The organism is Streptomyces sp. NPDC048644 (assembly GCF_043199105.1).
In the GTDB taxonomy this organism is placed as follows: domain Bacteria; phylum Actinomycetota; class Actinomycetes; order Streptomycetales; family Streptomycetaceae; genus Streptomyces.
This window is the reverse complement of the sequence record NZ_JBICVO010000008.1, coordinates 1-230,686: the sequence shown is the minus strand read 5'-3', so window position 1 is coordinate 230,686 and position 230,686 is coordinate 1. Positions and strand designations below refer to the sequence as shown.

General features: G+C 71.5%; 201 protein-coding genes, 2 tRNA genes and 3 pseudogenes (1 of these 206 cut by a window edge). 75 read left to right on the top strand and 131 right to left on the bottom strand.

Annotation, left to right across the window (positions count from 1 at the left end):
* From ACGFNI_RS20270 to ACGFNI_RS20100, 35 genes and pseudogenes are all read right to left on the bottom strand, one after another.
* Positions 1-847: the 5' portion of a hypothetical protein gene (locus ACGFNI_RS20270; RefSeq protein ID WP_393685573.1), read on the bottom strand. Its footprint begins 1,025 nt before the window's first position; 847 of the gene's 1,872 nt are visible here — the first part of the coding sequence; its start codon is at positions 845-847; its stop codon lies beyond the left edge, outside the window.
* 13 nt (positions 848-860) lie between these two features.
* Complete coding sequence (locus tag ACGFNI_RS20265; RefSeq protein WP_393685571.1) at positions 861-1,067, bottom strand: hypothetical protein; 207 nt, start codon at positions 1,065-1,067, stop codon at positions 861-863.
* A complete protein-coding gene (locus ACGFNI_RS20260) occupies positions 1,064-2,539 on the bottom strand; it encodes a hypothetical protein (protein WP_393685569.1) in 1,476 nt (491 codons plus the stop codon). The genes ACGFNI_RS20265 and ACGFNI_RS20260 overlap by 4 nt, the downstream gene beginning before the upstream one ends.
* Before the next feature lie 3 nt (positions 2,540-2,542).
* Positions 2,543-3,793: a hypothetical protein gene (locus ACGFNI_RS20255; RefSeq protein WP_393685567.1), complete on the bottom strand. Its 1,251-nt coding sequence runs from the start codon at positions 3,791-3,793 to the stop codon at positions 2,543-2,545.
* A 3-nt stretch (positions 3,794-3,796) separates the two neighbouring features.
* Complete coding sequence (locus tag ACGFNI_RS20250; protein WP_393685566.1) at positions 3,797-7,390, bottom strand: hypothetical protein; 3,594 nt, start codon at positions 7,388-7,390, stop codon at positions 3,797-3,799.
* Positions 7,391-7,493: 103 nt separating this feature from the next.
* Entirely contained in the window at positions 7,494-8,054 is a 561-nt protein-coding gene (locus tag ACGFNI_RS20245) for a hypothetical protein (RefSeq protein ID WP_393685564.1), read from the bottom strand.
* Positions 8,051-8,500: a hypothetical protein gene (locus ACGFNI_RS20240; protein ID WP_393685562.1), complete on the bottom strand. Its 450-nt coding sequence runs from the start codon at positions 8,498-8,500 to the stop codon at positions 8,051-8,053. The genes ACGFNI_RS20245 and ACGFNI_RS20240 overlap by 4 nt, the downstream gene beginning before the upstream one ends.
* A gap of 44 nt (positions 8,501-8,544) precedes the next feature.
* A complete protein-coding gene (locus ACGFNI_RS20235) occupies positions 8,545-8,958 on the bottom strand; it encodes an HK97 gp10 family phage protein (protein ID WP_393685560.1) in 414 nt (137 codons plus the stop codon).
* Positions 8,955-9,083: a hypothetical protein gene (locus tag ACGFNI_RS20230; RefSeq protein WP_393685559.1), complete on the bottom strand. Its 129-nt coding sequence runs from the start codon at positions 9,081-9,083 to the stop codon at positions 8,955-8,957. Before ACGFNI_RS20230 ends, ACGFNI_RS20235 begins: the two co-directional genes overlap by 4 nt.
* A 2-nt stretch (positions 9,084-9,085) precedes the next feature.
* The gene (locus tag ACGFNI_RS20225; protein ID WP_393685557.1) at positions 9,086-9,610 is read right to left on the bottom strand and encodes a hypothetical protein; all 525 of its coding nucleotides are present in this window, start codon (positions 9,608-9,610) and stop codon (positions 9,086-9,088) included.
* Positions 9,607-10,194: a hypothetical protein gene (locus tag ACGFNI_RS20220; RefSeq protein ID WP_393685555.1), complete on the bottom strand. Its 588-nt coding sequence runs from the start codon at positions 10,192-10,194 to the stop codon at positions 9,607-9,609. Before ACGFNI_RS20220 ends, ACGFNI_RS20225 begins: the two co-directional genes overlap by 4 nt.
* 302 nt (positions 10,195-10,496) lie before the next feature.
* The gene (locus ACGFNI_RS20215) at positions 10,497-11,768 is read right to left on the bottom strand and encodes a hypothetical protein (RefSeq protein WP_393685553.1); all 1,272 of its coding nucleotides are present in this window, start codon (positions 11,766-11,768) and stop codon (positions 10,497-10,499) included.
* A gap of 13 nt (positions 11,769-11,781) precedes the next feature.
* On the bottom strand, positions 11,782-13,191 hold the full coding sequence (locus ACGFNI_RS20210; protein ID WP_393685551.1) for a hypothetical protein: 1,410 nt from the start codon (positions 13,189-13,191) through the stop codon (positions 11,782-11,784).
* Positions 13,191-13,466, bottom strand: coding sequence for a hypothetical protein (locus tag ACGFNI_RS20205; RefSeq protein ID WP_393685549.1), 276 nt, complete (start codon positions 13,464-13,466; stop codon positions 13,191-13,193). Before ACGFNI_RS20205 ends, ACGFNI_RS20210 begins: the two co-directional genes overlap by 1 nt.
* A complete protein-coding gene (locus tag ACGFNI_RS20200) occupies positions 13,466-14,299 on the bottom strand; it encodes a hypothetical protein (RefSeq protein ID WP_393685547.1) in 834 nt (277 codons plus the stop codon). Before ACGFNI_RS20200 ends, ACGFNI_RS20205 begins: the two co-directional genes overlap by 1 nt.
* A 99-nt stretch (positions 14,300-14,398) precedes the next feature.
* Positions 14,399-16,186, bottom strand: a complete 1,788-nt coding sequence (locus ACGFNI_RS20195) for a major capsid protein (protein WP_393685545.1) — start codon at positions 16,184-16,186, stop codon at positions 14,399-14,401.
* Between the two features lie 91 nt (positions 16,187-16,277).
* Positions 16,278-16,415 carry a hypothetical protein gene (locus tag ACGFNI_RS20190; RefSeq protein WP_393685543.1) on the bottom strand — a complete coding sequence of 46 codons (138 nt, stop codon included), beginning with the start codon at positions 16,413-16,415 and terminating at the stop codon, positions 16,278-16,280.
* Between the two features lie 104 nt (positions 16,416-16,519).
* On the bottom strand, positions 16,520-18,220 hold the full coding sequence (locus ACGFNI_RS20185; protein WP_393685541.1) for a hypothetical protein: 1,701 nt from the start codon (positions 18,218-18,220) through the stop codon (positions 16,520-16,522).
* Positions 18,221-18,229: 9 nt separating this feature from the next.
* Entirely contained in the window at positions 18,230-18,667 is a 438-nt protein-coding gene (locus ACGFNI_RS20180) for a phage minor head protein (RefSeq protein ID WP_393685539.1), read from the bottom strand.
* A gap of 341 nt (positions 18,668-19,008) precedes the next feature.
* Positions 19,009-20,874, bottom strand: a complete 1,866-nt coding sequence (locus ACGFNI_RS20175; RefSeq protein WP_393685538.1) for a hypothetical protein — start codon at positions 20,872-20,874, stop codon at positions 19,009-19,011.
* A gap of 15 nt (positions 20,875-20,889) precedes the next feature.
* Positions 20,890-21,261, bottom strand: a complete 372-nt coding sequence (locus tag ACGFNI_RS20170) for a DUF1360 domain-containing protein (protein ID WP_393685536.1) — start codon at positions 21,259-21,261, stop codon at positions 20,890-20,892.
* A 126-nt stretch (positions 21,262-21,387) separates the two neighbouring features.
* Positions 21,388-22,977, bottom strand: a complete 1,590-nt coding sequence (locus ACGFNI_RS20165) for a hypothetical protein (protein ID WP_393685534.1) — start codon at positions 22,975-22,977, stop codon at positions 21,388-21,390.
* A complete protein-coding gene (locus tag ACGFNI_RS20160; protein WP_393685532.1) occupies positions 22,958-23,386 on the bottom strand; it encodes a hypothetical protein in 429 nt (142 codons plus the stop codon). Before ACGFNI_RS20160 ends, ACGFNI_RS20165 begins: the two co-directional genes overlap by 20 nt.
* A 44-nt stretch (positions 23,387-23,430) precedes the next feature.
* Positions 23,431-24,167: pseudogene (locus ACGFNI_RS20155) on the bottom strand (DNA-methyltransferase).
* A 273-nt stretch (positions 24,168-24,440) separates the two neighbouring features.
* Positions 24,441-24,671: a hypothetical protein gene (locus tag ACGFNI_RS20150; RefSeq protein ID WP_393685530.1), complete on the bottom strand. Its 231-nt coding sequence runs from the start codon at positions 24,669-24,671 to the stop codon at positions 24,441-24,443.
* Between the two features lie 128 nt (positions 24,672-24,799).
* Positions 24,800-25,927 carry a hypothetical protein gene (locus ACGFNI_RS20145; protein WP_393685528.1) on the bottom strand — a complete coding sequence of 376 codons (1,128 nt, stop codon included), beginning with the start codon at positions 25,925-25,927 and terminating at the stop codon, positions 24,800-24,802.
* Positions 25,927-26,352, bottom strand: a complete 426-nt coding sequence (locus ACGFNI_RS20140) for a hypothetical protein (protein WP_393685526.1) — start codon at positions 26,350-26,352, stop codon at positions 25,927-25,929. The genes ACGFNI_RS20145 and ACGFNI_RS20140 overlap by 1 nt, the downstream gene beginning before the upstream one ends.
* A gap of 5 nt (positions 26,353-26,357) precedes the next feature.
* Positions 26,358-27,377 carry a hypothetical protein gene (locus tag ACGFNI_RS20135; RefSeq protein ID WP_393685525.1) on the bottom strand — a complete coding sequence of 340 codons (1,020 nt, stop codon included), beginning with the start codon at positions 27,375-27,377 and terminating at the stop codon, positions 26,358-26,360.
* A 118-nt stretch (positions 27,378-27,495) separates the two neighbouring features.
* The gene (locus ACGFNI_RS20130; RefSeq protein ID WP_393685523.1) at positions 27,496-27,684 is read right to left on the bottom strand and encodes a hypothetical protein; all 189 of its coding nucleotides are present in this window, start codon (positions 27,682-27,684) and stop codon (positions 27,496-27,498) included.
* Positions 27,684-27,827 (bottom strand): hypothetical protein, encoded by a 144-nt coding sequence (locus ACGFNI_RS20125; protein WP_393685521.1) that lies wholly within the window; start codon positions 27,825-27,827, stop codon positions 27,684-27,686. Before ACGFNI_RS20125 ends, ACGFNI_RS20130 begins: the two co-directional genes overlap by 1 nt.
* On the bottom strand, positions 27,824-28,918 hold the full coding sequence (locus ACGFNI_RS20120) for a hypothetical protein (RefSeq protein WP_393685519.1): 1,095 nt from the start codon (positions 28,916-28,918) through the stop codon (positions 27,824-27,826). Before ACGFNI_RS20120 ends, ACGFNI_RS20125 begins: the two co-directional genes overlap by 4 nt.
* A gap of 56 nt (positions 28,919-28,974) precedes the next feature.
* On the bottom strand, positions 28,975-29,154 hold the full coding sequence (locus ACGFNI_RS20115; RefSeq protein WP_393685517.1) for a hypothetical protein: 180 nt from the start codon (positions 29,152-29,154) through the stop codon (positions 28,975-28,977).
* Between the two features lie 80 nt (positions 29,155-29,234).
* Positions 29,235-29,447: a hypothetical protein gene (locus ACGFNI_RS20110; RefSeq protein WP_393685515.1), complete on the bottom strand. Its 213-nt coding sequence runs from the start codon at positions 29,445-29,447 to the stop codon at positions 29,235-29,237.
* A 76-nt stretch (positions 29,448-29,523) separates the two neighbouring features.
* Complete coding sequence (locus ACGFNI_RS20105; protein ID WP_393685513.1) at positions 29,524-29,907, bottom strand: hypothetical protein; 384 nt, start codon at positions 29,905-29,907, stop codon at positions 29,524-29,526.
* Complete coding sequence (locus tag ACGFNI_RS20100; RefSeq protein ID WP_393685511.1) at positions 29,904-30,503, bottom strand: hypothetical protein; 600 nt, start codon at positions 30,501-30,503, stop codon at positions 29,904-29,906. The genes ACGFNI_RS20105 and ACGFNI_RS20100 overlap by 4 nt, the downstream gene beginning before the upstream one ends.
* Before the next feature lie 165 nt (positions 30,504-30,668).
* Here ACGFNI_RS20100 and ACGFNI_RS20095 point away from each other — a divergent pair, with 165 nt between their 5' ends.
* A complete protein-coding gene (locus ACGFNI_RS20095) occupies positions 30,669-31,439 on the top strand; it encodes a GntR family transcriptional regulator (RefSeq protein ID WP_393685509.1) in 771 nt (256 codons plus the stop codon).
* A 119-nt stretch (positions 31,440-31,558) separates the two neighbouring features.
* Positions 31,559-32,020: a hypothetical protein gene (locus ACGFNI_RS20090; RefSeq protein WP_393685507.1), complete on the top strand. Its 462-nt coding sequence runs from the start codon at positions 31,559-31,561 to the stop codon at positions 32,018-32,020.
* A gap of 39 nt (positions 32,021-32,059) precedes the next feature.
* On the opposite strand, the gene ACGFNI_RS20085 is transcribed toward ACGFNI_RS20090, so the two are convergent.
* Positions 32,060-32,404 carry a hypothetical protein gene (locus tag ACGFNI_RS20085; RefSeq protein ID WP_393685505.1) on the bottom strand — a complete coding sequence of 115 codons (345 nt, stop codon included), beginning with the start codon at positions 32,402-32,404 and terminating at the stop codon, positions 32,060-32,062.
* 102 nt (positions 32,405-32,506) lie between these two features.
* On the opposite strand from ACGFNI_RS20085, the gene ACGFNI_RS20080 reads away from it, so the two are divergent.
* The gene (locus ACGFNI_RS20080) at positions 32,507-32,716 is read left to right on the top strand and encodes a hypothetical protein (RefSeq protein ID WP_393685503.1); all 210 of its coding nucleotides are present in this window, start codon (positions 32,507-32,509) and stop codon (positions 32,714-32,716) included.
* A 236-nt stretch (positions 32,717-32,952) separates the two neighbouring features.
* Here the strand turns inward: ACGFNI_RS20080 and ACGFNI_RS20075 are convergent, their stop codons facing one another.
* From ACGFNI_RS20075 to ACGFNI_RS19980, 20 genes are all read right to left on the bottom strand, one after another.
* Positions 32,953-33,624, bottom strand: a complete 672-nt coding sequence (locus ACGFNI_RS20075) for a nuclease-related domain-containing protein (RefSeq protein WP_393685502.1) — start codon at positions 33,622-33,624, stop codon at positions 32,953-32,955.
* Positions 33,625-33,730: 106 nt separating this feature from the next.
* Positions 33,731-34,285 carry a WhiB family transcriptional regulator gene (locus tag ACGFNI_RS20070; RefSeq protein WP_393685500.1) on the bottom strand — a complete coding sequence of 185 codons (555 nt, stop codon included), beginning with the start codon at positions 34,283-34,285 and terminating at the stop codon, positions 33,731-33,733.
* 170 nt (positions 34,286-34,455) lie between these two features.
* Entirely contained in the window at positions 34,456-34,800 is a 345-nt protein-coding gene (locus ACGFNI_RS20065; protein WP_393685499.1) for a hypothetical protein, read from the bottom strand.
* Positions 34,801-34,829: 29 nt separating this feature from the next.
* Positions 34,830-34,988: a hypothetical protein gene (locus ACGFNI_RS20060; protein WP_393685497.1), complete on the bottom strand. Its 159-nt coding sequence runs from the start codon at positions 34,986-34,988 to the stop codon at positions 34,830-34,832.
* A gap of 104 nt (positions 34,989-35,092) precedes the next feature.
* Entirely contained in the window at positions 35,093-35,434 is a 342-nt protein-coding gene (locus ACGFNI_RS20055; RefSeq protein WP_393685495.1) for a hypothetical protein, read from the bottom strand.
* Complete coding sequence (locus ACGFNI_RS20050) at positions 35,431-36,138, bottom strand: hypothetical protein (protein WP_393685493.1); 708 nt, start codon at positions 36,136-36,138, stop codon at positions 35,431-35,433. The genes ACGFNI_RS20055 and ACGFNI_RS20050 overlap by 4 nt, the downstream gene beginning before the upstream one ends.
* Positions 36,135-37,172: a hypothetical protein gene (locus ACGFNI_RS20045; RefSeq protein WP_393685491.1), complete on the bottom strand. Its 1,038-nt coding sequence runs from the start codon at positions 37,170-37,172 to the stop codon at positions 36,135-36,137. Before ACGFNI_RS20045 ends, ACGFNI_RS20050 begins: the two co-directional genes overlap by 4 nt.
* Positions 37,173-37,245: 73 nt before the next feature.
* Positions 37,246-37,830 carry a hypothetical protein gene (locus ACGFNI_RS20040; protein WP_393685489.1) on the bottom strand — a complete coding sequence of 195 codons (585 nt, stop codon included), beginning with the start codon at positions 37,828-37,830 and terminating at the stop codon, positions 37,246-37,248.
* Positions 37,827-38,540, bottom strand: a complete 714-nt coding sequence (locus ACGFNI_RS20035) for a 3'-5' exonuclease (RefSeq protein WP_393685487.1) — start codon at positions 38,538-38,540, stop codon at positions 37,827-37,829. The genes ACGFNI_RS20040 and ACGFNI_RS20035 overlap by 4 nt, the downstream gene beginning before the upstream one ends.
* Positions 38,537-38,740, bottom strand: coding sequence for a hypothetical protein (locus ACGFNI_RS20030; RefSeq protein WP_393685486.1), 204 nt, complete (start codon positions 38,738-38,740; stop codon positions 38,537-38,539). The genes ACGFNI_RS20035 and ACGFNI_RS20030 overlap by 4 nt, the downstream gene beginning before the upstream one ends.
* A complete protein-coding gene (locus tag ACGFNI_RS20025) occupies positions 38,737-39,027 on the bottom strand; it encodes a hypothetical protein (RefSeq protein ID WP_393685484.1) in 291 nt (96 codons plus the stop codon). The genes ACGFNI_RS20030 and ACGFNI_RS20025 overlap by 4 nt, the downstream gene beginning before the upstream one ends.
* On the bottom strand, positions 39,024-39,812 hold the full coding sequence (locus ACGFNI_RS20020; RefSeq protein ID WP_393685482.1) for a hypothetical protein: 789 nt from the start codon (positions 39,810-39,812) through the stop codon (positions 39,024-39,026). The genes ACGFNI_RS20025 and ACGFNI_RS20020 overlap by 4 nt, the downstream gene beginning before the upstream one ends.
* Positions 39,809-40,885 (bottom strand): hypothetical protein, encoded by a 1,077-nt coding sequence (locus ACGFNI_RS20015; protein ID WP_393685480.1) that lies wholly within the window; start codon positions 40,883-40,885, stop codon positions 39,809-39,811. The genes ACGFNI_RS20020 and ACGFNI_RS20015 overlap by 4 nt, the downstream gene beginning before the upstream one ends.
* Complete coding sequence (locus tag ACGFNI_RS20010; RefSeq protein ID WP_393685479.1) at positions 40,885-41,799, bottom strand: hypothetical protein; 915 nt, start codon at positions 41,797-41,799, stop codon at positions 40,885-40,887. The genes ACGFNI_RS20015 and ACGFNI_RS20010 overlap by 1 nt, the downstream gene beginning before the upstream one ends.
* Positions 41,796-42,224, bottom strand: coding sequence for a hypothetical protein (locus tag ACGFNI_RS20005; RefSeq protein ID WP_393685477.1), 429 nt, complete (start codon positions 42,222-42,224; stop codon positions 41,796-41,798). Before ACGFNI_RS20005 ends, ACGFNI_RS20010 begins: the two co-directional genes overlap by 4 nt.
* Positions 42,221-42,418 carry a hypothetical protein gene (locus tag ACGFNI_RS20000; protein ID WP_393685475.1) on the bottom strand — a complete coding sequence of 66 codons (198 nt, stop codon included), beginning with the start codon at positions 42,416-42,418 and terminating at the stop codon, positions 42,221-42,223. The genes ACGFNI_RS20005 and ACGFNI_RS20000 overlap by 4 nt, the downstream gene beginning before the upstream one ends.
* Complete coding sequence (locus ACGFNI_RS19995; RefSeq protein ID WP_393685473.1) at positions 42,415-42,762, bottom strand: hypothetical protein; 348 nt, start codon at positions 42,760-42,762, stop codon at positions 42,415-42,417. Before ACGFNI_RS19995 ends, ACGFNI_RS20000 begins: the two co-directional genes overlap by 4 nt.
* Before the next feature lie 83 nt (positions 42,763-42,845).
* Positions 42,846-43,367 (bottom strand): hypothetical protein, encoded by a 522-nt coding sequence (locus ACGFNI_RS19990; protein WP_393685471.1) that lies wholly within the window; start codon positions 43,365-43,367, stop codon positions 42,846-42,848.
* A 77-nt stretch (positions 43,368-43,444) separates the two neighbouring features.
* Complete coding sequence (locus tag ACGFNI_RS19985; protein ID WP_393685470.1) at positions 43,445-43,723, bottom strand: helix-turn-helix domain-containing protein; 279 nt, start codon at positions 43,721-43,723, stop codon at positions 43,445-43,447.
* Positions 43,720-44,016 (bottom strand): XRE family transcriptional regulator, encoded by a 297-nt coding sequence (locus ACGFNI_RS19980; protein ID WP_393685469.1) that lies wholly within the window; start codon positions 44,014-44,016, stop codon positions 43,720-43,722. Before ACGFNI_RS19980 ends, ACGFNI_RS19985 begins: the two co-directional genes overlap by 4 nt.
* A gap of 230 nt (positions 44,017-44,246) precedes the next feature.
* Between ACGFNI_RS19980 and ACGFNI_RS19975 the strand changes: the two genes are divergently transcribed.
* Positions 44,247-44,672: an XRE family transcriptional regulator gene (locus ACGFNI_RS19975; protein ID WP_393685467.1), complete on the top strand. Its 426-nt coding sequence runs from the start codon at positions 44,247-44,249 to the stop codon at positions 44,670-44,672.
* Between the two features lie 141 nt (positions 44,673-44,813).
* Complete coding sequence (locus ACGFNI_RS19970) at positions 44,814-45,047, top strand: hypothetical protein (RefSeq protein WP_393685465.1); 234 nt, start codon at positions 44,814-44,816, stop codon at positions 45,045-45,047.
* On the opposite strand, the gene ACGFNI_RS19965 is transcribed toward ACGFNI_RS19970, so the two are convergent.
* The 4 genes from ACGFNI_RS19965 to ACGFNI_RS19950 all read right to left on the bottom strand — a co-directional run bounded on the left by ACGFNI_RS19965 (position 45,044) and on the right by ACGFNI_RS19950 (position 48,497).
* A complete protein-coding gene (locus ACGFNI_RS19965; RefSeq protein WP_393685463.1) occupies positions 45,044-46,309 on the bottom strand; it encodes a tyrosine-type recombinase/integrase in 1,266 nt (421 codons plus the stop codon). The two genes, ACGFNI_RS19970 and ACGFNI_RS19965, sit on opposite strands and share 4 nt — an antisense overlap.
* A gap of 108 nt (positions 46,310-46,417) precedes the next feature.
* A tRNA-His gene (locus tag ACGFNI_RS19960) sits at positions 46,418-46,493 on the bottom strand.
* Between the two features lie 109 nt (positions 46,494-46,602).
* Complete coding sequence (gene orn / locus ACGFNI_RS19955; protein ID WP_393685461.1) at positions 46,603-47,220, bottom strand: oligoribonuclease; 618 nt, start codon at positions 47,218-47,220, stop codon at positions 46,603-46,605.
* 5 nt (positions 47,221-47,225) lie between these two features.
* Positions 47,226-48,497 (bottom strand): helix-turn-helix domain-containing protein, encoded by a 1,272-nt coding sequence (locus ACGFNI_RS19950; RefSeq protein ID WP_393685459.1) that lies wholly within the window; start codon positions 48,495-48,497, stop codon positions 47,226-47,228.
* 911 nt (positions 48,498-49,408) lie between these two features.
* On the opposite strand from ACGFNI_RS19950, the gene ACGFNI_RS19945 reads away from it, so the two are divergent.
* Entirely contained in the window at positions 49,409-49,930 is a 522-nt protein-coding gene (locus ACGFNI_RS19945) for a universal stress protein (protein ID WP_393685457.1), read from the top strand.
* Positions 49,931-50,355: 425 nt separating this feature from the next.
* On the opposite strand, the gene glmS is transcribed toward ACGFNI_RS19945, so the two are convergent.
* Positions 50,356-52,185, bottom strand: coding sequence for a glutamine--fructose-6-phosphate transaminase (isomerizing) (glmS, locus tag ACGFNI_RS19940; protein ID WP_393685455.1), 1,830 nt, complete (start codon positions 52,183-52,185; stop codon positions 50,356-50,358).
* Between the two features lie 205 nt (positions 52,186-52,390).
* A complete protein-coding gene (locus tag ACGFNI_RS19935) occupies positions 52,391-52,690 on the bottom strand; it encodes a hypothetical protein (protein ID WP_393685453.1) in 300 nt (99 codons plus the stop codon).
* A gap of 191 nt (positions 52,691-52,881) precedes the next feature.
* Between ACGFNI_RS19935 and ACGFNI_RS19930 the strand changes: the two genes are divergently transcribed.
* Both ACGFNI_RS19930 and ACGFNI_RS19925 read left to right on the top strand, forming a co-directional pair.
* Complete coding sequence (locus tag ACGFNI_RS19930; protein ID WP_393685451.1) at positions 52,882-54,477, top strand: beta-N-acetylhexosaminidase; 1,596 nt, start codon at positions 52,882-52,884, stop codon at positions 54,475-54,477.
* A 245-nt stretch (positions 54,478-54,722) separates the two neighbouring features.
* A complete protein-coding gene (locus ACGFNI_RS19925) occupies positions 54,723-55,559 on the top strand; it encodes an alpha/beta fold hydrolase (protein WP_393685449.1) in 837 nt (278 codons plus the stop codon).
* 67 nt (positions 55,560-55,626) lie between these two features.
* Here ACGFNI_RS19925 and ACGFNI_RS19920 read toward each other — a convergent pair whose 3' ends face one another.
* The 4 genes from ACGFNI_RS19920 to ACGFNI_RS19905 are packed head-to-tail and all read right to left on the bottom strand — an operon-like array spanning position 55,627 to position 61,440.
* Positions 55,627-56,787 (bottom strand): acyl-CoA dehydrogenase family protein, encoded by a 1,161-nt coding sequence (locus ACGFNI_RS19920; protein ID WP_393685448.1) that lies wholly within the window; start codon positions 56,785-56,787, stop codon positions 55,627-55,629.
* Between the two features lie 5 nt (positions 56,788-56,792).
* Positions 56,793-57,734 (bottom strand): hydroxymethylglutaryl-CoA lyase, encoded by a 942-nt coding sequence (locus ACGFNI_RS19915; protein ID WP_393685446.1) that lies wholly within the window; start codon positions 57,732-57,734, stop codon positions 56,793-56,795.
* Positions 57,731-59,755, bottom strand: coding sequence for a biotin carboxylase N-terminal domain-containing protein (locus ACGFNI_RS19910; protein WP_393685444.1), 2,025 nt, complete (start codon positions 59,753-59,755; stop codon positions 57,731-57,733). The genes ACGFNI_RS19915 and ACGFNI_RS19910 overlap by 4 nt, the downstream gene beginning before the upstream one ends.
* Before the next feature lie 53 nt (positions 59,756-59,808).
* Positions 59,809-61,440 carry a carboxyl transferase domain-containing protein gene (locus ACGFNI_RS19905; RefSeq protein WP_393685443.1) on the bottom strand — a complete coding sequence of 544 codons (1,632 nt, stop codon included), beginning with the start codon at positions 61,438-61,440 and terminating at the stop codon, positions 59,809-59,811.
* A gap of 127 nt (positions 61,441-61,567) precedes the next feature.
* Here ACGFNI_RS19905 and ACGFNI_RS19900 point away from each other — a divergent pair, with 127 nt between their 5' ends.
* The 4 genes and pseudogenes from ACGFNI_RS19900 to ACGFNI_RS19885 all read left to right on the top strand — a co-directional run.
* Positions 61,568-62,182 (top strand): TetR/AcrR family transcriptional regulator, encoded by a 615-nt coding sequence (locus tag ACGFNI_RS19900; protein WP_393685441.1) that lies wholly within the window; start codon positions 61,568-61,570, stop codon positions 62,180-62,182.
* 104 nt (positions 62,183-62,286) lie between these two features.
* On the top strand, positions 62,287-63,444 hold the full coding sequence (locus tag ACGFNI_RS19895; RefSeq protein WP_393685439.1) for an acyl-CoA dehydrogenase family protein: 1,158 nt from the start codon (positions 62,287-62,289) through the stop codon (positions 63,442-63,444).
* Positions 63,445-63,478: 34 nt separating this feature from the next.
* Positions 63,479-64,390 carry an acyl-CoA thioesterase gene (locus ACGFNI_RS19890; RefSeq protein WP_393685438.1) on the top strand — a complete coding sequence of 304 codons (912 nt, stop codon included), beginning with the start codon at positions 63,479-63,481 and terminating at the stop codon, positions 64,388-64,390.
* A gap of 141 nt (positions 64,391-64,531) precedes the next feature.
* Positions 64,532-64,900 (top strand): annotated as a pseudogene (locus ACGFNI_RS19885) (cation diffusion facilitator family transporter); the annotation flags it as partial.
* Between the two features lie 59 nt (positions 64,901-64,959).
* Here the strand turns inward: ACGFNI_RS19885 and ACGFNI_RS19880 are convergent.
* Positions 64,960-65,754 carry a phosphatase gene (locus tag ACGFNI_RS19880; RefSeq protein WP_393685436.1) on the bottom strand — a complete coding sequence of 265 codons (795 nt, stop codon included), beginning with the start codon at positions 65,752-65,754 and terminating at the stop codon, positions 64,960-64,962.
* Positions 65,755-65,936: 182 nt separating this feature from the next.
* Here ACGFNI_RS19880 and speB point away from each other — a divergent pair, with 182 nt between their 5' ends.
* The gene (gene speB / locus ACGFNI_RS19875; protein ID WP_393685434.1) at positions 65,937-66,917 is read left to right on the top strand and encodes an agmatinase; all 981 of its coding nucleotides are present in this window, start codon (positions 65,937-65,939) and stop codon (positions 66,915-66,917) included.
* Between the two features lie 62 nt (positions 66,918-66,979).
* On the opposite strand, the gene ACGFNI_RS19870 is transcribed toward speB, so the two are convergent.
* From ACGFNI_RS19870 to ACGFNI_RS19855, 4 genes are all read right to left on the bottom strand, one after another.
* Positions 66,980-68,842, bottom strand: a complete 1,863-nt coding sequence (locus tag ACGFNI_RS19870; protein WP_393685433.1) for an SUKH-4 family immunity protein — start codon at positions 68,840-68,842, stop codon at positions 66,980-66,982.
* A 449-nt stretch (positions 68,843-69,291) separates the two neighbouring features.
* Positions 69,292-73,773: a toxin glutamine deamidase domain-containing protein gene (locus ACGFNI_RS19865; RefSeq protein ID WP_393685431.1), complete on the bottom strand. Its 4,482-nt coding sequence runs from the start codon at positions 73,771-73,773 to the stop codon at positions 69,292-69,294.
* 229 nt (positions 73,774-74,002) lie between these two features.
* Entirely contained in the window at positions 74,003-74,299 is a 297-nt protein-coding gene (locus ACGFNI_RS19860; protein WP_393685430.1) for a hypothetical protein, read from the bottom strand.
* A 181-nt stretch (positions 74,300-74,480) separates the two neighbouring features.
* Positions 74,481-76,304, bottom strand: coding sequence for a helix-turn-helix domain-containing protein (locus ACGFNI_RS19855; protein WP_393685899.1), 1,824 nt, complete (start codon positions 76,302-76,304; stop codon positions 74,481-74,483).
* 356 nt (positions 76,305-76,660) lie between these two features.
* On the opposite strand from ACGFNI_RS19855, the gene ACGFNI_RS19850 reads away from it, so the two are divergent.
* Together ACGFNI_RS19850 and ACGFNI_RS19845 are read left to right on the top strand one after the other, a co-directional pair.
* Positions 76,661-78,253, top strand: coding sequence for a sodium:solute symporter (locus ACGFNI_RS19850; protein WP_393685428.1), 1,593 nt, complete (start codon positions 76,661-76,663; stop codon positions 78,251-78,253).
* A gap of 59 nt (positions 78,254-78,312) precedes the next feature.
* Entirely contained in the window at positions 78,313-80,055 is a 1,743-nt protein-coding gene (locus ACGFNI_RS19845) for a thiamine pyrophosphate-binding protein (protein ID WP_393685426.1), read from the top strand.
* Here the strand turns inward: ACGFNI_RS19845 and ACGFNI_RS19840 are convergent.
* Genes ACGFNI_RS19840 through ACGFNI_RS19830 form a run of 3 tightly spaced genes read right to left on the bottom strand, consistent with a single transcriptional unit; the run spans position 80,003 to position 83,893 of the window.
* Positions 80,003-80,788, bottom strand: a complete 786-nt coding sequence (locus ACGFNI_RS19840; protein ID WP_393685897.1) for a TetR/AcrR family transcriptional regulator — start codon at positions 80,786-80,788, stop codon at positions 80,003-80,005. The two genes, ACGFNI_RS19845 and ACGFNI_RS19840, sit on opposite strands and share 53 nt — an antisense overlap.
* Positions 80,789-80,823: 35 nt before the next feature.
* On the bottom strand, positions 80,824-83,109 hold the full coding sequence (locus ACGFNI_RS19835; protein ID WP_393685425.1) for a YhgE/Pip family protein: 2,286 nt from the start codon (positions 83,107-83,109) through the stop codon (positions 80,824-80,826).
* Complete coding sequence (locus ACGFNI_RS19830) at positions 83,081-83,893, bottom strand: ATP-binding cassette domain-containing protein (RefSeq protein WP_393685423.1); 813 nt, start codon at positions 83,891-83,893, stop codon at positions 83,081-83,083. Before ACGFNI_RS19830 ends, ACGFNI_RS19835 begins: the two co-directional genes overlap by 29 nt.
* Before the next feature lie 210 nt (positions 83,894-84,103).
* On the opposite strand from ACGFNI_RS19830, the gene ACGFNI_RS19825 reads away from it, so the two are divergent.
* Positions 84,104-86,920 carry a discoidin domain-containing protein gene (locus ACGFNI_RS19825; RefSeq protein ID WP_393685422.1) on the top strand — a complete coding sequence of 939 codons (2,817 nt, stop codon included), beginning with the start codon at positions 84,104-84,106 and terminating at the stop codon, positions 86,918-86,920.
* Between the two features lie 555 nt (positions 86,921-87,475).
* Positions 87,476-91,444: an ABC transporter ATP-binding protein gene (locus ACGFNI_RS19820; RefSeq protein ID WP_393685421.1), complete on the top strand. Its 3,969-nt coding sequence runs from the start codon at positions 87,476-87,478 to the stop codon at positions 91,442-91,444.
* A gap of 10 nt (positions 91,445-91,454) precedes the next feature.
* Here ACGFNI_RS19820 and ACGFNI_RS19815 read toward each other — a convergent pair whose 3' ends face one another.
* Complete coding sequence (locus ACGFNI_RS19815; protein WP_393685420.1) at positions 91,455-91,670, bottom strand: hypothetical protein; 216 nt, start codon at positions 91,668-91,670, stop codon at positions 91,455-91,457.
* A complete protein-coding gene (locus ACGFNI_RS19810) occupies positions 91,667-91,882 on the bottom strand; it encodes a hypothetical protein (protein WP_393685418.1) in 216 nt (71 codons plus the stop codon). The genes ACGFNI_RS19815 and ACGFNI_RS19810 overlap by 4 nt, the downstream gene beginning before the upstream one ends.
* A 227-nt stretch (positions 91,883-92,109) precedes the next feature.
* Between ACGFNI_RS19810 and ACGFNI_RS19805 the strand changes: the two genes are divergently transcribed.
* Both ACGFNI_RS19805 and ACGFNI_RS19800 read left to right on the top strand, forming a co-directional pair.
* The gene (locus ACGFNI_RS19805; protein ID WP_393685416.1) at positions 92,110-92,937 is read left to right on the top strand and encodes a helix-turn-helix domain-containing protein; all 828 of its coding nucleotides are present in this window, start codon (positions 92,110-92,112) and stop codon (positions 92,935-92,937) included.
* Positions 92,938-93,070: 133 nt separating this feature from the next.
* Positions 93,071-94,522: a S28 family serine protease gene (locus tag ACGFNI_RS19800; protein WP_393685414.1), complete on the top strand. Its 1,452-nt coding sequence runs from the start codon at positions 93,071-93,073 to the stop codon at positions 94,520-94,522.
* Between the two features lie 59 nt (positions 94,523-94,581).
* On the opposite strand, the gene ACGFNI_RS19795 is transcribed toward ACGFNI_RS19800, so the two are convergent.
* Together ACGFNI_RS19795 and ACGFNI_RS19790 are read right to left on the bottom strand one after the other, a co-directional pair.
* The gene (locus ACGFNI_RS19795; RefSeq protein ID WP_393685413.1) at positions 94,582-96,423 is read right to left on the bottom strand and encodes a glycoside hydrolase family 3 protein; all 1,842 of its coding nucleotides are present in this window, start codon (positions 96,421-96,423) and stop codon (positions 94,582-94,584) included.
* 315 nt (positions 96,424-96,738) lie between these two features.
* On the bottom strand, positions 96,739-97,614 hold the full coding sequence (locus ACGFNI_RS19790) for a sugar phosphate isomerase/epimerase family protein (protein ID WP_393685411.1): 876 nt from the start codon (positions 97,612-97,614) through the stop codon (positions 96,739-96,741).
* A gap of 207 nt (positions 97,615-97,821) precedes the next feature.
* Here ACGFNI_RS19790 and ACGFNI_RS19785 point away from each other — a divergent pair, with 207 nt between their 5' ends.
* The 3 genes from ACGFNI_RS19785 (at position 97,822) to ACGFNI_RS19775 (ending at position 102,716) form a co-directional block, all read left to right on the top strand.
* Positions 97,822-98,973 (top strand): Gfo/Idh/MocA family protein, encoded by a 1,152-nt coding sequence (locus ACGFNI_RS19785; protein WP_393685409.1) that lies wholly within the window; start codon positions 97,822-97,824, stop codon positions 98,971-98,973.
* 54 nt (positions 98,974-99,027) lie between these two features.
* Positions 99,028-101,247, top strand: coding sequence for an ATP-dependent RecD-like DNA helicase (locus ACGFNI_RS19780; protein WP_393685407.1), 2,220 nt, complete (start codon positions 99,028-99,030; stop codon positions 101,245-101,247).
* A 179-nt stretch (positions 101,248-101,426) separates the two neighbouring features.
* Positions 101,427-102,716 (top strand): citrate synthase, encoded by a 1,290-nt coding sequence (locus tag ACGFNI_RS19775; protein WP_393685405.1) that lies wholly within the window; start codon positions 101,427-101,429, stop codon positions 102,714-102,716.
* 629 nt (positions 102,717-103,345) lie between these two features.
* On the opposite strand, the gene ACGFNI_RS19770 is transcribed toward ACGFNI_RS19775, so the two are convergent.
* Positions 103,346-103,639, bottom strand: coding sequence for a heavy-metal-associated domain-containing protein (locus tag ACGFNI_RS19770; protein WP_393685403.1), 294 nt, complete (start codon positions 103,637-103,639; stop codon positions 103,346-103,348).
* 219 nt (positions 103,640-103,858) lie between these two features.
* On the opposite strand from ACGFNI_RS19770, the gene ACGFNI_RS19765 reads away from it, so the two are divergent.
* The gene (locus ACGFNI_RS19765; protein ID WP_393685401.1) at positions 103,859-104,713 is read left to right on the top strand and encodes a DedA family protein; all 855 of its coding nucleotides are present in this window, start codon (positions 103,859-103,861) and stop codon (positions 104,711-104,713) included.
* Entirely contained in the window at positions 104,703-105,308 is a 606-nt protein-coding gene (locus ACGFNI_RS19760; protein WP_393685400.1) for a GNAT family N-acetyltransferase, read from the top strand. Before ACGFNI_RS19765 ends, ACGFNI_RS19760 begins: the two co-directional genes overlap by 11 nt.
* Before the next feature lie 105 nt (positions 105,309-105,413).
* Here ACGFNI_RS19760 and ACGFNI_RS19755 read toward each other — a convergent pair whose 3' ends face one another.
* Positions 105,414-106,430, bottom strand: coding sequence for a Gfo/Idh/MocA family oxidoreductase (locus ACGFNI_RS19755; protein WP_393685398.1), 1,017 nt, complete (start codon positions 106,428-106,430; stop codon positions 105,414-105,416).
* A gap of 144 nt (positions 106,431-106,574) precedes the next feature.
* Here ACGFNI_RS19755 and ACGFNI_RS19750 point away from each other — a divergent pair, with 144 nt between their 5' ends.
* Positions 106,575-107,612 (top strand): LacI family DNA-binding transcriptional regulator, encoded by a 1,038-nt coding sequence (locus ACGFNI_RS19750; protein WP_393685396.1) that lies wholly within the window; start codon positions 106,575-106,577, stop codon positions 107,610-107,612.
* Between the two features lie 67 nt (positions 107,613-107,679).
* On the opposite strand, the gene ACGFNI_RS19745 is transcribed toward ACGFNI_RS19750, so the two are convergent.
* The 6 genes from ACGFNI_RS19745 to ACGFNI_RS19720 form a co-directional block, all read right to left on the bottom strand.
* Entirely contained in the window at positions 107,680-108,603 is a 924-nt protein-coding gene (locus tag ACGFNI_RS19745) for a 2-dehydropantoate 2-reductase (RefSeq protein WP_393685394.1), read from the bottom strand.
* 117 nt (positions 108,604-108,720) lie between these two features.
* On the bottom strand, positions 108,721-108,915 hold the full coding sequence (locus ACGFNI_RS19740; protein ID WP_393685392.1) for a helix-turn-helix transcriptional regulator: 195 nt from the start codon (positions 108,913-108,915) through the stop codon (positions 108,721-108,723).
* Positions 108,916-109,226: 311 nt separating this feature from the next.
* On the bottom strand, positions 109,227-109,598 hold the full coding sequence (locus tag ACGFNI_RS19735; protein ID WP_393685390.1) for a peptidoglycan-binding protein: 372 nt from the start codon (positions 109,596-109,598) through the stop codon (positions 109,227-109,229).
* Positions 109,599-109,752: 154 nt separating this feature from the next.
* Positions 109,753-111,171 (bottom strand): sugar porter family MFS transporter, encoded by a 1,419-nt coding sequence (locus ACGFNI_RS19730; RefSeq protein ID WP_393685895.1) that lies wholly within the window; start codon positions 111,169-111,171, stop codon positions 109,753-109,755.
* A gap of 151 nt (positions 111,172-111,322) precedes the next feature.
* Complete coding sequence (locus ACGFNI_RS19725; RefSeq protein WP_393685388.1) at positions 111,323-112,342, bottom strand: Gfo/Idh/MocA family protein; 1,020 nt, start codon at positions 112,340-112,342, stop codon at positions 111,323-111,325.
* Positions 112,343-112,436: 94 nt separating this feature from the next.
* A complete protein-coding gene (locus tag ACGFNI_RS19720; protein WP_393685387.1) occupies positions 112,437-113,357 on the bottom strand; it encodes a sugar phosphate isomerase/epimerase family protein in 921 nt (306 codons plus the stop codon).
* 298 nt (positions 113,358-113,655) lie between these two features.
* Here ACGFNI_RS19720 and iolC point away from each other — a divergent pair, with 298 nt between their 5' ends.
* The 8 genes from iolC to ACGFNI_RS19680 all read left to right on the top strand — a co-directional run bounded on the left by iolC (position 113,656) and on the right by ACGFNI_RS19680 (position 125,241).
* Positions 113,656-114,648: a 5-dehydro-2-deoxygluconokinase gene (gene iolC / locus ACGFNI_RS19715; protein ID WP_393685386.1), complete on the top strand. Its 993-nt coding sequence runs from the start codon at positions 113,656-113,658 to the stop codon at positions 114,646-114,648.
* A 69-nt stretch (positions 114,649-114,717) separates the two neighbouring features.
* Entirely contained in the window at positions 114,718-115,605 is an 888-nt protein-coding gene (locus ACGFNI_RS19710) for a deoxyribose-phosphate aldolase (protein ID WP_393685384.1), read from the top strand.
* Positions 115,606-115,635: 30 nt separating this feature from the next.
* Positions 115,636-116,574 (top strand): 5-deoxy-glucuronate isomerase, encoded by a 939-nt coding sequence (gene iolB, locus ACGFNI_RS19705; protein ID WP_393685383.1) that lies wholly within the window; start codon positions 115,636-115,638, stop codon positions 116,572-116,574.
* Positions 116,571-118,445, top strand: coding sequence for a 3D-(3,5/4)-trihydroxycyclohexane-1,2-dione acylhydrolase (decyclizing) (gene iolD, locus ACGFNI_RS19700; RefSeq protein WP_393685381.1), 1,875 nt, complete (start codon positions 116,571-116,573; stop codon positions 118,443-118,445). Before iolB ends, iolD begins: the two co-directional genes overlap by 4 nt.
* Before the next feature lie 40 nt (positions 118,446-118,485).
* Entirely contained in the window at positions 118,486-119,979 is a 1,494-nt protein-coding gene (locus ACGFNI_RS19695; RefSeq protein WP_393685379.1) for a CoA-acylating methylmalonate-semialdehyde dehydrogenase, read from the top strand.
* A 175-nt stretch (positions 119,980-120,154) separates the two neighbouring features.
* Positions 120,155-121,333, top strand: coding sequence for a proline-rich domain-containing protein (locus tag ACGFNI_RS19690; protein ID WP_393685378.1), 1,179 nt, complete (start codon positions 120,155-120,157; stop codon positions 121,331-121,333).
* Between the two features lie 291 nt (positions 121,334-121,624).
* A complete protein-coding gene (locus ACGFNI_RS19685; RefSeq protein WP_393685376.1) occupies positions 121,625-124,330 on the top strand; it encodes an alpha/beta fold hydrolase in 2,706 nt (901 codons plus the stop codon).
* Complete coding sequence (locus ACGFNI_RS19680) at positions 124,327-125,241, top strand: ABC transporter permease (protein ID WP_393685374.1); 915 nt, start codon at positions 124,327-124,329, stop codon at positions 125,239-125,241. Before ACGFNI_RS19685 ends, ACGFNI_RS19680 begins: the two co-directional genes overlap by 4 nt.
* Before the next feature lie 38 nt (positions 125,242-125,279).
* Here ACGFNI_RS19680 and ACGFNI_RS19675 read toward each other — a convergent pair whose 3' ends face one another.
* Complete coding sequence (locus tag ACGFNI_RS19675) at positions 125,280-126,095, bottom strand: methyltransferase domain-containing protein (protein ID WP_393685372.1); 816 nt, start codon at positions 126,093-126,095, stop codon at positions 125,280-125,282.
* A 42-nt stretch (positions 126,096-126,137) separates the two neighbouring features.
* Complete coding sequence (locus tag ACGFNI_RS19670; protein WP_393685370.1) at positions 126,138-127,169, bottom strand: alpha/beta hydrolase; 1,032 nt, start codon at positions 127,167-127,169, stop codon at positions 126,138-126,140.
* 370 nt (positions 127,170-127,539) lie between these two features.
* On the opposite strand from ACGFNI_RS19670, the gene ACGFNI_RS19665 reads away from it, so the two are divergent.
* Together ACGFNI_RS19665 and ACGFNI_RS19660 are read left to right on the top strand one after the other, a co-directional pair.
* On the top strand, positions 127,540-129,654 hold the full coding sequence (locus tag ACGFNI_RS19665) for an FUSC family protein (protein ID WP_393685369.1): 2,115 nt from the start codon (positions 127,540-127,542) through the stop codon (positions 129,652-129,654).
* A 226-nt stretch (positions 129,655-129,880) separates the two neighbouring features.
* Positions 129,881-130,960: a rod shape-determining protein gene (locus tag ACGFNI_RS19660; RefSeq protein WP_393685367.1), complete on the top strand. Its 1,080-nt coding sequence runs from the start codon at positions 129,881-129,883 to the stop codon at positions 130,958-130,960.
* 22 nt (positions 130,961-130,982) lie between these two features.
* Here ACGFNI_RS19660 and ACGFNI_RS19655 read toward each other — a convergent pair whose 3' ends face one another.
* Positions 130,983-131,879: a TetR/AcrR family transcriptional regulator gene (locus ACGFNI_RS19655; protein WP_393685366.1), complete on the bottom strand. Its 897-nt coding sequence runs from the start codon at positions 131,877-131,879 to the stop codon at positions 130,983-130,985.
* Between the two features lie 169 nt (positions 131,880-132,048).
* On the opposite strand from ACGFNI_RS19655, the gene ACGFNI_RS19650 reads away from it, so the two are divergent.
* The 6 genes from ACGFNI_RS19650 (at position 132,049) to ACGFNI_RS19625 (ending at position 139,174) form a co-directional block, all read left to right on the top strand.
* The gene (locus ACGFNI_RS19650; RefSeq protein ID WP_393685893.1) at positions 132,049-133,377 is read left to right on the top strand and encodes an FAD-dependent monooxygenase; all 1,329 of its coding nucleotides are present in this window, start codon (positions 132,049-132,051) and stop codon (positions 133,375-133,377) included.
* A gap of 212 nt (positions 133,378-133,589) precedes the next feature.
* Positions 133,590-135,245 (top strand): sensor histidine kinase, encoded by a 1,656-nt coding sequence (locus ACGFNI_RS19645; RefSeq protein ID WP_393685364.1) that lies wholly within the window; start codon positions 133,590-133,592, stop codon positions 135,243-135,245.
* A 2-nt stretch (positions 135,246-135,247) separates the two neighbouring features.
* Entirely contained in the window at positions 135,248-135,655 is a 408-nt protein-coding gene (locus ACGFNI_RS19640) for a roadblock/LC7 domain-containing protein (protein ID WP_227046548.1), read from the top strand.
* A gap of 58 nt (positions 135,656-135,713) precedes the next feature.
* A complete protein-coding gene (locus tag ACGFNI_RS19635) occupies positions 135,714-136,076 on the top strand; it encodes a DUF742 domain-containing protein (protein WP_393685362.1) in 363 nt (120 codons plus the stop codon).
* Positions 136,057-136,680 carry an ATP/GTP-binding protein gene (locus ACGFNI_RS19630; RefSeq protein ID WP_393685360.1) on the top strand — a complete coding sequence of 208 codons (624 nt, stop codon included), beginning with the start codon at positions 136,057-136,059 and terminating at the stop codon, positions 136,678-136,680. Before ACGFNI_RS19635 ends, ACGFNI_RS19630 begins: the two co-directional genes overlap by 20 nt.
* 253 nt (positions 136,681-136,933) lie before the next feature.
* Positions 136,934-139,174: a tetratricopeptide repeat protein gene (locus ACGFNI_RS19625; protein ID WP_393685358.1), complete on the top strand. Its 2,241-nt coding sequence runs from the start codon at positions 136,934-136,936 to the stop codon at positions 139,172-139,174.
* A gap of 64 nt (positions 139,175-139,238) precedes the next feature.
* Here ACGFNI_RS19625 and ACGFNI_RS19620 read toward each other — a convergent pair whose 3' ends face one another.
* The 6 genes from ACGFNI_RS19620 to ACGFNI_RS19595 all read right to left on the bottom strand — a co-directional run bounded on the left by ACGFNI_RS19620 (position 139,239) and on the right by ACGFNI_RS19595 (position 148,345).
* On the bottom strand, positions 139,239-140,672 hold the full coding sequence (locus tag ACGFNI_RS19620) for a hypothetical protein (RefSeq protein WP_393685357.1): 1,434 nt from the start codon (positions 140,670-140,672) through the stop codon (positions 139,239-139,241).
* Between the two features lie 778 nt (positions 140,673-141,450).
* On the bottom strand, positions 141,451-142,755 hold the full coding sequence (locus ACGFNI_RS19615) for an SPFH domain-containing protein (RefSeq protein WP_393685355.1): 1,305 nt from the start codon (positions 142,753-142,755) through the stop codon (positions 141,451-141,453).
* The gene (locus ACGFNI_RS19610; RefSeq protein WP_393685353.1) at positions 142,752-144,437 is read right to left on the bottom strand and encodes an SPFH domain-containing protein; all 1,686 of its coding nucleotides are present in this window, start codon (positions 144,435-144,437) and stop codon (positions 142,752-142,754) included. Before ACGFNI_RS19610 ends, ACGFNI_RS19615 begins: the two co-directional genes overlap by 4 nt.
* A gap of 120 nt (positions 144,438-144,557) precedes the next feature.
* Positions 144,558-145,670, bottom strand: a complete 1,113-nt coding sequence (locus tag ACGFNI_RS19605) for a selina-4(15),7(11)-diene synthase (RefSeq protein ID WP_393685351.1) — start codon at positions 145,668-145,670, stop codon at positions 144,558-144,560.
* Positions 145,671-145,928: 258 nt separating this feature from the next.
* On the bottom strand, positions 145,929-147,320 hold the full coding sequence (locus tag ACGFNI_RS19600; RefSeq protein ID WP_393685349.1) for a class II 3-deoxy-7-phosphoheptulonate synthase: 1,392 nt from the start codon (positions 147,318-147,320) through the stop codon (positions 145,929-145,931).
* 20 nt (positions 147,321-147,340) lie between these two features.
* A complete protein-coding gene (locus ACGFNI_RS19595) occupies positions 147,341-148,345 on the bottom strand; it encodes a prephenate dehydratase (protein WP_393685348.1) in 1,005 nt (334 codons plus the stop codon).
* Positions 148,346-148,806: 461 nt separating this feature from the next.
* On the opposite strand from ACGFNI_RS19595, the gene ACGFNI_RS19590 reads away from it, so the two are divergent.
* The 4 genes from ACGFNI_RS19590 to ACGFNI_RS19575 all read left to right on the top strand — a co-directional run bounded on the left by ACGFNI_RS19590 (position 148,807) and on the right by ACGFNI_RS19575 (position 151,314).
* The gene (locus ACGFNI_RS19590) at positions 148,807-149,517 is read left to right on the top strand and encodes an AfsA-related hotdog domain-containing protein (protein WP_393685346.1); all 711 of its coding nucleotides are present in this window, start codon (positions 148,807-148,809) and stop codon (positions 149,515-149,517) included.
* Positions 149,510-149,812 carry a chorismate mutase gene (locus ACGFNI_RS19585; RefSeq protein ID WP_393685344.1) on the top strand — a complete coding sequence of 101 codons (303 nt, stop codon included), beginning with the start codon at positions 149,510-149,512 and terminating at the stop codon, positions 149,810-149,812. The genes ACGFNI_RS19590 and ACGFNI_RS19585 overlap by 8 nt, the downstream gene beginning before the upstream one ends.
* 30 nt (positions 149,813-149,842) lie before the next feature.
* A complete protein-coding gene (locus ACGFNI_RS19580; protein WP_393685342.1) occupies positions 149,843-150,514 on the top strand; it encodes a transferase hexapeptide repeat family protein in 672 nt (223 codons plus the stop codon).
* Positions 150,515-150,900: 386 nt separating this feature from the next.
* Entirely contained in the window at positions 150,901-151,314 is a 414-nt protein-coding gene (locus ACGFNI_RS19575) for a response regulator transcription factor (RefSeq protein WP_393685340.1), read from the top strand.
* Positions 151,315-151,561: 247 nt separating this feature from the next.
* Here ACGFNI_RS19575 and ACGFNI_RS19570 read toward each other — a convergent pair whose 3' ends face one another.
* Positions 151,562-151,933, bottom strand: coding sequence for a response regulator transcription factor (locus tag ACGFNI_RS19570; protein ID WP_393685339.1), 372 nt, complete (start codon positions 151,931-151,933; stop codon positions 151,562-151,564).
* 464 nt (positions 151,934-152,397) lie between these two features.
* Entirely contained in the window at positions 152,398-153,324 is a 927-nt protein-coding gene (locus tag ACGFNI_RS19565) for a LysR substrate-binding domain-containing protein (protein WP_393685338.1), read from the bottom strand.
* Between the two features lie 763 nt (positions 153,325-154,087).
* On the opposite strand from ACGFNI_RS19565, the gene ACGFNI_RS19560 reads away from it, so the two are divergent.
* Positions 154,088-154,525 carry a cupin domain-containing protein gene (locus ACGFNI_RS19560; RefSeq protein ID WP_393685336.1) on the top strand — a complete coding sequence of 146 codons (438 nt, stop codon included), beginning with the start codon at positions 154,088-154,090 and terminating at the stop codon, positions 154,523-154,525.
* 102 nt (positions 154,526-154,627) lie between these two features.
* The gene (locus ACGFNI_RS19555; protein ID WP_393685335.1) at positions 154,628-156,220 is read left to right on the top strand and encodes an MFS transporter; all 1,593 of its coding nucleotides are present in this window, start codon (positions 154,628-154,630) and stop codon (positions 156,218-156,220) included.
* Between the two features lie 84 nt (positions 156,221-156,304).
* Here ACGFNI_RS19555 and ACGFNI_RS19550 read toward each other — a convergent pair whose 3' ends face one another.
* Positions 156,305-156,526 (bottom strand): hypothetical protein, encoded by a 222-nt coding sequence (locus ACGFNI_RS19550; RefSeq protein WP_393685334.1) that lies wholly within the window; start codon positions 156,524-156,526, stop codon positions 156,305-156,307.
* A 566-nt stretch (positions 156,527-157,092) separates the two neighbouring features.
* On the opposite strand from ACGFNI_RS19550, the gene ACGFNI_RS19545 reads away from it, so the two are divergent.
* The 4 genes from ACGFNI_RS19545 (at position 157,093) to ACGFNI_RS19530 (ending at position 162,867) form a co-directional block, all read left to right on the top strand.
* On the top strand, positions 157,093-158,076 hold the full coding sequence (locus tag ACGFNI_RS19545; RefSeq protein WP_393685332.1) for an ABC transporter permease: 984 nt from the start codon (positions 157,093-157,095) through the stop codon (positions 158,074-158,076).
* A gap of 52 nt (positions 158,077-158,128) precedes the next feature.
* Complete coding sequence (locus ACGFNI_RS19540; protein WP_393685891.1) at positions 158,129-159,031, top strand: ABC transporter permease; 903 nt, start codon at positions 158,129-158,131, stop codon at positions 159,029-159,031.
* Positions 159,028-161,115 carry a dipeptide ABC transporter ATP-binding protein gene (locus tag ACGFNI_RS19535; RefSeq protein ID WP_393685331.1) on the top strand — a complete coding sequence of 696 codons (2,088 nt, stop codon included), beginning with the start codon at positions 159,028-159,030 and terminating at the stop codon, positions 161,113-161,115. The genes ACGFNI_RS19540 and ACGFNI_RS19535 overlap by 4 nt, the downstream gene beginning before the upstream one ends.
* Before the next feature lie 78 nt (positions 161,116-161,193).
* Entirely contained in the window at positions 161,194-162,867 is a 1,674-nt protein-coding gene (locus tag ACGFNI_RS19530) for an ABC transporter family substrate-binding protein (RefSeq protein WP_393685330.1), read from the top strand.
* 170 nt (positions 162,868-163,037) lie between these two features.
* On the opposite strand, the gene ACGFNI_RS19525 is transcribed toward ACGFNI_RS19530, so the two are convergent.
* Complete coding sequence (locus tag ACGFNI_RS19525) at positions 163,038-163,640, bottom strand: TetR/AcrR family transcriptional regulator (RefSeq protein WP_393685329.1); 603 nt, start codon at positions 163,638-163,640, stop codon at positions 163,038-163,040.
* Positions 163,641-163,718: 78 nt separating this feature from the next.
* On the opposite strand from ACGFNI_RS19525, the gene ACGFNI_RS19520 reads away from it, so the two are divergent.
* The 4 genes from ACGFNI_RS19520 to ACGFNI_RS19505 all read left to right on the top strand — a co-directional run bounded on the left by ACGFNI_RS19520 (position 163,719) and on the right by ACGFNI_RS19505 (position 167,555).
* Positions 163,719-163,976, top strand: a complete 258-nt coding sequence (locus ACGFNI_RS19520) for a hypothetical protein (protein WP_393685328.1) — start codon at positions 163,719-163,721, stop codon at positions 163,974-163,976.
* Positions 163,969-164,988 (top strand): alpha/beta hydrolase, encoded by a 1,020-nt coding sequence (locus tag ACGFNI_RS19515; RefSeq protein ID WP_393685327.1) that lies wholly within the window; start codon positions 163,969-163,971, stop codon positions 164,986-164,988. The genes ACGFNI_RS19520 and ACGFNI_RS19515 overlap by 8 nt, the downstream gene beginning before the upstream one ends.
* A 741-nt stretch (positions 164,989-165,729) precedes the next feature.
* Positions 165,730-166,389: a hypothetical protein gene (locus tag ACGFNI_RS19510; RefSeq protein WP_393685326.1), complete on the top strand. Its 660-nt coding sequence runs from the start codon at positions 165,730-165,732 to the stop codon at positions 166,387-166,389.
* A 71-nt stretch (positions 166,390-166,460) separates the two neighbouring features.
* Entirely contained in the window at positions 166,461-167,555 is a 1,095-nt protein-coding gene (locus tag ACGFNI_RS19505) for a helix-turn-helix domain-containing protein (protein WP_393685324.1), read from the top strand.
* Between the two features lie 675 nt (positions 167,556-168,230).
* Here ACGFNI_RS19505 and ACGFNI_RS19500 read toward each other — a convergent pair.
* The 3 genes from ACGFNI_RS19500 to ACGFNI_RS19490 all read right to left on the bottom strand — a co-directional run bounded on the left by ACGFNI_RS19500 (position 168,231) and on the right by ACGFNI_RS19490 (position 171,785).
* Positions 168,231-169,379 (bottom strand): HTTM domain-containing protein, encoded by a 1,149-nt coding sequence (locus ACGFNI_RS19500; protein WP_393685889.1) that lies wholly within the window; start codon positions 169,377-169,379, stop codon positions 168,231-168,233.
* A 52-nt stretch (positions 169,380-169,431) separates the two neighbouring features.
* Positions 169,432-170,151, bottom strand: coding sequence for a DUF5819 family protein (locus ACGFNI_RS19495; protein ID WP_393685322.1), 720 nt, complete (start codon positions 170,149-170,151; stop codon positions 169,432-169,434).
* 251 nt (positions 170,152-170,402) lie between these two features.
* On the bottom strand, positions 170,403-171,785 hold the full coding sequence (locus tag ACGFNI_RS19490) for an ice-binding family protein (protein ID WP_393685320.1): 1,383 nt from the start codon (positions 171,783-171,785) through the stop codon (positions 170,403-170,405).
* Positions 171,786-172,442: 657 nt separating this feature from the next.
* Here ACGFNI_RS19490 and ACGFNI_RS19485 point away from each other — a divergent pair.
* Positions 172,443-172,628, top strand: a complete 186-nt coding sequence (locus ACGFNI_RS19485; protein ID WP_393685319.1) for a GNAT family N-acetyltransferase — start codon at positions 172,443-172,445, stop codon at positions 172,626-172,628.
* A 374-nt stretch (positions 172,629-173,002) separates the two neighbouring features.
* On the opposite strand, the gene ACGFNI_RS19480 is transcribed toward ACGFNI_RS19485, so the two are convergent.
* From ACGFNI_RS19480 to ACGFNI_RS19465, 4 genes and pseudogenes are all read right to left on the bottom strand, one after another.
* Positions 173,003-173,275 carry a hypothetical protein gene (locus ACGFNI_RS19480; RefSeq protein ID WP_393685317.1) on the bottom strand — a complete coding sequence of 91 codons (273 nt, stop codon included), beginning with the start codon at positions 173,273-173,275 and terminating at the stop codon, positions 173,003-173,005.
* A gap of 94 nt (positions 173,276-173,369) precedes the next feature.
* Positions 173,370-173,644, bottom strand: a pseudogene (locus ACGFNI_RS19475) (hypothetical protein).
* 65 nt (positions 173,645-173,709) lie between these two features.
* Positions 173,710-173,856: a hypothetical protein gene (locus ACGFNI_RS19470; RefSeq protein ID WP_393685315.1), complete on the bottom strand. Its 147-nt coding sequence runs from the start codon at positions 173,854-173,856 to the stop codon at positions 173,710-173,712.
* A gap of 4 nt (positions 173,857-173,860) precedes the next feature.
* Positions 173,861-174,421, bottom strand: a complete 561-nt coding sequence (locus ACGFNI_RS19465; RefSeq protein WP_393685314.1) for a DUF5994 family protein — start codon at positions 174,419-174,421, stop codon at positions 173,861-173,863.
* Positions 174,422-174,700: 279 nt separating this feature from the next.
* Here ACGFNI_RS19465 and ACGFNI_RS19460 point away from each other — a divergent pair, with 279 nt between their 5' ends.
* Entirely contained in the window at positions 174,701-175,225 is a 525-nt protein-coding gene (locus tag ACGFNI_RS19460) for a DUF5994 family protein (RefSeq protein WP_393685313.1), read from the top strand.
* 266 nt (positions 175,226-175,491) lie between these two features.
* Here ACGFNI_RS19460 and ACGFNI_RS19455 read toward each other — a convergent pair whose 3' ends face one another.
* The 3 genes from ACGFNI_RS19455 to ACGFNI_RS19445 form a co-directional block, all read right to left on the bottom strand.
* Complete coding sequence (locus ACGFNI_RS19455) at positions 175,492-175,734, bottom strand: GNAT family N-acetyltransferase (protein ID WP_393685888.1); 243 nt, start codon at positions 175,732-175,734, stop codon at positions 175,492-175,494.
* Between the two features lie 47 nt (positions 175,735-175,781).
* Positions 175,782-175,976 (bottom strand): hypothetical protein, encoded by a 195-nt coding sequence (locus ACGFNI_RS19450; RefSeq protein ID WP_393685312.1) that lies wholly within the window; start codon positions 175,974-175,976, stop codon positions 175,782-175,784.
* Positions 175,977-176,512: 536 nt separating this feature from the next.
* Positions 176,513-176,585: transfer RNA gene (locus ACGFNI_RS19445), tRNA-Arg, on the bottom strand.
* Between the two features lie 302 nt (positions 176,586-176,887).
* Here ACGFNI_RS19445 and ACGFNI_RS19440 point away from each other — a divergent pair.
* The 7 genes from ACGFNI_RS19440 (at position 176,888) to ACGFNI_RS19410 (ending at position 187,395) form a co-directional block, all read left to right on the top strand.
* Complete coding sequence (locus ACGFNI_RS19440) at positions 176,888-178,675, top strand: ATP-binding protein (RefSeq protein WP_393685311.1); 1,788 nt, start codon at positions 176,888-176,890, stop codon at positions 178,673-178,675.
* Between the two features lie 923 nt (positions 178,676-179,598).
* The gene (locus tag ACGFNI_RS19435; RefSeq protein WP_393685886.1) at positions 179,599-181,557 is read left to right on the top strand and encodes a GTPase; all 1,959 of its coding nucleotides are present in this window, start codon (positions 179,599-179,601) and stop codon (positions 181,555-181,557) included.
* Positions 181,558-181,855: 298 nt separating this feature from the next.
* Positions 181,856-182,437, top strand: coding sequence for a single-stranded DNA-binding protein (locus ACGFNI_RS19430; protein ID WP_393685309.1), 582 nt, complete (start codon positions 181,856-181,858; stop codon positions 182,435-182,437).
* Between the two features lie 379 nt (positions 182,438-182,816).
* A complete protein-coding gene (locus ACGFNI_RS19425) occupies positions 182,817-184,211 on the top strand; it encodes an LAETG motif-containing sortase-dependent surface protein (RefSeq protein WP_393685307.1) in 1,395 nt (464 codons plus the stop codon).
* Positions 184,212-184,571: 360 nt separating this feature from the next.
* Complete coding sequence (gene ettA, locus ACGFNI_RS19420; protein WP_393685305.1) at positions 184,572-186,236, top strand: energy-dependent translational throttle protein EttA; 1,665 nt, start codon at positions 184,572-184,574, stop codon at positions 186,234-186,236.
* Positions 186,237-186,241: 5 nt separating this feature from the next.
* Entirely contained in the window at positions 186,242-186,676 is a 435-nt protein-coding gene (locus tag ACGFNI_RS19415; protein WP_393685303.1) for an acyl-CoA thioesterase, read from the top strand.
* Entirely contained in the window at positions 186,673-187,395 is a 723-nt protein-coding gene (locus ACGFNI_RS19410; RefSeq protein ID WP_393685301.1) for a hypothetical protein, read from the top strand. Before ACGFNI_RS19415 ends, ACGFNI_RS19410 begins: the two co-directional genes overlap by 4 nt.
* A 76-nt stretch (positions 187,396-187,471) precedes the next feature.
* Here the strand turns inward: ACGFNI_RS19410 and ACGFNI_RS19405 are convergent, their stop codons facing one another.
* The 4 genes from ACGFNI_RS19405 to ACGFNI_RS19390 all read right to left on the bottom strand — a co-directional run bounded on the left by ACGFNI_RS19405 (position 187,472) and on the right by ACGFNI_RS19390 (position 195,296).
* Complete coding sequence (locus ACGFNI_RS19405; RefSeq protein WP_393685300.1) at positions 187,472-188,551, bottom strand: ATP-binding cassette domain-containing protein; 1,080 nt, start codon at positions 188,549-188,551, stop codon at positions 187,472-187,474.
* A gap of 31 nt (positions 188,552-188,582) precedes the next feature.
* Positions 188,583-191,372 (bottom strand): FtsX-like permease family protein, encoded by a 2,790-nt coding sequence (locus ACGFNI_RS19400; protein ID WP_393685298.1) that lies wholly within the window; start codon positions 191,370-191,372, stop codon positions 188,583-188,585.
* Between the two features lies 1 nt (position 191,373).
* A complete protein-coding gene (locus ACGFNI_RS19395) occupies positions 191,374-194,736 on the bottom strand; it encodes an FtsX-like permease family protein (protein WP_393685296.1) in 3,363 nt (1,120 codons plus the stop codon).
* A 155-nt stretch (positions 194,737-194,891) separates the two neighbouring features.
* Positions 194,892-195,296 carry a globin gene (locus tag ACGFNI_RS19390; RefSeq protein ID WP_393685295.1) on the bottom strand — a complete coding sequence of 135 codons (405 nt, stop codon included), beginning with the start codon at positions 195,294-195,296 and terminating at the stop codon, positions 194,892-194,894.
* 98 nt (positions 195,297-195,394) lie between these two features.
* On the opposite strand from ACGFNI_RS19390, the gene ACGFNI_RS19385 reads away from it, so the two are divergent.
* Entirely contained in the window at positions 195,395-196,417 is a 1,023-nt protein-coding gene (locus ACGFNI_RS19385; RefSeq protein WP_393685293.1) for a methyltransferase domain-containing protein, read from the top strand.
* 39 nt (positions 196,418-196,456) lie between these two features.
* Here the strand turns inward: ACGFNI_RS19385 and ACGFNI_RS19380 are convergent, their stop codons facing one another.
* From ACGFNI_RS19380 to ACGFNI_RS19305, 16 genes are all read right to left on the bottom strand, one after another.
* Positions 196,457-198,121: an FHA domain-containing protein gene (locus ACGFNI_RS19380; RefSeq protein WP_393685291.1), complete on the bottom strand. Its 1,665-nt coding sequence runs from the start codon at positions 198,119-198,121 to the stop codon at positions 196,457-196,459.
* Positions 198,007-198,405 (bottom strand): hypothetical protein, encoded by a 399-nt coding sequence (locus tag ACGFNI_RS19375; protein ID WP_393685290.1) that lies wholly within the window; start codon positions 198,403-198,405, stop codon positions 198,007-198,009. Before ACGFNI_RS19375 ends, ACGFNI_RS19380 begins: the two co-directional genes overlap by 115 nt.
* Positions 198,406-198,448: 43 nt before the next feature.
* On the bottom strand, positions 198,449-199,798 hold the full coding sequence (locus ACGFNI_RS19370; protein WP_393685289.1) for a PP2C family protein-serine/threonine phosphatase: 1,350 nt from the start codon (positions 199,796-199,798) through the stop codon (positions 198,449-198,451).
* A 1-nt stretch (position 199,799) separates the two neighbouring features.
* Positions 199,800-202,295 carry a tetratricopeptide repeat protein gene (locus ACGFNI_RS19365; RefSeq protein WP_393685287.1) on the bottom strand — a complete coding sequence of 832 codons (2,496 nt, stop codon included), beginning with the start codon at positions 202,293-202,295 and terminating at the stop codon, positions 199,800-199,802.
* The gene (locus tag ACGFNI_RS19360; RefSeq protein ID WP_393685286.1) at positions 202,292-203,566 is read right to left on the bottom strand and encodes a hypothetical protein; all 1,275 of its coding nucleotides are present in this window, start codon (positions 203,564-203,566) and stop codon (positions 202,292-202,294) included. The genes ACGFNI_RS19365 and ACGFNI_RS19360 overlap by 4 nt, the downstream gene beginning before the upstream one ends.
* A 118-nt stretch (positions 203,567-203,684) precedes the next feature.
* Positions 203,685-204,689 carry a glutamate ABC transporter substrate-binding protein gene (locus tag ACGFNI_RS19355; RefSeq protein ID WP_393685284.1) on the bottom strand — a complete coding sequence of 335 codons (1,005 nt, stop codon included), beginning with the start codon at positions 204,687-204,689 and terminating at the stop codon, positions 203,685-203,687.
* 20 nt (positions 204,690-204,709) lie between these two features.
* Entirely contained in the window at positions 204,710-206,179 is a 1,470-nt protein-coding gene (locus tag ACGFNI_RS19350; RefSeq protein ID WP_393685282.1) for a hypothetical protein, read from the bottom strand.
* Positions 206,180-206,521: 342 nt separating this feature from the next.
* Positions 206,522-207,505 (bottom strand): N-acetylglucosamine kinase, encoded by a 984-nt coding sequence (locus tag ACGFNI_RS19345; RefSeq protein ID WP_393685280.1) that lies wholly within the window; start codon positions 207,503-207,505, stop codon positions 206,522-206,524.
* Positions 207,496-208,749: a 6-phospho-beta-glucosidase gene (locus tag ACGFNI_RS19340; protein WP_393685279.1), complete on the bottom strand. Its 1,254-nt coding sequence runs from the start codon at positions 208,747-208,749 to the stop codon at positions 207,496-207,498. Before ACGFNI_RS19340 ends, ACGFNI_RS19345 begins: the two co-directional genes overlap by 10 nt.
* 6 nt (positions 208,750-208,755) lie before the next feature.
* Entirely contained in the window at positions 208,756-209,661 is a 906-nt protein-coding gene (locus ACGFNI_RS19335) for a carbohydrate ABC transporter permease (RefSeq protein ID WP_393685278.1), read from the bottom strand.
* A 5-nt stretch (positions 209,662-209,666) separates the two neighbouring features.
* A complete protein-coding gene (locus ACGFNI_RS19330) occupies positions 209,667-210,617 on the bottom strand; it encodes a carbohydrate ABC transporter permease (RefSeq protein WP_393685276.1) in 951 nt (316 codons plus the stop codon).
* A 12-nt stretch (positions 210,618-210,629) separates the two neighbouring features.
* Positions 210,630-211,970, bottom strand: coding sequence for an ABC transporter substrate-binding protein (locus tag ACGFNI_RS19325; protein WP_393685274.1), 1,341 nt, complete (start codon positions 211,968-211,970; stop codon positions 210,630-210,632).
* Between the two features lie 107 nt (positions 211,971-212,077).
* On the bottom strand, positions 212,078-213,214 hold the full coding sequence (locus tag ACGFNI_RS19320) for an ROK family transcriptional regulator (RefSeq protein WP_393685884.1): 1,137 nt from the start codon (positions 213,212-213,214) through the stop codon (positions 212,078-212,080).
* A 266-nt stretch (positions 213,215-213,480) separates the two neighbouring features.
* Positions 213,481-213,690, bottom strand: a complete 210-nt coding sequence (locus tag ACGFNI_RS19315) for a DUF397 domain-containing protein (RefSeq protein ID WP_393685273.1) — start codon at positions 213,688-213,690, stop codon at positions 213,481-213,483.
* Positions 213,687-214,517, bottom strand: coding sequence for a helix-turn-helix domain-containing protein (locus ACGFNI_RS19310; RefSeq protein ID WP_393685272.1), 831 nt, complete (start codon positions 214,515-214,517; stop codon positions 213,687-213,689). Before ACGFNI_RS19310 ends, ACGFNI_RS19315 begins: the two co-directional genes overlap by 4 nt.
* 162 nt (positions 214,518-214,679) lie before the next feature.
* Positions 214,680-215,765, bottom strand: coding sequence for a mechanosensitive ion channel family protein (locus ACGFNI_RS19305; RefSeq protein WP_393685271.1), 1,086 nt, complete (start codon positions 215,763-215,765; stop codon positions 214,680-214,682).
* A gap of 298 nt (positions 215,766-216,063) precedes the next feature.
* On the opposite strand from ACGFNI_RS19305, the gene ACGFNI_RS19300 reads away from it, so the two are divergent.
* From ACGFNI_RS19300 to alc, 7 genes are all read left to right on the top strand, one after another.
* Positions 216,064-216,600 (top strand): HNH endonuclease, encoded by a 537-nt coding sequence (locus ACGFNI_RS19300; RefSeq protein WP_227044839.1) that lies wholly within the window; start codon positions 216,064-216,066, stop codon positions 216,598-216,600.
* A 379-nt stretch (positions 216,601-216,979) separates the two neighbouring features.
* A complete protein-coding gene (locus ACGFNI_RS19295; RefSeq protein WP_393685269.1) occupies positions 216,980-217,252 on the top strand; it encodes a hypothetical protein in 273 nt (90 codons plus the stop codon).
* 384 nt (positions 217,253-217,636) lie between these two features.
* Positions 217,637-219,328 (top strand): alpha-L-fucosidase, encoded by a 1,692-nt coding sequence (locus ACGFNI_RS19290; RefSeq protein WP_393685268.1) that lies wholly within the window; start codon positions 217,637-217,639, stop codon positions 219,326-219,328.
* A gap of 4 nt (positions 219,329-219,332) precedes the next feature.
* Positions 219,333-219,581 (top strand): hypothetical protein, encoded by a 249-nt coding sequence (locus ACGFNI_RS19285; RefSeq protein ID WP_393685266.1) that lies wholly within the window; start codon positions 219,333-219,335, stop codon positions 219,579-219,581.
* Between the two features lie 210 nt (positions 219,582-219,791).
* Positions 219,792-220,766, top strand: a complete 975-nt coding sequence (locus ACGFNI_RS19280) for an acyl-ACP desaturase (RefSeq protein ID WP_393685264.1) — start codon at positions 219,792-219,794, stop codon at positions 220,764-220,766.
* A gap of 153 nt (positions 220,767-220,919) precedes the next feature.
* Positions 220,920-221,864 carry a LysR family transcriptional regulator gene (locus ACGFNI_RS19275; RefSeq protein ID WP_393685262.1) on the top strand — a complete coding sequence of 315 codons (945 nt, stop codon included), beginning with the start codon at positions 220,920-220,922 and terminating at the stop codon, positions 221,862-221,864.
* 91 nt (positions 221,865-221,955) lie between these two features.
* Positions 221,956-223,095 carry an allantoicase gene (gene alc / locus ACGFNI_RS19270; protein WP_393685260.1) on the top strand — a complete coding sequence of 380 codons (1,140 nt, stop codon included), beginning with the start codon at positions 221,956-221,958 and terminating at the stop codon, positions 223,093-223,095.
* Positions 223,096-223,190: 95 nt separating this feature from the next.
* Here the strand turns inward: alc and pepN are convergent, their stop codons facing one another.
* Entirely contained in the window at positions 223,191-225,761 is a 2,571-nt protein-coding gene (gene pepN, locus ACGFNI_RS19265) for an aminopeptidase N (protein ID WP_393685259.1), read from the bottom strand.
* Between the two features lie 208 nt (positions 225,762-225,969).
* On the opposite strand from pepN, the gene ACGFNI_RS19260 reads away from it, so the two are divergent.
* Entirely contained in the window at positions 225,970-226,113 is a 144-nt protein-coding gene (locus ACGFNI_RS19260) for a hypothetical protein (protein ID WP_393685258.1), read from the top strand.
* A 161-nt stretch (positions 226,114-226,274) separates the two neighbouring features.
* Here the strand turns inward: ACGFNI_RS19260 and ACGFNI_RS19255 are convergent, their stop codons facing one another.
* Complete coding sequence (locus tag ACGFNI_RS19255) at positions 226,275-227,306, bottom strand: aspartate-semialdehyde dehydrogenase (protein WP_393685257.1); 1,032 nt, start codon at positions 227,304-227,306, stop codon at positions 226,275-226,277.
* A gap of 242 nt (positions 227,307-227,548) precedes the next feature.
* Between ACGFNI_RS19255 and ACGFNI_RS19250 the strand changes: the two genes are divergently transcribed.
* Together ACGFNI_RS19250 and ACGFNI_RS19245 are read left to right on the top strand one after the other, a co-directional pair.
* Positions 227,549-228,469, top strand: a complete 921-nt coding sequence (locus tag ACGFNI_RS19250) for a pyridoxamine 5'-phosphate oxidase family protein (protein WP_393685255.1) — start codon at positions 227,549-227,551, stop codon at positions 228,467-228,469.
* A gap of 231 nt (positions 228,470-228,700) precedes the next feature.
* Complete coding sequence (locus ACGFNI_RS19245; protein ID WP_393685254.1) at positions 228,701-230,443, top strand: TIGR03767 family metallophosphoesterase; 1,743 nt, start codon at positions 228,701-228,703, stop codon at positions 230,441-230,443.
* The last annotated feature ends 243 nt before the right edge of the window (positions 230,444-230,686 follow it).

The following is a 230,686-nucleotide window of genomic DNA, read 5'->3' as shown; positions in this document are numbered from 1 at the left end:
GCACCGCGATGATCGCCCACGGCTGCGCGCACTCCTGGAGGACGGCCCGGATCGCCCCGCGGATGTTCACGGCCTCCGACACCTCCGCCGTATCCGACGGATGGCACTGCAACATCGCGACCGACTTCCCGCCGATGCGCCGCAGCATGTCGGTCAGCAGCGGCTGGTGGTACCGCTGCGCCAGCCACCCGTACCACCCGCCCCGCCGGTCGCTGCGCGGCGCGCCCTGCGGACGCTGGTAGCTGATCGGATCGTTCACGTCGCCCGCGTAGTTGTACGTGCTGGCGACGGTGCCCGCGGACAACTGCCGGATGTCCTGCGTGACGTAGATCGACGACCTGCCGTCGGTGATCTTGCAGTCGTCGTAGTCCGCCACCACGCCCACGTCGTCGGCCGTCGTGGCGACCGACATGCCGATGATGTCGACCTGGTGGGCGACGCAGTAGTCGACCCCGTACGGCGACGAGTACGGGTTGTGCAGCCCCGCGAGCGCGTACGCCCCGATCACGTCCGGCGCGGCCGGCAGCGAGTCGATGGTCCGCCCGCACGACTCCGGGGACGGCGCGCCGCCCGCGGTGTCGAGGAGGCCGCCGTCGGAGCCGAACCGCAGCGTCTGACCCGCGTCCCGCGACAGCTTCGCCTGGATCTTCCCGGTGCCCTTGTCGTACGTCAGACCCGGCCCGAGGTTCTGCGCCACGCACGCGGTGATCGCCTCGCAGCCGGTTTGCCCGTCCTGCCCGAGGCTGATCAAGTACGGCTGCTGTACGGAGCCGTTGCCGGTCACCGTGATCGGGGCCGCGCCGCGCACGACGCACGAGCAGCTGCCCGAGCATCCGCATCTCGCCATGGTTCTCTCTCCTTCAGGTCCCGGGCGCCGGGATGGGCTCCCGGTGCTCCTGGCCGGACTCGTCTACGAACTGCCGGTACCACTGGCCTCGGACGTTGAAGATCAGCTCGCCGGACATCCCCGAGCCGTCGGCCGCGGCCCGGCCGAGGGCGCGTTGAGAGGCGACAGCCGCGCGCATCGCGCGCTGCCCCGCTCGCTGCCCCGGCGCCGTGATGCTCATTGCCCGACCTCCTCGTCGATGTCGGCGAGCGGCACGAGGGTGATCGCGATCTTCTCGCCGCCCTCGGACCACGAGCCCTCCACGTCCGTGAGGGCGAATCCCTGGGCGACAGGCGTGCAGTAGGTGTCCGTCACCACGTCGATGCGCTCGCCCGGTACCAGTTCCTCGATGCGGATCGGCGCGCGGGGGGAGAGCTGGCTGCCGTCCGGCACGCTGATCGCGATGGGTGCCGGGTACCGGCCGGCCAGAGCTTGCCGAGCGGCCTGCCGCAGGTCCGCCGCATCGGTGTCCTGGCCCTGGACCTTGACGAGGGTGTCGAGCCGTCCGTACGCCGTGCCGGTGCGGCCCGTGCCCACGGTGAGGCCGTCCTCGATGTCCTGGTCCTGCTGGCTGGTGGCGAACGCATAGGTGGCTGCCGCGGAGCCGTCCTTGATCAGCTCGACGTCACCGAGGACATCGTCCAGAGTGAGGCGCGCGACGGCGCGCGTGCTGCTGGTGGGCGACATGCGCAGCAGCAGGGACCGGCCCACCGCGGTCCAGGTGAGCCCGCGCTTCGCCAGCTCTCGCCAGATGTCGCCGACGTACGCCGTCCAGATCGCCTTGTTGTGCGTGCCGTCCTTCTCGAACTTCACCACCTGGGACGGATCGCGTCGTACGACGCAGTCCATCAGCCCGGCGTAGTCCGGCGGCGTGCTCAGGCTCGACTCCACCATGTTGAGCCGCAAGATGTTCCACGCGATGTACGTCACCGGCGCCCGCTTGCGCCCGGCGGCATCCGGCTGGGCGTCTACGTACCGGATGCGCCACGTATTCACGAGCCGATCGAGCCATGCGGCCACGTCCTGCGCGTCGATGGTGACGGCGCCTCGCCGCTCGGTGATCTTGCTGATCGGGCCCTGCCAGACGAGGTCGCCGTCCCGGTAGATCGTCAGCTCGTGGACCCACGGCTCCACCAGTCCGAGGGCATCGCAGCAGCCCTGCAAGTCCGCCTTGGACACGACGATTTGGGCGTCCGACGTATCGCGCAGGGTGCGACTCCACGTGCACGTCGTCAGCCGATCCAGCGCGGCGATACCCGGCACCGGCCGCGCGCCGCCGCGCCAGTGGATCGCCGCGGTGTACCGCTCCGGGCACCCCAGCTCCCGGGAGCCGCCCGCGACCGCGCCGGTGGTGGGCGGGTTGCAGCCCTCCGGCGGCATGTACTGCACCGGCCCGGCCGTCGTCTCCTCGGTGAGGCTGTCGGTCCGCGTGATGACGTACTCGTAGACCACATCGGTGCAGGACGGCAGCGCCGTGTCGGTGAAGACGTCCTCGCCGGTCAGCGAGCCCTGCACGCCCGAGAACAGCACTACGTCGACGCCGCCCGCGTGGCGGGTGATGGACCAGGAGATGACGCTGGGCGACGACGGCGTGAGGGCGGTGAGCGTGACGTAGCCAGGGCCGACCTCGGCGTCCAGGCGGATCTCAGGCATGCGTCACCCCATGTCCGATCGAGGCACCAGCAGCACCCGGGCACGAGCGTCCGACGCGGTGTGCTCCAGCCGGGACCACACCTCGATGCAGAGCCCCGTGGGGCATCCGAACGTCGGGTACTGGAAGACGGACCCCTGCGGCCCGTAGACCGTGGGCGTGGCCGTCGACGTGCCGATCGGCTCCTGGGGGCATTCCACGACGGACCGCTGAACTCGGCCGTCCACGGTCAGCGAGGAACCGCGCGGCAAGTAGCTGATGTTCACGTCGGTGCAGGCGTTGCAGGGGTCGTTGAAGTCCCCACACGGGTTGTTCTGCGGGTTGGCCCAGAACCGGACGACGAGCCGGCGCATCTCCGTGGAGCCGGTCTGCACTTCCAGGACCGGCACCGTCTCCAGCCAGCTCGGCTGCTCCAGCGGCGACACCTGAATCCGCGTCCGCCGGAAGTCGCTCAACCCCGTGGGGTAGCAGGGACTCACCGGGGCCGGCGGCCGAGGCGGGAGTGCCGGCGGCGGGCACAGCGGGTCGTCCAGGCACGGCCGCGGCGTGAGGCACTGCTCGTAGACCTGATCCGGATCGAAGTTCGGCACGATCTCGCCGCTGCCGAGCGACACCCAGCCATCCGACCGCGTGACCAGCGGCTCGCGGTAGATCCACGGCGTACCGGCGGCAAGGCTGAAGGTGACGGTCGCGAGCACCGAACCGCCCGCGAGGTACTGGGTTTCGGTGACCTGCGGGCCGTCCAGGAGGCCAACGTCGTAGAGGTGCCGCAACTCGCGGTCCCCGTCGACCGGGCAGCACGAGAAGAGGCACATTTCGTCCCCGCTGCACGCCCCCGTCCCGCAGGCGGCGCCCTGGAGGGCGGACGACAGCCACTCCAGGCCGTACGACAGCGCGCACTCCTCTGCGGCGATGAGCAGCACGGTGTAGGCGATCTCCCGGTGCTGGCGGCGCATCGGGCCGAGCGCCGCGCCGTCGCCGATGAGCTGAGTCGGCTCACGGCTGATCGGCGAAGAGTCGAACCCGGCGACGGACAGCCCGAGGACACCGAGGAGGCCGGTGGACTCCGGGACCGCGGCGTCGTACCACGGCGCCTCGTCCGTCACCGGGTCGAGGTACGGCATGTCGCCGACCGCCGCTGCGATGTCCGGGCACGGATCGCACCGCACCGGCACACCGCGCGCCCGCGCATACACCGCGGCGCGGGCGGAGTTGACGATCTCCGTCCCCGCGAGGTCCATGTAGTCCGCGAGCACCTGCTACACCCCCGCCGCTCGGGCGATCTGCCCCTGGAGGTGCTGCGCGAGCACCATCGGATCGGACATCCGGCTGTTGATGGTGAAGTTGTTCGTGATCTGCGTGCCGCCGCCGGCGCCCTGCCGCGCAAGGAGGTCCAGGAGGCCGGACTGCTGGGCGAGTTCGGCGGCGCGCCGGGGGCGGGTGAGGGGGATGACGACCTCGGGCCCGGCCTCGCCGATGAGCGCAGGGGTGGCCATGTGGACGATGCCGCCGTTCGCGAAGGGAAGGAGATCGCGGACCGCGCTCGGCAAACCGGACTTGATCTTGTTGACGATCGTGCTGCCGATGTTCCCGAGCGCGTTGGCGATCCGTCCCGGCAGCGACGTGAAGAGGGAGGCGATACCGGAGATGAGCCCGCCAACCGCCGAACGCACCGCGGCCCACGCCCGGCTGAAGACGCTCGCGATCCGTGACCCGACTGACGACAGAGCCGATCCGATTCGCCCCGGCAGCGCAGCGAAGAAACTGACCACCGAGGACCCCAGGGACCGCGCAGCGCCCAGGGCGGAGGAGCCGGCCGAACGGAACATCGCAGCGACACGACCGGGCAGCGCGGCCAGGACGGACCCGATCCGGCCAGGAAGCGCGGCGAAGAAGCTGATGGCGGAGGAGATGAACGACCTGATGGCGGACATCGCCGAAGAGAACGCGCTGCTGAAGAACGAGCCGATCGTGCTGCCCAGGCTTCCCAACGCTGAGACGATCTTCCCGGGTAGCTCCGTGAACGCATAGATGACGCCAGCCAGGGCGGTCAGGACGACGATCCCCAGACCAGCGACGGCTGACGTGAACGCGTCGTACAGCACCCCTGGCAATGCCTGGATCGCGGAGACGATCCGGCCCGGCAAGGCGCTGAAGAAGCCCACCACGGAGGACACCGCGGACGACACCCCGGAGGTAATCGACTGCCACAGGCCCGAGAAGAAGCTCCCGACCGTCGAGCCGAGGCTCCCCAGCGCGGAAATGATGCGGCCAGGTAGCGAAACCACGGTCTGCTCGAAAGTGGCGAGCGCCCCGATCACGCCGGCGATGACGCCCACGATCTTCGCCACGATCGGCACCACGATGTTGATCTGGGCCCACCCTGCAAACGCCGCAGCCACCCGCAGAACAGGCGCGACGAGTTGGATCAGCATGGAAAGCAGGGGAGCCACACTGACCAGCAGGTCCCCGATCGGCGGGATCACCGGCACGAGCGCGGCGACCATCTGCTGGAACCCGTCGATGATCGGCGGCAGTACCGGCATCAGTGCCTTCAACGCCTGATTCACCAGCGGGACCAGCGCATTCATCACCTGCACAACCACGCCAGCCAGCGCCTTGAACACCGGCACCAATCCGCTGACGATCCGCCCCAGTTGAGTGCCCAGCATGTTCGCGAACTGCGTCAGTACCGGGATCAGCGGGTTGATCGCGTTGAGGACGCTGGTGATGATCTGCCCGAGTGGGCGAAGCAGCGGCGTCACGATCTTGAGGGCAGCGCCGAGGACCGCCCCGAAGAGCCTGCCAACGTTCGCCAACACGGGGGCCAGCGCGGTCATCACGGGCACAAGCGCACGGATCGCGGTGCCCAGCGTCTGCCCAAGCTGCCGGGCAACCGGTCGGAGCGCGGCGCCGAGCTGCGTGAACGCTCGCGAGATGACCGGCAGGATCTGCTGAAGGCTGCCTGACAGCGCGGCGATCAGTGGCCGGAGAGCTGCCGTCAGAACCTGAATCGCAGTGCCCAACACGGTCTGGATGAGCTGGGCGATCTGCGTGATCACCGGTAGCAGCGGCTGGATCAGCGCCCGCAAGCTCTGAAGCGCCGGCCCGAGCGCCCCCAGTACGCCACCACCGCCGGCCGCCAGGGCTCCGAAGACATCGGAGACGATGCCGCCGAGCGGCGCGAGAACGGCACCGAGCTGACGGAATACCGTGATGGCGCCTGAGACCCAGGTCACCGCCTGCCCCGACTGCGCCGCCCGAGCCATGAAGTCGCCGAGGCGCGCCGTGAGGTTCGCCATCGCCGCCGCTGCCCGGCCGCCGAAAGCCTGCGCGACGGCTCCGCCCATCGCGATGAATCCCTGGAGGAGCCGCTGCACCGCCGGAGCCAGGGCGTTGAGCATGCTCCGCACGGCCGCGAACACGTTCCCCAGGGCAGCTACAGAGCCCTGCGCCCGTACAGCCGCCAACGATGCCGAGGCGATCCGCCCCCACCCCGCAGCTACCCCGGCCATGGCCGACCGCAGCGGACTCAGCGCCGCGGCCGTCTTGGTGATGTCCCCGGCGAGCTGCCCGAAGAAGGCGTCCTGCACCGACCTCTTCAGCTGCTCTACCGCGGGCTGTAGGGCGTGGAGTTCACGTGCGACGGCCTGAGCCCGCGGCGAGAGGTCTTCCAGCGCCTCGCTGAACGCCTGCGCGTCGTCGCCGAGAGCGGCACCGAACGCGTCGCCGACACCGCTCAACGCGACCCGCAACGAGGCGAATGCGGCGACGGCACCGAGGAGCGTCGTCGGCGTCGCCGCCAGGACCCCGACGGCCGGCAGGAGCTGACTGGTGAATGCCGCCACGCTCGGGGCGAGCGCTACGAGTACGCGTCCCAGGGAGAGCAGACCGCCCTCCGCCGACGCCGCGCTGGATCCCAGCTGGCTCAGCCCGTCCGAGCCGCCGCCCAGGCCCCGCAACCCACTGCCATCCGCCCGGACAGGAACCGTGAGCGGCGTCAACCGCAGCCGCGCCAGATCGGCCCGCAGCCGTGCAACGTCGGGCCGGACACGGATGATGACGACGACGCGCCGCACGGCGCGCTGGATGTCCCGCTGGAGCCGCTGTGTGTTCGGCTCTACCCGGACCTGTGCCGTAGCTCCACGGAGCGCGCGAGCGATCTGGGCCCGCATGCGCCTGGCGTCGGGAGTCACGCGCACCTGCGCCGTCATGCCCCGCATAGCCCGAGCCAGCTCGGCGCGGAACCGGGCCGTGTCCGGACTGACCCGCACCGTCGCCGCGAGGCGCCGAAGCTCTCGCCGGAGCGCCGCCTGGAACCGGCTTGCATCCGGGGTCACTCGTACCGTCACGGGCGGCAGGCCGCGTACCTCACCAGCCAGGGCCTGGCGGAATCCAGCGGCGTCCGGCACGACACGCACTTGCACCGGCGGCATCGACCGCGCGGCACGCTGCACCTCGGCGGCGAACCGGGCCATGTCCGGCTCGACGCGGACTGACACCGCCTCCAGGGCCCGTAGGTCCCGGCGCAGCTGCGCGGCGAACTGACCGGTGTCCGGCGTGACGGACACCGAGGCCCGTAGCCCACGCAGGCTGCGCCGGAGCTGAGCTTCGAACCGGGCCATGTCCGGCGTGATGCGGACCTCGGCGGTGACGCGGCGCAGAGCCCGCTGGAGGTCACGTGCGATCTGCCGCCCTGCTCGTACGCCAGTGGTGCGGAGTGATCGCTGGAGGGCATCGTCGAGGGCCTGCCCGCCGTCACGGCCGGCGCGCGCAAGGTCGGCGCGCAGCTCGGCGGCGTAGGCAGCGGTGTCGGCGGTGATCTGGACGGAGGTACGGCCGACCTGCGGCACGGCTGGCACCTCCGGGCATGCACAGCACCCCGGTATCTCGGGGTGCATGCCCGGCCCACCAGCCAGCGGCTACGCGACGAGGATAGAGGCGCGTACGAGGAGGTCAGCCGTCGTCGGAGGCGTAGGCCGCGAGCTGCCGCGCCTGCTCCGCCAGCTCAGCCTCGGAGAATCCACGCGGGACGACGGTGCGAGTACGGCGCAGCTCCGGCGGCGGATCGAAAATGTCGCGCTCGGCCCGCGCGAGGTCTGTCTCCTCTTGGAGGCCATCGACGATCCACGCCCACACCGACGACACGAGCCGGTGCCCTGATGCCGTGTCGGTGTCGAGGCCGCGGCGGACACACCACGCCGACCAGTCCCGCCACCGCTCCTGCGCCAGCCCGCAAAGCCGCTGCGCCGCCCACCACTCCACCCCGTACAGCTCCGGCGCCAGGCCGAGAACGACGCGCCAGCAGGCGAACAGCCCGAGCAGGTCAGTGGGATCGCGGAGGCGCGCCTCGACTTCGGCGCGGTCCTCGTCAGTGAGGAGGCCGGGGACAAGGCGCGGCCATTGGCCGGCGGCGGCGATACCGGCCAAGGTGTGGCCGGTGGGGACGGTAAGGGTGTAGGGCTGGCCATCGATGCTGATGGCGAGCGGCCCCGGCGTGGCAGGGCCGAACCTCACGCCCGCGGGCGGCGGGCGGGCACCGCCTTCGCCGCGGCCTTCTTCGCGACGGGCTTCGCCGCCGTGCGCCGCTGGTCCCTGTCCGAGGGCTCCACCAGCCCCATCTCCTCACGGCGGGCGCGCAGCTGAGGCTCGTAGTGCTCGGCGATCCGCTGCACGAGATCCGTGACGTACGCGATCCCGATGCGGCGGTTGCCCATGTCGAGCACCTTCTCCATCACCGTCGCGGCGTCCTCGTCATCGAGGACCATGCGCAGCATCTGTTCCACGATCCGCCGTTGCTCCGCCGGGTCCTCCGCGCCACCCGCGAGGTCGGCGAACAGCAGGCCCACACTGTCCTTGGGGCAGCGGGCCTCGTAGACCTCACCGTCGATACGGACGGGCACGGGCGGTAGCGCATCGGGGTCGTGTCCGGCGTCGCCGTCGATGACGAACTCGGTGGCCATGAGGGGTCCTTCCGTCGCGTGGGTGGTCACCGGCACGGTAGGGGTCAATACCGGACGGTCCGGTCGACCGGCCACGGGGACACCTCGGCAAGAGCGTCCGCGAGGAACGGCTGAGGCCGCTGCCCACGCACCTCGCGCGCGAACACCCGTCCCCCGCCCTGCGGTTGCCACGACAGCACCCGGGCCCGGACCGGACGGATCGGTCGGCCCGTCGGCCCGTAGATCCCTGTGCCCTCGTGCACGTACGCCGCGTACTCCAGGCTCGACCAGACCTCCCCGACGACCTCGGAGCCCCGCTGCCGGGTCTCCGACCGGATCGACGCCCGCAACTGGCCGTCGTCCACGGGGCAGCGGCGGCGAGCGGCGTTGGCCACCTCCGTGGTCACGTCATCCACGACCCCCGCGATCACCCGCGCCAGCGCCGCCTCGTCGAGGTCCGTCGTGACGCGGACGCTCACCGCTTCCGCCTATCCGCCTGCGCCTGGATCCGGGCCATCTCCACCCGGGCCCGCGCCACCACCGCCACCAGCGCGACCACCGCCACGCCGAGCAGCACGCAGACGATCGCTGTTGTCCCTGCCACCGCTACACCTCCACCGTGATCTGCACCGTCACACCCGCACAACCGCCCTGCGGCCCCATCGGAGCCACCGGCCCCGGCCACACCTGCACCCCCGACAGCGCGTCACAGCACGCCGCCGCCTCCAGCAACAGCCGCTGATCGAGCACGAGCCCCCAGACGTCCGCCTCACGCTGCTCGCATGTCGGCGCCGACTGCCCATCCGGCGCCACCACGGCGACGCACCGGGCCACGCCCAGCTCAATGACGGTCTGCATCCGCCACGTCTGGCAGCGCCGCCGCCGATCCTGGTTCGCCGTCACCGGCTCCTGCCGGACGACCCGAACCCACGCCTGGCCGTGACCGCCGTCGCAGTCGCACGCGCAGAAATCCTGCGCAGGCGGGGAGGCGCCCCACACCAGGCAACAGGCGCACGCAGGCCGGCCGCCGTCGGCCAGCACGGCGCACAGACAGGCCGTCAGCCCGGAGAGCACCGGCCCGAGGCGCGGATCCGCATCCGGCGGCAGCAGCACATCCGACGGCGTCGTCACGGCGCCACCCCCGGCCGGTAGCGGCTGGCGGGCGGAGCGGGCGGCAGGTCGAGGCTGAAGACCGCGCCGAACTGCCGCACGCGGGCCGGGTTGACGAGCTGTACCCACGCCCATGCCTGCGGGAGATGCGCCTCCAGCGTCTCCGGCCACGACCCCGGCGGCACGACCTCGTACGTCACGCCCTCGCGGGTCACGCTCTTCGTGCCCGTCGGCAGGGCACAGGATCCCGGAGCCCCGTGGCACAACCTGTCAATCTCGCACGCGAGCTGCCCGGCGGCACGGCGGCCGGCCGCGGGCACATCCAGGCCCCGCAGATAGCGGACGGACAGCGTGTCCGGCTCCGTGTCCGGACGGTCCAGCCGCTGACAGTCGGGCCAGCACTCCCCATCTATCCGGACGAGGCGTCCGCCGGACGGTGTCCGGTGCAGGACGTATCCGGACGCGTCCACGATCTGTCCGTCCTGCCGGACTTCCAGCACCTCGTGCACCGGGCCCGGCAGGTCGATCACGCACAGCGGCACGCACGAGCAGCCCGACGGGCCGCAGTCGCACGGCCGGTTGTACCAGCGCCCGCCGTCGAGCACCGGCCGAAGAGGAGACCCTGTACCCGCCGTCGGCGACGGCTCGTCGCACCCCCGGCGGCACGGCCGGACTACCTCCTCGCACAGCCCGTACCGCCCGGCCGTCAGCCGCCACAGCACGTCCGTCGCAATCTCCGCCGCGGCCCGCTGCCCCGGCGACCACTCGGCCGGGTCCTCCGGCCACCCGGGGCAGCACGACGTGTCGAGCGGCCACGGGCCGCACGGCCCGTCTAGTACCTCGTCCGGCACGACACCTCCAAGAAGGAGGGGGCCGCCCAGCCGCGGCGGCCCCCGGTCTGCGGGCTCTACTTCTTCTTGCGCGCCACCGTGCTCGGCGCTGCGGCGGTGCCCGGGGTGAACTTCGCGGTGGCGGTCTTCGCCGCGTCCCCGGCGGACGTTGCGGTGATGGTCTGCTCCGTGGTCACCTCGGCGGCGTAGGCGTGCTTGCCGGTGGTCGTCCCCGCCGCGATCTCCTCGGCGGCCGTACCGTCGCCCCAACCGACGCTCACCGCAGCGTCGGCCGGGAAGCCGGCCAACGTGATGGTGGCAGTGTGCCCGGTCGTGTCCGCCGCGTCAGGCTCGGCGGTGACCGACGGCGCGGCGGCGGCAGGCTGCGGCGTGAACGTCGCCGTGGCCTTCTTGGTCGTGTCCTTCGCCGACGTCGCCGTGATCGTCTGCTCGCCCTCCACCTCAGCCGCGTACGCGTGCGTGGCCGTGGTCGTCCCCGCGGGAACCTCCTCCGCCGCGGATCCGTCGCCCCAGTCGACGCTCACCGCGCCGTCAGCCGGGAAATCCGCGAGGGTGACGGCGACCGTGCGGCCGGTGGCGTCGCCCTCGTCCGCAGCGGCAGTCACAGACGGCTCGGGTACGGGCTCGGCGGCCTTCGGCGTGAACTCCGCGGTCGCCTTCTTCGTGGCGTCCGTCGCCGAGGTGGCGGTGATGGTCTGCTCGCCCTCAACTCCGGCCGCGTAGGCGTGCTTCGCGGTCGTCGTCCCGGCCGGGACGGTCTCCGCGGTGGTCCCGTCGCCCCAGTCCAGAGAGACGGCGTCATCGGCCGGGAAACCGGCCAGCGTGATCGCGGCCGTCCGCCCGGACTCGTCCCCGGCGTCCGCCTCGGCGGTGACGCTCGGCTCCGGGGCCGGAGCGGTCGGGGTGAACGTGGCCGTCGCCTTCTTCGTGGCGTCGGCCTCGCTGGTGACCGTGATGGTCTGCTCGTCGACGGCCTCGGCGGCATAGGCATGGGTGAGCGTTCCCGATGCGGGCTGGCCGGTCTGAGCTGGGATGCCGTCGCCCCAGGTTACCGACACATTCCCCTCCGGGAACGCGGACCATGTGAGCTTCGCGGTGCGGCCCGCCGGGTCGGAGGTGTCCGCCACCGCCGAGGCCGTCGGGGTGCCGCCGCCGTCGCCGATCGGGATGGTCACTTCGACCGTCGTGGTCTTGGTGGGGTCAGCCTTGTCGGAGACCTTGATGGTCTTCGGCCCGTCGGTCGCGTACTTGTGGGTGACGTCGCCCGTCTCCGGCCCGTCCTCCGGCGCGCTGCCGTCGCCCCAGTCGATCGTGGTGGGTCCTGCCATGGTCGTACCTCTCTCAGGCCGTGGTGGTGTTGTCGACGGTGACCTTCACCGTCTTGCCGGACGGGTCTGCCGGGTCGACGGCGGCATCCGCCTCGGGGCCCGGGGCGGGCACCGTGCCGCCGGTGTTGTCGATGTGGAGGAGCACGGTGCGGCCGGACGCATCGGCCGGGTCTGCCTCGGCGGTCACCTGCGGCACGTCGCCCCCGCCGCCCTGGCCCGGGACGAGGATCGCCTCGCGGGTGCGGTAGGTGTCGATGTCCCCGCGGCGCACCATGACGGTGTAGACAGACGGCACGGTGTAGACGTGCAGCACCGACACGGTTCCGTCGTCCCCGGCGGCGATCTCCTCGGGCTCGGTGCCATCGCCCCAGTCAATGAGCGCTGTGCCGTCGGACTGTGACGGCATTCCGACTGTGGCGGTCACCTCGTACGGGTTGGAGGGGTTCTTCGTCTCCAGGGAGAGGGTCGGCTCGTCGGCCGGCAGCGGGATCGTCACCGGGCGCTCGGCGCAGATGACCGGCGTCTCCTTGTCGCACGCCTTGATGGTGAACTGGCCGTCGCCGGTGTAGACGTGGGTGACCCACGCACCGTCGGCCACCTCCTGCGCGGGGGAGCCGTCGCCGAAGTCGACCATCAGCGGCCCGAATCCGTGGTTGTCCGCCCGGAAGCGGACGGTACGCGGTGCCTCGTTGGCGATGCCCGTGATGTACAGGTCCGCCGGGTCCGGCGTCGGCCGGTCCACAGGCTGGCAGCCGCACTCCGCCTCGGGCGGTCGAATCGTCGTCACGAAGAAGCGGCGGGGCACCTTCGGACCGATCGGCTTGAGCATCGGCGACGGGATGCCGCCCGGCCCGGCCTGGACGTTGTACGGGCCCTTCCGCCAGCCGGAGCCGACCTTCGTGCGCCCGTTGAAAGTGAAGCTCACGGCGTCGTTGCCGATCTCCAGGTCACCCGGGGCGCCGCCAACGACCCACGGCAGCAGGAGGTAACCCCACTGCCCCTGGCTCCCGGCGCCGGAGCAGGCGTCGGCCTGCCCCGCGTAGACATTGCTCCAGACCTCCAGGGCGTAGCCGGTGTCGCACTTCAGCTCGACGCTGTCGTCCCAGCCGATGGGGTTGCCGTCGAAGTCGCGGTAGATCTCGAAGCTGGGGTTCATGATCTGGACGAGGTCGGGGTCGACCTCGCAGAACTCGATTTCCGTGGTGTAGTGCGACAGCTGCTCGCAGCCGGATTCGGCGATGCACGTCTGCCCGTTGGCCTTGGTGACCGAGATGTCCTCGCCTTCTTCGGTCTCGGCGGACATCGACACGGTGATGAAACCATCGCTGACGACCTGGTTGCAGTCGCCGTAGACGGGGCGCCCGCAGGCGTCCAGGCGGGTTGCGCGCAGCACCACGCCGCGCAGCAGGGAGGGGCAGGCCATCAGTTCTCCTTCGGGGCGGTGCGACGCCGCGGCCGGCGACCGGCGGGCGGGATGTCAGCGGGCAAGGCGTCGGCGGGTTCCGGCGGTTCGCTGCTGGGCGGTGGAGCGGTGGGCGTCACGGTGACGGGGGTGGCGTACCCGGGGACCACCAGCCCGGCACGCTCACCTCCCGTCACCACCTGCACCCGAGCCCTCACCTCGGGAGTCAGACCGGGCAGGACGCGCCGCACGAGGGCGTGCAGCGTCTCGTCTGCCTCGGGGTAGTAGGCCGTCATCAGGCACCCCCGGCATCAGTGACGGACACCAGCGCGGCGGCCACGTAGCAGTCGTGGTCCAGGGCGTACGTCCGCTCTGCGATGGCGATCCGGGTGTTGGTCGGCGGGTCGAACGCCTCGTGGGCGAACGGCGCCGACCGGAAAGCCCGCACCGAGCCCGTGGCGTACAGCCAGAACTGCCCCGCCGCCGGGGCCGGGGCCGCAGGGGCTGTCGGCACGTCGTAGTACCCGCCGCCGAAGACCACCGGGGACTCCAACTCGGTTCGAAGCAGCGGTCCTTGCTGGGATACGAGCCGATCCCGCGTGAACCATGGCTGCACCCACCGGGGCAGGTGGAACGTCGGCTGCCCTGCGTAGAACAAGGCCGCGTCCTGTTCCAGCGCGCCGAGCGCCACCAGCAGTGGCACCGGCCCGGAGCCGACCGGCAACCGTGGATCGCTCGCGCCGAGCACCTGCGAGGAGAAGAACCGCTCGACCTCGCGTGCCTCGGCGATCCGCAGCCGCGCCAGCGCCGTCTCTGACGCCGCCGCGAAGCCGACCGCGTTGCACTCGGTGCGGGCGTACACCGTGAACGGGCCGGAGCCCTCGACCCACTCTGGCGCGCCGGTGATCGGCTTGTCGTGGCTGGTGGCGCCGTCCCCGGCGGGCACCGGGCAGGAGCCGAGGACGTAGCCGCCCTGCGCGCAGGCGTTCGTGGGGTACTCGACGCCGGCGGCCTGCCACCGGCCGTCGCCGGTGATGACCTGCGCGGTCGTCAGCAGGCCGTACGTATACGGCTCGATCGGGGGAGGATCTACCTCCGTGCGGGCCCCGGGCGGGGGTGGGGTAGTCATGGGTGCGCCTCCGCGCTGTCACGAGGTGGGCGGCCCGGCCTGGGGCGGGTCCGCGACGCTGGGGGGATGTCGCAGTGGCCGGGCCGCCCGGTCTATGGGTCAGCCAGCGGGCGGTGCGGGAGGCGCGGCGCAGCTCGTGGTCTGGAGGCCGCCGCTCAGGCCGTTCGGGCAGAGCGGGATGGTGACCACGTAGCTGACTCCGCAGCGCATGCACACCTGGATGCCCTCCTCGGTGAAGAGGCTCGTGTACATGTTCTGGGTGAGGCTGGCGTGGTCATAGACGCCGTCCAACGAGATCACGTCCGCCTGGAGTTGGAAGAAACTCCCGGCCCGGTACAGCAGCACCTTGACCTCGCCCGGCCAAACCGTCGGCACCGTCGATCCGCCGAACCCGGCCGCGTCTTGGTCGGCGTAGGCGTCCTGCCAGTCGTACACCCACTGCGGGTTGACGCCGACGGACCGGAGGTAGGCGTCGATGTCACCGTCCGGCACGTTCCAACGGCGCTCGATCGCCTGCTTCTTCCGCAGGTCCGACTTCAGGATCGGCTTCAGCCAGATCGGCGCCAGCATCTCCAGCGTCGCGGTCGGCGACAGCCGCTCCCGGTACCGCTGGTAGTAGACCTGCAACTCCAGCATGCTCAGCACGGATTCGACCATGCCGGGCCCGTGCGGGTCGACGACCGCGGCGCTCGGGTCCGGAGCGGCCGGGGCCGGCATGGAGACCGCGGTGCTCATCGCCTCCATCTTGGCGATCTTCCAGGCGTTCAGCTTGTGCGCGTGGATCGCCAGCACGCCCTCGGTGAACTGCGCGACGCGCTCCGGCCAGCCGCGCTCGGTGAGGATCGGGGTGCGCAGGCACACGCCGTCGACGTCGAGGCGGCATTCGATCATGTCGTCAGGGCAGGGGACCTCCAGGCAGGGCTTCTCCTTGCCCGCGATGGCGTCGGCCTCGGTCTGATGGAACCCGACGGAGTCCCAGGCGCCGAAGATCGCGGCCCAGTCGAAATCTGCGGGGTACCGCACGCCGCCGCGCCTGGCGGTGACGGTCGGGAGGTTGACCATGCCGTCCTGCGTGATCCGCAGGTCGCACAGGTCGTACAGGGTCTCCGACGGGGCACACCAGCCGCCGGCGGCGACGAGGCTGCCGCCGGAGAGCTGCGTCTCGTCCGTCACGCGGCGGATGACGTCGTCGGCCTCGCGGTCGTCGCGGATCTGGAACGCCTCGGGCACGTCGCGGCGGATGCGGGCCACGCCGACGCGCTGTCGTCCGCCGCCCCGGCCGCCGGAGGACAGCAGCGGCATCATGCGCTGCTCCCACGCTCGGCCGAAGTCGCCGAGCCCGTCGAGCTGTTGGCCGGTGGAGAAGCCCGGCACGTCGGCGGCGGCGACGAGCGTGTGGGTGGGGCGGTTGCCTGCCTCAGCGGCGGGCGCTGGCGGGGTGGTGCTGTGCAGGCCGAGCGGGACGCGCGGCCGGGCGGACGCGGCGACCGGCTCCGGCGCCTGGGCCGGGGGTTCGGCGGCGGCCGGAGCCTCGGTGGGCTCGGCCGCACCCTCCGGCTCTGGTGCGGAGGGCTCCTCAGCCGCTGGTGCCTGGAGGGATCGCAGGCGGTCGCTGGCAGCGGTGGCACGCTGGGCACGGTCGTCGACGGCGGCCTGGTGCACTGTCACAGCGTCGGCGATGGCGGCCAGGTGTTCCAGCGCGTCCACGGTCGCGTCATCTGCGGGGCCGCCTTCGGTCGCGTCCTCGAACCGAGTCAGGATCTCGGCGGTGACGGCGCCCGCGTCGTAGTCGGGGCCGGCGTCGTTGATGGTCCGGCGGACGAGGTCCGCGTGCTGGTCGGTCGGGGCCTCGCCGAGGGCGGCGAGGAGATCGTCAAGGAAGCTCACGGCTTCGTCCCCCTTCTCGGGGTTCGTCGTCAGCTCCCGGCCCACCAGCCAGCGGAGTTCGTGCCGATAGTAGAGGTGTGTACGGGCTGCCCTACGACGGCCGGACGGCGGCACCGGTGCGGGGGTCTACCTGCTCGACCTTCCCGCCGCGGGCCTTGAGGGCGATGTCCGCGCCAGTCTCGCTGGCGTAGTCGACCTTCCCGCCGTACGGGTCGGTGTGCCTCCACACACTGTGGACAGTTCCATTCGCGGTCCGGGTGGCGCGCGTGCCTGAGCGTCCGCCGCAGTTGCATCCCATGTCGGTTCCCTTCGTGGTGGTCGTGTTCGTGCTGGTCAGGCGTGTGATTTGGCCTTCTTCGCTTCCCACTGGGTGATGGCCGCGCACGCCTCCGCGCGGGAGCCCGCGTTGACGTTCTGCTTGCCGGGGAAGTTGAGGTCCCCGGTCGCGCACATCCGTTTCGCGGCGTTGACGGCCGTCGCGATGGCGCGGGACTCGTCCATGCCCTGCTCCTGGAGGTGCTTGGCGATCCGCTTGATGTACTTCGGCAACCCGCCCGCCTTCTCCACCCAGTTCGCCAGTTCGGTGCTCGGCGCTGCGGTGGCGAGCTGCGTCACCTGCGGGGAGCGCAGGCGCCGGGTAGCCATCGCCACGCGGGCCGTACGGACTCGGTCGGCAGCAGCAGTTACGCGGGCCCGGCGGTCCTGCTCGGCCAGCACGGCGTCCGTCAGCGCGGCGATGCCGAGGCCGTCGGCCTCCTCGGCAGGGGCCGGAAGGGCCCCCGCGGCGACGAGCGCGTAGTCGCCCTGCTCGGTCCGCCGTCGAACCGGCACCGGGAAGCCTTCTGTCGGCACGGCGAGTGCGGCCACCAGCTCCAGACCGCCGCCCTCCTGCCGCCAGTCCCCGGAGAATCGCGACAGGCTGAGGCGGAGCCGCTGCTCGTCCGAAAGGTCCGGCAGAACGGCACCCGCGAGCCAGATGCCGCGGGAGTCCTCCCCGGCCCGGACGACGGCGGCCATGGTGCCGGTGTGGTCGTAGTGCTCGGCGGCGGCCTGCCGGTTCAGGCCGAGGCTGGCGTGCCCGGTGCCCATCGTGATCAGTCCGACGTTGACCAGCCCCTCCGACGTCGCGATCGGCCTGCTGTTGAACAGCGCGTACCCAGAAGCCGACCGGGGCGGCGTGACTGCGCGGCCGGGGTACGAGCGGTGCTCTACGCCCCACGCCGCGAGGTAGCCGCGGACGCGCCCGTCGTCGTCCACGATGACGGGCTGGAGGTCGTCCAGCTCAGGGCCGCGGAACCAACTGGTGGGCGGTGCCCATCCGTCATGCCGGAATGCGGCGGCCGTGACCGACTCCGCGGGCCCGTCGCCGTCCGTGTTCGCGGGTACGGCGCCGTCCTCGGCGCAGTCGGCCGGCATCCACTCGCCGTCCGGCCCGGGGCGCACGCACGTCGGCCCGCCCTCGTCGTCCACCGGAGGCGGGGCGATGCCGGCGTCCTGCGCGGTGGCCATGCCGATCTGTGCCTCGGGGAACGCCGGGTGCGCGAGGAGCGCGGCGCCCATGATGCGCCACTGCGTGTACAACTCCCCGGACGGCGCCCCGCCGTCGGGTTCGCAGTCGCCCGCCGGGGCGCCGTCCTCGTCGATGCACACCACCCGGCCGTCGGCCCGGTCGATGTCTGCGGACACGAATCGGAAGAAGCCGCCGCGGATCTTGCGGGCGAGCGCGGCGCCTTCAGGGTCTTCGGTGTCGATCCGGCCCCGGCCCAGCAGCCGCGATCCGTCCCGCCACACCTCGTCCAGCGTCATCAGCCCGACGGTCGCGCCGTCGTGACCTCGGCCGGTGACGTATTGCACGGTCACTGGCAGCGGCAGCGGGCGGACGTCGACCGGCGCGTCCTCGGCGAGCTGGAGCATCCGCCCATCGGCGCTCCACTCGTTGACCAGCGCGATCGTGCCGGTCCAGGTGCCGTCGTCGGCGACGTCGACCGTCTTGGACGCGGCGGCCATGAGGGCGGAGGTCCAGGGGATGAACATGGCGTTCTCCTACTCGGAGGCGGGGCGAAGTTGAAGTGAGCAGCGACAGTTGATGACCTCACCAGCCGGGCCGCGCGGGTCACCGGGATACTGGACGTGAGCCCGCCCCACGTCGAACTGCGTGGCCAGCGGGACCGTTTGGCCGTCCGCGGCGCGGTGCGTCGCCCGGGTGCGGTCGTCGTCGGTCGCCAGCCAGCGCTTCACCCAACGGCGGCCGGTACGCGCCTGCTCATCCAGCGCGGCCCCGAGGCTGCCCGCATTGAGTGCGCCGATCACCTCGGTCCGCGTCATCGTCAGCGCCGCCCCGTCCCACGCCTCCAGCGTCGCCAGCTCCGCTATCCGATCCCGGAGCTGCGCCGCCGTCTCCTCGCGGGCTCGACCGTCCCGCCACGCGCGACGCATCCGGTCCCACACCCGGCGCGGCCACACCCGGAGGCGATCGGCCATCGCCTCGGACTCGTCCTCGGCTCGACCCGCCCCGGCGCCGTCCGGGGCCTGTGGCGCGGTGCGCCCGTACGCCCCGGCCCACACTCGGCGCCACACGGGCGCGATGTGCCGCTGCACGAGCTGACGCCACCGGCCCTCGCCCGGCCAACCCGACCAATCCGGCTCCCCACCGCTCGGCGCCGCAGCGGCGGTCAGAGCACTGTCCAGCCCGAGCCCGGACCGGACCTCCGCGAGGTAAGCGTCCACCGCCGCCCGCACTGCCGGCGCCAGCTCGCGTTCCGCGGCGGCGACGCAAGCGCGGTCATGCACCCGCGCGGCCAGCCACGGATCCGAGGCGGCCATCAGGCGGCCTGCCCGTCGCAGCCGGCCTGCGCGAGGGCTCGCGCGAGGTAGTCGCGGTGGTGCTCCTCCCGCGCGAGGAGGAGCGCGCGGACGTAGTGGTCGACGGCGCGGTGGAGGCACGGTTCGTCAGGCACGGCGTCGTGAAGTAGTTGGTACGCGCCGGTGAGCATCTGGTCCAGGTGTTCCTGTTCGGCGCCGAGGCGGACGTGGATCTGGTGGAGCGGGACCTCGCGGTACTGCCCTCGGAGGCTCCGGCCGCCGCGGTTGAGGAGCCATTGCCCGGCCCGCTCCAGGGCGCGCCGGACGGCCATGTCGAGGCAGGCGATTCGCCACTGCCCGGCGGCGGCTGACGCGGTGATGCCCGTCCCGGGAAGCTGCGGCGGGTCATTGCGCGGCAGTTCAGGGGCGGGGGCAGGCCGGGAGATCTCGACCGGTGCTCGGTCCGCGTCCGTGGCGGCGTCCTGCGCGGCGTCGGGGATCTCTACACCGAGCGCTGCCAGCGCGGCCGGAGCGAGTTGGGCGTTGGTGGTGGCGAGGTGGAGGAGGAGACGGCGTCGCTGTTCCTCATCGTCCGGCATGTCCTCCGAGCTGAAACCGAGTTCGCGCAGGTACGCCGCATCGGAGAGCACACCGCGAGAGTGCGCTTCGGCGGCCTCGGGCGCCCTGTTCGGCCGCTGACGGAGATCGCTGGTGTCGTACCAGCACGCCCACGCCTCGGGGTCGGGAACACCGAGCGCTTCCCACGCCGGGCGGAAGTACCGTTCGGTGAGGGCGTCGGCGATCAGTCCGAGTTTCGGTTCGAGGTGCAGCTTGATGCCGGTTTCGTCGCTCAGCCAGGCGTTCCAGTGGTTCGCGTCCGCGTAGCCGGTCAGTACCTCCGGCGGCATGTCGAGCCCGGTGGCGACCCGCTTGATCGCGGCCTCGCGCAGCGGCAGGACGTTCGCGTCGAGGTCGGTCGCGAACGTCTCGTACACCAACTTGTCCTTCGGCGACCCCGGGGTGGTGAGCAGCAGCGGGACGATCGCGGCGGCCGAGTCGCGGTTCTTCAGCGGCGTCGCCATCGACTCCAGCAGCGCGGCGGCCACTGGGTTGGAGTGCAGCGGGTTCGGCCCGTCAGACTGCTGCGGTGTCGCCGGGGCCACGTCATCGGACAGCAGCATCAACCCAGCGCCGGCCAATCGGGACTCGACCGTCGCGAGGACGTGAGCGGAGAGCCCCTGAAGCTCCCGAAGGGGATCGCGGAGCGCCTGGATCGGAGAGTCGGCGCGGTGCGCGACCTCGGCGTCCGGACGCCACAAGCGGAGCAGCGTGCACGCCTCCAGCGGCAGCTCGACCCGCGCGGTCGGCGACTCCGGGAGCTGCACGCGGATCGTGCCGCCGCCCGCGGCGCTGGTGATCTCCGTCGGGGAGCACACGAGCCACCGGCGCGCTCCGGTTGACGGGTCGTCGTAGCTGAGGAGATACGACTCCCCGGGCACGTCGAGGAGGACGGAGAGGCGGCGCAGCATCTCGGACTGCCCGAGCTGCCCGCCGGCCAGTTCTTCCAGCGGGGCGAGGAGCGTCGCGGCCTGCTCTGGTGTGACGTTGTCGTCGCCGTCGGAGTCCACGGGGGTGGGGTCGCTGGAGCCGTCGGGGTCGATGCGACCGATGTAGAGGCGGGCGCGGGAGCAGCCGTTCGCGGCCCACGTGACCCCGGACCGGAGTTCGGGCACGGCACGGTAGAAGTCCCAGCCCTCCGCCTGCCAATCCTGCTTTCGGCCGACGACGGTACGGACTTGATCCTTGGAGACGAGCGCGGCGGAGGCCAGGACGGCACCCCCGGCTGGGCCGTCCTCGTCGCGCTTGTGGAGCTTCCACCACGCCATCGCTGCTCCTCCTCGTCAGCGCCGCTGGTCGCGGACGGCCATGTCGACGGCGAGCGGGTCGAGGACGATGTGCCGCGGCGGGGGCGGGGAGTCCAGCCACGACGCCGCCAGGGAGACGACGTGCGACGCGGTCAGCGCGGCGACGACGTACAGGTACGCGGTGGTGTCGTGCCAGAGCCAGTGCGCGATTGCGGCGGCGGCCGAGACCCAGATGCTCGTGCACCAGGAGCACGCCATGAGGTCGGCGAGCCACACGAACACCCGCCGACCGCCGCGCTTCCCAACGGCGGTACGGACGGGCTGGAACAAGGTGTCGTCGACGACGAACCGCGTGACGCGGGCGATGGCGCCGAGGGTCAGGAGCGCGAGGATGATCTGGATGGCCACGAGGGGAGGGTAGGGCCGAGTACGCGACGCCTCCCGTCCGGACAGCCCCGGCCGGACGCGCCCGGACGCTCATCCGCTGCGACGCGGACATGCCCTGCCGACCAGCGCGGACGCCGTCCGGACGCGTCAGCGGATGTATCCGGATCGCCCGATGCCGAGGGAAGCGAGACCGCCCCGGCCACCGCCGACCGAGGAGAGGGAGACGCCCGCAGGCGAGCTGATCGCATCCGCAGTCTGCCCGTGAGCGAACGCGAGCAGGAGCGCGTCGGCATTGTCCGGCGACCGACCGAGCCGCCTGATCACCTCTTCCTTCTTCTCCACCCGGATACGGCCTCGCGGGTCAAGGTCCCACCGAGGCTCCAGGAGTTGGGCGACGGTGGCGTCCGTGTTCTCCATTGCGGACAGGTCCCAGCCGCCGTTGGCGGACAGCTCGCGGCCGATCTCCCACCAGAGTTCGGCGCGGAGATTCACGTACCGGTCCGGACGGCTCGCCGCGGAGGCGACGTTCACTGCCCGGACCGCCGCCGAGTGCTCGCCCCGCTGGGCCGCGTTTCGCAGCTCGCCGATCACGCCGAAGCCGACACCGATCGAGTCGACCTTGACCGCCGTCGCACCGGTCTCCTGGATCGCGGCCAGCACCATCGGCGCGATTCGCTCCGGCCGGTCCGTACGGGCCCGCCACTCCCTGCCAGCGAGGCGACCGCGGCGTTCGCGGACGACAGTCTCGTCAGAGCCACCGCCGACGTCGACGCCCAACTCGACGGGGACAAGCCGACCACTCTCAACCGGCTCGTCGGGGGCGATGCGGCACGCTGCCACGTCGGAGGCCCGCACCACCTGAGTCGGGCTGTCCTCGGAGAACTCGCCGAGCACCTTCGACTTGTAGAGCGGGTTGTCCTCGCCCCACTCGGCCCGCTTCTCCTCCACCCAGGGCCGACCGACGAGGGCGAGTGCCATCTCCTCGGGCACGGACTCCCCGGTGAGGTTGGGAGAGTCGAACGCGCTGATGCCCATCACGTTCCACCCGGAGCCCGACGCGCACACCTTCCGGAAATGCGAGGCCGGGTTGTCGGGGTTGCCGATAGCGAGGATCCGGCAGTCCGGGCCGGTCGTCAGCGCGTCCGCCGCCACCCAAAGCTGTTCGGGGACGCCGCACGCCTCGTCGATGATGACGAGGACGTACCGAGCGTGGATGCCCTGGAACCCGGACTCGTCCTGGTCGGCGGGCTTCCGGCCGTATCCGACCAGCTCGTCGCCGATGAGCCACTCGGTCTGGTTCACCCGGCCCGGCAGCCCGGCAGCCTTGTGGTGGCGCCGGATGTAGCGCCACAGGATCGCGCGGACCTGAGCGAACGTCGGCGCTGTGCTGACGACGAACGCCGTGCCGGGCGGGTGGACGTCCAGCCACCAGCACGCGGCGAGCGCGGCCGTCCACGACTTCCCGACGCCGTGCCCGGACCGTACCGCGGTCCGCCTGTGGTCCCGTACAGACTCCAGCACCTGCCCCTGCCGGGACCACACCACCTGCCCGAGGCGCCCCTCCACCCAGCCGACCGGATCGGACGCGTACCGCGCCGCACGCCGGCCGACGGCCCGCCGGTCGGCCTCGACCTTCAGCTGGTCGCGGATCTGCCGGAGCGCTTGGACGTCACCGGCGTGGACGAGGCCCTGGATCTGGCGTGTGACGCCGCGGAGGTCAGGCTGCTGCGTCGCCACCGTCGCCCTCAGCGATGCCCGTCAGCAGGCCCAGGATCTCGGAGCCGAGCTGTTCAGCGTCCACGCTGACGCGCAGTGGGGCGTCCAGCCCGAGGAGCTTGCAGCGGCGTTCGATGGCGTTCAGCGCCACCTGCGCGGCCCGGGAATCGCCGTTCTCGACGCGCGGGGCCATGCTGCTGATGATCCAGTCCGTACGGGCCAGCTCTTCCTGCGCTGCGGCGGCCCGGTCCTGCGCCTGGTCGGCGAGCTGCGCGGCCATGACGCGGTCCCAGGCCCGTTTCACGCCGGACCGGTCGTAGTAGCCGAGGCGGTCGGCGATCTCGTCGAACGACAGCCCCTGGACTCGGAGGCGGACGATCTCTAGCTCGCGCGCCCGCGCGCCGTCCCGCCTGATCATGCTCTTGCCCATGGCTCTCCTCCTTCGCAAGGAGAGTAAGCGTGTGTACAGACCGGTCATGCACAGGATGAGAGCCGCTGGCGTGCTGTATCGGCGTAGGCGGCCGACTGCTCAATCCCGATGAAAGCACGTCCTTCTCGCAGGGCGGCCTCCCCCGTGGTCCCGCTTCCCGCGAACGGGTCCAGCACAATCCCGCCCTGCGGAACTATACGGACGAGTTGACGCATGACGTCCAGGGGTTTTTGCGTGATGTGGTGACGTTGTGCCCCACGGGGCTGGCTGCCAGTGAAGTGCCCGGGGAGGTAGACGGGCTGGTCACCGGTGAATACTGGGCCGTTGCTTCCCCAGACGATGAACTCGCAGTCTTGGCGCAGTCGGCCGGGCTGTGGGCGGGAAATGGGCTTTTGCCATACAGCGGTGCCTCGCCAGATGTATCCGGCTGCCTGGAGAGCATCGCTGGTTGCTGGCAATTGGCGCCAATCGCTGAACACCAGACATGCGCCGCCGGGGCGGGTTAAGCGGTGGGTGTGGGCGAGGATCAGCGAGAGCCATGCTGTGTAGGAACGTTGGTCGCGATTGTCTCCCGTGAATTCGCCGAGGTCGAAACCGTGATTGCGGCCCGGCCGCCATCGGTGAGATATTTCGTGCGGGCGGTACGGGTGGCGCGTTCGGTCATGGTGCGACCACCCGAATTGTAGGGCGGGTCACAGATTACGGCGTCAATGGCCGTGGTCAGATTCGGAAGGATAGTGAGGGCGTCTCCTTCGTGCAATGCGTAGGAAGAAGTAGTCATGTTTCCCCTTGTTTTCTTGTCGGTACACATTGTATCTTCCGCGAAAATAAGGGGATTAATCGTCGAATACAGGCCATGTGTGACATCATAGTAGCGTCGAGTTGCAAATTCATCTCGGCGAGGTCCGGGTGCTCGGCGATTTCCTGCTTTCCGGACTGGAGGAAATTCCCCTGCACTGTCGGCCCGTCCGAGGGACTTCCGCAGCTCATTGAGGGGCTGTGCGAGGCACTGTTCTCGGGGTTAATATCCTGATTTCTTCTTCCTGGGAGAGAACTAGAACGTCTTGACGATGAGGGCGATGGCGACGAGCGCCGCGGTGATCGCGATGACCCGCCACTCGCTGCCGCGCGGACCGCGGTAGGGGACGCGGGTGATCCGCTCGCCGATGGGGTGGTCGCCGTAGTGGGCCTTGCGCCGATGCCCGGCCCCGTGCCGCTCAGCGGCCAGGCGGGTCGCGTACGGAGTGGACGAGATCTTGCAGACGGGGCACTGGTACCGGTGCATCTGGCTGTCCTGGCGGTCGGAAGAGTGGTAGATGCCACGGTAGACGGGCGGTAGAAGGGCGATTGATGAACTGGTAGATACGCAGGTCAGAGGGATGGTAGATGGGGCGTGCGGGAGGCCGCGGGGGGCTACGGAGTGGTCTCGGGGGAGCGGGCCGAGGAAGGGGGGAGGAGGCGGCTGAGGAGGGGGCCGAGGGGGCCCTTGGGAAGGCGCGAGACGGGGCCCCCGCGGAGCCCCCCGGCGGGGGCCTCCTCCGCGGCCTCGGAGGGGGTGGTGGAGAGGGGGGAGAGGGGGGTGTCCTGGAGGGCCGAGAGGGCGTCATACAGGGGCATTCCGAGGGCTGTTGTGAGGTCGTCGACGTGGATGCCGTAGGTGTTGCCGACGCCGCGGATTTGGAGGGTGCGCCGGTAGGGGAGTTGTAGCCGGTCGAGGTGGTGGCGGAGGGTGGTCACGTCCCAGGTGAGGCCGGGGGTGTTTTCCAGGATGGTGGCGAGGTGGATGCCGCGGCGGCCGGCGCGGGTGGCGTCGGTGACGGAGGTGATGATGAGTTGGGTGAGCCAGCGTTCGGCGGCGTGAGCGCGGGCGTCGCCTTCTTCGTGCCGCTCCCCCATCGATTTTCCATGATCGTTTTCTAGGAGTGTTCCGCAACCCTCGCACCTCTCCCCCGCCGATTTTTCAAGATCAACTCCAGAGGTGTCCCCCTCTGTCGCCTCGTCATCTTTCGGAGGGGCGACCGTCGCGGCGACGATGATCCAGAGGCACGCCAGCGCGCTCAGCCCATAAGGGACGTGCGCCGAGTACGGCGCCAGCATCGCCCGCACCGCCCGCGCCAGAGCCCCGAGCGGAGCGAGAGCGACTATGGCCGCGAGGGCGAGGATCCCTACTCGCTCCAATCGATCCATTCCGGATGGGGCGGCCACGGGGGGTGGCGTGGTGCTCTTCTTTTCTTTTTTGGCGTCGCCTTCTGTTACTGCCCCCTTCCCCTTGTCTCCCCCCTCCTCTTTCTTATCTGCTCCGCCTTCTTTCTGGGATCCCCCGCTTTCCTCCTTTCCTTTCCCCTTCCCCTCTCCCTTTTCGTTTTTGGTGTCCGCCTTCTTCTGGGGCTTCCTTGTGGGAGTGATTGGCTCGTTGATGAATTTGGAAATGGAATTGAACGCGAACCTTACGATCGGGGAGATGAGAACTTTTGAGCCCGCGATTACGCGCATTCCTCGAAAGGGGGAAAGTACTTCGCGGGCGATTTCCGTCAGCCTCATCAGGCCCCACCCGTCAGTTTTCCGATGACCATCTGAAGCGCGTTGGAGAAGATGGTCCAAAATCCGCCAGCGCTGACGTATGCGGTTGCAGCAGAAAGGCTGAGGAGGGTCGGAAAGATCAAGCGCTTCCACCGTGGGACGAAGGTGAGGATCGTCAGAGTGAAGGCGATTCCACCCAGCCCAATGTTGCCGAAGGTGCCGTCACCCAGAACGCTCTTGGGCACGTCGCCGATTCCGTGTGCGGCGTTCGCCCACTGGCCGCCTGCGGCCAGCCAGAGGTGAGCAGTGATGAGGGCCCACACGCCCGCCTTGTCCCTCGTGTTGATTTTTACTCGATCGGAGCCGCAAAGCCCCAAAAGCAGCATGAGAGAGGTTGCCAGAGCCAAGCCGGAGAGGGTGATGGTGCCAAGGAAATTCACGGTCATCGCTTTCAGAAGAGAAGAGTGCCGGGGGCGTAGAGAGCGGTGGCGAGGAGGGCAGACGCGAGCGGGACGCGTACGACGATCCGGGCAGTCCAGTGCCAGGCCCGGGTCCGGCGGTCGAGGAGCCACCACAGGCCGCCGCAAGTTCCGATCGCGCTGACGAGTAGCGCGGCGGTGCTGGGTCCGAAGCCGAACTGGCTGCCGTCCTCGATGAGCCACGGCATGACGGCCGACGTCAGCCGAAGGCCAAATAGAGCCATCGCGATCGGCACAGCGAAAAAACTGATCAGGAACAGGAAGTCCGGGATGATGGCTGTCACCGCGCTGTGGATGACGAGCCGCCAGCCTGCGTATACGCCGATCGCCGCCAGGGCGATGGAGATCACGATCACGGGCGACTCGTCTGCGATCGGGTAGAGGCGCCCGATCAGCTGCACCAGGCCCGTGCCGTATCCGACGCCCGCGGCGACGCCGTTGAAGACCAGCGCGCGAAAGCGGGGGTTGCTGGTCACGGAGCGCCGCGCGGCTGGAGGACTTTCCTCCTCCTCGGAGGCAGCTGTGTCTCCCTCGCCTGTTGCAGAGGTCTCCGGACCGCCCGCCGTGTCCCTCGAAGCTTCTTCCTGCTGCTCCTTGCCCTTGCCCGCTTCGGACGGGGCGGCCTCTTTCGTGGTCTCGCGGGCGGTCTCGGGTTCCTCGCTGGTGGCGTCGTCGGACCTGTCGGTGACGGCGTCGGACTCCTCCTGCTTCTTCCGCGGATCCAGCTTTTCCCACCACGACAACGGAGGCTTCTCGCCCGGGTCGGCAGCGGGGTCGGGAGGTGCCGGCCGCGCATCGTTTGCTGGTGGCGCGTCAGGGTGCGGCTCGGCCGACGGCTTCTCGGCCGGAGGCTCGGGGGAGATCTGATGCTGCCGGGGCCGCTTGATCAGACGGACGCGCGACCCCTTCGCCTCCCGCTTCTTACGATCCAGTTCCCGCTTCGTGTCTGCCAGCAGCTCGGTGGGCGAGGCGTAGAGGACCGGGTCCTTCACCGTCGTCGCGGCATCTCCTGCCGCCCGGTCCGGCAGCTTCTTGGTGGCGAGCTGCTGGCCAGGGTCGGAGAACACGATCGGGGCAGCAACTACGCCTGGACGCTTAGAGGTTGTCTTCTCAGGCATGGTGGGGGCCTCCGAGGGCGGTGAGCAGTGCGAGGCCGACGGCGACGGGAAACAGGGCCGCCGTTGTCCGGAGGGCGGGGCGCACGGCGTCGGGGGCGGTGGCGGCGAGGCTGGCCAGGGCGAGGAAACTGGCCAACCACCAGGCGCCCGCGACGGCGAGGGTCATGGCTCCGGCGCTCATCACTCCTGCACCAGCCCGTCCATGACGAGGTACGTACTGGAGAGGAACGCGAGGACGAAGCCGAAGGCGCGGACCTCTCGGTACTCCGCGGACATGGCCATGAGAATCCCGACCACGAACTGGATGGCGAGCAGCACGGTCATGACGCCCTCTTTCGCTCGATGCGGCGGCGGGTGCGGGGGACTGTTTCGGTGTGCTTCGGGCTGTCGCCGTGCGCCTTGCGGACGTGCTCGATGAGGGCGGTATCGGTGATGCTGGGGTGCTCGGCAAGGACGGCGCGGATGGTCCCGGCGATGGACGGCGGCCCAACGGGGCGCAGTGCCGGGCCACCGCCCGCGAGCGGGGCCTCGCTGGCGGGCTCCCCCTCCGGGCCCCCGTCCGCCTCGTCTTCACTGGGCGGAGGCGGGGGTGGGGGCACTGCGGCACCGGCTGAAGGGTGGGGCGGTAGCGGCGGAGAGACCAACTCCCCTCCCTCGCCGGGCGCGGACTGCTGTCCGGACACTGGTGCGGACATGTCCGGAGCGGCGAGGGGCAGCGGGGCCTGCGTCGTCGTGATCGCCGAGGCGGCGCCGGCCGTCTCAGGGAAAGCGGCCCGGAGGTAGGCGTCTTCGCGATCGAGGCGCCGCATCCGCTGGGCCACCACCCGCCGCGCAATGGCCTTCTCCTGCTTGCTGCTCAACCAGTGGGCGACGCCGGGCGACAGCGGCACGGCGTAGTGCCGCAGCACCAGCCACCAGAGCCCCTTGGCGAGAAGCCCGACCGCGGCGCCAGCTCCGCCTGCGACGGGCTGATGGAGGGTTACGCCGTACGACACGACGGCCCCCATGCTGACCAGGAGAGCGACCCACCCGGCGCGCCGGGCTGGGGCGGCGCGTTGGGGGTCCAGGCGCTCCAGCCACTCGACGCCGAGGCAGGCGAGCCAGACGGCGTCGAAGACCAGCGCGACGGAGTACGCGACCGGGGACGGGACAAGGTGCCCGAGGAGACCGCCGACGCTCGCTGTTGTCCCGGCAACGGAGAGCGCGGTGACGCCGATCGCTGTGCCGGTCACCGCGCGGAGGACAAGGTCGTCGAGGTCGCGCGGCGGGACGGGATCCCAAGCGGGGTACGCGACTTGGCGGGTTTCTGACTGGCCGTCGATTGTGGTGGTCTCGGTGCGGTACCGGGTGACCTTCTTATAGCGGACGCCGGGGACGCGGGGCTGTCCGGACTTGGTGTCCGGGCATCCGGACATGCTCATGGATCCTCACTCAAGAGACGGCGACGGCAGGGTGGTCGGTTCGGGTGGCGTCACAGCAGGCGGAGCAGCCGGTCGACGCGCCGACAGGTGTGGCAATCCGGGTCGTGTCGGTCGCCCCCGGGGATACGCATGTGAATGACCAACGCCGACGGCACGATGATCAGGACTACGCCGGCGAGGCTGACGAGGATGTGGGAGACCGCGCCCAGCACGGCGAATGTGGTTTCCACGGTCAACTCCCGTGAGCGATGAAGTAGGCGATCAGGACGACCGGCCAGACGATCGCGAGGGCGTAGAGAGGGCGCATACGTCAGCTCCGGTTCTGGTGACGGGCGGCGGCCACATCTTCAGGGGACACACCGGCTGACTTGGCGGCGTAGATGCCGGCCAGGAGGGCGGTGCCGGACGGTGTGGTGTAGTCGGTGACGGAGACGCCGTCGTCGTGGCTGGTCGTGTGCTTTTCCTCGTACGCGTCAACGGAGTTGGCGATCTTGCGAGCGATGAAATCCTTGAGATTCCCCATGGGGTACCTGCCTTGTGGCGTGGGTGATGGCGGGCTGGCCCGATTCCGAAGGGCCAGCCCGGCGCGATGGATTGGGTTAGTTGCCGCAGCGCTTACAGGCGCTGCCAGCTTCGTTGGACTCGTTGCAGGTGGGGCAGTTGACCTCACAGTGCGGGCACACCGAGTAGCCAGTGCCCCACGCCGCCCGGTGCAGCCTGAGGGCGTATTCGCCACGGGTGATGCCGCCGGCGGGGAACGGGAGGCGGCGCAGCAGGGGCCTGGCTGCCGGAGCAGTGCGTGCGACACGGAGCGAGATCGTCATCCGGGCGGCGTCGGTCATCGGGTCGGCCGGCCGCCGGATGGTGAGGTGCTGCGCTACGGCGTGCAGTTGCTGGCCGATGCGGATGCTCCGGCGAGCGCCAGCGCCCTCTTCCTCTTCGCGTTCGATGGTGTCGATGATCTTGTCGAGGGTGGCGCTCATGCCGCTACCGCCAGAGGCGACCCGGTCGAGAGCCAGGCGATAGGTGCGCTGGAGCGGGCCCCGAGGCGGGCGGCGCCGACCTTCCAGGTCCGGCCGTCGGCCATGACGAGCTGGCGGACGTTGCGCGCCATCCGGACCTCGTAGCTGTCAGCCGGCAGCGTGGCGAACTCGGCGCCGTTGGGAGCGTGCACGTACTCGACTCGCTGCGTGCGATTCGCGGCGAGGTGGGCGGTGCGCGGGTATGCCGCGAGAGCGCGGTCCAGGACGGCGGTGTCGGTGGGCAGATAGCCCATGACGCGGCGCCACTTCCCGGTCGAGCTGGACCACGCCTTGCGGGGCTCGGCGTCGCGCTCGGCGCGGTAGGTCTTCGCAGCGACGCGGCCGAACGCGGAGCCGTAGCGGTCCGCGAACTCGCCGGTGGCGCCGGCCGCGACGAGGTAGCGGCGGATCAGGATCATCCCGGCGCTGATGGTGGTGTACAGGACGCTGGTGTCGACGTGGGCGGCGGCGGAAACGTGGCGCCGGGCGATCTGGCGGCGTCCCCGAAGGTTCAGGACCGACAGGGAACGGTTACCCGGGATAGTGTGCAAGGTCATGCGGGTTCCTCCTGGATGCACAGGCAGGGGTTCGCGTTGGCCCTGAGCTGGGGTGATGGCCCGGCTCAGGGCCGCTTGCGTTCTGACACTGAAGACTCTATCCCATCTAGATGGAGTCTGTATAGGATAGGAGGGGAGAAGGTGACCCGAAGGGATGACAAGGCGATGGCCAGCTACCGAGACGTCGCGGAGCGAATCCGCCGGGACGTAGAAGCTGGCCTATGGCCGGCGGACAAACCGATCCCAGGAATCGACCGATTGCGTGTGAAGTACGAGGTCGCCCGTGAAACCGCCCATCGGGCGGTGAAGCACCTCGTAGCGGAGGGGCTGCTGTACAGCGAGGGGAGGCGCGGCACGTTCATCCGCCCGCCTGCCCCGGCACCCATCCTCATCAGGGATCGAGCGGCGTATCGCGACGAAATCGGCTACTTCTTCGACTTGGGCGCGCAGGACTGGCGCGGCGTCGGCACGCCGACGCAGGAGGTCGGGGTACCGCCAGCCGATGTCGCCGATATCTTGGGTGTTGTGCGCGGCGAGCGCGTCATGATCCGGGATCGCGCCGTCGGGCCGCCGGACGCCGAGCGCCCACTCCAACTCGCCACGTCCTACCTGCCGATGCCGCTTGTTGGCCAGCTCTCGGTCCTCGGTGCGGCTCAGACCGGTCACGGTGGCATCTATGACCGGATTGAGGAGCACTTTGACGCGGCGATCGAGTGGGAAGAGACCGTCTCGTCCCGGCCGGCGAACGACGCCGAACAGGTCACCCTGCGGATAGGAGCGGGGCTGCCCGTGCTGGTGGTGACCCGCACTTCGCGTGTCGGCGAACAGGTCGTTGAGGTGAACCAGACGAGGATGCCGGCAGACGGGTTTGCCGTCTCGTACAAAGTGCCGCGGGACGAGAGCGCCCGGTGGCCTCGGGAAGACCGCGGGGACTAGGTGCGGCGTGCGCGGAATGGCGCGAACGCCCCCAAGATGGGCGCGGCGCCGGTACGGTCCTGGACGAGCCACGCGGTCACGAGGTGCTGGGGGCATCGCTGCGTGGCAGGGGAGGGATCATGCGCAGAGTCGCGCTCACGCTTGCCGCAGGTGTTGTCGTCGGCGGACTGCTTACCGGCTGCTCCGGCGGCGACGAGGCCGGCAAGGATGGTGCTGCAAAGCCGTCGGCCTCGGTCTCGGCTTCGGCGAAATCCGACGGTGCCGGCGGCAAGAAGTCGTCCGCGGCTGGCGATGTGAAGATCGTGAAGTCCGGCGTCGAAGACCACAAGGTCTGGGGCACGGGGGCGTACGTCGTGCACTACGAGATCACGAACCACGGGTCCGAGGTGGCCGACTACTTCGCCCAGCTGGAGTTCCTGGACAAGGACGGCGACGTACTCGGCAGCACCGGCATCACCGCTGACAAGCTGGGCGCGGGGAAGTCGAAGAAGGGTGACATCGCGCCGGTCGAGGCGGAGATCGAGAATGGAAAGCCGGCGGACATCAAGTCCGTGCGGGTCTCGCAGGTCGACCGCACCTGATCGAAATGCGCAGCTGAAGTCCTCGCCGCGGCGAGGACTTCAGTGTCGGGCGCAGCGGGTGACGAACTCGATGACGACGATGACGCCCACGCCGCCCAATAGCAGGCGCAGGGCCTGCTTCATGGATGTCTCACCCAGGATCCGGGATATGAGCGAGGACCGTCCCGCTGCTCGTACGCCCTCGCGCGCTGCCCGCCGGGCATCGGCCGCCAGCGCACCGGCCGTGGCGGACAGGAAGCCGGGCACCTCCTCGATCCGGTCGGCCGGGCGCAAGTCGCCGTGGTGCTGGTGCCGGTGGTCTGCGCGGTCCTGTTTGGCGTCGTGGCGGGTGTACCGCACGGGGGATCGGCCGTCGCAGGATTCGCAGTAGTGGGCGTATCGCACATCGCGACGGTACCGACTGGAGCCCCGGCCCGGGGCGTGATCGAGACATCCGTACGGGCGCGTGCGGGTGCGTCTAGGGTTCCTCGGCGTCACGGTGGGGGCATGACTGAGCGTCCGCCCGTTGTGGTGCATCCGCTGTCGCCGACCGGCGGCCGGCGGGTGACGATCCGGGGCGCGATCGTGGGGCTGGCATACGGCGTGCCGGACCTGTTGGAGTTTCTGCGCCGGGCGGGGCTCGACCCGGACACGGTGCGCCTCGACGACCCGGCACTGATCGAGTGGCGGGGCGGCGGCCCGGACGTCTGGATGTGACGGCGCCCCGCCGGTCCGGGGACGGGCGGGGCGCCGCGGCAACGGGGCTACTCGACCGGGGCGAGTTCGTCACGTGCGTAGTCGGCGGGCATCTGGACAGGGTCGCCATCGAGGATGACGCCGTATCCGCCGTATTCCGTGGGCAGGCTGTGCACGGTGCCGAGGGTGCCGACAGGGGCGGCGAATGCCCCTCCCAGCTTGCGGGGGCGCCGGCGGTGGTGCGGATGCGCTGACCCCTACCCGCGACGCACCTTCGTGTACGGAGGGAGCAGGCGCTCCGCTGCGTTGGCGAGATCGTCGGCCCGGCGCTGTCCCGGGACGCGGCCGAGGCCGCGGAGGACTGCGCACGCCCGGTCCGCGGGCACGATACGGATGCCGTCGACGGCCAACTCGCCGCCCTCAAGCGGCGCCCCGTCCATGAGCACGAGCGGGGTGACGGGCACGCCCAGGGCCTGCTGCACGATGCGGGCCTCGTGCCGGACGCCGCGGAGACGGTTGGTCACATCCAAGCTGCCATGGAGAAGCCGCCCGTTGACGACGCGGAGGCGCCACTTGGCGGACCACCTCTTGGTATCCGGCAGGAGCACCGTGCCGGTCGGCGAGATCGCGAGGTGGTCGACGTTGGCCTTCCCGCGGGGTAACGCGCGGTCGTGGAGGATCACCCATCCCTCGCTGGTGAGCGGGGCGATGCGGCGGGCGGTGCGCCGCTCCCCCTCTGCGCCGGCCGCGGACCGGTCGGCGAGGCGGCCGGCGCGGGTGGAGATGCCGACCGCGCCTGCGAGCCGTACGAGAGGGGTGCGGAGGGCTCGTGCGCGGGCGTCGGCGGAGGCCCCGGCGCCGGGCTCGGTGCGGGGCGGGCGGCAGAGGAGCCAGATGGTGATGGCGGCGATGATGAGGACGGTGGTCATGCGTGGTGTCCGTTCACGCCCGGACGGTGTCCGGGCTGGTCAAGTGGGGTCTGTCCAGACGCACGAGAGAGCGTCCGGACCGTAGGCGGACAAGGTCCGGACTCGGTCAGGCGGCGGCCGGCGTCTTGAGTGCGCTCGGGCGGTACCACTTCGGGGTGCGGGTGCGGCCCTCGTAGTACGCCTGCCGGACAGCACGGCAGGCGGTGCAGGTCGGCATTCCGAGCAGCAGCTCCAGGCGGTAGCCGGCCAACGAGCCTCCGTGCTGGCGGTGTTCGCGCTCCAGGCGGGTCAGTCGGTCGGCGCGGAGGCGATCGTCGTGCGCCTCACGACAGATGACGCAGGACTCGCCGCGGCTGAGGTGGGCGCGCCACGCGGTCTCGGTGCCGCAGTCGTGCCGGTCCCGCGACCGTGCCGACCGGAGTTCGGCGCGGTCGCGGGGGGTGAGGCCGCCCCAGATCCCGTCGGGCTCGCCGGCCTTGACCGCCCAGTCCTCGCACGCCTGCCGCACGGGGCACCCCGCGCACAGCTCGCGGGCTGCTGAGACGCGGGCCCGGCCGAAGGTGCCGTCCTTGCTGATGAAGATGTTTCCCCGTCCGAAGCAGGGGGTGCGCTGGCTGGGGGCGAGGGAGTTGAGGAACGAGGGGTACGCGGCGACGTCCATCGTGATCATCCTTGTGCTGGTGGAGAGCTGGTGCAGGCGGGGCGCGCTGCTGAGGGCGGCGCGCCCCGCAGTGATGTCCGGACGCTGTCCGTGCAGGTGAGCGGCGTGCGCTACGTGGCGTCGGCGTCGCCCACGGGATGCCAGCGCGTGGCATCGCACCGTGCGCGCGGTCACGCCAGATCCGGGACGCAGAGCCAGCCCGGCGCCTCCAGACCGCTGATGCTGCCGTAGCCGAGGTGATGGACGGCGTGGGCGAGTTGGTGGTCCCAGCTGGCGCGTTGCTCGGCTGTTGCCGAGGCCGCGCGGCCGTATTCCCCGAGGCTGACCGCGTTGCACTCGGCGACGAGGAACAGCATGTCGTCGTCGTAGGCGCCTGCGGTGAGGTGCCCGACATTGGGGCAGCGGTCCTTGATCGTGGCGAGGACCCGGTCGATGCGATCGGTCTCGTCCCACAGATGTGCATCGGTCGGGATGCGGAGGCCGTAGGCGAAGTAGCTGGAGTGGTAGTAGCCCATGGGCTGGTGTCCGTTCTGTGTGTCAGCGGTCAGTCGTCGAGGGTGAGGACGATGGCGGCGATGCCGAGCCAGCAGGCGATGGCGACGATGGCGCCGGCGATGGCGGCGAGGCGGGGGTCGGCGGAGAGGGCGTAGGTGAACCCAGCGGAGGTGGCGCCGAGTGCGAGGCCGAGTAGGAACGTGCGCATTTGGATCTCCTGGTGGCTGCGTGCGGGGCTGTGCGGTGCGCGGGCCCCTCTGGTTCGCCGTGGAGTCGTTCGGCCCGTAGGCGGGCGCGTGGGGCTCGTGTGGGCTATGCGGCGTTGTGGATGCGGGTGTTGGGGACGATGTGCCAGTCGTCGGCGTCCAGTTCGGCGGTAATGCGGGCGGCGGCAGTGGCGGGGGTGGAGTGGTGGGGGGCGATGAGGAGCGTGTGCAGGGTGAGGGCGGCGCGGATCTCTTCGGCGGCGGCACTCGGGAAAGTGCGGTCCCACGGCCGGCGGGCGTCGGGGCGGCGCGCGGTGTATCCGCTGGAGGCGAGGTATTCGACGATGCGGTCCGCGGCTCCGGCTGGGGTGGCGGCGGTTGTCGGGGTGGTGAGGCGGTAGTCGTCGAGGGCGGCCCGGATGATCGCGAGGGCGGCGGCGGGGATCACGGTGTCTCCTTCGCGGCGGCGGAGAGGTGCGCGAGGGCCGCGGCCCGGCGCTGCTCGATCTCGCCGGGCGTCTCGCTCGCCGCGGGCTGCCCGGCAGCTACCCGGCGGCGGGCGCCGTGCGGGCGCGGGACGCCCTTCCGAAACCGGGTCTTACATGGCCGGCCGATCGGCGCGTTGCAGGACGGGCACTCGACACCGAGCGGACCCGGGCGGCGGACCTTGGCGACCTCCGCCGTCGTGCTGTCGTCTTCGTCCTCTGGCATTGGGCGGCCGACCTCGTACCCTCGGGCTTCCAGCTCCTTCATGAACCGCAGGTGCGGGCCGCCCTCCAGAGCGGGCGCCGCGCTGAGGGCCGGTACGCGGCCGTCGGCCGTGGCGGCGAGCTGGCCGCGGAGCCGTGCGAGGTACTGCGGGTCGGCGTCGCTGGCGGGCGGCGGCTCGTAGGTGAAGTTCTCCAGACGCTGACGGCGGAGCGCGCGGGCGTGGTGGATGACGTCGGGGGTGGTGGCACGGAACCGGTCCTCGGCGCGCAGTTCGCCTTGCGCGACGTAGAAGCGGGTGAGGGCGGCGCGGGCGTCGTCGTAGGCGATGCCCGCGGCGTTGAGGTCGTCGTGCCAGGCGAGGATGTCGGCCTCGCCGACAGTGCGTTGGTCGCGGGCGGCGGCGAGGCCGAGGAGCTCACCCGCCTGCTCGTAGGTGATCACGGGGCCTCCTGGGTCTTGGCGTCGGCGATGGCCTGGAGGCGGCGGCCGACGGCGATGGCCTGCTGGACGCGGGCGTCGGTGGTGGAGGGGCGGGGTGGGGGCCCGAAGGGCACGACCTGGCCGCCTACGGCCGTGGGCAGATCAGCCGGGGTGGCCGTGGCGACATCGGGGAGGGCGCGCCAGGCGGGGAGGAAGTACCGGCCGCTGCGGGGTTGGCTGCGGGCGCCCTGCCAGCTCGCGGTGGCAGACGCGACGAGGGCGGGGATGCCGCACCGCTGGATCAACGCCTCGATGAGGAACCACTCTTGCGGGCGCAGGTCCCAGCCCACGTGGAGGCGGGCGGCCTGGAGGGCGTCGACGAGGGGCTGGCAGGGGGCGGGGATTTGGGGCCGGTCGCCGATGTGGGGGAGGTCGGTAGTCCCCGCGCGCGTAGCTAGCTGTCCCCCTTCCTTCTCCTTCTCTGAAGGAGAAGGAAGGACGGGACGGGACGGGGCGGCGTTACTCACGCCGTTACGAATCGCGTTGACCTGCGGGTGTCCGTTTTTTTCGGGGGTGTTTTCTTCCGCGTTCGTGTTGCCGTCGCGTCGTTTTGCTGTCGGCTTCGTGTCGCCCGGGGCGTCTTCGGCGTCACGCGTAACGCCGTTACGGTCGGCGTTACGCGGCCCCTCCTCGGCTGCCTTCTTCGCCGCCTCGCGCTCGGTGCGCTTTCGCTCCCGGAACGCCTTCTGCCGCGCCGCGTTCGCCTCTCGGTCGGCCTTCACCCGGGCCCGGTCGGGGTTGTACTCCAGGTAGTCGTGGATCAGGTAGCCGTCCGGGATCCGCTCCCAGAGGCCGGCGTCGACCAGCTCGGCGGCGGCGGTCTTCGGACCGCGGATGCGGGAGATGACCTTCAGCTCGCGGTCGAGGATCTTCCCCTCCGTCAGGTTCTCGGAGACCCAGCACAGCCCGGAGACGTACAGCCGGAACGCCTTGTCGGAGAGCAGCGCGACCTTCCGGTGGGAGGGGAACCGGTCGTCGAGGCGTACCCAGGGCATCTGAGGCTTCTCTCTGCTGGTGCGCCCGGGGCGGGAGTTGGGGGTCGTCCCGCCCCGGGGCCGTGCGGATGGATCAGAGGTGTGGCAGGACGGGCCACTGGCAGCCGGCGAGGGCTGCGCGGTGGCCGTCGGGGACTTCGGCGAGGGGCTGTCCGAGGTGGTGGAGGCCCATGGCGCGGAGGATGAGGGCGTCGGCCTCGTCGTCGGTATCGAGCACCGCGCCGTACCGATGCTGCGCCGCGTCGAGGACGACGGCCTTCCTCGAATTGCCCTTGCCGGTCGCGTACTTCGCGCGGCTGGTGGGCGGCACGACTGCGACGGGGATGTCCCGGGCACAGAGGCTGGAGACGATCAGCCACCACAGGCCGCCGCGGTCCCACGAGGACCCGCCCACGGAGTGGTGCGATGGTCCTTCCACGCAGGCGAGGTCGACGTCACCGACCTCGGTCAGCACGGTGTCGGTGATGTGCCTCATCCGGGCGTGCCGGTCGGCGATGGAGTCCTTGCGGCGGCCCTTGGTGGGGACGCGGGTGGTGCCGCCGGTGGTGGCGATGCCGGTGCCGGTGAGGCTGATGTCGAGTCCGGCGACGCGGTAGAGGCGGGGCCGGGGCCCGGCCGCCGTGGTGGCGGCCGGGGCGGCGTCGAACAGCGTGGTCACTGGGCCTCCCGCTGGTGCGGGATGAGAGGCCAGGTGCGTTCCACCCGCGCCTTGGGGTCCTTCCGACGGAAGTACGCCTCCAGGGACGCGGCCTGCTCGGCGGCCCACTCGATCTGGGCCTGGTGCAACTCGTCGAGGCTCATGGCGGCGAGCTGCGCGTACCGGGTGCCCTGCCTCCAGGCGACGCGGCACGCGGCGATCACGTCGGCGTCGGCGGAGTGCGCGCCGTCGAGGCGTACCTCATAGTGCTCGCAGAGCGCAGTGAGCTTGCGGGAGCCGCGGCGATAGCGGTCGACGCTCTTGTCAATGACGTACGGGTCGATGACGCGGAACTTCCCGGACCGGTCGGTGAGAGGCGTCATGCCGTACCGGCGGGCCTCACGGTCCAGAACGGTGAAGTCGTAGCGGGCGTTCATCGCCACCAACGGGGTACCGGCGGTCATTGCCGCGGAGAGCGCGTCCAGGATCTGCTCGACGGCCTCGCGCAGGTCGATGCCCTCGGCACGGGCCTGCGCGGTGGTGACGCCGTGGATGGCGGCGGCTTCGGCGGGGATGTCTTCGCCGTCCACGTCGGTGAGCCACGTCGCGGAGGCAGTGTCCTGGCCGCCGCCGCACTGCACTACGCAGGCGGTGACGATGCGGGCGGTCTCCGGGTCGGGGCCGGTGGTTTCGAGGTCGTATCCGGCGAGGCGGCCGGTGTGCCAGCTCACTGGGCACCGTCCTGCTGCTCGTCGGCGGCCTCGGCCTCGAACTGCTCGGCGACGTGGCGCAGTACGTAGGCAGCGGCCTCCTTGGACATGCCGCTGGCGGCGGCTTCGATGCTGACGGAGCCGTCGGCCGTGCCGGGGCGGATGATGACAAAGGCGAGGGCATCGGTGCCGTCTACGGCAACCATGCTCGTGGTGGTCATGCGGGGTCCTTCCGGGCGCCGGCGGTGAGGTCGGCGCGGTAGTCAGTGGAGTTGGAGCGGCGCTTGCCCGAGGCGATGGCGCGGGCGTCATGCACGGCGGACGCGGACTGCGGCGACGGCGTCGTCCAGGCGTCGGCCGGCCAGCCGGGGCCGGGCTGAGGCTCGGGCCGCCCGGCGAGCGCCCACGGAGCGTGGGCGCTGCACCGGTAGCCAGCCGCGTACGGCCGGACCGGGCCCTTGTGCGGCCCGAGCGCCCGGCACGGGCGTGAGACGGCGACCGCGGTCATGCCGCCGCCCGTTCTGCTCGCTGTTCAGCGCGGGCAGCCCGGCAGGGCTGGCACAGGGGAATCTGCACCCGGTGGTGGGCCCGGTAGCCCTCGGGAGTCCCGCAGCGACCGGTCCAATCGGGGAAGGCCGTGGGATCGTCGATCGTCTCGTCGTCCCACGCCCCAACCGGTGCCCACCCGGCGGCGGTTGCCCGACGTCGGGCCCGGGTGATTCCTCCGGGCGACGCTCCGTGCTCGTCAGGGGCGGCGCGCCACCACGCGTCGTACAGATCGCGGACGGCTCGCGCGGTCTGCACGGTGACTGCGTCCGCTGCGACGACCCGGCCGACGGCTCCAGGTGTCATGCGCAGCCCGGTGGCCAGAGCATCCTGCGGCCACCCGCCAGCGACGAGCGCTTGGAGTCGGCGCGCGGTTCCGACGGCCGAGATGGTCGTCTTCGCGGCGAGCGTTTCGAGGGTCGGCTCGACGGCGAGTACGGCAGCGGCGAGTCCGGGCCGGACCCGCTCCTGCGGGCCGGTACCGCGCTCCGGGCGCCCGACGAGGAGCACCTTGAGTCGCTTGCGGTCGGTACCCGCGGCGGAGGCGATGGTCCGCAGGCCCATGCCGCAGTCTTGGAGGTGCCGGACGTGGACGCGTACCGGCTCAGCATCCGCCCAGGGGTGCCATGTGCCGTACGCCAGCGCGCGGTTGCGGTTGTCGTCGTACTGGCTGCGGGCGTATCCGCAGGTGTAGCAGCGGCAGCCGTCGAGCCGGTATCGGGCGTAGCCGTGAGGACGGGTACTCACCGGGCACCCCCAGGGGCCGCCTTCACCTCGGTGAGGAAGTCGCGCAGCCGCTCGACCGTCGCGGTGGACGGGTGCAGCCCGTCGTTGGCCTGCGCGAACCGCTGCTCAACCTCCGCAGTGGTCCACCCGTGCTTCCCCGCGGCGGCGATGATGTCGAACCACACGTCCTCGGGCGCTTCTTCATCAGAGACGATCTCGGCTTCAACGAGTTCACTGGGCTCGGCATCCTCCGGGGCGCCCGCGGTCTTCAGTGCCTCGCCCCGGGCGCGAAGCGTGGCGGCGGTCCGATCGTCCATGTGACCGGCCTGCACCGCCTGCGTCCACAGCTGACCTACGGCTTCCGCCGTCGTGGCCACCTCCGCCAGCGCTACGTAGTCCGGCCGGGGCGCCGCAAGTGCGACTCGCTCCGAGCCGCCCGCCACCGCAGCCGTGCTGGTCTGCCCCGCCATCAGGGCCGACGGCGCGATATCGATGTCGATCGTCGGCACCATCCAGCGGCGCGTCTGGCCGTCCCGCTTCGCGGTTCGCTCCTCCAGCCCGAGGTACGCCTCGACGTATCCGCCGGCCTGGGCCAGCAGCTCGGCGACTCCCGGCAGCTCGACGGCGGCGTAGTAGCCGTGGGACTCCAGCCGCCACACCCCGACGCCCGGCACGTCGCGGAGCACGACGTTGAGACGGGTGGTGGGTTTGCACTGCCGCCGTTCCGGATCCGGCCCGCACGGGCATGCCCGGTCGGACAGCAGCTCGGTGACGCCGTCGCACCGCCGCTGGCAGCCGCCGCCGGACCACAGCTCGTAATACTGGGAGACGGGCTGCGGGGGCACGAGGATCGGCACCCGGCGGGCGTCGGTGATGACCTCGAACGCCGCGGGGCCGCCGTTGGCCGGGGTCCAGTCCGCGACGGCGCCGCCGTACAGCGCGGCGACCTTCTCCAGGAGCGGCCGGGAGGCGGAGGTGAACCGGAAGCGGTCCAGCTTCGCGGGGCGGCTCTTCCCGCTCTTGGCCGGCGCGGTGACGCCGATCCGGATGCGCCCCAGCTCGCGGGTGCGCTGTTGCAGGTCAAGGATCGGCATCAGGCGGCCCTCGTCTCGTCGCTGGTGGGCGGGGTGAGGGCGTTGCCGACGACGCCCTTGGCGGTGGTGCGCTGGAACTCGGCGATGTCCCGGGCGTGCAGGAACGCGGCGAACTCGGCAGGGCCACAGCCGACCGGGATGGGCCGGTAGCCCTCCGGGCGCAGGTGCAGCACGATCCCCGTGCTGTGTACCGGCGGCAGAGGCACCTTGGAGCCGTCCCGGAGCCAGCCGACGTCTGCATGCGCGTACGCGGCCATCTGGAGCCCGGCCTCGGCGTAGACGCCCTTCTTGTCCAGCTCGCCGCCGGTCTTGGTGTCGCCCATGAACACGGTGTCCGCCGGTACGGCGAGGGCGGCGGCGAGCAGCGGCGAGCGGAGGAGGTAGTCGAGCGTCCCGGCGTAGCCCTCGCCGTAGTTGGCGACGACCATCTCCGACGCCTCGAACGTCACCTGCCACTCGTCTACGAAGCGCTCGAAGTGGTCAACGTAGGGCCGGATTTCGAGGTCGTTTCGCAGTTCTGCGGGCACGGGCTGGCCGAGAACATGAGCCTCGATCATCTGGTGCACGGCGGAGCCGACGGCAGCGCGGGCGTCCTTCTTTCGGGTGTGGGCGCGGCGGAGCCAGTGGTACGCCTCGGCGCGCTGCTCCGGGCGGAGCGAAGCACGGACGAGGTAGGGGAGGTTGTCCAGCGCGGTCTCTGCGGTGAGGTTCCCAGCCCAGAAGACGAGCGCGTCTTTCGGCATGCCCTGAGACAGGATCGTCGTGACGGAGCGCAGCTTCATCTTGGGGTCGAGATGGTCGCGGTACCAACCCTGGGAACGACGGGGGATTCGGTCGGCGCCGGTCGGCTCGCTCTTCTTGGAGCGGCGCCCGGCGGCCGGGGCGTGGGCCCCGGCCTGCGCGGTCGTCGTCATACGGCGCCACCGCCCTCGGGCCGGACGGCGCCCCGCTGGATCTTGGACGCCATCTGGTCGATGGTCTCCGCCTGCAAGGCGTGCTGCCGACTGCCGGTGGACCTGTACTCCCGGGCCTTCTTGTGCAGCCAGGCGACGATCTGCGTGTCGCGCTCGGCGACGATCGCGGCGCGGGTGGACTCGCCCTCGCGGGTGTCCTTCCCGGCCTCGTCCGCCATCCGGCGCAGCAGGTCTGCCGCGTCTCCGCGGCCCGGGTCGCATTCATAGTCCTGCGGCAGGGCGTTGATGGTGTCGGCGGCCTCGCGCAGCACCTCGGCGCGAACAGCGGCGTACACCCGCTGCACTCGTGCGTCCGTCGTCTCACGCGGTGTCCAACTATCCCCAAGCAGGGACACATACCGACGGATCTCGTCGCGCGCGCTCATGCGGCACCACCCGCGATACCGCGCTCGGCGCGCCACGCATCCGACGCTGCATCGCAGCACAGCGGAATTCCCAGCTCGTCGGCCGCTCCCAACTCCGGGTAGGCCAGGGCCGTCTCAGCGGTCAGCACCTCGTGCGGAAGGTCGCACAACCCGCACATCAGGTGTGCTCCGTCGCGGTAAGTACGGTCGCTCACGCCGCCGCACCCCCCTCGGCGGACCGCTGCGTCGGGACCGGGACCGGACCCGCCAGCGCTCGGATACGGTCAGCCAGCACACGGCGCTGCGCGCCATACACCGGGATGCGCGTATCCAGCGCTTCCAGCAGCCGCTCCATGGGCAGGGTCTCCGGCCGGTGCCCGTTGTACGGGCGTGGCTCCGCCTGCTCCGCGAGGATGTCGGCGAGGGCGTCGGCGTGATCGGTGACGAGGTCGAGGAGCAGTGCCTCGATGAAGTGCGTGATGTCGAGCGTGACCCCGCTGGGAGTCCGGTCGACGGAGACGCGGAACGGCCCGGTAACGGGGGTGCGGTCAGCGGTCATCGGTGGTGCCTCCCAGGAGCAGTTCGAAGAAGAGAGAGAAGAGGGCGAGGCCCCAGAGGGCGAGGAGGACGAACGCAGCAAGATCACCGGTCGCCTCGCTCGGAGTCGGCGTCCCCGGCCGGGTTGGAGATGTGGCCGTCCGGCTCGATGTGCGCCGGGACACCGGCAGCGATCAGGCCGTTGAGGGTGTCCGTGACGCGCCGCCACGGGCACAGTCCGTCGGCCTGAACCTCAGCCGTCGCGGATTCCACGAGCAGGTCGTCACTCTGCTCGACGGCGTCCGTCAGGGTCCAAGCGTGGACTTGGACGCCGTCCACGACCGCTTCAAGCGACGTGTAGGGGCGTGGGTCGGTGGTGCTGTGCGGCTCGGTGGTCGTCCGCACAGCCAGGGCCCGCGCCAGAGCAGCCACGCCGATCTTCGAGCTGTGGAAGTACACCTGGACCACGCGGCTGCCGGTCGACCAGGAGTGGCACTCGGTGGTCACCGAGTCCGGAAGCTGCGGGCACGTGCGGATGACCTGTTCGGCCACAGCCAGGGCGGCCAGGTGCCCGCGCAGCTGGGCGTCAGCCACAGCGGCGGGGCCGGCGTTAGAGTCGATGCTCACGGTGAGCCTTTCGTTTGTGTGATTGGTGAGGTGAGCCGGAGGGGTCGCGCCGGTGGCAGCCGGTTAGCGGCCCCGACTCACGCGGTGATGCGGGTGCGGTGCAGTGAGCTGCGCGCCGGGAGCGGGCGAAGATTCGCCAGCGGGTGCGGCGCGGCCGAGGACGGCGCCGCCGCGGGAGCCGAGTCGACCGGCTCGTGGTGGAACTGCCGGTCGATGCGCTCGATGTCGTCTTCGCTGAAGGTGACGACGCGCCCCTTCTTGGAGTGCGGCAGTTCCTTGATGTGCCGGCGGAGCCACGTCGGGTGGACGCGCAGCGCTTCGGCTGCCTCGTCGTAGGTGTAGCGGCGGCCGGTCACACCGCCTCCCGGAGCGGTGTCAGTGACGCCGCCGGGGACGAGACCGGGGTAGCCCGCCCGGTGGGGGCGAAGAGGACGAGGGTGTCGACCCCGATCGCCTGCGCCACGGAGTGCGCGGTGCCGGAGGTGACGCACTGCTGTTTTCCGCTCAACAGATTTCCGACCGTGCCGACGGCGCAGCCTGCGTGGGCGGCCAGCTCACGGATCGTTACCCGCTGTCCGGTCCCGGTGCGCTGCATGAGTCGGCGCAGGAGGTCGGCGTCGAGGAGCTGGTATTGGGGAGTACGCGACATGTCTATCTCCTGTGGCAATACGTCCACCTGCTTGGACATGGAGAGCATGGCACAGGATGGACAGTGTGTCCATTCAGATGGACACGGCGAGTTGCACCCCCGCCCCGCCCCTTGCGCGCTCTACCGTGCGCTGGCCGATACCGTGGACAATCTGTCCAGGTCACAGGTCGTCAGATATCTGCGACCTGCACTAACGCTGTGCTTAGTAACTGACAAAATGGACATGGACGATGTTTATCGACAGGATGGCCATGATGAGTGAGCGGGACGACACGCGGACGCACCTGTCTGATCTCGTGCGGCATCGGCGCGCCGACCTCCGACTCAGCCTCCGAGGGGTGGAGGAGCACTCGGGCAATTTGGGCCCGGACGGTAGACCGATCATCAAGAGGGGGTGGCTGGATCGACTGGAGAAGGGTGAGCCGGTGATCCCGCCCCAACTCCCAGAACTCCGGGCGCTTGCGGACGTTCTCTCGGTGTCGCTGGGGCGACTGCAAGACGCGGCCGGCGCACAGTTTTTGGGGATCGATTCGGTCTGGAGTCAGAGCGGCGAGGCGCGTGCGCTCGTGGAGCACGCCGAGCGAATGACGCCCGAGCAACGGGAGCAGCTGGCTCGCCTGCTGGCGACGTTCGACGGCTCATCGCGCGAGCCCTGAACCGTTACCTAATACATTACTTTCTGTTCATTATTTGTAACGAATTCAACGGCCAAACGAGTCGTTCCGCATCAGTTGCAAATCGACACTGTAACCTGCACATACGAACGAGAGTTCGGTGTTGTATTTGGGGGTGGGCGGATGTCTCAAGGCGAAGTGACGACGTCACGGATCGTCATCAGCGATGATCTTCCAGATGGGATGCTCGTGCTCCCCGTGGAGCGTCGAGGCGAGATGCTGTGGCTCGTACGCCGCGGACACATCACGAAAGAGGCAGCCGATGCACTCAACCTGGTAATTGAGCACCAGACTCAGCACGGATTGTGGCGGCGCAGCGGCGAGCCCGACTGGGCCCGCCGCGAAGACCCGTCCTAGGCGCCGACCACAACCCGCAGCTCCGGCCGAGCTGGCGCGCCCAACGCCACCTCTACCGCGGCGACGATCTCCCCATCGAGGGACCGCACTAGATGACCGTACCGATCAACGGTCGTCTGGATCGACTCATGCCCGAGGCGAATCTGGATCGCCGGCAGAGGGATCTTCGCCGCGATCAGCAGCGCGACATGGCTGTGCCGCAAGTCATGGATCCGGGGGCGTTTCGATAGCCCCTTCTCGACTGCCCGCTGGACCGCGGGTAGCCACTTGCGGTTGTAGTAATTCGCGTGTCGCCAGGACTTCCCCGTCGCGGTGCGAAAGACGAACGCCTCTGGCGGTTGGCCGGCGACCCGACGCCGGACCATCTGGGCCTGCGCGGAAGACAACGCCAGCACCCGGCGCGCCCGCTTCGTCTTGGGCGGCCCGAGGAAGAACGGGCCGCACGGCGCGCCCTTCTTCGCCTTCTTCCACGCGCGCTGAACTGACACCGTGGGAGGAGTGGCGTTCAAGTTGAAATCCTGGGTCTGGAGGGCTGTAGCTTCCCCCCACCGCATCCCGGTACCGAACAGCCAGCCAGTGAGATCTTGGGCGTCCGGGTCGGTTATCTCCGACATGATGCGCTGATACTCGTCCCGTTCGAGGAACGTCATCTCCTCCACGATGTGATCGTCCAGGCGCGGAAGCTTGGTCTTCTTGCAGCAGTTCGTCGTTCGGAGGGGCGGGTCAGACTCCACCGCGGCCTGCACGATGCAGAAGAGGAGCCCGTGCCGGTTCGCGATGCTCTTGGGGTCCGCTGGACGCCGCAGCCACGTATCTGGATCCTCGGGGTCCTGTTCCCCTCGCTCCTCGGCGCGGACCCAGTCCTGCACGTCGTCCTGAGTCAGGTTGCCAATCGTCGCTGGCTGCACCCGTCCTGACAGCTCGGTGTGCTGGATGAGCGACAGATGGATCCGGAGCTCGCGGAGGTAGTCCTCGTGCGTCCGTTCGTCGATTCCGGTGAGTCGATCGACGTAGCGTGTCGCCCAGTCGATGAACGGCACATCGTTGGGGTGCGTTTCAGGTTCTACGAACCCCGCACCGCGGACCCAGCCGGGCGGCCAGTGCTGCCCGTGGGCGTCCACGAGCTCCTTGAAGGTCTCGGCGCTCTCAAGATCGCCGAACTTCTCGGACTGGCCGGGCGCGGTGCGCCCGCCACCCTCCCGCCACTTCACCTGAAAGGTGCTGTCCCCGCTCTTCTTGGGGCGTTCCACGATGCTCGCCATGCCCCGAATCTATGGGCGCATACGGGGTGCTGTGCTCCCACCGTGTTCCCGCGTTTGCGGCAACGACAAAGGCCCGACCTGTTTTCGCAGGTCGGGCCCTTGCCGTACTGGGGTGAGTAACGGGACTTGAACCCGCGACATCCTGGACCACAACCAGGTGCTCTACCAGCTGAGCTATACCCACCATGACCGGTGCTGTGTGGTTCTTTTTCCCCACCGGCTGAGAAAAAGTGTACAGGGTCTGGAGGGGTGCTCGCTCCCGGCTTTCGCCTGGCCGGGAGCGAGCTGCGTCACTACGGTGCGGACGGCGCCTCGGGCGGCAGGACATGCTTGGCCGCGATGGCCTTCGCCGTGTCCGAGTCCGGGCCGGGCTGCGGCACGAAGACCGCCTCCCGGTAGTAGCGCAACTCCGCGATGGATTCACGGATGTCGGCCAGCGCCCGGTGGTTGCCGCTCTTGTCCGGACTGTTGAAGTACGCCCGCGGGAACCAGCGCCTGGCCAGTTCCTTCACCGACGACACATCGACGATCCGGTAGTGCAGATAGTTCTCCAGCGTCGGCATGTCGCGCAGCAGGAAGCCGCGGTCGGTGCTGACGGAGTTGCCGCACAGCGGCGCCTTCCCCGGCTCGGGCACGTGCTGCTTGATGTAGGCCAGCACCTGCGCCTGTGCGTCCTCCAGCGTCGTGCCGCCGTCCAGTTCCTCCAGCAGCCCGGAGGCGGTGTGCATCTGCCGCACCACCTCCGGCATGGTGGTGAGCGCCTCGGCCGGAGGGCGGATCACCACATCCACCCCCTCGCCGAGCACCTTCAGCTCCGAGTCGGTGACCAGCGCGGCCACCTCGATGAGCGCGTCATTCGCCAGCGAGAGTCCGGTCATCTCGCAGTCGATCCACACCATGCGATCGTTCATACGGCTCACCCTACGGGGCGCTCGCGCTGGCTGGGCAGCACGGGGCGTCCCGCACCCCGTCCGACCGGAGCCTCCGGAAGACGGGCGGCATAGGCGTCCGCCTGTGGTGCGTGATCGCCGCCCTCCGCGGTCGCCAGCGCCGCCGCCGCGCCGTGACCGTGGCCGGCCACCGCCGCGAACCTGTCGCCGCCCGCGCCCAGCGCCGCCCGCTCGCTCCGCTCCGTACGCAGCGCGCCATCGGGCGCACCGTTCTGCGGCCGGCGTGCCCGGTACGCGGCGCGGTACGCCGCGGGCGAGGCACCCAGCTGCCGCCGGAAGTGGCCGCGCAGCGCGACCGGTGAACGGAATCCGCAGCGCCCCGCGACCTCGTCGACCGAATAGTCGGAGGTCTCCAGCAGCCGCTGGGCCTGGAGGACCCGCTGCGTGATCAGCCACTGGAGAGGAGCGCTCCCGGTGAGGGAACGGAACCGCCGGTCGAAGGTGCGACGGCTCATATAGGCACGGGCCGCCAGCGTCTCCACGTCGAACTGCTCGTGGAGGTGCTCCAGCGCCCAGGCGACGACCTCGGCGAGCGGGTCGGCACCGATCTCTTCAGGTAATGACCTGTCCAGGTAACGCTGGTGACCCAGATCGGCCGCGGTGCGCCGGGGCGGTACGACCAGCCTGCGGGCCAGTGCGTTCGCCGCGTCCGCGCCGTGGTCGGTGCGCACGATGTGCAGACACAGGTCGATACCGGCCGCCGTCCCCGCCGAGGTGAGCACATCGCCGTCATCGACGAAGAGTTCACGGGGATCGACGTGGACGGACGGATAACGCTTGGCGAGCGTCGGCGCGTACATCCAGTGGGTGGTGGCCGGCCGGCCGTCGAGCAGTCCGGCCGCGGCGAGGACGAATGCCCCCGTGCACAGCCCGACGATCCTGGCCCCTTCTTCGTGCGCGCGACGCAGCGCGTCGAGCGCGGCGGGCGGCGGGGCCTGGGTGATGGAACGCCAGGCCGGTACGACGACCGTCCCGGCTCGTGCGATGGCTTCCAGCCCATAGGGGGCGGAAAGTTCAAGCCCCCCGGTTGTGCGCAAAGGCGCGTCTTCGCCCGCGCACACAAGCAGTCGGTATCGAGGAACCCCGGCGTCCTGTCGGTCGATACCGAAGACCGAGAGCGGTATGGAGCTCTCGAAAATGGGGCCGCCGCTGAAGAGGAGCACCGCGACTATTTCGCGGCGTCGTCGGGCAGCGAGCTTGCGTGCGGGATCTGGTACGGCAGCGGAGTCCTGGCTCATGGCACTTAAGCCCCCCTCGGTCGTCTCGCCCTCTCGGTACTGCACAGTTCCCCCGCCGTAACTACCAAGATCGAATCTACTGTGTCCCGTGAGGATGGCGTGCCAAGTTCACCACCCGCTGGTATGTCGATATGGCAACTTGGCGCGAAGCATTCGATCACGAAGGGTTCCACTCGTCGGGCCTACAGGGAAAGTACGCGTCTCGGCTCTGCCCGTCCGCAGTAGGGCACAACCATGCCGAGCGGTCCTTTCCTCCCTGCTCACACCGGGGTTGAAGGGTGGTCGGACCAAGGTGAGGATCCGGGCCGGAAGTTGGCTGAAAACGGCCGGGGCGGGGGTTGGCGGGGCACGATTCGCGCCGCGTACGCCTGTCGAAATGCCGTCCGCCCCCGTGCGCCCCTGCCCCTTTCCATCCGCTTATGTCCGCGTGTGCGGCGGGCACCCCGCGACCCCTACGGACCGGGTGCCGTTCGGAGGGTGGCAAGGAGGTCCCGTGGTCGTGCGAGGTCACCGGATCGGTTGACATCCGGGACCGGCCGGACGCGCGGTGGTCCTCTCCGGCGGGCGGCCATACCCGGGTCGCCGGGTGGTGGCCGGTCATCGACCGGGGGGCGTACGGGGGCAGGCCGGGGCATTGCCATCCGCGCCGCGCTCCGGCATGCTCCGGGGAACGTTCGAGGGGCCGGCCGGCCCCTTGCGAGCGCTCCGCTGCCGCCACGCGCCCTGGGCAGTGGGGGGCTGGCGCCGTACTCTTGGGGTAAAGACTTGGAAAGATGATTCCCGGTCGCATCGTTCCTCATTGAACTAAGCCGCCGGCTCTTCGCTCGCGTCAGCTCAGTCAACTGCCGGATCAAGTCAATCGCCGTTCCCCGTTCGCCCCTCCGCAAGAGGACGTCCTCGCCGAGACACCAATGGCCGGTCACGAATTTCCTGAACCCGCGCACCGCAAGCAGGTGGCCGATCCGACGGCCGGCCTGGAAGCGGCGGAAGAGACACGCCACTCCTGCGACCCTGCGTTCCAGCACGGCGTCGTCGTCGGTTTCGACGGATCGATGTCGAGCGAACGGGCATTGGCGTATGCAATCGGAATGGCCAGGCGCCTCGGCTCCGGCCTCATCATCGTCCACGTGGCCAACAGGCTGCCGACGACCGTCTGGGCGGGCTGCGAACCCCCGGTCTTCGTGGACGTCCCCGACCACCGTACGGAAGTGCTGGGCCTGGAGCTGGCCTGCGCCGATCACCTGTCCGACGTGCCCTGGATCCTCGTCGAGCGCGGCGGGGACATCTGCCACGAGCTGGAGGAGGTCGGCCGGGAGTACGAGGCCGACGCGATCGTGGTCGGCTCCACGCACGGCATCGTCGGCCGGATCTTCGGCTCGGTCGCCGGGCGCCTGGCCCGGCGTGCGCAGCGTCCGGTCATCGTCATTCCCTGACGGCACCCTGACGCTTCCCTGATGGCCCTCTGACGGCCTCTTGACGGCCCCTTGGCCGACTGCCGCTGTCAGCCCTTCGATTCCTGGCGCCCCGTCACCCGGTACGTGCCCGGATCTTCCCTTCCTGTCCATGGTTGAGGGGGAGTCATGGGGATTGCGGGGAGTCGGTAGATCAACTGCCGTACGGAGGTGGATTGTGCCGTTGTGACGGGTAGATACCGGTCGGGTGAGCGGGCCGTTCCCGGAGGGTCTCCGGGCGGCGCCGAACCCGTAACGGCGTGCTGCCGGCCCGGAGGTGACGGTTGCCGGGTGTGGTGGCATCCGCCGGCGTATGGGCGACGCCGGCAACAGGGGAGGCGGCGGTCTCGCGCGCGGGTGGCACGCGCGAGGCCGCCGCCTCCTGTCCCGGCTCCGGCCGCCGCTCCCTACTCCACCGTGACGGACTTGGCGAGGTTGCGGGGCTTGTCGATGTCCCGGCCCAGCGCCAACGCCGTGTGGTGGGCGAACAGTTGGAGCGGGATGCCCATCAGGATCGGGTCCAGCTCGACCTCGTTCTTCGGCACCACGATCGTGTGGTCGGCCTTCTCCTGCTCCTGGTGCGCGACGGCCAGGATGCGCCCGCTGCGGGCCTTGATCTCCTCCAGCGTCGCGCGGTTCTTCTCCAGCAGGTCGTCGTCCGGCACGATCGCCACCGACGGCACGTCCGGCTCGATCAGCGCCAGCGGCCCGTGCTTCAGCTCGGACGCCGGGTACGCCTCCGCGTGGATGTAGGAGACCTCCTTGAGCTTCAGCGACGCCTCAAGGGCCACCGGGTAGCCGCGCACACGGCCGACGAACATCATGCTCCTGGCCTGCGCGTAGTCCACCGCCAGCTTCTCGATGGCCGGCTCGTCCGCCAGCACGTCGGCGATCTGCTGCGGCAGCTTGCGAAGACCCGCGATGATCCGCTTGCCGTCCGCGACCGACAGGTCACGGATCCGGCCCAGGTGCAGCGCGAGCAGGGCGAACGCCACCGCGGTGTTGGTGAAGCACTTCGTCGAGACGACGCAGACCTCGGGCCCGGCGTGCACGTAGACCCCGCCGTCGGTCTCCCGCGCGATGGCGCTGCCGACGACGTTGACCACGCCGAGCACCCGGGCGCCCTTGCGCTTCAGCTCCTGCACGGCGGCGAGGGTGTCGTAGGTCTCGCCGGACTGGGAGACCGCGATGTAGAGGGTGTCGGGGTCGACCACCGCGTTGCGGTAGCGGAACTCCGATGCCGGTTCGGCGTCCGCCGGGATCCGTGCCAGCTCCTCGATCAGCTGCGCCCCGATCAGGCCGGTGTGGTACGCCGAGCCGCAGCCGAGGATCTTGACCCGGCGGACGCCGCGCGCCTCCCGGGCGTCCAGGTTCAGGCCGCCGAGGTGGACGGTGGAGAAGCGGTCGTCGATCCGGCCGCGCAGCACCCGGTCCACCGCTTCGGCCTGCTCGGCGATCTCCTTGTGCATGTAGGTGTCGTGGCCGCCCATGTCGTACGACTCGGCCTCCCACTCCACGGTGGTCGGCGCGGCCGAAGTGCGGGAGCCCTCGGTGGTGTACGTGCGGTAGTCGTCGGCCTTGAGGGTGGCCATCTCGCCGTCGTCGAGGGTGACGACCTGGCGGGTGTGCGAGACCAGCGCGGCGACGTCGGACGACACGAACATCTCGTGCTCGCCGATGCCCAGCACGACCGGGGAGCCGTTGCGGGCCACGACGATGCGGTCGGTGAAGTCGGCGTGCAGGACGGCGATGCCGTAGGTGCCCTCGACGTGCCGCAGTGCCTCGCGGACCTTCTCCTCCAGGGTGTCGGCGGTGGAGCGGCCGATGAGGTGGGCCAGCACCTCGGTGTCGGTCTCGGAGGCGAAGTCCACGCCGTCGGCGGTCAGCCGGGTGCGCAGCTCGGAGGCGTTGTCGATGATGCCGTTGTGGACGACGGCGACCTTGCCCTCGGTGTCGAGGTGCGGGTGGGCGTTCTCGTCCGTGGGTGCGCCGTGGGTGGCCCAGCGGGTGTGGGCGATGCCGGTGGTGCCGGCGAACCGCTTGGGCAGCCTGGCCTCCAGCTCGCGGACCCGGCCCTTGGCCTTGGCTGTCTTCAGACCGCCCGCGGTCTTGCCCGACCCCTTGGCGTGCAGGGCGATGCCCGCCGAGTCGTAGCCGCGGTACTCCAGGCGCTGCAGCCCTTCGAGGAGCAGCGGAGCGACGTCGCGCTTGCCGATGTATCCGACGATCCCGCACATGGGTGAGCCTCCGAGATGGACGTGCTGACGGGTGGGGCGCAGGCGCCGCGGCGGCGAGGTGGCCTCCGGGGCGGGGTGTTGCCGATGCGTGGTGCCTGCGCGGGTGATGACGTGGGTGGTGATGCTGACGGTGATGCTGAGGTTTTCCGGTCCTGCTCAGGCCGCCTTCCGGCGCGGCCGGTGGGGTCCGCGACGGCGTGCGCGCTCAGCCGTAGACCAGCCGGCGGAGCTGGCGTGGCGAGAGATCCGGCGGGCTCACGGCGCGGTGCGGAAGCTCCAGCCGGATCCGTTCAAAGATCGCGTCGTTGCGCAGACCCTGGGACTGCAGCTCGCGGTGGCGCCTGCGGACGAACCCTTCGGTCGTCTCGTCGAAGTAGGCGAGGACGTCCAGCACCACCCGGGTGGCCTCACCGCGCTGGAGCGGTGTGCTGCGCACCAGGTGGTCCACCAGGTCGTCGTGGGGCGCCGGACGGGGGTCCGTGCGGAGGTCGGGGCGATCGAGCACGCGTCGATACTGCGGGGCAGCGGGGAGTTTCGCAAGAATCCTGCCCGATATCGGGCAGGAACGCGTCCTGGTGTTCGGAAATTGGTCTGCACCTTGACCTGGATCAGGGTGCACGGTACGCATGGTGACCGTTCGGTCGCTCCATGCCATGCACGACATGCCATGCACGATGCTCGCCGAAGGGATCGTCGATGAGACGACGCAGACTCCTCTGTTCCCTCCTGCTGGTCGCAGCCGCGGGGATGGGAACCGCCGCCGCGCCGCCCCGGTCCGCCGCGGCGGACGCCGCAACCCCGCTGGACCAAGTGGTGCCCGCACCCGCCTCGGTACGCCCGGGTAAAGGTGCGTACACCGTCAGCGACCGCACCCTGATCCGGGTGCCGGGCGCGTCCGCCGAGGTGAAGCGGGTCGCCGAATACCTCGCCGGGCTGCTCCGCCCGGCCACCGGCTTCGCCCTGCCCGTCACCACCAAGGAGGGCAAGGACGGCATCGTCCTCAGGCTCGGCGGCCGGGACGCCAAGGGTCTTGGCTCCGAGGGCTACCGGCTGCGCTCGGCAGGACGCTCGGTCACCATCAGCGCCGCGCGGCCCGCGGGCCTCTTCCACGGCGTCCAGACGCTGCGTCAGCTGCTGCCCGCCGCGGTCGAGCGGAACACCGCGCAGCCGGGGCCCTGGCAGATCGCCGGCGGCACCATCGCCGACTCGCCGCGCTACGGCTACCGCGCCGCGATGGTCGACGTCTCCCGGCACTTCTTCGGCGTCGACAAGCTCAAGCGCTACATCGACCAGCTCGCCCTCTACAAGATCAACACGCTGCACCTGCACCTCTCCGACGACCAGGGCTGGCGGATCGCCATCGCCTCCCGGCCCGAGCTGGCGTCCCACGGCGGCAGCACCCAGGTCGGCGGCGGGCCCGGCGGCTACTACACCAAGGACGACTACCGCGAGATCATCCGGTACGCCGCGAGCCGCTACCTGACCGTCATCCCGGAGATCGACATGCCGGGCCACACCAACGCGGCGCTGTCCTCCTACGCCGAGCTGAACTGCGACGGCAAGGCGCCGCCGCTGTACACCGGCACCGACGTCGGCTTCAGTTCGCTGTGCGTGCCGAAGAAGGAGACGTACGACTTCGTCGACGACGTCATCCGCGAGGTGGCGGCGATGACGCCGGGCCGCTACCTGCACATCGGCGGCGACGAGGCGCACTCCACCAGCCATGAGGACTACGTGACCTTCATGGACAAGGTGCAGCCGGTGGTCGCCAAGTACGGCAAGACCGCGATCGGCTGGCACCAGCTGACCGGTGCGCACCCGGCCAAGGGCGCCATCGCGCAGTACTGGGGCTACGACGCGACCGGCGCGGACGAGCGGCGGCAGGTCGTCGACGCGGCCAAGAACGGCACCCGGCTGATCCTCTCCCCGGCCGACCGCTCCTACCTCGACATGAAGTACGACAAGAACTCGCCGCTGGGCCTGGCCTGGGCCGGCTACGTCAGCGTCCAGCGCTCCTACGACTGGGATCCGGGCAGCTACCTGCCAGGAGTGCCCGCGGCTTCGGTCATGGGGGTGGAGGCGCCGATCTGGTCGGAGACCCTGTCGACGTCCGCGCACATCGAGTACATGGCGTTCCCGCGGCTGCCAGGCGTCGCCGAGCTGGGCTGGTCACCGGCGGCCGGCCACGACTGGGGCCGGTACAAGGTCAGGCTGGCCGCCCAGGGGCCGCGCTGGGACGCCCTGGGCATCGGCTACTACCGGTCGCCCGAGGTGCCGTGGCCCGCGCGGTAGGGAGCCCCGGTAGGTGAGGTGAGGCGCAACGGTGGCGGCGGGTGGCGAGGGCTGCCCGCCGCCACCGGCCGTTTCGCGGGGCGGGCGCGCGGGACGCGGACCGCGACCCGGCGGCCGTACGGATGTGACCCAGATGACGCAGGCGTGACTGCGGGTAATCCCTTGACGCCTCTGACGGTCCACGGACAAGATCCGACCACTGGTCGACATTGCCGAACGCCTCGTCAGGAACCCTGGGAACACTCATGCGCCTGCGTCACACCGCCGCCCGGTCACTGCTGACCGCCGTGGCCACCCTCGCCATCGGACTGCTCGGCCTGGCCGCGCCCGCTCCGGCATCGGCCTCCGTACTGGACATCCCGCCCCGGGGCGCCAACGACTGGTCCTGCACACCGGACGCGGCCCATCCGCAGCCGGTCGTCCTCGTCAACGGCACGTTCAAGCTGATGGCGGAGAACTGGTCCGCGCTCGCCCCCAGGCTCCAGCGCGCCGGCTACTGCGTCTTCGCCGTCAACTACGGCCACGCCGAGACCGACGCGGTCCCGCGGGCAGCCGCCGAACTCAAGGACTTCGTCGAGGCGGTACGCGGCGCCACCGGCGCCCGGAAGGTCGACCTCGTCGGCCACAGCCAGGGCGGCATGATGCCGCGCTACTACGTCAAGTTCCTTGGTGGCGACCGGGTCGTGGACGACCTGATCGGCATCGTGCCCTCCAACCACGGCACCACCAACCCGCTCGCCGCACCGCTCGGGAAGCTGTTCTGCCCGGCCTGCACCGACCAGATGGCCGGATCGAAGCTGCTGAAGAAGCTGAACGCGGGCACCGAGACACCGGCAGGACCCGACTACACCGTCCTGACCACCCGGCACGACGAGATCGTGGTGCCGTACACCAGCGCGCTGCTGAGCGGCCAGGCCAGGTCCGTCACCAACGTCGTCCTCCAGGACCGCTGCCCGCTCGATCCGTTCCTGCACGACCAGGCCACCAAGGACCCGGTCGTGGCGCAGTGGGTGCTGAACGCGCTGGGGCGCACCGGGCCCGCCGACCCGGACTTCAGGCCGCGCTGCATCGGCGCCGCGTAGCGCCCTCCGGGGCGGCGGGCCACCCGCCCGCCGCCCCGGAACCCGTCACGCGGCCGGGCGGCGACGCTCAGTCCGTGACACCCAACTCCCGCGCGATCAGCATCCGCTGGACCTCGCTGGTGCCCTCGCCGATCTCCAGGATCTTGGAGTCGCGCCACATCCGGGCCACCGGGTACTCGTTCATGAAGCCGTAGCCGCCGTGGATCTGGGTGGCCTCACGGGCGTTGGTGACGGCGATCTCGGACGAGTAGAGCTTGGCGATAGCCGCCTCCTTCTTGAACGGCTCGCCGTGCACCAGCCGGGAGGCGGCGTCGCGCCAGGCGAGCCGGGAGGTGTGGGCCCGCAGCTCCATGTCGGCGAGCTTGAACTGGATCGCCTGGTTGGCGCCGATCGGCCTGCCGAAGGCGTGCCGCTCGCGCGCGTACTTCACCGACTCGTCGACGCAGCCCTGCGCGAGGCCGGTGGCCAGCGCGGCGATGGCGATCCGGCCCTCGTCGAGGATGCGCAGGAACTGCGCGTAGCCGCGGCCCTCATCGCCGAGCAGGTTGGCGGCCGGTACGCGGACGTCGGAGAAGGACAGTTCGCGGGTGTCCGAGGCGTTCCAGCCGACCTTGGAGTACGGGGCGGCGACCGTGAAGCCGGGGGTTCCGGACGGCACGATGATCGCCGAGATCAGCGGGCGGCCGTCCTCCTTGCGGCCGGTGACCGCGGTGACCGTGACCAGACCTGTGATGTCCGTACCTGAGTTGGTGATGAAGCACTTGCTGCCGTTGATCACCCACTCGTCGCCGTCCCGTACCGCGGTGGTGCGGGTGCCGCCGGCGTCCGAGCCGCCGTCCGGTTCGGTGAGGCCGAACGCGCCGAGGATCTCGCCCGTGCACATCCGGGGCAGCCACTCGCGCTTCTGCTCATCCGTGCCGAAGTGGTAGAGCGGCATGGCGCCGAGCGAGACACCGGCCTCCAGGGTGATCGCCACCGAGGAGTCGACCCTGGCCAGCTCCTCCAGGGCGATGCCGAGCGCCAGGTAGTCGCCGCCCATCCCGCCGTACTCCTCGGAGAACGGCAGGCCGAACAGGCCCATCCGGCCCATCTCGTGGACGATCTCGTAGGGGAAGGCGTGCTGCTCGTAGAACTCGCCGATCTTGGGAGCGACGACATCGTGCGCGAACGCCTCGACCGTACGCCGGAGTTCTTCCAGCTCGGAGGGGAGACGGTGGTCCAGGGACATGGAAGTCACTCCTTGTGGGAGAGGGCGCGGACGGTGCGGGACGGGCTGGGGCGGCCCAGGGCCTCGGCCATCCACACGCTGGTGGCGGTGAGGCGGCCGAGGTCGACACCGGTGTCGATGCCGAGGCCGTGCAGCATCCACACGAGGTCTTCGGTGGCGAGGTTGCCGGTGGCGCTCTTGGCGTACGGGCAGCCGCCCAGGCCGCCCGCCGACGCGTCGACGGTGGTCACGCCGTGCCGGAGCGCGGCGAGGGTGTTGGCGAGCGCCTGCCCGTAGGTGTCGTGGAAGTGCACCCCGATACGGGCGGTGGGCACCCCCGCGTCGTTCAGGGCGGACAGCAGGGCCTGGACGTGGCCGGGGGTGGCGACGCCGATGGTGTCGCCCAGGCTCAGCTCGTCGCAGCCCATGTCGAGCAGCGCACGGCACACCCGCACCACCTGGGGGAGCGGTACCGGGCCCTCCCAGGGGTCGCCGAAGCACATCGACAGATAGCCGCGTACCTGCGCACCGGCGTCCTTCGACCGCTGGACGACCGGCGCGAACATCGTCAGCGCCTCGTCGACCGTGCGGTTGAGGTTGGCCTTGGCGAACGACTCGGTGGCGCTGCCGAAGACGGCGATCCTGCGGGCGCCCAGCGCCAGCGCGCGGTCCAGGCCGCGGTCGTTGGGCACCAGGACCGGCAGCGTCTGCGGGTCGAGGTCGCCGAGGAGCGGGAACAGCGCCTCGGCGTCGGCCAGTTGGGGCACCCACTTGGGGTGCACGAAGCTGGTCGCCTCGACGACCGGGAGCCCGGCGTCGGCGAGGCGGTGGATGAATTCCGCCTTGACCTCGGTGGGGACGACGGCCTTCTCGTTCTGCAGGCCGTCCCGGGCGCCGACCTCGTGGATCCGTACCCGCGCCGGCAGTCCGTCGGCGGGGATCTGCATGGGCAGTCCTGGTGCGGTCATGACGCGTTCTCCTGCTCGCCGTCGGGGGCGGGGGCGAGGCCGCCGGGCTCCTCGTGCGGGTCGACGACCGCCAGGACCTGGTCCATGGCGACGGTGGCGCCCGGCAGGACGTCAAGCGCGCTGACGGTCCCGGCGTGCGGCGCGGCGATGACGTGCTCCATCTTCATCGCCTCCACCACCAACAGGCCCTGCCCCGCGGTCACTTCGTCGCCGACGGACACCTTGACGACGGTGACCGTGCCGGGCATCGGGGCGGTCAGCGCGTCCACGCCGTGCCCGCCCGCCGCGCCGGCCAGCGTCGCCGCCACCGGGTCGTGGTCCTGGACGTGCCAGGCGTCGCCGTCCCGGCCCAGCCAGTCGCCCGCGCGGTGGAAGGTGTGCAGCACGCCGTCCACGGTCACTCGCACCAGGCCGGGCCCGACCTGCGCCGACCCCTCACCTGGCCGCACGTCGCGGGCCACCGGGTCCTGTCCTGGCACCCGCAGCCAGTGCCGCACCGGCGCGGGCTCACCGCCGAGACGGAAGCCGTCGGGCGCGCCGAACGGGTCGCGCCAGGCGCCCTCCGGCACCGCAGGCTCCAGACCGGCCTGGCGCACCGCCGCAGCCGCCGCGTACACCTCGTCCGGCACCCCGGACGGGACGAGATCCGCCGCCTCCCGCTCGACGAGCCCGGTGTCGAGATCGCCACAGACCACGTCGGGGTGGGCCAGCAGGCGCCGCAGGAACCCGGCGTTGGTGGTCACGCCGAGGGTGACGGTGGCGGCCAGCGCCGCCCGCAGGGTGCGCAGCGCCGCCGCGCGGTCAGGACCGTACGCGATGACCTTGGACAGCATCGGGTCGTAGCGGCTGCCGACCTCGGCGCCCTGGGAGAGGCCGGAGTCGGTGCGCACGCCGCCGCCCTGCACCTCGTGCAGCAGGCGGACCGTGCCGCCGGTGGGCAGGAAGTCGCGGTGCGGGTCCTCGGCGCAGATCCGGGCCTCGACGGCGTGCCCGGTGAAGGTGATGTCCTCCTGGGCGAACGGGAGACGCTCGCCCGCCCCGATCCGCAGCTGCCACTCGACGAGGTCGAGGCCGCGGTGCCCGGCGACGGTCGCGGTCAGCTCGGTGACCGGGTGCTCGACCTGGAGACGGGTGTTCATCTCCATGAAGAAGTACGACGCCGGGTCCTTGCCGGGGACGATGAACTCGACGGTGCCCGCGCCCCGGTAGCCGCAGGAGCGCGCCGCCTGCACGGCCGCCTCGCCCATCGCGGCGCGGGTCGCCTCGTCGAGGAGGACCGAAGGCGCCTCCTCGATCACCTTCTGGTGGCGCCGCTGCAACGAGCACTCGCGCTCGCCCAGATGCAGGACGGTGCCGTGGCCGTCCGCGAGCACCTGGATCTCGATGTGCCGCGGCCGGTCGATCCAGCGCTCGACGAGCAGCGTGTCGTCGCCGAACGAGCCACGGGCCTCGCGGCGGGCTGCGGCGATCTCATCGGCGAGCAGTGCCTGGTCACGGACCAGCCGCATGCCCTTGCCGCCGCCGCCCGCGGACGGCTTGAGCAGCACCGGCACCCCGATCTCCCGGGCGGCGGCGGCCAGTTCGGCATCTGTCAGGCCGCTGCCCGACGAGCCGGGCACGACCGGCACCCCGGCCGCCCGCACCGTCTCCTTGGCCCGGATCTTGTCGCCCATCAGGTCGATCGCGTCGGCGGACGGGCCGATGAACACCAGCCCCGCGTCCGCGCACGCCTTGGCGAAGCCGGCGTTCTCGGCGAGGAAGCCGTACCCGGGGTGCACCGCCTGCGCGCCGCTGCGCTCCGCCGCGGCCAGCAGCCGCTCCACCGACAGATAGCTGTCGGCGGCCGGCGCGGGCCCGATGCGTACGGCGGTGTCGGCCTCCCGTACGTGCCGCGCGTCCGCGTCCGCGTCGCTGAAGACCGCCACCGAACGGATGCCGAGGGCGCGCAGCGTACGGATGACGCGGACCGCGATCTCGCCGCGGTTGGCGACCAGGACGGTGTCGAACATGGTGGTGGGCATGGCTGTGGCGGTCCCTCTCGTGTCGGACATCCCGCTCCCCTGTGGCATCGCGCTCACATCCGGAAGACGCCGTAGCCGGGCGCGGTGGCGTCCTTGGCCGGCAGCGGCGCGTTGGCGCAGGCGGTCAGCGCGAGGCCCAGCACCCGCCGGGTCTCCAGCGGGTCGATGACGCCGTCGTCCCACAGGCGCGCGGTGGCGTAGTAGGCGTTGCCCTGGGTGTCGTACTGCTCGCGCACCGGCGCCTTGAAGGCGTCCTCGTCCGCGGCGCTCCACTCCTCGCCGCGCGCCTCCAACTGGTCGCGCTTGACGGTCGCCAGGACGGACGCGGCCTGCTCGCCGCCCATCACCGAGATCTTGGCGTTCGGCCACATCCACAGGAAGCGGGGGGAGTAGGCACGGCCGCACATCGAGTAGTTGCCCGCGCCGTACGAGCCGCCGATGACGACGGTCAGCTTGGGGACGCGGGTACAGGCGACCGCGGTCACCATCTTCGCGCCGTGCTTGGCGATGCCGCCCGCCTCGTACTGCCGGCCGACCATGAAGCCGGAGATGTTCTGGAGGAACACCAGCGGGATGCCGCGCTGGTCGCACAGCTCGATGAAGTGGGCGCCCTTCTGGGCGGATTCGGAGAACAGGATGCCGTTGTTGGCGACGATGCCGACCGGGTGGCCGTGCAGGTGCGCGAAGCCGGTCACCAGCGTCTGGCCGTACTCCGCCTTGAACTCCGCGAACCGCGAGCCGTCGACGATCCTGGCGATGACCTCCCGCACGTCGTAGGGCGTACGGGAATCGGCGGGCACCGCGCCGTAGAGCCCGGCCGGGTCGACCTTCGGTTCCTCGACGGGGCGCACGGACCAGGGGAGCGGCGCGCGGTCGCCGAGCGTGCCGACGATGGTGCGCATGATCCGCAGGGCGTGCGCGTCGTCCTCGGCGAGGTGGTCGGTGACGCCTGACGTCCTGGCGTGCACCTCGCCGCCGCCCAGCTCCTCGGCGGTGACGACCTCGCCGGTCGCGGCCTTCACCAGCGGCGGCCCGCCCAGGAAGATCGTGCCCTGGTCGCGGACGATGACGGCCTCGTCGCTCATCGCCGGGACGTACGCGCCGCCCGCCGTGCAGGAGCCGAGTACCGCGGCGATCTGCGGGATACCGGCGCCGGACATCCGCGCCTGGTTGTAGAAGATCCGCCCGAAGTGCTCGCGGTCGGGGAAGACCTCGTCCTGCATCGGCAGGAAGGCGCCGCCGGAGTCCACCAGGTACAGGCACGGCAGACGGTTCTCCAGGGCGATCTCCTGGGCCCGCAGGTGCTTCTTGACCGTCATCGGGTAGTACGTGCCGCCCTTGACCGTGGCGTCGTTCGCGACGATCACCGTCTCGCGGCCGGCGACCCGGCCGATGCCGGAGATCACCCCGGCGGCCGGTGCGGCCCCGCCGTACATGCCGTCGGCGGCCAGCGGCGCCAGTTCGAGGAACGGGGATCCGGGATCCAGGAGCGCGTCCACCCGGTCCCGGGGCAGCAGCTTGCCGCGCGCGGTGTGCCGGGCCCTGGCCTTCTCGCCGCCGCCCAGCCGGGCCGCCGCGAGCTTCTCACGCAGCCGCGCGGCCAGTTCGCGGTGCGCGGCCTCGTTGGCCCGCCAGGAGTCGGACGCCGGGTCGGCGGCACTCCCCAGCACCGGTGCCTGCTCCATCAGTACGAGCCCCCTTGCTCGGTCTCCGCAGGCCCGGCTTCTCATGGAAGCCCCCCGCGGTTAATGGGCGTTAACGTCACTCCCTTCAGGTTAACGAGCACTAACCCGGCTGTCTACAATTGTCGTCATGAGCAATGCGCACGCCCCCGCCCCGACCACCCGCCGCGAGCAGATCCTCAAGGAGGCCGCCCGGCTCTTCGCCGAACGCGGGTTCCACGGCGTCGGTGTGGACGAGATAGGGGCGGCCGTGGGGATCTCGGGCCCCGGCCTCTACCGTCACTTCACAGGCAAGGACGCGATGCTCGCCGAACTCCTCGTGGGGATCAGCGAGCGGCTGCTGGACGGCGGCCGGATGCGGGTCGCCGAAGGGGGCGAGACGCCGGAAGCGGTGCTGGACGCGCTGATCGACGGGCACATCGACTTCGCCCTGGACGACCGCCCGCTGATCACCGTCCACGACCGGGAGCTGGACCGGCTGCGCGAGGCGGACCGCAAGCGGGTGCGGCGGCTCCAGCGCGAGTACGTCGAGCTGTGGGTGGAGGTCGTGCGCCAGGTCCACCCCATGCCGTCCGAAGCGGAGGCCCGCGCCGCCGTGCACGCCGTCTTCGGCCTGCTCAACTCCACCCCGCACCTCGGCCGCCCCGGTTCACTCCCGGACCGCACGGACATGGCGCGGCTGCTGCACCGGCTCGCGCTGGGCGCGTTCGGCGCGATGGCGGGGGAGCCGGCGGCGGGAAGCTGAGCGGCTTCCCCGGGGTGGCGCGGGGTCACCCCTGGACAGGCGTAAGGACCGGCCGGTAGCTTTCGCTGAGCAAGCGCTTAGCCAGCGATCCGGAGGAGGCGGCCGTGCGTCGCACAGTGTTCAACGAGGACCACGAGGCGTTCCGCGCGACCATCCGCGCCTTCATCGAGGCCGAGGTCGTCCCCGTCTACGACGAGTGGATCGCGGCGGGCCAGGCCCCGCGCGACTTCTACCGGAAGCTCGGCGAGCTGGGTGTCTTCGGCATCGAGGTCCCCGAGGAGTACGGCGGCGCGGGTGAGACCAGCTTCAAGTTCAACGCCGTCATCACCGAGGAGTGCGCCCGCGCCGGCGTCAGCTTCGGCGGCTCCAGCGTGCACACCGGGCTCTGCCTGCCCTACCTCCTCGCCTACGCCACCGATGAGCAGAAGCAGCGCTGGCTGCCGCCCTTCATCGCCGGCGAGATGATGACCGCCATCGCCATGACCGAACCGGGCACCGGATCCGACCTGGCCGGCATGAAGACCACCGCCAAGCTCTCCGACGACGGCACGCACTACGTCCTCAACGGCGCCAAGACCTTCATCACCGGCGGCGTACTCGCCGACCGCGTCATCGTCTGCGCCCGCACCACCCCGCTGAACCCCGAGGACCGCCGGGCCGGCATCACCCTCCTCGTCGTCGACACCACATCCGACGGATACGCCGTCGGCCGCAAGCTCGACAAGCTCGGCCTGAAGACGTCCGACACCGCCGAACTCTCCTTCACCGACGTCAAGGTGCCGGTCGCCGACCGCCTCGGCGACGAGGGCAAGGCGTTCTCCTACCTCGGCCAGAACCTCCCCCAGGAGCGGCTCGGCATAGCCGTCAGCGCCTACGCCCAGGCCGACGCGGCCGTACGGTTCGCCAAGGAGTACGTCCAGCAGCGCGAGGTCTTCGGCAAGTCCGTCGCCTCCTTCCAGAACACCAAGTTCGTGCTCGCCGACTGCAAGACCGAGGTCGACGCCATGCAGGCCGTCGTCGACCGCGCCCTCGACGCCCACGACGCCGGGGAACTGACCGCCGCCGACGCCGCGTCCGCCAAGCTCTTCACCACCGAGCGCGCCGCCGTCGTCATCGACAAGTGCCTCCAGCTGCACGGCGGTTACGGCTACATGCAGGAGTACCCGATCTCCCGCCTCTACGCCGACACCCGCGTCACCCGCATCTACGGCGGCACCAGCGAGGTCATGCGCTCCATCGTCGCCAAGTCGATGGGGCTGTGAGCCTCCGCACCCCCGGAACGGAAGCGCCGCGCACGTGAACGACGCCCTGCGGTCCCTGCTCGATCTGCTCGACCTGGAGCCGATCGAGCAGGACATCTTCCGAGGCCAGAGCCGGGCCTCCGTCGTCCCCCGGGTCTTCGGCGGCCAGGTCGCCGCGCAGGCGCTGGTCGCGGCGGGCCGGACGGTCCCCGCCGAAAGGCCGCCGCACTCCCTGCACGCCTACTTCCTGCGGCCCGGTGACCCCGGAGCGCCGATCGTCTACACCGTCGACCGGATCCGTGACGGCCGCTCCTTCACCACCCGCAGGGTCGTCGCCGTCCAGCACGGGCAGCCGATCTTCCATCTCTCCGCCTCCTTCCAGATTCCCGAAGAGGGCCTGGAACACCAGGAGTTGATGCCGAAGGCCCCCGACCCGCTGACCCTGCCCACCGCCGCCGAGATGCTGCCCCGCTACGCCGACCGCTTCGTCGACCCCGGCGTCACCAAGCGGCTGCTTGACTCCCGTGCCGCCGTCGACCTGCGCTACGTCGACGCGCCCCCGTACGGCACCGTCGGCGAGATCCGCGAACCCCGCTCCCAGGTGTGGTTTCGCACGAACGGGTCGCTGGACGGGGCGGCGCAGGACGCGGACGGCGGCGCCGGTCCTGCCCGCCCCCTGCTCGACATCTGCCTGGTCACCTACGTCTCCGACATGACCCTGCTGGACTCGGTGCTGCTCGCGCACGGGCGCGGCGGCTGGGCGGTGGGCGACGTGGTCGGCGCCAGCCTCGACCATGCGATGTGGTTCCACCGGCCGCTGCGCGCCGACGACTGGCTGCTCTACGACCAGGAATCACCGACCGCCCAGTGCGGCCGTGGCCTCGGCAAGGGCCGGATCTTCACCGCCGACGGACAGCTGGCCGTCACGGTGATCCAGGAGGGCGTGATCCGGGTACCGCGGGACTGAGAAGGCGCCTCGGGGCGTCGGGCGAGGTGCCCTGGGACGCTGCGGGCGTCCCGGAGCACCCCGAGGCGTCCCGGGGCGCGCCCGTCCCGCTCCCGCCCGGTGATCCGGCACCCGCGGGGAATACTGCTGAACCATGGACCACGCAGCGGTGTCCGGGACGGCATCGCGTCCGTCTGCATCGGCCTGCTGCTGGTGTACGTCGCCTGGGTGCTGGGGCGCAGCAACGCCCAGCTCCTGATCGGGCGACCGCTGCCCCGGCCGATGCGGGAAACGGTGCGCGCGGAGCTGCGCGCGGTGCCGGAGATCGTGGACGTGCTGGAGCTGGTCACCCTCGTCCAGGGGCCGCGCGAGGTGCTGGTCGCCGCGAAGATCGACTTCCGGGACGTCTCCACCGCCGCACAGATCGAGCGGGCCTGCGAGGACGCCGAAGCGCGGCTGCGCGCCCGCTTCCCCGCGATCCGCCGGGTGTTCCTCGACCCGACGCCGGGGGCCGGGCAGCGCGGACGGTAGCGGCAGGGACGGGCGGACGCGGGCCCGGGGGACAGGCCACGATCGCCGCCCGGCCGCCGTCAGCGCAGGCCGGCCGCCGTCAGCAGGTACGCGGTCAGCGGGTCGTAGTGGCGCGGGCTCAGCACGTGATCGTCCAGCGGGATCGTCACTCGCACCGTGCCCTCGGACTCGGCGAGGAACAGCGCCGGGTCGTTGCAGTCGGCGAAACCCACCGCCTCGATACCGCGCTGGCCCGCACAGCCGGCCCAGCCGTGGTCGGCCATCACCAGATCGGGCAGCGGCCTGCCGTCCCGCTCAAGACCGTCGAGTACCGCCGTCATCGGCTCGGGCGAGTGGGTGTGCCACAGCGTCGCCCCGCGCTCCAGCATCGCCACGTCGCCGAACTGGAACACCATCCCGTCGTCCGCCTGCAGCCCGTCCGGAATCACGACGATCTCGCAGCCCTGCGCCCGCAGCGCCTCGGCCGTGGCGCGGTGCACGTCCAGCAGTCCGCCCGGGTGGCCGGTCGCGAAGAGCACCCGCTGCCGGTCGGCCGCCGCCTTGTGCAGCACCGCCGCCGCACGGTCCAGCGCGTCCACCGTCAGCTCGGGGTCGATGGTGTCCTGGCCGGTGCGGTGGTGCGGATCGTCGATGACGCCGCAGCGCTCGGCCATCACGGCCAGCACGTCCTGCTCGTCCGTCCACCGGTCGCCCAGCTCCAGGCCGAACCAGTAGTGGCGGTCGCCGTTGGCGAGTCTGCGGTAGTGGGAGAGGTTGTTCTCCCGGGGGGTGGCCACGTCACCGGCGATCCGGGTCCGCACGAGATGGTCGACGAGTTCGGCGCGCGTGGGCGTGTCTGCGGAGGCTATGGGCATAGCGCCATTGTGCCCGTACGGCCAGGCCGGGGCGCCGGAACACCGCAGAGCGGACGCACACCGCCGCGCCCCAGGTCACCGGGGGTGACCGCCGCTGCCCTGGCCGTTTCGTCGAACGCCGCATCCCGGCCTCACACAAACGTCGATGTCCCCCGCCCCGGGCCGTCCCTACCCTCAGCCTCATGACCACCGCATCCAGCGCATTCCCCGAGCCCGTGGGCCCCGTCGACTCCTCCCGCATCCCGCGCTACGCCGGGCCCGCGACCTTCGCCCGGCTGCCCCGCCTCGACGAGGTCGGCGGCCGGGCCGACGTCGCGGTGGTCGGCGTCCCCTTCGACACCGGCGTCTCCTACCGCCCCGGCGCCCGCTTCGGCGGCAACGCCATCCGCGAGGCATCGCGCCTGCTGCGCCCCTACAACCCGGCCCAGGACGCGTCCCCCTTCGCCCTCGCCCAGGTCGCGGACGCCGGCGACGTCGCCGCCAACCCGTTCCACATCAACGAGGCCGTCGAGACGATCGAGGCGGCGGCCGACGACCTGCTCGCCACCGGCGCCCGCATGATGACCCTCGGCGGCGACCACACCATCGCCCTCCCCCTCCTCCGCTCCGTCGCCAAGAAGCACGGCCCGGTCGCCCTGCTCCACTTCGACGCCCATCTGGACACCTGGGACACGTACTTCGGCGCCGAGTACACCCACGGCACCCCCTTCCGCCGCGCCGTCGAGGAAGGCATCCTCGACACCTCCGCGCTCTCCCACGTCGGCACCCGCGGCCCGCTCTACGGCAAGAAGGACCTCGACGACGACGAGAAGCTGGGCTTCGGCATCGTCACGTCGGCCGACGTCATGCGCCGCGGCGTCGACGAGGTCGCCGACCAGCTCCGCCAGCGCATCGGCGACCGCCCCCTCTACATCTCCGTCGACATCGACGTCCTGGACCCGGCCCACGCCCCCGGCACCGGCACCCCCGAGGCAGGCGGCCTCACCAGCCGCGAACTCCTGGAAATCCTGCGGGGCCTGTCCTCCTGCCACCTGGTCTCCGCCGACCTGGTCGAGGTCGCCCCCGCCTACGACCACGCGGAGATGACGTCGGTGGCCGCCTCGCACACGGCGTACGAACTGACGACGATCATGGCTCGGCAGATCGCGGGGGCGCGGGGGTAAGCGGTTGCGGTATGCGGTCGCCGGGGCGGCGGACGCTTCGTCCGCCGCCCCGGCCCGTGCCGTCAAAGGGTGTAGAAGTTGTCCGAGTCCAGGACGTGCTGCCAGGCGCGTGCCGCCGCGGCCTCCGGGTCGACCTCCCGTAGCCACTTGTCGAGTTCGGCCAGGTTGTCCCCGGCGTCGATGCCGCCGGACTGGGTGTAGGCGAGCATGTGGCCCCAGTGCAGCATCAGCATCGAGGTGAACGCGGCCAGGTCGGTGCCGACCGGGGTCACGCTGGGTTCGTTGGCGTCGATGGCCTCCGGAGTGGTCAGCCGGAACAACCGGCCGGTGCTGCCGTCCAGGCACAGGATGCCGCCGATCCAGATGCCGAGCCGGTAGAGCGGGCCTTCCGGGACGGGGCTTTTCGGGGATCGCGGTACGGGCTCGGTGACGAGGGCGAGCCCGTCCTGCGCGACGTTCACCGTGTAGAGGGAGTAGAAGTCCTCCACCGCGGGGAACCCGACCGTCGAGAGGAAGGCCCGGCTCTCGGGATGCGTCAGGCCGCTCGGCAGGTCGGCTTCGGCGATCCGGCGCACCGCAGCCGTGCCGAAAAGCGCCGCCCACCGCTCCGCTGTGGGACGGCACTGTTCCTCGTCGAACGCGCGCGGGATGACATGGCCGTGCGGCCGGTGGGCGAGGAGTGCGTAGGGCAGGTCTTCCTGGGGCAGCAGATCCGGCGCGATCTCGATCGCGTAGAGGCCGCGGGCCCCGCCGAGCACCACCAACTCGCCGACTGCGAGTGATGCTTCCACGTTGGGCAGGCGTAGCACTCCGGTCTCGCCGTTCCCGCCCGCCCGTCGCAGGTGGAGGCTGTGCCAGAACCTCTGGTCGTGTTCCACTTCCCAGACGGCTGGGGTGTCCGGTGTCCCGGTCTGCGGAGCGTCGGCGGATTCCGGCGGGCCGACGGGGCGGCCGGTGGCCGCTTCCCAGGTCCGCTCCACGCCGTCCTCGCCGGTGCTGATGACGTATCCGGCGCGCTCGGCGGGGCGCAGGGCTTCGATCGGCCCGGTCCAGAACTCGGGCGGATCGAAGCGGCCGGGCGGATTCCAGTGGGACCACACCGTGCGCCAGGGGAGCGGCGCGAAAGCCGAGGCGAGCGTGTCAGCCGCGGCGGTGTCTCCCCAGGTGACCGCGGTGTGATGCAGCCACGCGACCCACTCCGCGTGGGAGGACGGCGCGATACCCCGCTCGTCCAGGTAGTGAAGGGAAGCCGCGCGACTGTCCGGCGGAACCCCGTCGGGGAATCCGGTGGGCAGCGCTTCGAGGAGGGAATTCCGCTCGCACTGGCCAAGAGCCGCGGCGTCATCCAGTACGCGTGCGAGCTGCCCGGCGGCTGCCGCGTGCGGGGCCAGTGCGCGCTGCCAGTAGGACGTCAGATGCCCCGTGTCTCCGTCCGTCCGGTGGGAGAAGAACCGCCGGACGATTTCCGTGTGGAAGGTCTGGGACGCTTCGTCGGGAATTCCCTGGCGCAGTGCCTGGGCGGTGGATTCCGCGACGAATGCCACGTACGTGTGCTCGTCGTTTCCGGCGCTCTCGGCCTGCTCGCCGCCTCCGGAATCGCCATTATCCGGGAGGAGGGCCAGCAACTGCTGCTGCTCGGCGGTGATGTGCCGAAGTGTGCGGGTGTCCGTGGGATGCCCCCACAGGTCGCACAGGGCGCTCCATTCGGTGAGCGTGACCTTCTTGGTCTCGGCCAGTGCCAGGCATTCCAGCGCCGCGCGGTGAGGTGAGTGAAGGCGGTCGAGCGTGGGGTGGTGGGTTTCCTGGTTGGCCGACGGCTCCAGCCGCACCACGGGGGCGCCCTTGTAGAGGCGGGCGATCGAGGTGTCCGTTTCGGCGATGATGTGGACGTCATCGACGTCGGAATCGGACCCCAGCGCGCTCAAGATATTGTCCCGGACGTACTGTGCCTCGCCTCCGGAACGGCTGACGCCGGACCATTGCGTGTTGGCCAGCAGAAGGAGGCGGCTTTCTCCTTCTTCCTCCACGGCTTCAGGGATGTCGGCCGCCTCGTACCAGAAAGGCGGACTGGGCAGGGAGAGAACTCTGACAAATTCTTCCACGATTTGGTGACCCGTGAGCCCTGAGGCATCCACGAGCACTGCTTCTTCGTGGGTGTCCCGCAGCTGCTTCAGCAGTCTGCTCTTCCCGGACAGGGAAGGGCCATCGAGGTATCGAATGATCCCTCTCGAATCTGAATCGGAGATCCAGGCTTCCAACGCTTCCGCGGCTCCGTGGCCGTCAGTGCTTTCCATGACTCCTTACCCGTACCGCAAAAACATCGACGTGACGTGAAGGGTGTGACGCATGAGGTACGTCGCAGTGCTCGCCAGGTCTATGACCGCAAACCATCATTGTCCATCACCTTACTCCAGGCCCTGCCGAGCCTGGACATGTTCTTGGCGAAATCACGATTGTTCTTCTTCTTGCGATCCTCTTTGGAGTCCGCGCCGGGTTCGAGTTCCGCGTCCTTGCGGTATCCGGTCGCGTAGAACACGTCGACACCAGGGATTCTCTGGGAAAGCTGTTGGGAGCAGTTCGCGTATCCCGACCCCTTGCCACATGGTTCACGGTCTGTGTAGAGGCTCAGCGGTTCATATTTCTGCCCATCCTCCCGGCGGCTGTTCAGCCGGTCGAGCGAGTCGAGGATATGCGTTTCGGAATGCTGTCCCGTGAATTTCTTGTCGGCTTTGTAGGAGCTGTCGACGATGTACTTCACTTTCCCGTCTGCGGGATCGTAGACCTCTACGGCCGCGTAATTCCTTCCGGTGAAGTCCGGGCGGTGCTCACCGGATGCCTCCAGGGCTCCGGAAAGGCCCTTCCTCTTGAACTCTTTCTCGATTGCTTCTTTGAGCAGATCGTCGTCACGGTTGGCGGCCGGCCAGCGCGCTGCCTTGTGCGCCTCCACGGACGGATTCTTTGTTTCGGTTGCTCCCTTGGGAAGCGGGTTTTCCTCTTTGTCGGTCCCTTGTGCCCCCTCGGCATCGGACGGTGCGTAGGGATAGTGCGAGGGCTCCGGGCTGGCGCCCACGGCGTGGGCCGCGTGGAAAGCGACGCTGAATCGGCCAAGGGCTGCGACCACGGCGCCCCTTTCACCGGGATGCATGTCCTCGAATCCCGGGAGGGCGGTGCTGAGGGCATCACGGTCGAGGAGAATCCGCTCGGGTTCTCCGTTGGGCCGCAGACGAACGTTGCCCTGCTCGTCCTTCCGGGGCTCGCACATACGCAGGACATCTGCGAGCGGGATGTTGTTCTTGGGCGGGTGCGGCTGGGTCCACGTCTCCAACTGCTGGTAGACGTGCTCCATCGCGACCTGCCGGACATCGTTCGTCTGCCGCAGGTTCTGCTGGTCCGGCATCGGATACATGCCGTGATGCGTCGAGTGGACGTCTTGCGCAGGACCGAGCCGGGCATGCGATGTCCGGTCCTTCTCGTCCCTCGGATGCTGGGGACCGCTGTCCGCGTCCTTCGCGTCCTTTGCGTCGTGCGGGTCGGCTCCGGCAGGGGTCGCGGGTGGGCGTCGGCCACCGGCGGGGGCGTCAGGGGCGTTCCGGTGGGACGCGTCGGACCGGTTGCCGTGGTTGCCCTGCGCGTTGGCATTCTGCGTACCGCCCGATGAGGGGGTCGGGCCGACGGGCCGCCGGTTGGCGTCGAGGGGGATGGCGTGGACGCCGTTGTCGCCGTTGTGGAGGGGCTTGTTGCTGCGTTGGCCGGTCTGGGCGTCGACGTAGGTGATCTTGCCCTTGTGGTTGACGACGTTCCAGGCGTGCGCGCGGCCGTTGCTGTCCTGGGTGATGATCACGGCCTGGGAGCCGTGGCCGGAGTTGCGGAGGTCGTTTTCCAGGCGGTTGAAGGCGTCGCGGCCGTTGCCGTAGTCGTTGAAGCGGGCGCCGAGGGTGTTCTCGATGCGGTCGCGGCCGTTGTTCTCGCCGCGGTCGGACGGCGTGCCGTCTAGGTGGGTGTCGGGCGTGCGGTGGGCCGCGGCGGTGGGGTTGCCCGCGAAGGTGTCGGTGGCGGCCAGGGCGGCGTCGACACAGTTGTTGCTGCGGCCGGGGGCGTCGGGGCCGGGGTCGTTGATGCTGTCGACCCAGTGGCCGTCGTCCGGGTCCGGGTGCCGCTGCGGGTTGCCGTCCTCGTCCCGGGGGATCGAGTTCTCGACCTGCTGCTGATGGGCGTCCGTCGGCCCGTCGAGACCGCCGGGACGCTCGCGGTTGCGGGTGTCGGAGGCGGGGGTGGGGGTGGGGTCGGAGTGGGATTCGGGGTCGGGGTCGGGACCGTGGGGGGTGTCGGGGTTGGCGTGGGGGGTGGAGTTGGGGTGGGTGTCCTGGGTGGGGTGGTTGTTCCCGTCGGGGTGGGGGGTGTGGTCGCTGTCCGGGTGGGGTGTGGCCTCCGGGTTCCTGGGGTCGGGGCGGGGCGGGGTGCCTTCCGGACGTGCGGCGTCGGGGTGCGGTGGGGTGCCCTCAGGGCGAGGGGTGTCCGGGCGCCTCGCCTCGGGGCGGGGAGTGCTTGGATTCCGGTCCTGCTGGGGGGTGTTGGGGCGCGGGCCGTCCAGGCGGGGGTCGTGCGGGCGGGACGTCGGTTCGTTGCGCGGGCCGTCCAGGCGCGGGTTGTAGGCCGGGCGCTCCGGGGTGCGCTGCTGGCTGATGTCGTGGATCGGCTGGGTGCCGTCGGGCCTGCGGTTGGGGCGGGACAGCGGGGTGCCGGTGGACGGCGAACCGGTGGGCGGGGTGCCGGCGCGTGGGGGCGTCGCGTGCGGGGCGGAGGGGGCGCCGCCCTGCGGGGGCATGGCGGGGGGCGCGCCCATCATCGGGCCCGGGGTCTGCGGGCCGTTCTGCGCGGGCTGTTGGGGCGTGGACGACTGCGGGGCGGCACTCTGGTCCGCCGGCTGCTGGGTGGGCGGCGGCGCGGTCATGGTGTCGGCGGACTGGGTGTGGACGGTGGTGTCGCTCTCGTCCACGGTCGGCATCGGGTTGCCCGGAGCCGGGTCGCGCTGCTGGATCGGCGGGCCGTGCGACGGCGAGTGCTGCACCGGAGCGCCGGCGCCGCTCTGGGACGGCACGCTCATGTGCGGGGCGCCGCCGCGACCGCCGCCGGAACTCTGCGAGTCGTCCCCGTTGTTGCTGCCGTTGTCAGCGGGAGCGGTGGGGGTATCGGCGACGGGTGGGTTGCCGGGCATCGCGTCGGGTGTCGGGGACGCGGGGGGCGGGGGTGACTGGGCGGAGTCCGGGTGTGAGGGGCCGTCCGGGGTGGGCGGGCTGTTGTCGGGGGCCGGCGCGGGAGTGGGCGCCGAGTCCGGGTGGAGGGACGGTCCCGGGGTCGGCCTGGTGCTGAAGGAGTCCTGGTCCGGGGTGTTGTGACGGTCCGGACGGGCGGAGTCCGGGGTGTTGTCGGGGGTCGGGTGGGTGCCGACGGAGCCGGGGTCGGTGCGGAGGGAGTCGGGCGGGCTGCCGGGGGTGGGGTGGGTGCCGATCGAGTCGGAGTCGGACCGCAGGGAGTCGGGGGGACTGCCGGGGGTGGGGTGGGTGCCGATCGAGTCCGGGCCGGGGGGCGCGTCGGGGGTGTCCCCGTACGGGTTGTGGTTGCCGCCCTGGAAGCCGTGGTCGAACGGGGAGCGCTGGTCCGGGGGCGGGAGGGGTTGGGGTTGCGGCGTATCGCGGCGCGGGCCGGCGCCCTGGCCGGAGTCGTCCCGGGAGGGGGCGCTGTCCGGGGTGGTGGACGGGTCGCTGCCCGGCCCCGAGTCGGGGTTCGGACCGGTACCTTCCGGTCCTGGGCCCGCGTTGTCGGAGGCGCGGGGGGAGTGCGAAGGGGCGCCGTCGGAGCCGCGGTTGCCCGAGCCGGAGCCGCCGGAGCCGTCGCCGCCACCGCCGCCCGAGCCGTCGCCGCCCGACCCTGAGCCTGCCCCTGAGCCGGAACCCGAGCCCGACCCCGATCCGGACCCCGACCCCGAGCCATCGCCGCCGGACCCGGACCCGGACCCGGACCCTGAACCGGACCCGGATCCCGCCCCCGATCCGTCGCCCGTTCCGCTTCCGCTCCCGCTGCCCTCTCCGCCCCCGTCGCCGCTGTGATGGCCCGCGGCCGAGTCCAGGCCGTGGCGGGCGTGGTGGCCGGCCTTGCCGCCCGCGCCGTCGCGCAGCGCCTCGGTGAAGGTCTGGCCGGAGTTCTTGAGGGCGTTGACACCCTCCTCGGCGCCGGTCTTGACGCTGCGGCCGACGTCGAAGCCGTTCTGGGCGCCGAAGTGCATGTTCATGCCCTGGGCGATGGCGTCGGAGATCATCGCCTGGAGGGCGGAGACGGCCGGTTCCTTCAGCGTCTCGACGATCGCCTCGACCAGCGCCTCTCTGGCCTCCTTGAGGAGGCGGCGCACGATCATACGAGTGGCCTGGGTGGCGCCCGCCGCGCCGATCTCGGATAGCCCCAAGGTGAAGGGGGCCGCCGCTTGGGCCGCGATGATCTCCGCCGCGAGGATCGCCAATTGGGCGATCACCGCGACTTTCATCCCGATGATGATCGCCGCACCGGCGTCCAGCGCGAAGGCGATCAACTCGGCCGCCGTGCGCGCGTCGTTGAGGTAGCCGCCGCCGTTGCCCGCGAACTTGTCCCAGGTCTTGCTGAAGCCGTCGATGCTGTCGCCGGAGTTCGCCGAGAGGACGTTGCCGGCCGCGGTCACACCCTCCGACTGGAGCTGTTCGATCGTCGAAGCGAACTCCCGCCACTGGTTGGCGGACTCCATCATTTTGTCTTCGTCGCCCGTCGGCCAGTCGAAGCCGAGCATTTCGAGAACCCACTCGGCCCAGTCCGGCAGCATGAGTGACATGGCAGCAATCCCCCGTAGGACAGCGAAGCGATGACGAAGATGGAGACGAAGATGAAGGCGGAACGCGTGGAGTAGGTGGAGCCGTGGTGGAGACGGGGACGGAGACGAAGACGCTGAGAGTGACGGTCACCCGGCCGGTGATGCGGGTGTGGCAGGTGTCGCGGGGCGTGTGACGCGCGGCGGGCCCTGCGCGCCCTGTGTGCCCCGCGCACCCGCGACTCAGGTGGTGTCAGGTAGTGTTGGGCGCCTTGAGAGCGGCGACCTTCTGGCCTTCGGCCTCCGCGTTGTCGACGTGCTGCTTCATCAGCGAGTCGGTGAAGTCCTCGCCGGCCTCGTGGTTGGCGCCCATGGCCGTCAGCGCACCGCCGACTTCCTGGAGTTTGGCCGCCAGGTGGCCCATCGACTCGTACATGCCGTCGCGCAGCCCCTCGTACACGACGCCGAACTTCTCGCCGACCTCGTCATCGCCCCACGGCGGAGTGTCCTTGCCCTCCAGCCCGGTGAGTGCCGACTGAAGCTTGTCCACGGCTGATTGGTAGCGCGTTCCGATGCTGTCGAAGTCCTTGCCGCCGGCCTTCAGTGAAGGTATATCGGCCTGCAGTCCGTCTCCGGCCATCGTTCCCCCCGTTCCCAATAGATCGTCATGATCAGCACAGCATTTCGCAAATTCTAGTCGCGGGAGTCGGGTTGTGTTCAAGGCCCGACTGTCACAGTGCCGTCACCGATGAGGTGCCGGCGCCGGGGGACGGCGGCTCGGCGGCCGGGCCGGGGGCGGTGGTGGCGCGGTCCAGGGCGCGGAGGGCGAACCAGAGTTCCATGCGGACGTCGGGGTCGTCCAGGTCGGTGTCGAGGAGGGCGGCGATACGGGTGATGCGCTGGCGGGCGGTGTTGCGGTGGATACCGAGAGTGGTTGCCGTGGCCTCCCAATTGCCGTGCTGCGAGAGCCAGTTGTGCAGGGTGCTGAGGAGGGGAGGGGAGTCGGCCAGTGGGGCGAGAAGGGTGCGGGCGTGCTGCTGGGCGTCCGTGGGGGAGACGAGGGAGCTGATGCCGTGAGGGGACGGGGGACGGTGACGTACGAGGGGGGTGCGGCGGGCGACGGCACGGCGTAGGGCGGCGGCGGCATGGCGGTCGGCGGCCGGCAACTCCGTGACCGTCGCGGGTGCGCTGACGCCGAGTGTCCAGCCGGGGTGCGCGGTGACCTCCCGATCGGCGGGGAGCAGGGCGCGTAGGGCCGGGGGTGTGCCGGGGGAGGCGGGGGCCGGAGCGGTCAGGGGGGTGCCCAGGGCGGTGGCGAGGGCGGCGGGGGAGCCGGGTGTGCCGCGGCGGGGCTCGGCGTGGACGACGGTCCAGAGGGGAGCGCCGAGGAGCGGTCCGACGTCGGACGGGGGCGCGCCGATGAGCAGTTGGGTCAGCGCGGTGGCGTGCGCGGTCGTGCCGGGAGCGCGGGTCGCCGACGGGCCGGTGATCAGGGACAGGAGCACGGCGGCCGTGCCGGCGATGGTGTGTGCCGCCGGGGTGTGCGGGGCCGCCGCCACGACGAGGGCGAGGGAGCCGCCGGTGTCGGGGCCTTCGGGGCTGTTGGGGCTGTTGGATCCGTCGGGACTGCGGGTGGTGAGGGCGTAGGCGGTGAGGTAGGTGCTGGGGGTGAGGTTGGTGCTGGAGGTGTGGTCGTGGGGTGTTGTGGTGGCCGGGAGGGTGTCGGTGGCCGAGGACGGGCCGCCGGGCCGGACGACGCCTGACAGCCGGGCGGCGGCGGCCAGGCCGGAGGCGGTGGGGCGGGGTCCGGCCGAGGCGTGCTCGGTGCCGTCCGGGGTGAGCAGGGCGGCCCAGCCGTGCACATGGCGGGCCAGCGCCCGGAGCACGGCGGGCGCCGGGTCGGTGCGGGTGGCGGCTGCGGCGAGCGCGCGCTGGGCGTCGTTGAGCCGGGTCAGTTCGCGGTGCCTGGCCTCTGTGACGGCCTGCCAGACGGCGCTTTCGACGGCGGTGAACGGGGTGCCGGCCGGGACTTCGATCAGCGGCAGCCCGTGCCGGTCGCAGGCCGCCACCAGGGCCTGGGGGACGGCGTCGTGCACCGGCGCGATGCCGAAACCGAGGGCGGCGGCACCGGCGGCGACGGTTCGCGCGGCGTACCAATCGAGGTAGGCGTCCAGGGAGGGTGGAACGGGCAGGGAGGGCGGAGCGGGCGCGTCGGGCGGCGGGGGCACGGGCGCCGGAGACGCCGGAGGCGAATCCCACCCCGCCTCACCCGCCGGACCCGTCCGTCGCTCGGCCCCCACCCCGCCCAACGGACGTGCCACGTCCACCCCGGCCAACGGATGCGCACCACTCACCCCGCCCACCCCATCCACCGGTTTCGCCCCAACCGCCCGTCCACTCAGATGCACCCCAGCCGTCAACAGCAGCTCCCCGCCCAGGAGATACGGCACCGGGTCGGCCATCTCCGAGGTGTGGACCCAGTGGATGGCCACCCCTTCCCGAGGCCCGGCGATCTGGCGCAGGCCCAGATCCGCACGGGCGAGGAGCGCGGCCAGTGGCACGGGTGGTGTGGAGGGGGAAGCGGGGGTGGAAGGGGCGGGGCCGTCTTCCGTCGTGGAAGGGGAAGCGGGGGCGGAAGGGAGGGGGCCACCTTCCGTAGTGGAAGGGGAAGCGAGGACGGAAGGGACGGGGCCGTCTTCCGTCGCGGAGGCGGACGGGGGCCGGGTTCCGGGGGACGGCCGGGGCGGTGTCATGTGCGGACCCTCCACTCGGTGGGGCGGTGAGTGGAGGAAACGTACACTTCAGGGTTGGCTTCCCGCCTCCTAGGGTCAACCCCCTGGGCGAGGCGCCGACCCCACTTCCTCGCGGCCCCGCCCTCTCCCCTCCTCGGCGCAGCTGGAAGGTATGGCCCATGGCTGTCGACTATGCGGTGATCGTCCTCTATTTGGCGGGAATGCTGGCCATGGGCTGGTGGGGGATGCGCCGCGCCAAGTCCAAGAGCGACTTCCTTGTCGCCGGGCGGCGCCTCGGGCCCGCGATGTACTCGGGCACCATGGCGGCGATCGTGCTCGGCGGCGCGTCCACCATCGGCGGCGTCGGACTCGGGTACCAACACGGCCTGTCGGGTGCGTGGATGGTGTTCACCATCGGCCTGGGGCTGCTGGCGCTGAGCCTGTTGTTCTCCGCCCGTATCGCCAGGCTCAAGGTCTACACGGTCTCCGAGATGCTCGATCTGCGGTACGGCGGCGTGGCCGGGATCATCTCCGGCGTCGTCATGTGGGCGTACACCTTGATGCTGGCCGTGACCTCGACGATTGCCTACGCGACCATCTTCGACGTGCTGTTCGGGCTGGACCGTACGGTGTCGATCGTCCTCGGCGGCGTGATCGTCGTCGGGTACTCCACGCTCGGCGGCATGTGGTCGATCACGCTCACCGACATGGTGCAGTTCGTCGTCAAGACGATCGGGGTGCTGCTGATCCTGCTGCCCGTCGCGGTCGTCAAGGCGGGCGGGTTCGCCGCGATGAAGGCGCAGTTGCCCGGCGACTACTTCGCGCCGCTGGGCATCGGTGGCGGCACCGTCTTCACGTACGTGCTGATCTATTCGTTCGGCATGCTGATCGGGCAGGACATCTGGCAGCGGGTGTTCACCGCGCGCGGCGACCGGGTGGCGCGCCTGGGAGGAACCGCGGCCGGTACGTACTGCCTGCTCTACGCGCTGGCCGGAGCGGTCATCGGCACGGCGGCCAAGGTGCTCCACCCGCACCTGGGAAGCCCGGACGACGCCTTCGCCACGATCGTGCGGGACGCGCTGCCGGTCGGCGTGCGGGGACTGGTGCTGGCGGCGGCGCTGTCCGCGGTGATGTCGACGTCGTCGGGTGCGCTGATCGCCTGCGCGACGGTGGCCAACAACGACATCTGGGCGCGGCTGCGGCGCGGCGTGGGACGCGGGCGGGCACCGGTCGACGGCACCGGATCCGGTGCCGGTCAGGCCGCGGAGGGGACGCACGACGAGGTCCGGGGCAACCGGGTCTTCATCCTGCTGATGGGGGTCGCGGTCATCGGCCTCGCCTGTGCGCTCAACGACGTCGTCGAGGCGCTGACGCTCGCCTACAACGTGCTGGTCGGCGGCCTGCTGGTGCCCATTCTGGGCGGGTTGCTCTGGAAGCGCGGCACCGCGGCGGGCGCGCTCGCGGCGGTGGCCGCCGGCGGGCTGACGGTGATCGGCTCGATGGCCGCGCTTGGCGTGCTCGCCAACGAGCCGATCTGCTACGGGCTTTCGGCCTCGCTGCTGGCGTACGTCGTGGTCAGCCTGGCCGGTGAGCCGACGGACGCGGCGGTGCTGGCCGCCTGGCGCGCCCGGCTGGCGGGCACGCCGGAGGCCGCCGGGGCGCCGGAACGGCAGGCGGTGGCGGCCGGAGCCGGCGCACCCGGGCGTGCGGAGGCGGCTGCGGTCCCGTCGGCTCCCGGCGCCACCACCACTCCGCCTTCGGAACGGGCCTGACCGGCCTGCCTTCACGCCCACCCACCTGTCTCTCCCCCCGACGAAGGGCACATGTACTCATGAGCACCACCCCTCCCGCACCGCATCAGCACCGGCGTACCGGCGGCGACCTGGTGGTGGAGTCGCTGGCCGCGCTGGGCGCCGAAACCGTCTTCGGTCTTCCGGGGCAGCACGCACTCGGGGTCTTCGACGCGCTGCGCCGCTCCGCGCTGCGCTACGTCGGGCTGCGGGTGGAGAACAACGCGGGCTTCGCCGCGGACGCCTACGCCCGGACCACGCGCGGGGTGGCCCCGCTCCTGGTCTCCACCGGGCCGGGGGCGCTGATGACGCTGGCGGCGCTCCAGGAGGCGGCGGCCGGGTCGGCGGCCGTGCTGGCGATCGGCAGCCAGGTGCCGCGGGCCGGTCTCGGCGGTGGCCGGCACGGCTATCTGCACGAACTGACCGACCAGAGCGCCGTGTTCCGGGGCGTGGTCAAGTCCGTGCACACGGTGCGGACCGCCGCACAGATCCCGTCGGCGGTGGCTGCCGCGTGGGAGTCCGCGCTGAGCGTCCCGCACGGGCCGGTGTGGCTGGAGATTCCGCAGGACGTGCTGCTGGCGCCGGCCGACGTCCCGCCGGTGGCCGGACTGCCGGTCCGTCCGAAGGCGGCGGCGCCGCGCCCGGAGGTGATCGCGGAGGCGGCGGAGCGGCTGACCCGGGCACGGCGGCCGGTGATCCTGGCCGGCGGAGGCGTCGTACGGGCCGGGGCGGAGGCGGAACTGCTGGCGCTCGCCGAGCTGTTGGGGGCGCCGGTGGCCTCGACGTTCGGCGGGAAGGGCGCCTTCCCGTGGGAGCACCCGCTGTCGCTGCGCTCCTGGATGGAGGACCGCTACACCACCGACTTCCTGGAGGACGCGGACACGCTCCTGGTCGTCGGCTCGGGTCTGGGCGAACTCTCGTCGAACTACCACACGTTCCGGCCGCGCGGCGGTGTCGTGCAGGTCGAGGCGGACCTCGGGAAGCTGGAGGCCAACCACGCGGCGCTGGGCATCCATGCCGACGCCGGGCTCGCCCTGCGTGCGCTGGTGGACGCGGTACGGGAGCGGCAGGGGCAGGCGTGCGGAGCGGGGGAGTGGCAGGCGGAGGATGCCGTCGCCGGCCTGCTGGCGCGGGTCCAGGAACGGATCGACGGGCAGCGACTCGGCCTGGAACAGCGGGTGCTGGCCGCTGTGCGGGACGCGCTGCCCGATGACGCGGTCAGTTGCTGGGACATGACGATCCTGGCGTACTGGGCCTGGTCCGCCTTCGATCCGCGCCGGACGAACGCGCTGCACTCGGCGCAGGGCGCGGGCGGCCTGGGCTACGGCTTCCCCGCCGCGCTCGGCGCCGCCGTCGCGGACCCCGCGCGGCCGGTGCTCGCGGTGTCGGGGGACGGCGGCGCGATGTACTCGGTCGCCGAACTCGCCACCGCCCGCCAGTACGACCTGCCGGTCACCTGGCTGATCGTGGACGACGGCGGCTACGGCATCCTGCGCGCGTACATGACGGACGCGTTCGGCGAGGCCACCGCCACCGAGCTGGCCCGCCCTGACTTCGTCGCGCTCGCCGAGTCCTTCGGCGTCCCGGCGGTCCGTACGAGCCCGGAACGGCTGCGTACGGACCTGGCGGCGGCGCTCGCCGCACCCGGGCCGCGGGTCGTCGTCCTCCCGGCCCGGCTGCGGATGTTCGCGCCGACGCATCTCACACCGGCTTCTGGCACGCCGACGCCTCTTACGGAGCGGTCGCCGGATGCGGAAGAGCCCCGGGGGACGACGGAGCGGTAGGGGATGGGGAGGCGGCAGGGGCCGGGGAGGCGGCCGGGGTCGTACGGAGGCCGGCCGCCGCTGCTCCGCCCACCCGTCCCTGCAACAGCCGGGACAGGGAGGCGTGGACGTCGTCGACGGAGCGGTGCGGCTGGAACGCCTGCCAGTCCAGGGCGGCCACCAGGACCATGCCGAAGAGGGCGGACGCGGTCAGCGGTATGTCGATGTCGTCGCTGAGTTCACCGGCGTCGACGCCGTCCCGCAGGACGGATTCGACGACGGCGAGCGCCCGGCCGCGCACCGACTTCAAGGTGGCGCGCCAGGTGCGGTTGGTGCGCCAGAGCTCGGCGACGTAGAGCTGGGTGAGGGACGGGGATCCCGCGATGAAGTCGAGGCCCGCCCTGACCATCGCGTCCAGCGCGTCGATCCGGGTGCCGCCGCGCTGTGACGTGGTGTCGGCGGCGTGCCGCAGGGAGGCGGCGAGGAGGTCGATGCCGTCCCGCAGGAGTTCTTCGAAGAGGTCGTTCTTGCTGGTGAAGTTGTAGTAGACGGTGCCCTTCGCGACGCCGGCGCGGTCGGCGATCTCGTCCACGGTCGTGGCGGAGAAGCCCTGTTCGGCGATGAGGGTGACCGCGGCGTCGAAGAGCTTGCGGCGAGTGCCCGCACGCCGGGCGGCCCGGGAGCCGGCCGCGGGGGCGGTGCCGTGCGGGGGGCCGGCCGGGTCGCCGGGCCCGGCCGCCGGGGCGGTGCCGATCGTGGCACCGCCCCGGCCGCCCGTGAGGTCGGTCGTCACAGGCTGAGTTCCGGATGCAGGTCCTTCATCCGGACGACCTGCCGGCCGCGCGCCGTCAGCGCGGTGAGCGCCAGCGCGCCGACGGCGAAGACCGCCAGGACGATGCTGCCCTGCCAGACGATGGCCAGATCGCCGCCGGTGATGAGCCGCCGCAGGCCGTCGACGACGTAACTCATCGGCAGGAACGGGTGGATGGCGGCGAAGAAGCCGGGGCTGGTCTGCACCGGGTACGTGCCGCCCGCCGAGGTCAGCTGGAGCATCAGGATGACCAGGGTGAGCACCCGGCCCGCCGGGCCGAATACCGCGCTCAGCAGCTGGATGATGGCGGTGAAGCAGGCGGTGGCCAGCAGCAGATAGCCGACCGTGGCGCCCGCTCGGGCCATTTCCAGGCCGAGGCCCCAGTGGAGCACCGCCATCAGCGCCAGCACCTGGGTGACGCCGATCGCGAAGGCCGGCAGCCAGGAGCCGATGGCTATCCGCCAGCCGGGTGCGCCGGCGGCCAGGGCACGCTTGCTCAGCGGCTGGAACAGCATGAAGGCGACCATCGCGCCGACCCAGAGGGAGAGCGGGATGAAGTAAGGGGCGAGCCCCGTACCGTAGTTGGGCGCCTTGTGCATCGCCTTGGAGGCCAGCTCGACCGGGTCGGACATGACGTCGGTACGCGCGTCCCGGTCCTTCTTGTCGTAGTCCGGGATCTTGGCGACGCCGCTGTTCAGGCCGTCGGCCAGCTGGTTGGAGCCGTCCTTGAGCTTGTAGATGCCGCCGTTGAGGGAGACCGCGCCGTCCTCCAGCTTGCCGAGGCCGCTGCCGAGCTGGTCGGTGCCGTCCTTGGCGTCGCCGATGCCGCGGTGGACCTGGCCGGCGCCGTCGGCGAGGTCGCCCGCGCCGCCCGCCAGCTTGCCGCTGCCGTCGGCGATCTTGCCGCTGCCGTCGGCGAGCGCGCCGAGTCCGGTGACGAACTGGTCGGCGCCGTCGGCCACCTGGTGGGCACCGGCGTTCAGCTTGTTGAGCTGCGCTATCTGCCCGTCGGCGTTCTTCGCGATGGCCGGGACCTGCTCGGCGACCATCACCGCGCCCTGGTGTATCTCGCGCAGCTTGTCGCGGGAGGAGTCCAGGTCGATGCGGGAGAGGGCGTTGTCGACCTTCTCGATGGCATCGACGGCCGCCGCCGTACCGGCCGCGACACCCTTCTGTTCCGCGCAGCTGGAGTCGGTGGCGGTACCGCCGCAGTTCTTCTGATAGAGGGCTGCCGCGTCATCGGCGGCCTTGCGCGCCTTGGCCAGCGACTGCGAGGAGTTGCCGCGCAGGGTACCCAGGTCGTGGTCGAGGGCCTGGGTGAGGTCGGCGACGAACTGGGCGCTGTCGGCGATCTCCTGGCTGTGCTTCTTGAGGTAGGGCAGGTCCTTCTTGGCCAGGCCCTGGACCTTGGTGACCAACTCCTGCGTGCCGTCCGCGACCTGGCCCGCGCCCTTGCTGAGCGCACGGGCCTTGGCCTGTGCATCGGTGACGCCGCTGTGCAGGTCGCCGGCGCCCTTGCTGAGCTGCCCCGCCTTGTCGTGCAGGGTGTCAGCGCCGTCGCTGACCTTGCCCGAGCCGTCGTTCAGCTCGCCGAGGCCGCCCGACAGCTTGCCGGTGCTGTCCTTGGCGGTGCCGAGGCCGTCGGCGAGCTTGCCCGCGCCCTTCTTGGCGTCGCCGAGCCCGTCGTCCAGCTTGCCGGCACCGTCCGCCGCCTTCTCCGTCTGGTCGTGCAGGTCGGAGAAGGACACGAAGATCTTGTCGAGGAACTGCCGGGAGGACTTCGCCGACGTCTTGGCGCGGATCTCCGAGAAGACCGTTTTGGAGATCGAGCCGACGATGTAGCTGTTGGCGTCGTTCGTACGGACCTGGAGCGCGCCGGTCTGCGGGTCGTCACCGCCACTGGAGGCGATGCGCTTGCTGAAGTCCGATGGCACGGTCAGCGAGAGGTAGTACGTGCCGTCCTCGACGCCCTTGGCCGCCTCGGACGAGCTGACCTCCTGCCAGTCGAAGGTGTTGCTGTCCCGGACGCTCTTGGCGAGCTGGGTGCCCGCGTCCAGCTGCTTGCCGTCGGCCTTCGCACCCTTGTCGTCGTTGACGAGCGCGACCGGGATCTTGTCGAGCCGGCTGTAGGGATCCCAGAAGGACCACAGGTAGAGGGCTCCGTAGAGCAGGGGGATCAGCGTGAGGGCGATGATGCCGAGCCGGGGGAGCTTGCCCCGGCCGAAGCGCCTCAGCTCAAGCGCGGCCAGTTTCGGCGAACGCATCCGCTGTGTCCTCCTCGTGGGTGTCGGCCGGGCCGTGCGGGCCGGCGGCGGTCGTGGGGTCGGTGGCCGCTTCGCGCGCGGGAGCGTCCTGGGCCGTCGTGCGGACGATCAGCGCATCGCCGGGGGCGTCGCTGCCCGCGGCCACGACGGTGATGCCGGCCCGCGCGAGGTCGCGCAACAGCTGCCAGGCCAGGTCGCGTTCGGCCGCGGAGAGCTTGAGGTCGACGTCGTCGACGGCGAGCAGATGCGGGTCGTGCAGCACGCCGAGCGCGACGGACAGCCGCAGTGCTTCGATCCGTTCGAGGTCACGGACGGCGGTGCGCAGCCCCTTGGGCAGGGTCTCGGGGTCGAGCCCCGCGGTCGCGAGCGCGGCCTCGATCCGGGCCCGGCGGGCTTCCTTGTGGCCCCGGCTCCAGGGGAGCGCGAGCGGCGAACCCTTGAGGCGGCGGCCCAACAGGGCGGCCTCCTTGAGGTGTTCGGCGACGGTGAGGGCCGGTTCGAGGTCGGCGACACCGGGCACATGGGCGATCGCGGTGCGGCTGCGCACCGTGCCCATCCGCTTCGGCAGCGGGAAGCCGGCGACCGTGGCGTGGCCTTCGGTGATCCGCATCCGGCCGGTGAGCGCGAGCAGGAGGCAGGTGCGGCCGGAGCCCGAAGGGCCCTGTACGGCGATCAGTTCGCCCGGTTCCGCGGAGATGTCGACACCTCTGAAGGCCCATCCGCGTGGGCCCTCGACTCCGATTCCCCTGGCGATGACCGCCGCCCCCTGACGGGTGGTGTCCACTGCCCCTCCTTTGTTCTGACTGGTCAGTCTAAAAGTTTGCCGTATGGATGGCCCTGTTGGCAATCGGAGGCACCAGGTCTGGCGGAGCTGCTGCGTCCGGCGGCATCCCGGCCTAATCTCGCCCTGACCTCGCGGCGACACCGCGAGGTTCCAGAGCAAGTCCGTGCCGGGGCAGCCGCGGTGCGGGCCGCGCACGGACGACGGAGAGCGATGACTCACTCGGCACACCACCCTGCGGAGCCGCCGGCCCAGCATGCCGACGGCCGGCCCGCCCGCCGCCGGAACCCCCGGCCGCACCGACTGGTCTCCCCGCTCCTCGCGGGGGCACTGGTCGCCGCCCTGTCCCCCGCCTCGGCGCACGCCGCGACGGACCCGGGAAGCGCCCCGCAACCACCACCCGCCGCGAACGCACCGTGCGCCAAGGGCGGCGGCTGGACGGCGACTTCCCCCCGCATCGACCCCGACGACAGCCATCACGCCTTCGTCGGCAACGGCTACCTCGGCCAGCGGGTACCACCCAACGGCACCGGCTACGCCGCACCCGGAGGAGAGACCGGCTGGCCGCTGAAGACCCCGGAGTACGACGGCTCGTTCGTCTCGGGGCTCTACGCCAAGGGCCCCGAGAACGTCGAAGGCCGGCAAGCCATCGCGGCGATCCCCACCTGGACCACCCTCGACGTCGCCACCGGTGGCGCACACGCCGAGACCTTCTCCTCGGCGACCGCCCCCGGACGGATCTCCCACTACCGCCAGACACTCCACCTGCGCTGCGGATTCGTCCGCACCTCCCTGACCTGGACCGCCGCCGACGGCCGCGCCACCGACCTGGTCTACGACGTACTCGCCGACCGCACCGACGCGCACACCGGCGCCGTGCGGCTGCGGATGACGCCCCACTGGAGCGGCACCGCCACGGTCACCGACGTACTCGACGGACGCGGCGCCCGCCGGATGAAGGCCGCCGGCACCCCGGCACCATCCGGCGGCGGCACCATGGACGTCGCCTTCCGCACCGACGGCACGAAGACCGAGGGTGCCGTCGCCTCGACCCTGCGTCCGGGGCACGGGGTGCACCCCCGCCCCGTCCGGCAGCCGAAGCAGGCGTCCGGCCTGACCAACCGGCAGAAGGTGACCTTTCCCGTCCGCAGTGGCCGCTCGTACCGGCTGACCAAGTACGTCGGCGTGGACACCGCCCTCACCTCCCGCACCCCGCGGGCCGCCGCGGACGCCGCCTCCCGGCGGGCCGCGGGACGCGGCTGGGACACGCTCTTCGCCCGGCACACCGCCGCCTGGCAGAAGCTGTGGCGCAGCGACATCGAGGTCAACGGGCGGCCCGACCTCCAGTCGTGGGTGCGCTCGGCGCAGTACGGGCTGCTGTCCAGCACCCGCGCCGGCAGCCGCAACAGCATCGGCCCGACCGGACTGACCAGCGACAACTACGCCGGCGAGGTCTTCTGGGACGCCGAGACCTGGATGTATCCGGGGCTGCTGGCGACCCACCCCGCGCTCGCCAGGTCGATCGTCGACTACCGCTACAAGACCCGCGCCGGGGCCCGCGCCAACGCCGAGAAGCTCGGCTACGACGGGCTGTTCTACGCCTGGACCAGCGGCAGCAAGGGCGACCTGTGGAACGAGTGCCACAGCTGGGATCCGCCGCACTGCAAGACCCAGAACCACCTGATGGGCGACATCTCCCTCGCCACCTGGCAGTACTACCTCGCCACCAAGGACACCGCCTGGCTGAAGGCGCGCGGCTGGCCGGTGCTCAAGGGCATCGCTGAATTCTGGGCCTCCCGGGCCACCCGCAACGCCGACGGCAGCTACTCCGTCAAGAACGTCGCCGGGCCCGATGAATACAGCAACGGTGTGGACGACGGCGTCTTCACCAACGCCGGCGCCGCCACCGCGCTGCGGCACGCCGCCCGCGTCGCCGAGATCCTCGGCGAGCGCGCCCCCGCCTCCTGGAAGACCATCGCCGACAAGCTCCGTATCCCCTACGACGCGAAGAACAAGGTCTTCCAGCAGTACGACGGCTACCGGGGCACCACCATCAAGCAGGCCGACACCGTGCTGCTGATGTACCCGCTGGAGTGGCCGATGCCCCAGGAGCGGGCCGCCGCCACCCTCGACTACTACGCCGCCCGCACCGACCCCGACGGCCCGGCCATGACCGACTCGGTGCACGCCATCGACGCGGCCGGCATCGGTGAGCCCGGCTGCTCGGCCTACACCTATCTCCTGCGCTCCATCAAGCCGTTCGTGCGCGGCCCCTTCGCGCAGTTCTCCGAGGCGCGGGGCGACAAGGCGGGTGCCGAGGATCCGCACGCAGGGAAGCCCGCCCAGGACTTCCTCACCGGCAAGGGCGGCTTCCTCCAGACCTTCACCCACGGTCTGACGGGACTGCGGCTGCGCGAGGACAGCGTGCATCTCGACCCGACGCTGCCGCCGCAGCTGTCCGAAGGCGTCACCCTGCGTGGGCTGCACTGGCAGGGCAGGACGTACGACGTGGCGATCGGCGCGGACCACACCACCGTGCGTCTCACGGCGGGCGAGCCGATGCGGATCGAGGCGCCGGAGGGCGACAGGGTGGTGAGCGCGAGCATGCCGGTGGTGCTCAAGACCCGCCGCCCCGACCTGACGCCGACGTCGAACGCCGCCCGCTGCACCCCGGCGAAGGCCACGTCCGAAGAGCCGGGCATGTACGCCGCCGCCGCGGTGGACGGCAACACGGCCACCGCCTGGGTGCCCGACGCCGCCACCGGCACGCTCACCGTCGACCTCGGCCGCGTCCTCCGCGTCGGCCAGGTCACCCCGCACTGGAACGCGACCGCGCCGAAGTCCTATGTCGTGCAGGTCTCGCGGGACGGCAGGCACTGGACCGGGACCGGCTACGCCGGCCGGACGCCGGCCCGCTACGTACGCGTCGTGGTGCACGGCGACGGGACACCGGCGGCCGACGGCACTCCGAAGAAGCATCCGGGGATCTCGGAGCTGACGGTCGACAAGGCCACCGGAAGCGGGCGCTGACCCGCCTCGCTGCCGGGAGTGCGGTGGCGGGTGCGGCCGGGGTGTCCACAGCCCCGGCCGCACCCGGCCGTTGCCCGCCCCGATGTCCGGCGGACGCCCCGGCCGTCCGGCGCCGTGCTCGGGGCCGTCGGCCGGGGGCCGCTCGTCCCCGCATAAGGAAGGGGAGGCCGTCGCGATGCAGCGCGGCGCCGCGGCGGCGGATGCGGGTGTTCCCGCGAGCAGGGCGACGGCGGCTGCTCCGGCGAGCGCCACCGCGAGGCGGCAGCAGGTCTGTGATGTCATGTCACTCAGCGTGACGGCTGCGGGCTCCGGTCTCGTCAGGGATCTCCCCAAGACCACCCGAATCCGCCCCTGAGGCCGGGTAAGGGGCGTCACCCGGTGGCCGCCGACCGTCCGGTGCCATTCCTTGCGCCACCCCCGATGCCACCCCGACGCGGCCCCGACACCTCCCCGACGGAACCCCCATTCGACCCCTCGAATTGTTACGACGGGATGAAAAACACACGTCGCGGTGTTGGAGTCTTCGATCAAGGGTCGAGGTGCGGGAGGCATCGGGTGACGGGGACGGATACGGCACGACAGGGCTGGACGCGGCGGTTGCTCCGCGACTGCCTGCACTACCGCAGGGACGTGCTGCTGGCGCTCGGCTCCTCGCTCGGCGGTATGGCCGTGATGGCGCTCGTCCCGCTCGTACCGAAGCTGATCATCGACGACGTGATCGTCAGCCACGACCGCCCGCTCGCCCCCTGGGCGACACTCATGATCGTCGCCGCTGTCGTCGTCTACGCCCTCACCTACGTACGGCGCTACTACGGCGGCCGGCTCGCCCTCGACGTGCAGCACAGCCTGCGCACCCGCATGTTCGGCTCGATCGCCCGGCTGGACGGCCGACGGCAGGACGAGCTGAGCACCGGCCAGGTCATCGGCCGCGCCACCAGCGACCTTCAGCTCATACAAGGGCTGCTGTTCATGACGCCCATGATGATCGGGAACGTCCTGCTGTTCGTGGTCTCCCTGGTCGTCATGGTGATCCTCTCCCCGCTGCTCACCGTCGTCGCGCTGGCGGTCGCCCCGGCCCTGTGGTTCATCGCCAAGCGCAGCCGCGACCGGCTCTTCCCCGCCACCTGGTACGCGCAGGGCCAGGCCGCCGCGGTGGCCGGTGTCGTGGACGGCGCGGTCTCCGGCGTCCGGGTCGTCAAGGGCTTCGGGCAGGAGGAGCAGGAGACCGGCAAGCTCAGGGAGGTCAGCCGCAGGCTGTTCGCCGGGCGGCTGCGCACCGTACGCCTCAACTCCGTCTACACCCCCGCCCTCCAGGCCGTCCCGGCTCTCGGCCAGGTCGCGATGCTCGCCCTGGGCGGCTGGATGGCCACCCGGGGGCAGGTCACCCTCGGCACCTTCGTCGCCTTCTCCACCTACCTCGCCCAGCTGGTCGGCCCGGTCCGGATGCTGGCCATGATGCTCACCATCGGCCAGCAGGCACGGGCCGGCGTCGAGCGGGTCTACGAACTGATCGACACCGAGCCGGTGATCGTGGAACGCGAGGACGCGCACGCGCTCCCCGCCGACGCCCCGGCGAGCGTCGAATTCGACGCGGTGACCTTCGGATACGGCCCGGCGACCGCCGACGGGACGCGGGCCGCGGGCGAGACCCCCGGCACCCAGCAGGCCGGAGCGGCAGGGCAGGAGAGCGCCCCCGCCCGGCCCGTTCTGGACGGCTTCTCGCTGCGCATCGCCCCCGGCGAGACCGTGGCCGTCGTCGGCAGCTCCGGCAGCGGCAAGTCCACCGTCTCGCTGCTGCTGCCCCGCTTCTACGACGTCTCCGCGGGCCGGGTGCTGGTCGGCGGCCACGACGTACGCGACCTCTCCCTGGAATCGCTGCGCGCCGTCATCGGCCTGGTCCCCGAGAGCAGCTTCCTGTTCTCCGACTCGGTGCGCGACAACATCGCCTACGGCCACCCCGAGGCCACCGACGAGCAGATCCGCACCGCCGCCCGCGCCGCCCAGGCCGACGGCTTCATCAGCGAACTGCCCGAGGGGTACGACACCAAGGTCGGCGAGCAGGGCATGACGCTCTCCGGCGGCCAGCGCCAGCGCGTCGCCCTGGCCCGCGCGATCCTCACCGACCCCAGGCTGCTGGTCCTGGACGACGCGACATCGGCGGTCGACGCCCGCGTCGAGCACGAGATCCACGAGGCGCTGCGCGGCGTGATGGCCGGCCGCACGACCCTGCTCATCGCGCACCGCGCGTCGACCCTGGCGCTCGCCGACCGGGTCGCCGTCCTGGACGGCGGCCGGCTGGTCGACATCGGCACCCAGGACGAGCTGGCCGGCCGCTGCGCGCTCTACCGCAGGCTGCTGACCGACCCGGATGAGCTGGGCGGCGTCGCCCACGACCCGGCGGGTGAGGCGGTGTCCGGCGCGTTCGGCGGCGAGTACGCGGCGTCCGGTCTCCTCACCCTCGACCCGGAGATCCCCGAGTCCGTCCCGGACACCGACCCCGACGTCCTGCACACCGACGACCCTGACGCCCCGCACTCCGCCCCCGACGGGGCCCGCGCCGGGACGGCGGGGATCACCCCCGAGCTGTGGGTCCGCCGCGACGAAGAGGCCGTGGCGGTCGCGGCGGGCACGGCGCAGGCCGCCGCTGCCGCGGGCCCCGGCATGGGTGCCGCGATGGCCGGGATGCCCGCCACCCCCGAGCTGCTCGCCCAGGTCGCGGCCCTCCCGCCGGCCACCGACACCCCGGACATCGACGAGCAGCGGGCCGCGCGCTCCGAGCGCTCCTACGGGCTGCGCCGCCTGCTGCACGGCTTCGGCAGGCCGCTGGGAATCGCCCTGGCGCTGGTGGCCGTGGACGCGCTGGGCGGTCTCCTCGTACCGATCCTGATCCGGCAGGGCATCGACGAGGGCGTACGCCGCGGGGTGCTGGCCGGGGTGTGGGCCGCGGCGGCCATCGCCCTCTTCGTCGTCCTCGCCCAGTGGGCCGCGCAGATCGGCTCCAACAGGATGACCGGACGCACCGGCGAGCGGGTCCTGTACTCGCTGCGCGTCAAGATTTTCGCGCAGCTCCAGCGCCTCGGCCTGGACTACTACGAGCGCGAGCTGACCGGCAAGATCATGACGCGGATGACCACCGACGTGGACGCCCTGTCGACGTTCCTCCAGACCGGCCTGGTCACCGCCGTCGTCTCCCTGCTGACCTTCTTCGGCATCCTCGTCGCGCTGCTGGTCATCGACGTGCAGCTGGCGCTGGTCGTCTTCGCCACGCTGCCGCCGCTGATCATCGGCACGTACTTCTTCCGCAAGCAGAGCGTCAAGGCGTACGAGCTGGCGCGCGAGCGGATCAGCGTCGTCAACGGCGACCTCCAGGAGAGCGTCGCGGGACTGCGCATCGTGCAGGCGTTCCGCCGCGAGGGCCTCGGCGCCGCCCGGTTCGCCGACCGCAGCCACGCCTACCGGCAGGCGCGGGTCCGCGGCCAGTTCCTGATATCGCTCTACTTCCCGTTCGTGCAGCTGCTGTCGTCCGTCGCCGCCGCCATGGTGCTCATCGTGGGCGCGGGGCGGGTCGGCGCCGGCACGCTCAGCGCGGGCGCGCTGGTCGCGTACCTCCTCTACATCGACCTGTTCTTCTCCCCGGTGCAGCAGCTCTCCCAGGTCTTCGACGGCTACCAGCAGGCATCCGTCTCGCTGGGCCGCATCCAGGAACTGCTGCGCGAGCCGACCACCACCCCGGCCCCCGAGCAGCCGCGCCCGGTGCCGGCCCTGCGCGGCGAGATCACCTTCGACGACGTCCACTTCCACTACGGCAATCAGGGCGAGGCGTCCGAACAGGCCCTGACCGGCGTCGATCTGGTCATACCCGCGGGCCAGACGGTCGCCTTCGTGGGGGAGACGGGCGCCGGCAAGTCCACCCTGGTCAAGCTGGTCGCCCGGTTCTACGACCCGACGTCGGGCGCGGTCCGCGCCGACGGCACCGACCTGCGCGAGCTGGACCTGACCGGCTACCGCCACCGCCTCGGCGTCGTCCCCCAGGAGTCCTACCTGTTCGCCGGAACGGTCCGGGACGCCATCGCCTACGGACGCCCGGACGCCACCGACGCCGAGGTGGAGGCCGCGGCGCGGGCGGTGGGCGCGCACGCGATGGTCGCCACCCTGGACGGCGGCTACCTCCACGAAGTCGCCGAGCGTGGCCGCAACCTCTCCGCGGGCCAGCGCCAGCTGCTCGCACTGGCCCGCGCCGAACTGGTCGACCCGGACGTGCTGTTGCTCGACGAGGCCACCGCGGCCCTGGACCTCGCGTCCGAAGCCGTCGTCAACCAGGCCACCGACCGTCTCGTGGGCCGCCGGACGACCCTGGTCGTCGCGCACCGCCTGACCACCGCGGCCCGCGCCGACCGGGTCGTGGTGATGGACCACGGCAGGGTCGCCGAGGACGGCACGCACACCGAACTCCTCGCCCGCGGCGGCCGTTACGCCGCCCTGTGGCGCAGCTTCACGGGCGAGGAGGAACCGGCCAAGGTGTGAGGCGCCGCGGTCAGCGGCACACCGGACTCGCCGGCCGGCTGCCGGGCACGCAGTCGGGCAGCTCGCCCGTGCGGTCCACCCGCCGCAGTGCGGACCGCCCGCAGACGCCGCACAACTGCCAGTGCAGGACGATCAGTTGGCCGCCGCAGTGCACCCCTGGTGAGGTGTAGGCGAGGGCCGTCGCGGTGTCCGTTCCGCAGGAAGGACAGGCGCCGGCGGCGGTCACCTGGCACCCCGCACGGCACCCGGCGCACCACCGGTGGCGGGTCCGCGGCCCGGCCGGACGGCCACGGCCGCGGCCAGCGGCAGCAGCCACTCCGCACCCTGCGGCAGCCCGCCGGCCGCGTCGGGGTGCAGGACGAGGACGAAGCCCGTCGCGAGCACGGCCAGGAAGGCCAGTGCCGCGAGGGGCAGGGCGACGTTCAGCTGGAAGGACATGAGGCTCCTCGCTCTCCTCCGCCCCCGGGGCGGGGGCAGTCGCAGGTGGTCACAAGGGCAGTGTGCGCAGCGGGAGAGGGCCGTACCACGGGACGGAGACGCGCGTAGACCTTCCCGGGCAGCACCGTGCCGGTACCGGACACTGGCGAACTCCCGTGTATTTCACGGACAATGACGGTCACTCACGAACGTCTGGTGTCACCACCGGCGGACAGCTCGGGAGAGGCATGACCAGCCGTACCGATCGGGCTCCGGGCCCGCTGGCCGATTTCGCCGCGGAACTGCGGCGGGTGAAACGCGAGTGCGACAACCCCACGGACGGGGTGATCGCCGAGAAGATGCGCTGTTCGCGCAGCGCGGTCTCCGCCTACGTCAACGCGCACCGCTTCCCCGACTGGGAGGCGACCGAGGCGTTCGTGCGGGCCTGCGGCGGCCGGCCGGAGCGGCTGCGCCCGCTGTGGCGCCGCACCGCCGACGCCCTGGACGCGTTGCAGCACGGCGGTACGGCGCGGCAGGTCGTCGGCGAGGCCATGCTGTCCGCGCACTGGTACCGCACCAACCCGGAGTTCTACGGCGCAGCCGCCGAACGGATCCGCAGCGCCCGTGCGTCCGTCCGCGTCACCTACACCCGCTGCGAGCCGCCCACGCACTACACGACCCCGGCGTCGGCCGAGTACTTCGACGCCATCCTGGACTGGGCACGGGAGGGCTCCGACGGCCGCTATGTGCAGCGCGTCATCGGCGTACCCGAGCCCGCCGGGTCGCCGCTGCCGGAGATGCTCGACTGGGCGCGCCGACACCACGATGACACCTGCGGCATCAAGAACTACCAGGCCAGGGTGTTGCGATGGGGCGCGGACGCGGACGGCCTCAACATGGCGCTGATCGACGACAACGTGGTCTTCCTGGCCTTCTCCGGCGGCGCCCAGGAGAAGCTGAACGGCTTCAGCGTGGAGGACCCCACCTTCATGTCGTACTTCTCCGGCTACTTCGACCAGTTGTGGGGAGCGCTGCCCCGCCTCGGCTCCTACCTGGCGCGGCCCACGGCCGGTTGAGCCGCTCCCCGAGGGGCGCGCAGGACACCAGGCACACACCTCACTCGTCGAACGTGAGGACGAAAGGGGCTGGTGGGGCAGCGAAAGGCCCCGATAGGTTCGGCGCGACCTTTGTGACCCCAGGGGAGTGAGTATGCGAAGAACGCTCAGAGGGCTGTTGTCGCTCGCCGTGCTCATCGGCACGGCGGGCGCGGGAACCACCACGGCGGGAGCGGCCACCGCCGCCGGGCCGATACCCAGCGCCACAGCGGCGACCGGCACCGCCGGCCCGGCGTCCGCGGACATCGAGGACCGGATACGCGCGATACCCGGTATGAGCCTCATAGCGGAGAAACCGGTCGACGGGTACCGCTACTTCGTCCTGAACTACACGCAGCCGATCGACCACCGCCACCCCTCCAAGGGCACCTTCCAGCAGCGGCTGACCCTGCTCCACAAGTCGGTGGACCGCCCGACCGTCTTCTTCACCTCGGGCTACAACGTCAGCACCACGCCGTCCCGCAGCGAACCGACCCGCCTCATCGACGGCAACCAGGTCTCCCTGGAATACCGCTACTTCACCCCGTCGAGGCCGCAGCCCGCGGACTGGCGGAAGCTGACCATCCGGCAGGCGGCCGACGACCAGCACCGCATCTACCAGGCGCTGCACCGCATCTACCGCAAGAACTGGATCGCCACCGGCGGCAGCAAGGGCGGCATGACGGCGACGTACTACCGCCGCTTCCACCCGCAGGACATGAACGGCACCGTCGCCTACGTCGCGCCGAACGACGTCGACAACGACGAGGACTCCGCGTACGACCGGTTCTTCCGGACCGTCGGGACCGCCGAATGCCGAAGCGCCCTGCACGCCGTCACCCGCGAGGCGCTGAAGCGGCGTGACGAGATGGACGAGCGGTTCGCGCGGTGGGCGGCGAAGGAGAAGCGCACCTTCGGCCTCTTCGGCACCGTGGACCGCGCCTACGAAGTCATGGTCACCGACCTGGAGTTCGGCTTCTGGCAGTACCAGCCCGCCGCCACCGCCTGCGCCGACGTGCCGAAGCCCGGTGTCTCCACCGACGACCTGTGGACGTGGATGGACGAGGTCGGCGGCTTCGCGAGCTACACCGACCAGGGCATGGAGTCGTACACGCCGTACTACTACCAGGCCGGAACCCAGATGGGCGAGCCCGGATACCGCTACCCGCACCTGAAGGGGCTGCTCAAGTACCCGGGCATCAACAATTCCCGCACGTTCGTGCCGCGGGACATCCCGATGCGCTTCGACAAGCGCGCCATGCCGGATATCGACCGCTGGGTGCGCCACCACGCCGAGCGGATGATGTTCGTCAACGGCGAGTTCGACCCGTGGAGTTCGGAACACTTCGAGCCGGGCAAGGGCGCGAAGGACGCGTACGTCTTCACGGTCCCCGGCGGCAACCACGGCTCGGACATCAGCCTCCTGAAGGACGCGGACCGGACGAAGGCCACCGCCGCACTCCTCGACTGGTCAGGCGTCGGAGCCGGTGAGGTGACGCCGCAGGCGCCGTACGACAAGAAGCTGGACCGGCGCGAGAGCCGTCGGATGCCGGCGCTGCGCCCGTGACCTCCTGACCGCGACAACGGCGCGCTCCGGGCCCGGAGCGCGCCGTTGTGGTGCCGGGGTCAGTACGCCAGGCCGTGCCCGACCGGGTAGAGCGCGGTGTCCGGGGCGTCGGCCCGCATCACCGGCACCGGAAGACGACCCTCCGGTTCCCGCCGTCCCGCGATCACCCGGGCGGCGGCCCGCAGCTCGACGTCCGTCCAGCAGTAACTCGCGAGCCCCGCACGGACCCCGTCCAGCTGCGCGATGTCGTACGGGCCGCGGACCGCCAGCTGCACCACCGGCTTCCCGGTCGCCAGCAGCGCGGCGACCAGGGCGCGCTGCGGGGAGTCAGCGGTCACGTCGTACGTGGCGACCACCACCGCGTCGTGCTCGTCCAGCGCCGCCACCGCGCGGTCGATCAGCTCCTGGGACGGTTTCGGGCCCGTCGGCAGCGCGGTCGCGGTGAAGCCGAGCCCGGTCAGCTCGCGCGCCAGAACATCGGTGGGCGGCCCGCCGGTGCCGGTCGGCGCGGCGGCGTCCACCCCCGCCACCAGCACGCGGCGCTCGCGGCGGCGGGAGAGCGGCAGCAGCCCGCCGTCGTTGCGCAGCAGCGTGGTGGTGCGGTCCGCGATCCGGTCCGCGGTGTCCAGGTGCCGACGGGTGCCGACCGCGTGGTCGACGGCCTGCCGCGAGGTGTACGGATCGGCGAACAGGCCGCGGCGCTCCTTGAGCAGCAGGATGCGCAGCAGCTTGGTGTCGATGTCGTCATCGGCCAGTTCGCCGTCCTTCATGGCCCGCACGACGGCGGCGTGCGCGACGGCGAGGTCCGGCGGGTTGAGCAGCTGGTCGACACCCGCCTTGAGGGCGAGGACCGGCACCCGGGCGTCGCCGTACTTCTCCCGCACGCCCTGCATGGCGAGTGAGTCGGTCACCACCACGCCGTCGTAGCCCAGGTGTTCGCGGAGGACGCCGGTGAGGATGGGGTGCGAGAGGGTGGCCGGGTCCTCGGACGGGTCGAAGGCCGGGACGACGATGTGCGCCGTCATGATCGCGTCGATGCCGGCGGCGATGGCGGCCCGGAACGGCGGGGCGTCGAGCCGTTCCCACTCCTCGGCGGTGTGGTGGATATACGGCAGCCCGACGTGGCTGTCGGTGTCGGTGTCGCCGTGCCCGGGGAAGTGCTTGGCGCAGGCCGCGACCCCGGCGCTCTGGTAGCCGCGCACCGCGGCGGCCACCCTCCTTGCCGCTGCCTGCGGGTCGGCGCCGAAGGAACGGACGCCGATGACCGGGTTGGCCGGGTTGACGTTGACGTCCGCGTCCGGCGCGTAGTCCTGCCGGATTCCCATCGCGTACAGCTCGGCACCGCTGATCCGGCCGGCCGTCCAGGTGTCGTCGCGCGAGCCGGAGGCGCCGAGGGCCATCGCCCCGGGCAGGAGGGTGGCGGGCGCGCCGATCCGCGCCACGGCGCCGTGCTCCTGGTCCGTGGAGATCAGCAGCGGCACCGGCACCCGCTGGGCCGCACCGGCCCGCTGGATGCCGTTGGACAGCTCGGCGATCTGGTGCGGATCGCGGGTGTTGTGCGCCCAGGTGAAGTAGATGATGCCGCCGACGTGGAACCTGGCGATCAGCTCAGCGGCGTTGGTGACGCCGATCTCCTTGCGGTTGGCCTCCACGTCGGCCGGGTCGGGGTCGGTCGCGGAGTGCCCGTAGACCCGCATCACGAAGAGCTGGCCGGCCTTCTCCTCCGGTGTCATGCCGGAGATGAGGCGCCGCAGCCGGTCCCGCGCCGCCGTGGCGCCGCGGTCGTCGGATACGGACGGCGGGCGGACGGCGGCCTGCTCCGCGGCCTGCGCGGGACCGGCCGCGGCGCAGGCGGCGGCTGCCGCTGCGGCGGTGGTCAGGACGGTACGTCTGGAGTGCATGTGCGCTCCTTCCGGAGGGCTGCCCCGGCGAAGTGGAGGAAACGTCCAAGGACAAACGGATAACCCGAAAGTGAGATCGGGTCAATGACCCGGCGGGCGGTGGCGCCCGGCGGTTGCGGACCACCGGGGAATGTGCGGGCCGGACCCCGACGGCGGCTCGGGGCGGGCAGGGATGAGCCCGGACGGCAGGTCAGGGACGACTGAGGGAGAGCCGGGGCGTCAGGTCAGGGACGACTGAGGGAGAGCCGGGGTGGCAGGTCAGGGACGGCTGGGGGAGAGCCCCGACGGTGCATCAGGGGCGGGGCGAGGGATGGCTCAGGGGGCGGGCCGCGCGGCCGGCAGTCCCTGGAGGTGGCGGCGGCCGGCGGCCAGCAGTCCCGGCAGCGGCGCCGCCTGCGGATACCACCGCTTCTCGTACTCCCAGCACAGCCAGCGCCCGGTGCCGGACTCCTCGACCGTCGCGTCCACCGTGCCCGTACCTCTGCCGAGCGCGGCCAGGCAGTCGGCCAGCGGCAGTGTCCCGGTGCCGAGCGCGAGTGGCGTCAGGTTCTCGGCCGACGCGACGTCCTTGACCTGCACATAGCCCAGGTACGGAGCGAGCGCCGCGTGACTTGCGGCCGGTTCCTCGCCGCCGAGCCCGGTGTGCAGCACGTCCCAGAGCGCGCCGACGGACCGGTGCCCCACCAGGCCGAGCACCCGGGCGGCGGCTGCCCCGGTGCGGTGCGAATCGTGCGTCTCCAACAGGACGCGGACCCCGAGCCCGGTGGCGAACGGGGCCAGCGCGGCGAGCCTGCGGGCGGCGTCCGCGTCGGCATCGGCGGCCGGCCGGTCGCCGCCCCCGGGGAAGACCCGTACGAACGGCGCGCCCAGGTCGGCGGCGAGTTCCACCAGTTCCCGCAGCCGGTCCGCCAGATCCCGCTCGCCCGCCGCGTCCTGCTCCTCGGCGACGCGGGCGTACCCGGCGACGGCCAGCACTGTGACCCCCGCGTCGGCGAACTGCCCGCGCACCACGGCGCGTTCGGCCCCGCTCACCCCCGGGTGCACCGGCTCCTCCGGGTGCGCCCGCAGCTCCACCCCCTGGTATCCGGTGTCCACCGCGAGCCGCAGCACCTCGGGCACCGGCATGCCGGGCACCCCCAGGGTCGAGAACGCGTAGCGCACCGCACCGGCATCCCGGCTCGTCCGGCTCATGGGTTCCTCCCGTCCGTGAGGTCACACAGGGGCGCCCCGGGGAGCGTGCCCCGGAGCCGGGCCACCGTACGCCGCGCGGGCCCGCCGCGCAGGGTGGCGGCGCGCCGCGGTGCGGGCTGTTTCCGTCCGGGCGGCGCACCGCTACCGTCGGTTCACCAGCGCGCCGCACCACCGCCGTTGCCGCCGCACCGCGTAAGGGGCCGGACCGTGACACACACGACCGTACGCATCGCCATGAACGGCGTGACCGGGCGCATGGGGCACACCCAGCACCTGGCACGCTCCGTCCTCGCCCTGCGCGACGAGGGCGGCCTGACCGCCGCCGACGGGACGGTGATCAGGCCCGAGCCGGTACTCGTCGGCCGGTCGTCCGACAAGCTGCGGATACTGGCCGACCGCTACGGCATCGACCACTGGAGCTGCGACCTGGACACCGTGCTCTCCGACGGTTCCGTGGGGATCTACTTCGACGCGCAGGTCACGGCGGCCCGCGAGGCGGCGGTGCGCAAGGCCGTCGCCGCCGGGAAGCACGTGTACGTCGAGAAGCCCACCGCGGGCGACGCCGCCGGCGCGCAGGAACTGGCCCGGCTGGCCGAGGCGGCGGGCGTCAAGAACGGCGTCGTCCAGGACAAGCTCTTCCTGCCGGGACTGCGCAAGCTCCGCCGCCTGGTGACGGACGGCTTCTTCGGCCGCATCCTGTCCGTACGGGGCGAGTTCGGCTACTGGGTCTTCGACGGCGGCGGCCTGCCGTCCCAGCGCCCCTCCTGGAACTACCGGGCCGAGGACGGCGGCGGCATCGCGGCCGACATGTTCCCGCACTGGGAGTACGTGCTGCGCGAGCTGTTCGGCCCGGTCACCAGCGTCCAGGCACACCTGAGCACGCACATCCCGCGCCGCTGGGACGAGAACGGCGTGCCCTACGAGGCGACGGCCGACGACGCCGCCTACGCGGTCTTCGAGCTGGCCGGCGGCATCGTCGCGCAGATCAACTCCTCCTGGGCGGTCCGTGTGCACCGCGACGAACTGGTGGAGTTCCAGGTGGACGGCACCGAGGGGTCGGCCGTCGCCGGGCTGCGCGGCTGCCGGATCCAGCACCGCGCCACCACGCCCCGGCCGGTCTGGAACCCCGACGTGCCGTCGGCCGACCGCTTCCGCGCACAGTGGCAGGAGGTGCCCGCCGACGCCGATGACGGCAACGCCTTCAAGATGCAGTGGGAACTCTTCCTGCGGCACGTGGTCTGCGACGAGCCCTGGCGCTGGGACCTGGCGGCCGGCGCACGCGGCGTCCGGCTCGCCGAACTGGGCGTGCGCTCCGCACGGTTGGGCCGCAGGCTGGAGGTCCCGGAGGACGGCGGGTGACGGCCACGCCCGGTCCCGGCGGCGTTGTCGTACCCCGGCGGTACCGTTCGGAGCATGGACAGCACGGTCAAGCCGGCAGTGGTCGAAGGGGTCCTGGAGCGGATCACCTACGCCAATGAGGAGAGCGGCTACACGGTCGCGCGCGTCGACACGGGGCGCGGCGCCGGTGACCTGCTGACCGTCGTCGGGGCGCTGCTCGGCGCGCAGCCGGGCGAGTCGCTGCGCCTGGAGGGGCGCTGGGGCTCCCACCCGCAGTACGGCAAGCAGTTCACGGTCGAGAACTACACCACCGTCCTGCCCGCCACGATCCAGGGCATCCGCCGCTATCTCGGCTCCGGCCTGATCAAGGGGATCGGCCCGCGCATCGCCGACCGGATCACCGAGCACTTCGGCCTGGAGACCCTCGACGTCATCGAGCAGCAGCCGGAGCGCCTGGTCGAGGTGCCGGGCCTCGGCCCGAAGCGGACGCGGCTGATCGGCGCCGCGTGGGAGGAGCAGAAGGCCATCAAGGAGGTCATGATCTTCCTCCAGGGCATCGGCGTCTCGACCTCCATCGCGGTGCGCATCTACAAGAAGTACGGCGACACCTCCCTCTCCGTGGTCCGCGAGGAGCCCTACCGCCTGGCGGCCGACGTGTGGGGCATCGGCTTCCTGACGGCGGACCGCATCGCCCAGTCGGTCGGGATTCCGCACGACAGCCCGGAGCGGGTCAAGGCCGGCCTCCAGTACGCCCTGTCGCAGTCGACCGACCAGGGGCACTGCTTCCTCCCCGAGGAGCAACTGATCGCGGACGCCGTGAAGTTGCTCCAGGTCGACACCGGCCTGGTCATCGACTGCCTGGCCGAGCTGGCGGCCGACCCGGAAGGCGTGGTGCGCGAGAAGGTGCCGGACGGCGAGGGCGGGGAGCCGGTCACCGCCGTCTATCTGGTGCCCTTCCACCGAGCCGAGATCTCGCTGGCCGGCCGGCTGACCCGGCTGCTGCGGACGGACGAGGACCGGATGCCCGCGTTCCGGGACGTCGCCTGGGACCGGGCGCTGGCCTGGCTGGCGCGGCGTACGGGCGCCGAGCTGGCGCCCGAGCAGCAGGACGCGGTGCGGCTCGCGCTGACCCGGAAGGTGGCGGTGCTCACCGGAGGCCCCGGCTGCGGCAAGTCCTTCACGGTCCGCTCCGTGGTCGAGCTGGCCCGCGCCAAGAAGGCCAAGGTGGTGCTCGCGGCCCCCACCGGGCGGGCCGCCAAGCGGCTGTCCGAGCTGACCGGCGCGGAGGCTTCCACGGTCCACCGGCTGCTGGAGCTGAAGCCGGGCGGGGACGCCGCGTACGACGCCGAGCGGCCTCTGGACGCCGACCTGGTGGTGGTCGACGAGGCGTCGATGCTGGATCTGCTGCTCGCCAACAAGCTGGTCAAGGCGGTGCCGCCGGGAGCCCACCTGCTGCTGGTGGGGGACGTCGACCAGCTGCCTTCGGTCGGCGCCGGCGAGGTGCTGCGGGATCTGCTCGCCGAGACGGGCCCGGTGCCCGCCGTCCGGCTGACCAGGATCTTCCGGCAGGCGCAGCAGTCCGGGGTGGTGACGAACGCGCACCGCATCAACTCCGGGGTGCTGCCGCTGACGCAGGGCCTGCCGGACTTCTTCCTGTTCGTCGAGGAGGACACCGAGGAGGCGGGGCGGCTGACCGTCGAGGTGGCGGCCCGCAAGATCCCGGCGAAGTTCGGCCTGGACCCGCGGCGGGACGTCCAGGTGCTGGCGCCGATGCATCGCGGACCGGCCGGTGCGGGCGCGCTGAACGGTCTGCTCCAGCAGGCGGTCACCCCCGCCCGCCCCGACCTGCCCGAGCGCCGTTTCGGCGGCCGGGTCTTCCGCGTCGGCGACAAGGTCACCCAGATCAGAAACAACTACGAAAAGGGCCTCAACGGCGTGTTCAACGGCACGGTCGGCGTGGTCACCGCGCTGAACGCCGACGAGCAGACGCTGACGGTGCGCACCGATGAGGACGAGGAGGTCCCTTACGACTTCGACGAGCTGGACGAACTGGCGCACGCCTATGCGGTGACGATCCATCGATCGCAGGGCAGCGAGTACCCGGCAGTGGTGATTCCGGTCACCACGGGCGCCTGGATGATGTTGCAGCGCAACCTGTTGTATACGGCCGTGACCCGGGCAAAACGACTGGTGGTGCTGGTGGGTTCCCGCAGGGCGCTGGGGCAGGCCGTGCGCACCGTTTCCGCCGGTCGGCGGTGCACCGCGCTGGATCACCGGCTCGCGGGGGCGATGTGAGGGCGCGGCCGACTTCCCTTATCGGGGCGAAGGGGAGCAGGATGGGGCAGGCAGACGGCACTGAGTGCCGTCTGGAGGCCCTATGGCCGACCCCGAGTGCACATCCAAGGTCCAAATGGGGGAAGGTATAGGCAGTCAGGGCACCTCGAAGAAGAGGCACAACGTCGGTGAGGGATGACGTGAGCGACAACTCTGTAGTACTGCGTTACGGGGACGGCGAATACAGCTACCCGATCGTCGACAGCAGCGTCGGCGACAAGGGCTTCGACATCTCGAAGCTGCGCGCCCAGACCGGTCTGGTGACCCTGGATTCCGGTTACGGCAACACCGCTGCGTATAAATCCGCGATCACCTATCTGGACGGTGAGCAGGGGATTCTGCGCTACCGCGGCTACCCGATCGAGCAGCTTGCAGAGCGCAGCACGTTCGTCGAGACCGCCTACCTGCTGATCAACGGTGAGCTGCCCACCGTCGACCAGCTGTCGAACTTCCAGCAGGACATCACGTACCACACCCTGCTGCACGAGGACGTCAAGCGCTTCTACGACGGCTTCCCCCGGGACGCCCACCCGATGGCCATGCTGTCGTCGGTCGTCAGCGCGCTGTCGACGTTCTACCAGGACAGCCACAACCCGTTCGACGAGCAGCAGCGGCACATCTCCACGATCCGGCTGCTGGCCAAGCTGCCGACGATCGCGGCGTACGCCTTCAAGAAGTCGGTCGGCCACCCCGTCGTGTACCCGAGCAACGACCTCGGGTACGTCGAGAACTTCCTGCGGATGACCTTCTCGGTGCCGGCCGCCGAGTACGAGCTCGACCCGGTCGTCGTGGGTGCCCTGGACAAGCTGCTGATCCTGCACGCGGACCACGAGCAGAACTGTTCGACCTCCACCGTGCGTCTGGTCGGCTCCTCGCAGGCGAACCTCTTCGCCTCGATCTCGGCCGGCATCAACGCCCTGTGGGGCCCGCTGCACGGCGGCGCCAACCAGTCCGTGCTGGAGATGCTGGAAGGCATCCAGCGGGACGGCGGCGACGTCGACTCCTTCATCCGCAAGGTGAAGAACAAGGAAGACGGCGTGAAGCTCATGGGCTTCGGGCACCGCGTCTACAAGAACTTCGACCCCCGGGCGAAGATCATCAAGGCGGCGGCGCACGACGTCCTCTCGGCGCTCGGCAAGTCCGACGAGCTGCTGGACATCGCCCTCAAGCTGGAGGAGCACGCGCTCTCCGACGACTACTTCGTCGAGCGCAAGCTCTACCCGAACGTCGACTTCTACACCGGCCTGATCTACCGGGCCATGGGCTTCCCCACCGAGATGTTCACCGTGCTCTTCGCGCTCGGCCGGCTTCCCGGCTGGATCGCCCAGTGGCACGAGATGATCAAGGAGCCCGGTTCCCGCATCGGCCGCCCGCGGCAGATCTACACCGGCACCGTCGAGCGCGACTTCATCCCGGTCGAGCAGCGCTGACGGCTCCGCGCCGCGCACGCTGACACCGGCTCCGGCCCTCGCCCCCACCGGGCGGGGGCCGGACGCGTGCGCGGGCGGTGTCATGGCGGCAGAAACGAAAGCGCCCCGCCTCCAGATCCCCCCACGGGTCCAGAGCACGGGGCGCTTCCCATGTCCCGGTTCGGATTCCCCCCACGGGATCCGTCCGGGCGTTCCGGGTGCACCGCGATCTGCCGGGACGCGCACATTCGGGAGGGCCGCTCAAAGCTCCCCGGGCGCGTCGCCCCGGCCACGCGTAGCCGGGCATGATCCCCCAAGATCAGCACGGCTGTTGCCGTGCAGGCCCCGCCGGGGTGCCTGCACGCCCGGTTAGACTCTCGACCCCCCTCAATGGTTACGTTCAGAACCCTGTGATCTGGGTCTCTTGCCATATAGGGGCGAATGCGGTCAAGGGGAACGAGTTGAAAATCGCGGGCCTCACGTATGGGTGTTGTGCCGCTTGTGAGAGTTTTGTGAATGCCGAGGGGCGGGATCCGGCCGCGCCGCCTGATGCGGATGCCGGAGGGGGCGGGCGGCCACTCACTCACGCCGGGCCGCCCGCCCCCTCCGTTGCCCGGCCCCGCGCCCACGCGCCGGACCGGGTGTGACCGTCAGGCCCGGCCCGCCAGTTCGTAGCCCGCCTCGTCGACCGCCTCGCGCACGGCGGCGTCGTCGAGCGGGGCCTTGGACACCACGGTCACCAGGCCGGTGGCGGCCACCGCCTCGACCGAGCTGACGCCGGCGATCTCCGAGATCTCGGACTTCACCGCGCCTTCGCAGTGGCCGCAGGTCATGCCGGTGACCTGGTAGGTCGCCGTGACCCCGGCCTCCTCCGTCGCGACGGGGCCGGACTGGCAGGAGCCTTCGGGGGTGCAGCAGGAACCGTTCGTCGATGCGGCGGTCATGGGAATCTCCTCGTGGTGCCGATGCGTTCCGTGGGATGCCGAAGTGCCGTACGGCGCCGGGGGTGGCGGGTGCGGCCGACGTGCCTCACGTTATACCCCTAGGGGGTATCAATCCAAGCTTCGGCGCGCTCTGCCGCGCCCCGCACGCGTTGCCGCCCGCAGGGCCACGCGTCAGCCTGGTGAGTACGGGCTCGGGGTGGATCCGAGGAGGCGGGCCGGATGAACGTACTGGCCCTCTACGGGCTGCTCGCGCTCACCACGCTGCCACCGCTGGTCCCCAACTCGGCCCTGCTCGTCACCGCCGGGGTGCTCGCCTCCCACGGAGACCTCCACCTCCCGCTCGTCCTGCTGATCGTGGCCGGCAGCGCCGCCCTGGGAGACGTCCTGATGTACCTCGTCGCCCGGCGGTTCGGCGGCCCGGCGCGCGCCTGGATGCTGCGCCGCGCCCGCCGCCGCGCCCTCTTGGAGTGGACGTCCCGACGGATCGAGCGCTACGGCATCCCGTTCGTCATCGCGGTGCGCTTCCTGCCCAGCGGTCGCATCATCGGCGCCGTGGCCTCCGGCGTGCTCCACTTCCCGCTGCGCAAGTACGCACTCGGCACCGGCATTTCCGAGGTGGTGTGGGCGACCTACTCCGTCGGCCTCGGCTACCTCGGCAGCGCCGCAGCGGGCAACCGGCTCCACGCGGCCGGCATCGGCATCGGCGTCTCCTGCACCGTCGCCGCCCTCGCCACCGCCGTGGAGTGGACGGCCCGCCGTCGCGCCGCCCGGCTCCCCGGCGGTGGCGAGGGCGGTGGCCACCGGACGGGCGGCGCGACCGGGAACCACGGGGGCAACGGGCGCGGGAGCGGCGGCGCGACCGGTGAGGACGGCGCCGGGGGTGGCGGCGGACCGGAAGGCCATGGACGGGCCGTCGAACCGGCCGGCACCGCACCCGAGCCCCCGGGACCGGCGCCCGCACCGGCTGCCACCACGGCACCGGACCTCACTCCCGCACCGGCCGTCACCGGGCCCGCCCGGCAGCCGTGGCCCGACTGTCAGTGCCCGCCCCTACCGTGTCGTCATGACCTCTGAGTCGAGCAGCGGTACGGACCACGGAGCCACGGCCCCCACGGGTGCACCGGCAGTACCACCGGTACGTCTCGCGCCATGGCCGGCGGACGGCGCGGCCCTGCTGCGCAGCCTCAACTCGCCGCAGATGACGGCATATCTGGGCGGCCCGGGAACCGAACAGCAGCTCACCGACCGGCACCGTCGCTACCTCGACCTGTCGGGCCCCGGCCGGATGTACGCGATCGTCCTGCTGCCGACGGGGGACGCGGTCGGCTCGATCGGATTCTGGGAACAGGCCAGGTACGGCGGGCCCGGCTATGAGACGGGCTGGGGCGTGCTGCCGGAATTCCAGGGCCGGGGCATCGCGGTGGCCGCGGCGCGAGCCGTCATCGACGCGGCCCGCGCCGAGGGCCGCCACCGCGCGCTGCACGCCTTCCCCGCGGTCCGCCACGCGGCGTCCAACGCCGTCTGCCGCAGGGCCGGATTCACCCTCCGCGGGGAGTGCTCCGTCGAATACCCCAAGGGGCACCTCCGGCGCGCGTACGACTGGCGGTTCGACCTCGGCGCCGCGCCACCGGCACCGTGCGGACCGGCGGATGAAGCGAGGCCGGTATGAGCCCGCCATGCGCCGCTCGTGGGGGCCCGGAAGACCTCGCTGTGGGGCGGTGCCTCCCGGCGGCACGGCGCACCGGGGTCCGCTCCCGTCACGTGCCGGGACGGCTCAGGTGTCCGCCGCGCCCCGGATGTCCGCGAGGGCGACCGGCTCGCCCGTCCTGCGTGACCGTTCGCACGCCTCCGCCACGTAGAGCGCCTCCAGGGCCTCGGCGGGTGAGCAGGGGCTCGGTGTCCGGCCCGCCGCGACGTCGGCGAATACCCCCAGCTCGGTCACGTACGCGGCGCGGAAACGCTCCATGAAGGTGGCGTAGGGGATGTCGGCCTGCTGCCAGGAGAGTTGGGGTTCGGCCGACGGTAGCGGTGCCCGGTCGTCGAGGCCCACGAACCGTGCCCCTTCGGAGCCGCAGACCTCCAGCCTGACGTCGTGCCCGGCGCCGTTGTAGCGGGTCGCGGTGACGGTGGCCAGGGTGTCGTCGTCGAAGCGCAGCAGTGCCGCGCAGGTGTCGACGTCGCCGCCGGCGGCGAAGAAGTCCGCGCCGCGGTTGGCCCCTTGGGCGTAGACGGAGACCACCTCGCGGCCGGTGAGCCAGCGCAGGATGTCGAAGTCGTGGATGCTGCAGTCGCGGAACAGGCCGCCCGATGTGGGGATGTAGCCGGCCGGCGGCGGTGTCCGGTCGCTGGTGCAGGCGCGCAGGGTGTGCAGCCAGCCCAGTTCGCCGGAGCGCAGCGCCTCGCGGGCGGCACGGTATCCGGCGTCGAAGCGGCGCTGGAAGCCGATCTGGACGGGCGCGTCGCCGTCCTGTGCGCGTGCGACCACGCCGCGGGTGCCGGTGACGTCCAGGGCCACCGGCTTCTCGCAGAAGACCGGTACCCCGGCGTCCAGCGCCTGGTGGATCAGCGGGGCGTGGGCGCTGGTGGCCGCGGTGATCACCACGCCGTCGAGCCCGTCGGCGTAGAGGTCGTCGATGCTGCCGGCCGCCCGGATGCCGAGAGTGGCGGCGAGTGACGTGGCGCGGGCGGTGTCCGCGTCGGCGACGACGAGATCGGTGACGCCGGGGACGCCGCGGAGCGTCTCGGCGTGGAACGCGCCGATGCGCCCGGTGCCGATGAGTCCGATCTTCATGCCTCGGTCCTTTCCAGGGCGGGAGGAGGGTTGGAACGGTCCAATGCTTGCTCGTCCGCACCCTGCATGTCTGGATCTCCGCATGTCAACCCTTGCGTGTCAGGTGCGTTGACGCCGTTCGGGGCGGATGACAGGATTTCGTGCATGGAACGGTCCAAGGAGGGGTCGGGCGGGGAGCGGCCCCCGACGATCCGTGGTGTCGCCGAGCGCGCGGGTGTCTCGAAGTCGCTGGTCTCGCTGGTGCTCCAGGGGTCGCCCCGGGTCAGCGACGCCAAACGGCAGGCCGTCCTGGCGGCCATCGACGAGCTGGGCTACCGCCCGAACGCCGCCGCCCGCAGCCTGGTCGCCCGCCGCACGCACACCGTCGGCGTGCTCATCAACGACCTGCGCAACCCGTGGTTCGCCGAGGTCCTGGACGGCCTCAACTCCGTGCTGCACGCGCACGGCCTGCGGATGCTGATGGCCGACGCGCGGCTCGGCCAGCGCACCGGCGAGGACCTCACCCGCGCCTTCCTTGAGCTGCGGGTCGACGGCCTGGTCGCGGTCGGCACGCTGCCGGACCCCGACGCGCTCGCCGCCGCCGCGGCCCGTCTGCCGGTCGTCGTCGCCGGCACCCACGAGCCGCGGCTGCCACGGGTGGACACCATCGCGAACGACGACGAGCGGGGCGCCCGCCTCGCCACCGCCCACCTCATCGGCATCGGCCACCGCCGCATCGCCCACATCGCGGGCCGTGGCAGCGTCGGCGCGCTGCGGCGGCGCGGCTTCGAGGCGGCGATGGCCGATGCGGGTCTCGCGGACGGCGCGGTGGTCGAACCGGGCGAGCCCACCGAGGAGGGCGGCTACCGTGCCGCCGTGCGGCTGCTCGGCGGGCCGGCCGAAGGGCCGCGCCCCACCGCCGTCTTCGCGTTCAACGACATCTGCGCGGTGGGCGCCCTGTCGGCGGCGCAGGAGCTGGGCCTCGACGTCCCCGGCGACCTCTCCCTCATCGGCTGCGACAACACCTACCTGTCCCGCATCCGGCACCTGTGGCTGAGCACCGTCAACAACACCAGCGGCGACATGGGGCGCCGCGCCGGGCGCTGCCTGCTGGACCGGATGGAGCACCCCGAGCGGGCCGCCGAGCGCCAACTCGTCGCGCCGTCCCTGGAGATCCGCGGCACCACCGCACCGCCGCACTGAGCGCCGGGGGAGCGCACCGGCCCCTTCGATGCCGTCGCCCGCGCCCGCCGTGGCCGGTCGGGAAGGGTCAGTCGTCGGCCGGTTGGGCCCGAAGCTCCCGGTCGACGGCGCGGAGCAGGGTCAGCAGCATCCGGTTCAACGGCGTGGCGATGCCGTGCCGTTCGCCGCCCGCGACCACCGCGCCCGTCAGGTACTCGTGCTCCAACGGGCGCCCCGCCAGCCGGTCGTAGAGCATCGACGAGCCACCGTCAGGCGGCACCATCCCGTAGATCTCCAGCGTCCCTTCCACATCCGAATCGCCGAGCAGGGCGCCCTCGGCGCGGGCCACTGCCGCCGCCTCGGTCAGCAGGTCGCGGGTGAGCGCCGCCATGTCGGGGTCGCGGAAGACACCCATCCGCTGCTGGAGCAGCGCCGTGATCGGGTTGGCCGCCAGGTTGGTGAGCATCTTCCGCCAGGCGGCCGTGGTGAAGTCGGCGACCGGTGTGACATTGAGGTCGCTGTCCGTCAGCAGGTCCCCGAAGCGCTGCGCCAACGGGCCTTCGGGGACGTGCAGTTCGCTGGCGATGTGGTGGGTGATCCGCCCCGGAGCGGTCCGTTCCGCCGAGATGTAGCAGATCGCGGGCAGTACGCCGGTGCCTTCGGGGACGTACGGGGCGACCCGCTCACGGTGGCCGATGCCGTTCTGCAGGACGACGACGGTGGTGCCGGGTCCGCACAGCCGCCGCAGCCAGGGCTCGGCGCCCGCCGTGTCCTGCGCCTTGGTGGTCAGCAGCACCCAGTCGACGGGTGTCGCCAGGTCGGGGTCGGTGAGGGCGGGGACCGCGGCGTGCCAGGTGCCGCCGTCGCCGGTGACGCTGATGCCGTCGACCGGTGTCCGCACGCACAGCGTGACGTCGAGCCCGGCGCGGTGTGCGAGTGCGGCGACGTAGCCGCCGATCCCGCCCGCGCCGATGACCGCGCTCCGGCCGGAGGGGTGAGGTGTCTTCGCCATGCGGAGAGCGTAGGCGGCCGGTCCGCGCACGGCGGCCGTACCCTGCCAACCCCCGCCGCCCGCAGGCATGGTGGAGGCCCCGCGCCGGTGGGACGCGGGGCCGCAGGACGGTCGTGGCTAACGCCCTCCGCGATGTCCTGGCCTGCGGGCCGCCCAGGCTCTGACCGTGTCGGCGAGCCAGTAGGGTCTGCCGCCCTCCACCAGGTCCGGATCGGGCAGCAGGCCGTTCTTGCGGTACGAGCGCACGGTGTCGGGCTGCACCCGGATGTGTGCGGCGATCTCCTTGTACGACCAGAGCCTCGGGTCGGTCATCTCTGCGGCACCTCCCTGGGAACGTACGCGGGGCCGGCCCGGTGCGAGCCGACGGACTGCCGCATACGACGTGGGTGATCACTCACCCTGTCCCCGGACAACGACACCGAGTGACCGGCGGGCCGCGGCTGTTGAGCGCCTGTGACGCAAACCCCGTGTAATCGTGACAGTTGTGACATGGGCGGTACGGCGGTGACGAAGATGTGACACAACGCGAGGGGGCGTCGGCGGGCCCGCGGTGCCCGGACGTGCGGGGGCGGGCCGCCCCGGGAGGGACGACCCGCCGCCGTCGCGAGCGCGGCGCCCGGGGATCAGGAGGAGAGCGCCTTCCAGGTCTTCTTGCCGACCCTCCCGTCGGCGGTCAGGTGCTTCGCCTTCTGGAACTTCTTGACGGCCGCCAGCGTCTTGTCGCCGAAGTAGCCGGTCAGGCTGCTCCAGGGCAGGTACTTGCGGTTGGCCAGCAGGCACTGGACCTGCCTGACCCGGTCGTTGAGCTGGCCGTGCACGGTCAGCGCGCTCCCGCTGTAGTAGGCGCAGGCCGCCATCGGCCCGGCCGGACCCTCCGCGGGCCCGGCCGCGGACGCCGGTACGGCCAGCAGCCCGGCCGTCATCAGGCCCGCGGACACGGCCAGGACGGCCGAGCGGCGGGCGGTATGACGCAGTGTGGTGGCCTTCACGGTCATGGCATTCACGATGTCCACCGTTTCCCCCGTTGGATGTGATTCCACCCGTATCCACGCACGCCGGACTGCCGCGGTTCCGCCCGCCGCACCCACCCGGCCGCCATTTCCGGTACGCCAGGTGACGTACGCCAACTTCCGTACGGGCCATGGCGCGTCAGGGCGTCGTGGCCGCCGCTCTGCGCAGCTCCTGTTCCAGGTCCTCCAGGGCCAGCCCCTTGGTCTCCGGCGCGTACCGCTTGCAGAACAGCAGCGACAGCACGCACATCACGCCGAAGAACCAGAAGGTGGCACTGGCGCCGACCGCGTCGAGCAGCACCGGAAAGACCAGCGCCACCGCGAAGTTGACCAGCCACATCACGAAAACCGCCGCGCCCATGGCCAGCCCACGGACCTTGAGCGGGAACATCTCGGCGAGCAGCAGCCACACCCCGGTGTTCAGCGTCCCCTGCATGAAGCCCATGTAGAGCACCATCAGGGCGAGCACCAGCACACTGACCGCGACGCCGTGCGGCAGCCGGAAGGACGCGCCCAGCAGGGCCAGCGACACCGTCATCCCGGCCAGCCCGGTGAGCAGCAGCGGGCGGCGGCCCACCCGGTCGATGAGCGACATCCCGATCGCCGTGGCGACCACGGAGACCGCGCCGACGGCGATGGTGGCGGTGATCGCGGCGTTTGTACCGAGCCCCGTCGACGCGAGGATCTTGGGCGCGAAGTAGATGACGGCATTGACGCCGGTGATCTGCTGGACGACCGCGAGACCGATACCGACCAGCAGCAGCCGCCGCACCCACGGCGTACGCAGCTCCTGCCAGGCGCTTCGCCGGGCGTCCGCCTCCAGGTCGCGCGCCCGGTCGATGCGCGCCAGCTCGGCGGCGACCTCTCCGGCGGGCAGCGTGCGGCGCAGCACCCGCGCCGCGTCGTCAGGCCGGCCCCTGCTGATGTACCAGCGGGGGGTGTCGGGCAGGAAGAACAGCCCGGCGAACAGCGCCACGGCGGGCAGCGCGGCCATGCCGAGCATCCAGCGCCACGCCTCCCACTGCGCCAGTACGGCGTTGATCAGGTAGGCGAGCAGCTGACCGCTCACGATCATCAGCGAGTTGAAGGACACCAGCCGCCCGCGGATGTGCGGCGGCGCGATCTCGGAGAGGTACAGCGGGGTGATGACCGACGCGCTGCCGACGGCGAGGCCCAGCACGAAACGCGCCACCGCCATGAACGGGACCGTCGGCGCGAGCGCGACGGCCAGCGCCCCGCCGATGAACACCGCGCCCGCCCACAACAGGGAGGTGCGGCGGCCCAGCGAGTCGGCCATCCGCCCGCCGGCCAGCGAGCCGAACGCCGCACCGATCAACAGGGCGCTGGTGATGACCCCCTCGCCCAGGGAGGACAGGCCGAAATGGCCCTCCATGAAGGGCAGCGCGCCGGACACCACCCCGGTGTCGTAGCCGAACAGGGCGCCGCCGAGCGCGGCGATGGCGGCGATGCCGACGATGAAGCGTGTGGCGGCGCGGGCGGTGGCGCTCTCCCGCGGCCCGGGGGGGTGCCGTCCGGCACGTCGGAGCGTCCACGTCAGCTCCGGTTCGCCGTGACGTAGCGGTCGACGGCGGCGCGTATCAGGCGCGGCGACTTCTCGGTCCGGTCGAGGGCAAGGTGCATGACGGGGGAGCCTTTCGGGTGGGGCGCCGGGTGCCTCGGCGGTGCGGAACCCGGGGGCGGGGGCGGGGTCAGCTGTAGAGCGCGGGCCGCTCGGCCAGTTCGACGGCGACGCGGTCCCCGGACTGCTGCGCCAGGACGCCGGCTTCGCACACCGCGGCAGCCGCGTACCCGTCCCAGCAGCTGGGGCCCTCGACCTCGCCGCGCCGGGTGGCGTCCACCCAGCGCTGCACCTGCCGGTCGTACGCCTCCTCGAAGCGCTCGACGAAGCCGGGGGTGATGGCGCCGCCCCAGTGGCCGGCGGCGTTGACGAACACGCCGCGGTCGTCGCCGATCCTGGCGGTGCCCGTTTCGCAGACCGCCTCGCAGGAAACCTGGTAGCCGAAGCCGCAGTTGACGAAGAGTTCGGTGTCCACGACCTGGCCCGCCGCCGTCTCGAAGAGGATCAGCTGGGGGTCGCTGAGTCCTTCGGGTGCGTTCCTGGTGGGCGTGGGGCGCAGTACCCGGACGGCGGTGATCTCCTCGTCCAGCAGCCAGCGGGTCACGTCGATCTCGTGCACCACCGAGTCGTGGATCGTCATGGCGCCGGTGAAGCCGGGTGGTGTGTCCATGTTGCGGTGCTTGTTGTGGAGCATCAGCGGGCGTCCGTGCACCCCTTGCTGCACAAGGGACTTGAGGGCGAGGTAGTCGGCGTCGTAGCGGCGCATGAAGCCGACCTGGACGCGGCGGTGGCCCAGCTCCTGCTCGGCGGCCACGACGCGCAGCGCGGACGCCGGGTCGGGGGTGAGCGGCTTCTCACACAGCACCGGCAGGTCGCGGGCGAACGCGGCGAGCAGTGTCGCCTCGTGCGCGGGCCCCGGTGAGGCGATGAGGACGGCGTCCACCGCGGGGTCGTCCATGGCCGCGGCCGGGTCGGTGTACGGGGTGCACCCGGCGATGCCGCCGGCCAGCCGCTCGGCCCTGGCGGCGTCGATGTCGGCCACCGCGGCCACCCGCGCGCCGCGGGTCACGTCGTTGATCCGGCGTACGTGGTCGGAGCCCATCCGGCCGGTGCCGATGACGGCCACGCCCAGCGTTCCGTGTGAAGTCATGTCGTCCTCAAGTCCTTGCCTGCTACGGGGTGTGAGGTGCTGCTGGGGCCTGACCCGATCGGCAGACCCCAGGCGCGTTGTGGCCGTCTCCGGCTCAGGCGCCGCAGGAGCGCAGGAAGCGGCGGGTGCGCCGGGCGATCGGGAGCGGCCGGTCGGGCGGGCAGGGGTACATGTCCTGCTCGACGATGGCGAAGAGGTCGACGCCCAGCTCCTGCGCCGCCTCCAGGACGGGCGGCAGCGCGGGCACGCCCAGTGGCGGCTCGCACATCACGCCCTGCTGGACGGCGGGGCCGAAGGGGGTGCCCTTGGCGGTGACGTCGGCGAGGATCTCGGGGTCGACCTGCTTGAGGTGGAGGTAGCCGATCCGCTCGCCGTAGGTGCGGATCAGCTTGACGTTGTCGCCGCCGCAGTAGGAGTAGTGGCCGGTGTCCAGACAGAGGCTGACCAGGCCGGAGTCGGTGCCGTCGAGGAAGCGCGTGACGTGTTCCTCGGTGTCGATGTGGGTGTCGGCGTGCGGGTGGACGACGATGTCGAGCCCGAACTCGTCGCGGACGCGCCTGCCCAGGCGTTCCATGCCGGTGGTGAGGTTCTTCCACTGCTCGACGGTCAGTTCGCGCGGCTCCAGTTCCTCGGCGGTCTTGTCGTCCCGCCAGAAGGACGGGATGACGACGAGGTGCCCCGCGCCCATCGCCCGGGTGAGCGTGGCGACTTCGGACACGTGCGCCCAGGTCTTGTCCCAGACGCCGGGGCCGTGGTGCAGCGAGGTGAAGACCGTGCCGGCCGAGACCTTCAGGTCGCGGCGGGCGACCTCCTGGTGGAGCACGGCGGGGTCGGTGGGGAGGTAGCCGTACGGGCCGAGTTCGATCCATTCGTAGCCCGCTTCGGAGACCTCGTCGAGGAAGCGTTCCCAGGGGACCTGCTGTGTGTCGTCGGGGAACCAGACGCCCCAGGAGTCGGGCGCGGAACCCACCCGGATGCGGTCCAGAACGGGCGAGGCGGCACGGGGTGCGGACATGCGGCGGCTCTCCTCTCGCCGGTCGGCGGTGACCGGGAGGCGCTGGGGTGGCGGTTGTGGGGCACAGCCTTCATGGCGCCCCCGGGAGTGTCAAGACTTCGTCCTGACATAAGGACTTAAGGACTTTCCCGTTCCGAGGATGTGCGGAATGGGGTGCACCTTCGTCCATTCTGGACGTCCGAATGTAAGGACAAACTATTGACAGCGTCTGAACTGCCCCGTTAGACCTGTGCTCAGAGGACCTGTGCTCAGAACCGAACCCGCCGAACCGCCACGCCGGCCGACCGAAGGGGCCCGTATGACCGAGCCGTACGACCTGATCACGATGGGCCGCATCGGGGTGGACATCTATCCGCTGCAGACCGGCGTGCCGCTCGCGCAGGTGGAGACCTTCGGGAAGTTCCTCGGCGGCTCGGCCACCAACGTCGCGGTCGCCGCCGCCCGGCTCGGCCGCCGCTGCGCCGTCATCAGCCGCACCGGGCGCGACCCGTTCGGCGACTACATCCACCAGGCGCTCGGGGAGTTCGGCGTGGACGACCGGTGGGTCACCCCGGTGGACGGCCTGCCGACGCCGGTGACGTTCTGCGAGATCTTCCCCCCGGACGACTTCCCGCTCTACTTCTACCGCCGCCCCAAGGCCCCCGACCTGGTCATCCACCCCGAAGAGCTGGACCACGGCGCGCTGCGCACCGCCCGGATCTTCTGGATCACCGGCACCGGCCTGTGCGAAGAACCCAGCCGCAGCGCCACCCTCGCCGCCCTGGAGGTCCGCGCCAAGGCAGGACCCACCGTCTTCGACCTCGACTGGCGGCCGATGTTCTGGGGCGGCGAGGGCGGCGCGTCCGGTGACGGCGGCGCGAGCGGCGCCGCGGCCATGGCGGCGGCCCGCCCGTACTACGAGGCGGCGCTCGCGCACGCCACCGTCGCCGTCGGCAACCTCGACGAGGCCGAGGTCGCCACCGGGCTGCGCGAACCCCGGTCCTGCGCGCGGGCGTTGCTCGACATGGGCGTCGAACTGGCCGTCATCAAGCAGGGGCCCAAGGGTGTAATCGCCGTGCACCGCGACGGCCGCAGCGTCGAGGTGCCGCCCACCCCCGTGCAGGTCGTCAACGGCCTCGGTGCGGGCGACGCCTTCGGCGGCTCGCTCTGCCACGGCCTGCTCGGCGGCCTGGACCTGGAGCCGATGATGCGCCACGCCAACGCGGCAGGCGCGCTCGTCGCCTCCCGGCTCGCCTGCTCCTCCGCCATGCCCACCGCCGGCGAGGTCGACGCCTTCCTCGCCGGCCGGTGACACCCGCCCGCCCGGTGGAGACCCCGTACCGCCCCTCGCACCTGTGCACGACAAGAAGGTGAGTCGACCGTGACCCCTCGGATCAGTGACCTCCCGGCACTCCGGGCCCGGCATCCCGGAGCCGTCGCGGATGCCGCGGCCCGGCGCGCCCGCCGCCCGCTCATCGGCGACAGCGGGCGGCTGATGATCGTCGCGGCTGACCACCCGGCCCGCGGCGCGCTCGCCGTCGGCGACCGGAAGCTCGCCATGGCCAACCGCATCGACCTGCTCGAACGCCTCGTCCTCGCGCTGTCGCGGCCCGGCGTGGACGGCGTGCTCGCCACCGCCGACATCCTGGAGGACCTGCTCCTCGTCGGCGCTCTGGAAGGCAAGGTCGTCATGGGCTCCATGAACCGCGGCGGCATCGCGGGCGCCTCCTTCGAGATGGACGACCGGTTCACCGGGTACCGGCCCGACGACATCGCCCGGCTCCGCTTCGACGCGGGCAAGCTCCTGCTCCGCGTCGACTACGACGACCCCGGTTCGCTCACCACGCTGGAGTCCACCGCCCGCGCCATCGACGCGATGGCCGCCCGGCAACTGCCGGTCTTCGTCGAGCCGTTCCTCTCCCGCAGGATCGACGGCGCGGTCCGCAACGACCTCGGCCCCGAAGCCGTCACCCGCTCCGTCGCCATCGCCTCCGGACTCGGCGGCACCTCCGCCTACACCTGGCTCAAGCTGCCGGTCACCGACGACCCGGAGGCGATGGCCCGGGTCTGCGAGGCCACCACCCTGCCGACCGTGCTGCTCGGCGGCGACATCGGCAGGACCGTCGCCGACCAGGAGGCGGCGTACGAGAAGTGGCGCAAGGCGCTGCGGCTGCCGACCGTGCAGGGGCTTGTCGTCGGCCGGTCGCTGCTCTACCCGGCGGACGGTGACGTCGCGGCGGCCGTCGACACCGCCGTCGGACTCCTGTAACTGTCAGTGGTGAGTAGGAGACTTGTTGTCATGAGTGCTGAGTTCGCAGAAACCGGGGAACAGGCGGCGTACGCCGACGCCATGGACTTCCACGTCAGGGCAGGTCAGGGGGGTGCGGGCGGGTACGCGCTGGACATCACGCCGGAGAAGGCCGGCTGGGGATACTCCTCGCTGCGCATCCTCGATCTGCCGCCCGGCGGCCGGCACGCCTTCGCCACCGGCGGCAGCGAATGGATCGTGCTGCCGCTCTCCGGCGGCTGCACGGTCGCCACCGACGGCGGCGAGAGTTTCGAACTGGCCGGGCGGGCGAGCGTGTTCAGCGGCGTCACGGACTTCGCGTACGTCCCGCGCGATGCCGAGGTGCGGATCGCGAGCGCCGCCGGCGGCCGGTTCGCGCTCACCGGTGCCCGCTGCGAGCGCCGCCTGACGTCCCGTTACGGCGCCGCGTCCGACGTCCCCGTGGAGCTGCGCGGCACCGGCAACTGCTCCCGCCAGGTCAACAACTTCGGCGCCGCGGGCACCTTCGACTGCGACAAGCTCATCGCGGTCGAGGTCCTCACCCCGGGCGGCAACTGGTCGTCCTACCCGCCGCACAAGCACGATGCGTGCCGCCCCGGTGAGGAGTCCGAACTGGAGGAGATCTACTACTTCGAGATCGAGCCGGCGCACGGCACGGAAGGCGTCGGCTACCAACGCGTCACCCCCTCCGGGCAGGGCCGCGGCACCGACGTACTCGCCGAGGTCCGCAGCGGCGACGCCGTCCTCATCCCCGACGGCTGGCACGGCCCGTCCATCGCCGCCCCCGGCCACACCATGTACTACCTCAACGTCATGGCGGGCCCGGGTGAGACCCGTGAGTGGCTGATCTGCGACCACCCCGACCACGGCTGGATCCGCGCCACCTGGCCGGGACAGCCCGTCGACACCCGCCTCCCCCTCTACACCGCGCCCGCAGGAGAAGCCCGATGACCACCCGACGCCTCACCGTCGCACAGGCCCTGGTGCAATTCCTCGCCCACCAGTACACCGAGCGGGACGGCCGCCGGCAGCGACTGATCAACGCCTGCTGGGGCATCTTCGGCCACGGCAACGTCGCCGGTATCGGCCAGGCGCTCCTGGAGTCACGCGAGGACCTGCCCTACCTCCAGGGCCGCAACGAACAGGCCATGGTGCACGCCGCCGTCGGCTACGCCCGCCAGTCCGACCGGCTCCGCGCCCAGGCCGTCACCACCTCCATCGGCCCCGGCGCCACCAACCTCGTCACCGGCGCCGCGCTCGCCACCGTCAACCGCATCCCCGTGCTGCTGCTGCCCGGCGACACCTTCGCCACCCGGCCCGCCGAACCGGTGCTCCAGCAGCTCGAAGTCCCGTACGCGGGCGACCTGTCGGTCAACGACGCGCTGCGCCCGGTCTCCCGCTACTTCGACCGCGTCACCCGCCCCGAAGCGCTGATCCCGGCCGCCCTCCAGGCCATGCGGGTGCTCGCCGACCCGGTGGAGACCGGCGCGGTCACCCTCGCCCTGCCCCAGGACGTGCAGACCGAGGCGTACGACTGGCCCGATGAGTTCTTCGCCGACCGGGTCTGGCGGGTCGCCAGGCCCGCCCCCGACGCCGACGCCCTGGCCGCGGCGGCGGACGCGATCCGCGCCGCCCGCAGACCGCTGCTGATCGCCGGCGGCGGCGTCCACCACAGCGAGGCCGAGGACGCCCTGCGGGCCTTCGCCGACACCACCGGCATCCCCGTCGCCGCCACCCAGGCGGGCAAGGGATCGCTGCGCCACGACCACCCGGCGGACGTCGGCGGCATCGGCCACACCGGCACCGCCACCGCCGACGGGCTCGCCCGCGAGGCCGACCTCGTCATCGGCGTCGGCACCCGCTACACCGACTTCACCACCGCGTCCACGACCCTCTTCGCCGCCCCCGGCGTGCGCTTCGTCAACCTCAACATCGCCTCCTTCGACGCACACAAGCTCGGCGCCGCCTCCCTCGTCGCCGACGCCCGCGCCGGCCTGGAAGCGCTCACCCGCGAGCTGAAGGACCACCGCGTCGACCCGGCGTACGAGGCCGCCTACGGCGCCGCGAAGGCCGACTGGGAACGCCGGGTCGACGCGGCCTACGCCGCCGGGGACGAGTCGGCCCGCCCCTCGCAGACCCAGGTGCTCGGCGCCATCGACGCCGTCGTCGACGACACCGACGTGCTCATCAACGCCGCCGGTTCGCTCCCCGGTGACCTGCACAAACTCTGGCGCGCCCGGTCCCGCAGGCAGTACCACGTCGAATACGGCTACTCCTGCATGGGCTACGAGATCCCGGCCGCCATCGGCGTCGGCATCGCCGCCCCGGGGCGCCCCGTATGGGCCCTGGTCGGCGACGGCACGTACCTGATGAACCCCACCGAAATCGTCACCGCGGTCCAGGAGGGCATCCCCTTCACGCTCGTCCTCGTCCAGAACCACGGCTACGCCTCCATCGGCGGGCTCTCCCAGGAGACCGGCGGCGAACGGTTCGGCACGGACTACCGCTTCCGCGCCGGGGACGGCACCTACACCGGCGCCCCGCTGCCCGTGGACCTCGCCGCCAACGCCGCGTCCCTGGGACTGCACGTCATCCGCGCGGGCACCGTCGGGGAACTGCGCGCCGCGCTCGCCGAGGCACGTGGCGCGAACCATCCCACATGTGTCTATGTCGAGACCGAAACGGCCGACACAGTGCCGGGCGCGCCGGAGGCGCAAGCCTGGTGGGATGTTCCTGTTGCCGCGACCGCGACGCGTCCGGCGGCGGTCGCGGCCCGCGCGGCGTACGAACGGCACGCCGCGGACCGCCGCCGTCACCTGTGATCTCAGCTCGATGTCGTCACCACCCAGAAAGGCCCCCCGCATGAAGACCCTCAGCCACTGGATCGGCGGCAAGCCCGTCGAGGGCGTTTCCGGCAACTTCGGCCCGGTCTACAACCCGGCCACCGGTGCGCAGGAGAAGCAGGTCCCCTTCGCGTCCGTCGACGAGGTGGACGCCGCCGTCGCCGCCGCCGAGGAAGCGTTCCGCACCTGGGGCACCAGCTCGCTCGCCCAGCGCACCTCGGTGCTGTTCCGCTACCGCGAGCTGGTCGACGCGCACCGCGACGAGATCGCCGAACTGATCACCGCCGAGCACGGCAAGGTGCACTCCGACGCGCTCGGCGAGGTCGCCCGCGGCCTGGAGATCATCGAGCTGGCCTGCGGCATCTCGGAGAAGCTCAAGGGCGAGCTGTCCACCCAGGTGTCCACCCGCGTGGACGTCTCCTCGATCCGCCAGTCCCTCGGCGTGGTCGCCGGCATCACGCCGTTCAACTTCCCCGCCATGGTGCCGATGTGGATGTTCCCCCTCGCCATCGCCTGCGGTAACACCTTCGTCCTCAAGCCCAGCGAGAAGGTGCCGAGCGCGGCGCTCAAGCTCGCCGAGCTGGCGGCCGACGCGGGCCTGCCCGACGGCGTGCTGAACGTCGTCAACGGCGACAAGGTCGCGGTGGACCGCATCCTGGAGCACCCGGACATCGCCGCCGTCTCCTTCGTCGGCTCCACCCCCATCGCCCGCTACATCCACACCACGGGCACCGCCAACGGCAAGCGGGTGCAGGCGCTGGGCGGCGCCAAGAACCACATGCTGGTGCTGCCGGACGCCGACCTCGAACTCGCCGCGGACGCCGCCATCAACGCCGCGTACGGCTCGGCGGGCGAGCGCTGCATGGCGATCTCCGTCGTCGTCGCCGTCGGCGACACCGCCGACCCGCTGATCGGCAAGATCAAGGAGCGGGCCGGCAAGCTGCGCATCGGCCCCGGCAACGACCCGGCGTCCGAGATGGGCCCGCTGATCACCAAGGTGCACCGCGACAAGGTCGCCTCGTACGTGGCGGGCGCCGCCGCCCAGGGCGCCGACGTCGTCATCGACGGCACGGGCTTCACCGTCGAGGGCTTCGAGGACGGCCACTGGATCGGCGTCTCGCTGCTCGACCACGTCACCCCGGAGATGGACGCCTACCGCGACGAGATCTTCGGCCCGGTGCTTTCGGTCGTGCGGGTGGCGACCTACGACGAGGCCATCGCGCTGATGAACTCCTCGCCGTGGGGTAACGGCACCGCCATCTTCACCCGGGACGGCGGCGCGGCCCGCCGCTTCCAGCTGGAGGTCCAGGCCGGCATGGTCGGCGTGAACGTCCCGATCCCGGTGCCGGTCGGCTACCACTCCTTCGGCGGCTGGAAGGACTCCCTCTTCGGCGACCACCACATCTACGGCAACGACGGCGTGCACTTCTACACCCGCGGCAAGGTCGTCACCACCCGCTGGCCCGACCCGTCCGACGGCGGCATCAACCTCGGCTTCCCCAGCAACCACTGACACCGGCACCGCACCCCGGGCAGGCGCCCCGCCGGCGCTTCCCGGGGGCCCGCCCCGCTCCCTGCCCCCTGCCGTTCCCCGTCGGCAGGGGGCGGGGCTCGTCCGGGGACGACGGCCGATGGCGCGATTGCTACGGTTACCCGCCGTGTACACATCACCACCATCGGGGGGCGCAATGCCACGAAGTACGGCGCTGGCCAAGGGCGCACGCATCACCGGCGGAGCGTTCTGCCTGATCTTCTTCCTCTACACCGCGTTCTGGCTGTGCCACGACATCGGCGAGTTCGGCGCCGTGGGGGTGTGGGACGCCTGGACCGGCCGGGGCGTCGCCGGGGTCAACATGGTCAGCAACTCCACGCAATGCGGGCTCGCCGTCGTGCAGTTGAGTGCGGCGGTCGCGGCCTTCGCCGGACGCCGGGCGGCGGGCGGTCTGCTGGCCGTCGCCACCACCTTCACCTTCGCCACCGCCGTGCAGACGATGATCAGCACCGGCAACCACACCAGCACCAACCGCTGGTTCCTGAAGGCCGACATGGCGGCCGACCCCTTCGAGGCGGTCTTCCTCGGCAGCCTGGCGCTGTTCCTGCTGGCCTTCGTCGCCGGCGTCGTGCTGCTCTGCGGGATGCGGTCCTGGCCGCGCCCCACCCCCAGCGCCCCGCCGCTGCGCCCCGCCAAGGCCGCGGGGGCGGTGTGCGGCCTGGTGCTCGGCGCCATGGCGCTCTGCTCGGTGATCTGGCAGATCACCATGCTGGTCGAGGGCGGCAACCCCGACGCGTTCGTCGTGCTCTACCTCGGCAAGGGCGTCCTCACTTCGCTGACCGCCCTGGCGCCCGGCTGGTACGCACTGGTCATCCTGGCGCTGACCGGCATCGGCGCCCTCACCAGCCTGCTGCGCGGCGGGGCGGCCCGCGGCCTGGCGATGGGGCTCGCCACCGTCCTGCTGCTGAACGCGGTCCTGACGGTCATCGCGCTGGCGGACAACGGCGCGCTCTTCCGCATCAGCGACACCGCGCCGGGTCTGAGCATCCTCAACACCGTGCAGTGGATGCTCGACCTGCTCGGTTCGCTCGCGCTGTTCGCGCTGATGGGCAAGGGCGAACCGGTCGCCCCCGGCTGGCAACCGCCCGCCCCCGCCCTCCAGTTCGCCGGCCCCGGCTTCGTCCCGCCCGGCGCCCAGGTCCCGCCGCAGGGCGGCTGGCAGCAGCCCTTCCCGCCGCAGCCAGGACCCGTACCGCCCGCCCCGCCGGCCGGCGTCCCGCCGATGCCGCCGGGCACTCCACCGGTGCCGCAGGGCAACCCGCCGATGCCGGGCGCCCCGCCGGCGCAGGGCGGCTTCGGCCCGCCGCAGTACTGAGCACGCCCCGCCGGTAACCCGGGGCACGGTGCGGCGTACTGCGGAAGGCCGGACTCCGGTACTGCGGCGACGGTGACGCAGGCACGGCCCGCTTCCTGATCACCACCGCGCCCGCGCCGCAGGACTGACCGGCGGGCGCACCGGGCACACCGCACAGGCCGCACGGCGCCCGCGGCAGCGGCCCTTACCACCGACGCGGTACGGGCCGCTGCGTCGCTACTGCCCCCGGAGGCCACGGGGTTCCGACCCCGGGGCGGTCCCGCTGTCAGTGGCCGTCCCTAGGATTCAGCCATGGATCTCCGACTGCGCGGACGGCGGCTGTACGCCGCGGCCGGCGCCCTGGCCCTGCTCGTCGGCGGCGGAACGTGGGCGGCCACCGCCTCGGACGCCGCACCCGCCGTCCACCGCGCGGACCGGGCGCTGACGATGCCCGAGACGCCGGGCAGCAAGAAAACGGTGCGGATAGACACCTCCTACTTCACCGCTCCCGGCGCCGCGGGCGAGCGCCGCCCCGCCGTCCTGCTCGGCCACGGATTCGGCGGCAGCAAGGACTCCGTCCGCCCGCAGGCCGAGCAACTGGCGCGGGACGGCTACGCGGTGCTCACGTGGTCGGCGCGCGGCTTCGGGAAGTCCACCGGCAAGATCGGCCTGAACGACCCGGACCGTGAGGTCGCCGACGTCAGCCGGATGATCGACTGGCTGGCGAAGCGTCCCGGCGTACTCCTCGACAAGGCGGGCGACCCCCGGGTGGGTGTGGCGGGCGGCTCGTACGGCGGCGCCATCGCGCTGCTCGCGGCCGGACACGACCCACGGGTGGACGCCATCGCCCCGCAGATCACCTACTGGAACCTCGCCGACGCGCTGTTCCCGAACGGCGTCTTCAAGAAGCTGTGGACCGGGATCTTCTTCACCACCGGATCCGCAGGCGCCCCCGGTGGCCCGCCGGGGCGCGGCCCCGCAGCGGCCGGCGGCTGCGGCAGGTTCGAGGCGGACCTGTGCGCGATGTACCAGCGGGTGGCCGTCTCCGGGAAGCCGGACGCCGCCGCCCGCAAGCTGCTGGAGGAGCGCAGCCCTTCGGCCGTCGGCGACCGCATCAAGGTGCCCACGCTGATCATGCAGGGCCAGACCGATTCGCTGTTCCCGCTGGACCAGGCCGACGCCATGGAGAAGACGATCCGCGGCAACGGCGCCCCGGTGGACGTCGACTGGATCGCGGGCGGCCACGACGGCGGTGACCGGGAGACCGGCCGCCTCGCCACCAGGACCCGGGCCTGGTTCGACCGGTACCTCAAGGGCGACAAGGGCGCGGACACCGGACCCGCCTTCCGGGTCAGCCGCAACGGCGGAGTGGACTCCACCAACGGCGCGCTGCGGCTCACCGGCGCGAGCGGGGACCGCTACGCCGGCCTGGAGAACGCCCCGCACCGGATCCGGCTCACCGGCCGCGAGCAGCGCTTCGGCAACCCGGCGGGCGCCGGCCCGCCCGCCATCTCCGCGGTGCCGGGCGTGGGCGCCCTGGGCAACCTCTCCTCCCTGGGCGCCGGCGGACTCTCGCTGGACTTCCCCGGCCAGTACGCCCGGTTCGACTCGGCGCCGCTGACCACGCCGGTGCACGTCACGGGCAGCCCGCAGACCACCGTCCGGATCCGGTCGAGCACCTCCGACGCGGTGTTCTTCGCCAAGGTCTACGACGTCGCGCCGGACGGCACCAAGCAGGTGCTGCCGTCCCAGCTCGTCACGCCGTACCGCATCGAAGGCGCCGGTGACGGCAAACGGGTCGAGGTCCGACTCCCCGCCGTCGACCACGAGTTCGCGGCCGGGCACCGGATGCGGCTGGTGCTCTCGGCGACCGACCTCGCGTACGCGTCGCCCGCCGCGCCCGCCACGTACACCGTCACGCCGGAGAACGGCGGCGTGCTGGAGGTGCCGACCGCGCCCGGTCTGCACAGCGCCGCGGCCCCGCTGCCGGCCTGGACCTGGGGCCTGCCCGCGGTGGCCGCGGTCGTCGCGGCGCTGCTGCTGCTCACCGCGCGGCGGCGGACCGCGGCACCGGCCCCCGACCCGGCGCTGGCCGCCGTCCCGCTGGAGATCGTCGGGCTGAGCAAGAAGTACGCCGGGTCGGCCGACCGGTACGCGGTGCGGGACCTCTCGTTCCGTGTCGAGCAGGGACAGGTGCTGGGGCTGCTCGGGCCCAACGGCGCGGGCAAGACCACCACGTTGCGCATGCTGATGGGCCTGATCCGGCCGGACGAGGGCGAGGTACGGGTCTTCGGGCACGCGATCAGGCCGGGCGCGCCGGTCCTCTCCCGGGTCGGCGCCTTCGTCGAGGGCGCCGGGTTCCTGCCGCACCTGTCGGGGCGCGCCAACCTCGACCTGTACTGGCAGGCGACCGGCCGTCCCGCGGCCGACGCGCACATCGAGGAGGCCCTGGAGATCGCGGGCCTCGGCGACGCGCTCCAACGGGCCGTCCGCACCTACTCGCAGGGCATGCGACAGCGCCTGGCCCTCGCCCAGGCCATGCTGGGCCTGCCCGATCTGCTCATCCTCGACGAGCCCACCAACGGGCTCGACCCGCCGCAGATCCGCGAGATGCGCGACGTGATGATCCGCTACGCAGCCGCCGGACGCACCGTCATCGTCTCCAGCCATCTCCTCTCCGAGGTCGAACAGAGCTGTACGCACCTGGTCGTCATGGACCGCGGGCGGCTCGTCCGGGCGGGCCGGGTCGCCGAGATCACCGGCTCGGGCGACACCCTGCTGGTCGGCGTCGCGGCGCCCGCCGCCCTGTCGGACGCGCTGGTCGAGAAGGTCGGCGCGCTGCCCGGGGTCGACAGCGCCGTCCGCGCCGACGAGGGCCTGCTGGTCCGGCTCGCCGACCCGGCCGGTACCCCCCAACTGCTCGCCGAACTCCTGCGGTTGGAGGTCCCCGTGCACCGCGTCGGGCCGCACCGCCGCCTGGAGGACGCCTTCCTCACCCTGATCGGAGGGGACCGATGACCGCACGCACGTCACCGGAGCCGGAGCGGGCGCCCGTAGCGGCGCCGCGGCACGCGGAAGCGGCGGCGCCCGCCGCGCCCGGCTACCGCGCCCGCCGCACCCTCCCGCTGCGCGTCGAGGCGCGGCGCCAGCTCAAACGGCGCCGCACGCTGGTGATCGCCGCGCTCCTCACCCTGCTGCCCTTCGTCCTGGTCGCCGCGTTCGCCATCGGCGGCGACCCGGCGAGCCGCGCGAACGGCCGGATCACCCTGATGGCCACCGCCACCGCGTCCGGCGCCAACTTCGCCGCCACGGTGCTGTTCGTGTCGGCCGGTTTCCTGCTCGTCGTCCCGGTGGCGCTGTTCTGCGGCGACACGGTGGCGTCGGAGGCGAGCTGGTCCTCGCTGCGCTACCTCCTGGCGGCGCCGGTGCCACGGGCCAGGCTGCTGCTGAGCAAGCTCACTGTGGGGCTGGTCTTCAGCGCCGCGGCGATGGTGCTGCTCCCGCTGGTCGCCCTCGGCGTGGGCACCGCCGCGTACGGCTGGGGGCCGCTCGAACTGCCCACCGGGGGCGCGCTGTCCGCGGGGACGGCGGTGCCGCGGCTGGCGATCGTGGTGGCGTACCTCTTCGTCAGCCAGCTGGTGACGGCGGCGCTGGCGTTCTGGCTGTCGACGGTGACCGACGCCCCGCTGGGCGCGGTCGGCGGCGCGGTCGGCCTGACGATCATCGGCAACGTCCTCGACCAGGTCACCGCGCTCGGCCACTGGCGCGACGTGCTGCCCGCGCACTGGCAGTTCGCCTGGGCCGACACCCTCCAGCCGCGGGTGGAGTGGGCGGGGATGATCCAGGGATCGTCGGTCTCGGTGGCGTATGCGCTGGTGCTGTGCGCGCTCGCGTTCCGCGGCTTCGCCCGCAAGGACGTGGTGTCGTAGCCCTGCCGTCGCACTCGGTCCCCCGGTGCCGTGCCCGTTCAGACCACCGGGCGGCGGCCCCAGGCGGAGATCATCGGCGAGGTGGCCAGGTCGAGGCCGCCCGCCGCGATGGTGGCCAGGTGGCGGTCGATCTCCTCGTCCGTGGCCAGCTTCGCGGCGACGAGCTTGTCGCGGACCTGGCGGACGGTGGCTTCCTCCAGCACGGTGCACGCGGGCGAGGCGATCGGGAAGTAGGCGTCGGCCTGGACGTCGGCAAGACCGGCCTCGCGCAGCAGCCGAGGCAGCTTGCGCCCGTACGCCAGGTCCGCGCCGCGCTCTTTCAGGAGTGACCGGAAGCCGCGGCGCAGCCTGTTGGCCAGCTCCTGCCGGGGCCCGTACTCGTCGGGGCAGATCAGCGGCTGCAACGCCGGATCGGCGTCCTCCAGGACCAGCCACCCGCCGGGGCGCAGCGCCTCGGTCATCGACCGCAGGGCCTTGGCGCGGTCGGCGACGTGCACCAGCACGAGCCGGGCGTGGATCAGGTCGAACGGGCCGCCGGCCGGGGGCGGCTCGGCCGCCACGTCGTGGCGCAGCGCCTCGAAACCCACCGCCTGACGCATCCAGGAGGTGTCGATGTCGGTGGCCACCACGTGCCCGGCCGGGCCGACGCGCTCGGCCAGCCAGGCCGGCACCGTGGGCCCGCCGGCCCCGACCTCCCAGCACCGCCATCCCTCGCCGACCCCGACCGTCCCGAAGTGCCGGAACGTCGACGGGTCGAAGAGCGCCGACAGCGCGGTGAACCGCTTCCCCGCCTCGGCCTGGCGATTGTCGAGAAGGTACCCCTCGTCGCGCGTGCTCCGTGCGTCCCGTGCCATGGCCCGATCATCGCACCCGGCCATGGCACGGCACGGTCCGGCTCAGGCCGTCGGCCCCTGCATGAGGGAGCTGACCCAGCGCATCGTCCCCTCGCCGAACCCCTGGATGTAGGTCTGGGCGCTGTGCGTGCCGCCCGGCACGACCTGGAGCCGGGTGTGCACGGGACCGTGCCCGTACCGCTGGATGAACTTCCGCACCTTGGGCAGCACGGTGGCCTCCCGGGAGCCGTCCTGGAACGCCAGGTACACCGGCGGGCCGCCGCGCGCGATGAGCCGCCGGGCCAGCACCTCGGGATTGTTCTCCCGCTCCTCCTTCGCATGCCCGGCCCACAGGGGGGAGTCGGGCACGATGTCGGGCCCGTTGGGTATGGCCACCTTGAAGGTGCCCGGGTGCTGGAGGACGTTCTTGAGCGCCGCGAAGCCGCCCGACGACGAGCCCATGATCGCCCAGGCGTTCCGGGTGTCGAGGGTCCGGAAGTTCTGCCGCACGAGGTCGGGCACGTCCTGGCTCAGCCAGGTGCCGATCTTCGGCTGTCCCGGGATGTCGCTGCCGTCGTAGTACTGCTTGTCATTGGGATTGAGCTGCGGCATCACGACGATGAACGGCAGGCTCGTGCCCTTCTGCGACCACTGCGCGAGATTCTCCTCCAGCTTCAGGTCGCCGCCTATCCAGTAGTTGACGGGATATCCGTACGCGCCGGGCAGCGCCTCCATCACCGGGAAGCCCTTGTGCGCGTTCCGCTTCTCGTAGTACTCCGGCGGCGCCCACACCCACACCTTCCCGGTGAAGCCCGACTTCGGGCCGTGGAAGGTGGTCACGCCTATGGGGGTGTCCTGCCCCGCGCCGGGAACCTTGCGCTGCTCCTGGAAGGAGATCGGATGCGTGGGCATCCGCACCAGGGAGGCGTGGCCCGGCCGCGTGCCCTGGTGCGCCGTGCCGGTACCGGGGTCCGCGTGCGCCACCCCGAACCGCACCGGGGCCGCCCGGGACCGTCCCGCGTCGCAGCCGGCCGTCGCGACGAGAACGGTGAGAGTGATCAATGCCACCACAGGGGCGAACAGGGTTTTGCGCACGGGGCCTTCTCCTTGCCGGGCGGCCGGGAGGAGCCCCGGCCGCCCGGCAAGAGGGGGCCGCAGGGGCCGCGGGTTTCCCTTCCGGGGCGTCGAATTGCTCGCACCCTGTGTGCCGTTCCCCGGCATATCGCCGGTGACCTGGGGGATTTACGTGCCGCAGTAGAGCGGTTTACCAGCATTTTTCCGGTGTGGCGGGCGCCCGGCCACCCCGGTACGGCCGCCTCGCCCCAAGGTCTCCGCCCCCGGGGGACCGCCGCGCGCGAGGGCCGGCGGGCGGCGTGGACAACCCGGTACCGCACCGGCCGCGAACAGGAAAAACCCTGGTACCGGAGGTTCCGGTTCCCGGCATACCGGCCCGTATTCTCTCGGTATGACCTGGTCGCGTGCGCTGAAGCAGACCGCCCGCTCCGGGCTGACCATCGAGCGGACCAAGCTCACCCCGCTGATCGCGGTACGCGGCTCGGTCGGCGTCGCCCTCGTCATCGGACTGTGCCTGTGGCGCGGCAACCCCACCCTCGCGGTCTCGTCCGCCTTCGGAGCCTTCGCCTCCGGAATCGTCACCTTCCAGCGCAGCTGGCGCCCGCGCCCCGTCCTGGCACTCGCCGTCGCCGGCGGCCTGGCCGTCTCCACCTTCCTCGGCTACCTGGCCGCCTCGCACATCGTCGCCTTCCTCCTCCTGCTGACCGGCTGGACGTTCCTGTCCGGGATGGCCTGGTCCATCGGCCCGGTCTCCGGCCTGGTCGGCACCCAGACCGTGTCGATCATGCTGGTCACGGTCACCCTGCCGACCTCCGTGCTCGGCGCCCTGGAACACGCCGCCCTGATCGCCTTCGGCGGCCTCGTCCAGGCCACCTTGATCCTCGTCTTCCCCGTGCGCCCCTGGGGAGTGCAACGGGACGCGCTCGCCGACGCACTGGCCGCCGAGGCGGACTACGCGCGCAGGCTGCGGCACGACCCGGTGGCCCCGTTCGACCCCCAGCCCCTCATGGACGCACGGCTCGCCTCGGCGGTGACGCCACGTCAGGCCAAGCGCCGCCCGGTCCAGCTGCACGGCCCCCGCGGCCTCGCCGAACAGCTCAGACCCGTCCTCGCCTCCCTCGCCGACCCGGTCGTCGGCGCCCCCGTGGAAGGGCCCGAACGCGACCGCGCCCGCGACCTGCTGGGCGCCGCAGCCACCGTCCTGGACGCCGTCGCGCACGCCATCCGGCACGACCGCCCGGTCCGGATCTCGCCCGAGGCGATGGCCACCCTCGAAGTCCCCGCTTCCGGACCGGTGCTCAAGGGCGCCGCCCGCCGTTCCGCCTACCGCCTGATCTCGCTGCTCGCCGACGCCGTCGAGCGCACCGACGAGCCGGTCGAGGCCACCCGCCCCACCACCGAAGCCGAACGCGGCCACCTCCTGCGCCCCAGCGTGCCCCGGCTCGTGCCGGTCGCGTGGCGCTCCCTGCACCGCGAGCTGCGCTGGTCCTCGCGCTTCCTCCGGCACGCACTGCGGGTCAGCGCGGTCGCCGCGGCCGGCTATCTGCTGGGCACCGCGCTCCCGTTCGGCCACGGCTACTGGGCGCCGCTCGCCGCCGTCATGGTGATGCGCCCCGACTTCGCCCAGACCTATTCGCGCGGCGTCGCACGTTTCAGCGGCACCCTCGTCGGCGTCGCCGTCGGCGGCGGCGTGATGGCGCTGTTCCATCCGCACGCGTACGTCTCCGCGGCCCTCGCGGTGGTCTGCGTACTGCTGATGTACCTGCTGATGCGCACCGGCGTCTCGGTGACCTCGGCCTGCGTGGCGGCGTACGTCGTCTTCCTGCTCGGCATCGCCGGCGCGGGATGGGAACAGACCGTCCTGGAACGGGTGGTGCTCACCCTCGTCGGCGGGCTGCTCGCGATGCTGGCCTACGCCCTGTTCCCGGCCTGGGAAACCCCCAAGCTGCGCGACCGCCTCGCCGAATGGCTGGAGGCCAACGGCCGCTACGCGCTGGCCGTTTTCGACCTCTACGGGCGGCCCGCCGAACGCCGTCCCCGCCAGGTCCGCGACGCCCTCCTGGACTCCCGTGCCGCCCGCGCCGCCTGGGAGGAGACCGAGGGCCGGGCAGAGAAGGAACCCGTGCGCCACCGTGGCCTCTCGCGCACCGCGGCGGGCGCGGCCAGCACCGCGCTCGCCACCATGGGCCGGGTCGCGATGATCCTGGAGGCCCACCTCCCGGGGAAGGACGCCGCGCAGGACCCGGGCGCCACCGCGTTCGCCTACGAACTCCGCGACTCCCTGGAGAAGGCCACGGTCGCGGTGCGCAACAGGGAGCAACTGGACTGGAGCGAGCTGCGCGCCGTCTGGGAACGCTGGGACGCGGAGGACGAGAGCCAGGGCGTCGCACTGCGCGGCGCCGACCTGCTCCTGGACGCCCTCGACGACCTCGCCCAGGCCCTGTCGCGCGGACCCGGTGGCCGCAATCGCGCGGCACGCGGGAAACTGGGCAGCAGCAGCCGGTGAGGGACCGGGCGTCCCGCACCGCGGCGGCCGGTCCCGGCGGATTCCCGCACGGGATTTTCTCGCTCCGCACCGTCCCGCAGGAACCATTCAGGGCTCCCAGTAGTCTTGATAATTGCCCGTAATTGACGCCTTTGGTGAAGCCTTGGTGCTGTCTGGGCCGCGATGTCCGAGGACCCCGCTCAACCCGGGGCCTGTCATCCAGTGAGAAAGAGCAAGCGAACCCACCATGGCGCCCAGCACTTCGTCCGGTACGTACGACATAGGCATCGACCTCGGCACCGCCAACACCCTGGTGTACTCCCGCGGCAAGGGAGTGGTGCTGAACGAGCCGTCCGTCGTCGCCGTCAACGCCGCGGGCGATGTGATCGCCGTCGGCGTGGAGGCCAAGCGCACGATCGGCCGCACCCCCTCGGGCATCACCGCCATGCGCCCCCTGCGGGAGGGTGTCATCGCCGATTTCCACGCCGCCGAACAGATGCTGCGGGCCCTCATGAAGAAGGCGCTGCCCACCCGCCGCTTCTCCAAGCCGCGGGTGGTCATCTGCGTCCCGTCCGGCATCACCGGTGTGGAACGACGGGCCGTCATCGACTCCGCGCGCGGCGCCGGGGCCCGCGAAGTCCACCTCATCGAGGAGCCGATGGCCGCGGCGATCGGCGCCGGGCTGCCGGTCGCCGATCCGGTGGGCTGCATGGTGGTGGACATCGGCGGCGGCACGACCGAGGTCGCCGTCGTCTCCATGGGCGGCATCGTCACCGCCCAGTCGGTGCGCGTCGCCGGAGACGCCCTGGACGCCGCGATCACCTCGTACGTCAAGAAGAAGCACTCGCTGTCCATCGGGGAGCGCACCGCGGAGGACATCAAGATCGCCATCGGTTCGGCGGCCTGGACCCCCGTGCCGACCGACGAGGAGGGCGAGCCCGAGCGCCCCACGTCGTACACCGTCCGTGGCCGCGACCACGTCGGCGGGCTGCCGCGCGTCCAGGAGATCACCGAGGAGGAGATCCGCGAGGCGCTGGCCGAACCGGTCGACGCGATCGTCCGCGCGGTGCACCGCACCCTCGACGAGTGCCCGCCGGAACTGTCGGGCGACATCATCGAGCGGGGCATCGCGCTGACCGGCGGCGGCGCCCTGCTGCGCGGCCTGGACCTGCGGCTGCGGCAGGAGATGGGGGTGCCGGTGCTGGTCGCCGACGAGCCGCTGGACTGCGTGGTCAACGGCACCGGCAAGTGCGTGGACGAATTCGCCTCGCTCCAGGGGCTGTTGTCCGGCGCGAAGGAACAGCCGCGCAGGACGGTGCGGTTGTGAGCCGTGAGCCGGGGCGGGGGCGTTACGTGGCTGTGGCGTCCCCGCCGTCGGATCCGGCCTTTCGTGCGGCATCGGCGGACGCGTCGGCCGCGCGGCGGATGATCAGCGATTCCAGGCCGTCGAGGATCCGTTCCAGGCCGAATTCCAGAGCCTGATCACGCCCGTTCTCCGCGGCGCCGGACGCGACGGCCGAGGCGAGCGCGGGAAAGCGGTCCGAGCGGCCGACCAACAGTTCGTTCAGCGCCGCGCTCAAGACCTGCTCGGGGCCGGTGGCCCTGGCGCTGCCGACCCCCATGGACGCCGCGATCTGCGCGATGCCCCGGACGTGGCCGGTCACCAGGACCACGGCGTCGAGCTGCTCGCTCCCGCTGAGTCCGGTGCGCGCGAGCACAGCCAGCGCGCATTCGGTCCAGCTGAGTTCGTGCGGCCCCATGATGCGCGGGCCGACGGCCGCCTCCAGGAGCCAGGGGTGGCGGTGGAAGACCGCCGACAGTTCGGCGGCCCAGGCGCGGAGCGCGGGGCGCCAGGGGAGCGTGTCCGGCGCCGGGCCGTCGGATGTCGCGCCGGCGGGCGGCCCGTCGGCCCCGGCGGGCGGCGTGGCACCCGGGGCAACGGCCGGCGGTTCGCCCATCGCGGTATCGATCATCAACGCGACCAGCTCGGTCTTGCCCGGCACGTAGCGGTACAAGGACATCTTGGTGAAGTCCAGCTCGCCGGCCACCCGTTGCATGGAGACCGCGCCCAGGCCGCCGAGGTCGGCGAGCGCGATCGCGGTCCGGGTGATCCGCTCCAGGCTCAGCGCAGGCTTGGGCCCGCGGCTCGGCCGCCCTCGCTCACCCCACAGCAGAGCGGCGCTGCCCGCCTGGTCCCCGAACACGCTGCTCTTGCCGTCTCCGGCGCTCCACCCGTCTCCAGCCACCTCCGCATCCTAAAACTGTGTCCGGGGTATACAGAATCGTGTCCGGCGGATACAGTTTTCTTGTCGGTGGATGAGTGCGTGAGTGAACGGTGACGACGGGGGTGTGACGGCGATGGCGGCTGCACGGAAAGAGGCGACGGAGCGGGCCACGGGCGGGACGCGGGGCGGGATGCCGGAGCTGCGGGTGCTGATCTCGGGGGCCAGCGTGGCCGGCCCGGCACTGGCGTACTGGCTCGCGCGCTACGGCTGCCGCCCGACGGTGGTCGAGGTGGCGCCCGCACTGCGCGGCGGCGGCTTCGCCGTAGACTTCCGCGGCGCGGTCCACCTCCAGGTCCTGGAGCGCATGGGACTCCTCGGCGAGATCCGTGGGCGCGACACGGGCGGCAGCCCACTCCGCTTCGTCGACGCGCAGGGCACCCAACTGTCCGCCATGCCACCGGAGTTCGCGGGCGGCGAGGTGGAGATACTGCGCTCGGAGCTGTCCCGCATCCTGTACGAGCACAGCCTGCACGGCCGAGGCGGGCGAGCGCCGCACCCGGAAGGTCGGGCCGGACGGGTGCCGCACCCGTACGACCCGCCCGCCGCGCCCGCGGCCACCGAGTACGTCTTCGGTGACTCCGTCACCGCACTCGACGAGACCGCCGACGGCGTGCGCGTCACCTTCGAGCGGAGCGCGCCCCGCACCTTCGACCTGGTGGTCGGCGCGGACGGCATGCACTCCACCGTGCGGCGGCTCGCCTTCGGCCCGGAGCGGGACCACGTCAGCCACCTCGGCCACTACGTCGCAGGCTGGGACCTGCCGGCGAGCGCCCGTCCGGATCTCGCGGGACGGTCGGCGGGGTACTCCGAGCCCGGCCGGATGGTGAGCGTGGGCCGCGTACCCCGGCGCGCCGGGGAGGACGGTTACGCGGGCGAGGCGTTCTGCGTCTTCGCCGCCGGGGAAACGCGCTACGACCGCGGCGACACCGTGGCCCAGAAGGAGCTGATCGCCGCCGCGTACGCCGGAGCGGGCTGGCGTACGCCGGAGCTGATGGCGACACTGCCGGACGCCGAAGGGCTGTACTTCGACGCCATCAGCCGGGTCGACGTGCCGAGTTGGTCCCGCGGGCGGACGGTGCTCATCGGTGACGCGGCGCACGGCGCGACGCTGGGCGGGATGGGGACCGGCACGGCGCTCGTCGGCGCGTACCTCCTCGCCGGCGAGCTGGTGTCGGCGGGCGGCGACCACCGCCTCGCCTTCCCGCGCTACGAACGGCTGCTGCGGCCCTACGCCACCCGCTGCCAGGAGGGTGGCCGCGAGGTCGGCGCCTTCCTGGCGCCGGCCGACCAGGAGGCGATCGACGCGCGGAACGCCCTGCTCAACGACCCGGCCCGGTTGGCGGCCATGTTGGACACCGGACGGGAGATGTCCGCGGGCATCAGCCTGCCGGATTACCCGCAGTCGCCACCCGCTTCCCGCACGTTCGCGGCGAACCCCGGACGGGCGGGGCGGATATGACGGTCCGTCGCAGATGACAGGAACTAACGATTCCCCTACGTCCAGGGAGTGGTGACCTGACATCAGGCTTTGATCAAACACGGTTATGCTACTTGCGGCCCGGCCCCTCCGGAGGTGTTGGCACAGCAGACCTCTGTGGCAGTGCTGTCCGTTGCGTCGTGGCCCGGAAGTCGTCCCGGTCTTTCAATGGTTTGAGGGTTTTGAGGGTGCAGATGGTTCGAGAAGGATCGTCGCCCGAGGGATCGCGTCCCGCCTCGGTTCTCGCGTGGTTCGTGCCCGCCGCGGTGACCGCCGTGGTCGCTGGTGTCGCCACGGCGACGGTCCCCTCGCAGGCGAGTACACCGGTCATCTGGATCGGCGTGGTCGCCACGGCGGCGGTGGCGCTGGTAACGGGCGAACTGGCCCGCCGCGGGCGGGTCATCGCCGAGTTGCGCGAGCAGGGCGAGGCGCAGCAGGAGGTGCTGGCCCGGCAGGAGGCGGAGAGCATCCGGCTGTCCACCGAGCTGCTGCCCGAGGTGGTCGCCAGGCTCGGACACGGAGAGTTCCCCGAGGACGTCCTGGCCTCCATGCGCGAGCAGCTCAACCGGCACGCGCAGGAGGCGGGGCTCACCCCCGAGTTCACCGCCGCCCACGAGGCCGTCCTGCGGTCCATGCTGGACGCGGTCGTCGCCGAGGAAGACCTCCGTGACTCCGCCCAGCGGGCGTTCGTGAACATCGCCCGACGCGTGCAGGCGATCGTCCACCAACAGGCCCAGGAACTCCGCGAGATGGAGGACCGGCACGGCCACACGCCGGACGTCTTCGGCGACTTGCTGCGTCTTGACCACGGCACCGCCCTCATCGGGCGCCTCGCCGACTCGATCGCCGTCCTCGGTGGCGCCCGCCCCGGCCGCCAGTGGAGCCGCGCGGTGCCGCTGTTCAGCGTGCTGCGTGGCGCCATGTCGCGGATCATCGACTACCAGCGCGTCGAGCTGCACTCCGTCTCGGAGGTCGCCGTCGTCGGTCCCGCCGTCGAGCCGCTGATCCACGCCCTCGCCGAACTGCTGGACAACGCCACCCGCTACTCCCCGCCGCAGACCCGGGTGCACCTGACCGCGGTCGAGGTGCAGTCCGGCATAGCCGTCGAGATCGAGGACGGCGGCGTCAGCATGAGCGAGGAGGCGCGCAAGCGCGCCGAGCGGATGCTGGAGCAGGCCCAGCAGGGCATCGACGTCAACGACCTGGGGGAGACCCCCCGGCTCGGCCTCGCCGTGGTCGGCAGGCTCGCGCAGGTCTACAACTTCCAGGTCTCGCTGCGCACTTCGGCGTACGGCGGCGTGCGCGCGGTGCTGATCGTGCCGCAGGACCTGATCACCACCGCTCCGGCGACGGGCCGTGCCCACGGCATCGGCGCCTCCTCGGGCCCCCTGACCGCCCGCACGGAGCGCACCCCCGCTCCGGCGGCTGCCCGCCCCGCCCAAGCCGCCCCGCCCGCGGCCGTCCGCCCTGCGCCCGCCCCCGTGCCGGCTCCGGCCGTGCCGGCTGCCCCCGCCGCGCCGCGGGAGGAAGACACCCGGGACGACTTCATGGACGACCTCCCGCCCGTGACCGAGCGGAGTGCCAACGGGCTGCCGCAGCGACGGCGCAAGACCCGGGCCACCGCCCCCGTGGCGCCCCCGGCAGCCCCTGCTGCCCCGGCCGCCCCGGCACCGGTCACCGCTTCCCCCGCCCCCGCTCCGGACGACGCACCTCCCGTGCAGCCCGGTATGTGGCTGGCGGCGTTCCAGAGCGGGCTGTCCGGCGAGAGCCAGACGTCCGCGCCCGCCGGCGCCTCCGGGACGGCCGGTGCAGCCCGTGAGAGTGACGAGTCGTCGGAAAAGAGTGAGTAGCCATGATTCAGCACCGGCCCAACATGGACTGGATGCTCAAGGACCTCGCGGAGAGCGTTCCGCAGACCCGTCACGTCATCGTGTTGTCGTCGGACGGCCTGCGGATGGCCCAGTACGGCACCGAAACGGACACCGCGGACCGGCTGGCAGCGGCCTGCGCGGGGCTGCAGAGCCTGGCGGGTGCGGTCTCCGCGGAGTTCCCGCACAGCGACGGGCGGATGCGGATGGTCGTCATCGAACTGGACGGCGGCTTCTTCTACTTGATGGCCGCGGGCGCCGGGGCTTATCTGGCGGTGCTGGCCGATGAGGGCGTGGACGCGGGCCTGATCGGGCAACGCATGCGGGATCTGGTGGCCCGGATCGGTGAGCACCTCAGCAGCCCACCGCGCCACGACGGGCAGGCCGTATGAGCGGGTGTGTCGAGAGTGATGACGCGGAGCGGTGCGCCGGACGAAGCGGGGCACCGACGTGAGCGACGCGGACCAGGGCTGGGAGGACGAGAGCCCCGAGAGGCTTTATGTGATCACCGGGGGGCGCAGTGGTGTCTCCGGAAAGTCCGCCTCACTCGACCTGGTCACGCTGATCGTGTCCAAGACCGGCCCCCGGCCGGGAATGCAGCCGGAGCACGCCACGATCATGCGGCTGTGCCATTCACCGCTTTCCGTGGCGGAACTGTCGGCCTACATGGGCCTGCCGATCAGCGTGCTCACCGTGCTGCTCGGCGACCTGCTGTCCGACAGCCAGGTGATCGCGCGTGCGCCCGTACCCCCCGCTCAACTTCCCGACCGTGCCCTGATTGAGGCGGTGATCCATGGACTTCAAAAGCTCTGAGACGCTGGCCGAGCACCCTGCCGAGGGCCCTCGGACCGAGGACGAACTTCCCGAGACCGCCGCAGCCGCGGTCAAGGTGGTGATCGTCGGCGGCTTCGGCGTCGGCAAGACGACCCTGGTCGGCTCCGTCAGCGAGATTCGCCCGCTGACCACGGAAGAGACGATGACGCAGGCCGGCGTCGGCGTCGACGACACAGTCGGCATCGAGCGCAAGACCTCGACCACCGTGGCGATGGACTTCGGCCGGATCAGCCTCAATGACGAACTGGTCCTCTACCTCTTCGGCACCCCCGGGCAGCAGCGTTTCTGGTTCCTGTGGAACGGCCTGTTCGACGGAGCCCTGGGCGCCGTGGTGCTGATCGACACCCGGCGTCTGGAGGTCAGCTTCGACGTCATCGGACGCCTGGAGGAGCGCGGCGTCCCGTTCGTCGTCGCCATCAACTCCTTCCCGGACGCGCCGGTACACCCCGTCGACGAGGTGCGCGCCGCCCTCGACCTGCCGCTGAACGTGCCGATCATCGACTGCGACGCGCGGCTTCGCACCTCCAGCCGCGACGTTCTGATGACGTTGATGCGCTACCTCCACACCCTCGCCGGAGCGTGACCCGGCGGGGCGGCACCGGCCGGGGTGAGGCGTCGGCCGGACGCTGAGCGGAGGCCCGCACGCTCCGTGTGCGGGGAGGGGCCGCCGCGCCCGATGTGACGGGCGGGGCGGCGGCCCGGGGATTCTCAGGGTTGATTCGGGGGTGGTCCCCGGCCCGTCGAGCGGGGACTGCCGCTACCGTTGATCTCAAGGGAGGACGGGACGGCAGAACCGTCCGAAGCGTTACGGGGCGGCGTACAGGGGGAGTTACGACATGCTGGACCCCACATCGACGACAGCGGTCATGGGCCTGCTCAGCACGGTGACCATGTCCATGGCCACCGAAGCGGGCAAACGTGCCTGGGAGACGATCGGCGTGCTGGCCCGCCGGGTCGCGGGCCGCGAGGTCCCGGCGCCGGCTGGCGTAGAGGCGCGCGGCGAACTGGCGGCGATCCTGGCCGACGGCGCGCGGCAGAATCCGGAATACGCCCGAGCCCTCGCCACGCTCTTCCGCACCGGCCCCGGGCGAGTGGCCGGAGAGATCGCGATACCCCGCCAGCTGCCCACCACCGTACGGTTCTTCACCGACCGGCAGGAGCCGCTCAAGCAACTCACCAGGGAAGCGGCCCGCAAGGCCGACGGCCTGCCGCGCGTCGCCCTCGTGTACGGCCAGAGCGGCATCGGCACCAGCGCCGTGGCGGTGCACTGGGGCAGCACCAACGGGCACCGCTTCCCCGACGGGCAGCTCTACCTGGACCTGCGCAACGGCTCCGGCGCCGGCACCCTCGACGGCCCCGCCGTACTCCGCCGCTTCCTGCGGAAACTCGGGGTCACGGACGTGCCGCCGGCCGCCGATGACTGCGCCGACCTCTACCGCAGCATCGTCGCGGAGCGCAGGCTGCTCGTCGTCCTCGACCACGCCCGGTCGGCCGCACAGATCCGTCCGCTGCTGACCTCGGCGCCCGGTGTGTTCACGCTCGTCGTCGCGCGCCGCCCGCTGAGCGGCCTGGACGCCGTCCCGGTCCCGGTCGGGCCGCTGGCCAGGAAGGACGCGCTGGCGCTGCTCGGCAGGCTCACCGGCACCCGCCGCCCGACGGCCGACGAGTCGGTCCTCCAGGAGGTGCTCTCCCGGTGCGGCGGCTCCCCGTTCGCGCTGCGCACCGCGGCGACCTTCCTGGCCGACCCCTCCCACCACCCGCGGCAGGGCGACCCCGACGCGACCGATGACCGCCCCGCACGCCGGCAGGAGCCCGCCCCACGCGACGACGACAACCCGGTTCGCACCGCCGCCGACGACCTCTACCGCGGTCTGCCAACCGACGCCGCCCGGCTGTACCGCCTCCTGGCCCTGTGGCCCTGGCCTGCCATCGGATCCGCGCAGGCGGCGGCTGCGGCAGGCATCACCGAAGCCGAGGCCGGGCCCCTGCTGGCCGACCTCGCCGCCTGCCGGCTCCTGGAGACTGCGGACTCCGGCCGGCACCACTACCGTCCCCTTGTCCGGCAGCACGCCGAAGAGGCCGCCGCGCACCAGGACCGCCCCGCCGGCTGCTCGGCCGCCGTCGCCCGCGTCGTGAGCTGGGCCCTGCGGTTCGCGGTCCGTGCCGACCGCACGGTGCTGCCGCAGCGCTGGCAGCTGGGCCCTCGGTACACACAGCTGGAGCCCGGCCCGTACGCGAACGCCGGGGAGGCGCTGGCCGCACTCGACGCCGAACTCCCCAACCTCGTGGCCGCGGCGCTGGCCGCCGACGAGTACGGCGACCCCGACAGCGTCTGGCAGCTGTGCGAGGCGCTGTGGGGCGTGCAGTTGAAGGCCGGACGCCACGAAGAGGTCCTGCCGGCCCTGCGGGCGGGGGTGCGCGCGGCCCGGTTCCTGGAGACGGAGTCCGCCACCGGCGCGGCAGCACCGGGCGATGCCTCAGGCTCCGCCGCCGGATCGTCGTTCGCGGCCCGCGTCGTCAGCCGGATGCACACCCAACTGGCCCTAGCGCTCCAGGAGTTGGGCCCCGACCGGTACGCCGAGGCCGAAACCGCGCTGCGGTCCGCGGCCGAGGCATCGCAGCGGGCCGGCCACCGCCTCGGCCGTGCCACCGCCCTGGAGACGCTGGGCCTGCTGCGCCTGCGGCAGTGGCGTCACCAGGAGGCGTACGACCTCTTCGATGAGGCCGACGGGCTGCTCGTCGCCATCCCGGAAGGGGGCGAGGGAGCCAAGGACGTCCCGCGGGCCCGCGCCCTCCTGGAGCGGCATCGCGGCCGGGCGCTGCGCGGGCTCGGCGACCGGGACGCCGCTGTCGCCCGTCTGGAGCGGGCGCTGCGGTACTTCCGCGACACCGCCGAGGGCTACAACACCGCCCGCGCCCTCACCGACCTCGCCGAGACCCTCCTCGAAGCGGGCTGCCCGGCCGAGGCGCTGCCCCTCTTCGAGGAGGCCGCCGGCCTGCTGGCGGGCGAGCACGTGGAGTTCCACCTCATACGCCTCCGGGAGCTGCGGGAGGGGCTTACCGACGGGCCGGAGTGAGCGGTCGGGCGTCGGCCGGTTCCGTGCCCGTGCCGTACGGCCTTCCGCCACACGGGCCCGTGGCTCAGCGGGGTGTGCGAGGCGGTGGGCGGAGGTCCGTGACCTGCACCGCGTGGGTGGCGCGGGCCGTGCGTACCGTCAGGCCGTGTGCGGTCAGGTCCGGTAGCGGGGTGCCTGCCGCCAGCGCGGCGTGGAGGGCGGAGGCGTGGGCGGCCGGGTCGGCGGCCGAGGGCTCGGCGGTGAGCCGGAGGACGTCGCCCGCGCGGGTGCGGACGGTACACACGCCGGGCTCGCTGATGTACGCGGCGAGCGCGCAGTTGGGCCACTGGGCCAGCACTTCCGTGCCCCAGACCTCCGGCGGCCCCAGCCGCGGGTCGTCGGCCGCCCCGTAGCGGAAGATCACATCCGCGGTGGCCACCGCCTCCCGGTCCGTGGCGTCCTCGTGCACGGCCGTGTGCGCCTCCTCGGCCTCTCGGCCGCACCGGCCCGTGCGCCCTCCGCTCGCCGCAACGTCGCCCGCGATCGGCCCCTCCGCCATGCCTTCCACCGCGCCGCCCACCACGTCCTCCAACGCGCCATCCAACGCTTCATCCGGCTCGTGTGACGGCTCGGCGAAGCGGCGGATCGTGACCTCGCGTTCCCCGGTGAGCAGCGTCAACACGTGCAGGGGGGCGGCGTGTTGCGGGGGTTCGTACGGCGGGAGGGGGAGCGGGTCGAGCAGGGCGGGCCAGTCGGGTTCGGCGATGCCGATCAGCTCGTAGAAGAGTGCGCGCAGCAGGTCGGCCGACTTGTCCGGTACGGACGTGGTGAGTTCCGCGGGGCCGGGGAGCGGGCGGTGTCCGGTGATGGCCGCTTCCAGCTGGCGGCGCAGCGGGCGGCGCGGGTCGAGCCGGGGCGCCGTACGGACGAAGTCCGCCACCGGCGATGTCGGGTCGAGGCCGTCGAGGGGTGCGGCTCCCAGGAGGACGGGGGTGCCGAGCGCGGCGGCGTAGTAGGTGACCGACCCGTGGTCGCCGATGACCAGGTCCGCTGCGAGCAGTGCCTGGCGCCAGCCCTCCAGTGGATCCAGCAGGGCCAGGCCGCCGCGTCGCGCCCGGTCCAGCCATGCCTTGACCTGCCCCGGTCCGTGCCCGAGCCAGATGTTGGGGTGGAGCACGGCGGCGAGGCGGAAGTCGTCGGCGGGCAGTTCGCCGGTCAGCCGGGGGAGGAGGGCGGGGAGCAGGTCCTCCCCGCCGCCGTCACCGAAGAGCGACTCGGGGTTCCAGGTCGAGTTGAGCACGACGAGCCGCTGGCCGCTGCGGACCCCGAGGGCACGGCGGAACCGCTCGCGGTGGCTGCGGGCGGCCAACAGGCGGTCGAAGCACGGGTCTCCGGCGAGTGCGGCGGTGTGGGCGGCCGGTGGGCACGCGGCGCGCAGCCGTGCCGCCTGCTCGGGGTGTGAGAGCACCATCGCGTCCGCGATCGGGGCGCCGTCGACGAGCAGCCACTCGCCCGACATCCCGAAAACCGGATCTGCCCCGCCACCCGAACCCTCCGGGCCTCCGGGCCTCCGGGCCTCCGGGCCTCCGGGCCTCCGGGCCTCCGGGCCTCCGGGCCTCCGGGCCTCCGGGCCTCCGGGCCTCCGGGCCTCGCCAGCGTTTTATTGTAGCCAACCCCATGCGACAAAACGACCAATTTACCGTAAAGGGCGTGGAGTTCACCGCCGAAGCTGGCTGAGATCGCGAGGTCGACCGGCGTGCGCAGCGCCTGCGCCCACGGAAGTACCGGCACCCCCACCCGGGCCAGCAGCTCCCGTATGCCGGCCTGGAAGGGGGAGGATCCGGTGCACGTCGCGAGCATCTGGAGCCGCCAGTCGCCACGGAACAGCGGCAGGACGTCGAGCAGCCGGGTCGCCGAGGTCACGTTGTGCACCACGAACAGCACTCGCCGGACGGATCCCCGGGTGTCCCACCGGCCCGACTCGCCTCCCACGGGCACCCGTATCCAACCGCCCGCGCCCTCGCTCACCTGGCCGCCCCTCTGCCCTCTGCCGTCGATCACTCGTCCCGCCGCGCCGCCCTGCGCACGGCCCGCCACGATATCCGGGCGGGCCCGGCAGCCAGGCATCGTGCTGACGGACCGCCACCCGGGACCACCAGCCCCTCCGGTACCGGCCCCTCACCCGAACACCGCTGAACCGGCGGCCGGCCCCCCACCGCACCCGGCGGACGCACGCAAATCGCACCCGGCGGGCGCGCAAGGAGTCACGCGCCCGCCGGGGGCGGGCCGGCTGTCGCCTACGCGTCGCCGCCCGGGTGCCGCGGTGTTTCCACCGACGGCAGGGCCGTCAGTCGCGGCAGCAGTTGGGCGGTGAGCAGGGTGGAGAGCGCCGAGGCGTCGGTGCCCGCGCCCGCGCCGTCCGTGCGGACGACGACCGGCTGTGGCGCCTTGCCCGCGAGGATCGCGCCGACCTCCAGGCGCCGTCGGGCCAGTTCGTACTGGAGTACCGCGCGGTTGTCGCGGTACGCCTGCGCGAGGCGCTGCTGCGCGCGGGCCTCGTTCTGGGCGGAGATCAGCCCGCTGCGGCCACGGGTCTCGATCTCGAAGCGGACCTTCTGCGCGTTGGTCTCCTGCTCCTCCAGGAGCTGGGCGACCGCCTCGCGGGCCTTGTTCAGGGCGGCCTTCACCTCGACGATGCGCGCGTCACGCACCTTCTTGGCCCGCTCGATGTCCATCTGAAGGCTGTCGATGCGCCGCTTGCGCGTCAGCCCCCACTCCTGCTCGTACGCGGTCCGCTCCTTGGCCACCCGTTCCCGGGTCGCCAGGTGCTGCTGGTACTGGGCGGGCAGCTGGACATCGGGGATGTTGGAGCCGGTGATGCGCACGCCGTAGCGGGAGAGCTGGCGGTTGAGCAGCTCCTGCATGTCGGCGACGTCCGAGCCGCGCAGGTCGTAGGCGCTTTCGGTACGCACCTGCCGGCCGCGCTGGCGGATGGCGTCCTGCACCGCGCTGGAGAGCACCAGGTCGAAGTTGCCCGCTCCGATGGCGCGGACGAACAGCACCGCGTCGGTGATCCGGAACTTCAGGAAGAACTCGATCGAGCGGAGCGGCACGTTCTCCCGGGTGGGGCAGGCCACCACCGGCGCCGAGTACGGGATTTCGGTGGCGGTGTCCACCACGAAGTCCACCCGCGACCAGGGGTGCCACAGGTAGTGCCGGCCGGGGTCCAGGGTGCGGGTCACCGCGCCGTAGCGGGTGAGGATGCCGTTGGTGCCCTGTTCGATCTCGGCGATGGAGGAACGCCACCACCACAGCAGACCGGCCAGGATCAGGACGGCGCCGCAGACGTAGCCGATCGTGGCGAGGACGCCGTAGGCGACGCCGGTGATGCCGCCGTCGTCCCGGAGCGTCAGCATCACGCCGGTCAGCAGCGCGAACACCCCGAGCCACAGCAGCAGCATCCACCACAGCCTGCGCCGATGGCGGGGAATGATCACCGGTATCAGCTTGCCGGCCTCACCGCCGCGCAGCAGCTGCCGGATCTCGCTCCAGGGCGCCACCTCCTCGGAGATGACCGACCTGTGCTGACGTGTCGTGCTCACTGCGCGTCCCCCTCGGCTGCGTCGGTGTCCTCGGGTGCGGTGTGCCCGGACCCGGCCGCTGCGTCCGCGGCGGCGGGCACGGTCGGCCGTTCCGCCTCCAGGAGCGCGGCGATCTCCTGCTCACGCCCCGCGATCCGGCCGGAGACGTCGGCGAGCCGTGCGCGCACGTCGGCCATGTCCTCGGCCGAGAACAGCTCGGTGCCCCGCTCGCCGACCAACTCCCTGGCGAGTGCCAGGAAGTCGACGCCGGCGGCGCCGTCGGCCTGGGACGAACCGCCGATCCGCACCAGCCGCGGCAGGTGGTCGGCGACCTCTTCCAACGTGTCCAGGACCTGCTGCTGGTAGCGGTACTCCAGGATTTCCGGGGCCTCGGCCGCCGTCACCGCGCGGATGTCCAGCGCCTGCGCCTCCAGCAGCGCCGCGTTGGCCTTCGCCTCCGACTCGGCCTGCACGTACCGCTGCCGGGCCAGTGCCTCGGCGCGGTTGGTCTCGCGCTCCTCGGCGGTGTCCATCTGCGCCTGGTACTGCGCGATGTCCGCCATGATCGCGGAGAGCGTCTCCTGGCGGGACGCCAACTCCTTGGTCAGATCGCCCTCGTCCTGCTCCTTGCGCAGGTGCAGCGCGTACTCATGGGTGTACGCGTCCTTGGCGACCCGCACCATTTCCGGTGCCGCCAGGTCCATGCGGTAGCCGCGGTCGGACGGTTCGGCGTGGGTGATGTTGGCGTTGGTCAGCTCCACCGCGGGCCGGAACTGCTGGTTCAGCTGCTCAAGGAGCCGGCCGGTGTCCTCGCCCACCATGTCGTAGATCCCCGCGGCCTCCTGCTCGTAGATGAGGCTGCGGATGGTCTCGCTGACCGCGTTGCTCAGCTTCTCCTCGAAGCCGCGCACCGCGCCCAGCGTGTAGACGAACTCCACCGGGTCGCTGATCCGGAACTGGATGAACAGGTCGATGGACGCCTTCACCCCGCCCTTGGTCGGCGCCTCGCGCACCGGGGCGTTGAACGGGTACTCGCGCGTCGTGTTGATGATGTACGACACCCGCTTCCACGGGTTCAGCAGGATCACCCGGCCGGGACCGACCACCTGCTCCAGCTTCCCGAAGCGGGTGATCAGCGCCTGGCAGCCGTCCGGCACCATCACCATGCCCTGCCGCCACCACACGAAGGCGACGGCCGCCACCGACAGCACCCAGTAGTGGATGCCGAAGAGCGGGTCGGTGACCACGTCGCCGCCGGCCACCCCGACGATCACGCTCGCGACCACGCCGATCACCAGGAGCAGCAACACCGGCAGCATGCTCAGGAACGAGCGGCCCCGCGGAATGACCATCGGGCAGATCGCATGGACCTGCCGTCCGTCCTCGCGCCGCTGCTCGCTGCGGTTGAGCGCCTCCCGCGCCTCGTCAAGCGGCACGGTCTGCTGCGTCATCACGGTGTCGATGCTGCCGCCCTGCTCCCGGGCGGCGGGGAAGTCGGCGGGGTCCATGCCCTCGCTGTGCGCCTCCCCGGCCTCACCGGAACGCTTCGCCGCACCGGCCGTGCCTGCCGCGGCGGCCTCATCCGTCGCACGGCCCGCGTCGAGCCCGCTCCGGCGCCGCAGTTCGTCCTCCGCGGCGCCGCGCAGATCCGTGCCGCCGGATACCGCCCGCGCGATTCTCCGCGCACTCTGACTACCTGCCACAAATCCCCCTTGTTCTCGCACTGTGCATGTGGGCTGCACGTACAGCCAGCCCCCTCCATCCCATCGCATGGCCCGGGGGCAGCATGGGGCGGGTGGGGCGCGAGATCCGTAGGGGCTTCGTCAGACCGTCAGCGCGGCGCGCTCAGGAGCGAGGGCGGCCCGGTGCGGCGCCGGGTCGGGGAGCAGGTTCCACCAGGGCGCGATGACGGGGATGTCCAGCGGCTCGGGACTGCTGTCGCTGGGCGAATCGCTGAGGGTGGTCGGCAGGCCGGCGGGGTCGTCCGGTGTGGTGTAGCGCAGCGAGGTGATGCCCCAGTCCTGGGCGCCGCGGATGTAGGCGCTGAGGCTGTGCAGGTACTGGCGTAGTTGCGGGCTCGCCTGCTGTTCGAGGTGGGTGCGCAGTCGCAGGAACAGCGTCATGACGCGGTCCCGCTGGCCGATCGCGCAGGTCAGCGCCTGTTGCGGGCTCAGCCCTTCCTCGTCCTGGAGGACCCTGAGGATGTTGAGGTAGTAGGCGTCGTCGGAACGGCTTTCCTTGTGGTGGGAGAAGATGTCGTTGTCCCACACGATGATGAAGGACGCCATGTCGGCCGCCGCGCGGACCAGTGCGTCATCGCGCTCGTGCGGCTGGAGTTCGTAGCCGTACCCCATCTCCAGGAGGGGCATCACGACGGTGGTCGCGCCGTTGTACAGACGCATCAGGGTGTAGTCGTTCACCTCGGGGACGCGGCCGTCGACGCGGTAGTGGGCCTCCCAGGACACGCTGAAGACGTATTCGCGCAGCGCGTCTATCCAGCGCGCCACCTGCGCCGGTGTCCCGTAGAGCGTCATCCGCGACTGGAGGTCGCGCAGCCCCCTGGCCAGCGGGTCGTCGGTGAGCATGGGGGCGTCGGGCAGCTGGGCGATGCGCAGCAGGCGGTGCGTGGCGGCGATCAGGTCGCCGGGCCGCCGGCCGAGTTCGCCCTCCTCGCAGTAGCCGTCGTCGACGGCGAACAGCCAGAGCACGAAGTCGGCGAGCAGGCCGACGACTTCCTCCCGGCCCTCGGGGAGGATCCGGGAGGCGAAGGTGCCGATGCTGTGGGTCACCAGACGGCTGCGCAGTTCGGGGGAGCCGATGTCCAGCCGGTGCGCCCAGGCCGTGGTCCGCGCCTCGATGGCTTCGTGCTGCGGATGGATGGCGGCCGGGATCGGCGCATACGTCGGCGGAACGCGCAGTGCCTCCACTGCGATCACCTCTCAGTCCTCGTGCGGCAGTCCCGGCCCGGCGCCGGCGTGTCGGTCAGCAGGAACGCCGCGGCATTCCTGTAGTGATCAACTAACGCGCATAGTACGCACTGCCCACGGCCGAACCAATAGGCCCTTCACCTGCGGATGCCCGCGAAGACGCCGCCGCGGCAGGGGTCGGCGGCGGCGCCCACGGCACCATCGAGGAGCTGTTCACCGGCGGCCGGCACCACCAACAGGCGCTGCCCGAACGGCCGGTGATGCCGCCTACCCCCTGGACGAAGAGACCCCCGCAGCGGTGGCCCCTGCCCTCTCCTCCCGGCCGTACATCTCGGCGATGAGGAACGCCAGATCCATGGACTGGCCACGGTTCAGCCGCGGGTCGCAGGCGGTCTCGTACCGCGATGCGAGATCGTCGGGCCCGATGCCTTCACCGCCGCCCACGCATTCGGTGACCGGCTCGCCGGTGAGTTCCAGATGGACGCCACCGGGATGCGTGCCCAGGCCGCGGTGCACATCGAAGAAGCCGGCCACCTCGTCGGCGATGGTGTCGACGTGACGGGTCTTGTGCCCGTCGGGAGCGGTGTAGGTGTTGCCGTGCATCGGGTCGCACACCCACGCCACCAGGGCTCCGCTGTCGCGTACCGCCTCGACGAGCGGGGGCAGGGCCTCGCGGACGCGGTCGCTGCCCATCCGGACGATGAACGTCAGACGGCCCGGCTCGCGGTGCGGATCGAGCCGGTCGATCAGCGCCAGGGCCTCTTCGGGGCGCGCGGTGGGGCCGAGCTTGACGCCGATGGGGTTGCGGATCCCGGCGGCGTACTCGACGTGCGCGCCGTCCGTCCGGCGGGTGCGCTCGCCGATCCACACCATGTGCCCGGAGCCCGCGTATCCCTGCTTGGTGGCCGGGTCCACCCGGGTCAGCGCCTGCTCGTAGTCGAGGAGCAGCGCCTCGTGGCTGACGAAGAACGGTGACGCGGCGCGCGCGGGCCGCTCCCAGCCGTAGGCGTGCGCCAGGGCGAGCGCCGTCTCCACCTCGCCGACCAGCCGCTCGTACCGCTCGCCGATCGGTGAACGCAGCGCGAACTCCCGGTTCCTCGACTGGACCTGTGCCGGTTCGGGGTATCCGGCGGCGGTGAGGCTGCGCACCAGGTTCAGGGTCGCGGCCGAGTGCTGGTACATCAGGCCGAGCCGCCGCGGGTCCGGGGTGCGGGCCTCGGCGGTGAACGCGGTGCTGTTGACGCAGTCGCCCCGGTAGGAGGGGAGCGTCACCCCGTTCCTCGTCTCCGTCGGGCTGCTCCGCGGCTTCGCGTACTGCCCGGCGATCCGCCCCACGGTGACGACGGGCGACGAGGAGCCGTACGCGATGACCAGGGCCATCTGGGCCAGCGTCTCCAGCTTGTCGGTGACGGCCTGCGCCCCCACACCGGCGAAGGTTTCGGCGCAGTCGCCGCCCTGGAGGAGGAAGGCATCGCCCTTCGCCACGTCCGCGAGCCGGGAACGGAGCGCGTCGCATTCCGGCGGCCTGACCAGCGGCGGCAGGGCGGACAGCTGCGTGAGCGCGTCACGCAGGGCGTCGGGGTCCGGCCATTCCGGCTGCTGGACGGCCGGCAGAGCCTGCCAGGGCGCTTGGGTGTCAGGGCTGTTGAAGGTGTCCATGAAGTGGTTTGACCCCGCATTCAGACGTGGTTCGGGGACGGGTGGTGGAGGCGCGCGAGGCTCGGGGTGTCCGTGGGGCCGGTTGCCCGAGGCGTGTCGGATACGGGATGGGAACCGAGCGAACGCAACTCGGGCAGCCGGTCGATGAGTTCGGCGGTGACGGTGCGCACCAGGGGGTCCGCCGTGTGCCCGGCGCAGTCGATGAGCACCGCGGCGGGCCCGTCGGAACCGGCGGTGACGTGGGTGCGGTGGGGGAGGAGCGGACGGTGGCCGGCGCCGCCGAAGACGTCCTCGATGCGCTCCCTGACGGTGTCGGGATCGCCCGTGACGCGGCCAAGCAAGGTGGTGCGGTGGGCGGCGGCGGGCTGCGGCCGGCCGGGCGAGCCGGTGACGAGGACGAAGCGGGTGCTGGCGCCCTCGTGGTCCTGGATGCCCTGGGCGAGGCTGGTCAGCGCGTAGGTGCGGGCCGCGGTGTGCGGCGCGACGGCCGCGTCGTACCGCCCCTCGCTCACCTGTTGGGCACCCGCGGCGTTGGACGCCACCGGCACCCAGCGCGCCCACGGCAGCCGGTCCGCCAGCCACCGGCGCACCTGCGGACGGGCATGGGGATGGCCCGCGACGGTGCGGATGTCCTCCGCGGCCGTGCCCGCCCGCACCAGGAGCGAGAAGAGCACGGACAACCGGACTTCCTGACGTATCGTCAACGGTCCGCCGCCGGTCAGTGCGTCGATGGTGCCGGGGACCGGACCGCTGACCGTGTTGTCCAGCGGCACCACGGCCGCTTCCGCCTCCTGGTGGCGCACCGCGTCCAGGGCCTGGGCCGCCGATGCCTTCGGCAGCAGACGCGCACCGGAATCCGAGATGCTGCGGGCCGCGATTTCGGTGAATGTTCCTTCGGGCCCGAGGTAGGAAATGCCGAGCAGCGGCCCGGAGTTGCGGGATACGCGGCCCTCGTGCAGGACACCGCCAAGGGGCGGGATTGCGACGGATGCCGAAGCATGCCTACCCGCGGTGGTTGGAGCCATCAGGGAAACTCCGCCTCTCGGCACGGAAATGGGGGGAGAAAAGGCGTGTGGCCTGGTTCTTTCGCCACCGGGACGCGCTGCCCGGCAGGCGGTTACGGTGAATCGACGCCTTTTCCAGAGTGCGGAAGCGCAAGAGGTCTCAACAGTCGACTGTTGGGCGTGTAGGCAATCACCTACGTCCCGGGAACTACGCCGGTTCGCCGATCCGCGACCGGCGGGCGGGGCGGTGCCGAACCGGTGAGCCTTAGCCCGGAAGTATTAGACGGACCGTTGTACGCCTTAAGGCCAACTACCGTGCGCCGGGCCTGACCTAGATGCTGGAGCTACTCATTCCGGTGCCTGCCGCTCAGCGCTGCACGGTTCCGGACGCATCACGGCCGTCCGATAGCAATCAGGTACAACCTGGAGGAAGCATGACAGTCGAGACAGCCAGCTCTCTGCTTGTTGTCGGAGACCGATTCGTGGACTTCGCGCGTGCCGTGGGTGCCACGACATTCTCCGAGCTCGTCCATGCCCTGGACCACGGCGACCACGACGGAACCGGTGAGGCGCTGGCCGTCCACGCAGGTCAGGGAATTGACGACTACTCCGTGGCCTATCTGCGGGACGCCGCCGAGCGCCGCGGGCTCAAGATAGACGTGGAACTGACCGGCGGCGAAGCCGAGTTGGTCGGACGCCAGCATGTCCACAAGGCGCGCCAGGACAACGTGCTCATCTCCGCCCTGGAACGGCTCAGCGCCGAGGAGTTCACCGCGGATCTGCGGCTGCACGACCACAACGAACTGCTCGTCGACGTCCAGGACCGGGTGCACGTCCAGGGAATGGTGGCGGTCGAGGCCAGCCGGCAGATGTTCCTCGCCGTCATCGAGGACCATTTCCTGACCAAATGGCCGCAGCAGCGCTACTACATCGTCATCAACGAGATGAGCACCAAGTTCGGGAATTTCCTCTTCCCGGTCGCGGCCAAGGTCAGGCTGCGGGTGGACAGCGTCGACGCGTCGGAATCCACCAGGATTCCCATGCAGGTCACCGTGACGATCGAACAGGCCGGCCGGCCCGCCGCCACGACCACGGTCGACCTGGCGGCATTCGCCCCCGGCGTGGTCGACGGCAAGGAAATCCGGCGGGCCAAGCAGGCGGCTGCTTTTGCCACGGGAACCGCCGATGCGTGAAAGCGATGTGGCGGTGACCGCGCCGGACGCGGCGGCGGAGATTCGCCGCCACCGGGACGCCATCGATGACCTCGACGGCCGGATCATCGCTTTGCTGGCGGAGCGGCGCCGCACGTCGAGCGAGATTCAACGGATACGCAAGGGCAGCGGCGGACCCGGACTTGACCACTCGCGCGAGGAAATCGTCCTCGCACGCTACGGCGACGTCCTGGCGGACGAGGGCCGGCAGGTGGCGTCGGCGGTCCTTTCGCTGTGCCGGGGAAAGCTGCCGCAGACCGGGCCTTCGGCCGCCTGATATCGGACAACGGACGAGAGGAACAGCGCGTTGGCCCGCTTCTATGAGATCGACGGCATCGCCCCGCGAGTGCACCCGACCGCTTTCATCCACCCCGACGCGGTGCTCATCGGCAATGTGTCCGTGGGGCCGGGCTGCTACATCGCACCGCTGGCCAGCCTGCGTGGTGACTTCGGGGAAATCAGGATCGAGGCGGGCGCCAATATCCAGGACGGCTGCGTGGTGCACTGCTTCCCGGGGACATCCACCGTGGTGGAAGAGGACGGGCACGTCGGACACGGCTCGGTGCTCCACGGCTGCCGTATCGGGCGCGGGGCGCTCATCGGCATGAAGTCCGTGATCATGGATGGTGCCACGATCGGTGAGCTGGCGTTCGTGGGCGCCAACAGCTTCGTGAAATCCGGCGACCAGGTGGCCGCACGGCACCTGGCGGTCGGCAGCCCCGCGCGAGTGCAGCGTGAACTCACCGAACAAGAGCTGTCCTGGAAGGCCAACGGGACACGGCTCTACCAGGAACTCGCCGACCGCTCACGGGAGACCCTCCGCGAGACGGAGGCGCGGGAGTGGACCGCGGCGGAATCCGGCACCGGCGACCGTCAGGTGTTCGACGCGGTGGTCACCGGCGGCACGCCGGCACATGTGCCCCTCCAGCAGCACCGAGCAGGGACGTCATCGGCTGCCACGAGCGGGGAGAAGAACTGACCGGCAGAACCTGAATTCCGCTTCGCCCGGGTATCCGACACCTCTTCCGACTCTCAGCCGGGTGCCCGGCATGCCCTCTTGGGCCGCCTGTCAGATTGCCGACGGGTGGTCCAAGAGTGCGTTGCGCGGCACATCATCCTGACAGCCGTTTGCGAGCGCACCGCCGTGTTTTCCGGTGACGTCCCGACAAGGCGGCGGATTGCACCGGCGATTCCCGCACGTTTCGCCCCGCTTCACGATCCCCAAAGAATTGTAACCATTATCGAATGAACCGCCATGGCCGGTCGCGGCAGGGTATATTTGTGCCTTGCGCAAGTAATTACCGGGAAGGACTGTGGTTCGTTCGGAGCTGACTCCGACGGCGTGGTCGGCTTTACGTGTCAAGCATGACTTGCGGTAATAGTTCCCAGGAGATGACGGATGTCATGCCCACTAACGAGGCATCTGCCCCGACAGTGAAACTTCAGCGTTTCGTCAAAACCGCGGCAAACGAGTTGACCGTAGGAGGCGATGGAGGCCGCCCGGCCCGAAAGGGAGCTGTGGAGCCATTGAACGGTGTGCACGGCTTACCGATGACAAAGAGTCACGGCCGCAGCAGAAAAGACCTGACAGGGCGTGAGGTCCAAGTCCTGGCCGCGATTATACAAGGAAAATCGAATCGATGCATAGGGCGGGATCTGAAAATTTCCGAGCACACCGTCAAAGCGCACATCCGGTCCATATTCGCGAAACTCCGTGTGGCATCCCGCACCGAGGCGGCCATGGCCGGGCTGCGACTTGGCGTGGTGTCCCTGGCCTGACCAGCCCTGCCGGCCGTGCGGATCGACCCGGCGGGGTGCGGACATTCCGCCGGTCCGGGAGAGGTGAGACGCCGCGAAGGTCATGAATCCATGCTGGCCGGTGGCGCTCCGTGAGTCCAGTGACGGATTGTCGCCCCGCATTAAGGACGACTGAAAGCTGGAATTCCGGCGATGCCCGCCTCGTGCGCCGCCCCGCGGGGCGGCGCCGTTCCCGGCACGGCCGGCCACTGCCCGCCGCGGCTCACTTTTACAGCGGGCGCGTCGTACCCGGGTCCGGATCGGGATCGGGGTTCGGCTCAGGCAGGGATATGTGGCCGTTCTGGAGCGCGACAACTGCGGCTTGGGTGCGGCTGGAGACGTTCATTTTGATGAATATGGACCGGATGTGCACCTTGACGGTACGCTCCGAGATTCCTAGCGCGCGCCCTATGGCTCGGTTGGATAAACCGATGGCGATGCTCTGCATCACCTCGGTTTCCCGGGGCGTCAGCTGCAGGCGATCCGACCTGTCCGCGACCGGCTGATCCGCTGAATCCCATTCCCCGGAGGGCGGATCACGGTCGTCGCCAGGCGTCGCGTGGGGCTCGTCCTCCCACTCGTCCGGCAGCTGAGAACTCATTTTCGAACCCCTTTGCATACGCTAGCAAGCCGCTCATTCACTGTCAATGATCTTCGTGTTGCCTCTCGCGCCCGGCTATCCCGGTACGACGGATCCAGGAAAGGTGCAGGAAACATTGCTGACACACGGCGTACCCCGGCCGTTGGATTCCCGCTGCTGAACTTCTTATTTGCCGGCCGTCCCCAGTTTCCTCGTTTTCATGAGCGATCTCGTATGCCAAGGTCTGCGCCGGCCCGCGGTCCCAGGTGCGTCGGAACGGTGCCATCGGCCCTGCCCGCCGCATCTCCGGCGCGGAGCTTCGTGCCCCCGAGGTGAGACGCCCGAACCGGCATGCTCAGTTCCGCTACCTCGGCGAACAGGACCACGAGCACCGGGACATGGTGCGGCGGGTGGTCGGCCCGGAGGCGACCAAGCGTGAACTCACCGATGGAGGAAGGCCGTTCTGCCGCACCGACCCGCAAGGTCTAACCGCTGACGGCGGCGACCGGCTCCCGCCGCGCACGTGGGGCGCGGTGCGTCCGGGTCAGTATGCCGAGCATTCCCAGGGTCGCCGGATTCGCCTTCTCGGCGGTCACCGCGTAGATCTGTCGCGAGAATTGCTGTTGCAGAGGCTTGAGAACCACTCCGCTGGTCATCTGATCGGTGGCCATGTCGGGCACGACGGCCATGCCGAGGCCGGCCTCGACAAGCCGGCTGACGGTCGTGAAATCGTCGCTGTCGAATACCACACGGGGAGTGAAGCCGGCCAGCCCGCAGATGTGCGTGAGCATGCGGGAACACAGGGGATCGTGGTTCTGGATCCAGGATTCGCCGCGTAAATCCGCGACGCTCACCGTGGGCGCGCCGGCGAGCCGGTGATCCGCGGGGAGCACGATGTGCATGACGTCGCGGACCAGCGGGACGGTGTGCAGATCGTGCAGGTCGATGACGTCGGCGAACGCGTAGGTGAAGACGACGGCGAGGTCGATGCTCCCCGACCGCAGCAGTTCGAGGCTGCGGTCGGACGGGTGGCTGCGCAGGGTCAGCTCGACGTCGGGGTGCGTGCGCCGGAAGGTGGCGATGGCCTCAGGGAGCAGGCGGGCGCTCGCCGTGGGGAAGGTCGCCATGCGCAGCCGGCCGGCCCGCAGGTGCACCAGGTCGTCGAGTTCGCGTTGCGCGGTGTCGAGCCTGTCCAGCAGCGCCGAGGTGTGCTCCGCCAGTAACCGGCCTGCTTCGGTGAGTTGGATCCCGCGGCGCAGCCGGACCACCAAAGGGGTTCCCGCCTGCCGTTCCAAGGCGCTGATCTGCTGCGAAACCGCCGAGGGTGTGAACGCGAGAATTTCGGCCGCTTTGGTCATGGAGCCGGCTTCGGCAACCGTGTGCAGGACGTGGAGTCGTCGGAAGTCCAGCATGTCGTCAAGCCTATTCAGAACGGCGGGCGGTGTCGCCGGCCACGCGAGGGGGCGCCGCTCCGTCCGCCGGCCGAAGCGGACTCGAACCGGGGCCGACCCGTACCCCGCGTGAACTTCCCGATATGTGCCCGGTCCCGCTGCGAGACATCCCGTCCACTCCCTCGTGCCGCCCCGTCAGAGCGACTGTTCGTCAGTCCGGCTCCAAATACCGCATATTCCGCCTCTTCGCAGCCGGTTGAGCAGACACCGCGGCTCCGGTGCGCCGCTTCTGGCCGTTGCCCGGACGGACGAGGAAACTTCAACCCCACGATAGAAGATGCGAACCGGCCGCGGTGCGTACGAATCAGCCAAGGCCATGTCGCGGTCCTGACCAGGGAGTTGAGGGCTGCGCTCCCTTCCGTGGCTTCGTGGATGCCATTGGCCCGTGGGCGGCTCGGGTGTCCTGCGGGAAGACGGCGGCGATGGCGGCGGGTGTCAGGAACCTGGACGGGATGGCGGAGATTGATCGGTGGACGGGCCCCGGCGCTGCGTGGCGTCGGCCTGAACCGGTCGTGCGAGTGCGCTGACCAGCCGGTTACCGGTCGGTCCGGATAGTCGTTGTATCCAGCATTGATGGAGATCAACGGCGCTGGCAATCGACCATAAGGATTACGTCCAACGGACGACTGTCGCCCCCGGAGTTGGCGGCAGAAGCTGAGATCGAAAGCCGGTCTGCGCTCCGCGGAGCGCGAGTACGCGGGAACCCCACAGAATGGAGAATTCGGTGGTTGAGCGGGACGAGGCGAAGAACCCGAAGCTGCGAGGAATTCAGGTCGTTCGAGGCTGGGACATGTCGCCGGACGCCGATGAGTCTCCGGAAGTCCAGCGCATGGGCGGCATTTACCAGAAGTCGGCAGGGGCACAGAACATCTGGCTCGGCAAGGTCTACACGCCGCCCGGTGTCGCCACCTCTGTTCACCATCACGGTATTGCGGAAACCGCCGGATACGTACTTCAGGGCCAGGCCCGTATGCACTACGGCGACAGCCTTGAATACCACCTCGACCTGGAAGAGGGCGACTTCGTCTACGTACCGCCCGAGCTGGTGCACGTGGAGGCCAACCGGAGCGAGACCTCCGGGCTGATCGTGCTGGTGAGCCGGGTGCCGGACAACATCGTGGTGGACGTGGACGAGCCGAAGTTCACCAAGGGCATCAAGTAGCTTCAAGCGCCGCTTAAGGCTAGTGAGAATTTTGTAACTGTACTAACGCGCGCTCGCCCGCGAGCCTGGATGTGTCCCGATCGACGTTCACAGGAGGACCGTGTGACCACCAGGCAGGGCGCCACGGACAGGGCCATCGGCGGCGGCGCCGATGGTGCTGCCCAAGCCGCCGGACGACCGAGCGGGCACCGGGCGTTGATGACCGTGATGTGCGCCTGCGTCATCTTGGTCTTCGGCATGATCAGCGCCATCAACATGGCGGTCCCCAAGCTGTCGGCCAGCGCTCTCCAGCCCTCGTCGACCGAGATGCTCTGGGTGGTCGACGCCTACGCCATCGTCTTCGCCTGCCTGCTGATTCCGGCCGGCGCCATCGGGGACCGCCGTGGCCGCAAGGGCACGCTGATGGTGGGGCTCGGCCTGTTCGCCGCGGGCTGCCTGCTGTCCGCCGCGGCCCCGAACATCACGATCCTGCTGCTGGCCCGTGCGGTGACCGGAGCGGGCGCGGCCTTCGTGCTGCCGAACACGCTGTCCCTGCTCCTCGGTGTCCTCGCCGATGAGCGCAAGCCCGTGGCCATCGCCACCTGGACCGCCATGAGCGGACTCGGCGGGATCATCGGCAACGCGATCAGCGGCCTGGTACTCCAATTCCTGCCGTGGCAGGGGCTGTTCCTCACGGTCGTGCCCATCGCGCTGCTCCTGCTGCTGCTGACGGCCAAGGTCTCGCCGCGCACCGCCACCCAGGACAGCCCGCTGGACCCGGGCGGCTCCGTCCTGCTGGCAGCCGCCTTCGTCGGGCTGCTCTACGGCGTCATCGAGGCGCCCGAACGAGGCTGGACCTCCGTCCCCGTGCTGGTGGCCCTCCTCGCGGCGGTGGTGCTGTTCGCCGTCTTCGTCCGCTACGAGCTGCGCCATCCGCACCCGCTGATGGACCCCAGGGTCTTCGCCGAACCGCGGCTGCGGGCCGGGGCGCTGGGCATCATGATGTCCTTCGTCGCGGTCTTCGCGCTGTTCTACGTCAACGCGCAGTACCTCCAGTACGCCAAGGGCTTCTCGCCGCTGCTGGCCGGCCTGGGCGTGCTGCCGCTGTCGCTCGGCACGTTCACCACCTCCCGCAACAGCCTGAAACTGACCCACCGCTTCGGCTCCACGCCCGTCGTCACGGTCGGCCTGCTCGGCACCGCGGGCGGGCTGGTACTGCTCGCACTGGCCACGCCGCAGACCCCGTACTGGCTGTACGTCGTCTACCTGCTGGTCTTCGCGGTCAGCACGGGCATGGCGGTGCCGCCGCTGTCCATCGGCATCATCTCCTCGCTGCCGGCGAGCCGTTCGGGCCTCGGCTCCGGCATCAACAGCTCCACCCGCGAACTCGGCAGCGCGATCGGCGTCGCAGTGATCGGCACCATCCTCAGCTTCCAGCTCTCCGGCCACCTGCCGCAGTCGGTACTGGCCAAGGGCGACTCCGTACGCCACTCCACCGCCAGCGCGCTCGCCGCGGCCGAACAGGTAGGACCCACCGAACACGCCCAGGTCATCCGGGCGTTCACCGACGCCATGGACAACGGCTTCCTGGTGATCGCCGGGGCGGTCCTGGTGACGTCGGTCCTGGTGATCATGTGGTACCGAAAGAAGCCGGCCACGGCCGAGGCGACCGCCGACGGTTCCGAAGCCCCGGCCCCGGCCCCGGCGCAGGACTGACGGTCCTGACCAGCCGCCCCGCCCGCCAAGCACGCGGCCGACCCGGACCGGGCCGTAACCGCCGGCCAGCCGGCCCGTAGCGCCTCAGCCACCGGACAGCAGCGCCGCCAGGAGGAACAGCAGGGCCACGGTCGTCGTCACCGTCGCCGTCCACCACAGCGGGTGCGGCCGGAACGTGCTGGGCGGGCGGTGCACCAGGAGGAGCCCGAGCAGTGCCCCTCCGACGGTGAGCAGGACAGCGGCCCTGCCGTCCGCCCGGCCTATCTCGACGTGGTTCTGGGCGATCAGCTCACGCGACAGCGCCACCACGTCCTCCGGCTCGCCCTCCTGCGCCGGGCGGCGGGCGAAGGGCAGGCCACAACCTCACGGTAGAAGCGGTACGCCCCGTGGTGGGCCTCGCCGAAGCCCGGCGGAAGGGCCGGATCCGGCGTGGGCAGGAGCGCGGCCGGCGGGTCGAGGAACCAGTACGTGAGGCCGGATCCGTCGATGGCCCGTAGCCGGCCGGGCGGCTCGACCTCGGTCGTACCCAGGTGGGGCGGTGGTTTCCGCAGCGAGTCGGGCGACGTTGTCCGAGAACGGCTGCCGCCCACGAGCCGCCGCCCCAGGGAGGGAAGGGGTTTCTCCCCCTCTCGCCGCCGTAAGAACGCATTGTCCGAGATCAGCGGGAACTCACCGTTTGCTACAGCGACATTTCAGCCTCGTGGCAGAAACGATCAAGCCCTGGTGCCGGCGCCAAGGTACGGACCAGACTGACGCTCGCACGTTTGTGCTCATGTTCCGTCTCGTCAGAAAGCTCCTTGGCACATGCATACGTCCCGCAGACCCGGCGCCTCATCGGCGCGCCTCGTGCATGGGCGGAGGAGGTGCCGCGCGTGGTGCGCTATGTGATGCGCAAGGCGACGGGATGGCTCCTGATGATCGTGGTGGCGACGAACGCCACGTACTTTCTGGCCAGTTGGTTCCTGGACCCGCGGTCGAACTTCAAGGAGCTGCGGCCCGTCCGGAGCGAGGCCCAGATCGCCCGCGCCCTCGCGCCGTACAACCTGGACCCGCACGTGCCGGTGGTGCGGCGCTGGTGGGACTGGCTCACCTCCGTGGTCGTCGACTTCGACTGGGGGAAGTCCCCCACCGGCGTCTCCGTCAACGGCGAAATCGGCTACCGGTCCCTGGTCAGCGCGGAGTTGGTCGTCATCGCGACGATCCTGTCCGTGGTCATCGGCGTCACGCTCGGTGTGTACACGGCGTCGCGGCAATACGGCTGGGCGGACCGGGTCTCCCAGGCCGTTTCCATCGCGGTGTTCAACATCCCGACGTCCGTCGCCGCGCTCGCCGTGGTCTTCGTCGCCATCTGGCTGAACCAGCACGCCGGGCTGCACTTCCTCTACGTCGCAGGGGAGAACTCCCCGAACGTCGAAGGACTGCTCCCGACGATCGGCGACCGCTTCCTGCACCTGATCCTGCCGACCCTGACCCTGACCCTGATGGGGTACGTCGGATATCACCTGACGCAGCGCTCCCTGCTGCTCGACACGATCAACGCCGACTTCGTGCGCACCGCCCGAGCCACCGGGCTCACCCGGGCCCAGGCGATCCGCAGGCACGCCCTGCGGACCTCGCTCATCCCGACGGCGACGTCCGTGGCGTTCAGCGTCCCGGCCCTCTTCACCGGCGCCGTCATCACCGAGACGATCTTCGGCTGGAACGGCATGGGCCGCTACTTCATCCAGACCATCAGCAAGAACGACGTGCACGGCACCGTCGCCACAGCCGCCTTCGCCGCCGCTCTGACCGCGATCGGCGCGATCCTCGCGGACATCGCCACGGTCTTCCTCGACCCGAGAGTGAGAGTGAGCTGACGTGGCGACAGACGTGACCACCGGTGCCTCGTCCGGTGCGGCGGCCGACCCGGTGCCCAAAGCGGCGCCCCGCGCGCGCAAGAACGCCGGGAACCTCGGCCTCGGACGGCTCTACCTGCGGCGATTCCTGCGCAACCGCCTCGCCGTCGCCGGTGTGGTGATCTTCGTCCTGCTGGTGCTGTTCAGCACGTTCGGCGGCCTGTTCTCCCCGTACACCTACTCCGACGCGGACTTCGCCGCGCTCACCCAACCACCCAGCGCCACCCACTGGTTCGGCACCAATCAGGGCGGCAACGACGTCTACGCCTCCGCCGTGCACGGACTCCAGCGCTCCCTGGTGATCGCCGTGAGCGTCTCCGTCCTGACCATCGTCGTCGCCGCGGTCATCGGCTCCGGAGCCGCGTACTTCGGAGGCCGGATCGAGCGGGTGACGCTCGCCGTCATCCACTTCCTGCTGGTCGTCCCCTCGTTCCTCATCCTCGCCCTGGTGTCCCACCGCCTCGCCGGCGACTGGCGGATCCTCATCGTCGTCCTGACGGTCTTCGGCTGGATGTCCACGGCCCGGGTGATCTGGTCCGTCTCGACCTCACTGCGCGAACGGGACTACGTGACGGCCGCCGAGTTCATGGGCGTCGGCCCGCTGCGCATCATCCTGCGGCACATCATCCCCAACCTCGGCTCGCTCCTGATCGTCAACCTGACGCTCGGTGTCGTCGCGACCGTACTGAGCGAAACCGCCCTCTCCTTCCTCGGATTCGGCGTCCAGACACCGGACGTCTCCCTCGGCACGATGCTCGCGGACGGCGCGAGCACCGTCACGAGCGCCCCCTGGCTCTTCGCCTTCCCCGCGGGCCTGGTCGTCCTGCTCACCGTGTCGATGACCTTCATCGGCGACGGACTGCGCGACGCCCTGGACCCCACATCCGTGACCGGCGCGGCTGGAGGCCGACGATGACATCTGCGACGACCCTCCCCAGGACGCCACTGCCGACCGAGACCACCACTCCCGTGCTCTCGGTGCGGGACCTGCGGATCTCCTTCCCCTCCGAGTCCGGGCCCGTCGAGGCGGTGCGCGGCGTCAGCTTCGACCTGCTGCCGGGCCGTACCCTCGGCGTCGTCGGCGAGTCGGGCTCGGGCAAGTCGGCCACCGCGATGGGCATCATGGGGCTGCTGCCGCCGTCCGCCGCCCTGACGGGGCAGGTCCTGCTCGGCGGACGTGACCTGGCCGGCCTCGGCGACAAGGCGCTGTCCGACGTACGCGGCAAGGCCATCGGCATGGTCTTCCAGGACCCGCTGTCCGCGCTCACACCGATCTTCTCCGTGGGCAGACTGCTCGCCGACACCCTGCGGATCCACCAGAACCTGACGAAGCGAGCAGCCTGGGAACAGGCCGTCGAACTGCTCGATCTCGTCGGCATCCCCGACCCGCGCAACCGGGCCAGGTCCTTCCCGCACGAGTTCTCCGGCGGCATGCGCCAGCGCGTCGTCATCGCCCTGGCCATCGCCAACAAGCCGTCCGTTCTCGTCGCCGACGAGCCCACCACCGCACTCGACGTCACCGTGCAGGCCCAGATCCTCGACGTCCTGCGGCTGGCGCAGAAGGAGACGGGCGCCGGACTCGTCCTCATCACCCACGACCTCGGGGTCGTCGCCGGCCACGCGGACGACATCGCCGTCATGTACGCGGGCCGCTTCGTGGAGCGGGCGGGGGTCGACGAACTGTTCCGCCGGCCGGTCATGCCGTACACCGCGCGGCTGCTCGCCGCCGTGCCGACCGTGGACAGCGGGGTCCACCGGCCGCTGGTCCCGATCGGCGGCGAGCCGCCCGCCCTCGTGGGCCTCCCGGCCGGCTGCCCCTTCGCGAGCCGGTGCGCCGTCGCCGTCGACGCGTGCCGGACCGCCGAACCCGAGCTGCGCGCCCTGTCCGGACACGGGGACGTGGCCTGCCTGCGCGCCGACGAGATCGCCGACGGATCGCTCGACCCCGCCGGGACCGCGGCAGGCGACGCGCTGGATCCGCACGCCGACCGCGCCCCGGCCGGCGATGTGGTGCTCCGCGTCGACGATCTCGTCAAGACCTTCCCCGTCACCAAGGGCGCCGTGCTCAAGCGCCGGGTCGGGACGCTGCACGCCGTCAACCGAGTGAGCTTCGAGCTGCGGGCCGGCGAGACCCTGGGCCTGGTCGGCGAGTCGGGCAGCGGCAAGACCACGACGCTGCTGGAGATCCTCCGGCTCAAGCAGCCCGAGGGCGGGCGGATCGAGATCGCCGGCACCGATGTCGGCGCGGCCGGTTCGGCCGCCCGCATACGGGAGTTGCGGCGGGACGTACAGATCGTCATGCAGGACCCGCTGGGCGCCCTGGACCCGCGGCTGCCGGTCTTCCAACTGCTCGCCGAACCCTTGCAGGCCATCGGGCGGGACCGCGAGTCGATCCGCTCCCGCATCGGTGAACTGCTGGCGCTGGTCGGCCTGGACGAAGCGGTGAGCGACCGCTTCCCGGCCGCGCTCTCCGGCGGCCAGCGCCAGCGGGTCGGCATCGCCCGCGCCCTGGCGACGGAGCCGAAACTCCTCGTACTCGACGAGCCGCTCTCGGCCCTCGACGTGTCGGTGCAGGCCGGGGTGATCAACCTCCTGGCGCGGCTCAAGCGCGAACTCGCGCTCGCCTACCTCGTGGTCGCCCACGACCTGGCCGTGGTGCGGTACATCTCCGACCGCATCGCGGTGATGTACCTGGGCCACATCGTGGAGACCGGCGACACCGAAACGCTCTTCTCCGACCCGAAGCACCCGTACACCCGGGCGCTGCTGTCCGCGATCCCGGTGCCCGATCCGCAGCGCGAACGCGCCCGGGAACGCGTCGTGCTGGAGGGCGAGCAGCCGAGCGCCACCCGCGTGCCCGAGGGGTGCGTCTTCGTGGACCGCTGCCCCCTCTACCGTCTCGCCGACGAGAAGGTGCGCCGGCGCTGCCGTACGGAACGCCCCGCACCGTCCGACGTGGCAGGACAGCCCGGCCACCAGTACGCCTGCCACGTGGTCTGACACCGGCCCCGCCCCTTCCGGGGCGCCACCAGGCCGCTTCCCTTTCCGCTCCACCGAACCCGAAGGAACCCTTTCGCCATGCGCGCACGGCTGGTCCTGCCTGTTGCCCTCGTCGCCGCCATCTCCGTCGCCGCCACCGCGTGCCAGTCCTCAGGGGAGGACGCGGCGGGGCCGGGCAAGAACCCCAAGGCCGCGTCGGCCGCCGTCGACTACAACCCCCAGCCGTACGACAAGGTCAAGGACGGCGGCACCTACACCACGGTCGGGACCTTCGACGAGCAGGGCAACCCGTTCAACGTCAATGCCACCTTGACCGCGTCCCGGGTCTGGGGCTGGTACAACGCCGACGCGATCACGTACTCGCCCACCGGCGATGTGCAGTACAACCCCGACTACTACAAGGACGTGAAGGTCACCGTCGACGGCGGCAACCAGAGGGTCACCCTGACGATCAACCCGAAGGCCACCTTCAACGACGGCACACCGATCGACTGGCAGGCGATCAAAGCCACCTGGAAGGCCAACAACGGCTCCGACAAGGACTTCGCCGCCTCGTCCACGGACGGCTACGACCGGATCACCTCGGTCGAGCAGGGCGAGAGCGCCAAGCAGGCCGTCATCACCTTCAAGGGCGTCAACGCCTCCTGGCCGACCCTGTTCACCACCTTCCTGCACCCCAAGGCCGCCACGGTCGACAACTTCAACACGGCGTACGTCAAGAAGGCCCACCCGGAGTGGGGCGCAGGCCCGTACACGGTCGGCACGTGGGACACGCACTCGGGCAACATCACCTTCGTCCGCAACCCGAAGTGGTGGGGCAAGAAGGGCAAGCTCGACAAGCGCGTCTACGTCAACCTGGAGTCGACAGCGGGGGTCAACGCCTTCAAGAACGGTCAGCTCGACTACACATCCGCCGTCGACGCGGAGAGCCTCCAGCAGATCAAGGGACTCAAGGGCACGGAAATCCGCAGCGGCGGCAGCCCCTTCGAATACTCGCTGCACTTCAACACGAAATCCTCGGTCCTTTCGGAAACGGCCGTCCGCAAGGCCATCGTGGAGAGCATCGACCGCCCGCAGATCGCGCGGATCCAGTTCCAGGGGCTCGACTACAAGGAACCGCTGCCCGGATCGGCCGTGCTGTTCAGCTTCCAGAAGGGCTACGAGGACAATGTCTCGGCCGTGCTGAAATACGCGCCCGACAAGGCCAAGAAGACGCTCGACGCGGCGGGCTGGAAGCCGGGGGCGGACGGCATCCGCGTCAAGAACGGCAAGAAGCTCGAAGTCGGTTACACGCTTCTCGGCGACGACCCGCTGGGCAAGGCCACCGCCGGCGCCTTCGCCGCCATGCTGAAGCCCGCCGGAATCCACCTCGTCATCAAGAAGGGCGACGACGCGGACTTCGCCAAGATCATCAGCGACCGCAGGTTCGACCTCTTCCTCTCGGGCAACCGCTCCATGGATCCCTTCGGCGCCCGCTACCTGTGCGACTTCTACTGCTCGGACCGCGACGCCAACATCACCGGCTCGGGCACCCCGGCCCTGGACAAGGAAATCCGCGCCACCACCCAGATCGCCGACCTCCGCAAGCAGGCCACAGCGGTCAACAAGGTCGAACGCAAGGCCCTCCAGCAGTACGCCTTCCTGCCGCTCTACAGCGGCCCCTCCACCTACGGCGTGAAAAAGGGCCTCGCCAACGTCGGCGCGACCATCTTCTACACCCCCCTCCCGGAAACGGTCGGCTGGCAGAAGTAAGGCGCCCTCAGGCATCCGGTGTGATGGAGGCGCCCGGCTCCACCACACCGGACGCCATCGGCGCGACAAAAACTCGGCCTGCGCCATTTTCAGGCGGAGTTGAAGCGCCGTAGCGACTTGGTCACCGCCGTAGCGACTCGGTCACCCGGGCCGGCGGACGTGCCCTGTGCTCACTCCGGGGCCCGGAGCGCGGCGAGTCGGCGGCCGAGCGCCGCCTGCGCCGAATCCGGGGTGTGCCGCCCCACCGCGACCTGCATGCCGAGCCCGTCGGCGAAGGCGATCAGGGCGTCCGCCTCCTGGTCGGCATCGGCGGTGGGGCGGACATCGCCGGCCTCCTGCGCCGTGCGGAGCAGCAGCGCGACGAGTTCCGTGAGGCCCTCGTACTGCTTGCGCTGGACGGCCGCCAGGCCGGGCGTGACGGACGCGTGTGCGGTGAAGGCGAGCCAGACCCGGGTCTCCGCCAGGCTCTGTTCGTCGTGCGGCACGATGCCGGCGAGCGTGTGCTCAAGCATCGTCGCCGCCGCCTCCGGGGTGACGGAGCCGGCGATCCGGCCCTGCACGCGTGCGCTGACCCGCTGGTTCATCTCCTCCACGACGGAGACCACCATCTCCTCCTTGCCGGAGAAGCACCGCTGCACGGCGCCCACCGAGACGCCGGCCCGAGTGGCGACATCGCGCATGGTCACCCCCTCCAGCCCGCGCTCACTGACGAGCGCGAAAGCCGCCGCCACGACCTGACGCCGTCGACTGTCGTAATCCACCTGTTTGGGCATGCCGCCAAGCCTATATGATACGTTCATATTGATACGCACGTATCAAATCCCTTGGGTTCGACGACCGGAGGAATCGGCATGACCGTGAGGCGTACGAGGCGGCGGGACGACACCGGCAGGCAGCGCGCCCGCTGGCTAGCGGGGTCGATCCTGTTCGTGCAGGGCTTCGGGTCCGCCCTCAGCGAGGCGATATGGAGCACCAGCTTCGGCGTGGCGGGCCTGCTCAGAGGGGCGGGGCTGCCGCAGTGGACCGACCTGGCCATCGGCACCGTCGGCGCGGCACTCATCGGCTGGGCGCTGGTCACGCGCGGCGCGGAACGGCGTGCGCATGCCTGAGCCGACGAACACCCCGTCGCAGGGCGGGAGTTCACCCGAGCGCGCCGCGTCCCGTGCGGTCGGCCGACGGGGCCTGCTGCGGGCAGGGGCGGTCATCGCCGGGGTGGGGGCGGGCGCCGCGGCGGGAGTTGCGCTCAGCACGTACGCCGGGCGCGAGAGGGACACCGTCCGGGACCGGCCGGCCTTCCTCCTCGTCCACGGCGCCAACGGCAACGCCTACGCCTTCGCCCCCCTGATCGCCGCACTCACCCTGGCGGGCCACCGCGCCCTGGCCGTGGATCTCCCCGGCCACGGAGCACAGGGAAACTTCCCGCTCTCCTACCAGGCGCCACAGGACCCGGCGGCGTTCGCGACCGCACCCTCACCGGTCCTGGCCGGGACGACCCTGGAGGACAACGCCCGCCACGTCGCGGGCGTCGTGCGCCGCATGGCCCGGCAGGGGCCGGTCATCCTGGTCGGCCACAGCATGGGCGGCGCCACGATCACCCGGGTGGGCAACCAGGTGCCGGACGCGATAGCGCGGTTGGTGTACCTGTCGGCGTTCTGCTGTGTCCGGATGCGCACCATCCTCGACTGCTTCCTGGTCCCGGAGGGCAGAGCGACGCTGCTCCCCACCATTCCGAGCGTGGGCAGCCCCGAGCGGACCGGAGTACTCCGCAACAACTGGCGTTCCGCGGACGCCGACTTCGTCGCCAAGGCGAAGGCCGCCTTCGCAGCGGACTACGACGACGCGGCCTTCCGCAACGCGCTCAACACCTTCGAGCCGGACGAATCGGCCTCGCTCATCAACGACGACGCCCGTGGCCATCCGGCGACCTGGGGCCGCATCCCCCGCAGCTACATCCGCTTCACCCGCGACCGCAGTCTCCCGCTCGCCCTCCAAAACCGGATGATCAAGGAGGCCGACACGGCAACTCCCCACAACCGCTTCGACGTCCACTCCTTGCCGGCCCCGCACCTGGGCCCTCTCGACCCGGCCCCTTTGGCCGCCGTCCTCGCGAAGCTGGCCTGACCCGACGGGCGCGACCACGGGCGGCCAAGGCGTACCACCTGCTCAAGGCCGAGCGGCAAGAGACCGGTGAACTGAGGCCATGCAAAGCCCCTTTCCCCGGCCCTTCGCACCCCATCCGGGTCATACGACAAGCAATCTCCTCGTCCGGCTGCCGCAACTCGGTAGCCAGTGGAGCTCTTCCTTGTCCATCGACCGAGGAGCCCCCGTGCTGAGCCGCCGTGCCCTGGGCAGGCGTGCCGTCACAACATTCATCGCCGCGGCCACCTGTACCGCCGGCACGAGAGACCGCTCCAAACTTCGGGCCGTTTCCGGGCCGGCCAGCCGCCCAGCCGCCGGAAACAGGCTTCAGTGGACGTAGTCACCGGTGCTCGCTGATGCGTGCTACATGCAGGAGGGGGAGAAGTACGCGCGGCGGGCGTCGACGCGGTCGATGGCGGCGCCAGTTGCCAGGACGGTTCTGCCAAGTCGTAGCTGTCGACGATCCGCGGCACGTGGTGCAGCAGCCCAGCGTCAGTCGTCCGTCGTGGGCTGGCGGGGTGAAGTTCTGTCAGGTAGTGGGTAGTGCCGGGGACGGAGCGGTGGCAGGCGCTGGCGGCGAAGGTGGTGGCTCAGGCCATCTTGAGGATGGTCAAGTCTCGTGGTGCAACGCGGACTTGCTGTGCGACGCTTATAAGGATGGAACCACATCTGCGGTAGCGTTCTTATGAGATTTCATCGTGTCCACCGAGCCCCGGAGGCTGAATGGCCATCCTTCCCGTCGCTGTACCCGAGCCTGACGGCTATGGTGTGCGGCTTGCCGCCCTCGGCACCAAGCTGGAGTATCTGCACCCCGCCCTGCGAGCGGGTGAGATTGCCCGCCGCTCCGCGACTCCGAATCACCCGGCCAACACAGCCGGCACTCGCGCTTACCAGGAGCACGTCCGGATCGTTCGTGAGATGCACATCCAGCACGAGGGCTGGAAGCGGCTTCTGCACGACCACCTGGAGCTGGTCTGCAATCCGGAGAAGACCATCGCCATCGGCGTCATGGTGGGGAATGCGGCGACGGGCGAGCGTGGGAATCCTCCTCGGAACCTGCGCAGGCGCGGCGCGGCCACCGCGCGGGCCGCCATGGCAAACGATCAGCCTGCACTCTTCCCTCACCCCGTGCGCCGGGACGAGGTCGTCCTGAGTGCCGAGGAGACCGATCGGCTCCAGGTCTGGTTCCTTGTCTCGTACCGGGTCGGGGCGGGTGCGAAGGTTCACATCCACAACGAGCTGTCGCTGCCCGGCGAGGTCGAGGACGGGTACGTCACGAAGTGGAAGCGGCGTATTCCTCTCCCGGCTCTTGAAATGGACGGAATCGAACCACCGTACGAAGATGGGCCCGGCGAGATCGACATCCCCGTCGACTTCCGCTGATCGTCCGTCCTGGTGCGGCACTGTTCTGTCAGTGCCGCACCCTGTACCACCGACAAACGAGGCAGTCCACCATGGTGACTCCATCCCGCATCACGCTGGCCCGGAAGCGTCGGGGACTGACCCTCGCAGAGCTCTCCAAGCGCGCTGGGGTGTCGCTACAGAGCCTGTCGAACTACGAAACGGGACGGACATCGCCGCGTCCCTCCACCATCCGGCGGATCGCTGCTGCTCTCAGCTTCCCAGAGCTGTTCTTCTCCGGGGCTGAGGTCGACGAACTGCCTGTGGAGGGGATTTCATGGCGGGCCCGGACCAAGACACCACCCCGCGTATTGGACTCTGCCAGGGCCGCAGGCAGTCTCGCTGCCCAGTTGTACGACTGGATCGACGAACGGTTCCGCCTGCCGGAGCCGGATCTTCCTTCTCTTGGCAAGCCGGACCCGGAGACGGCCGCGGAGATGGTGCGCACCCGCTGGGGCCTGGGCAACGCGCCGGCGCCGAACATGGTTCACCTGCTGGAGGCCCGTGGCGTCCGTGTGTTTTCCCTGCCGCCGGACTCGCTGGAGGTGGATGCCTTCGCGGTATGGCGGGGCAATGTCCCCTTCATTTTCCTGAACACGATGAAGACCGTCGAGCGGAGCAGGTTCGACGCAGCCCACGAACTTGGCCACCTGATCATGCATGCCAGCGGCGAGCGACCTTGCACTGGGCCGGCAGCCGAGCGCCAGGCGAATGACTTCGCCAGCGCCTTTCTCATGCCGGCCGCCAGCGTGCTGGGGCACATGCCTGCAGGTGCTCGTGTCGATCAGATCCTTGAGGGCAAGGGGATCTGGAAGGTTTCCGCCATGGCGTTGACGTACCGGATGCACGACCTCGGCCTGCTCACCGATTGGCAGTACCGCTCCACCTGCGCTGACCTGAGCGCACGCGGCTACCGAACCGACGAGCCCCAGGGACTGAGGAAACGAGAGACCTCCCAGATCCTGACCAAGGTCTTCCAAGGGCTTCGCTCCAAGGGAGTACGTCCGAGCGACGTAGCCGACCAACTGTGCGTCACGGCGGAAGAGATGAAGAGGCTGCTCTTCGGGCTGACCATGACGGCGATGGAAGGCGGCGGCGAAGCATCCAGCGATCACAGGGCCAAAGGCGTATTGAGCCTGGTGCGTTGAGGCCATCACCCGGGAGGCGCCGCCTCTGTCGGCGTGGTGGCCAGACGTGTAGGGCCCGAGACTATGACCCGGTCCCTTCGCTGCGGAGCGGGTGACGGGAATCGAACCCGCGCTCTGCGCTTGGGAATCAGGGGGCTTTCGGGTGCCCGTACCTTCCTGACCAGCGGAGATGCCTCGGTCCGGGCCCGTGTGCCGGTTCAGTCTCGCTCCGTGTTGACCCTGGTCTACCGGCTTATCCGGCACGGCACGGCACTGGCATGGCGGGCAACGCTTCCTCGAAATCGGAGATTTGGTGCCGGGGGCAGGAGCGTTGCGGGCCTCTGCGGCGGTGGGGCGGGGCGAAGCCGGCCCCTACGGGGACGGCTTCGCCGTCGTGGATGAGGGCCCTGGCCCCGCACACCGTTTCCTGTGGCGTTGTGTGCTCCCCACAACGGACATACGGAGCTAAATATGCCCTTGGTAGTTCCATGGTCAACTAATTCCGCTTGAAGTAATTCCCATGGAGGGTTGTTTCAGCACATCGCAGGAACGATTCGTCTTTCTGTGGCCGTCGCTCCGCCCAGCCATGCGAGAGTGTTCTTCGTGGCCACCCGGCGCGGTACCAAGGCGCCGGGCGGTCACTTCAGAAGCTCGCAACTTCAGGGCACAGGGCCGCAACCGAGTGGTCCGGGAACGCTATGGGGTGGACTGCGACCCGATCCCTGAGGGACGGGCGGTCCCGGTGCCGCCCTGAGAGGTTCGGGTGCCGCCCGTCGGTCTGGGCTGAGCCTGAGCCGGCACATGCGAGGTGCCCACATGGTCCGGGGCGCCTGGTTCCCGGTCGGCTTTCCGGTGGCGCAGGCGTCGCAGGTGGCGTCCCAGGTACAGGTAGAAGCGGTCGGGGAGAAAGACTGCGTCGGCGACGATCATTGCCGCGGAGAAGAGCGGGAGCCCCATGAGTACCGCGATCCCTGCGTGCATGCCGAGCAGCAGGGGCAGGACGACGTATTTGACCTTGCTGAACAGCACACATGGCAGGGCCACTTGGAGCAGCACGGTCAGGTAGCCGGCGACCGCGATGAACATCGTCTGGTGGTCGACCAGGATCGACAACGCGGGCCAGGGCCGGAACAGATCGAGATTGAGTACGTAGTGCAGAGCCGTTCCGTTGCCCCAGAAGTTGCCCTGCACCTTGTAGAGCCCCGCGGACCCGTAGAGAAGGCATACCTGGGCCGCGATGACCAGCATCCCGCAGTTGTGCAGCAGGGTCACCAACTGGGTCCGGGTGAACTGGAGTTGATGCATCAGGGCCGACTCGGCACCGGTCTTCGCGCCTCCCGCTCCGTCCGCTTCCGCACGGAGCCGGAGCCTGCGCGCGTCGAGGGACCACCGCCGGCCGCAAGCCGTGAGGCAGAGGTACATGGACATCAGGAGGATGAGGTTGTCTCCCCCGTCCGTCATGAAGATGGTCCGGGCGTGAAAGGAGGCGACGACGATCGCGAAGACGAGAGAGATGACTCTGGTCCGCCAGCCGAGCAGGAAGAGCAGGCAGGTGACGAGCGCGAAGACGTAGCAGGCTTCGAAGTACAGCGGGGACAGGGACAGCGTGAGGATGCTGGACCAGCCGGTCTGAACGAACAGCTCGTTCGCGAGGGCGGGTGTCCACGGGGAGTCCGGGCCCCAGATCTCCTGCCGGTGCGGGAACTCCCGCAGCAGGAAGGCGAGATAGGCCAGCCCGTACCCGATCCGCAGCACCGACGCCGCGTACAGCGACACCGGTCTGTCGGTGAGGGCGGAGCGCCACGCGCTCAGGGCGCCGAGGATCCGTTGCCGGCCGGCCGCGATGCCCCCGGGGGCGGTCGCCGGACCGGGCGAGTGCGTCGCATGTGCGCGCGGCTCAGTGGGCACGATGGGTCACCTTCCACCACGGCAGATACCGGGTCTCACCACGCCCGGGTGTGGCGGGCCGAGGCGTGTCCGCTGTTGAGGGTGCGGCGATCTGATGGCTGATCACGCGCAGCTGGACGTTCTCAAATGTGCTGGGGCGATGCGCGGCGACGCGGTCAGTCGCGATATTTGCCAGGTATTCCTGCATCATCCGGGCCCGCTCCGAGCGCGGCTGATCGTCGCCGCCGTGGGTTTCCAGGTAGGAAGTCCAGGCCCGGCGCAGCATGTTCTGCGCGGTATGGCTGGGGAAGACGCTGTGCCGGACGGCCGCGTTATCGAGTGCCGTTAGATCGAACCAGCCGCTGATCTGCGGGGTGCCGTCCGCCGAGATGGTCATCGTCCTCGCGGAGATCTGCTGGTTGATCGAATCCGGGTTCGGCGCGAAGAGTCGCCAGTTCTGCTCGAAGAGCGGGTATACCCAGGCATTGATCTGGTTTCCGTATCGCTGTGAAACGCTGTTGCTGGGTGCCACGTGCAGAAACAAGAAGAGTACGTGGACGAAGGATACGGCCATGCCCAGAGAAACTGCGCATCCGATCACCGCTCGCAGCGGTCGGTAAAGTTCCGAAGGTTTTGAGGTGCCGACATTTTCCCTGCCCGGAATCTGCGCGGTTGATCTTGCGCCGGTGGCGGTCGCTTCGTCAACCAGTCCGCTGTTCAATTCCCTCACATCCCATTGCTTTCTTCCCTGCACCGCCGCACAGGGAGTTCTCTCCTGCTGTACGGGCTGCCGGCGCGGGGCGAGCCTGTCGAGACTCGCCCCGCGCCGCCCGTTCCTCCCAGGTGCGGTCCGCCGGCTCCGGCAATCACCTCTCGGGTGCGCCTTTGCGGGAGCGGTGCCGGTTCGCGGGATGAATTGCCTCCGGCTTTCCGCCCACAGGCTGGTGCGTGTGTGCAGGCGCCGGTTGGCGTGCGCATCAGCTAGACATCGGCCTCTTCGCACTCTTTGCCTGCTCCACGCACCTGGCTGTGGTGCTTGTCCTCGCACACCTTGCCGTCGTGGTCGGGCTTCCCCCCGCCGCACTTGTCGTCACAGGGCTTCTTGTGACCGCACTTGTCGTCACAGGGCTTGTCGTGGCTGTACTTGCCGTGCTCGTCACAGGGCTTCTTGTGCTTGCCGTGGTCGCCGGGGTAGCCACAGGGCTTGCCGGGGTAGTGACCGTGATCTCCGCCGTTTCCGCCGCCTGTCGTGTTCCCAGCGGTGTTCCCGGCGGTGTTCCCGCCGCCTGTGGTGTTCCCGGCGGTGTTGCCGTTGTTCCCGGCAGTGTTGCCGGCAGTGTTACCCCGCGTGTTTCCTGCGGTGTTCCCCTGAATGTTGCCCGAGGTACTGCCGGCGCTGTTGCCCGCAATCGCGCCGCCGCTGCCGCTGTTGCCCGCGATCAGTCCGCCGGAAGTGCCACCGGAGAGAACGCCGCCCAGGACGCCGCCCAGGGCTCCCGTGGTGGTGCCCGTCGTGGTGCCCGTCGTCGTGCCCGTGGTGGAACCGCCGAGGACCCCGCCGAGGACCCCGCCGAGGGTTCCGGTAGTGGTTCCGGTCGTGGTCCCGGTCGTGGTCCCGGTGGTCGTTCCGGTGCCGCAGTTGGGCCGGGTGATCACGTTGTTGTCCAGGGTCACGGAGCCGTTACGTGCCAGCGCTCGGCCTTGGATGGTCGAGCCCGTGGTCACGCTGATCGAGGTCAGAGCCAGGATGTTGCCCACGAAGGTGGTGTTGGTGCCGATCGTGGCGGAGCTTCCGATCTGCCAGAAGACATTGCACGGAGAGGCACCGTTGGTCAGCAGCACGCGGCTGGCGGAGGCCGTCGTCAGAGTTGATCCGACTTGGAAAACCCACACGGCGTTGGGGTCGTCATGCGCGTCCAGGGTGAGCGTGCCCGTGAGTCCGGCGGAGCTGGACGCGGTGTAGACGCCCGGATCCAGCGTCTGGCCACCGAGGTCGCTGGTGATGGTGGCGTCCGTGGCCTGGCTCGCGGCGTTGTTGTACGCCGTGACCAGGTCGGCCTTGGCCTGGAGGGCGGGGGCGTCAGCCTGGTGGATGGCCCCGTTCACCAGGCCGGGCGGGAAGCCGCTGACCGCTGTCCCCGGGCTCACCCCGAGGTCTCCGTTGATCGTGGACGGGCCGGTGTTGGTGACCGACTGGCCTGCCAGAACCGCGTAGCTGTCTGCCGTACCAAGGGGGACAGCTGTCGCGATGGCCTGCGCTTGCGTCGGGTTGAGTGCCACCGCGGCAGCGGCGATCACGGCGGCTGCGGCGAGCCAGGTGGAGATGGCGCGCCAATTAAGCACGCCGCTGAGTCTTGGTTTCATTGAGGCTGCCTACTCTTGTGCGGAAAAACTGCGGACACTTTGCGAACCTCGCTCTCTTCCAGCGAATCGCTCGCCAAGTGACGGCGGCATATTGCATGCTCGGCAAATGCCATCTGTGCGATTGCTTGACCGCTGGTCACTGTCGGGCGCAACTCTGGATGTCACATAAACGGATGTTCCTGCTTACGAGCCGACCGCTGCGAGGGGTGATGCAAAAAAGCACCATACGCACTTAAGTAAGGACATACGCGACCATGAGTTCCAGCCGGGGTGTGCGTGGCGCAAGGCCGATGGCATGGAAAATCAAAAAACAGCAGGTGGGGAAGGGGGGAAAGCTTTCCTCAAACCGCTTGAATTTCGCGTGTGGAGCACCTTCGAACGCCATCAAAGGGGTGAAAAGCTGGGTGTGTCTCATGATGAGGTTGACTCGATGGACTCCGGGTCCGTCGCCCGCGTGGTGATTTCTTCACGGGGAGGGGTCAGGGCTTTGCTGAAATGGATTAGTGTGGCGCCGCCATCCGTGTTTGTCTCCTGGAGCAGCGGGAGTCACACACGGGTGCGGGGCGCTGTCGAGCGGGGCCGCCGCCTGGTACTCCGATAGCAGCGCGTCGGCTGGGCCCGGGTGATCCTGGGCTGGACCAGCTCCTGGGACGCGGATTGACGGGGCGTACGTCGCTGGGCCTGCTGTTCGTTGACTTGTTCCATCTCCCGCCCGCGCTGCGGGGTGCCGGGGTGGGCAGGGAGATCCTGAGGCAGGCGGAGGAAGAGGGCCGCAGGCGGGGATGTCGCGCCGGTGTGCTCTACGCCATCAGCTTCCAAGCGCCGGGTGGGCTACTGGATTAAAAGTCCCGACGGACGCGTGACCGACGGTTCTGAACAGTCGGCCACAGTCCACTCATGCCAGGTGAGAGGACATCTGGCTGACGCCGGATCCACCGCCGGACAGTCCGGGCCACGCCGTCCGCTCGCGCATGGCGACGGCTGACCAGCCATTTGAGGCGGTTGCCTGCGAGTGGCACTGCTGTCTGGCAACCGCGGCCACTCGATCCGTGATGCCAACGGCCCCGGCACATACCCGCCGGGGCCGCCCTTTCAGGTCGTTACACGTGAGAGTGCGCGGACCCGCTTCTCATGGTATTCCCAAGGAACTTTTACCGCATGAGGGGCATTCCGCGTTGATGGGGTTCCTAGGCCCCGTAGCCGTCTTCTGCGTGGTGTCAGCTCTGTTTCTCTTCTTCGTCTTCCCTCAGCCGGATTCCCTGGTGCGTCAGTGTGACCATCACGGGGGTGTTTCCTTGTGCCCAGTCGACGGTGACGAGCCCTTCGCCCACCAGATACGCGCAGGCTGCGGCCAGGTCCTGCTCAGGGATTTGAAGATCGTCGCGCAGCCCTGCCCCGGTGACGCCAAGGAAGCGATTGCCTTCCGTGGTCTCGTACAGGGCCTTCATGATCGCTTCGCGGTAGTGCTTCCGCTCGTGAAGTGTTGCCATGACGTGCCTCCCACTCGTGCCGGGCACCGGTTCGGAGCTCGTGGGAACAGGCGCGGCATTACGCCTGCCCCACGAACCGTTGCGAGCCCTCGCCTCAGATTTCGTCCGCCTGGGTGCGGGCGTCCGGGGAGGATTGACTGCTTACGAGCCAGGGCCGTGCCGGCTCTGCCGTGTGAGTGGTGTCGACGGTGAGGTGGAGGCGGGTTCCGCCCGCGCCGTCGACGGGGTAGCTGCGCTGTTCGGTGGCGCCGAAGCGCCACGGAGAGCCTCTGCCATCTGACGGGCGACTTCGGGGGACGCGGCGACGATGCGCGCGTCGGCGTGGCCGGCCGAGGGGAGTTCTGGTGACTTCACGGTGACCTCGCTCATCAGGGGCGACAGCGATGATGCCGTCGCGCCACCCCCACCGCCCCCGGTCAGCGAAAGGGCCGGTTTCATCCACGGCTCCCGGCGTGGTGCTCGCGGTGGGTGGCTACGCGCGATTCCGTGGGCCCGGTCTGCTGCGCGTTGAGCAGACGGATCAGGAACATGCCCGCGACGATCATGAGGGTGATCACGGCCACGGTGATGACGGTCTCCACGTCCTCACTTCCCTCGGGCGGAGGTCAGGAGCGCGGCCTGGTGCCCTGTCGCGGAGGCGGCTCCGCCCTCGGTCTCCCACCCTTCTTCCTGCCCCAGTGCCTCCCGCGCGTCACGGGTGGCCCCCTCGCTCGCCATCAGGGCGCTGGCGGTCAGGAGGCCGCCGGGGGCAGCCGCGGCGGACATCAGCCGGGCGGCGGCAGCAGCGCCGGTCTCCGGCGGGATCACCAGCAGATCCCAGCGGCCCGCGCTGTAGGAGAGGAGGAGCAGCTTGTTCGGGTCCTGCTCTTCGGCGAACCAGCCCACGTGCACCGTGTGCCCGGCCACCGGCACCTTTCGCGGCACCACGGGCCAGTGGGCCGGGTTCACCGTGACGTGAGTGATCCGGTCCCAGCGCGCGTCCAGCACCTTCATCAGAGCGGGAAGCTCGCGGTAAAGATCGCGAGAGCGGGGCCACCAGGCGCCGTCCAGGAGACCCGGAGGCGATCCGGCCGGAGTGAAGGAGAGGCGGGCCGGTGACGAAGGTGCGCGCTCGCTCATGATCGTACGGTCGATGGTCGCGGTCATGGCGCGGACCTGTCCCCGGGGCTCGTCTTCGACGTCCCGGTGTTGTTGCTCACCGAGAACGACACCGACGGAGGAGCCGGTGTGCGAAGTACTCCCGGTCTCTTCACTCTACTCCGGCCACCAGTCCGTGAGGGTGCGTGTGACCAGGAACTTCCTGGCGAACGCGGGTCCGGATCCGTCGCCGCGCGGCACGTCCGCGCCCTGGTACGCGGAGTACCGTGAAAACGACGAGGGCACCTCGCCGGGCGTACGCAACCCCCGGAAGACGGGTGAACACACATGGCCGACCCCGACACTCCCCGCGCACCGCGGCTTCTGCCGGACGCGGTCCACCAGGCCGTCAGCCCCGGGACGGCCCTCTTGCGGCTGGTGACCACGCACACCCGCGAGCAAGTTCTCGACGGCGCGTGGTGGCCGCGTTCTCACGACATCGGCGCCGAGCTCCCCGGTCTGGTCACCGCGCTGACCGAGCATCTCGGCCCCGTCCTGCGCATCGGCCTGGACGGCGGTGCCTGGGAGGATCTGCCGACCCGTCTGGTCATCGACGACCGGGTCGTGCGCATCGACTCCTTCCCGATCGGTGACGACACCGTCCTCATCACCCGAGGCGACCAGGACCACTTCTCCCTGCTGGTGGTCCCGCCGCACGCGACTCCGGAAGCGGCCCGCGCCGCGATGGACAGGGCCGTCCAGGCCGGCAACGTCACTCAGGCTGAGCAGATTCTCATCGACACCGGCACCCGTCGTGCACACCCCATTCCCGAGGAACGGCCTCGGACGGGCGGCGAACGCGGCGAGCGGTGAGGAAACCGTCAAGGCTTCGACGCTTCTTCGGCGAGAGGGATACAGGCTGCCGCGCAGGTGCAGCTTCGACAGGCACCCACAGGAGATGCTGTGTTATGTGCTACATGCGCAGAGTGGCGGGGCCCGGGGCGGTGCGCTGAGCCCTTCGGCCGTCTTGCCGGGACTCGACGAGGAGCAGCTGCGGCTGCTGCGTCGGCTGTGCCCCGCTGTGGCGCGTGACCGGCAGCGGGGTCAGGTCTTCGATTCGTGTCCAGGCGGCTCGCGCTCTACGAGGGCGTCTCGGCATCGACGGCAGTGGATACGGCCGAAGGCCCGGGGAAGTCCTCGCGCAGCGCATCCATGATCAGCTCGTCAGCTTGCTCGCCGAGCCAGAAGCCCGACTGCCGGAGCCGTCCGGCCGGGCGGAACCCGGCCTTCTCGTATGCGGTGATGCCGGCCCGGTTCGGTTCCAGGGCCTTGAGCCACACCATGCGCAGCGAGCCGAGGTGGAACGCCCAGTCGAGGGTCAGGCGGGTGGCCTCGGCTGCGTAGCCCTTCCCGCGGGCCTAGGGGGCGATCAGGGACGCTGGCCGTTGCGGGCCTGTCCGTCCCAACCCGCGGCGCGGGCTTCCCAGCTCTGCGGCATCTGGGTGCCGTAGCCGAGGATCGTCCGGGGATCGTTCTCCCACCGGTGGTACGTCGGCAGCATGTCCTGGCGTGGCAGGCCGAGGGCGAGCCGGTCGCCGGGGAGAACGATGTGAGGGTCACTCACGGGTGCCTCCTTTGGAACCCCGAGAGGATCCTCCGGGGCCGTCGGGCGTGTAGATCGGGGTGTAGAGGGACGTTTCGGTCTGCTCCTCGACCGGCCGGCCTTGCGGGTCAGCTATCCGCGCGTGAAGCCGCACCGGGTCGGTGGCGACTCCGTGCCACCACTCCGCACGCCTGGCTCAACAATGGCGTTCCGCCGGCCCAGGTCGCCGAGTGGGCGGGCAACCGCGTTCCCGTCCTTCTGTCCACCTACGCCCGCTGTATCGGCGGACAGTTGACCGAGCTGCAGGGCGGATCGAAGGTCCCCAGCAGCTGCCTGAGGGACTCGCGGCCTCGAAGCGCCCGCCCGAAAACTTCGGGAAGTTTTCGGGAAGAACAGCCGCCGAGAGCCGTGCAAAACCGGCATCAGCCGGACTCCCGCCTCCGCCGCCAGCAGTTGGGTCCGGCCCTGCCAAAGGCACCGCACCGCACCCGCTAAATGGCCTCTGAACTGCAAAAAAGCCCTCCGTGATGGAGGGCTGAGGAACGGGCGGAGAAGAGCGCCCCCGGCAGGACTCGAACCTGCGGCCAAGTGCTTAGAAGGCACCTGCTCTATCCACTGAGCTACGGGGGCCGGTGGTGGACGTGGATCACGGACCGCGGACAAGGATAGGGGTCCGGGTGCCTCGTCCCGGTTGCTTCACCTCCGTGGCACGTTGTGGAGATTCCGTGAAGCGATCCCGATAATCGCAGGCGGGTACGAATCCTGCACCGGTTTTGGCCACTCGCGCAGCGGGTGTTGTGCAGTCGTTATGCCTGTGCCCCACTTGTCTTGATCGTCTCACGTGGCAGTCGTCCCGTTCTGTACCGTTTTTTACGGCGCGCACACAGGGGTATACGCTTCAAAAACCCAACGAAATTGGGCATTCTGCACATGTGGCGACCTTGGATGTACGACCCCGGCTCATCGACGCGCTGTCCGTACTGCGAGACCGCGTCGACGCCGCACGCTTTCCGCTGCCGCTAGGAGGCGCGGCGTGCGCCCGCCGCAGCAGGGCCGAGCTGCTCGCGCAGCTGGACGACTATGTGATGCCCCGGCTCCGCGCACCGCAGGCCCCGCTGCTCGCCGTCGTCGGCGGTTCCACCGGGGCCGGCAAGTCGACGCTGGTCAATTCGCTGGTGGGGCGGCGGGTGTCGGAAGCCGGGGTGCTGCGTCCGACGACGCGGACGCCGGTGCTGGTCTGTCACCCCGACGACCGTCAGTGGTTCGCCGGCCGGCGGGTGTTGCCGCAACTGGCGCGGGTCTGGGTGCCGGGACAGGACGGCGGCCGTCCGGAGGCGCCGGGTGGGCGGGGGCACCGGCGGGGCGAGGCGTATGGAGCCGGTGGCGGGGGCGGTGGTGGCTACGCGTCATACGCGGAGCATGAGGCGTATGAGGTGGATAAGGCGCATGGGACGTATGGCGGCTATGGGGAGGGACGGGGGACGGAAGGGCCCTGTGGGGAGCCCGGGATGCCTACGTTGCGGATCGAGACCGACCCGGCGTTGCCCAGCGGGCTGGCCCTCCTGGACGCCCCCGACATCGACTCCCTGGTGGCGGGCAACCGCGAACTCGCGGCCGAACTGATCTGTGCGGCCGACGTCTGGGTGCTCGTCACCACGGCCGCCCGGTACGCCGACGCGGTGCCCTGGCACCTGCTGCGTACGGCCAGGGAGTACGACGTCACGCTGGTGACCGTGCTCGACCGGGTGCCGCACCAGATCGCCGCCGACATCTCCGGGCGCTACGCGGCGCTCCTCCAGGGCGCCGGCCTCGGCCACGTGCCGCGCTTCACCATCCCCGAGCTGCCCGAGTCGGCCGGCGGCGGCAGCGGGCTGCTGCCCGCCACGGCGGTCGCCGCCCTGCGCGACTGGCTGGCGCGGCATGCTCAGGATCCGCTCGCCCGGTCCGCCGCCGCGGACCGCACCGCGGCCGGCGTGATCGCCTCGCTGCGCAGCCGGCTGCCGGCGCTCGCGGGCGAGGCCGCGGCCCAGCACGCCGCGGCGCTGCGGCTGGCCGGCCGGGTCGATGGGGCGTACGAGGAGGCCGCCGAGCGGGTCCGTGAGGAGGTCGCGGCGGGCGAGGTGCTGTCCGGGGACGCGCGTGCCCACTGGCGCGACCACGCACTTGGTGGCCGCCCCGACGAGCTGCTGGACGCGCTGACCCATGGACTCACGGCCCTGCTGTACTGCGCGGTGGAGCAGGCCGACGAACGGGTCGCCGACGCCTGGCGCCGCGACCCGGCCGCCGCGGACGTGTCGCCGACGGCCGCGGCCGGCACCGCGGGTGCGGCAGCGCGGCTCGGAGTCGTCGTACGGCACTGGCGTCGCTGCCTGGAGGAATTGGCCGACGAGGAGACCCGCGAGGCGTCCGGCGGACTCGCCGCAGACCGCCCGGGGGTCGTGGTGCCGGAGGAGTCGGCGGCGCTGCTGGCCACCGCGCTGCTCGGCGGGCGGCGGGCGCGTACGGCGGGCGAGAGCCTCGCCGAACTGCTCGGGGCACAGAGCGCGCTGCGGCTGTGCGACCGGGGCAACAGGCTGCTGACCAGGCACTTGGAACGCGCGCTCGACGCCGAGCGCGAGCGTCGGCTGGCGCCGCTCGACCAGCTTTCCGTGCCGCCGGAACAGCAGGCCGAACTGATCGCCGCACTGTCCGTACTGCAGAGGGAGAAGGTGTCGTGGTGAGCGGGTTCACGGGACGTCCGGAGGGGACGGAGGGTCCGGAGAACCCCGAGTGCCCAGGGGAGCAGGGGAGTTCTGGGCGGTGGGGGAGGGATGTGTGTTCCAGGAGCGCTGATGGCCTTGGTGAGGGTGCTGAGGGGGCTGAGGGTCTTGGGGAATCTGTGAGTGCTGAGGGGGCGGGGGGTTCAGGGGCTTCAGGGGCTCCGGAGGGCAGTGTGGGGGAGGGGAGTTCGGCTATGGGTTCGGCGTGCGGGGTGTGTGGGGTCTCCGGGATGTGCGGGGCGTGCCGGGCGTGTGGCGAGAGGGTGGATGACCTGGTTCCGGATGAGGGGGTAGCGGAGCCAGGAGGCGAGGCGGAGGAGGGCGGCGTTCCGGAGCCGACGGGTGCGGGGACGGGCGGGCGTGGCTTTCTGCGGGGCGCGCGGTGGGACGACGGGTTGATCGCGCGACGGGTGCGGGCCGGCGCGTTTCCGCGGCCGGGCGGGCGGCGGCGCGAGGCCCAGTCGGAGCCTGCGGCGGATGCGGATGCGGCTGTGGAAGCGCTCGGTGGGATGGGCGGCGTGGGTGGAGGGCCAGTTGCGGATGTGGCGGGTGGGGCCGATACGGCGGGGGCCGGGACGGCTGCGGGCGTCGGGGCGGCAGCCGGCGGCGGAGGTGTGGCCGGGGCGAACGGGACGGCGAAGGGGGCGCTTGGCGGGGAGTGCGGGGAGCGGGAGGTGGAGTGGGACGTCGTGGGGCGTGGTGCCGTGCGTCCTGTGGACGAGGACGTGGAGTGGGGGGTCGTGGGGCGTGGCGTGGTGCGTCCCGTGGACGAGGAGGCGGTGCGGGGTGCGGGGCGGGTCGGGGCCCAGCGGGATGTGCGGTCGGATGGGCGGCGTGCGGTGGCCTCGGCGGTTGAGGAGGACGCGGCCTGTGGAGACGTACGGGTGCCGGGCGGGGAACGGTGTGTTCCTGGGGACGTGCTGTTGCGGCGGCTGGACGCGCTGCGGGAGCTGATCGCGTTGTCCAGGACCCGGCTGGGCGGCGAGACGCTCGAGGAGGCGGGCCGGGTCCTGGATGCCGCCGACGAGCGGAGCCGGCTGTCCGCGGCGCACACCGTCGTCGCCCTCGCCGGAGCCACCGGCAGCGGCAAGTCCTCGCTGTTCAACGCGCTCGCCGGGGCGAACCGTTCGCAGGTCGGCGCGCGTCGGCCGACGACGTGCGAACCGGTGGCCTGCGTCTGGCCGGGCGGCCCCGGTGCCGAGGGGCTGCTGAACCGGTTGGGTGTCCCGCCGCGCCGCCGTCATGTCCCCGGAGAGACGGCCGGGGAAGCGGGTGACGGTGGGCAGGGTGGTGCGGGTGGTGACGGGTTGCGGGGGCTCGTACTGCTGGATCTGCCCGACCACGATTCGGCGGAGACCGGCCATCGTGAACAGGTGGACCGGCTGCTGAAGTTGGTGGACGCGGTGATCTGGGTGGTGGACCCGGAGAAGTACGCGGACGCGGTGCTGCACGAGCGCTATCTGCGACCGTTGGCCGGCTATGCCGAGGTGACGTTCGTGGTGCTCAACCAGGTGGACCGGCTACCCGGTGACGCCGCCGACCAAGTGGTGGACGATCTGCGCCGGCTCCTGGACGAGGACGGTCTTGCGCTCGGCGAACACGGTGAGCCGGGGGCGCAGGTGCTCGCGCTCTCCGCCGCGACGGGGGCGGGGCTGGGCGAACTCCGGGACGCGCTGGGCCAGTTCGTGGCTGACCGGGGGGCTGCGGAGCGGCGGCTGACCGCGGATGTGGACGCGGCTGCCGAACGGCTGCGTCCTGCGTACGTGGCGGAGCGGCGGTTCGGACTGACGGAGTGCGCCCGCGAGGAGTTCGACGACCGGCTGGCCGAAGCGGTCGGTGCGGTGGCGATGGGACGTGCGGCGGAACGCGACTGGCTGCGGCACGCGGACCGCGCCTGCGGCTCACCGTGGACGCGGCTGCGAAGCCGGGGCCCGGCTCCGTGGACGCGCGGGGAACGGCCGGATGGCGCGGGCGGGAGGCCGGGTGGAACGGCCGATGGGATGGCGGGTGGAACGGCCGGTGGGACGGCGGACGGGATGGCCGATGGGACGGTCGGTGTGGAGGTCGGGGGGCGGTCTGGGACGGTTGCGGGTCTCCGATCGGTGGTCGTGAGGGCGGGTGGCCTGCGGAGGAAGCCTGGGAAGCGCGGGACGCCGGGCGGGGGTGGAACGCCGGGAACCCCGGGCGGCCCTGGAACCCCGGGCAATGCTGGAACGGCTGGAACGGCTGGAACGGCTGGAACGGCTGGAACGGCTGGAACGGCGTTCGGTGTGCGTCCGGGGTGGAAGGCGCGGGACTTGGGAGGGCGGGCGGCGGCGCGGCCCGTTGTGGAGCAGGCGGTGCGGTCGGTAGCGGGCGAGGCGGCTCGTGGGCTGCCGGGGCCGTGGGCGCAGGCCGTGCGCGAGGCGGCGGGGCGGGGCGCGGAGGGGCTGCCGGTGGCGTTGGACGAGGTGGCGGCGGATGCGGAGGCGGCGCTGCGGGACGGGCCGAAGGTGCGGCCACGGTGGTGGATGGCGGCGGCGGCGTTGCAGGGCCTGATGTTCGTCCTTCAGGTCGTGGGTCTGCTGTGGCTGCTGGGGGTGCTCACAGGTCTGGCGGATGCGGAAGCGTGGGTGGCCGCGCTGGTGCCTGCGGTCGTCGGCTCGGTGGGCGGGCCCGCTCTGACGTGGCTGTGCGGGGTGGCGGCCCGAGGTCCCGCCCGGCGGCACGGCCAGGAGACCGAACGCAGGCTGCGGGAGACGGCTGCGGGATGCGGGCGGGCGCGGGTGCTCGAACCGGTCGCCGCCGAACTGCTGCGATACCGCGAGGTGCGTCAGCAGTACGCGGTGGCGTCGGGGGCCTGAGCACGCGGGACGTGGGCGCGGCCGAGTCTTCCGGAGGCTCGGCCGCGTTCTCCGTTCGGTATCTCCTCGTCGCCATCTGTTCCTTGGCGTCTACTTGTTGGGGGTGGATCACGCAGCCTCTCCGCCGTCCTCAGGCCCTCGTCCGGGTGACCGAGTTATCCACAGTCGGGTGGTCGTCCACAGCCCGGAGCGGGGATTGCGGAATGCGTGCAGCATGAGGTCAACGCACGGCGAGAGCGGTGGGTGACAGCGGAGGACGGCGCCGTACGACGCGGCGCGGACGGGGGAAGTGGGCGCGATGAACGACACGTTGGTGACTTTGGTGGGGAATGCCGCGACGGCGGTGGAGCATCGGCAGACCGCGGCGGGGATGGCGGTGGCGCGATTCCGGCTCGCGGCGACTTCGCGGCGGTGGGACAAGGCGCGGGAACGCTGGACGGACGGCGAGACGAGCTTCTATACGGTCAGGGCGTGGCGGGCGCTCGCCGACAATGTCGCGGCATCGGTGGCGGTGGGTGAACCGCTGTTGGTGCAGGGGAGGTTGCGGCTGCGGGAGGGGGAGCAGCCGCCGGAGCGTGGCGGGGCGCGCTGGTTCGCGGCGGAGGTCGATGCGCTGGCGATCGGTCATGACCTTTCCCGGGGTACCGCCGCCTTCCGTCGGTCGTCGCGAGCGCGTACGGAGCAGGTGCCGGTCCAACAGGCTCCGGGCGAGCGGGTGTCAGGCTCTGCCGTCGCACCGGGAGCGGGTGCGGGCGAGGGTGCGGAGGAGGGCGCGGCAGGTTCTCCGGGAGACGGCGATGGCGATGTGGTGGAGGAGGCGGGGGCGCAGGACGGGCGCCGGTTGAATTCTCCACTTCCCGGGATAGCGCACGGCAGTTGACCGGGGAGGCGGGGCTTATGGGAAATGCGGGAGGGGGGGAGAGATCGTGTGAGGCGAGGTGGGGCACGGGGCGGGCGAGGCGATGTACCGCAGTCGGGGCCTCAGGTGGGCAGGTGTGTCCCGGCGGTTTGCCCGAGAAGGTGGCAGCGCCCTGAAAAGTCCCAGCGATTTGTCGATAATGCCAGGTCATTCGTACGACAGTCGGTAACGATTGCGATTCGGATCGAGTGCGAGAAGCCAATCCTGGGGACCGTCATGCGCCCGCTCTCTAGGATCCGACGAGTACTCACGGGGGCTGATGTGTTCAGCTGTTGAGTTCTTTGGGATCTTTCCGGCGAGGCTCCTCCCCACTCGACCGCCTCGCCCAGAGGGGAAATTCATGCTTTCGAAGAAGAGGCGGGGCGCAGCCCGCCTTGCCGCAGCGGTCATGGCCTCGGGCCTGGTCGCCGCGGGCGCGATAGCCACCGCGGGGCCTGCCGCGGCGGATGACACGACCTCCGCGCACGGCGGTGCCACCGCCACGCTCGGCGGCCTGAAGGTTTACGACCAGGCGGTCGTGCACGGCCAGGGTGGGGACCAGCCCCTCGGCGCCGGCCTTTTCGAGATGTCGGTCGACAACGGCGGCACGCTGCAGACGTACTGCATCGACATCCACAACCCGACGCAGCAGCAGGCGAAGTACCAGGAAGTGCCGTGGAGCGCGTCGTCGCTGCACAACAACGCGGACGCCGGCAAGATCCGTTGGATCCTGCAGAACTCCTACCCGCAGGTGAACGACCTGGAGGCGCTGGCCAAGAAGGCCGACGCCGGGAGCCTCACGGAGAAGACCGCGGCGGCCGGAACCCAGGTCGCGATCTGGCGCTTCTCCGACCACGCCAAGGTTGACGCGGTCGACCCGGCGGCCGAGAAGCTCGCCGACTACCTCCAGAAGAGCGCGCAGAACCTCTCCGAGCCGAAGGCATCGCTGACGCTGACCCCGCCGGCCGTCTCCGGTAAGTCCGGCAACCGCCTCGGTCCGGTCACCGTGCACACCAACGCGGACAGCGTCACGGTCGCCCCGGCCGCGGACGTGCCGTCCGGCGTCAAGGTCGTCGGCAAGGACGGCAAGCCCGTCACCAGCGCCGCCGAAGGCAGCCAGCTGTTCTTCGACGTGCCCGCGGGCGCGGCCGACGGCACCACCTCGCTGACCGCCCAGGCCGCGACCAAGGTCCCGGTCGGCCGTGCCTTCACCGGTATCGGCGAGCACGCCAAGAGCCAGACCCAGATCCTGGCCGGCTCCAGCGAGTCCACCGTCTCGGCCGCCGCGACGGCCTCGTGGAAGAAGCAGGGCGCCATCCCGGCGGTCACCGCCGAGAAGAACTGCTCCAAGGGCGGCGTGGACGTCACGGCGTCCAACAAGGGCGACGAGGTGTTCCGCTTCGCGCTCTCGGGCAAGAAGTACGAGGTCGCGCCGGGTGCGTCGCGGACCGTGACGGTGCCGGTCGGCGAGGACCAGCCGTACAAGATCGCGGTCAAGGGCGAGGGCGGCTTCGAGAAGACCTTCTCCGGCGTCCTGGACTGCAAGACCGCGGGCTCCGGTGGCGGCAAGCCCACCCCGCAGCCGAGCCCGGCCTCGGTCGGCGGCACCAACGGCGGCGAGACCGGCGGCGGTGACCTCGCCGAGACCGGTTCCAGCAGTGCCACGCCGGTGATCGCGGGCATCGCGGTCGTGCTGGTCCTGGTCGGCGGCGGCTCGGTCTTCTTCCTCCGTAAGAAGAAGTCCGGCACCGCGTAATGAGCGGGCGCTGACACCACACCGGCGGCCCCGGAGCGTATGAGCGCTCCGGGGCCGCCGGCGTGTGTGGGCGTGGCGGAGTGCGGTGCAGCGCGGCAAGGGCCTGGGAGCGCCGGGTGGGGGCTTCGGCGGACCCGTCGGGGAAGGCGCAGGTGGGAACCGGGGCTGAGGGGCCGGGAAGGGGCGGTTGTGGCGGGTGGGGGAAGGTCCCGGGGCGGCGGTCTCGGCTACTCGTTTTCTTCAGGGCACGGCCGTACGGCAAGATGGGTGTATCTGCCCTCGCGCGGCCACGCCGCACCATGGCCCACGCGGCGGAGCCGCATACAGACCTGATAGATCCAGACTGCCGGACGGTTTCTCTTGGCTGAGTACATCTACACGATGCGCAAGACGCGCAAGGCGCACGGCGACAAGGTCATCCTCGATGACGTGACGCTGAGCTTCCTGCCGGGCGCGAAGATCGGTGTTGTGGGCCCCAACGGCGCCGGTAAGTCCACGGTGCTGAAGATCATGGCCGGTCTTGAGCAGCCGTCGAACGGTGACGCGTTCCTCTCCCCTGGCTACACCGTCGGCATGCTCCTCCAGGAGCCGCCGCTCGACGAGTCCAAGACGGTGCTGCAGAACGTCCAGGACGGCGCCGCCGAGATCATGGGCAAGCTGCACCGCTTCAACGAGGTCGCCGAGCTGATGGCGACCGACTACTCCGACGCGCTGATGGAGGAGATGGGCAAGCTCCAGGAGGACCTCGACCACGCCAACGCGTGGGACCTGGACACCCAGCTGGAGCAGGCCATGGACGCGCTGGGCTGCCCGCCCGGCGACTGGCCGGTGCACAACCTCTCCGGTGGTGAGCGCCGCCGCGTCGCGCTGTGCAAGCTGCTCCTTGAGGCGCCCGACCTGCTGCTCCTCGACGAGCCCACCAACCACCTGGACGCCGAGTCCGTGCAGTGGCTGGAGCAGCACCTCGCGAAGTACCCCGGCACCGTCGTCGCCGTCACCCACGACCGGTACTTCCTCGACCACGTCGCCCAGTGGATCTGTGAGGTCGACCGTGGCCGCCTGCACGGCTACGAGGGCAACTACTCCAAGTACCTGGAGACCAAGCAGGCCCGTCTCAAGGTCGAGGGCCAGAAGGACGCCAAGCGGGCGAAGCGTCTGAAGGACGAGCTGGAGTGGGTCCGCTCGAACGCCAAGGGGCGGCAGGCCAAGTCCAAGTCGCGTCTGGCGCGTTACGAGGAGATGGCCGCCGAGGCCGACAAGATGCGGAAGCTGGACTTCGAGGAGATCCAGATCCCGCCGGGCCCGCGCCTGGGCAACATCGTCGTCGAGGTCGAGAACCTCTCGAAGGCGTTCGGCGAGAAGGTGCTGATCGACGACCTGTCGTTCACGCTGCCCCGCAACGGCATCGTCGGCGTCATCGGCCCGAACGGCGCGGGCAAGACCACGCTGTTCAAGATGATCCAGGGCCTGGAGTCGCCCGACGGCGGTTCGATCAAGGTCGGCGACACCGTCAAGATCTCCTACGTCGACCAGAGCCGCGAGAACATCGACCCCAAGAAGACCCTGTGGGCCGTGGTCTCCGACGAGCTGGACTACATCAACGTCGGCCAGGTCGAGATGCCCTCCAGGGCGTACGTCTCCGCGTTCGGCTTCAAGGGCCCGGACCAGCAGAAGCCCGCCGGGGTGCTGTCCGGCGGTGAGCGCAACCGCCTCAACCTCGCGCTCACCCTCAAGCAGGGCGGCAACCTCCTGCTCCTCGACGAACCGACCAACGACCTCGACGTCGAGACCCTGTCGTCGCTGGAGAACGCGCTCCTCGACTTCCCCGGCTGCGCCGTGGTCGTCTCCCACGACCGCTGGTTCCTGGACCGCGTCGCCACGCACATCCTGGCGTACGAGGGCGAATCCAAGTGGTTCTGGTTCGAGGGCAACTTCGAGTCGTACGAGAAGAACAAGGTGGAGCGCCTCGGCGCGGACGCGGCCCGCCCGCACCGTGCGACGTACAAGAAGCTGACCCGGGGCTGAGCCGCGTGCGACACCACTACTCCTGCCCCCTGCGCTGGTCCGACATGGACGCCTTCGGCCATGTCAACAACGCGGTCTTCGTCCGCTACCTCGAAGAGGCGCGGATCGACTTCATGGCCCGGCTGGCGCCGGGGGGCGGCAGTGTGTCGTTCACCGGCGGGTCCGTCGTGGCCCGCCACGAGATCGACTACGTACGCCCGTTGGTGCACCGGCACGCCCCGGTGACCGTCGAGCTGTGGGTCACGAAGATCAGTGCCGCGTCGATGACCGTCGGCTACGAGGTCAAGGACGAGGACACGCTCTACCTCCGCGCCACGACCGTCGTCGTCCCCTACGACTTCGCCGAGGAGCGCCCGCGCCGCCTCAGCGCGGAGGAGAAGGCGTACCTGAAGGAATACCTGGACGACGCCGCGCAGGCGAAGGGGGCCGTCGCTCGATGACGGTGCTGCGTCTGGCCGACGCGGGGGAGGCGGTGGACCTCGCCGCCTTCCTGGCCCGGCTGATCCACTACGACAAGGCCGCGGCGGTACGCCTCCAGGCCGGTGACGGTGTGCTGGCCGTGTTCGGCCGGCCGCCGTCGTTCGAGGTGCTGGCGATCCGCACCGCCCGTCTCGCCGAAGGGCAGCGCCCTGCCTTGGACGCCACCGTCTCCGCGGGGGAACTCCTCGAAGGGATCCAGGAAGCGGCGGACACGCTGACGGTGCCCGCCGCCGTCACAGGACCGCCGTGGGCCGGTGTGCTGCCGCCGCGCGGCGGCTGGCGCAGGGTGCCGGGGCTGCCCGCGCCCGACGCCCTGGTCCGCGCGGTGGCCGCGGCCGTCGCCGAATTCCGCGCCCGTGACGAGGCGTTGGCCCCCCAGGAGCGCACCCGCGCGGCCCGGGACCGTATCGGCAGGGAGATCTGGTCGCGCACCCTCGGCGACACCCACCTCCCGCTGCGCGCCGTGCACGCCGCCCAGTCGCTGGGCTTCCTGCGCCCGGCGCAGGTCGCGGCCGGGTCCGGCGGCGGGGTACTGACCGCGCCCGCCGCGCAGCCGCCCACCCTGCTGGCCGCGGGCGGCTGGCTGCGACTGAGCACCGCCTACGGCTCGATCGCGGTCCGCGCGGCGGGCCCGGCGGAGCTGACCGGACTGTCGGGGCTGACGGTCACACCGACCTGAGCGGACCCGGGGCATGCCGGACAGGGCGCCGCGTCGTCACGGCGACCCGTCGTCACGGCGCCCCGTCGGGCACCCGCTAACCGTCGTCACCGGCGTCCCGTGCCCGTGCCGCGCCGTCGGCCGTGCGGTCGGGCCAGACGCCGATGTGGTCGCTCTCCAGCTCCAGCAGCACCCGGTGTTCCATGCCCAGGCTGCCGGTGTAATCGGCGGGCAGTTGCAGCCGTCCGGCGCGGTCGAGCATCGCGTACTCCTGCGCGACCAGTGACTCCTGGCCGGTCGCCGCGTCCCGTTCGGTGCGGCGCAGCACCTCGGACGAGGTGCGGCCGTCGCGGATGGCGACGGTGCGCCGTACCTCGGACGCCACCGCCTGGTCGTGGGTGACGATCACGATCGTGGTGCCCAGTTCCTCGTTGGCGGTGCGGAACGCCGAGAAGACCTGCTCGGCGGTGTGCGAGTCCAGTTCGCCGGTCGGCTCGTCGGCCAGCAGGACCGACGGGGTGTTGGCCAGGGCGACGGCGATGGCGGTGCGCTGCGCCTCGCCGCCGGAGAGCTGGTGCGGGCGGCGGTCGCGGCAGTGGCCGATGGCGAGCATCGACAGCAGCCGCTCGGCCCGCCGCGTCCGCTCCGCCCGCCGCCGCCCGCCGCGCAGCCGCATCGGCAGCGTGATGTTCTGGAGGGCGGTGAGGTACGGCAGGAGGTTGCGGGTGGTCTGCTGCCAGACGAAGCCGACGACGTCGCGGCGGTAGTCGAGGCGGGCGGCGGCGCCCATCGTCAGCAGGTCACGGCCGGCGACCCTGGCGGCGCCCGCGGTCGGCACGTCGAGCCCGGCCAGGATGTTCATCAGCGTCGACTTGCCGCTGCCCGACGCCCCGACCAGGGCCATCAACTCGCCTTCCGCGACCAGCAGATCGAGGCCCTGGAGCGCCTGCACCTCCACCCCGTCGGTGGCGAAGACCCGCACCAGGCGGTCGCAGGCGATCAGCGCGTCGTGACCGTAGGCGGGCCGGCCGCGCCGGGACACGGCCCGCCGCTCCAGCTCGGCGAGGCTCGCGGGGCCGGGGGACGGCGGGGCCGTGGCCGGTTCGTTCGGCTTGTTCGGCTTGTTCGGCTCGTCCGGTTCCGCCGGTTCCGGTGCGGTGCGTTCGGTCCGGGTCATCGGGTGTCTCCCGCTCTCCACTCGGTCCGGGTCATCGGGTGTCCCCCGCTCTCCACTCGGTGCTCGCGTGCCGTCGTCCGCTCAGCCACGCCTGGGTCAGTGCCACGGCCAGGGCCAGGACCACCACCGCCACCGACGGCAGCAGCAGGGACGCGGGGTCGGCGCGCAGGTGTACGGAGCCCGACTCGTCGCCCGACGTGCCGGGGAAGGCGAGCGGGGCGAGGTCGGTGCCGGGCCCCAGCAGGCGGATCGCGGCCACGCCGACCAGCGCGCCGCCCAGCGCCGCCAACAGTGCCTGCGGCAGCGCCTCCAGGACCATCAGCCGCCGCCCCTGCCGCGCGGTCAGCCCCAACGTCCGTAGTCTCTCCAGAAGTTGGGTCCGTTCCGGTGCGGCCTGGAGCAGCGACAGCAGCAGCGCGAGCAGCGCGAATCCGGCGCCCGCGCCGACCGTGGCCGTGTACAGCCGCTGCGCACCCTCCTGGAGCGGCGGATCGGCGAGCCCGGCCCGCGCCTCGGCGCGCAGAGTGGTGTGGACGGACGCGCCCGCCGGGGTGTGCGCGCGGACCGCGGCGCGCAGCGCACCGGGGTCGGGCGAACTGCCGGACGCCAGCAGCAGGGTGGGCCCCAGCGCCTTGTCGGTGACGCTGTCCGGGTGCAGCCTGGCCACTCCCGCCGCGTCGAGCACGATGAAGTCGCCGCCGGGCAGCGCCGGGGTGTCGGCGCGTACCGCCACCGGGCGGACCGTGATCTGGCCCGCTTCCGGTTGCAGGGTCATGGGGGAGTGCCCGAAGCGGGTGACGACGCTGGGAGACACCAGGGCGGGCAGCGGCCCGCTGTCACCGGGGTCGTCCAGGAGTCCCGCGGGGAAAGCGCCGAGGCCGGTGGCGCGGGAGAGCCTGGCGTAGCGGTCGGCGTCCGCGATCACCAAGGTCAGCGGCGGCCCGCTGTCCGCCGCGGCCTGGATGCCGAGCTGTACGGGCACCGCGCCGGTGACACCTGGCACCTTCGCCACGGCGGCGGCCAGCGCCTTCGGCAGCGGAGCGTCGCCGGAGATCCGCGCCTCGGCGCCGACCGCGGCGAGCGCCGCGCGGTCCCTGCCGTGCGCCACCCCCGCCAGCACCGAACCGCCGAACGACGCGGTGGTCAGCGCGACCAGCAGCGCCAGCAGCGGCAGTCCGGCGGTGGCCGGGGCGCGGCCCGCGCGGGCCAGCGACAGGAAGCCGAGCAGTCCCGCCGTACGGGCCGCAGGCCGCGCGGCGAGCCGCAGCGGCAGCGGATAGAGCCGGAGCAGCACCAGCGCGGCGATCACCCCGATCAGCACCGGCGCCGCGCTCGCCAGGGCGTCCACCCCGCCGGACGCGGTGCCGCGGCTGCGCAGCGCGAGCACCGCGACGGCCGCCAGGACCACGACGGTGAGTTCGGCGACCGTACGGCGCCGGGAAGGGCGGGCGGTGGCCAGGTCATCCCGGCCCGCCGGGCGCGGGCGGCGGTGCGCGACGGCGGCCCGCAGCGGCAGCGCCAGGGTGCCCACCACGCCGACGCAGGCCGCGGCGAGCACGGGGACGGCGGTCCGCTCGCCGGGCACGAGGAGCAGCGCCAGACCTCCGCCGACCGCGGCGCCGGGCAGCGAAGACGCCGCCGTGGCCGCCGCCAGCCGCCCGGTCAGCCCGGCGAGCGAGGCGCCGCGGGCCCGCAGCAGCGCGAGTTCGGGACGGCGTCTGGCGGCGGTCAGCGCGCCGGTCATCAGCAGCACCACGGCGGCGACGGTGCCGATGCCGAACGCGGCGACCGCGATCACCGGGGCGACCGTGGCGCGGGTCCGCTCGAAGGCGTCGATGAGGCCGTCGGCCGGTGTGTCGGTGACCGCTCCCTCGCCCGCGACGGAACGGATCCGGGCGAGTCCTGCGCCGTGTTCGACGGAGAGCAGCAGGTCCCGCAGGACGGGCGCCTGACGCGCGGTCAGGGCCCGCCCGTCCAGCTCGTACCACCAGTACTTCTCCGGCTTGCCGCGGGCGACGGACGCGAGCCGGGGGCCGTCGCCGGGGTGCAGCAGCAGGCCCGCCTGCCAGTACCGCAGCGGCGGGGGGCCGCCCGTCGTGGCCCGGCTCGGCGTGGCCAGCGGGGCGTCCAGGGACCAGTACGCGTCCTCGGGGGCGCGCGGGGTGAACAGGCCGCAGATCCGCACCGTCAGGCCGTCGAGGTGCAGGGTGCTGCCGACGCGCAGGCCGAGGGTGCGGGCGCTCGCCGCGCTGACCGCGGCCTGAAGGGTGCGGGCTCCGGGCGCCGCGGCCCGGGGCAGCCGGCCCGTGACGCGGGTGCTGTGCGCCGCGAGACCTGACGCGGCGGCGACCGTGAAGCGGGGCGGCTCACCGTCGGGCCGGGGCAGCCAGGTGTCCTGGGCGGCGAGCGGCGTGGTGGTGCGCACGCCGTGCACGGAGCGGCCGGCGGCGACGCGCAGCGGGTCGGCGAACCGGCCGCGGATCGCCCGGTCCTGGCGGTCGGTCTCCCGGGCGGCGAACGCGGCGCCGGGGGCTCCCGGCACGTCGTCGCGCGCGAGCGAGATCTGCACCATCCGCTGCTCGGCGACGACCGACGTCAGCGCCTGCCGCGCGCCCCGGGTCTCGTACGCGTCCACCGCGCGCGGGAACGCCGCGGCGAGGAACGCGGTGACCAGCACCAGGACACCGAGACCCAGCGTGGGCCCGTGCCGCCTCGCCCGGAGCGCGCCGGACGCGGCGCGCAGCCGGTGACGGAACCGGCCGGGCCGCGCGGCGGCGGTCTCCGGCACCCGGGACCGGTCCTCGTGGTCGGAACGGCTCATCTCACACGGCTCCTTGGCTGCGCAGGGCCTGGACGGGGTCGCCGCGCCGCAGGCCCACCGCAGCGGTGACCAGCAGCGGCACCGCGGCGACCGCGGCGAGCAGCAACGCGACCTGTCCTGGCGGCAGTTCCACCAGCACCCCGGGCACCGGCCGCGTCGCCTGCGCGGTCAGCACCACCAGCGGCACCACCGCGTGGGTGAGCGCGGCGCCCAGCGCCGTACCGACGGCCAGCGCCAGCGCGATCAGTACGCCCTGTTCCGCCGCGACCACCCGGGCCAACTGCGGCCTGGGCGCGCCCAGGGCCCGCAGGACCGCGAACTCCCTGGCGCGTTCGCGCAGCGAACCTGCCGCGCTCACCGCGAAGCCGACCGCCGCCAGCAGTGCCGCGACCACGGCCGCCGCGGCCAGCGCGGCCTGCGGGCCGAGGCCCAGCGGGTCCTCGTGCAGCCGGCCGGCGATCTCGTCGCGCGCCACCACCTGCCCCGGATCGGTGTCCGCCCGCTCCCGCAGCGCCGCCACCGCCTGTCCCGCCGCGCCGGGCCGTGGCCTGATCCACCACTCGGTGGCGGCCAGCGGGGCGGCATCCTGGTCGCCGAGCGCTTCGTTGACGGCGCCGAGGTCGACCAGCAGCCCGGCGCCCGCCGACTGCTGGTCGGCGGGCCCTGGCAGCGCACGGACCGCCCGCACGATCCGCGCCTTCAGCGGCTGGCCGTTGACCGGGATCTCGATGACGGAGCCGGTCTTCGAACCGCTGTCGCGCAGATACCCGTCCGTCGCGACGGCCCGCAGCGGGCCGCGCGCGGGGTGGGCGGCGTCGACGCGCAGCGTGGTGCGGGCCGCGCCGTAACTGCCCGCCGGACGGGCGCCGGTGTCGTACGTCTGGGTCAGCAGCCCGCCCGAAGGAACGGCCGAGCGGCCCGCCTGGGGACCGAAGGGCTCGCCCGCGAAGGTGCTCTTCGCGCTGACCCGCCCCGACCACGAAAGACCTGCGGGCGCCCGGAGTTGACGTTCCGCGCCGCCGGGCAGCAGGGCACGCGCCGCGCCGACGGTCAGCCGCTGCCGGTGCGAGACCTCCGACTGTTCCAGGTCCGCGACCAGGCCGGTCAGCCGCAGCGGCCCGGCGACGCGGCCGGCCGGCGCACCCGCGGCCGATGCGAGATCCGCGGTCACCGTGTGCGGCGCGCCGTCGGCCGCGACCCGGTCGAGCGGCAGCGGGTACGGCATGCCGTGCCGGTCGGTCACCAGCGCGGTGAGCCGCGCGGGCACCGGGCCCGCATCGCGCGGCGTACCGGCCCCGTCCTCGGTGAACTCCGGCCCCGCACGCACCGGAAGGGACCGCAGCGACCGCAGGGTGACGGTCAGCCGCAGCCGGGCGGTGCCGTCCGGCAGCGCGATGCCGGGCGCCGTGTGCTCCGCCGGAGCCAGCGACCGCAGCATCGCGTCCGCGGCCCGCCCGGGAGCCTCGTCGGCGCCGCCGCCCACCAGGTCGCCGCGGAGCAGCAGCGTCCCCGTGGCGCGTGGGGTGTCAAGCGCCAGCAGCGACGAGGCCCGGCCGCCCGACAGGCTCAGCGTGGCCTGCGCCGCGGGCAGCGCGGCGGCCACACCTGGCACCTCTTCGTATGCCCCGCCCTGCCCCAACTGCGGTGTCCTGCCCGCCAGGACGCGCACCGCGGCGCCCGCGCGGAAGTCCGCCTGGTCGTCCTGCGAACGGTCCCACGAAGCGCCCTGGCCGATCGCCAGCATGCCGAGCGCGGTGGCCAGCACCAGCAGCAGCACCGGGCCCGCGCTGTGGTGCGGACGGCGGCTGATCTGCCAGCCGGCCAGTGCGGCGGCCGGACCCCGGCCGCCGGCCGCCGCGCGCTCGGCGAGCCGGGCGGCGAGCGGCAGCAGCCGCAGCGTCAGGACCGTCCCGGCCAGCAGCGCCAGCGCGGGCGCCGCCACCAGCACCGGGTCGATGGCAGGCGCGCCCGACGCCCCGCCGGTCAGCACCCCGCTGCCGCCGCCCGCCGTCTGCCGCCGCAACTGCGCGTACGCCACCACGGCGATCACCAGCAGCCCCAGGTCCGCACCGGCCCGCAGCACGCCGGGCAGCGCCCGCGCCCGCGGCCTCACCCGGTGGGCTCCTGACCCCAGCAGGGCGGGCGCGGCGACCGCGAGGGCGCAGCCGAGCGCCACGGCGCCGCCGGTCAGCCAGGTGGCACCGGTCGGCCGGGTGTCGAGCGGCAGCCCGCCGCCTGCGGCCGACAGCCGCAGCAGCGGGCCCGTCAGCAGCGGCGCCCCGACCGCGGCGGGCAGGGCCAGCAGCAGCGCTTCCGCGAACGCCAGCCACGCCAGGGTGCGGCGGGAGCCGCCGCGGGCCCGCAACAGCGCGCTCTCACCGGCCCGTTCGGTGCTCAGCATCCGCGCCACCAGCAGCAGCGCGTAACCGGCGAGCAGGATCAGCTGGAGCGCGACGATCAGGATCGTCGAGCGGTTGACCAGCAGCGCCCGCTGCACCTCGCGCAGCGCGTCGGGCAGGCCGGTGGCGGCGCTCGCCCGGCCGCCGAACGCCGGGTCGGCCATCAGCGCCTTGACCGCGGGGCCCGCCGCACCGGTCAGCGCGTCCAGCCGACCGGCCGTCAAGGTGCGGAAGTCGGCGGTGGCCAGCCAGCCGGCGGAGTCCGGCACCAGCGGGCCGCCGCGGAACGCCCCGGGCCCGGTGAGCAGCGGCCCGTACGTGGTGAAGCCGGCGCTGCGCACCCCGCGTCCGCCGAGTTCGTCGAGCTGCCAGTACGGGTCGGTGCGGTCCTTCGGCCGGTAGACGCCGGTGACGTGGACGGTGGGGCGGGCGGGGCCCGAAAGGCGTCTGTCGAGGGTGAGTTGGCGGCCAGGTGCCACCTTGAGCCGGTCGGCGGCGGCCTGCGGCAGGGCCACCTGGAGCGGCCCCTTCCCGGCCGTGGCGGGCCAGTGGCCCGCGGTGAGCGTGACCCGCGAGCGGTCGAGCGCGGCGAGGTGGGTGAGGTCGGGCTCGCCCTTGCGCGCGTCCGGCCGCTGGAGCGCGCGGGGCAGCGCGTACGGGCCGGAGCGGGTCAGCGTGCGCACCGTGAACGGCAGCCCGTCGAAGGCCCGTTGGGCGCCCTTGCGTACCGCGCGGTCGATGGCGCCCGACAAGTCGGCCGCGCCGTCGGGGAGTTGGGCCGTCACCCGGAGCGCGGCGGCCGGCGCGGAGCGGGTCGCCAGGGCCTGCCGCAGCCCGGCGTCCCCGATGGCGTCGGCGTAGGCGCCGAGCGCCGTCAGGACCGTCGTGGTCAGCAGCACGGACAGCAGGGCGGCGGCCGGCAGCAGGCGATGGGCGCGCACGCGCAGAAAGATGAAGCCGGACACGGACCCCCCTGGCGCCGGTCAGCACCGAAAACTGTTCGAATGCTGTCAGAGGGGCGTGCGCAGGGTAAGCGGTTCGCCGGCGGTCTTCACCGGATCGTGACGAGGGCGGGCGGGGTCATGACGGGGGTCGGGCCGGGCCCGGTGTGACGCAACCGTCAGCCGTCGCTGTTGACCATGGTGGCCGCGGCGTACGTGAGGTAGTTCCACAGCTGCGTTGCGTGTTCCGTGGCGAGCCCGAGCGAGTCCACCGCGTCGCGCATGTGCCGCAGCCACGCGTCGTGCGCGGCGCGGTCCACGGTGAACGGTGCGTGCCGCATCCGCAGCCGCGGGTGGCCACGGCCCTCGCTGTACGTACGGGGGCCGCCCCAGTACTGCATCAGGAAGAGCGCGAGCCGCTCCTCGGCCGGGCCCAGATCCTCTTCCGGGTACATCGGCCGCAGCAGCGGGTCATCGGCGACTCCCTGGTAGAAGCGGTGCACCAGGCGGCGGAAGGTGTCCTCGCCGCCGACCTGTTCGTAGAAGGTCTGCTCCTGAAGCGCGCCGCGCGGATTCTCGTTCACCCGTCCATGGTGTCAGACGTGCCGACCGAGGACTTCTGATGTAGGGCGACCGCCGTCCCCGGGCCGCCACCGGCGCCGGACGGAGGGACAGTGGACACATGGGCACGCTGCATCCGGGGCACGGGCGGGCGGCGGGGCCGGAGACCGCGGCGGCGCGGTCCCGGCTCGTCCGGATGATCGCGCTCGGCGGCGGACTCACCGACCCGCGCTGGCGGGCGGCGTTCGACGAGGTCCCGCGGGACGTGTTCGTCCCGTCCTTCTACGAGGCGATGGCCGGCGGCTACGAGCTGGTGGCGGCCGACGACCCCGACCCGCGCCGCCGTGGCCGCTGGCTGCGCGGCGTCTACCGCGACGGACCGCTGGCGACCCGGATCGGCGAGGACGGCGCGCTGGTCTCCTCCAGCAGCCAGCCGTCCCTGATGGCGCTGATGCTCGACGCGCTCGACGTCGAGGACGGCTGCCGGGTCCTGGAGATCGGCACCGGCAGCGGCTACAACGCCGCGCTCCTGTCCCACCGGCTCGGCGACCGCGCGGTGACCACCATCGATCTGGAGGAGGAGATCACATCGGTGGCCCGCGAGCGGCTGGCGGCGGCCGGATACCGGCCCGCTGTGGTGACCGGCGACGGGGCGCTCGGCTGCCCGCGGCGCGCCCCGTTCGACCGGATCATCGCGACCTGCTCGCTGGGCTCCGTACCGGTCGCCTGGCCCCGCCAGTGCGCGGCGGGCGCCATGATCCTCGCGCCCATGGCCACCGGTCTCATCGCGCTGCGGGTGGCGCGGGACGGCGGCCCGGCGGAGGGCCGCTTCCTGGCCACGCCCGCCTTCTTCGTGCCGCTGCGCACCACCGACGCATCGGCGGGCGGGGACGCGGCGGGGCCCGACGTCACGGGCCAGGGGGTGCCGCGCCACGCGCTGGCCGACGACCGCTTCCGGTTCCTGCTGTCGCTCGCCGCCGGCAGCCTGCCGCCGCGGGAGGCGTACGAGCTGTGGCGGCGCGAGCGGCGGCCCACGCGCGAGCGCTACGGCGTGACGGTGGAAGGCGACCGCCAGTGGGCCTGGCTTGACTCGCCGGAAGGACCGTACGTGTGGCAGACGGGCGGAGCGCCGGACGGGGCGTGACCCTGTGGCGGGTCACGCCCCGTCCGGGCCGCGCGGCGGTCAGCCGCGGCGGACGGTCAGCGTCGTCCAGGCACCGACGTGCACCCGGTCACCCTCGTGCAGCGCGACCGGCACATACGGCTGGATCGGCTCCTCGGCGAGGTTCAGCGTCGTGCCGTTGGTCGAGTTCTGGTCGACCACGGCCCAGCTGCCGTCCTGCTGCTGCACCACCAGCGCGTGCTGGTGCGAGACACCGGGGTCCTCCGGCGAGCGGCCCAGGTCGACGTCCGGTGACTCGCCCGTGCTGTTGCGCCGGCGGCCGATGGCGAGCTGCTCGCCGGACAGCGGAAGCACCTGCTCGGGGGTGTACGCGGGGAGGTTGAGCCCCGCGGCCTCCGGGCCGCTGCGGCCCATCATCGCCATGAAGTACTCGCGGTCCGGCGCGATGGCCACCACCCAGCCCGCGCCGACGACCGGCGCCGGGCCCTGCGGCGGCGCGGCGGGCCCCTGGCCGGGGCCGCCGTTCCACTGCTGGTCGGGCTGGTGCGGGGGCGGCGTCTGCTGCTGCGGCTCGAACGGTCCCTGCTGCTGCGGCGGGAACGGCGGCTGCTCGAACGGCGCGGGCTGCTGCGGCTCGAACGGTGCCTGCGGTCCCGGCTGCGCGGGCGCCTGCGGCGGGGCCGCCTGGGCGTTCGGCGGGTTCAGCGTCCAGTCGTCGCCCGGCTGCTGCTGCGGCGGCGCGGGCGGACCGGGGTGCCCACCGGGACCTGGCTGCCCGCCGGGACCTGGCATGCCGGGGGGCGGCCCTGGCATGCCCGGGTAGCCGCCGGGCCCTGGCATGCCGGGCGGCGGGCCCTGCTGCTGGGGCGGCTGGGGGTGCGGCGGCGGGAAGCCGAAGCCACCGGGCTGCTCGCCGGTGTCGCCGGGTCCTGGAGGCTGTCCCGGACCGGGGGCCGGCGGCGGGAAGCCGTAGCCGCCCTGGGGGCCGGGGCCACCGGGCGGGGGCCCTGCCTGCCCGGCGGGCGGGGCGTAGGACGGGGCCGCGGAGTGGGTGAGGAAGTTGAAGCGGCATTCCTCACAGAACGGTGCCATCGCCGCACGCGGCGTACCGCACTGCGGGCACCGCTCGGGCTGCCCGCCCTGCTCGGGGCCGGGACCGAAGCCGGGACCGGGGGCCGGCGGCGGGAAGCCGTAGCCGCCCTGGCCGCCGTGGGTGCCGTGGCCGCCCTGGGGGCCGGGGCCTGGCGCCGGGGCGGGCGGCGGGAAGCCGTAGCCACCCTGGCCGCCCTGAGTGCCGGGGCCGCCCTGCTCGGGGCCGGGACCGAAGCCGGGACCGGGGGCGGGCGGCGGGAAGCCGTAACCGCCCTGATCGCCGTGGGTGCCGTGGCCGCCCTGGGGGCCGGGTCCTGGCGCCGGGGCGGGCGGCGGGAAGCCGTAACCGCCCTGATCGCCCTGGGGGCCGGGGCCGCCGGGCGGCGGGCCCATCTGCCCGGGGGGCGGTCCTGGCTGGCCGGGCGGCGGGCCCATCTGGCCGGGCGGGGGACCGGGCGGCGGGCCACCCTGTCCTGGCGGCGGGCCCGGCTGGCCGGGGGGCTGGCCGGGCGGCGCGTTCAGGAACCCCGCGGGCAGGGAGGGCGGCGGGGGGACAGCACCCGCCATGCGCTGGCCGCACACCTCGCACCAGTCTTCGGCCACCGACTGGTGTCCGTTCGGGCAGGTCGGCATGTCGGTTCTTCCCCCTCCGTACCGTTGGTCCGGCGTTGATTCCGGTGGCATTGCTCGTTGGTCGTTTCGTGACGCGGACGGTGGTCGCCGAGTGCGCCACGGGGTGTCCCGTACGCCGCGGCGACCGCCGCTTTCCGTCGCACAGTACCGGTCGCGGTACCGGCGACGCCCACCACCTTCGCAAGCAGTTTCGCAGTCTCCCCGCAACGGACCCCTGCCCCGGCCGTGCCGCCCGGCCCCGCCTCCACGGCCGTTCCGCCCAGGTCACCCCGGCTTGCGGGCATCCCGTCTCCAGTGGCCGGAATGTGTCGGTTCCACCCGTCCTGTTCAGGCCGGGATCCGGCCTTCCGCGGGCAGCGGGAACGGCACAACCGCCACCGTGACGTTGTCGTGGCCGCCGCCGTCGAGCGCGTGCGTGACCAGCGTCCTGGCGCTGTCCAGCGGCCGGTCCCGGGTGTCCGTCGGCAGCACGGCTGCCAACTGCTCGGCGGTCTCCGCGTAGTTCCACAGGCCGTCCGTGCACACCACCACCACGCCGGGGCCGTCCGGCTGGAAGTGCTGGGTGTGCGGCTCGACCTCGTACGCGTCGGCGCCCAGCCAGCCGGTGATGGCGTGCGCGCGTTCGTCCGCCATCGCCTCGGCCTCGGACATCAGATTGTTGGCGACCATCTGCGCCGCCCAGGAGTCGTCCTCGGTGAGCCGGGCCGGGGGCACCGTGCGGTCGTCGGGGATCCAGTAGGCGCGGCTGTCGCCGACCCAGCCGACGGTCAGCAGGCCGCCGCCGACCACCGCGCCGACGAGCGTGCAGGCCGGGGCGTTCTGCCTGCGGTGTTCCGGCCGGCCGGGCTCGTCCTGGTCCGCGAGGGCGTTGACCGCAGCCGCCGCCGTCACGATCGCCTCGTGCAGGGCCTGCTGCGGGTGGACGCCGCGCGGCAGCGAAGCCAGCAGGGAATCGCTCGCGGCACCGGACGCCGCCTCGGACGCCTCGTCGGGACGGGTCGCCGACGAGACACCGTCGCAGACCACGGCGACCGCCGCGGGAGCGCCGTCCGGCAGCGCGGTGGCGGTCAGGGCGAAGAAGTCCTCGTTGCGGTGGTGGCGGTGCCCGCGGTCGCTGACCGCCGCCGCGCCCGCCAACTCCCGCTCCAGATGGTCGCGTTCGCGCGGCTGGGCCTGGCCGCACCGGGTGCAGTACCCGTCCGTGCCCACGGCGGCGGCCCCGCACAGCGCGCACACCCGGGTGCCGCGCGCCGGCGTCTGCGGCTGCCCGGCGGCGTCCGCGACGGCCTCGTACCCGGCGACGCGGGGATCGGCGGCGGCAGGCGCCGGGGGAGCGGCGGGGCCCCCGTCCGCGGGCGGCGCCTGCGGCGGCGGGACGGCGCCCGGCACGTCTTCCTCGTGCGGGTCGTCCGCGGCGGCCTGCGCTTCCTGGGGCGCCGTCAGGTCCGGCTGCCACGGGGCGGCGTGCGGCGGCAGCGCGTACGGGTCGGGAAGCGGCGGCGGGTACGCGGCCGGGGGCGGCGGCCCGTACCCGGTCGGGGGGCCCCCGCCGTCAGCCGGGAGGCCGCCGGGGGCGGCGGCAGCCGCGGGTCCGGCGCCGCAGCGTCCACAGAATCCGTCCCCCCGGTCGAGCGGCGTACCGCAGCTCGGACACCTGGACGGCCCAGTCACACCCATGTCACACCCACGTCCTGGGGCGGAAGCGGTTGGCCCGTTCCACCAGCTCGATCCTTTCCTCGCCACGCCGCGCCATCCGCGCGAGCAGGCGGTACGACCGTTCCAGACCGAACCGCAGCCCGCGTTCGTCCAGCGTGCTGCCGAGCAGCACCGGCTGCTCGGGCGGGGTTCGCCCGCCGTCCGGCCGGGCACCGTGGCTCCCGGAGAGTACCCAGTCCAGGGCGCTTCCCAGTACCTCGGTGGTCAGTTGCTCGCGGCGCCGGTCGTCCAGGCCGAAGTCCGCGAGGTGCTCGACCTGTTCGGCCGCGGCCCGCAGTTCCGCCGGGCGGGCCCCGTGCGCGGCCCGCCGCCGCAGCCGGGCGCGGACCGCCGCGATCCGGGCCGCCGTGTAGTGGATGGAGGTCTCGGGGACGGACTCCAGGGCGGCCACCGCACCCTCCAGGTCACCCGCCTCCAGCCGCACCCTGGCCAGCCCGAACGCCGCGCTGACGAAGCTGCGGTCGGTCGCCCACACCAGCCGGTAGTACGCGTCGGCGGTGTCCAGCTGCCCCAGTTGGGCCGCGCACAGCGCCAGCGCGAGCTTCGGCGCGGGCTCGCCGGGAAAAGTGTCGTAGACGGTGTCGAAGGCCGCGGCGGCGCCCTTCAGGTCGCCGGTGGCCAGCGTCACCAGGCCGCGGTGCCACATCAGCCGCCAGTCGCCTGGCAGGTGTCCGGCGCCGTCCTCCTCGTCCAGGGCGGCCAGCGCCTCGATCGCCGCCGAGCCGTCGCCGTCCTCCAGGTGGGCCCGCAGGGCACGCAGCCGCAGTTCGCGCGAGTCGGCCGGTGCGGAGGGCAGCGCGGCGGCCAGTTCGGCGGGGGCCGCGGCCACCAGACCGGCCAGGAATCCGGCGTTCGGGTCGGCCGGGTCCACCTGCGGCACCGGCAGGGCGAGCACCGCGGCGGGCACGTCCACCGGACGCAGCCCGGGGCCCGCGTCCGCGCCGGGATCTGCGGTGCCCGCGAGCCAGGCCGCGGCACGCCAGGCCGCCCGGCGCCGCGCCCGCCCGCGCGCCCCGAAGCGCGAGCCGCCGCCGTCAGCCGTCGCGGGCAACGCGGTGTCAACCACCCGCAGTTCCGGGCCGAAGAGCTGCGACAGCGCGGGCCGCGGCGTACCGGACCGCAGCGCCACCGCCTCGCGCAGGACGCCCGTCAGCTGCGCCGCCATCTCGTCGGCCGAGCCGAATCTGCGGTCGCGGTCCGGGTCGGTGGCCCGCACCAGCAACCGGTAGAAGGACTCGTGGTTCCGGAAGACCTCGATGTGCTCAGGGTCGGGCAGCGAGTCGGCGAAGACGTTCGTGTAGCCCTGGAAGTCGAAGGTGAGCACGGCGAGGGTGCGGGCGACGGTGTAGAGGTCGGAGGCGACGGACGGGCCGAGCGCGGCGACTTCGGGCGCCTGGTAGCCGATCGTGCCGTAGATCGGGCTCTCCTCGTCGTCCATCCGGCGCACCGCGCCCATGTCGATGAGCTTGAGCTGGTCGCCCTGCTGGATGGCGTTGTCGACCTTGAAGTCGCAGTAGAGGAGCTGGCGGCTGTGGAGGTGGCCGAGCGCCTCCAGGGCCTCGATGCCGTAGGCGCACGCCTGCTCGACGGGCAGCGGGTCGCGTCGTCCCCGGTGCGTGCGGCGGGCGTTGGCGAGGTCCTTGAGCGAGGTGCCGCCGACGTACTCCATGACGAGGTAGCCGTCCCGGCTGCCCGTCGCCGGGTCCAGGTGCTCGACGAAGTTGTAGATCCGCACGATGTTGGCGTGCTCGATCTCGGCGAGGAAGCGGCGCTCGGACACCGCGACCGCAAGCGCCTCTTCGTCGCCGGTGTCCAGCAGGCCCTTGAGCACCACCCAGCGGTCGGACACCGCGCGGTCGACGGCCAGGTAGATCCAGCCGAGGCCGCCGTGCGCCAGACAGCCCGCCACCTCGTACTGGCCGTGCACCACGTCGCCGGCCCGCAGCTTGGGCACGAAGCTGTACGGGTGGCCGCACGCCGCGCAGAACCCTTCGGTGGTGCCCGCCGCGCCGCCGCGGGCCCTGCCCACCGGCGCCCCGCAGTCGCTGCGGCTGCAGAACCGCTTCCGTTCGGGCACCTCGGGGTCGTCGAGCACGGCTGCCTGCGGGTCGGGCCGTGGTACGTCCGGCACCGTCACGAGACCGGCGCCCAGCCGGCCGCGGGCCGATCCGGAGCCCGTGCCGCTGCCGGTGCCGCCGCTCGCGGGCACCGATGGCAGGGCGCGGGCGGGCCCGTGGCCTGCGGCGTGGCGGTCCCGGCCGGCCGCGAGGCGGGTCGCGGCGGTGCCGGTGGCCGGGGCGGTGCGGTCGGTGAGGCGCGTCGGCGGTGCGGCGAGCAGCCCGAGGGGCGAGACCACCGGCGCCCGGCCGCAGACGTCGCAGTACCGTTCGCCGCCCGCGTCCGCGTAGCGGCCCGCGCACTCCCGTCGCTGGCATGCGGCAGCCGCCCGCCGCGTCACGCGCCCATCGCCTCCGTCGCCATCTGCTGATAGCGCAGCACCGCGGCTCCGGCCGCCCGCAGGTCGCACGGTGCGCTCCAGAGCATCCGGCGGGCCGCGTCGTAGCGCTCGGTCAGCAACGGGTCGTCGGCCAGGCCGTGCCGGGCGACCTTCGCCTTGTACGCGTCCAGCCGCCCGCGCAGCTCGGCGCGGACCGCGAGCGGCGCGGTGACCGCGGTCAACGACTCGCGGGCCCGCAGCAGTTCGTCATCGGCGCGCTCCTCCAGGCGTTCCAGGAGCGGCGAGAGGCGGTGCCACTGCGCGCGCCTGCGGTAGTCGACGGCGGCGGCCAGCTGCTCGTGCAGCGCCGCCGACGGGCTGCTGACCGCGGGCACCTCGGACGCGGCGATCTTCGCCAGCACCTCGCCGCGCGCCTGCCTGGCCTCGGTCAGTGTGCGGTCGGCCCTGGACAGCACGTCCCGCAGCCGCATCAGCCGCTGCTCGGCGTCCTGCCGTACGTCGAGCACCGCCTCGATCTCCCGGCGTACGTCCTCAAGGGCGCGGGCCGCCCGGTCGTAGCGCTCGGTGTCGGGGCGCCCGCCGCCCGGCGCCGAACTGCCGGTCGACGACGAGACCCAGAACGCCAGCGGGTCCGCGATCACCTCCGCGCGCAGCCGCCCCAACTCCTCGGTGATGTCCTCCAGATCGTCGCCCGATGGATGCTCGCCCGGCCTGACGCCCACCGAGTGCGCCAGCGAGCGGGTCCGCTGCAACTCCGCCGCGAGCAGGTCGATCCGGGCGGGCAGCGCGGACCACACGGAGTCGGCGGCGACGATGACGTCAAGCGCCCGCGCGTAGCGGCCGTTCATCCGCTCGACCAGCTCCCGCAGGGTGCACCGCCGCACGGCCCCGGCTTCCGCGTCGTCGTCCGCGACCTCCGCGCCCGCGCCGTCCAGCAGCGCGGTCAGCTCCTCCAGATCGGCGGGTGACGACCAGCGGCGGCGCGCCCGCACCTCGCGGGCGCGGGTCAGTGCCGCCGTGTACGCGTCGAAGTGCGACCACAGCACGGCGATGGACCGCTCGGTGGCCGCCCACCGTTCTTTGGTGACACCGGTCAGGTCGGCGCCCTCCAGGAGGCGGCGCCCTGCGTGGTCCTGAAGGGCCAGCAGCGAGGACTCGATCGCGTCGTACTCGGCGCCGAGCCGCGCCAGCGCGCGGTCGGCCTCGTCGCGGTCCAGGGCCTGGCCTTCCGGCCTCCCCGCAGAACCGGGGAAGGGTCCAGAGACCCCCATCGATCACCTCTCCAAACTGCGTACGGTGCGCGGTGGTTGGTGCGCTTCGGCCGCCTCTCGGGTGCTGCCCCTTCCGGGTTTCCTCCATACTGCCGCCACCTGGCCTTCCGTGGGGCGGTCAGTCGGTGTATTCCGGCGTCGGTGGTCCTGATATGCCGGGCATGTCGGCTTCGAGCCAGGTGTGGTAGGCCCGCATCCAGGGGCTGTCGGCGCCCTTGCCGCCGCGGTAGTCGTCCAGCACTTTGTTCACCCGCCGCACGAGATCCGTGTCGTCACTGTTCATCGCGACGCCGTACGCCTCGTCCGTGAACGGCCTCCCCTTCAGCTCCACCGTCGGATCCTGCGCCGCCTGCGCCGCGGCCAGCGCGCTGTCGGTGACCACCGCGTCCGCCTCACCGAGCTGGAGCCGCACCAGGCAGTCGAGCTGGCTGGGCACCAGCAGCACCTTCGCGCCGTGCGGCCGGCGCGCCAGCTCCGTCTCGCCCGTCGACCCGGCGGCCGTGCAGACCCGCTTGCCGCGCAGCGAGTCGTCATACGCGGTGACCGGTGAATCCTTCGGCGCCAGCACCTGCTGCCCGGCCTGGAAGTACGCGGTGGAGAACGCCACTTGGCGCTTGCGTGCGCAGTTGACCGTCATCGTGCGTACCACCATGTCGACCCGGCGGTGCCGCAGCGCGGGGATCCGCTGGTTGGTCGGCACCGCCAGGAAGACCACCTTCGGGTGCGGGCCCAGGATGTCCCTGGCGAGGGCCCGCGCCAGGTCGATGTCGAAGCCCTCAAGCTCGCCGCTGTCCGGGTCGCGGAACCCCCAGCGGTAGGTGTTCTGGTCGACCCCGACGACCAGTTGGCCCTTCTTCTTGATCCGCTGCACGGCAGGACCGTCGGCGGACGAGGGCCGCAGGCTGCGCGCCACCGTGTCCTTCGTGCACCGTGCCGCGGCCGACGGCACCCGCGCCGCGCCGGGCGCGGACGCCCGGTGCGCCGGTCCGGCAGGCCCGTCCGCCGCGCCACCGCCCGGCGCGGGCACCAGCACCGCCGTGGCCACCGCCACCGCCCCGACACCTGCGACGACCGGCGACAGCGCGGCCCGCAGGCTCCGCAGACCGCGCGCCCGCCGCGTCATGGGGTCCGCACCCTGCCCCCTCACCGGTACTCCGACAGCCGGCGCCCGATGCCGAGCACCGCGCCCGCCGCGCCCACGACGGCCAGGGCGCAGGCCCCCGCCGCCAGGCCGCCGAACGCGCCGCGCCCGGCACCGGCCGCCTGCCGGAACCGGTCCTGTTCGTGCGCCACCGCGTCCCGCAGTGCCGCGTCGACCCGGTCGAAGGACTCCCGGGTCGGCCGGTCCGTGCCGATCACCCGGCGCAGCGCCTGGTCGTAGTCGCCCTTGTCGTCCGCGGCACGCGCCTGTGCGTGCCGCCGCTGCCACTCGCGCAGCTGCGCCACCGCCCGGCGCACCGGCTGCCGCCCCGCCTCGTCGTCGGCCAGCGCCAGCGCGGTACCCAGCGCGCTGCCGGACGCCGCGGGGCCCTGCGTAGCGCCGCCCGCCAGATCCTTCATGCCGGAGCGGAACCCGGCCTCGTAGAAGTCCTGTTGATCGCCGGTGAGCCGCGCGCCCCTGGCCACCAGCGTCAGATTCTCGTCGCCGCGTGCCCTGAGGGTGTCGATCCGCGCTTCGTTGAGCACCCGCAGCGAACGGGCGCTGTTGCCGAACGCCTCACCGAGTCCGGTGCGCGCCATCGTGTGGCCTCCCACCAGCCACACCAGCAGCACCACGCACGCGGTGGTGGCCGTCACCAGGCCGCGGTTGAACACCCGGTTGGTCCGCAGGTAGCTGCGCCGCTGCGCCCAGCCGAGCGCGCCGAGCGCGGCGGCTCCCGCGGCGAGCGAGGCCCACGGCCACGCCGTCGCCGCGGCGTGGTCGGCGGCCAGCCGCCCGGTCTCGCTGTCGTACCAGGCGCGGGCCGCCGGAAGGAGTTCCCCGCGCATCCGCTCGTTGGCGTAGCGCAGGTAGGCGCCGCCCAGCGGCAGGCCCTGCCGGTTGTCGGCGCGGGCCGTCTCGATCAGGCCGGTGTAGCGGGGCAGCAGCCGGTTGAGTGTGGTGACGTGCCGTCCAGCCGCGTCCGTCAGTTGCGTCGATCCGGCCGCCTTGACCAGCAGGTCCGACGCGGTGGCGAGGTCGGCCGCGTAGCGCGCGCGGGTCTCGCGCGGCTCGTCGCCGCCGGCCAGGAAGCCGCTCGCGGCCGTCGTGTCGGCGTCCGCCAGGGAACGGTAGAGGTCGGCGGCGTCCGCGCTGAGCGGCTGGCTGCGCTCGGCGACGTCGCGTGCGGCGCCCGCACGGTCGCTGACCTGCCAGGCCGTGACCGCCCCGAACAGCAGGACCAGCAGGGCCAGTACGGCGCCGATCGCCCGCAGCCTGCCGGGCTCGGTCCGCGCGGCGGCGCGCAGTTCGTCGACGCCGTCGGCCCAGGCCGTACGGCGCCCGGCAGGCGGCGGCGCGCTGCCTGGCCGCGCCTGCGGCACGGACGTCACGGACGGCACACGACCTCCCCCTGGTGCGCTGACGACGGGCCCGCCCCCGGTACGGGGACACGGGCAGCAGTATGTCCGCATGCACCGGCGGGCACACCGGTATTGACCTGATCTTGTGCGACCGGACGTAGAGTTGCCGCAGGAATTGCCGGACATCGTGCCCTCGCGCTCCGCCGCCTGGAGCGCGCCGAACTTACCCATGTCACCCAGGTCCGCCAGGGCCTCGACGTGGTCGCCGCCCGGCAGGCGGCGAAGCACCGCAGCGAAGCCCAACTCACCGGTATCGAGGACGCGTTGGCCCGCAGTGGCGCCGCCCGCGACGGCGACGCCTTCACCGCGTCCTGGCCCTGCCGTTGGACGACTGACGGCCGACGGCACGCCGCGGGGCGCGGGCCGGACCGCCCACGCCCCTGCGGACCCGGTCTACGCCCAGGAACCCCGCAGCCGCGCGTAGGCATCGGCCGACGCCCCCGCCCGGTCCAGCGCGTGCAGCGCGGCGCCCAGGACCGGGGGCGCGGTGACGACGTGTGCCACCGCCTTCGGCGCGCGCTCCGCGAGCAGCCGCACGATCCGGTCGTGCAGCAGCGGATGCCGGGCCGCCAGCACCCCGCCGCCGAGCACCACCCGGGTCTCCTCGCCGATCAGGTCGAGCCGCTCCAGCGCGATCGAGGCCATCAGCGCCACCTCATCGGCCTGCCGGGCGATGATCGCCCGCGCCACCGGGTCGCCCGCATTGGCCACGTCGAACAGCAGCGGCGTCAGCTCGTGCCGCCGCCGGGCGGGGATGCCGCGCAGGTGGATCGCCTCGATCAGCTCCAGCATCGTGGCAAGACCGAAGTGGGCGGGCAGCGCCCGTGCCAGCTCGCTCGGCTCGCCGCGGCCGTCCTCGGCCCGTGCCGCGTACCAGAGGGCCTCGTCGGCGAGGAAGCCGCCGCCGCCCCAGTCACCGGAGAGCCGGCCGACGGAGGGGAACCGCGCGGTCGCCCCGGCCCGGCCGAGCCCCACCGCGTTGATGCCGGCCCCGCACACCACGGCGGCGCCCACCGGCGGCTCCCCGGTGTCCGGCAGGCCGGCCCGCAGCAGCGCGAAGGTGTCGTTGCCGACGGTCACCGACCGCGCCCACCCCCGGTCGCCGATCTCCGCGGCGAGCGCGGCTTCCTCGACCGGCAGGTCGGCGTTGGCGAGGTAGGCCGTGACGTGGCCGACCGGACCCTCGGCACCGGCCTGCGCCAGCGCCGAAGCGACCAGGGGCGCCAGCACGTCGACCGCCCCGCCCGTACCCACCGTCTGCGGCTGGAAGCCGCCGCCGCGCGCCGTGCCGAGCAGGCTGCCGTCCGCGCCCACCAGGGCCACGTCGGTCTTGCTGTTGCCCGCGTCGATGGCGAGCGCCGTGCCGGTCAGGCCCACGTGAGGTGCTCCCGGTTGTGTGCGATCAGGTCGTCGGTCAGCTGGTCCGCGTACGCGATCTGGCCGACGAGCGGATGGGCGAGCAGCGCCTCGAAGACCCGGTCCCTGCCGCCCTTCAACGCGGCCTGGAGCGCCAGGTGTTCATACGCCGTGACGTTCGCGATCAGCCCGGAGTACAGCGGCTCCAGCGGCCGTACCGGCAGCGGCGTGGCACCGGAGCCGTCCACCGAGGCCGGCACCTCGATCACCGCGTCGTCGGGCAGGAACGGCAGCGTCCCGTTGTTCAGGGTGTTGACCACCTGCACGTCGCCGGTGTTGCGCAGCAGCGAGGACGTCAGCGCCACCGCCGCCTCCGAGTAGAAGGCCCCGCCGCGCTTGCTCAGCAGCTCCGGCTTCTCGTCCAGCGCCGGGTCGCCGTACATGCCGAGCAGCTGCTTCTCGATGGCCGCGACCTCGGCCGCCCGGGACGGCTTGCTGCGCAGCTCCCGTACGACCTCGTCGTGCTGGTAGTAGTAGCGAAGGTAGTACGAGGGCACGACGCCGAGCCGGTCCACCAGCGCGCGCGGCATGTGCAGGTCTTCGGCGACCGCGTCGCCGTGCTCGGCGAGCAGCCGGGGCAGCACGTCCTCGCCGTCGACCCGCACCGCCCGCTCCCACGTCAGGTGGTTGAGCCCGACGTGCTCAAGATCGACCTGCTCGGGCCGTACGCCGAGCAGCCGGGCGAACTTGCGCTGGAAGCCGATGGCGACGTTGCACAGGCCGACGGCCTTGTGCCCGTGGGTGAGCAGCGCCCGGGTGACGATCCCGACCGGGTTGGTGAAGTCCACGATCCAGGCGTCGGGGTTGCGGCGGCGCACCCGCTCGGCGATGTCCAGTGCGACGGGGACGGTGCGCAGCGCCTTGGCGAGGCCGCCCGCGCCGGTCGTCTCCTGGCCGACGCAGCCGCACTCCAGCGGCCAGGTCTCGTCCTGGTTGCGGGCCGCCTGCCCGCCGACCCGCAGCTGGAGCAGGACCGCGTCCGCGCCGTCCACCCCCGCGTCCAGGTCCGATGTCCACGAGATGCGGCCCGGGTGGCCCTGCTTGGCGAAGATCCGCCGGGCGAGGCCGCCGACCAGTTCAAGACGGTCGGCCGCCGGGTCGATGAGGACCAGTTCTTCCACCGGCAGAACATCACGCAACCGCGCGAATCCGTCGATGAGTTCGGGGGTGTAGGTCGAACCTCCGCCGACCACTGCGAGCTTCACGATAAATCAGCCCTTTACTCCGGTGAGAGTGACGCCTTCGACGAAGACCTTCTGAGCGAAAAAGAAAACGATGATGACCGGCGCCATGACCAGCAGCGTCGCCGCCATGGTCAGATTCCAGTCGACGCTGTGCGCGCTCTTGAACGATTCGAGCCCGTAGGAAAGCGTCCAGGCGCCGGGATTCTGCGCCGCGTAGATCTGCGGGCCGAAGTAGTCGTTCCAGCAGTAGAAGAACTGGAAGAGCGCGACGGCCGCGATGCCCGGCTTGGCCATCGGCACGACGATTTTCAGCAGGGTGCGCAGTTCCCCGCAGCCGTCCACCTTCGCGGACTCGATGTATTCCTGCGGGATGGTCAGCAGGAACTGCCGCAGCAGGAAGATCGAGTACGCGTCGCCGAACGCCATCGGGATGATCAGTGGCCACAGCGATCCCGACAGGTGCAGCTGCTGGGCCCACACCAGGTACATCGGGATCACGATGACCTGCGGCGGCAGCATCATCGTGGAGATCACCAGGATCATCGCGGTACGGCGGCCACGGAAGCGGAACCTGGCCAGCGCGTATGCCACCGGGACCGCCGAGCAGACCGTGAACAGCGTGCCGAGGCCCGCGTACAGCAGCGAGTTCTTCCACCAGTCCAGGAAGCCGGGGGTGTGGAAGACCGTCGCGTAGTTGGACCAGTTCCATTCGTGCGGCCACAGCTCGCCGCTCATCGCCTGGCCGTCGCTCATCACGGACGTCAGGAAGACGAAGACGAACGGCAGCACGAAGAAGAGCGCGGCGGCGACGGCCACGGCGTGCACGGCGATCCAGTGCAGCAGCCGTTTGCGCCGGGCGCGCAGGGCAGGGCCGCGGTCGCCGGCCGCGGCGGGGGCGGGTGTGGTGCCGGGGCGCAGGGTCGTGGTGGTCATGTCGATCAGTCCTCCGCCGAAAGCAGCCCTGCGCGCTTGCGCATCAGCAGGGTGGTGACAGCCATCGCGATGACGAAGAGCACGAGCGAGAGCACGCACGCCGCGCCGGTGTTGAAGTTCTGGAAGCCCAGCGAGTAGACGAGTTGGGGGACGGTGAGGGTGGAGTGGTCCGGGTAGCCGGGCTGGATCACCGTGCCGGGGCCGAAGGTGATGCCGGAGGCGAGCTTCCCCGCGACCAGCGCCTGCGTGTAGTACTGCATGGTCTGCACGACGCCGGTGACCACGGCGAACATCACGATGGGCGTGATGGCCGGCCAGGTGACGTACCGGAATTTCCCCCAGGCGCCCGCCCCGTCCAGCTCGGCGGCCTCGTACTGCTCCTTGGGCACGTCGAGCAGTGCCGCCATGAAGATCACCATCAGGTCGCCGATGCCCCACAGCGAGAGCAGGACCAGCGACGGTTTGGCCCAGTCGGGGTCGTTGAACCACGAGGGCGCGTGGATGCCGATGGCGCCCAGGATCTCGTTGACCGGCCCGGTGCCCGGGTTGAGCAGGAAGACGAAGGCGACGGTCGCGGCGACCGGCGGGGCCAGATACGGCAGGTAGAACGCCGTGCGGAAGAACCCGACCCCCGACTTGATCTTGGTGATCAGTATGCCGATGCCGAGCCCGAATACCACCCGCAGCGCGACCATCACCACGACCAGCCACAGCGTGTTCCACAACGCCGGCCCGAAGAGCGGCATCTGCGTCAGCACGTATTTCCAGTTCTTGAGCCCCACGAAATCGGGCTGCTCGATCTGGTTGTAGTGCATGAACGAGAAATAGACTGTGGCGATCAGCGGATAGCCGAAGAAGACCGTGAAGCCGACCAGCCAGGGGGAGAGGAAGCCGAGCGTGCGCAGCCGTTCGCGGAGGTGCTTGCGGCGCAGCGCGGGCGCGGGAGTGAGGGCCATGGCGGTGCTCCGTCAGTTCTCGGACTGGAGATTGTCGGCGTCTATCTGCGCGTCCAGCTTGCGCAGTCCCTTGTCGAGGTCGGGGACCTTGCCCGCCTCCACGTCGTACGAGAAGTCCTGAAGGGTGGTGACGTACTGGCCGCCGTTGTTGGAGGGCGGCATCGCGGTGCTGTGCGGGTTCTGCGCGATGTCGATGAAGGTGCGGAACGCCGGATCGGCGTCCAGCTTCGGTGACTTGAGCGCCGCGAACGTCGACGGGACGTTGTGGATGTCGTTGGCGAAATGCACCACCTGATCGGTGTCCACCGTCAGGAACTTCACGAATTCCCAGGCCGCGTTCTGGTGCTTGCTGCTGTGCGCGATGCCGGCGACCGTGCCGGTGAGATAGCCGCGCCCGTACGTGTCCGCCTGGTCGTCGGGTACCGGCATCGGCGCCGTCCCCCAGTGGAATTTCGCCTTGTCGTCCTTCAGCATCAGATTGCGCCATTCCCCGTCGAGGTGCATCGCCACCCGCTGCGTCATGAACGCGCTCTGCGAGGACATTTCCTCACCGAAGCGGGAACGGAACTTCTCAAGCGCCGCGTAGCCGCCCTGCGCCTTGATCAGCGCGAGCTGGGTCTCGTAGAACTGCTTGCTGTGCGGGTCCTTGGCCAGCACCGCCTTGCCCTTGCTGTCGAAGTACTTCGGGCCCCACTGCGCGAAGAAACGGTCCGGACTGTTCTCGTACAGGCGGAAGTTGGGCATGAAGCCGACCCGCTTGTACGACCCGTCCGCGTGCCGCTCGGTGAGCTTCACGGCATCCCGCTGGAATTCCGACATCGTCCGCGGTGGCCGCTTGATGCCGGCTTCCTTGAAAGCGTCCTTGTTGTAGTACAGACCGAAGGAGTCGGCCAGCAGCGGCAGCGCGCACTGCCTTCCCTCGTACTGCGTGTAGTCGAGAAACGTCTTCGGAAAGACCTTCTCCTTCTGCACACCCGTCTTCTTCATGAACGGGTCGAGATCCGCCCACATCCCCGACGAGCAGTACTGCCCGACATTGTTGGTGGTGAACGACGACACCACGTCGGGCGCGTCGTCCCCGCCCGCCCGCAGCGCCTGGTTCATCGTCTCGTCGGTGACATTACCGATGGGCTTCACCTTGATGTTGGGGTGAAGTTTCTCGAAGCGGGCGATGCTGTCATTGATCGCTTTCACCTCGGCCGGATCCGACCAGCCGTGCCAGAACTTCAGCGTGACCGGCTTCGTCGGATCGTCACGGTCGCTGCCGACGCTCGGATTGGCGCAGCCCGAGACCAGCAGCCCGGCGGCGGCCAGCGCCACGGACAGGCAGATGCGCATGCGCGGCAGCGGCATGGCGTACTTCCTTTACGGCAGGGGGAGTTGACGTGGTGCGCAAGAGCTGAGGCGTGGGGGCGCGCCCGGCCCGGAAGGCGGGCGGGCACGTACGGGGGCAGCGGCCGTCAAGCCGTGTCGAAGACGACATCGCGGGCGGCGGCGAGCGCCGTCCGCAGCGCGCCCGTGAGGATCGGATTTCCGTCGAGATTGCTGATGCGCAGCTCGGGCCGCGGCAGCGCGAGCCCGGTGAACTCCTCCTCGACCAGCTGCCGCAGCGCTTCCCCGCCCGCCTGCGCGACCTCGCCCGACAGCACGACAAGGCGCGGGTCGACGACGGCCACCACCGCGGCGATGCCGGTGGCCAGCCGGCGCGCCACCTCGGCCCGTACGTCGTCGTGACGCAGCGCCTCCTCGACGGTGCGCACGTCGGCGGATCCGTACTGCCGCGCCAGTTCCACCACGCTCGGTGAGCCGACCAGCCGCTGGAAGCCGCCGCCGCCGTCCGGCTGCGCCGCGCTGCTCTCGCCCCCGCGGGCCAGCGGCGCGCCGGGCAGCGGCATGTAGCCGACCTCGCCCGCGCCGCCGGTGGCGCCGCGCAGCAGCTGGCCGCCCAGCACGATGGCGGCGCCGACCCCCTCGTCGGCCCACAGCAGCACGAAGTCGTCGAAGTCCTGTGCGGCGCCGTCGTGTTGCTCGGCGACGGCCGCCAGATTCACGTCGTTCTCGATCACGATCGGCGTGCCCAGCACCTCGGCCAGCTCCTCCTGGAGCGCCCGGGAGTGCCAGCCCGGCAGATGGGGCGCGTAGCGCAGCACTCCGGTCTGCGGATCCAGCGCGCCCGGCGTGCCGATCACCGCGCCGTGCAGCGCCTCCCGCCCAAGCCCTGCCTCGGCGAGCGCGCCGTCGACGGCAGCCGCGACCAGTTGCGCGGTCCGGTGCGGCACGTTCTCGGCCACCGCGTCCGTACCGACCCGCGCCCGACCGCGCACATCCCCGGCGATGTCGGCCACGGCCGCCGTGATCCCCTCCTGATCCACGGCGAGCGCGACGACCTGTGCCGCGCACGGATCGACCTCGTACAGCTGGGCGTTCGGCCCCGGCCGCCCGGTCACGTTCCCGGTCGTACGCACCAGGCCGACGGCCTCCAGCCTGGCCAGCAACTGCGAGGCGGTCGGCTTCGAAAGGCCGGTCAGCTCGCCGACCTGGGTGCGGGTCAAAGGACCCTGCGAGACGAGGAGATCGAGGGCGGCCCGGTCGTTCATGGCCCGCAACACCCGGGGCGTCCCGGGCATCCCCTGCACTCCCTGCCCCGCTCCTGCCATGACCGCCCACGCCCCGTTCCCGGCGCCCCTCCCGGACCGCCGCACCGTCTGTTAGGAAACTTTCCAATCGGTGACAGGAAGGTAGGTCGTGGGCCGGTGAGCCGTCAATGGTTTCGGCGCGGCGACTTTGCGCCTGCGTCCCACCGCAAAGGCCCGCGCGCCACGGGGTACGTGGCGCGCGGGCCTTCGGGCCTGTCCGGGTGGGCTCAGCCCGTGAACCCGTCCCCCTTGACGGCCGTCACGAACGCCGACCACCCGACGGCGGCGAAAACGAGCGCCGGACCTGCCGGGTTCTTGCTGTCACGGACGGGGACGAGGCCGGGGTGACCGTCGGAGACCTCAAGGCACTCGCCACCCTGACCGTTGCTGTAGCTGCTCTTGCGCCAGCGCGCGGTGCTCAGCTCGTTCTGGTTCATTGCCTGTGTTCCTCCGCCGCCGATTCGATCAGGGTCAGGGACGCCTCCGGTGACAGCGTGGCGACCCTGAGCAGATCGTAAGCGCGCTGGGCCAGCGTCACCACAGCCGGATCATCCATCAGCATTCCCGCAAACTCGGTCTCTGTATAGGCGGTTGGCGGTGCATCGTCGAACTCCATCAGAGCCAGCATGCCGCCCATGGAGGCATGGGCTCCTGCTGTGTGCGGCAGGACTGTCACCACCGCCTTGCGCTCCCGCACCATCGCAGCGATGTGGTCCAGTTGCGCTGCCATCACGGCAGGTCCGCCGACCGGTGTGCGGATCGTGTTCTCGTGCAGGATCACCCAATACTCGGGTCGTGCAGCGCCCTGCAGTATGTCGGCTCGTTCCATCCGAGCCGTCACCGTTTGCTGTACGTACTCATCGGTGACGAACGGGTTCGCCGCGACCGTGACGGCTTCCGCGTACGCGGCGGTCTGCAGGAGACCCGGAACGACCGTGGGCGCGAACGCGCAGATCTTGGTGGCCAGCCCTTCCAACTCCGCCATCTGCGCAAAATAATCCGCATACCGCTTGTCGTCGATCAGCTTGCGCCAGGTGCGTTCGAAAAAGCCCTCGGTTTGCAGGACTTCATCGATGCGGATCGCCACATCCAATTGTGGGCGGCGGATCGCCTGCTCGAACTGGCCGATGTAGCCGCCGGAGACGAATACCAGGAGCCCCAGACCGTCCTGCGTGAGTCCCGCGTTCTCTCTCCGTCGCTTGAGTTCCGTGCCGAAGAACTCCCAGGCGGCCTGTTGTTGGCTGCTCCGCGGACCTTTGGCCATGGCCTACTCCCTTGCTCCGTACGGCAGTTGCGGTATGCCGTTCGTGGCGGAGCCTAGTTCCGTACGGGCGCGCTGCGCATGGGAACGGAGGCCGGATACACGAAAAGACCCCCGCGCCACGAACTCCGTGACGCGAGGGCCCTTTTCGGTTCTTCCCGGCGGCTATTTGCCCAACTGCGGCGGCGCTATCGGTTGCGACGCCTTGGACTGGGGGGAATCCGGATTGTTGAGTGCGGACGGGGCGGCCACCGAGGCGGCCGGATCGGGGATTTCCTCGGGGTCTTCCCCGGGGGCCGGGCGCGGGGCGAGACGGATGTCGGCGCCGTCCAGGGCCCGCTTGATCCGCCAGCGCAGTTCGCGCTCGATGCCGGGGGCCTTGCCCGGCATGGTCTTGCCCGAGACGCTGATGGTGACCGTGTCGAGGTGCACCTCGCTCAGGCCGAGGACCTCGACCGGCTCCCACAGCTGCTCGTTCCACGGCTCGGCCTTGGACATCTCGTCGCCGGTCGCGGTGATGAGCTCGCGGGCGCGGTCCAGGTCCTGGTCGGCGGCGAGCAGCACGTCGACGTGGGCGGTGGACCAGCCCTGGCTGAGGTTCCCGATCCGCTTGACCTCGCCGTTGCGGATGTACCAGATGGCGCCGTTGGGGCCGCGCAGCTTGGTCACCCGCAGGCCGACCTCGATGACCGTGCCGGTGGCCACCCCGGCGTCGATCTCGTCCCCGACGCCGTACTGGTCCTCCAGGATCATGAAGACGCCGGAGAGGAAGTCCGTGACGAGATTGCGGGCGCCGAAACCGATGGCCACACCCGCCACACCCGCGCTCGCCAGCAGCGGCGCCAGGTTGATCTTGAGGACGGACAGCACGGTCAGCGCGGCCGTCCCCATGATGACGAAGGAGGCGACGCTGCGCAGCACCGAACCGATCGCCTCGGACCGCTGGCGGCGCCGCTCGGCGTTCACCAGGAGGCCGCCGAGCGCGGTGCCCTGGGCGGCGGTCGCGGTGCGGTTCATGCGGTCGATGAGGCGGGTGATGGTGCGGCGTATCACATGCCGGAGCACCACCGCGATCACGATGATCAGCACGATCTGGAGCCCGGACGTGAGCCACGTCCCCCAGTTGTCCTGCACCCAGCCGGCCGCGTTGGTGGCCTTCTCCGTGGCGTCGTCGAGCGAGGTCGGGCCGGTGGGGCCGGGAGTTGCGGCGCTGTACGGCGCGGCGGCGACCGGCGAGGCGGACCAGTACACAGCAGAACCTTCCGTGTCGGGAGATCGGCCCGGACCGTGGCGGTGCCCCGGGGCCGGGCAGACCCACCACACTAACGGGGCAACGGGTATGACTCGCGCCCGTGTTCGAGTCGGGCGGTCCCATGACGGCCTGAAAGAGGGGGAAGTAACACCATGTGGCGGGAGGTGAAGGGGTGTGGTGGAAAACACCTCAAGGCCGTTACCCGGTCATGGTGGCGCCACGACCAGGCACCGGGGGACACTGTGGGGAGATCGTCCCGGCGCGAGCCACGCGCCGCCGGCGTACAAGGAGGCACCCGTGCCGCACGTCCTGGTCCTCAACGCGTCGTACGAGCCGCTCGGCGTCGTACCGCTCCGCCGCGCGCTCATCCTCGTGCTCAATGAGAAGGCTGTCAGCCTTGAGGAGTCCGGCGCCCTGATGCACAGCGCGACCCATGTCATTCCGGCTCCGAGTGTGGTCCGCCTGAAGCGGTTTGTGCGGGTGCCCTTTCGCGGCCCCGTTCCGCTGACCCGCCGGGCGCTCTTCGCCCGTGACGGCGGGCGCTGTATGTACTGCGGTGGCGTCGCAACCAGCGTCGACCACGTCATCCCTCGAAGCCGCGGCGGCCAGCACACCTGGGAGAACGTCGTCGCCGCCTGCCGACGCTGCAACCACGTCAAGGCCGACCGCCACGTCGCCGAGATCGGCTGGCGGCTGAGGCATCAACCCGCCCCGCCGTCCGGCCTCGCGTGGCGGATCATCGGCACGGGACACCGGGATCCGCGCTGGTTGCCGTATTTGCAGCCGTACGGCGCGGATGACGCCCTGGCCCGGATCAACGCCGTATCGGCTTAGATCCGGGCTTTCGCATATCCGGACGTGTATCCGGACGTGTATCCGGACGGGTATCCGCAGGTCACCGCCGAGACGGGGGTGGGCCGCTCCACAGGGGGCGGCCCGCCCCCGTCCCGCGTTTCCGCGGCTTGTCAAGTGGTCGGCCCCGGGGCGCTTTTCGGGTGCGCGGCGGGCGGGGGAGTGGTGGGCGAGACCCCGCAGGACTTGCCGTCCGATGTCCGTTTTGCCGGTACTCTGTGCGTCGGTCATGGGGTCGGGCAGCGAAATCGCCCGTGTCGAGCTAATGTGATGTGGGTCACGCTTGGTGGGAGATTACGTCTGCGCCCGAGTCCAATGGGTAGGCCAGACGTGTCCCACTACCGATGAACGGGAGGCCCTCGTGGCCGCATCCGCTCAGTTGCTCCTCGACGCTCTGTCCTCCAAACCGGAGGACGGCGGGCCGCTGGAGCCCGATCTGTTCGACGGGGTCTCCGACCCCGACTCCGGCATGGACGGCTCCGGGTCCTTCAGCTTCGTCGAGCCGCCCCTGACCAGCGAGCCCCCGCTCGCCGACGCCGCCCCGCTGACCAGCGAGGTGCCCATCTCCGCCGAGCTGCCGCTGACCAGCGAGCCCACCGCCGCCGGTCTGGGCACGGAGTCCATGCAGGTCTGACACTCACGGCTTGCGTGGCCCGCGCGGCCCGTCCGGCCGCCCGGTGTGCCGCCTTCGCGTGCACCCGCGCCGGGCCCGACCGCGCCCCCGGGTGACGCCGCAGGGCACTCGCGCCCGCGCCGCATCCGCCGCCACGCCCCCGTATCCGCCGTATCCGCCCCGCATCCGCGCACCGGGACGACCGCACGGTCCCCGGCGCCGCGTGCGTGCGCCCGAAGGCCCCGTTCGCGGGCCCGGTCGGCCACGTACCCCGGTGCGGGGCGGCGGTCTGCGCGGAGTCCGGTGGCGACGTGCACTCTTCCGGCCCGCCGCGCCGTCCGGCACCATGCCGTGGACACCATCCAGAGATCCGACCATTACCGGTCCGGGGAGTTGGAGGGCACCATGGCACGCCGTACGAGACCGAGCGTCGGATCGGACGCATCCGGCGAGGCATCCGATGTATCGGGTCCGCCCTCGACGCTTCCCGCAGCCCCTGCACCCCGCAGGTTCCGCAGGCCCCGGCGCGTCATCGGCGCCTTCGCCCTCGCCGCCGTCGCGGCCCTCGCCCCCGCCCAGCTCCCGGCGTCCGCCCAGTCGCCGGACGCGGCGCCGGCGCGGGGGCGCACCGGCCCGTGCGAAGGCCCGGTGCGGCCCGCGTCCCAGATGGCCGTCGCCCCCTGCGACAGCCCCGCCCGGATCATCGACAAGGCCGCGCACATCGTCCCCACCAAGGGGCAACTCGCCTGGCAGGAGCGGGAGGTCACCGCCTTCACGCACTTCGGCATGAACACCTTCACCGGCCGCGAGTGGGGCTCGGGCGCCGAGGACGAGAAGCTCTTCGCGCCGTCCCGCATCGACGTCGGCCAGTGGATGCGCGCGTACAAGGCGGCCGGCGCCGAGCAGGTCATGCTCACCGCCAAGCACCACGACGGTTTCGTGCTCTACCCGAGCCGCTACAGCCCGCACACCGTCGAGGCCAGCCCCGGAAGCCCCGACGTCGTCGGCGCGTACGTCAAGGCGGCCCGAGCGGCGGGGCTCAAGGTCGGCATCTACCTCTCGCCGTCCGACGGCGCCGAACTCCCGCACGCCTGGCACGCGCGCTGGGTCGAGGAGATCCGCAAGAAGCAGCAGGAGGGCAAGCCGCTCAGCCTGCCGGAGCAGGTGGCGCTGGCCGACGGGGACCGGGCGCCGCGCGGCCTCGGCCGCTTCGGCAACGGCAGCAGGGCCACCGCACGCACCATCCCCACCCTCGTACCCGGCGACGACCGCGCCGCCGCCGTCCGCAGCGGCGGGCTGCCCGTCTTCCACGTCCGCGCGGACGACTACGACGCGTACTACCTCAACCAGGTCTACGAACTGTTCACCCAGTACGGGCCGATCGACGAACTGTGGCTGGACGGCGCGAACCCGTGGACCGACTCCGGCATCACCCAGCCCTACGACGCCGCGCAGTGGTTCCGGATGATCCACCAACTCTCCCCTGACACCGTCGTCTTCGCGGGCCCGCAGGGTGCCCGCTGGGTCGGCAACGAGAAGGGGATCGCGCGGGAGACGGAGTGGAGCGTGACCCCGTCGGCCCAGGACCCGTGGACCGTCATGGCCGGCGGGCTGCCGAACGACTCCACCGACCCCGACATCGGCTCCCGCGCCAAGCTCATCGCGCCCACCACCAAATACCTCCAGTGGTACCCGGCCGAGGCCGATGTCTCGCTGCGCCCCGGCTGGTTCCATCACCCCGGTGAACGGCCCAAGACCCCGGCGCAGTTGATGGACCTGTACGAGAAGAGCGTGGGCCGCAACGCCTCGCTGCTGCTGAACGTCCCGCCCGCCAAGGACGGCCGGATCGCCCCGGAGGACGTCGCCTCGCTCACCGCCTTCGGCGCGGCCGTCCGCGCGACCTACGGGCACAGCGCCTGCGCCGCCGCCCGGCCGTGCACCTTCGACCGGATCGCCGTCGCCGAGGACACCGGGCACGGGCAGCGGGTGGAACGGTTCGCCGTCCAGGCGCGGCGGGACGGGGTCTGGCGGCAGGTCGCGGAAGGCACCACCAACAGACCCCGGGCGCGCGGCCCGGCGGGGCGTCGGATACGTTGACCCCGTGAGCAACAAGGTCAAGAAGAATGCCCTGCGCGCCGGAACCATCACGGCCGGCACCGCGCTGATGCTGCTGATGTCGTCCCCCGCGTTTGCGCTCACCCGCGACGATGGTGACGACCCGGGTCCGGGTCTGAGCGTGATCCAGACGCTCGGCCTCTATGTCGCTGCGCCCATCGTTCTTTTCCTGGTCATCGCCGGGCTGGTCATGGCGGGCGACAAGTCCCGCAAGCAGACCAAGTCCGAGGGCTGACACCGGGCACAAGTGACGCCTTCAGGGCGCCTATCGGTTCGAACGAACCGGTAGGCGCCTTTTGTCGTTTCTGCCGGAAAAGCGGGCGCTATCAGGGGTTTTGTGGGGTCGAGATGTTTAACCCGCTCTAACCTACGATGCCGTAACCTACGGATCCGTAGGTCGTACTTACGGTCCCGTAGGTCATCGTCGTCCCCTGGAGTACCCCCCGTGACCATCGCCACCGCCCGGCTCGACGCAGAGCGCGGTCAGACCGCATGGAGTGACGCCCATCTGCTCTACGCGCTCGAAGAGGTCGTCGAGAAGGAACTGAACCGGCACCTGAAGGTCGCCAAGGAATGGATGCCCCACGAGTACGTGCCGTGGAGCGACGGCCGTAACTTCGACGGCGTCATGGGCGGCGAAGCCTGGGCGCCCGAGCAGTCCAAGGTCTCCGACATCGGCCGCACCGCTCTCGTGGTCAACCTCCTCACCGAGGACAACCTCCCCAGCTACCACCACGAGATCGCCAGCCTCTTCGGCCGCGACGGCGCCTGGGGCACCTGGGTGCACCGCTGGACCGCGGAGGAGGGCAGGCACGGCATCGTGATGCGCGACTACCTCCTCACCAGCCGCGCCGTCGACCCCGTCGAGCTGGAGCGCTTCCGCATGGCGCACATGTCGGAAGGGTTCGAGTCCGACAACAGCCACAGCATGCTGCACTCCGTCGCGTACGTCGCCTTCCAGGAGCTGGCCACCCGGATCTCGCACCGCAACACCGGCCACCACTCCGGCGACCCGGTCTGCGACCGGATGCTGTCCCGGATCGCCACCGACGAGAACCTCCACATGGTCTTCTACCGCAACCTGCTGGGCGCGGCCTTCGAGCTGGCGCCCGACCAGACCATGTGCGCCGTACGCGACGTCGTCACCGGCTTCCGGATGCCGGGCCACGGCATGCCCGGCTTCGAGCGGGCCGCGGCGCGGATGGCCATCGGCGGGATCTACAACCTGCGGATCCACCACGACGACGTGCTCCAGCCGGTGCTGCGCTACCTCAAGGTGCTGGAGATCGGCGGGCTCGGCCCGTCCGGGCTCGCGGCCCAGGAGGAGCTGGGACTCTTCATGGGCGGCCTGGACGACCAGGCGCGCAAGTTCGACGAGCGGCGGGCCGCGCTGCTCGCCCGCCGCGCCGCCCGGAGCTGATCGGCGGCCGGCGCCGGGGCCGGGACGGTGACCGTTCATTCCTGCTGAACGGAACTGCCGGAATTTTTTGCCGGGCCTGACGGGCCGGGGAATGCCACGGGGGGCCGCCGGCGGCCGGCGGTGAGGCCGCCACCGGGTGCGTACGCTGCCCGTATGGCCGACTGGGACATCAAAAAGCTGCGCATCCTGCGCACGCTCCACGAGTTGGGCACGGTCACCGCGACCGCCGAGGCGTTGCACATGACGCCTTCGGCGGTCTCGCAGCAGCTGACCGGGCTCGCCAAGGCGCTCGGCGTGCCGCTCCTGGAGGCCCACGGGCGGCGGGTCAGGCTCACCGACGCCGCGCACCTGGTGCTGCGCCACGCCGACGCGGTCTTCGCGCAGTTGGAGCGTGCCGACGCCGAACTGCTCGGCTACCTCAGGGGCGAGGCGGGCCGGGTCAGGGTCGGCGCGTTCTCCACCGCGATCCCCGCGCTGGTCGTCCCCGCCGTGCAGGAGCTGCGCCGCAGCCTTCCCGGCCTTTCCGTCGTGGTGCGGGAGGCCGAGGCGGATGCGGCGTACGAGCTGCTGGCCGAGGGCAGCGTCGACCTGGCGCTGTCGCTCGCCGCGCACGCCCCGACGCCCCGCGACCCCAGGTTCAGCCGGATCTCGCTGCTCGCCGACCCGCTGGACGTGGCGCTGCCGGCCGGTCATCCGCTGGCTGCCGAGCCCGGCCTGCGGCTCGCCGACCTGTCCGGCGAATCCTGGATCTTCGGCAGCAGCGGCCCGTGGTCCCACATCACCACCACCGCCTGCGAGAGCGCCGGATTCGTCCCCGAGCAGGCGCACGCGGCGGCCGACTGGAGCGCGATCCTGGCGATGGTCGCGGCGGGCATGGGGGTCGCGCTGGTGCCGCGGATGGCGATGGCGGGCGGGATCGGCGCCGCGCTCGGCCGGGGGGAGCGGGACGGCGCCCGGGTCGTACTGCGGGTGCTGCACGCCGACCAGCCGCGCCGCCATGTGGTGGCCGCCGCGCGGCGCGGCTCCGAAGGGGCGCCAGGACTGGCCCGGGTACTGGCCGCGCTCCGGCAGGCCGCCGAAACCGTTCAGTCCAGCTGAACACCCACCTCAAGAACTTTCGATGGACCTGCCGAGTCCGGGCTGCGACGGTGGAACGGCCCCAGCACGCAGGTCACGTCGAGAGGCAGAAATGACCACCACCCCGGCCGACTCCACCGATCCGCACGCCAACGACGCCGCCCCGTACGGCGGCGGCGACCCGTACGCCGACTACCGCGGCGGGGACTTCCCCTTCACCTCGCTCGTCGACCTCGCCGACCGCGGCTTCGGCGCCGGAGTGATCGCCGCGAACGACGAGTTCTTCGCCGAGCGCGAGAACCTGCTGAAGCCGGGCCCCGCGGTCTTCGACCCCGAGCACTTCGGCCACAAGGGCAAGATCATGGACGGCTGGGAGACCCGTCGCCGCCGCGGCGCCGACGGCGCGCACCCCTTCCCCACCGACGACGCACACGACTGGGCGCTGATCCGCCTCGCCGCCCCCGGCGTCATCCGCGGCATCATCGTCGACACCGCCCACTTCCGCGGCAACTACCCGCAGCAGATCACCGTCGAGGCCACCGCGCTGCCCGGCAGCCCAGGCCCCGACGACCTGCTCGCCGACGACGTGAAGTGGGAGGAGCTGGTCCCGCGCACGCCGGTACGCGGCCACGCCGCCAACGGCTTCGAGATCACCGTCGAGCGCCGCTTCACACACCTGCGCCTCAAGCAGCACCCCGACGGCGGCATCGCCCGGCTGCGGGTGCACGGCGAGGTCGTCGCCGACCCGGCGTGGCTCGACGTGCTCGGCACCTTCGACCTGGCGTCCGTGATGCACGGCGGCGCCGTCGAGGACGCGTCCGACCGCTTCTACTCCTCGCCCACCCAGATCATCCAGCCCGGCCTGTCCCGCAAGATGGACGACGGCTGGGAGAACCGCCGCCGCCGGGTCAAGGGCACCAACGACTGGGTCCGCTTCCGCCTCGCCGCCCAGGGCGAGATCCGCGCCGTCGAGATCGACACCGCCTACCTCAAGGGCAACTCCGCCGGCTGGGCCGCCCTGTACGGCTGCGACGGCACCCCGGATGACGCCGACTCGTGGTTCGAGATCCTGCCCCGCACCAGGCTCCAGCCCGACACCCCGCACCGCTTCACGCTGCCCGACGCCGTCACCGCCACCCACATCAGGCTCGACGTCTTCCCCGACGGCGGCCTCGCCCGGATGCGGGTGCACGGCAGCCTCACCACGGCGGGCCGCACCGCGCTCGGCCGCCGCTTCAGCGCGCTCGGCTAAGTCCACCGACTCGCCCGGCGGCTTCACCGCACACGCAAGGGGCGCCCGCGGCCAACCGGCCACGGGCGCCCCCGCGTTCACGCACCCGCCGGACGTCAGCCGGCCGCCGCGTCCGCCGCCTGCGCCTTCAGCGCCCGCTCGATGCCCGCACGCGACTCGGTGACCAGCCGCCGCAGCGCCGCACTCGGCTCCGCCGCCGCCAGCCACGCGTCCGTCGCGTCCAGCGTCTCCTGCACGACCTGCACCGCCGGGTACAGGCCCACCGCGATCTGCTGCGCCATCTCGTGGCTGCGCGCGTCCCAGACGCTCTTGACCACGTCGAAGTACCGCGCGGCGTAAGGCGCCAGCAGCTCCCGCTGGTCGGGCTGCACGAAGCCGCCGATGACGGCCTCCTGCACGGCGTTGGGCAGCGTGTCCGAGGTCACGACGGACGCCCACGCCTCGGCCTTCGCCTCCGCCGTCGGCCGCGCCGCCCGTGCCGAGGCCGCGTGCAGCTCGCCCGCCGACGTACGGTCCCGCTCCAGCTCGGCGTCGATGGCCTTCTCGTCCGCCCGGCCGGTGGCCGCGAGCCGCTGGAGCAGCGACCAGCGCAGATCCGTGTCGACCGCGAGACCGGGCACCGACTCGCTGCCGTCCAGCAGCCCCTGGAGCATGTCAAGCTGCTCGCCGGTACGGGCCGCGGAGGCGAACGCGCGGGCCCACGCCAGCTGGTGGTCGCTGCCCGGGGCCGCGGCCCGCAGGTGTTCGAGGGCCGCGTCGGTCCACAGCGCCAGGCCGGTCGCACGCCAGTCCGGCGCCGCGAACAGTTCGAGCGCCGACCGCACCTGCCGGTGCAGCGACTGCACGACGCCGATGTCCGACTCCTTGCCGATGCCGGACAGCACCAGCGACAGGTAGTCACGGGTGGCCAGTTCACCGTCGCGCGTCATGTCCCACGCGGACGCCCACGACAGGGCGCGCGGCAGCGATTCGGTGAAGTCGCCGAGGTGCGCGGTGACGGCCTTCAGCGACTCCTCGTCGAGGCGGACCTTGGCGTACGACAGGTCGTCGTCGTTCAGCAGGATCACCGCGGGCCGCGCGGTGTCCTTCGGGAACGGCACCTCGGTCAGCTCGCCGTCCACGTCCAGCTCGATGCGGTCGGTGCGGACGAGCTTGCCGTCCTGGAGGTCGTAGCAGCCGATCGCGATGCGGTGCGGGCGCAGCACCGGCTCGCCCGTCGCGCCGGTGGGCAGCGCGGGCGCCTCCTGGCGGACCGCGAACGAGGTGACGTGGCCCGCCGCGTCGACCTCGATCTCCGGGCGCAGGATGTTGATGCCCGCGGTCTGGAGCCACTTCTTCGACCAGGTCTTCAGGTCACGGCCGCTGGTCTCCTCCAGCGCGCCCAGCAGGTCGCTCAGCCGGGTGTTCCCGTACGCGTGCGCCTTGAAGTACGCCTGGACGCCCTGGAAGAAGGCGTCCATCCCGACGTAGGCCACCAGCTGCTTGAGCACCGACGCGCCCTTGGCGTAGGTGATCCCGTCGAAGTTGACCAGCACGTCGTCCAGGTCACGGATCTCCGCCATGATCGGGTGCGTCGACGGCAGCTGGTCCTGCCGGTACGCCCAGGTCTTCATGGAGTTGGCGAACGTGGTCCAGGAGTGTGGCCACTTGCTGCCCGGCGCGTACGCCTGGCAGGCGATCGAGGTGTAGGTGGCGAACGACTCGTTCAGCCACAGGTCGTTCCACCACTCCATGGTGACCAGGTCGCCGAACCACATGTGCGCCAGCTCGTGCAGGATGGTCTCGGCGCGCGTCTCGTACGCCGCGTCCGTCACCTTCGAGCGGAAGACGTACTGGTCGCGGATGGTCACCGCGCCCGCGTTCTCCATCGCACCGGCGTTGAACTCCGGCACGAAGAGCTGGTCGTACTTCTCGAACGGGTAGGCGTAGTCGAACTTCTCCTGGAACCAGTCGAAGCCCTGCCGGGTGACCGCGAAGATCTCCTCCGCGTCCAGGTGCTCGGCAAGCGAGGGACGGCAGTAGATCCCCAGCGGCACCGACCGCCCGTCCGTGCCCTCCCAGCTGCTGTGCACGCTGTGGTACGGGCCGACGATCAGCGCCGTGACGTACGTCGAGATCCGCGGCGTCGGCGCGAAGTGCCAGATGTTGTCGCTCGGTTCCGGCGTCGGCGAGTTGGAGATCACCGTCCAGCCGTCCGGCGCCTTCACGGTGAACTCGAACGTCGCCTTCAGGTCGGGCTGCTCGAAGCTGGCGAACACCCGGCGGGCGTCCGGCACCTCGAACTGGGTGTAGAGATACGCCTGTTCATCGACCGGGTCGACGAAGCGGTGCAGTCCCTCACCGGTGTTGGTGTAGGCGCAGTCCGCGATGACCCGCAGCTCGTTGCGGCCCGCCCGCAGGCCGGACAGCGCGATCCGCGAGTCCTGGAACACCTCGGCCGGATCCAGCGCCACACCGTTGAGCTGCACCTCGTGCACGGCCGGCGCCACCAGGTCGATGAACGTGTCGGCACCCGCGTCGGCGGAGTCGAAGCGCACCGTGGTCGCGGACCGGTAGGTGCCGCCCTCCTGCGCGCCGGAGAGGTCGAGGTCGATCTCGTACGCGTCCACGGTCAGCAGCCGCGCCCGCTGCTGCGCCTCGTCGCGGGTCAGGTTCGTGCCAGGCACCGGATCATCTCCTCGTAAGCGTCCTTGTATGCGGCGTTACGCCATCCTTCCACGGTGGTCGCCGAGCACCGCAGCCGTGGGGGCAGGGCCAGGAGGGGGCCATCAGTAGCATCAGGGGGATTATGAGGATCAGCGTGAGCCTTCCGCAGGAGGACATCGTCTCCGTCGATGAGTTCGCCGCGAGGACGGGGCGGGGTCGCGGTCCGCCGTGATACACGCCGCCATTGAGCTGCTGCGCGCCGCAGAGCTGGAGGCGCAGTACACGGAGGCGTTCGAGGAGTGGGACGCGAGCGGGGACGCGGCTTTCTGGGACCGGATGGCCGGGGACGGAATTGCCGATGCGACGTGGTGACAGCTATCTGGTCGACATATCGGCGCGGTCCCCCGGCAGCGCATGGCGGAGATCGACGTGGCGCTGCGCCGCCATCTGGCGCTCTGAGGGCCTCATACGGCAGGGCGGGCGGGGCCGGTGGTGACCGGTCCCGCCCGCCCTGTGCCGGGGTGCGGTGCGGGTCAGCCCCGCAGCTCCGCCGCGACCAGCTCCGCGATCTGGACGGCGTTCAGTGCCGCGCCCTTGCGGAGGTTGTCGTTGGAGACGAACAGCGCGAGACCGTTCTCGGCCGTCTCGTCCTCGCGGATGCGGCCCACGAACGACGCGTCCTGGCCCGCCGCCTGGAGCGGGGTCGGCACGTCGGAGAGGGTGACGCCGGGGGCGCCGGCCAGCAGCTCCTGGGCGCGGGCGGCGTCGAGCGGGCGCGCGAAGCGGGCGTTGATCTGGAGCGAGTGACCGGTGAAGACCGGCACCCGCACGCAGGTGCCGGAGACCTTCAGGCCGGGGATGCCGAGGATCTTGCGGCTCTCGTGGCGGAGCTTCTGCTCCTCGTCGGTCTCGTTCAGACCGTCGTCGACGATCGAGCCGGCCATCGGCAGCACGTTGAACGCGATCGGGCGGACGTACTTGTCGGGCTCGGGGAACTCCACGGCCGCGCCGTCGTGCGTCAGCTTGGTGGCGTCCTGCTCGATGGCCTTGCGGGCCTGCCCGTCCAGCTCATCGACGCCGGCCAGACCGCTGCCTGACACCGCCTGGTAGGTGGAGACGACCAGCGAGACCAGACCGGCCGCGTCGTGCAGCGGACGCAGTACCGGCATCGCCGCCATCGTCGTGCAGTTCGGGTTGGCGATGATGCCCTTGGGGCGCTCGGTGATCGCCGCGGGGTTCACCTCGGAGACGACCAGCGGGACCTCGGGGTCACGGCGCCAGGCGGAGGAGTTGTCGATGACGACGGGGCCCGCGGCGGCGACCTTCGGCGCCAGCGCCTTGGAGGTCGAGCCACCGGCCGAGAACAGCACGATGTCAAGTCCTGAGAAGTCGGCGGTGGACGCGTCCTCGATCGTGATCTCGGTGTCCTGCCAGGGCAGCGTGCGGCCGGCGGACCGGGCCGAAGCGAACAGGCGCAGCTGCTCGACCGGGAAGTTCCGCTCGGCGAGAATGCCCCGCATCACGCCGCCGACCTGTCCGGTGGCTCCGACGATTCCGATCCTCATGGGACTCCTTCTTCCTCATCCTGACATGGGTGCTTCCTGGGAACACCTGCTCAGAAGCGCACCCATCATGTGTGTGAAGCACGTCGCTTTGTCCAATCCATTCCCCTCTGCGGACGGCATGACCGCAGCTCGGGGCGGTCGCCGGGGCGGTGGGACGCCGCTTGACCGGTGTCCGGAGGGCCCCTACGTTTTCGGGGGGCGGCGAAAGCCGAGGCCGCCGCGGCGACGGGGCGAGGAGAGCCATGACGGTGAGCGGTCCTTACCACGAGGGGGAGCGGGCGGTGCAGCGCCGGGCCGGGGAGACCGAGCGGGCCGACCGCATCGGACTCTCTATCGGCAGCGGCATCGGCGACATCGCCGCCGTCTTCCTCGGCCTCCAGACCCAGCTGGTGATCGCCGCGGCCGACGGCGCGGGCCGGCTGTGGTGCTCCCAGCTCACCGGCCCGCCCGGATTCCTGCGGGCCACCGGGCCGCACACGCTGTCCGTCGCGGCCCGCCCGCCCGAAGGCGACCCGCTCGCCGCCGCGCTCGCCGCCGGACCGCTGCCGCTCGGCACCCTCGCCCTGGACGTGCGCACCCGCCGCAGGCTGCGGCTCAACGGAACGGCCAGGCCCACCCCGCGCGGCCTCGCCCTCGCCACCGGACAGGTCTTCCCCAACTGCCCGGCCAGGCTGCGCCCCCGCAGGCCACTGCCGCCCGCGGCCCCCGACGCACCCGGCGCCCGTACCGCCCGCACGTGGCGGGGCGCGGCGCTGACCGAGGCGCAGCGACGCACGGTCGCCGCAGCCGACACCTTCTACCTCGCCACCGCCGACCCCGCGGGCGCCGCCGACGCGGGCCACCGCGGCGGCCCGCCCGGCTTCGTCACCGCCACCTCGCCCACCCGGCTGACCTGGCCCGACCGGCCGGGGAACGCGATGTTCGCCGCGCTGGGCAATCTGGAGCTGCGCCCGCAGGCCGGGCTGCTGTTCGCCGACTGGGCCACCGGCGACCTGCTCCAGTTGACCGGCCTGGCCCGCACCGACTGGTCGGCCGCACGGGTGGCGGCCTTCCCCGGCGCCCGGCGGGTCGTCGACTTCGATGTGACGGCGGTGGTGGCGACCGGCGCCGGCAGCCCGCTGCGCTGGAGCGAGCCGGTGCCGCCCGCCCGCCGCGGCGCGTAGGGCGCCGAACCGGGCCTCCGCTACCCCGGCAGATGAACTCCCGGTGACCCGCGCCCGCCCATGGGCGCAGCACCCCGTGACCGCCCGGCGGCGGCGTGATCCCTGTGCGGTGATGGGCCACCGGCGTTGCGGTGGCGTTCACGTCCAGGTCATCCCCGCTGCCAACGATCCCCAGTGACACGGCAGTTGTGCTGCCGGCCGCCTTCGCGTACGCACTCGGGGAGTTCGCGCATGTCCCGTATACGGTCCGCCGCCTCCGCTCTCGACCGCCGTGCCTTCCTCGCCGCCACCGGAGCCGCCGGGGCCGCCGCCGGCCTCGGCCTCGCCTTCGGCGGCGGCGACCGGCCCGCCGTCGCCGCCACACCGACGCCGGGCCCGGCACCCGCCGCGCCCGTACCGGTCGACGCACCCGCCGTCCCCGGCGTCCCTTACACCCGGGGCACCACCCTCGCGGGCGTCGCCACCCCGCGCGGCACGGGCTACCGCAGGCTCGCCGAAGGCCCGGCCTGGCCGCGCCTGGTCCGCTCCGACCTGGCCGGCGCGCACCGGGGCCGCGAGGACCGGCGCACCGCGCTCGCCTCCTTCGTCCAGTTCACCGACCTGCACCTGGTCGACGTGCAGAGCCCGCTGCGCTACGAGTACCTGCGCTCCGAGACCGCGAGCGCCTGGCGGCCCCAGGAGGCGCTGTCCGTCGCCGGGGTGGTCTCGCTGATCGAGCGGGTCAACGCGCTGCCGGGCGGCCCCGCCACCGGCGCCCCGCTGTCGTTCGTGATGACCACGGGCGACAACACCGACAACAACTCCCGCCTCGAACTCGACTGGTTCCTCACCGCCATGAGCGGCGGCCGGATCACCCCCAACTCCGGTGACCCGCGCCGCTACGAAGGCGTCCAGGACAGCGGCCTGCCCCTCTACTGGCAGCCGGACCGCGCGCTGCGCGACGCCGACAAGCAGCGCGGCTTCCCGCACCTGCACGGCTTCCTCGACGCCGCGATCCGCACCCTGCACAGCCCCGGACTGCGGATGCCCTGGTACTCCACCGTCGGCAACCACGACTCGCTGCCCGGCGGCTGCTACGCACCCGGCGACCCCTTCTTCACCGGCATCGCCACCGGCGAACGCAAACTGGAGACGCTGCCCGCCGACCGCGCCGCGCAGGTCTGGAAGGCCGTCAGGAAGGGCCTCGACCCCAAGGGCGCCGACTTCAAGGCGCTGCTGGCGTCACAGGCGAAGAAGGCCAGGCAGGTCACCCCCGACGAGCGGCGCGCGCCCTTCACCCGCGCCGGGTACCTCACCGCCCACCTCGACCCGGCACGTACAGGACCCGGGCCGCACGGCCACGGCTACACCGCCGCCCACCTCGAAGGCGACCGGCTGTACTACTCCTTCCGGATCTCCGACGACGTCCTCGGCATCAGCCTGGACACCACCGACCCGGCCGGCCACTACACCGGATCCATCGGCGACGGCCAACTCGCCTGGTTGAAGCGGACGTTGCGGGACAACGAGCGGCACGCGAACGCGCACGTCATGGTCTTCAGCCATCACACCGGCACGAGCATGGACAACACCCGCCCCGACCCGTCCCGCCCGGACGAACGGCGGCACACCGGCGCCGAGCTGATCGACCTGCTCTCCGCCCACCCCTCCGTCGTGGCCTGGATCAACGGGCACACCCACAAGAACGAGATCGTCCCGCACCCCGGCTTCTGGGAGATCTCCACCGCCTCGCACATCGACTTCCCGCAACTCGCCCGGGTCATCGAGCTGACGGACAACCACGACGGCACCCTGTCCCTGTTCACCACCCTGATCGAGTCGGCCGCACCGGCCAGGACCGACTTCGCCGACCTCTCCCAGACCGGCCTGGCCGCCCTCTACCGCGAGCTGTCCTGCAACACCCCCGGGGCCCGCACGGACCTGGCGGGCACCCCCGCCGACCGCAACGTGGAACTGCTGCTCAGGCGCGGCTGATCCGCCCCGCCGCAGGCCGGGCGGCCGACGGGAAAAGGCATCGACAACCCGGCCGGATTCCGCGTTGGCTTGAGGCATGCCCGAACTGCGCACCGAACGCCTCGTACTCCGCCACTGGCGGCTTCCAGGCCGGTTTCGCGGCTCGCGGCTAGGCGGTGTCTTCAATTGTCACGCCCACATCAGGAGCGAGGCGAGTGTGACGGCTGCCTGGTAGGACTCGGCGGTCTTGTCGTAACGGGTCGC

Coding starts and splice junctions, on each gene's coding strand:
- ACGFNI_RS19740 (WP_393685392.1), bottom strand. CDS start 108,915: ATGACCGACCCGAGGCTCTGGTCGTACAAGGAGATCGCCGCACACATC.
- ACGFNI_RS19865 (WP_393685431.1), bottom strand. CDS start 73,773: ATGTCACTCATGCTGCCGGACTGGGCCGAGTGGGTTCTCGAAATGCTC.
- ACGFNI_RS20005 (WP_393685477.1), bottom strand. CDS start 42,224: ATGAGCGCGCGCGACGAGATCCGTCGGTATGTGTCCCTGCTTGGGGAT.
- ACGFNI_RS19585 (WP_393685344.1), top strand. CDS start 149,510: ATGCGTGAAAGCGATGTGGCGGTGACCGCGCCGGACGCGGCGGCGGAG.
- ACGFNI_RS19505 (WP_393685324.1), top strand. CDS start 166,461: ATGGTGACTCCATCCCGCATCACGCTGGCCCGGAAGCGTCGGGGACTG.
- ACGFNI_RS19335 (WP_393685278.1), bottom strand. CDS start 209,661: ATGACCACCACGACCCTGCGCCCCGGCACCACACCCGCCCCCGCCGCG.
- speB (WP_393685434.1), top strand. CDS start 65,937: ATGACCACCGCATCCAGCGCATTCCCCGAGCCCGTGGGCCCCGTCGAC.
- ACGFNI_RS19645 (WP_393685364.1), top strand. CDS start 133,590: ATGGTTCGAGAAGGATCGTCGCCCGAGGGATCGCGTCCCGCCTCGGTT.
- ACGFNI_RS20010 (WP_393685479.1), bottom strand. CDS start 41,799: ATGACGACGACCGCGCAGGCCGGGGCCCACGCCCCGGCCGCCGGGCGC.
- ACGFNI_RS19380 (WP_393685291.1), bottom strand. CDS start 198,121: ATGCCGACCTGCCCGAACGGACACCAGTCGGTGGCCGAAGACTGGTGC.
- ACGFNI_RS19320 (WP_393685884.1), bottom strand. CDS start 213,214: ATGAACGACCGGGCCGCCCTCGATCTCCTCGTCTCGCAGGGTCCTTTG.
- ACGFNI_RS20080 (WP_393685503.1), top strand. CDS start 32,507: ATGACTGAGCGTCCGCCCGTTGTGGTGCATCCGCTGTCGCCGACCGGC.
- ACGFNI_RS19680 (WP_393685374.1), top strand. CDS start 124,327: ATGACCGCACGCACGTCACCGGAGCCGGAGCGGGCGCCCGTAGCGGCG.
- ACGFNI_RS20065 (WP_393685499.1), bottom strand. CDS start 34,800: ATGGGCTACTACCACTCCAGCTACTTCGCCTACGGCCTCCGCATCCCG.
- ACGFNI_RS19575 (WP_393685340.1), top strand. CDS start 150,901: ATGACTTGCGGTAATAGTTCCCAGGAGATGACGGATGTCATGCCCACT.
- ACGFNI_RS20095 (WP_393685509.1), top strand. CDS start 30,669: ATGGCCAGCTACCGAGACGTCGCGGAGCGAATCCGCCGGGACGTAGAA.
- ACGFNI_RS19975 (WP_393685467.1), top strand. CDS start 44,247: ATGTTTATCGACAGGATGGCCATGATGAGTGAGCGGGACGACACGCGG.
- ACGFNI_RS19995 (WP_393685473.1), bottom strand. CDS start 42,762: ATGACCGCTGACCGCACCCCCGTTACCGGGCCGTTCCGCGTCTCCGTC.
- ACGFNI_RS19325 (WP_393685274.1), bottom strand. CDS start 211,970: ATGCCGCTGCCGCGCATGCGCATCTGCCTGTCCGTGGCGCTGGCCGCC.
- ACGFNI_RS19850 (WP_393685428.1), top strand. CDS start 76,661: ATGGCTGTCGACTATGCGGTGATCGTCCTCTATTTGGCGGGAATGCTG.
- ACGFNI_RS20070 (WP_393685500.1), bottom strand. CDS start 34,285: ATGGACGTCGCCGCGTACCCCTCGTTCCTCAACTCCCTCGCCCCCAGC.
- ACGFNI_RS20130 (WP_393685523.1), bottom strand. CDS start 27,684: ATGAGCGCCGGAGCCATGACCCTCGCCGTCGCGGGCGCCTGGTGGTTG.
- ACGFNI_RS19370 (WP_393685289.1), bottom strand. CDS start 199,798: ATGGGTGTGACTGGGCCGTCCAGGTGTCCGAGCTGCGGTACGCCGCTC.
- ACGFNI_RS19950 (WP_393685459.1), bottom strand. CDS start 48,497: ATGAGCCAGGACTCCGCTGCCGTACCAGATCCCGCACGCAAGCTCGCT.
- ACGFNI_RS19790 (WP_393685411.1), bottom strand. CDS start 97,614: ATGAGCCGGACGAGCCGGGATGCCGGTGCGGTGCGCTACGCGTTCTCG.
- ACGFNI_RS19525 (WP_393685329.1), bottom strand. CDS start 163,640: ATGCCCAAACAGGTGGATTACGACAGTCGACGGCGTCAGGTCGTGGCG.
- ACGFNI_RS19400 (WP_393685298.1), bottom strand. CDS start 191,372: ATGAGCCGTTCCGACCACGAGGACCGGTCCCGGGTGCCGGAGACCGCC.
- ACGFNI_RS19480 (WP_393685317.1), bottom strand. CDS start 173,275: ATGGCAACACTTCACGAGCGGAAGCACTACCGCGAAGCGATCATGAAG.
- ACGFNI_RS19490 (WP_393685320.1), bottom strand. CDS start 171,785: ATGAAACCAAGACTCAGCGGCGTGCTTAATTGGCGCGCCATCTCCACC.
- ACGFNI_RS19405 (WP_393685300.1), bottom strand. CDS start 188,551: ATGACCCGGACCGAACGCACCGCACCGGAACCGGCGGAACCGGACGAG.
- ACGFNI_RS19695 (WP_393685379.1), top strand. CDS start 118,486: ATGAAGACCCTCAGCCACTGGATCGGCGGCAAGCCCGTCGAGGGCGTT.
- ACGFNI_RS19660 (WP_393685367.1), top strand. CDS start 129,881: ATGGCGCCCAGCACTTCGTCCGGTACGTACGACATAGGCATCGACCTC.
- ACGFNI_RS19835 (WP_393685425.1), bottom strand. CDS start 83,109: ATGCGTTCGCCGAAACTGGCCGCGCTTGAGCTGAGGCGCTTCGGCCGG.
- ACGFNI_RS19515 (WP_393685327.1), top strand. CDS start 163,969: ATGCCTGAGCCGACGAACACCCCGTCGCAGGGCGGGAGTTCACCCGAG.
- ACGFNI_RS20110 (WP_393685515.1), bottom strand. CDS start 29,447: ATGGGGAATCTCAAGGATTTCATCGCTCGCAAGATCGCCAACTCCGTT.
- ACGFNI_RS19565 (WP_393685338.1), bottom strand. CDS start 153,324: ATGCTGGACTTCCGACGACTCCACGTCCTGCACACGGTTGCCGAAGCC.
- ACGFNI_RS19290 (WP_393685268.1), top strand. CDS start 217,637: ATGGCACGCCGTACGAGACCGAGCGTCGGATCGGACGCATCCGGCGAG.
- ACGFNI_RS19315 (WP_393685273.1), bottom strand. CDS start 213,690: ATGAACCAGAACGAGCTGAGCACCGCGCGCTGGCGCAAGAGCAGCTAC.
- ACGFNI_RS19465 (WP_393685314.1), bottom strand. CDS start 174,421: ATGACCGCGACCATCGACCGTACGATCATGAGCGAGCGCGCACCTTCG.
- ACGFNI_RS20150 (WP_393685530.1), bottom strand. CDS start 24,671: ATGCACCGGTACCAGTGCCCCGTCTGCAAGATCTCGTCCACTCCGTAC.
- ACGFNI_RS20105 (WP_393685513.1), bottom strand. CDS start 29,907: ATGAGCGCCACCCTCGACAAGATCATCGACACCATCGAACGCGAAGAG.
- ACGFNI_RS19760 (WP_393685400.1), top strand. CDS start 104,703: ATGACCTCTGAGTCGAGCAGCGGTACGGACCACGGAGCCACGGCCCCC.
- ACGFNI_RS19595 (WP_393685348.1), bottom strand. CDS start 148,345: ATGGCTCCAACCACCGCGGGTAGGCATGCTTCGGCATCCGTCGCAATC.
- ACGFNI_RS19720 (WP_393685387.1), bottom strand. CDS start 113,357: ATGTCCGCACCCCGTGCCGCCTCGCCCGTTCTGGACCGCATCCGGGTG.
- ACGFNI_RS19570 (WP_393685339.1), bottom strand. CDS start 151,933: ATGAGTTCTCAGCTGCCGGACGAGTGGGAGGACGAGCCCCACGCGACG.
- ACGFNI_RS20180 (WP_393685539.1), bottom strand. CDS start 18,667: ATGGCCGATCGCCTCCGGGTGTGGCCGCGCCGGGTGTGGGACCGGATG.
- ACGFNI_RS19980 (WP_393685469.1), bottom strand. CDS start 44,016: ATGTCGCGTACTCCCCAATACCAGCTCCTCGACGCCGACCTCCTGCGC.
- ACGFNI_RS19795 (WP_393685413.1), bottom strand. CDS start 96,423: ATGCACTCCAGACGTACCGTCCTGACCACCGCCGCAGCGGCAGCCGCC.
- ACGFNI_RS19675 (WP_393685372.1), bottom strand. CDS start 126,095: ATGGCACGGGACGCACGGAGCACGCGCGACGAGGGGTACCTTCTCGAC.
- ACGFNI_RS19910 (WP_393685444.1), bottom strand. CDS start 59,755: ATGCCCACCACCATGTTCGACACCGTCCTGGTCGCCAACCGCGGCGAG.
- ACGFNI_RS19965 (WP_393685463.1), bottom strand. CDS start 46,309: ATGGCGAGCATCGTGGAACGCCCCAAGAAGAGCGGGGACAGCACCTTT.
- ACGFNI_RS19355 (WP_393685284.1), bottom strand. CDS start 204,689: ATGACGCGGCGGGCGCGCGGTCTGCGGAGCCTGCGGGCCGCGCTGTCG.
- ACGFNI_RS19810 (WP_393685418.1), bottom strand. CDS start 91,882: ATGTCCTTCCAGCTGAACGTCGCCCTGCCCCTCGCGGCACTGGCCTTC.
- ACGFNI_RS19750 (WP_393685396.1), top strand. CDS start 106,575: ATGGAACGGTCCAAGGAGGGGTCGGGCGGGGAGCGGCCCCCGACGATC.
- ACGFNI_RS19425 (WP_393685307.1), top strand. CDS start 182,817: ATGCTTTCGAAGAAGAGGCGGGGCGCAGCCCGCCTTGCCGCAGCGGTC.
- ACGFNI_RS20140 (WP_393685526.1), bottom strand. CDS start 26,352: ATGACCGTGAATTTCCTTGGCACCATCACCCTCTCCGGCTTGGCTCTG.
- ACGFNI_RS19385 (WP_393685293.1), top strand. CDS start 195,395: ATGGGCACGCTGCATCCGGGGCACGGGCGGGCGGCGGGGCCGGAGACC.
- iolB (WP_393685383.1), top strand. CDS start 115,636: ATGAGTGCTGAGTTCGCAGAAACCGGGGAACAGGCGGCGTACGCCGAC.
- ACGFNI_RS19330 (WP_393685276.1), bottom strand. CDS start 210,617: ATGGCCCTCACTCCCGCGCCCGCGCTGCGCCGCAAGCACCTCCGCGAA.
- ACGFNI_RS19915 (WP_393685446.1), bottom strand. CDS start 57,734: ATGACCGCACCAGGACTGCCCATGCAGATCCCCGCCGACGGACTGCCG.
- ACGFNI_RS20185 (WP_393685541.1), bottom strand. CDS start 18,220: ATGTTCATCCCCTGGACCTCCGCCCTCATGGCCGCCGCGTCCAAGACG.
- ACGFNI_RS19255 (WP_393685257.1), bottom strand. CDS start 227,306: ATGAGGATCGGAATCGTCGGAGCCACCGGACAGGTCGGCGGCGTGATG.
- ACGFNI_RS19735 (WP_393685390.1), bottom strand. CDS start 109,598: ATGACCGTGAAGGCCACCACACTGCGTCATACCGCCCGCCGCTCGGCC.
- ACGFNI_RS20260 (WP_393685569.1), bottom strand. CDS start 2,539: ATGCCTGAGATCCGCCTGGACGCCGAGGTCGGCCCTGGCTACGTCACG.
- glmS (WP_393685455.1), bottom strand. CDS start 52,185: ATGTGCGGGATCGTCGGATACATCGGCAAGCGCGACGTCGCTCCGCTG.
- ACGFNI_RS19920 (WP_393685448.1), bottom strand. CDS start 56,787: ATGTCCCTGGACCACCGTCTCCCCTCCGAGCTGGAAGAACTCCGGCGT.
- ACGFNI_RS19880 (WP_393685436.1), bottom strand. CDS start 65,754: ATGCCCATAGCCTCCGCAGACACGCCCACGCGCGCCGAACTCGTCGAC.
- ACGFNI_RS19375 (WP_393685290.1), bottom strand. CDS start 198,405: ATGCCCGCAAGCCGGGGTGACCTGGGCGGAACGGCCGTGGAGGCGGGG.
- ACGFNI_RS19510 (WP_393685326.1), top strand. CDS start 165,730: ATGGCCATCCTTCCCGTCGCTGTACCCGAGCCTGACGGCTATGGTGTG.
- ACGFNI_RS19410 (WP_393685301.1), top strand. CDS start 186,673: ATGACGGTGCTGCGTCTGGCCGACGCGGGGGAGGCGGTGGACCTCGCC.
- ACGFNI_RS19430 (WP_393685309.1), top strand. CDS start 181,856: ATGAACGACACGTTGGTGACTTTGGTGGGGAATGCCGCGACGGCGGTG.
- ACGFNI_RS19970 (WP_393685465.1), top strand. CDS start 44,814: ATGTCTCAAGGCGAAGTGACGACGTCACGGATCGTCATCAGCGATGAT.
- ACGFNI_RS19650 (WP_393685893.1), top strand. CDS start 132,049: ATGCCGGAGCTGCGGGTGCTGATCTCGGGGGCCAGCGTGGCCGGCCCG.
- iolD (WP_393685381.1), top strand. CDS start 116,571: ATGACCACCCGACGCCTCACCGTCGCACAGGCCCTGGTGCAATTCCTC.
- ACGFNI_RS19770 (WP_393685403.1), bottom strand. CDS start 103,639: ATGACCGCCGCATCGACGAACGGTTCCTGCTGCACCCCCGAAGGCTCC.
- ACGFNI_RS20240 (WP_393685562.1), bottom strand. CDS start 8,500: ATGGCCACCGAGTTCGTCATCGACGGCGACGCCGGACACGACCCCGAT.
- ACGFNI_RS19625 (WP_393685358.1), top strand. CDS start 136,934: ATGCTGGACCCCACATCGACGACAGCGGTCATGGGCCTGCTCAGCACG.
- ACGFNI_RS20045 (WP_393685491.1), bottom strand. CDS start 37,172: ATGCCCTGGGTACGCCTCGACGACCGGTTCCCCTCCCACCGGAAGGTC.
- ACGFNI_RS19745 (WP_393685394.1), bottom strand. CDS start 108,603: ATGGCGAAGACACCTCACCCCTCCGGCCGGAGCGCGGTCATCGGCGCG.
- ACGFNI_RS19630 (WP_393685360.1), top strand. CDS start 136,057: ATGGACTTCAAAAGCTCTGAGACGCTGGCCGAGCACCCTGCCGAGGGC.
- ACGFNI_RS19845 (WP_393685426.1), top strand. CDS start 78,313: ATGAGCACCACCCCTCCCGCACCGCATCAGCACCGGCGTACCGGCGGC.
- ACGFNI_RS19905 (WP_393685443.1), bottom strand. CDS start 61,440: ATGGAGCAGGCACCGGTGCTGGGGAGTGCCGCCGACCCGGCGTCCGAC.
- ACGFNI_RS20125 (WP_393685521.1), bottom strand. CDS start 27,827: ATGACCGTGCTGCTCGCCATCCAGTTCGTGGTCGGGATTCTCATGGCC.
- ACGFNI_RS19460 (WP_393685313.1), top strand. CDS start 174,701: ATGGCCGACCCCGACACTCCCCGCGCACCGCGGCTTCTGCCGGACGCG.
- ACGFNI_RS20210 (WP_393685551.1), bottom strand. CDS start 13,191: ATGGCCTGCCCCTCCCTGCTGCGCGGCGTGGTGCTGCGCGCAACCCGC.
- ACGFNI_RS19350 (WP_393685282.1), bottom strand. CDS start 206,179: ATGCGGACATACTGCTGCCCGTGTCCCCGTACCGGGGGCGGGCCCGTC.
- ACGFNI_RS19275 (WP_393685262.1), top strand. CDS start 220,920: ATGGCCGACTGGGACATCAAAAAGCTGCGCATCCTGCGCACGCTCCAC.
- ACGFNI_RS20175 (WP_393685538.1), bottom strand. CDS start 20,874: ATGGCGTGGTGGAAGCTCCACAAGCGCGACGAGGACGGCCCAGCCGGG.
- ACGFNI_RS19245 (WP_393685254.1), top strand. CDS start 228,701: ATGTCCCGTATACGGTCCGCCGCCTCCGCTCTCGACCGCCGTGCCTTC.
- ACGFNI_RS20025 (WP_393685484.1), bottom strand. CDS start 39,027: ATGACCGCGGTCGCCGTCTCACGCCCGTGCCGGGCGCTCGGGCCGCAC.
- ACGFNI_RS19640 (WP_227046548.1), top strand. CDS start 135,248: ATGATTCAGCACCGGCCCAACATGGACTGGATGCTCAAGGACCTCGCG.
- ACGFNI_RS20060 (WP_393685497.1), bottom strand. CDS start 34,988: ATGCGCACGTTCCTACTCGGCCTCGCACTCGGCGCCACCTCCGCTGGG.
- ACGFNI_RS19360 (WP_393685286.1), bottom strand. CDS start 203,566: ATGGGGGTCTCTGGACCCTTCCCCGGTTCTGCGGGGAGGCCGGAAGGC.
- ACGFNI_RS19530 (WP_393685330.1), top strand. CDS start 161,194: ATGCGCGCACGGCTGGTCCTGCCTGTTGCCCTCGTCGCCGCCATCTCC.
- ACGFNI_RS19310 (WP_393685272.1), bottom strand. CDS start 214,517: ATGGCCAAAGGTCCGCGGAGCAGCCAACAACAGGCCGCCTGGGAGTTC.
- ACGFNI_RS20160 (WP_393685532.1), bottom strand. CDS start 23,386: ATGGGCAAGAGCATGATCAGGCGGGACGGCGCGCGGGCGCGCGAGCTA.
- ACGFNI_RS20030 (WP_393685486.1), bottom strand. CDS start 38,740: ATGACCACCACGAGCATGGTTGCCGTAGACGGCACCGATGCCCTCGCC.
- ACGFNI_RS20205 (WP_393685549.1), bottom strand. CDS start 13,466: ATGACGGCCTACTACCCCGAGGCAGACGAGACGCTGCACGCCCTCGTG.
- ACGFNI_RS19690 (WP_393685378.1), top strand. CDS start 120,155: ATGCCACGAAGTACGGCGCTGGCCAAGGGCGCACGCATCACCGGCGGA.
- ACGFNI_RS19945 (WP_393685457.1), top strand. CDS start 49,409: ATGGCCGGTCACGAATTTCCTGAACCCGCGCACCGCAAGCAGGTGGCC.
- ACGFNI_RS19825 (WP_393685422.1), top strand. CDS start 84,104: ATGACTCACTCGGCACACCACCCTGCGGAGCCGCCGGCCCAGCATGCC.
- ACGFNI_RS20120 (WP_393685519.1), bottom strand. CDS start 28,918: ATGTCCGGATGCCCGGACACCAAGTCCGGACAGCCCCGCGTCCCCGGC.
- alc (WP_393685260.1), top strand. CDS start 221,956: ATGACCACCACCCCGGCCGACTCCACCGATCCGCACGCCAACGACGCC.
- ACGFNI_RS19620 (WP_393685357.1), bottom strand. CDS start 140,672: ATGTCGGGCGAGTGGCTGCTCGTCGACGGCGCCCCGATCGCGGACGCG.
- ACGFNI_RS20100 (WP_393685511.1), bottom strand. CDS start 30,503: ATGACCTTGCACACTATCCCGGGTAACCGTTCCCTGTCGGTCCTGAAC.
- ACGFNI_RS19800 (WP_393685414.1), top strand. CDS start 93,071: ATGCGAAGAACGCTCAGAGGGCTGTTGTCGCTCGCCGTGCTCATCGGC.
- ACGFNI_RS19765 (WP_393685401.1), top strand. CDS start 103,859: ATGAACGTACTGGCCCTCTACGGGCTGCTCGCGCTCACCACGCTGCCA.
- iolC (WP_393685386.1), top strand. CDS start 113,656: ATGACCGAGCCGTACGACCTGATCACGATGGGCCGCATCGGGGTGGAC.
- ACGFNI_RS20015 (WP_393685480.1), bottom strand. CDS start 40,885: ATGCCGATCCTTGACCTGCAACAGCGCACCCGCGAGCTGGGGCGCATC.
- ACGFNI_RS19665 (WP_393685369.1), top strand. CDS start 127,540: ATGACCTGGTCGCGTGCGCTGAAGCAGACCGCCCGCTCCGGGCTGACC.
- ACGFNI_RS20265 (WP_393685571.1), bottom strand. CDS start 1,067: ATGAGCATCACGGCGCCGGGGCAGCGAGCGGGGCAGCGCGCGATGCGC.
- ACGFNI_RS19520 (WP_393685328.1), top strand. CDS start 163,719: ATGACCGTGAGGCGTACGAGGCGGCGGGACGACACCGGCAGGCAGCGC.
- ACGFNI_RS20200 (WP_393685547.1), bottom strand. CDS start 14,299: ATGACTACCCCACCCCCGCCCGGGGCCCGCACGGAGGTAGATCCTCCC.
- ACGFNI_RS19725 (WP_393685388.1), bottom strand. CDS start 112,342: ATGACTTCACACGGAACGCTGGGCGTGGCCGTCATCGGCACCGGCCGG.
- ACGFNI_RS19600 (WP_393685349.1), bottom strand. CDS start 147,320: ATGGACACCTTCAACAGCCCTGACACCCAAGCGCCCTGGCAGGCTCTG.
- ACGFNI_RS19780 (WP_393685407.1), top strand. CDS start 99,028: ATGGACAGCACGGTCAAGCCGGCAGTGGTCGAAGGGGTCCTGGAGCGG.
- ACGFNI_RS20145 (WP_393685528.1), bottom strand. CDS start 25,927: ATGAGGCTGACGGAAATCGCCCGCGAAGTACTTTCCCCCTTTCGAGGA.
- ACGFNI_RS20215 (WP_393685553.1), bottom strand. CDS start 11,768: ATGGCAGGACCCACCACGATCGACTGGGGCGACGGCAGCGCGCCGGAG.
- ACGFNI_RS19755 (WP_393685398.1), bottom strand. CDS start 106,430: ATGAAGATCGGACTCATCGGCACCGGGCGCATCGGCGCGTTCCACGCC.
- ACGFNI_RS19250 (WP_393685255.1), top strand. CDS start 227,549: ATGACGGTGAGCGGTCCTTACCACGAGGGGGAGCGGGCGGTGCAGCGC.
- orn (WP_393685461.1), bottom strand. CDS start 47,220: ATGAACGATCGCATGGTGTGGATCGACTGCGAGATGACCGGACTCTCG.
- ACGFNI_RS20090 (WP_393685507.1), top strand. CDS start 31,559: ATGCGCAGAGTCGCGCTCACGCTTGCCGCAGGTGTTGTCGTCGGCGGA.
- ACGFNI_RS19805 (WP_393685416.1), top strand. CDS start 92,110: ATGACCAGCCGTACCGATCGGGCTCCGGGCCCGCTGGCCGATTTCGCC.
- ACGFNI_RS19685 (WP_393685376.1), top strand. CDS start 121,625: ATGGATCTCCGACTGCGCGGACGGCGGCTGTACGCCGCGGCCGGCGCC.
- ACGFNI_RS19930 (WP_393685451.1), top strand. CDS start 52,882: ATGAGACGACGCAGACTCCTCTGTTCCCTCCTGCTGGTCGCAGCCGCG.
- ACGFNI_RS19535 (WP_393685331.1), top strand. CDS start 159,028: ATGACATCTGCGACGACCCTCCCCAGGACGCCACTGCCGACCGAGACC.
- ACGFNI_RS19925 (WP_393685449.1), top strand. CDS start 54,723: ATGCGCCTGCGTCACACCGCCGCCCGGTCACTGCTGACCGCCGTGGCC.
- ACGFNI_RS19900 (WP_393685441.1), top strand. CDS start 61,568: ATGAGCAATGCGCACGCCCCCGCCCCGACCACCCGCCGCGAGCAGATC.
- ACGFNI_RS20075 (WP_393685502.1), bottom strand. CDS start 33,624: ATGACCACCGTCCTCATCATCGCCGCCATCACCATCTGGCTCCTCTGC.